The following is a 230,686-nucleotide window of genomic DNA, read 5'->3' as shown; positions in this document are numbered from 1 at the left end:
CGGCTTCCATTCCCCGAACGAGGCGCCGGTGGTAACGCCCAACATCATTTCCTCCCCTGCCCCGCAGCAGCCAATTATCCTGAAAGACAATGTTATCGATCACCACGAAGAGGTGGAAGAAACTTTGTCTATCGCCGATAAAGAAAAAGAGCTGATTGAGAAGGCCCTGCGCAAGCATAAAGGGAAAAGAAAAGATGCCGCGCTCGATCTTGGCATTTCAGAACGTACCTTATACCGGAAACTGAAGGAATATAACATTCATGAATAAACGACCTATGTTCAGATACATTGCCATGCTGGCAGGCGTTGCCCTGTTGTGGACAGGCATCGGCGGATGCACCATTAAATATTCCGCTAACGGCGCTACCATTGACCCGGAGGCTAAAACCGTGTTTGTGCGTTTTTTCGAAAACCGTGCCCCGCAGAATAACCCGCAGCTGAGCCAGAACGTAACCGAAAAGCTGCGCCAGAAGATACTTGCCCAAACACGCCTTACCCAAACCAATGATCAGAAGGCAGATTATGAGTTCCGCGGTACCATTACCGGGTATTCCGTAAGCAACTCCGCCGTTACCGATATCGATAAGCCTGCATCCGCCCGTTTAACGATCACCGTGAATGTTACCTTCATAAAAAGGATAGGTGATAAGAAAGGGTTTACCAATCAGTCGTTTTCCCGTTCGGCCGATTTTAACGCCCAGCGTACCATCAACGAAGCGGAGCCTCAGCTGCTGCAGGAGATTGTTCCCAACCTGGTAGACGATATTTTTAACCGGGCCTATGCCAACTGGTAGCCTTTCTTTGATTTAGACATTATTTTCATATTTTAGCGCCATGACGGCTAACAGGATTATAGATCATATATTTCATGAAGAAGAGCTGCGGAACGTAGACCAGCAGGCGCTGGAGCGCCTGGTGGAGCAGTATCCCTACTTCGCTGCCGCCCGGGTTTTACTGGCTCAGAAACAATTCAATAACACACCGGATTTCCATACCCCGGTTTTTAAAGCGGCCCAGCTGTATACCAGCACCCCGCAATACCTTTACCAGATAGCCACAGAAGGCGCCCCTCCCGAGGCGGCTGCCCCTGTGCCGGCAGACAGCTGGCAGGCTACCGAAATAGCCGTGCAGGACGCGGTAAATAATCAGGATCAGGCCATTATCGACAATGTGGAGGCCGTGGCCGACCAAACTCCCGCACTGCATAGCGACACCCTCGAAGCGGAAGTGGACGAAGAGGAAGAAACCCTCCTCGCCGAGCTGGAAGCCCCGGCAGAACTCCCACAACCCATCTCCCGCCTTTCCGATAACGGTATCAGCGACGAAGACCAGGCCATCCTCGATGAGCTGGCTGCTGAAGACCTTGCCACCGCGGAAGCCCTTACTGCTGCCGAACCAGTTGCGGCCGTTGAGCCGGATGAGATTGTGGCGGTAGACTATGAAGCGGAAGCCGACAAAGCTGCTTTTGACGCTGCGCGTAACCTCGCAGTGCCCGACGATATTGTGGCCGTGGATTATGAAGCGGAAGAAGACAAAGCCGCCTTTGACGCCGCGCGTAACCTCGAAGTGCCCGATACTATCGTGGCCGTGGATTACGAAGCGGAAGAAGACAAAGCCGCCTTCGACGCAGCACGTAACCTCGAAGTGCCGGATGATATTGTATCGGTAGATTACGACGCCCTGCGTCCGGAAACTCCGCTGGCATACGAACCTGAAATAGAAGAAGAGGAAATAGAAGTGCCTACGGGCATGGAACCGGAAGGGCATGGTCTTGCTATCCCTCCCGCTCCTGAAGCACATCATGAGCATGAGCCGGCAGTATATGAAGCCGCGCATCACGACCATGAACCTGCGGAATATGAACCGGAAGTAGAAGAAGAGGAAGTGGAAGTGCCGACGGGCCTGGCGCCTGAAGGGCCCGGTATAGCGATACCGCCTGCGGCAGAAGCAACAGCAGAAAGCGCGGAGAACGAACCGGATGCACCGATCCGTATCCACCCGATGGATGCGCCGGAACAGGAAACCGAGCTTACCTTCCAACCCCTGTATACAGACGATTATTTCGCTTATAAAAAACTGAAAGAGCCGAACAACGCAGAAAGCATGACCGACAAAGCCGCCGCTGAAATGAGAAGCTTCACCGACTGGCTCCGGCAACTGAAGGATGACTTCGCCGGGAAAGCCACAAAAGACTGGTACCATCAGCATTTACACAAGCTGTATGAAGACGAAGACCCGGAGGTAACCGAACGGGTAGAAGCCATGGCCATACAGTCTATCACCCTCAACGACGACATCGTTTCCGAGACGCTGGCGGAGATCTGGGTGATGCAGCGCCAGCCCTTAAAAGCCATCGCAGTTTATCAAAAATTAAGTTTGCTTAATCCGGCCAAAAAAGCGTACTTTGCGCAGAAGATTAAAGAATTACAATAACTAACAACTAACAATAAGTAGATAACATGTTGATTTTCTTTGGAATATTGATTGTGATTGCCTGTATTTTGCTCGGCTTTTTCGTGCTGGTACAAAACCCTAAAGGCGGCGGTCTCGCTGGTAACCTTGGCGGTTTTGGCAACCAGGTGATGGGCGTTCGCCAGACGACGGATGTACTTGAAAAAGGCACCTGGATCCTGGCAGCGGTAATTGCTGTGCTGTGTCTTACTTCCACCATGTTTATCGGTGCCGGCACCGCTACCAACGACATGCCCCAGAGCGCCAGCGAGCGTAGCCAGGGTGCTGCTCCCGTTGCTCCTCCTGCAGGTAACACCACCACCCTGCCTGGTGCAGCCCAGCAAGCTCCTGCAGCTCCCGCAGATACCAATAAATAACATATTCTTTCCGAATAATATTTTTAAGACCTCGCCGTTAAAAGCGGGGTTTTTTATTGAAGATATACTCCGCCTGACATTTTATGCCGAACAAACCCAAAAAGAACAAATCGCCCTGGGTGCGCCGCATCGCCATTATAGCCGCCTGCCTGGTAGCAGGTGCACTCGTGATTGCCGCTTACCTCCTGATGGGGCCTAACACACGCTCCTTTGGTGATAAGAAATACTTTTACATCCCTACCGGAAGCAGGTATGAAGATGTACTGAAAGGTCTCAGCGAACAGGAGATCATCTCCTCCCCTTCCACCTTCAACATCGTGGCCCGCCAGCTCGGTTATCCCGAACGCGTAAAAGCAGGACGTTACGAGATCAAAAAGGGAATGGGCAACCTGGAGATCGTACGCATACTCCGCAGCGGCAGGCAAACGCCTGTACGCCTCGTTGTTAACAAGCTCCGCCTGAAAGAAGATTTCATACGCCTTGTATCCTCCAACCTCGAAGCGGATTCCACTACCATGACGGCCATCCTCAACGATGCCATATACCTCCGCCAGTTTGGCCTCGATACCACTACCGTGATGTGCGCCGTGGTACCCAATACATATGAATTCTATTGGAACACTTCTGCCGGTAAAGTATTCGAGAAGATAGAAAGCGCTTATGAAACCTTCTGGAACGAAACCCGCCGCCAGAAAGCACAGGCACTGAACCTGACGCCTGTACAGGTAACCGTACTCGCCTCCATCGTGGAAGAAGAAACCAACCGGCACGACGAGAAGCCCGTTATCGCCAGCGTATACCTCAACAGGCTGCGCACCGGCATGCGCCTCGGCGCCGACCCTACCGTGAAATTTGCCCTGCGTAACTTTGCGCTGCGCCGTATCTATAACGTACATACCGAGTACGACTCTCCGTATAACACCTACCGTTATTACGGTCTCCCTCCCGGCCCGATCTGCACACCGTCCGCCAAATCGATCGATGCAGTGCTGACCCCTGTAGACACCGATTATCTCTTTTTTGCCGCAAGGCCCGATGGCAGCGGGTATCATTCATTCGCCGTCACTTTTAAAGAGCATCTGGACAATGCGCGTGCGTATCAGAAAGGACTCAACGCGAGGGGCATCAAATAATTCGTATTTTTACGGCGTTCCAACAACGCCCTGATGATAGACGTAGAAAAAATTATCCTCGAATCCCGGCCGGTATCCTGGCTGACGCATAAAAGCAAATCGCTGGTACTGCCGGGATTCGACGGCGCCCCTTTATACGATGTCATCGTTTTCTTCCTGAAAGAAACCGCGAAGGAAAGTCTTGTTGAAAGAGCCGCGGCCATCTCGTTTAACTTCCTGCTGGCCATTCCTCCGTTTTTCATCTTCCTGTTCACACTCGTGCCATTCATTCCGCTGCAAAACGTGGAGCCAACGCTGTACGACCTCGCGCAAACCATCACACCGAACTACAGCAGCTACATTATTGTGCGCGACATGATCCACGACTTCTTATACACCCAGCGCAACACCCTCCTTTCGTTCGCATTTATTCTGAGCTTCTATTATTCCTCCAATGGTGTAATGGGCATGCTCCGCTCTTTCGACAAGCTGCTGCCCGGCTTCCACCAGCGCACCTGGTGGGAAATGCGGCTTACAGCCCTGAAACTGACCCTTTTCCTGGTAGTACTTCTCCTGGCAACCGTGGTGCTCATTATTATGCAGGGCACACTGTTGCGAACCGTACTGCAGTCTATCGGCATCGACGATGCCTTTTCGCAATTTTTGCTGCAGGTAGTGCGGTGGACGCTGATCGTGCTGCTTTTCTTCGCTATCATCTCCTTCATTTACAGATTCGGGCCGGCCGTGCGGAAGAAGTGGAAGTTCATTTCCGCGGGGTCTACATTCGCTACCATTGCCATGATTGTGGTAACGCTGGGTTTCTCCTACTGGGTGAATAATTTCGCGCGTTACAACCAGATCTACGGCTCCATCGGTACTATCCTCGTATTGATGCTGGTGGTATATTTCAACTCCTTTATCCTGCTCATCGGCTTTGAGCTGAACACCAGTATCAGCACTTTACGGGAGATTGCGGCAGAAAGAGAAAAAGAGGAATCGCAGGAATCGCCTGAGTTACAGGGACTTTCGTAGCCCCATTCCGAAAATAGGATGGATGGCTTCAGAATGCACCCGAAATAGTGTACTTTCATATTGAACCAAATTATGGAGGCCTATGAAAAAGCATATCTTTTTCCTCCTGCTAACGGCGGCAGCAACCGTTTCGTTCCGGTTGCCCGCATTTATTGACATCGGGGCAAAACTGCCAAAGGGGGATGTCAAAATGAAAGATGTTTCCGGTAAGGAAGTATCAATGAACGAAGCGAAGAAAGCGAACGGATTGCTGGTGATGTTTTCCTGCAATACCTGTCCGTATGTGGCCCGTAACCAGGACCGTACCCGTGCTATCTGCCAGTTTGCGCAGAAGAACAACATCGGGGTGATACTCATCAATTCCAACGAGGCAGCCCGCTCCGCAGGCGACTCTTACGAAGCGATGCAGGCTTATGCCCGCCAGCAGTCTTACAACTGGCTGTATGTAGTGGATAAGGACAACCAGGTGGCAGATGCTTTTAATGCAGACCGTACACCTGAATGCTACCTCTTCAACAAAGATCTTACCCTCGTTTACAAAGGCGCTATCGACGATAATCCCGGCAGCGCAGGCGATGTGAAAGAGAAATACCTGCATGCCGCCATTCAGGCTATGATAGCAGGAAAGCCCGCTCCTGTGCCCTCTACGGCATCCGTAGGCTGCGGTATTAAGCGTAAAATGTAAATGCAATTGTTTATATAAAAAAAGCTGACCGGTCTATAACCGGTCAGCTTTTTTATTGCGTTTCGTTGTAGATTATTGTCCTACTATGAACACGGCGTTACCGAATAGCAGCTTTCCGTTTTCCCAGAAACTGCGGAAGAGCGGGTTATCCGTCATCAGCACCACTTCTCCACTCCCGATTTCTTTTACACCGAATACCAGCCCGTCGCGCAGGCGCTCCCTTGCAGCAGCACCTACAAAACCCGTGAGGTAATCATCTTTCTTAAGGGCGCCCACATTCCAGCCATCGTCTTTGAAATAGGCCAGCAGCTGGTCGTTTTGCTTAAGCGTGTAATAATATTCCGGATAACCGAAAGCCAGCGGGTGAGATTTATCCATATGTACTTTATAGATAGCACCTGGGATAATGCCGGATAAGCTTTCGCGCTCGCGGTTGGCATAAGGTTTCAGATCTTTGTACGGACTTTTGACAGCTTTGTCTTCTTCATCTTTCTCATCTTCCTTTTCCTTCTTCATGGCAATACCCCAGTCACCGTTAGCCAGTTGTGCCACGGCATCTTCCATCACGATGAGCCTCCCTCCTGCAGACACCCAGTCTTTCAACCGGCCGGCAGCAGCTTTATCAGAAAAAGCAGCGTACCGTCCATCAGGAACAATGAGTACATCCAGGTCTTTCCAGGAAGCACTACCAAGCGAAGAAGAAGCAACTACAGTAAGCGGGTATTCGATCTGCTCTTCGAAGTAATGCCATACCTCGCCCATTCCGAGGGAGGATACACCATCACCCGCCAGTACACCTACTTTAGGCTTCTGTATATAACGGATTTTATCGGACCCAAAATCGGCCCCTTTATCCACGAAGCCGGTAGGGACGCGTGTTACATTCACGCCCATACGGGCAGCAATGGCAGGCAGTAATTCCAGTGAAGCATTGCCTGCTTTGGTAATAATGAGCGAGCCTGCGGGGAATACCTGTGTACCGATGGTAAAAGGAATCTCCGTGTACCGTACGCGGATGTTGCGGTTGAGCAGTGCAGCGAGGAATTTCACATCCTTCATGCTGTTCCATGCAGCAACATAAGCATAGGTTGCTCCTTCTGCAGATGGCGCTGTCACCTTTTCCGGCGCATCAGCCACAGCGGGCTGCAGACGGGCTTTTACGGCGTAAGCTGGCAGTCCGTATGCGTATGGCATAGCCCAGGCGGTAATATCGTAAGTAACACTATCGGTAAGGCGGGAAACCGGCTCAAACAACACACGCACCATGGTTGAGCGCGGTTGATAGGCACTCACCACGAGGTCGCCTTTTTCGATAGCGAAGTTTTCTGTTTTACCGGTGAAATAATTGAACCCGTTACCGGAGGAATTACCGGTGGCAAAGCCGAAAGCAATTTCATTACGGCGCAGTGTTTCTGCCAGCGTCATGAGCTTTTCCGGATTACCTCCGTTCTTCACCACATAGGTTTTATACTCACCTGATGGCTGCTGGCGGGCATCGCGGAAGAATTTACCGAACTCATCCACCAGCTTAGTGCCTTGAGCTACTGAAGATTCTATGGTGGCGATGCCGGTAGTATAGTGATGATCCAGCCGGTCTTTCAGCCGCAGGGTATCACCTTCGCGGTTAACGATAGCGAGGCCTGCGCGGCCGCTTCCTCCCTGCTCATATGTCATACCAATAGCACCGTTGTAGGTGGGATAGGTATCGCCATAGCTGGGGTAGAAAAGATCGAATTGTTCTTTGGTGAAATAGAGCCATCCTTTGGCATCGAAGTAAGTGGCATTATGTTTACCGATCTGTGTCTGGAAGGCGCGCTGCCATTCGGTGATGGCATCATGCAACGGCTCGGCGGCCGGTGCGAAATAATATGGTGCGTCTACCCCCTGTTCATGGAAATCCACATGTACCTGCGGCATCCAGCGGTTGTATTGAGTGAGGCGCTGCCGGGATTCGGTTTGCGATTGCCATGCCCAGTCGCGGTTCAGATCAAAATAATAGTGATTGGGCCTGCCGCCGGGCCAGGGCTCCATGTGCTCACGCGCATAGGGAGTGGCATCGGGGTTGCGGGCATGTACGGCGTTGTAGAAATTCACGTAGCGGTCGCGCCCGTCGGGATTGAGGCAGGGATCTACGATCACTACCGCATTGCGCAGCAGCTCCTGGCGCTCGGTCAGCAAAGTATGCACTGTGCGCATGGCAGCTTCGGTAGACACCGCTTCGTTACCATGCACATTGTAGCTGAGCCAAATGATAACGGGCTGGTTTTGCGGAGCGCTGCCGGTAAGCATTGCCATATTGCCGCTACGAATCTCTTCCAGCCGCGCTATATTTTCGGGGGAAGAAATCACGGCGAGCAGCAACGGACGGCCTTCGTAGGTTTGTCCATAGGTTTCGAGCTTCATCATCCGGCTGCCTTCGGCGGTTTTACGGAAGTAGTCCACCACTTTATGATGGGGAGTAAACCGTGTGCCAAGGGGGTAACCGAGGAAGTCGGACGGGGATTGCTGTGCGCGGGCGGTCAGCAGGGTAATGGTAAAGAGTAAGGAGCAGATGACAGACTTCATATGAACGTTGTATCCGGCTAAGATAGGGAAAAAGCGCAATGGCGGAAGGCTCCCCTTTCCAGAGAAAATATCCGTATTTTGGGATGAAACATGCTTAGCCTATGCGCTCCCTCCTGTTCCCCTTCCTGCTGCTGCTGGCAGTAAACGCAGCCTCACAGCAGGCAGACCCGTACAATTATTCCCCCCGTAAGTATATGGCAGCCACCCGCTTCGCCGTATCCTCCGCCCATCCGATGGCCAGCGAAGCAGGGGCTGCAGTGATGCGCCAGGGAGGCAACGCCGTGGATGCCGCCATTGCCACACAGCTGGCACTGGCCGTCGTGTATCCGCAGGCGGGGAACCTGGGCGGAGGAGGCTTTTTGGTGGCCCGGCTGACAGACGGGCGCACCCTCTCCATCGATTACCGCGAGAAAGCACCCGGCAAAGCACATCGCGATATGTACCTCGACGCCGCCGGAAACCCCGTGGTACGCCGCTCGCTCGACGGGCACCTGGCCGCCGGAGTACCCGGTACCGTAGCCGGACTGGCAGCCTCCTTGCCTTACGGGCGGCTGCCGCTCTCAAAGCTCGTGGCTCCGGCGATAGTTTTGGCGGAAAAGGGATTCGCTATTACCGAACAGGAGGCAGCCGGACTTAACAGGTTACAAGAGGCATTTATCCGGCTCAACACCCGGCCATCCGCATTCGTAAAGGCAGCACCCTGGAAAGCCGGCGATACCCTGATTCAGAAAGATCTTGCCAATACCCTGCGCCGTATTGCGAAGAAAGGTATGAAAGGATTCTATGAAGGCGAAACCGCCCGGCTCGTAGCGGAAGAGATGCAGCGGGGCGGAGGCATCATCACGAAAGCTGATATGGCGGCGTATAAAGCCGTTCTGCGCAAGCCGGTGGAATTCACCTTCCGTGGTCACACTGTTATCAGCATGCCCCTCCCCAGCAGCGGCGGCATCGGATTACAGCAGATGCTCGGGATGGTAGAAGATTTCCCCCTGGAAAAATATGGATTTCACAGTCCGGAAGCGGTGCAACGCATGATAGAAGCGGAACGCAGGGCGTATGCCGACCGTGCGCAATACCTCGGCGATCCCGACTTCGTGAAAGTACCCGTACAACAACTCACTGACAGGAAATACCTGCAGCAAAGAATAGCCGACTTCACTCCCGGCAAGCCTACACCAAGTACCGGCGTCAAAGCCGGCGGGCCGTTCGAAAGCATGGAAACCACGCATCTCAGTGTAGTAGATGCAGAAGGGAACGCCGTTTCCGTAACTACTACCCTTAACGGCAGTTACGGTAACAAAGTGGTAGTAGGCGGTGCCGGCTTCCTGCTCAATAATGAAATGGACGACTTCTCTGTTAAACCCGGCGCCCCTAATCTGTACGGGCTGCTCGGAACCGAGGCCAACGCCATCGCACCAGGCAAGCGCATGCTCAGCTGTATGACGCCCACCATCGTACTGAAAAACAATCTGCCCTACCTGGTAACCGGCACACCCGGAGGATCTACTATCATCACCTCTCTCTTTCAAACCCTCGTAAACGATATCGTGTTCGGGCTGGATGCAAAAACCACCGTCAATGCCCCAAAGTTCCACCACCAATGGTGGCCGGAGGATGTACTGATTGAAAAAGCATTCCCGGACAGCACCCGCACCGCACTCACCAATATGGGATACAACCTCAAAGTGAGCGGGCCCTGGAGCAGGACGGAACTGATCCGTATCCTCAACGGGAAGATCGAAGCGGTAGGCGACTGGCGGGGCGACGACAGCGTGGCAGGAGAATAAATTCGTACATTTAAACCTTCAACAAAATATCCTGATGTATGAGACTTTACCTGGACAGTGCGAAGAAACGACTGCTCTCTTACAAAGAACTTGCGGAAAAAACCTTTACGCAGCTGAACGATCAGCAGATACACTGGCAGCCTGCCGGTGAGCCCAACAATATTTACATCATCGTAAAACATATGAGCGGGAATATGCTGTCGCGTTTCACCGATTTCCTGACCACCGATGGTGAAAAAACCTGGCGCCAGCGTGATGCGGAGTTTATAGACGACGCACCTAATGCCACCATGGCCGATATGCTGGCTATGTGGAACAAAGGATGGGATTGCCTGATCAACACCATCGACAGTTTGCAGGAAGAAGATCTCAGCAAAACCGTACTCATCCGCACGGAGCCATTGACAGTGATAGATGCCCTAAACCGGCAGCTCTCCCACTATCCTTATCACGTAGGGCAGATTGTGTATCTCGGGAAAATCATGCGTGTGGAAGGATGGCAAAGCCTTTCCATTCCCGTAGGGCAATCGCAGCAGTATAACCAGGAAAAAGCCGCCGGCAAATGAAACATCTGATCCTATATTCCGCCGCATTATTGTTGCTGGCAGCATGTAACAACGGCCAAACGAACGAGCTGCTGCAACATAAAAAATGGAAGGTATATGACGTTACCCTTCCTGCTGGCACCTCGTACAACCATGTGCAGGCCACACAGGCCGAAGATCTGAAAAAAGGCTATTACAGCGACGCCTATTACCAGTTCCTCGACAACGATCTTTTCATCGCCACCATTAGCGGTGTGCCTGATAGTGGTAAGTATTCCCTGCTCAGCAACGGGAAGATTATTTCTATTACCGGGGCTAACGGATCGCGCAACGCGGAGCATATGGTGGAAGTAGTGAAGCTGAATGAAGAGGAGTTTGACATGAAAGTGAATACCGGCGAATATCATTTCATACTTCGTACCCGGAAGCAATAACATGATCAGGATCACACATAGTATGCCCGGCAGAACCGTAGTTTGCGACGGCCGGGAGCATTTATTCTTCTCCGGGTTTTCGTACTTGGGCATGCATACCTCTCCCGTGTACCGGCAGCTGCTGACGGAAGGCCAGGAGCAATTCGGGAGCGTGTACCCCAGCAGCCGCATCGGCAACCTGCAACTCAGTTTGTACGAACAGCTGGAGCATGCGCTCGCGGTGCATACAGGCCAGCAGGCAGCCGCCTGCTTTTCATCTGGCTACCTTTCCGCACAGGCAGCGGTTACTTATGCCATCACGAAAGGTACACCGCTGTATGCCCCAGGAGCTCACCCTGCACTGCGCTACTCCGGGGGCACCGTGGCCGCAGGTAATTGGAACGATTGGCTGGAAACCTCGGTAGACCTGCTCAACCGCGAGCCTGATCATACCAATGTACTCATCACCGATGCCGTGGACCCGCTGCGGGGTGAGGTACATGACTTTTCACCACTGGCGCGCCTGCACAGGAAAGCCCTCGTGGTGATCGATGACTCCCACGGGCTGGGCATACTGGGGAAGCAGGGCGAAGGCATCGCCGGGAGCCTCCCGGCATCAGAAGGCGCCCGTTACCTGATCACCGCTTCACTGGCAAAGGCATACAGCCTCGAAGGCGGTATGGTAGCAGGGCATGCGGCAGATATTGCCGCCATCCGCCGGCTACCCCTGTTTACCGCCAGCACTCCCATCATCCCCGCCAATGCATATACCTGGCTCAAAGCCGGCCCAGTTTACACGGAGGCGCTCCGCATCCTCCGCAGCAATATCACCGCACTGGTAAGGCTGACAGGTGGCATAGATGAGCTGCCCAATCCGCATGGACTGCCGGTATTCGTTCTGAACGATGCTTCGGAGGAGGTGTATACCTGGCTGCTGTCCCGCGAAACGCTCATCTCTTCTTTTGCGTACCCCGATCCGCAGGGCGACCGCATCAACCGTATTATACTATCTGCGCTGCATACACCAGATGATCTGGATATGCTCGCCGCACAACTCGTTCAATATTATTCCCGTACCTAGCTTAAAATGAACCGCTTCATGCTTAAAAAAACCTTCGCTTTCCTTGCCATACTGACGGCCGCTTTGCCCTCCATGGCGCAGCATTCCCTCCTGTATAAAGTATCCGGTAACGGGCTGGCACAGCCTTCTTACCTCTACGGCACCGTACACCTGATCTGTGAAAAAGACTTCAACTTATCCTCCCAGCTGAACAAAGCCGTACAAAACTCCAAAACCATTTACTTGGAAGTGGATATGGACGACCCGCAGCTGTTCCTCACCATGGGACCGCTTTTACAGAACAACGATCCGGAATACACCCTGGAAAAAGCATTTAAACCGGCAGACTACCGTAAGCTGCAGCAGTTTATGAACGACAGTCTGAAGATGGATGTGGCCAACTTTAAAAAGATGAAGCCCATGGTATTGCTGAGCCTCATGTTGCCTAAGATGCTGGAATGCAGATCCTCGGTATCCTACGAGCAGAAGCTGGTAGAACTGGCTAAGTTCTCCAATAAGTCAGTAGAAGGACTGGAAGACATCGCTGATCAGATCAAAGTATTCGATAACATGCCCGACTCCCTCGAAGCGCGGATGATTATGGAATATATCAGCGATATCCCGAAGCAGCGCGCCATGTTCAAACGCCTGATTACATCCTATAAAGCGCAGGACATTGTAGCCCTGCACGACATGCTGGGCGAATCACCCGAGTTTAAGGGGTACGAAGACATCCTGGTGTATAACCGCAACCGCAACTGGATACCCGTGATGGATAAAGCCATGCGGAAAGAAAGCACCTTTTTTGGAGTTGGCGCCATGCACCTCGGCGGCGACCAGGGAGTGATTGCCCTGCTGAAAAAGAAGGGTTACAAGGTAGAAGCCGTAACTAAATAATTGATTTTCTGTAATATAGGAAGCCACCCTCCACTAAGGGGTGGCTTTTTTTATGGGCAAAGAGGGCGTAATAATTCGTCAACTTCAAACCGGGTTCATCATGTAAAAGCGCCTGTTGGTGTATCGGATTTTAAGCCGGGAAGCCGCCGATATAAGTTTGCATCATCAAACACAGCGTATGCAAACCATTTTAACCGTTATTTTCTCAGCATCAATCCTTTCAGCAGCTCCTTCCGCCATTGCGCAGCAAAAGAAAGACTCCATCCCCGCCCCGTCCGTAAAACAGCTCAAAGCCCATGAGGTAACCAGCACCACTCCTCCCATTACGGTACAGGGCGGTACGATGACCGTTAACGTAGGGAAATCGGTGACCGCAGCAGGCTCCAACGCCTGGGATGTGGTCACCAAATCTCCCGGCGTATTGACGGACAATAACCACAACCTCCAGCTCAACGGCAAACCGGTTACCGTTTATATCGACGGCCGCCCCAGCCGCCTGAGCGGGGAAGATCTCAAAAACCTCCTGGCCTCCACCGCGGGCAGCAACATCGACAAGATAGAGCTCATGAGCATGCCCAGCGCCAAATACGACGCGCAGGACGGGGCCATCATCAACATCAAACTGTTTAAACCGAAAGATCTTGGCACCAATGGTACTGTTACCCTCACCGGCGGCTTCGGGCGCTATCCCCGTACCACCGAGGGCGTAACCCTTAACCACCGCAGCAAAGGCGTGAACCTTTACGGCGGGTATGATCATATCTATGCCAAAACCTTTATGCACAATACCAACGACCGCTTTTACCCCGATGGTTATGTGCTCACGGAAAGCGATTACAACCGCGAGAATAAAAACACCCACAACGTACGTGCCGGGGCCGACTTCGACCTGTCGAAAACATCCTCCGCCGGCGTGCTGGTAAAAAGCATGTTTAACCGCCGTACCCGCGAAGGTGATAACTACACCACCCTCCCGGATTCCATCTTCCGGCAGGGTGCAACAGGCACCCAAACGCTGGTGAACCCCAGTGTGAACGCTTACTTCCGCACGGCCAGCCAGAAGCATAAAAATGAACTGACCATTAATGCCGACTATTTCAATCACCGTAAAGACTGGGACGATCAGTTTGCCGGGCAGTATTATTCCCTGAAAGAAGACGTGATCGGTTCTTCCACCAACATCCGCAACTTCACGGAATCCGGCATCGACCTGTACTCCCTCAGTGCTGATTACACCCAGCAGTTCAAAGCCTTTAAGCTGGAAGCGGGTCTTAAATCTACCTTCACGGAAACCGATAATGACATGCATTGGGAAACCATGGCGGCAGGCAAATGGATCAACGACCCTACCAAAACGAACCACTTCGTGTATAAAGAAAACGTGAACGCAGCCTACGCCGGACTAAGTAAAACAGTGAAGAAATGGTCGTTCAACGCCATGCTGCGGATGGAACATACCAATGCAAAAGGCAACAGTTTAACCATTGATAAGAAGTTTGAGCGCGATTACGTGCAGCTGTTCCCCAGCGCATCTGCTTCCTATAATATGAGCGCCACAAACCAGTTCAGCTTCAGCTACCGCAGGAGCATCAACCGCTTCGGCCTCGATATCGTGAACCCATTCATCACCTACGTGAACGCATACTCCCTCCGCGAAGGCAATCCGGATATTATGCCCATGCTTTCACAGGCAGTACAGGCAACCTGGAGCCATAAATATCAGCTGTTTACCACCATCGCATTTACACGGATGACGGATAACCTGAGCATGACCTTCCGGCAGGATCCGGTTACCAAAGTGCAGGTGATGAGCTTTGCAAACCAGACCAACTTTAACCTGGCCTACGCCAACGTGGTTTGGGTGAAACCCATCACTCCCAAGATCCGCACCACCATTACAGTGACCGGTCTTTACCTCGGGATCAGCACCGTGCTGGACGGGATGGACTATAACAAAAACAGCGTGACAGCTTTCGCCAATATCCAGAACACCTTTACCCTGCCCAAAGGCTTCACCGCTGAGGTGAACGGTAACTTCCGCGGGCCGCTCATGGCAGGTTATGCCGTACTGAAGACACAAGGTAATGTGGACCTCGGGCTGAGCAAAAGCATTATGAAAGGCAAAGCATCCTTGAAACTTGCGGCGGTTGACATCTTCAACACTAACCAGATGCGGTATAAAGTGCAGTATTCCACCATCCACAACCTGGGCCGGATGAATATGGATAGCCGCGCCGTGAACCTGACCTTTAACTACCGGTTCGGAAACAATAATGTAAAAGCTGCTAAAGCCCGGAAAAACAGTATCGAGTCCGAAGCAGGCCGTACCAATTCCCAGCAGACATTCTAATACAATACCATTGCAGGCCTTCCTGACCGGGAGGCTTGCAATGGTATTTTCATTATTTTTGAACGAAAGCACACCTTCCACCCATGCTCCTGGACAAAACCAGCCAATTTTTTAAAACCGAATGGAAAAGGATCCTCCTTCTCTTTTCCATTTCCCTTATCTGGAATATCCTCACCTTCCTTTTCATCTATACCCTCGACCCCGACCTTACCAACAACGCCTACGACCGCTTCGGCGGCGTCTGGATCACCATCTTCCGTTCGTGCATTGAATTCACCATCACCTATTATATACTGATCTTTCTGGCCTGGCTGCCTGCGTTGCAGGATAACCACTGGGGCAGGTTCTTCCTCATAGCCGCACTCCTCTTTGCCGCTAAAACAGGCTATTCCCTCCTGTATGAATATGCCAAAACCGTATATGAAGTACGTGGTGGCCAGGAGAAAGTAGTGAAGTTTATGACGGCCAATAAAATGATCGTTTTCCTCGCTACACTTACTTTCACGTTCCTCTTTAACCTCGCCATCACCTTCATAGTGGCGGTATTTATGCACTTCAGCCGCAGGGAAAAGCTGCAGAAGGAACTGGAGAAACAAAAAATGGACGCCGAGCTGAGTGCCATCAAATACCAGATCAATCCCCACTTCCTTTTTAATTCCCTTAGCTTTATATACAGCAAGACAGTTCCGCTGAGCGAAGAGGTGTCTAACGCCGTACTGCTGTTGTCAGATATTATGCGGTATGCCCTCGGGAAAGAGGAAGATGCTGAAGGGAAAGTAGCGCTTACCAAGGAGATAACGCATATGAAGAACGTGATCGGCATCAACCAGATGCGGTTCAATAATAAACTAAGCATCCAGTACAGCGAAGAGCTTAGTAATCCTGCTGCGCGCATTGCCCCGCTGATCCTTATCACGCTGGTGGAGAATGCATTTAAGCATGGCGACCTGCTGGACCCCGCCAACCCACTCGTAATCCGTACAGAAGCAGATAACGACCGCATCCGGTTCTATATCGGCAACAAGAAGAAACAAGGGCCCAAAGAGCTCTCTACCAGCATAGGCCTGAACAATGTGCGGCAGCGCCTGCAGCTCACTTACCAGGGCAAACACAACTTTACCATCAACGAAACTGAACATTTTTATACTGCCGAACTGATCATTCAACTATCGAAAAATGATTAACTGTATTATCATCGATGACGAGCAGCATGCCATCGATCTGCTGACACATCACATCAAACAAACGCCTTTCCTCAACCTGCTATATTCCACCACCGACCCGCTCGAGGGCCTGCAGGTGCTGCATCAGCATAAAATCGACCTCATATTCCTCGATGTGCAGATGCCTTCCATGACCGGTATCGACTTTATTAAAGCCATCAACGGAAAATGTAAAGTGATCCTCACCACGGCCTACAGTGAATACGCCATGGAAGGTTTCGAAAACGAAGTAGTGGATTACCTGCTGAAGCCTATTTCCTTTGCACGGTTCATTAAAGGCGCCCAGCGTGCACTGAGCCTTATTCAACCCGTCCCCCCGGGAGCAAAGGAAGAGAGTGATTTTGTATTCGTGAAAACGGAGCAGAAAGGGAAACTTATAAAGATTAATATCCGGGATATCATTTTCATCGAAGGGCTGAAAAACTACGTGAAGATCCATACCCGCAATGGTGAAAAGATCATCGCACTTCTGAATATGAAAGACCTCGAAGAACGCCTGCCTGCTGCAGACTTTGTGCGCACGCATAAATCCTTTCTGCTGGCAACCAGCTTTATCAGGATGATAGAGGGCAACCTGGTTCACCTTGATCATACAGATGAGAAGGTGCCCGTGGGGGATACTTACCGGGAGGGGTTCATGAACCTGATGAAAGAGAAGATCATGACGAATAAAAAGTAAAAATAGTATTACATAAAAAAAGAAAGGGCGGTATTACTACCGCCCTTCTTTTCTATGGTTCAGGTTTCGATCAGGGATAGAAAGCTTTCCAGGTAACCTTCCAGTTGCCGGGCCGGAAGAACTTAAATCTTACCGCTGCGAACATATCGTAGTGGTCGTTCTTGCCAAAAGTAGCTCCGGGTACCCACCACTCAAACTCACGGTCCTGAGTATTGAAGGGATATGCCACATCGTACTCCAGGCGGTCATCGAACTTCCGGTAACCGAATGTGAAGTCCTCCAGGCGTTTCCCTTTTTGCTTGCTGCCTTCGGGGAACAATTTGGGATTGATTACAGTTCCGTCCGGTGCAAGGAACTGGAAAGTAAGCGTATTGCCTTCGCCCATGTATTCCACTTTCTGGAACTGGATATTGATAGAATCAAAATAAGGCGAACAGTTATCCCAGTCATAGTCGGCGCATACGATCCATGCATAGTCATCACGGTACTCGTAATCATTGCCTTTCACCACTTTCACTTCCAGGGCATTCTGGATGATGCGGGTACCAGCGCTGTTGGATACTTTCACGTCGATGAAGTAGGTGCATGAGTCCATGGTATAGCTTTCCTTGCGGAAGATGATACGGCCATCATTCTTGCTGATCTCAAACACCGGGCGCTTCACTTTTCTTTTCTTTTTCTCCAGTTCTTCCAGTGTTTTTTCCTGGCCGGTGAACTCATCGATCCATTCAACGGCATCCACCTGCTGGAGCATTTCCGGTGCAGGCTGCCCATTCCATTTACGGATGGCGGCGAGTTCAACGGAGATGGGCCCGGTGGAGCGGTCCAGCAACAGATCGCCCTTCATGGCATCACGCCCTGTTTCGAGCGTCATGATTTTATCTTTATAACGGATATTATTACCGAAATACCCGTCCTGCACTTCCACTTTTCTGCAGCCATATGCAACGCTGCCTACGATAGCGGCGCTTAGCAGTACTTTATATAATGTTTTCATTTTCATGATTGCATGTGATTAAATATTCCGGAAGAATACTATTTGAATGGGAAATTGAAAGTATGCGAACCGTTGAGTACCTGGATATTACCGTTGGTAGCCTGCAGATCGGAAGTGATTACCACACCGCTGCTGATCCAGGGGTTCCAGCGTTTGCCGCCTACTTCTGTTTCCGGCCAGGTGTTAGCTGCAGTAAAACGACGGCTGAAAAACTGAGCATACCCGTTATGATACCATACACGGAAGAATTTCGGGCCGGCTTCTTTCACACCGTTGTAATCATCACGGCGGGGAGAATCGAGGAACAGGGAATCGCCAGAGAGTGTCTTAACAAACTCTCCGCCTCCTTTGGCTGTCTCGAACTCGAATGGCACATTATCGCGCCAGATCCTTCTGTTCGGGATGATGTATTTCTGCATTGCATTGCGGAGGGTAACCACATTTACAGTATCCAGTTTAGCACCACCAATCTGTTTCAGATAGTTAACCACGCAGAGGTCCTTGGGAGCAATGAAAGTGATGTTATTCTTCTTCACTTCCTCTGCCAGCCCGGTTTTGTCGAGTATCCATACGATGGTATCAAATTCGTACGGGCGGCTTTTCAGGAAGTCGTAGATGTTCATGTCCAGCTTGCCGGTATGCACGCCACCATCGATGAAGTGCTCTTTCTGGCAGGAGGCGGTTAATGCTACTGCAGCGAGGAAGAACCAATATTTAAGAATGATCTTTTTCATGTTGTTTGTTTTTGTCGGTTAGTAACGCTGCCAGTAACGCATTTGTTCCATGTTCGGATTTTCTTCAAAAGCACGGTTGGAAACCGGCCATGTCCAGGCACCATCATTAAATTCTTCGGTAGTCATATCCGGGCGGGTAGGCACTTTGATATAATCCGGTGAAATGATGTTACGGGTGCGTACCAGGTCGTAAAAGTAGTGTCCTTCACCTAGTAGTTCACGACGGCGTTCGTTGAAGATCTCCAGTGAAAGATCTGCATCAGCACCGGTCCAATCGCCCAGCCAAACCCTTTTACGGATGGCATTCAGATCTTTACGGGCATCTGTATTGTTACCGAGTCGTGCATTACATTCTGCGCGAAGGAGCATGATATCTGCAAGGCGGAATACAACGATATTGGCGTGATAGATGTAACGCAGCGGATCTACTACCCAACCATATTTAGTATACACGAATTCACCCGGCTTAGTGGCGCTTCCGGATTTAGGGAAGAGCACAACGAAACGCTGGTCATTTGTGGTATCAGGATATATGATACGGGGATCTGTGATGCGGCTGAATACACGGGAACCAGCAGCGTTGGTGCTGTCATTAATCTTCAGGTAGTTGATACCCCAGAATGGCTCATTCCGGTCAGCCAGGTTAGGACCGAATAACATCAGGTTAGCCAGAGAGGTATTACGGCCTACTTCGCCGGTAGAAGGATCGAAATCTATCTCCATGATACCTTCAGCGCTTCTGCCTCTGAAAATAGTGGGGTACTGATAATACACCGGTGAAGTGGAAGTAGGCTTACGATCTTCTATCAGGGAATACACGCCGCTGGTGATAACTTTGGTGGCATACGTTACCGCCTCCGCATCTTTATGACGCCAGGCCAATGTATGTGCCAGTGTAGCCTGTACCATACCACGGGTGGCGCGGATTGGGTTCTTCCAGGAGCTGGAATATTGCAGTGGGAGAATGTTCTCAACTGCTTTCAGCTCAGTTTCCACGAAATCCAGGACTTTGTTATAATCTGTACGGCTCAGTTTATCCGTAGTGCGGGATGCAGTAACCAGCGGCACATTACCCCAAACGCGTACCATATAGAAGTAGGTAAAAGCACGCATGAAACGGGCTTCAGCCACATAGTGATCGCGGGTATAGGAAATGAACTGATTATCCGGCACGCGGGAAGCGTTTTCCAGAACTATGTTACATTGTTCAATTACCTGGTAGAAGGGGAACCAGTTGAAGAGGATACCATCCCAACCGTTGGTTCCACCCCATTCGGTACGCAGCCTGTTCTTCCGAAGCGCCGCATCCGTATTCTCACGGATAGGATCCTTAGTGGTATAGGAGGAAAGGCTCAGGCCTCTCCTGTCTCCATACATAAAAAAACGCGGCTGATAGCCATTGGGATCATTGGTATTCATCGGACTTTGCACAAAAGTTGCGCGAAGTACGCCATAAGCACCTGCCACGGCCCCGTCCAGGTCACGTTCGGACGACCAGAACTTGGCATCGGGTACTGCTTCGATGGTGTCGATGTCCAGTTGCTTGTTGCAGGACATTGCTGTTAATCCCACCATCCCCATCAACACATAATATATTTTTCTTTTCATACGATGCTTGTTGTTTGGATTAGAAAGTCACATTTAAACCCAGGGTAATTTTGCGTGACAGCGGGTAGTTTCTGCCGCGGTCGTACCCTGATGGGAATTCGATACCCTCAGGATCCCTGCCGGAGTATTTGGTCAGGATGAATACGTTTTCGGTATTTCCGTAAACCAGCAGCCTGTCCAGTCCAATGCGTTTCACAGTTTTGGAAGGCACATTGTAGCTGATCATGAGGTTTTTCAGGCGCATGAAAGATGCATCTTCCACGAATGCGCTTTTATAATCGTATACGTTCCAGAAAGTTTGTACGGAACCTGTCCAGTAATCAAGTGTGGGAAAACGTGCATCTTCAGCTCCGCGGCTGCCCGGGGCAAATCCAAAGATGTCATATTCTCCCAGCGGGGGGATACCACCCCAGTCGAGTGAATTCCCGTTGAAGTAATCGAAGGTTTTATAGTTCGGGTTATAACCACCCACCACTTTTGTGGAGTTCCAATAGCGCTGCAAAGCTGAGTTCACCACTTTCACGCCCCAACGGAAGTTGAAAAGCATGTCTACTGTGAAGTTATTCCAGGAGAAGGTGTTCGTCCAGCCGCCTTCCAGCTTGATGCTGGGATCACCTACCCAGGTACGGTCGTTCACTTCACGTGCACCGTCACCATTGAGGTCATTGATCTTGTAGTCTCCATTGAGGTCGATGAACCGGGGAGATCCTTTACGGTAAGGCAGGTAGCCGTAGTCGAAGTACAGTTTTTGACCGGTAAAAGGATTCACAGGTACTTCTGCATCGGATTGCCAAACACCGTCGCTCACCATGAACATGAAGCCATATGGAGCGGAACCTACTTTCACCATCGTAAGTGCATCGAGGTACCAGGGCTGGTTGTTATTTGGCAGTTTAGCTACTTTGGTAGTATTCCTTGCCAGAGCAAGACGGGTGGTCCAGCTGAAACCTCCTGCTTTAGCGGGGGAAAAGACTTTGCCGGAGAGGGTCAGCTCAAAGCCTTTATTCAACATGTCTACCCCGTTTTTATTAATGTATGAATAACCGGAGCTGGTAGGCAGTGTTTCGGTATAGGTACCGCCTTCTGTATAACGCTGATAGAAATCAGCGATAAGGCTGATACGGTTTTTCAGGACGGAAAGTTCAACACCGAGGTTAGACTGATCGGAATACTCCCAGTCGAGGTTCGGGTTGCGCATTTGCGTGAAGTTCTGCACTGCCGTGGCTGTGCCTCCATAAGATGTAACGAACGATTCACCGGGCTCACCGAAACCACCTGCTGTAGGTAACAGGCTGCTGATGCTGGCGAAGTTCTGCACGTACTGATTGGCGGTTTTACCCCAGCTGTAGCGCACCTTGGCTTCATCGATCCAGGGAAGGTTGTTCTTCACGAAAGGCTCTTCCGCGATACGCCAGCCGGCCGAGAAGGTGGGGAAGTAACCCCAGCGGCGGTCAGGAGAAAGTTTGGAGGAACCATCTGCACGAAGCGATGCGTCTAACAGGTATTTTTCGCGGAAGCCGTAGTTCACTTTACCCAAAACGGAAGAAGTGGCATTGGCACCGTAACCGGTATTAGTGATCGTGTTTTTCGGAGAATAGCCCTGTACTACCTGAATATAATCGGAAGGGCCTCCCACAGCCTGGATGCGCGTGATCTCCATGGTATTCTTGTTGAATTCCTGTACGATGAAAGCGCCGTAGTTGTGGTCGTTATTCTGCGACGTTCGGTTGTAAGCCAGTTGGTTTGTGATGGTATAGGCATTGCTGACACCACTGTATTGACCTGCCTCGGAAATACCATTGTTAGCTACACCGGCGAAGAAGTAATCGCGTTTGTCTGAAGCATAACTGATCGAACCGGTAGATGTAAAGATCAGTTCGGGTGTGAACTGATACATCACCTGGAGGCTGGTATTGGCTGTATTAGTGAAGTTCTTATCACGATTGCGGGTATATGCATCCAGCATTCCGCCACCGTAAGGGCTTTTATCAGGCACCATGTACACGGAAGAAGGAACGCTCCAGATCCCGCGGGAGCTTATACCCTGACCGTTCCGGCTGTTACCACGGGAACGGTCTGTACGTCCCAGATAGGATTGCAACTGGATCGTAGTTTTCTTGTTCGGCAGCAAACGTCCGGTAAAGTTTACAGTATAGCGTTTGAAGCCGGTGTTGAGGACGATACCCTGCTCATCGAAATAACCACCGCCCAACCGGAAGTTACCCATTTCATTACCTGAAGATACGCTTGCGTCGTAGTTCTGGATATGGCCGGTGCGGAAATACATGCTCTGCCAGTCGGTAGAGTTGTTGAAGAAAGGATTGAGACTGTCCGTCATCTGAATGGGCATACCCGACATAATATTGTTGTACGGGGCGAAACGCTGCCAGATATCAACTTTCGCTTCACGTTCCGCTTTACCACCCAGTACAGGGAAAAGGGACGGTGCGAAGTTTATACCGTTATAAGCGCGGACATCAATTTTGGGTTTGCCGGATTTAGCGGTTTTTGTTTTGATGATGATTACACCATTAGCACCGCGGGAACCATAAACTGCAGCGGCAGCGGCATCTTTCAATACGTCGATCGACTCGATGTCGTTAGGATTAAGCCAGGATATGGGGCTGTTTCCCGTAGCAAAATCATTAGCGGAAAAACTTTTCGAGCCTGCACGGTCTGCCGGCACCTGAATCCCGTCTACCACATACAGCGGATCGGAATAAATCCGGTCGTCGTTAAAGCTGGAAGCTACGCTGGCGTTACCACGGATAAAAACGGGAGCACCGATACCGGGTGCACCGGAGCTGTTGATAACAGCAAGGCCCGCCACACGGCCCTGTAACAGATTTACAACAGAAGCGGCGGGAATGTTTTGAATTTCATCACCTTCCAGGCGGGTAACGGAAGTAGTGAGCGTTTTACGTTTCTTTTGCTCATAACCTGTGATCACAACGTCTTTCAGTTGCTGGGCATCTGACTGCAAAACAATGGAATACTCAGTGCGGCCATCCACTTTGATGGTGGTGCGGGTGTACCCCATAAAAGAAAATTCCAGGGATGGGGTGGCTGTTTTCAGCGTAAGGGAAAATTTACCGTCTGCGAGGGAGGCGGTTCCATTAGAAGTCCCGACTTCCCTGATGGAGACACCCGGCAGTGCCTCCCCCTTGGCGTCCTTCACTGTACCGGACACCTTTCGGTCCTGAGCCAGGGCAACGGCAAAGCTTGCCCCTAGCAGGACCAACAAAAAGAGTAGCTTCTTGGTCATACAACTTTGATTGATAAAATGTGTAATGATGAATGCAGTGCAATGAAATCCTCTATCCGTTGCAATCTGTTCAATCGAAAGGTAATCGGATTAAATATTTGTTAAAAATCCTGTCACCTATTCATGATAATCTCATTACATTTCAACAACCTATGCCGATATGTTAAAAAAAACGTAAAATTTAGTTTAGATAAGATTGTACTTATCAAGGCGTTATGCAGGTGATAAATCACCAAATGTAAGTACGACATTTTCGTAGCTGAATATTATACCACCTCACGGTAATTTATCATTACAACAAAAGAATATGCATGACACAATCATGACATTCATGGTTTAAAGATCATCACTTCCCATTCCCCATTTTCCTTAATCGCAGCGCGGTACATCCCTGCAGTGTTAAAAGGCATGGCAATATTTCCTTTACGGTCGATCGCGATGAGTCCACCATCGCCCCCCAGCGCAGGCACTTTATTCATTATCAATTCGTTAGCCGCATCTTTTATGCTCATCCCTTTATATTCCATAAGGTCACATACGGTTTTGGCCACCGTCAGCCGGATGAAATACTCACCCCAACCCGTACACGAAACAGCGCAGGTAGCATTATCTGCATATGTTCCGGCGCCAATAACCGGCGCATCCCCTACCCGTCCGTATTTTTTGTTGGTCATCCCTCCGGTAGAAGTGGCCGCAGCCAGGTTCCCCTGCCGGTCGAGCGCTACGGCACCCACAGTCCCGAATTTATAATCGAGGTGTTCCGCACCCAGCTTCGCTGAGGCGGTTGCGGTATCCGCATGATCCAGCTGCTGCCGCGTGGAATCCAGTTTGCGGGCGCGCTGCAGGCCCTTCCAGCGGTCGTCCGTATAGAAATAAGACGGGTCTACGATCTCCATACCGGCCTCGCGGGCAAACGTTTCAGCCCCTTTACCTGTCATCATCACGTGCTTACTCTTCTCCATTACTGCGCGGGCAGCGGATACCGGATTGCGGACAACGGTTACGCCCGCTACCGCTCCGGCTTCCAGCGTACGGCCATTCATAATTGCAGCATCCAGCTCGTTTTTCCCCTCCGCAGTGAATACCGCCCCTTTTCCCGCATTGAAGAGCGGGCAGTCCTCCATCGACCGCACGGCCGCCTCCACGGCATCGAGGCTGGTACCGCCTTTCTTTATTATATCATAGCCCGCCATCAGTGCGGATTTCAGGGCTTCTTTATATTCCTTTTCTTTTTCAGGAGTTAGCTGCGACCGCAGAATGGTACCTGCTCCGCCATGGATGACGAGTACGTAACGGTCCTGCCCGGAGGCCCACCCGCTCATGAAGAGGAGGCAAATAATGACTATGATGCGCATATGTTGAGCTTTATTCAAAATTATAAGTACCAGATTCAATTGGCAAACATTTTGGTAATGACTATTTTTGCCGGATATAAATAATTAAATAAGCGTTCCCTGAAAAAAGTCCGTAAAATATTGACCATTGCCCTGCTGAGCCTGCTGGGCCTGTTACTCCTAGTGAGTATCCTCGTCAATATTCCGGCCGTGCAAAACTTTTTGGTAAAGGAAGTAACGGCCCGGCTTTCTAAACAGCTCAATACCAGGGTAGAGATCCGCCATGTCAACTTCCGCCTCTTCAACAGCATGCGCCTCGAAGGTACCCTAGTGGAAGACCGCAATAAAGATACACTCCTTTACGCCGAAGCACTCCACATCCGCATCACTGACTGGTTCTTTATACAGGAAAAGCCGGTTCTCAAATTCATAGGACTGGAAGATGCCCAGGTGAACCTTATCCGGCCCCGCAACGACTCTGCCTGGAATTACCAGTTTATCATCGACGAATTTGGCGGCGCCCCCGTTCAGCCTGCCCAAAAACAACGAACCGGCATATCGCTCGACCTGAAAAAAGTGGACTTCCGCCGTGTCAGATTCAATATTACCGACAAATGGGTAGGCGAAGATATGAATGTGGCGGCCGACAGGATATACCTCGACGCCGAACAACTCGATCTCCTTACCCGCGATATCAGGATCAATGAGCTGCTGCTGGATAAGCCCATGTTTATCGTATCCAGCTATCCATCCAGCCCGCTCCGTAAAAAACGTCCCCCTTCACCGGCCGCCCCTAAGGTAGTGCTGGACACGCTTTCACCCGTTCCTCTCCGTTGGAATGCAGATAACTGGAAGCTGGTTGTCAGATCCCTGCAGATCAAAGACGGTGACCTTGGGATCAATAACCTCAGCGACACCATTCCTTCAACTCCCGGAGAGTTCGATCCCTCCCGCATCCGTTTCAGCGGGATCAACCTGGCTATCACCAACAGCCGGCTCGTGAAAGACAGTATCATCGCCGACCTTACCCTTCGCACCCGCGAACGTAGCGGCTTTGAAGTGAAATCACTGAAAAGCAGGTTTAAGATGTCGCCGGTGGAAATGGAATTCACCAACCTCGACCTGGTAACCAACAACAGCCACATTAAAGATTACTATACGATGCAGTACGAGGACATGGCCGACCTGGGCGACTATGTAGACCTCGTAACCATGAAAGCCAACTTCCGGGGAACCCGCCTCTCGTCTGACGACATTGCATTCTTCGCTCCTCCCCTTTCTGCCTGGGATACAGAAATCCTGGTGAACGGATCGGTAGAAGGGCCGGTTAGTAATCTTTCTGCCGACAGTATGGATCTGAAAGGTGGACGGAATACCAGATTACGGGGGAACTTCAGTATGAGGGGCCTCCCTTACATCAACGAAACGTTTATAGATTTCAATGCGAAGGAGCTGATCACCAGCGGTACCGATGTACGCCAGTTTTTCCCGCTGCTGAAAGATATCACTGCAGTACGCACCGACCTTATCACGCACCTTGCCTTCCAGGGCAGCTTCACCGGGTTCGTGAATGACTTCGTTGCATACGGGAAATTCCAGACCAACCTCGGCAATCTCGACTCCGACATCAACTTCAAGACCAGTAAGGATGTACCCGTGTATTCCGGTAGTATCACAACTTACGACTTTCAGCTGGGCAACCTGCTGGACAATAATATCGTGGACCGGGTGACCATGAAGGCCAAAGTAAAAGGTGAAGGTTTTAACTTCCGGAACCTGAAGGCTGCAGTAGATGCAGATATCCAGCAAATCGGACTGTATGGGTATGAGTACCGGAATCTTAAGACCGAAGGGGAAATGAACCGTAAGTTCTTTAATGGCTCCCTCACCGTCAATGACCCTAATCTGGACATGGATTTTACCGGTACCATTGACTTCAACAGCCGGCTACCCATTTTCAATTTCTACTCCGAAATACGCAACAGCGATCTGAAAGCCCTCCACCTCACAGAGGATTCCATCACGCTACAGGCTAAAGCAGATCTCAACTTCTCCGGAAGTAACATCGACAACTTCGATGGTACCGCCCGATTGTACGACCTCTCCCTTTTCAAGAATAAAAGCCGCGTGGAATTTGATAGTCTTTCAGTATATACCGGTACCGAGAACGGACAGAAAACCCTGCGGATACTGGGGAACGAAGTGAACGGGTTTGTACAGGGGAGTTATAGCTTTATGGAGCTGCCCAATGCATTTAAACTGTTCCTCAATAAATACTACCCGAGCTATTTCAAATCGCCGCCGATGATCAATACCGGGCAGGATTTCAGGTTCGCATTCGAATTCGGGGAAGTAGACAAGCTTATCAGCGCATTCTCCGACGATATACGCGGGTTCGACGGCACCCGGATAGAAGGCGCACTCAATTCACTAAGCGGAAGTGTATCACTCAATGCCACAGTACCCTACGCAGCGTATACGGATTTTGGGGTAAGGAACCTTGTTCTCAAATCTACCGGCGACTTTGGCCGCATAAACGTGAGCACCAGTTTGGGCGAGGTATTGTTTAACGATAGTACCATTTTCCGTAATCCGCTGATCCTCGCCAGTTCCGGTAAAGACACCTCCCTCATTAAGCTCGACCTGCAGGCGGAAGACACGACTTCCCTCAACGGTTTTTATGCACGGTTGGTTACAGTGGGAGACGGCGTGAAAGTCAATTTCCTCAACAGTACCTTCACCGTTAATGGTAAACCCTGGAACATGACTCCGGGCAATGAAGTTTACTGGAGCACGCACTTCCTTACCGTACATAACCTGAATATTACCCGAAACGACCAGCGGATCACCATCAGCACCAACGAATACAACCCGGACGAATCGCGGTTCATGATTAATTTAAAAGACCTCAACCTAGCCGACATCCTCCCTTCAGGTATTACCCAAACCCTGGTGGAAGGATTGGCCAACGGGGAAATTGATGTGCACGATCCTTTTGGAAAGCTGACCGTTGATGCTAATATCCGGACGAGCCAGCTGCGGATCGATAATGATTCCATAGGATTGGTGAACTGGATTGGCAACTACAACAATACCCAGGGCCAGCTTACATTCGATGTGAAGGCAGACAATTCATTAGCGAGTTTTATTGCGAAGGGGACCATAGGCCTTAGCGACAGCAACCGCGTTGTTAGTGCCTCCACCGACCTGAACAATACTTCCATCAGCCTGCTGAACAAATACCTGGGCGATTATGTGAGTGACCTGACGGGTACTGCCACGGGGCACCTGGAGGTAACCGGCACTACTGACAAACCTTCGTTCAGAGGGTCCGTGAAGGTGCAAAACATCGGCATGAAAGTGAACTACCTCGGCACTTACTATAAGATCCCCCTGCTGCATGTTCATCACATGGATGATAACCTGATTGAGATGAAGCCCTTTACACTGATCGATAAGTTTAACAATACGGCAGTGGTAAACGGGTTTATCCAGCACCAGAACTTTTATGATATGAACTTCGAGTTCGATGTGCAGTCGGGGAAATTCCTGTTCCTGGATACTGGTCCGGCCGACAACGAATTATACTACGGAACCGTACTCTCACAGGGCAGGGTATATTTTACCGGTCCGCTCGATAACCTGGAGTTGCGCGTGCTTGCACGCCCGCTGAAGGGGACGCATTTTTACCTCCCGCTCAGCGATAGTAAAGATATCGGGAAGCATGAATACATTAAGTTCCGCCAGTACGGAAAGGTGGTAGAAGAACCGAAGAAGAAAAGCGATATTAAGCTGAATGTGAAGATGGACATTGCCGCCAATCCGGATGCGCAGATCGATGTAATCCTGAACGCTTCCACAAACGACGTTATCTCTGCGAACGGGACGGGTAACCTGGCCATCAATGTGAACCTGGAAGGGGATTTCACGATGTACGGGAATTACACAATCAACAGCGGAACGTATAATTTCAGTTTCCAGCGGCTGGCCAGCTGGAAGTTCGATATAGACAAAAACAGTACGATTACCTGGAACGGAGACCCTGGTGAGGCGATTGTAAATATAACCGCCAAATATACACTCCCCAAGGTGAGCCTTTACAATCTGAGTACGGCCGCACAACTGGGATCGGGTGCCAACGTATCCGCATCCGGCGATAAGCTGAACCGCGCGGAGCGGGTGGATATCCTCCTGTACCTGCGGCAATCACTTACACAGCCAAATATTACCTACGAGATCACGTTGCCAGACGTTGGATCGCTGGCATATGAAAGCGGTATCGGCTCGCGGTTGAAGGAGATCAACTCCAACCAGAACCAGGCGCTTTACCAGATATCCTACCTGCTGGCAACGGGTCAGTTTCAGCCACCGGATGGCAGCGCTAATGTGGCAATTACCGGCAAGAATAGTGTGGGCCAGGCATTAAGTGCCCAGGCCTCCGCCATCCTTAACAACTTCTCCAACACCTTCCTGAAGAATGCAGGGATCGGTTTTAACGTGAACTACACGGCATATAACTTCAACAACAGCGAAAGCAGCTCTTTCGACCGCAACCTCGTGAGTACGGGTATTACGAAATCGTTCCTCAACAACCGTATTCGTTTATACGTAGGCGGTAACTATGACTGGGGCAGGGTTTCTGCCAGTTCTTCCACACAAAACTTCGCCGGCGACTTCCGGATTGAGTACCTGCTTACCCCTGACGGGCGCGTGCGCCTGAATGCATTCAGCAAGATGGATTATGATGTACTATTGCTGGATAACCGGATGCGCAGCGGTATCGGTATGGGTTATGTGCGGGATTTCAACCGTTTCTCAGAACTCTTCCAGGACCGGCAGCTGCGCAGGATCCAGGACAGCCTGAACCGTGCTGCAATGCAACGGCGTTTGCAGGAAGACAGTATACGCCATGAAGGTCATGAAGGCGAAAAAGATACCATAATCCAACCCAGAAAGTGAGTATTTGCATCTAAGGATGCTCCCTGTCAGCGCAATTAAAAAACTTATTCCAACCCCGTATAACGCAACACGCCCTGCACTTAATACGTGCAGGGCGTGCTTGCAAATTAATATGATTACGACCGGAACTATCCTTTGAGGATCTCGTGTCCGAGTTTATCGCGTTTTGTTTTGAGATAGAACTCATTGTGGGGGTTAGGATGAATCTCGATGGGAACGTTTTCCACGATTTCGAGGCCATAGCCGTTGAGTCCTGCCCGTTTGCGGGGGTTGTTAGTAATAAGGCGCATCTTGGTAACATTGAGATGACGGAGGATCTGGGCACCAACACCATAGTCGCGCTCATCCATGCCGAAGCCCAGCTCGAGATTGGCTTCCACGGTATCTTTCCCTTCTTCCTGGAGCTTGTAGGCTTTCAGTTTGTTCATGAGGCCAATGCCACGGCCTTCCTGGTTCATGTACAGAATGAGGCCCTTACCTTCTTTCTCCACCATTTGCATGGCAGCCTGCAGTTGCTCACCGCAATCGCAACGGAGGGAATGAAGGATATCGCCGGTGAAGCAGCTGGAGTGTACACGCACCAAAACAGGATCTCCCTGGTTCCAGTCGCCCTTTTTAAGGGCCATGTGCATATCGCCGGAGTTAAGCTGTTTGAAGGCTACCAATTCGAAATTCCCGTATTTGGTAGGCATCTGTACACGAACTTCCTCTTCTATGAGGGATTCTGTACGGAGGCGGTATTCAATCAGATCTTTTATGGAAATGAGCTTGAGATCGAACTTTTTAGCAATTTCCCGAAGCTCGGGGAGGCGTGCCATAGTCCCATCTTCGTTCATAATTTCCACTAGTACACCTGCAGGCTCAAAACCGGCGAGGCGGGCCAGATCAATAGTAGCTTCGGTATGGCCGGTACGGCGGAGTACCCCGCCTTTCTTGGCACGCAGCGGGAAAATGTGCCCCGGTTTGCCAAGTTCTTCCGGACGGGTATTGGGATTAATGAGCGCCTGAACGGTTTTTGCCCTGTCAGACGCAGAGATACCTGTGGTGCATCCATGCCCCAGGAGATCGACTGATACGGTAAAAGGTGTCTGGTGCAGTGCGGTATTATCGCGTACCATTAGCTCCAGTCCTAATTCCTCACAGCGTTCTTCTACAAGCGGAGCGCAAATAAGGCCGCGGCCATACATGCTCATGAAATTGATAATCTCAGGCGTCACGTTACGTGCGGCAGTGATAAAATCCCCTTCGTTCTCACGGTCTTCGTCATCTACTACAATGACCAGTTTCCCCTGCTTTATATCCTCAATGGCGGATTCGATAGTATCCAGCATAATGATTCTTCTATTGTGAAATGAATGTGCAAAGTTAGGATATAAAATCGAGGTTTAGCGCTGGCGTAAGACCGGTGAGATACCCGTGTGCCACTATTACATATTAAATATCTTCAAATTCGAAAAAGTGAAAATATCACAGGACGACAATTAAACAAATCGCAGGCTTTCGTAGTTATTTACATAGGAAATCAAAATCTAACGGCTAGTTACTTATTGAATATTCAACATGTAACAATTTGTTAATTTCAAGTTAAAGTTTACCCGGCATATTTCATCATCTTTGCACCATCATCAAATCGGTTGTTATGGGATTTAATAAGTTACTCATTACTTGTATTATGCTTGTATTGGGAGCGGCCTCTTCATTCGCACAGGTCACCACCGGCGGCATCACGGGCTCCATTAAAGATGCGACTTCCAATGAAATGCTTATAGGCGCCACTATCAAAGCCGTCCATGTACCCACCGGCACCATTTATGGCACCACTACCATGGAAAACGGGCGGTATAACGTTCCCAACATGCGTGTTGGCGGCCCATACACCATCACAGTCACCTATGTCAGCTACAAGGAAGAGAAAATGGAGAATGTAAGCATTCCCCTCGGCCAGACACTCCGGCTCGACTTCTCCCTCCAAACCTCTGCAACCGGACTGCAGGAAGTAGTAGTTTCCGGCCGGCAGGACAAAACCTTCAATTCGTCCCGCACAGGCGCAGCCACTTTCATTAACCGCGAACAGCTGTCTAACCTGCCCACCATCAGCCGTGGAGTTGCAGACTTTACGAAACTGACGCCGCAGTCGGGCAAAAAGCTCAACTTCGCCGGCCGTAACGGTTTATACAACAGCTTTACCATCGACGGTTCCACATTTAACAACGCGTTCGGTATTACCGAACTTCCCGGCGGACAAACCAATGCCCAGCCCATCAGCCTGGATGCTATCGAACAGCTGCAGGTGAACCTGGCACCTTACGATGTAAAGCTCAGCGGTTTCACCGGTGCCGGCATTAACGCTGTTACCCGTGGCGGTACGAATGAATTCTCCGGTTCAGTTTACACCTTCATCCGCTCTAAAGGCCTCACCGGCAATAAAGTAGATGGTGCAACTGTTCTCAAAGACGATTTCAAACAAAACCAGTATGGTTTCCGGGTAGGCGGGCCTATCATCAAAAACAAACTCTTCTTCTTTATCAGCGGTGAGCTGGAACGCCAGACCGCCCCTGCCAGTAACTTCCGCGCCAATCGCGATACCAGCGCCAAATCTGTAAATGATGTACCCGCAGGTGTTGCTTTCGTGAACGCATCCGCACTGGATTCTGTCCGGAACCTGCTTATCAGCAAATACGGATACGATCCGGGCAGATATGAAGACTTCTCCCTCCCCACGCACAACGATAAGATCACAGCGCGCTTCGACTGGAACATTAACGAGAAGAACAAACTCACGTTCCGCTATAGCTGGCTCAACGCCTACCGCGATATCGGCCCCAGCGCATCCAACTCAAACAACGGCCGCGGGCAGAGCAGCACCTCGCTTTATTTCGAGAACATGAAATACCGCCAGTTCAATAAGCTGAACTCTTTTGTACTGGAATGGAACAATAATATCAGCAACCGTTTCGCCAATAACCTCACCGCAACCTATTCCCGCTTCCGCGACCATCGCGAAGTGCCGGGCAAGGCATTCCCGGTGGTGGATCTGGAAAGCGGCGGGCGTAACTATATCTCCTTTGGTTCCGAGCCATTCTCAGGCCTCAACAATTCCGGGCAGGACCTCTGGCAGATCACCAATAATTTCAACTGGTACGCCGGGAAACACACCCTCCTGTTCGGTGTAAGCGGTGAATATTACCAGTTCTCCAATGGCTTTGCCCAGTTTGTATATGGCCAATACCGCTATGGAAGTGTACAGGATTTCTTCAACGCAGTAGATGATCCAACTGTGAACCCCACTTTCTACCAGCGCGTTTATTCTGCCATTCCGGGAGACCCCGCCCCTATTGCGAAACTGAACACAGCCGCCATTGCCGCTTATGTGCAGGATGAATTCCAGATCGCGAATAACTTCAGGCTCACTTACGGTGTACGCATCGATGTACCCTGGTACCCTAACGACCTGGCTACCAATCCGAAAGTCAATGCCATGACTTTCCGCGACGGCGAAAAGCTGGATGTGTCCAAACTGCCGAAAACACAGATCCTGTGGTCGCCCCGGTTAGGCTTTAACTGGGATGTGGCAGACAATAACCATTACCAGATCCGTGGCGGTACGGGCATCTTCACCGGCCGTATCCCTTATGTATGGGCAGTAAACCAGGCTGGCCAGAACGGGTTGCTCTTCGGCTCCGAGTTCACGAATAACCCTACCAACCGTCCGTTTACCGACAACCCCAACGCCTATATCCCATCCAATCCCGCCGCGGCACCCACTTATGCTATCAACGTGATTGATGAGAACTTTAAATACCCTCAGGTGTGGCGTTCCAACCTGGCTGCAGACATCCGTTTGCCGGAAGATTTCATCCTGACGCTGGAAGGTATTTACACCAAAGACCTCAACGCCGTATTCCATCGCGATGCAAACCTGAAAGCCCCTGTTGCTAAACTGCCAGGCGCCGATAACCGGCCGTTTTTCCCCGGAGGCAGTGCAAATCGCATCAACCCAAGTCTTACCAATGCGGTAGTACTGGATAATACCTCCAAAGGGTATTCTTACGCCTTAACTGCCCAGTTGCAGAAATCTTTTGATTTCGGCCTGAGCGGTATGGTGGCATATACTTATACGGATGCGAAAGACGTGACTTCCAGCCCGGGTTCACAGGCTGCCAGCGCCTTTAATGGTAACCAGGTGGTAGGGGATCCGAATATCCCGGTTCTGGCAAGGACTAACTTCCTCGTACGCAACCGCGTGATCGGTACGCTTTCTTACAATATCAAGTATGCGAAAATCCTCGGAACTACGCTGAGCCTCATTTATGAAGGACAGGCTTATAACGACGGGTTCGATAACTCCCGCATCAGTTATGTGTATGGCGGCAGTGTCAACAATGATAACGGAACAAGTAATGACCTGATATACATCCCCCGTAATTCGGACGAGATCATTCTTATCCCCAGCCGTCAGGCTTTCAATGCTCCTCCTGACACCCGCACTCCTGCGCAAATCTGGAACGATCTGAATGCTTACATCAAAAACAATCCTTATCTCGATAAGCGCCGCGGGCAATATGCCGAAAGGAACGGTTTAGAATTCCCCTGGGCTAACCGCTTCGACTTCCGCCTTGTACAGGATATCGACTTCAGCAAGATTGCACCTAAGTCTAAAAGCAAGCTGCAAATCACCTGGGATATTATCAATGTGGGAAACCTGCTGAACAGCAAATGGGGTGTAACCCAGATTGCGAATACAAGCAGCTTCCTCGCCTTCAGGGATTTCAATGGTCCTGGTGGCCAGCCGCGCTTCTCTTTCGACAAATTAGCCGGTCCGTTCCGTACCAATACCGGAATCGCATCCCGCTGGCAGATGCAGCTGGGTGTGCGGTACATCTTCAACAATTAATCCTCACCTGTCGAATATAAAAAGCCGCCCGGGACCTTCCCGAGGCGGCTTTTTTAATGTTGCTATCCAGCCCTTCATGTTATCCGTAAAGCGCAATTTCCTGCCGTTAACACAAAAATTACATCCCCTGGATTATACTGCACGTACGTTTAATCAGAAAGGCATCCAGGTGCGATTACAGGCACGAAGGAACATGCAGAACACAGTTCCGGGCCGTAGGAATAGGAAACGCTCCGGGATGCTGATTCCATACGGATTATTTGGGGTACGATGACTAAAGGAGAGCCGTTCCGCGAAGGGGCGGTTTTTCTGTTTACGGGAACGCTCAGCAGTAAATCAGGTGGTTTTAACGACCCATTCGAGGAAACCGGGCATAGCACCCGCCCAGGTATCGGTATTGTGACGGCCGCCGGTGATGAGTTCGTACTGAATATGACGGCCTTTTTCATAGCCTTTCTGCTCAAGGATACGCACGAGATCTTCCGTATCATCCACTGCATCTATCACACCATTGGCGTTACGATCGGCCACCTCGTCCAGCGTACCGGCTTCGAAGAAGAATTTCAGCTGGGGTTTGAAAGCGCCTTCTTCCACCTGGCGGTGCATAATGCGCGGCCCACCGTCTGCCGACGCCCGCCACCAGAGTGAACCGGAGAAAACACCGGCTTTATGGAACTGATCGGGGTGGTTCCAGACAATATCCAGCGCGGAAAGCCCGCCCAGCGAAAACCCTGCGAAAGTAATATCGGGGAACACCTGGTGATAGCGGGTCCGGAGAAAAGGCAATAATTCCCGCAATACAAAACGAGCATACAGCGATGCTTTGCACCCTTCCCCTCTTGCCCCTACATGCTTTTCCGTTCCGTATTCCTGGCTGCGCTGCGGCCCGGCGTGGATGGCCACCACCCATAGCGAAGGGTGTGTGGTTCCCTGCAAATGTTCCAGCATGGCAGGAAGGCCCATGTTTTCCAACTCCTGGCCGTCGTTCAGCAGGAGCAAATGCGGTGTTTCGCGGGACGATGCCGGCAAAAAACAATCGAACGTCACTTCCCTTTGCAGGAAAGCGGAGTACTGGCCGAAGGATTCTTTTCTGGGAAGCATAGTGAGGGCGGGTTGTATATGTAATTTAACAAATTCGGCCCAGAAATCTTATTTTACATATCTGAAAAGTGGAATTATGCAATTAAAACAATACCTGTTGCCTGTGGCAATGTTGATTTCGCAGGCGGTTTGGGCGCAACAGGCAGTAACTGGCACCGGAAAATCCGTTCCCAATACCCTCCTGAAAGGCCAGGCGCCTGACGAAGCGTACCCTTTCCTCGTGGTTACGGAACTAACGCTACCCGGCTGCAAAGGCACCGGCCTCACGGCAGAACAGGAAGAAACACACGCATCCATTTCCGAGTCTGCCTCACGGCAAATGCAACTGCTGACGAGGAATGAAGAAGCGGGATACAAAACCGAAGGCTGCAAGCGTATCGATTTCTATTATGTTTCCGATACGCTCGACCTGCGGATGGTGATGAACCAGTTTTATAAAGACAATTACGGTACTTACCCGCACTCCGTGTCCATCCGTCCCGACCCGGGCTGGAAGGCCTACCTGGGGCTGCTGGAAGCTGCCGGCAAATAGAAGAACCATTATCCGAACCTATGAAAACCCAACAGGCATAATATGCTGACATTTACCATTCCTTTACCTGAAAAACGTTTATCCGTAAAACCCGAAGCATTGACAGAAAACTATTACAAATGGCAATCCCCATCGCTGGGCCGCGAATTTGAAATGCTTGTTTTCGGCCATGCCGGTTTCCCACTGGTATTGTTCCCCACATCTATGGGGCGCTATTACGAAAACAAAGACCGCGGGCTCATCGATTCCGTAGCCTGGTTCGTGCGCAACGGAAGAGTGAGAATTTATTGTCCGGACAGTATCGACGCGCTGAGCTGGTTCAACCCGCACATCCACCCTTCAGAAAGGGCACGTAACCATTCATTGTACGATGACCTCCTGATGCAGGAGCTGCTACCCCGCATCCGGCAGGAAACGGGGCACGAGCGCATTGCGGTAGGCGGTTGCAGTTTTGGCGGATACCATGCTGCCAACTTCGCATTCCGCCACCCCGAATCAGTTGCTTACCTTTTTGCACTGAGCGGGTTGTTCGATATACGGTCGCGCGCAGAAGGACATTACGACGACAATATCTACTATCATAATCCTATGGATTTTGTGCCCGGTAATCTCCACCCCGACCTCTGGCGTATGGGGATCGTACTGGGTGCGGCAGAGCACGATATTACCCGGGGGCAGAACGAACAGTTCTCGGGCATCCTCCAGCAAAAAAACATCCAGCACTGGCTCGATGTAAGGCCTAACGCACAGCACGACTGGCCCGCCTGGAAGGAAATGCTGCCCCACTATCTCTCACTGTTAAAACTGTGACGGATGAAAAAAATAGGGATCCTTTACGGCCAGGAAAACTCATTCCCCCAGGCGTTCATCGATCAGGTGAACCGCATCTGCGGGCCGGATGTGCTGGCGGAATCCGTGGTGATCGACAAAGCATTGCAGGGCGGAGTTCCGGAGTACACCGTGATCGTAGACCGCATCTCCCACGACGTTCCTTTTTACCGGGCATGGCTTAAGGAAGCTGCACTGCGGGGCACGGCGGTTCTTAATAATCCGTTCTGGTGGTCGGCCGATGAAAAATTCTTCAACAACGCACTCGCATTACAGACAGGCGTGCCCGTGCCCCCTACAGCATTGCTTCCTGCTTATGAACAACCCGTAAATACCAATGCCCGATCGTTCCGCAACCTCGCTTTCCCGCTGGATTGGGAAGGTATTTTCCGGCATGTGGGCTTTCCCGCTTTTATGAAACCATATGCAGGCGGCGGGTGGCGTGATGTGTATTACATCCAGGACCGGGAGCAGTTTTTCCTGCAGCACAAACAAACCGGCCAGGAAACGATGATGCTGCAAGCCGCTGTGGATTGGGATGATTATTACCGCTGCTACTGTATTGGCTGTAAAGAGGTACGGATCATGCCTTATGATCCGGGCAAGCCTCATGAAGATCGATATGTGCCAGAGCGCCATCCCAATCCCGCACTTTACGCCTGCCTTGAGGAATATACCCTTGTCCTTAACCGCGCGCTGGGCTATGATTTCAACACGGTGGAGTTTGCCGTGAAAGATGGCACTCCCTATGCCATAGACTTCTGTAATCCTGCACCGGATGCAGGCCTGCAGTCTGTAGGTGCGGCTAACTTCGCCTGGTTCACGGAAAAAGCGGCGGCTTATGCCCTGGAACGTGCAACCGCCGCAGTTCCCGGAGAAATCAACCTAAGCTGGGGCACATTCATCCGCCGTGCAGCGGGCATTCACGAATAATTTACGAACTTCACCTTCCCGTTAACCAAACATTACACATGAACTTTGCCGCCTTTACGCTCGGAATTGAAGAAGAATATATGGTCATGGATCCCGAAACGCGGGAACTGCGCTCCCATGAGCAAAAAATCGTGGAACAGGCACAGAAAGTGATCAAGGATAAAGTAAAAGCCGAAATGCACCAGGCTGTGGTGGAAGTAGGAACACAGATATGTGCCAATATTGAAGAAGCCTGGACAGATGTAACGCTGCTTCGTAAAACAATCTATGAAATCGCGGGCAACCTTGGTTTCAGCATCGGCGCATCCGGCACGCATCCTTTTTCAAAATGGGAGAAACAACTCATTACCGACCATCCCCGGTATTTTGAACTGGTCAACGAAATGCAGGATGCCGCGCGTTCCAACCTCATTTACGGGCTACACGTACACGTGGGAATGGAAAACCGGGAAATGGCCATTCACATCGCCAACAGCGTCCGCTACTTCCTCCCCCACGTATTTGCCCTCAGTACCAACTCACCATTCTGGGAAGGCCGTAATACAGGGTTCAAATCTTTCCGTACCAAAGTATTCGACAAATTCCCCCGCACCGGCATCCCCGATTATTTTGCGAGTATCGAAGAATACGACAACTATATCAAACTACTGGTAAAAACCAATTGTATCGATAATGCGAAGAAAGTATGGTGGGACCTCCGGGTTCATCCTTTCTTCAATACCGTTGAGTTCCGCATCTGCGACGTACCGCTTACCGTCCGCGAAACCATCACGCTCGCCGCCCTGTTCCAGGCCGTTTGTGTTAAAATCTATAAACTTCGCGCTATAAACCTCAACTTCATCCTCTATAACCGCGCCCTTATTAATGAAAATAAATGGCGCGCCTCCCGGTACGGGATCGACGGGAACCTGATCGATTTCGGTAAAGAAATGGAAGTAAATACCCGTGCGCTCATCCATGAACTGCTTGATTTTGTGGATGATGTGCTGGATGATCTCGGTACCCGCGAAGTGGTTGTTCAGGGAACGGAAGACATTCTTTCCGGCGGAACAGGTGCTGATAAGCAACTGAAAGTGTTCGAAGAATCGGGCGGCGACTTTACTGCCGTAGTTGATTATATACAATCCCGCTTTCTGGCGTAATTTTGCAGTAATGAAAGTAGCTGTCTTAGACCTGTATGAAGGTGTCCCTAATGAAGGGATGCGCTGTATCCGGGAGTTGCTCCTCCAGTTTGCGGAATCACATCAAATACCATTGCAGCTCAATGAGTTCGATGTCCGCGGGCAAGCCAATGTTCCTGATCTGGACTATGACGTTTACATCAGCACAGGCGGGCCCGGCAGTCCGGTAGACAGTGCCGGGAGCAACTGGGAGCATGCCTATTTCAGCTGGCTGCAATCCGTGATGGATTGGAATCTGCAGGAAAACAAGCCTAAAAAGCATGTATTTCTCATTTGCCACTCTTTCCAGATCGTATGCCGGTATTTTGAACTGGGAGAAGTTTGCCGCCGTAAATCACCGGCCTTTGGGGTATTTCCTGTTCATTTAACTGCCGGCGGCGAAAAAGAACCGATTTTCGGTGGATTGGATGATCCGTTCTATATCGTAGACAGCCGCCATTGGCAGGTAATTAAGCCCAGTGAGGAAAGATTGGCCGCAATGGGTGCGGAAATACTTGCCATCGAGAAAGAGAGGCCGCATGTGCCGCTGGAAAGAGCCACCATGGCCATCCGGTTTAACCCGTTTATGATAGGTACACAATTCCATCCCGAAGCCGATGCCGGGGGAATGCATACATACCTCTCCGCTCCTGCCCGCCGCCAGCGTGTGGTAGCCGACCATGGCGCAGAGAAATACGAAAACATGCTTGAATTGCTGCAACAGCCCGATAAGATCCTGCTGACGCACGATACCCTGCTGCCCAATTTCCTGGAAGCAGCGCTGCAATACCAGCATACCTAAAACCAAACATTATGATCCCCGATATCCGCCTCGCCTATAACCAGTCATACGCTCCCGCAAGCTATAAAGCACTGTTGCAGGAGCTGGGGACGGTTTCCGGCGTGGAACCCGCATTCAGAGTAGCGGAAACTCCGGTTTTCGTACCCCGGGAGCTGACACAACGCCTGCTGGAAGCAGGAGAAGCCATACTCCAGGTGATCGCCCGGCCGGATTTTAAGTCAATAACCGCCGGAGCTATCCCCAAAGGCTATAATGTTCCGGGAGAAAACACCCGGGCTCAGTTTATCATCATCGACTTCGCCGTTACCCGCGACGAAAATGGCGGTCTTGCACCCAAGCTCATTGAGCTGCAGGGGTTCCCCAGCCTGTTCGGGTTCCAGGAACTGCTCGCTGCCGCCTACCGGCGGCATACCAACGTACCTTCAGGATTGGAAAACCTCGGTAACGGGCTAAACACTACATCTTATCACGAGCTGCTTCGCAGGACTATTGTGGGTAGCAAGCCTGCTGAAGAAACCATTCTGCTGGAAGTACTGCCCCTGCAACAGAAAACACTGATCGATTTTGCCTGTACCGAGGCTATGCTCGGAATCCCTGTGGTTTGCGTGTCGGAACTGAAACAGTCGGGCAGACAATTATACTTCGAAAGAGAAGGGAAGAAACGGCCCGTGAGCCGGATATATAACCGTGTCATATTCGAAGATCTCGAACGCCTGCGGGCCCAGATGGTTAACCCCATCGACCTGCGGCAGGACTTTGACGTGGAATGGGCGCCGCACCCTAACTGGTATTACAGGATCAGTAAATACCTGCTGCCGCACATTCACGGGCCATTCGCACCACGTGCCTGGTTCCTTGATGAAATACCCGTACTGCCCCAGCAGTTAGACCAATACGTGCTTAAACCGCTCTTCTCCTTCGCCGGACAGGGAGTGGTGATCGATCCTACGCCGGAAGATGTGGCAAAGATCACCGATCCCGGCAATTGGATCCTGCAGGAAAAAGTGGCTTATGCTCCTGCAGTGGAAACGCCTACCGGCCCCGCCAAATGTGAGATACGGCTTATGTATTGCTGGCCCGATGATGTGCCGGCACCCATCCTCGCCCATAACCTCGCGAGGCTGAGCAAGGGCAAAATGATCGGGGTAAGCTACAACCAGGAACAGGATTGGGTAGGCGGCAGCAGTGCATTTTTCGAATATTAAAACCAAAATATGCAACGACTCAACATTAGTTCAGGCGCAGTATGGGAAGCTAAAGTAGGCTACTCCCGCGCCGTTAGGATTGGTAATGTGGTGGAGGTGTCCGGCACTGTATCGGCCGATGGAGACAAGATTGTGGGCATCAACGATCCCTATGAACAAACCAAGCATGCGCTGGCTAAGATCGAAGCAGCACTGGTGAAAGCCGGAGCCACTTTACATGATGTGGTGCGTACGCGTATGTTCGTGACAGATATCTCGAAATGGGAAGAGGTAGGCCGGGCACATGGGGAGTTTTTCGGTGGCATAAGGCCCGTTACCACAATGGTGGAAGTCAGCGCCCTTATCCATCCCGATCTGATGGTGGAGATCGAAGCAACGGCGGTACTATCCGTTTAACCCTGACCTTCCCTGACTTAAAACCCTGCATAAACAGGTTTTACAAAGGAGGATGCATGTCGTTTTGTTGTAGGGTAACAGTATTGCAACCGTATTGGTGTAGTATTGGTGCAGCATTCCAATAGCAATCCTGTAGCAGGAATACCGTAACTGGACTATAGCAATTTTAAGACAAACTGGAAAATGAGGGGTATTTAGAATAGGCTTTCATAAAAAAGCCGGATGCGCAATGCACCCGGCTGGGAATTAGTACTCCAAATCTCTTAAGCACCGAAGGTTTCCTGCCATTTCAACATTCCGCCAGTCAGGTTCTTCACGTTGCTGAAGCCCATGGTTTCGAGGATCATGGCTGCCTGTCCGCTACGGTTACCGCTGCGGCAATACACAATCACCTCTTCATCTTTCAGGGGCTCGATCTCATCTACCTGCATGGCGCGGATATCGCCCAGGGGAACGAGTGTACCACCGATGTTGAACTCAGCGTTTTCGTTCGGCTCGCGCACGTCTACCAGGTTCAGCTTTTCGCCGCTGTCGATACGTTGTTTCAGGTCTTCTACGCTAATATTTTCCATTGTTGGTTTTTTTTCAAAGTTAAGATTATTCTTCCGTTGCAGGTGGTTGCGGTGCGGCGAGGGAATCCGTTGTTGGCTTGGTAGCCGACAGCCACAGGTCAATACTTTCACCGGCACGGATCATATTCAGCTCTCCCAAAGAGTTGCGGCGCGCGGGTGATTGGCGGTATACAAAGGCATTCAGCGTGTCACTCACTCCACCATCGATCAGCACGGTGCCGATATTAAGGTTACTGGCGGCAAGAACTTCACGGGCTTCAATGTATGTCATACCCACGGTTTCGGGCACCGGGTTTTCCATGCTGCCGGTACCGCTGGAAAGCACGAGGGTGATATTACTGCCTTCGGGTATTTCAGTACCGGGCTTGATGGGCTTGCCATGAAGGCGCTGTTCAAGTACGGTATTGGTAGCGAAATCGGGTTTATAAATGGTATCGCCGATGTTGAGCCTGCGGGCACGGAGCGTCATTTCTGCGCTGCGGTAGGTCAGTCCTTCAAGGTCAGGCATGGGTACCATGGGGGGCACCACTTTGTTCACAGTAAGGAAGATGGTGCGATGGCTTTTCACAACATCGCCACGCTCGGGCGTTTGCTCATACACGAGCAGGGCACGCATGGTATCGATATAAATAGAATCGCGCACTTCCACGTCGAAGCCCAGCGCCTCCAGTGCGGAGGTAGCGTCTTCTATACTCTTTCCACGCACATCGGGCACCGTCACTTCTTCACCATGGCGGGTAAGGAACCCGAGTGAGAGGAAGAAGATCACGCCCATCAGGATTATCAGCCCCCCGATAACGAGGAGATTGAAGCCGAATGAGCGTTTGGTTATATTGTCAAACATTTTCATATTAGCAAAGTATGCTTATTTTTTAACAGCCGCAAGGCATTCTTCAATAAGTATGCCGTAAAACCCGCGCAGGGTCAGGCCTGCAGCGCGTACCTGTTGCGGTACGAGGCTGTTTTCGCTTTGGCCGGGCATGGTATTTACTTCAAGGAAGTACACATCATTGGTACCTTCCTCGAGTATGAAATCGGCCCGAACAATGCCTTTGCAGTTCAGGCGGTTGTACAGGTCCTGCGCCACCTGGCGGATGTGGCTGGCCGCTTCTTCAGGAATCTCGGCAGGCGTAACCTCATTGGTGATACCGGGTGTGTATTTCGCTTCATAATCGAAAAACTCCTTGCTGGAACGGATTTCCGTAAGCGGTAACACCTGCAGTTCGCCTTTGGAGCGGAACACGCCACAGGTAACTTCCGTGCCTTTGATGAATTCTTCGATCAGGATCTGATTATCTTCCTTAAATGCTTTTTCGATGGCTTCGGTCAGCTCTTCGGCTTTGTTCACCTTGCTCATACCGATGCTGCTGCCGCCTTCGGCCGGTTTCACGAACACGGGCAGGCGCAGGTAACTGAGTATGGCGGCGGGGAAATAAGGCTGTTCCCGGAAGATGTGATAGGATTTGCTCACTTTAACGACACCCAGTGCAGCTACTACTTTGTTGCAATAGCTTTTATTGAAGGTGAGTGCGGAGGTAACCATGCCGCAGCTGGTATACGGGATGCCCAGCATCTCAAAATAGCCCTGCAGGCGCCCGTCTTCGCCGGGAGTGCCATGAATACCGATGAATACGGCATCGAAAGTGATTTTACCCTGGGCGGTATGCAGGGAGAAGTCGTTTTTATCGACTTCCACAGCAGTACCATCGGGGGCGGTATAAGTCCACCCTTCGCGGGTGATGATGATTTTGTAAACGTTGTAAAGGGCGGGGTCGATGTTGCTTTCAATAACGGCGGCGCTTTGAACGGAGATTACATATTCTCCTGAATATCCGCCGGCAACAAGGGCAATGTTTTTCTTCATAGTCGGCAAAATAACAAAAAAGGAAGGCCCAACAGATGCTGGTACTTCCTTTTTCCGTGATTATTTCAATGAATAATATCGATTTGTCTGGAAAACTTAGATGTGCAGCTTAGCTTTCTTGGCCATGAGCTCGTCAACAGTTTCCTGGTACATTTCATCGGGAACGCAGCAATCTACCGGGCAAACAGCGGCGCACTGGGGTTCTTCATGGAAACCCTGGCACTCGGTGCATTTGTTGGGAACAATGTAGTAAGTATCGACAGAAATGGGGGCATTACGCTGATCAGCGTCCAGGATGGAGCCATCCATCATTTCATAGCTTCCTTTTACAGTAGTACCGTCGGCCAGTGCCCACTCTACACCACCTTCGTAAATTGCGTTATTTGGGCATTCTGGTTCACAAGCTCCGCAGTTGATACATTCATCCGTTATCTTTATTGCCATATTGTAAACTTTTTGTTTAGGATGTAAGCCATTAATTTTGCTCCAAAAATAAAATATCTTCAATTCAAATACTCAATTTATTTTCCCGGAGATGAATCTAACAACAAAAATCACCCTGCTTGAGCGCCTGGGGGCATATCTGAACGGACAAGGAACGGAGGAAGAGCGTGATCAGCTGCTTTCGGCGAAAGAGAAGGCGTTTCATCAAAATGGTTGGTTCATTCCCGAATTTGTGGACCTGGCCATCCGCCAGATTGCGGATAACTTCCTGCAGCGCCCGCTGCTGGAAGCCTGGGCAGCCCAATATCCGGGCTTCGGCGCTCCCGCTTCTCCAAAAACCGTGGGCATCGTATCGGCAGGGAACATCCCCCTTGTGGGCTTTCATGACTGGATGACCGGTTTCCTTTCCGGCCACAACATAAAGCTGAAACTATCGTCTAAAGACGCTGTACTCCTTCCCCACCTCATAGGTAAAATCGCGGAATGGTCGCCCGAAGCCGGGGAAATCACCTCCATTCAGGAGATTCTAAAGGACTGTGACGCCTATATCGCCACCGGCAGCAACAACTCCGCCCGCTATTTTGAGTATTATTTCTCAAAATACCCCCATATCATCCGCCGCAACCGTACTTCGGTTGCCGTACTGACAGGCGACGAATCTCCGGCTCAGCTGGAGGCCCTTGCCAGCGACGCGCTCCTGTATTTCGGCCTGGGATGCCGCAATGTAACCAAAGTGTACGTGCCGGAAGGGTACGATTTTGAGCCCCTGATGATTGCATTCAAACAGTACGACTGGCTGATGGACAACCATAAGTACAAGAATAACTACGATTATAACCTCGCACTCTTCCTGCTAAACAGCGCACCGTTCACCACGAACGACAACCTGCTGCTGCATGAGAACGAGTCTGTCTTCTCCCCGCTCAGCGTGTTGAACTACAGCATTTACCGCGACCGTGCAGAGCTGGAAACACAGCTGGCCGGCAACCCGGACCTGCAGTGTGTAGTGGCGGCAGACAGAATTCCTTTCGGCCAGGCCCAATCTCCCCGGCTTTCGGACTACGCGGATGGAGTGGATACGGCGGCTTTCTTCGCTGCGCTCTAGCCTCCGGATCTTACATGAGCGGTTAACAAATTGTCATATCTTATTGTTATTTTGACAGGCACTACCACACTGATGGCAGTGCCTGTCGCGTTTTATACACGAAGCTTTAACGTTTGGCCTAAAAAACTGTTAAATACTTGTGTGTTACAACATTGAACCTCCTTCCTCCGTTACATTTGCAGAAGAAGGGCATGTAAATTGATCTGGTACAACCGTAAGTGTTTCTAACATTTTAACCCTTAAAACCAGTACCCGTATGAAGTTATCGCATGTCGCAGGCACCGTCCTGATTAGCGCGGCTACTGCCATTGCCAGTGTATATGTATACAGCAAATATTTCCAGCCCCAAACCGGGATGGGAATGTACCAGAATGGATCGGACAGTGTGCCGGCCAACTATGTAAACTATACTTCTGCGGGCAGCAATGCCCTTACACCACCCACGGATTTTACCCAGGCAGCACGCATTGGTACGCCGGGTGTAGTACATATTAAAACGAAAATCAATCCCCGGCAACTGGGCAACAACCTCGAAAAGCGGAGGAGTTTGCTGGAAGAGTTCTTCGGGGAACAGTTTGAAGATAACCGCCGCCAGTATTATTCACCACCTCAAATGGCCTCCGGGTCGGGCGTGCTGATATCAGACGACGGGTATATCGTAACCAATAATCACGTAATCGACGATGCGGATGAGATATCCGTTACGTTGAGTAACAATAAAACATTTACTGCCAAGGTGGTAGGGACCGATCCCAGTACCGATCTGGCGGTGATTAAAGTAAATTCTTCGGGCCTGCCCTACCTGCTGTACGGCAATTCCGATGATGTGCAGGTGGGCCACTGGGTGCTTGCCGTGGGTTATCCGCTGAATCTCGAAACCACCGTAACGGCTGGTATCGTAAGTGCGAAGAGCCGTAGTATCGGGATCAACCGGCGCAACAGCCGCAACGCCATCGAGTCGTTCATCCAGACGGATGCACCTGTAAACCAGGGTAACTCCGGCGGGGCGCTTATCAATACTGCCGGTGAGCTTATCGGTATCAATTCGGCCATCGCTTCACCTACAGGGGCTTACGCAGGGTATTCCTACGCCATCCCCGTGAACCTGGTGAAGAAGGTGGTGAATGATATCATGAAGTTCGGTAACGTGCAACGCGCCTACCTGGGGATCGAATACGACGATCCGGCACGCCTGACAGACGAAGAGCTCAAAGCCCGCAATATGACACGCGATATGGCTGGTATCAAGGTACTGGGCGTACCGCAGGGTGGAGCAGCTGCCGCAGCGGGTATCAAAGAGGGTGACCTGATCACGAAGATCAACGGCGTAAACACCTCCTCGATCCCCGAACTAATGGAGCAACTGAGCCGCTACAAACCCGGTGATAAGGTAACAGTTAATTATCAGCGCGAAAACAAAGAGCTGACAACCAATGCCATCCTCAAAAACCTGGACGGTAATACCGGCATCGTAAAACTGGGTGTGATGGACTACCTGGGAGCTGATTTCCTGCCATTGTCGAAAGCCGCGGCCAACCAGCTTGGCATCGAAGGCGGACTGATGGTAGCAAATATTGGTAGCGGACTTATCAAGAAACAGACGAATATGAAGCGTGAGTTCGTTATTCTGAAGGCCGGCAACAGTACTATCCGCACCTCTGAAGATCTGAAGCGGGCGCTGGAAGGAAAGAAATCGACCAGACTCGAAGGCTTCTATGCGAACGACCGATACGCCAACATTTACTATTACGACCTGAACCTCTCCGGAGGAACATCGTTCTAAGATATTCTACGTGTTTTCATATAGGTTTTATAGGTTAGGATTAAAGGCTTCCCGTTTTCGGGAGGCCTTTTTTGTACCCTCCCTCGTTTATCCTTTTCAAAACCTCCACGATATCGGTAGATTTGCATGACAAAATTTGCACAGTTTTGTTACTGCTAAATTAATTACAATACATTATTGCATCTAATCCATTATCATCAGGCTGACAGGTGTATATAATAGAAAAAGCCCTCCGAAAGCGGAGGGCTTTTTGATGGCCATGCTTGTAAAGAGCTTACAACCATGACCATATATCCTATGAAAACCCTACACTAAATGTAGGATTATATATGGTACAACCGATGTGCCGTTTGGTAAACGCACGAAATGGGTTCGTTAACGGCTAAAATGTAGTGGTGAAAATAAGGAACCCCTGGCCTGAAGGCGTTCGGGGCACAGGATCAGAGGTTGATCACACCTTTCAGCTGGGTGAAAAACTCGTCCTTTTTGCGGGAAGAGATCGGAATATTCTTCTGATCGCTCATAATAACGGCGGTGCCCAGGCCCTTGATAATCTTCACGATGTGGTGGATATTGATCAGGAAGGACTTATGAACGCGATAGAAGCCTTTATCGGAGAGCATTTCTTCATACTCCTTAAGGGATTTGGAGATCAGATGGCTGACGTTGTTGATGAGCTGTATTTTGGTATAGCTGTCGAACGCTTCGCAGTAGATGATATCTTTCAGATCGATCACATTGTATCCGTCGTTTACGGGGATTACGATCTTGGAGAAGGCGTTATCGTTGTTCTTTACGTAATCTTTGAGGATAGATGCCAGTTCGTTCAGGCGTCCTTTTTTGCTGCGCTTCACTTTCTCCAATGCGTCTTCCACCTCACTCACCTTAATAGGTTTGAGCAGGTAGTCGAGGGCGGCGAATTTAATGGCTTGCAGTGCATACTCCTGGAATGCAGTAATGAAGATTACTTCAAAATTGAGCACAGGGAACATTTCCAGCAGCTGAAAACCGTTATGAGGGGGCATTTCAATATCCAGGAAGAGTACGTCGATGGGGTTGTTCTTAATCATCTCGGCGGCCTCATGGATATTTTGTGCTTCGCCAATAACTTTTACATCCTTGCAATAGTTTTCTAAAATATTACGCAGGATGTGAATGTTGCGGACCTCGTCGTCTACAATGGCAGCTTTTATTATACTCATAACATCTTTACAATGGGAATGAGGATTTCGACCAAGGTACCTGCCTTGTTGCCGAATCCAGAGTTAAATTTATCAATTATTTCCAACTTTCCAACGCTTCCATTAAAAGATTTGATAATCTGCAACCGCTCACGTATCACGCTCAATGCTGTTGATTCGTGCTTTGTGAGCTTTCCGGTCTTGATACTGTTGGCGTGTTCCCAGCCGATTCCATCATCGTCTACCGCACAATAAAGCAGATCTCCCTGCATCTCCAGCCGCACCAGCAAATGGCCGCTCCCGTTCTTAGGCGCCAGCCCGTGCTTAATTGCATTTTCCAGTATCGGCTGAATCAGCATAGGCGGAATATAAATGGTATACTCCTTCAGCTCCTGGCTCATCTCCACTTTATATTCGAAGGAATTGGCAAAACGAATCTTCTCCAGCTCTATGTATCGGGTCAGGAATGCCACCTCATCTTCGAGTGAAAGGTAGGATTTCCGCGAGTTATTCAGCATCTGCCGCATCAGTGTCGCAAAATCTGCCAGGAAGTTCAGCGCCTGCTTTTCTTCCTTTTCCAGAATAAGATGCTGCACAGAATTCAGCGAGTTGAAAATGAAATGCGGGTTCATCTGGTTGGTAAGCGCTTTGGCTTCCAGCTCGGCTATACGCCGGTTGTACTCCGTTTTACGCCGCTCCCCTCCCTTAATTCGGGATACAATGTATCGCAGAATCAACAAGATAGCTAAAATACCCAGTAAAACCAGAATCCCTCTCGCCCACCATTCCTGGTACCACCTCGGCAACACTGAGATCCGCAACACAACAGGCTTGCTCCAGCCGCTCTTGTATTTCCGCGCACGGATCAACAGCGTATAGTCGCCGGGTTGAAGCTTGGGATAAGGTACGATTGTACTCATGGTGGTAACCCAGCCCCCCGTAGTATCGTTCGAGAAATTGTATTGATACTCCACCAGTTCGGGCAGATCAAACGCTATTGCGCCAAACTCTACCTCAAACGTGCTGTTCCTTTCATAAATATGCTGGAAGTACGGGCGGGGTAACCAGGTACTGTCGCCATAACGGATGGCATTCAGATACACCGTAGGCGGCACCGTATCTACCGGGATATGATCGCGGGAGAAGTAACAGAGCCCGTTAGAGGTAGCTACATAAAGGGTATCCCCTGCATGACTGATACCCCGGATGTCGTCGCTCATTAACCCGTCGTTCGATGTCAGGTTACGCAAAAGTGTACGCGTACGCGTGTCAATAATGGATACGCCCCTGTTAGTGGCCACATAGAGCCTGCCATTGCCGTCGTAATACAACTGCTGGCAGATATCACTCACCAGGTCTTCACCCGCCCGGAAGTGGCGGACAACCTGGTTATCTTTCAACACAAAAATCCCCTGGTCACTGGTACCTACCCAGAGGTAGCCATTGATCCATTCCAGGTCTTTAATACTTTGTGCCATCCTTGGATCGTCCTGCACGTGTACAGGGAGATGACTGTTTCTGCCAAAGAAGAGCCCGGAGCCGGTGCCAAGATAATAGCTGCTGTCGTCCACACTCGCAATAGAGCTGACCTGGGTTTCCAATGCGGAAAGATCAACCATGCGCCCGTCTGTCCCCAAAGCAAGGCGGTTACGGCTTACTACACGGAGTTTGCCGCCGGGCGTAAAGTCCATATCCCGGATATTGCGCATGCGCAGCACCGGTTTCGGAGGGGGACCACCCGCTGCATAATTGAATATGGTATTATCAGTGGCGATAACGAGCTCATTTGTATTAGGCATGGCCATAATACCAAGCACACTGTTACGCCCGCCGGTAGAATCCAGCTCATATCGGCGGATATTGCCGCCGGGAGGCATCACATTGAGCATGCCCGCATTTTCACCGATGTAAAGCAGTCCATTGCGCTTGTCCTTGAACACGCTGTATACCGAATGGGAATATAAGCCGTTGGTATTATCGAGATATGCGAAGTAAAAGTGTTTGAAAGGAATGTGATACACGCCATCACCGAGGGTGGTGATCCAGGTATTGCCATCACGGTCGTGCAGGATGGAGGTGATAGCGTGGTTGTTGAGCAATTTGCTCAGCACCCGCTCCCCCTGAAAGAAGTTGCGGATGAGGTAAAGCGCACGCGGCGTTCCAATCCACAGATTCTCTCCGTCGATGCTCATGCTGCTGACCTCTTCACGAATGCCCCATTCCGTTCCGGAAAAGAAGGGCATAATATCCTGTGGGGTATAAGAATAGAGTGTGTTTCCGGTGATTACGACCGGATTGTTCCGGATACGGTCATTAAAGCGCTGATTACCGGTGGAAAAAGGTGAGGTAAGGAATATTTTCTGCGATACGTTGTTACTGTCTTTCACACCGGGCAGGTTGAAATACCGTTGCAGGGGATGAAAAACACTGTCTTTGCCCAACAGGCTCAGCACATCCATAGAGCTGGGGCCCAGCTTATCATAGGTAGTTTTTTTGCCGTTGTACTGGATGATACGGCCAGCGGAATTGAGGAACCATATGGTGCGGGCACGATCTTCAAATGCGTACTGCACATAATGGCTGCGGCTGTTATAGCGAAGGGTGGAATCCTGCTCTTCGTTGTGAACGAGGTGGTTCTGGTAAAACGATAGTTTACCGTTGCTGGTGAGGAACCAGATACGGCCACGGGAATCTGAAGCAAGTTTCAGGACATCGTTATCCGTGAGACCGTCCTTTTTAGTGTAATTACGGAAGCGTTTGCCATCGAATTTGCTGGCGCCGGTGGGCGTAGCGAACCAGATAAACCCTTCCGCATCCTGCACGGCACTGTATACCGTTGCGTTGGCAAGCCCATCCTTTACATTATAGTTGCGGATAACCAGCCCTTGCGCGAACCCCGTGAGGGACCCGGCCAGGCAGGCCATAAGCAGGAATATGTAACGGATGGCTTGCATCAACAGCAAATAACGGCTTTTTATTGATTAATAAGCTCTGGCGAACAATACCCTTTCTTTGGAAGGCTTCCCGGAAAGGATGCAGATACCATCTTCCTGAGGATTGTTCAGCGGGATGCAGCGGATGGTGGCCTTCGTCCGCTCCTTGATGGCAGCTTCCGTTTCAGCGGTACCATCCCAATGTGCGGAAATGAAACCACCCTTTTCATCGAGCAGCTTTTCAAATTCTTCCCAGCTATCAGCCTTGGTTATATGAGATTCATGATAATCGAGGGCTTTTTGGAACATTGCCGACTGAATTTCTTCGAGGAGGTTCTGAATGTACCCGGAAATACCGTCAAGCGAAACGGAAGACTTGGTTTTAGTATCGCGGCGGGCAATCTCAGCCACGTTATTCTCGATATCGCGTGCACCGATGGCGATACGTACGGGTACGCCTTTCATTTCGTACTCAGCAAATTTCCAACCAGGACGGTTGTTATCATTGTCGTCGTACTTCACGCGGATGCCGAGGGCTTTCAGTTCCTTCACGATGCCTTCCACTTTAGCGTCTATACCAGCTTTCTGATCGGCCCCTTTGTAAATGGGAACGATTACCACCTGGAGGGGGGCGATGCGGGGAGGAAGGATCAGGCCGTCGTCGTCGCTATGCGCCATAACGAGTGCACCAACCAGACGGGTGGAAACGCCCCATGAAGTGGCCCATACATACTCGAGTTTGTTTTCCTTATTGGAGAACTGTACGTCGAATGCTTTGGCGAAGTTCTGTCCCAGGAAGTGGGATGTACCGGTCTGAAGGGCTTTACCGTCCTGCATGAGCGATTCGATGCAATAGGTGTCTACTGCACCTGCGAAGCGTTCGGAAGCTGATTTCACACCTTTGATAACAGGAACTGCCATGAAGTTCTGCACGAAATCGGCGTAAACGTCCAGCATCTGTACGGTTTCTGCTACTGCTTCTTCAGCGGTGGCGTGTGCAGTATGCCCTTCCTGCCAGAGGAATTCGGCGGTACGGAGGAAAAGGCGGGTACGCATTTCCCAACGCACTACGTTGGCCCACTGGTTCACGAGAATGGGAAGGTCGCGGTAAGACTGGATCCAGTCTTTATATGTATTCCAGATGATGGTTTCGGAGGTGGGGCGCACGATGAGCTCTTCTTCGAGCTTGGCTTCCGGGTCTACGACAACACCGCCTGTTTCCGGGTCGTTTTTAAGGCGGTAGTGGGTTACAACGGCGCATTCCTTGGCGAAGCCTTCCACATGGGCGGCTTCCTTGCTAAGGAAGGATTTGGGGATGAAAAGCGGGAAATAGGCGTTCTGGTGACCGGTTTCCTTGAATTTACGGTCCAGTTCGTCGCGCATATTCTCCCAAAGGGCGAAGCCATAGGGTTTGATGACCATGCATCCCCGAACTGCGGAATAATCCGCCAATCCGCCTTTCAAAACGAGGTCATTATACCATTGTGCGTAATCCTGTGACCGGGCAGTAATCTCTTTACTCATATTATAATTTTACTTTTTCCGTTTCCCTGAAATCATTTGAAAGGAAAGCATTGGCATTCAGTTGGTTGTCTTAAACATACCGCCGTTCGTCCGGCCCGGCAGCCATTCGCCCCAAAAGGGGTCTGAATGGGTAGTTCCATACAATAAACTGGCGTAATATTTGTTCTATTAATAATACGGAAACGCCACAGCCCTCACAGTAAATGTCAAACCGATTCCCGGGTGTGCGAAGATAATAAAACGGCCGGTGCGTGTAACCCTTCAACGATAAAATTCGTTTAAATTGAGTAAATTTACATTGTTCATAAAATCACAGCAGAATGAGACCTATGATATATAGTGCGGTAGCGGCCCTGCTTGTATTTGGCAGCTGTTCCACCGCTTATCAGACCGCCCAGACACCGGACGACGTTTACCACTCCCCGGTTCAGCAGCGCGTTTACGCATCTTCCGGTAACCAGCAGCAGCGCAACAGCCAGGCGGCAAGAGCGCAGCAGCAGGAGGAAACCTTTGATGAAGAGGGCGACAATTACGTGACATACGCTGACGAAGACGAGGAGCGTTACGACTACGCCCGCAGGATCGACCGTTTCGGCCGTGGCTATTCCGGTAACTACTGGGATGGTTACTACTTCGACGATTTCGGCAGCAATCTCACCATTAACAATTATTACGGCTACAACAGCTGGAACCGTTTCGGATGGAACTCCTGGTACGGTCCTTCCATGAGCATCGGCTTTGGCTTTGGCCGTCCATGGGGCGGTTATGGCGGCTGGTACGGCAGCCCATGGTATGGCAGTGGCTGGTACGGCAGCGGTTGGTACGGCGGTGGTTACGGCCATGGCTGGTACGGAAACGGCTGGGGTAATGGCTGGTATGGCGGATATCCCGGATACGGCCACAACTGGGGCGGCGGTTACTATGTAAAACCAAGGCCTTCCAACTCATGGGGTCCCCGTGGGTCCAGCGGCTCACGCGTTTATACTACTGACCGTTATAATAACACCGGCAACTACCGCCCGAATGGCAGTGGTTCCGCTCCCCGCCGTCAGTTCGACAGCAATTCAGGCCGCCCGGTAATCAACGACCGCCAGCCTTCAACCCGCAGAACATTTGACCGCGCTCCCGGTGAACGCCCGGCTAATCAACCGGCGCCTCAACGCGAATCCCGCAGGACATTTGAGCGTAACTACGACAGGGGTAGTGACAACACCCCTTCCCGTCAGCAGTCTCAGCCTTCATATACACCTGAGCGCAGCAGTGCTCCTCAAAGGAGCTATACTCCGCCCAGCAGCAGCCCTGGCAATAACAGCTCACCGGCACCTACAAGAACTTACCGTCCCCGCGGACGATAATCAAATACACGCGAATTACCAGTGAGGGTCACCCCAAAAGGCACCCGGCTGGTAATTCGTGTTTTTATCCCACATCAGATTGTTCACCAGCATTTACAAGATGAATAAAAGAACCACATTTCTTTTGATAGCCCTAGGTGTATCTGCAACAGCCATGGCACAGGATGAATTCGATGCGTTGCGTTACAGCCGCCTTACTACCGGCGGTACTGCCCGTACGCAGGCCATCGGCGGCGCTGCAGGATCACTCGGAGGCGACATATCCTCCACTCACGTAAACCCTGCAGGCCTCGGATTCTACAAAACAAGTGAAGTACTGATCACCCCGGGATTCTATTTCCGGAGCAACAATCTCAGCTACCTCGGCAATTCCGAATCCGATAATAAAAGCGGCGGCCAGCTGGCGAACATAGGCGTAGTGTTTGGCATCCCTAACCGCTCCTCCGGCAGCAAGTTCCGCAACTTTACCATCGCACTGGATTATAGCCGCCAGGCTGATTTCAATAACAGAAGATTCCTCAAAGGCAACAATACCCGCACCAGTTATACCGACCGCTGGGTGGAAGATATGATGCCCGGTGGCACTCCCGTTTCATTAGACGTGGCGAACGACGACCTGGTGCTGGGCCCAAGCCTCGCTTTCAGAACATTCCTCATCGATCCGAAGTTTATTGACGACGATCCCGCCAAAGGCGTAGACTTCTACTTCTCCGGCATTAACCCTACCCTTGCAGGTGGTATCGATCAAAGCGACCTTATCAAGGAACGCGGCGGACTGGATGAGTTCTCCATCGGTTTTGCAGGCAACTATAATGAGCAGGTATACATGGGCTTGTCAGTTAACTTCCCTACCATCAATTACGAGCGTAACCGCACTTTCAGGGAAGAAGACAAATCCGGCGATAACAACAACGATTTTGCCTGGTTCGAGCATACCGAAAATCTGAAAACCGATGCCGTGGGCTTCAATTCCAAACTGGGTATCATCTACTCTCCCATGCCATCCCTCAGAATTGGTGTTAATTACCACACTCCCACCTGGTTCAGCATGCGCGATGCATCTACCGCACGCGTGGAAGCGAATACGGAAGGGTATCCCTCTAATAACCCGGGGTATCATTCGCTCAGTTCGGAAGAGTTGACAGACTATCTGCCGGTTGAATATGAATACACCTTACGCACTCCCTCCCGCTTCGGAGGCAGCGTTTCGTATATATTCGGTACCAACGCGGATGTTAAACAACAACATGGCTTCATCACCGCAGATGTGGAATATGTGAATTATAGCGGCACACAGTTTAAATACAACAAAGGCGGCGCTGCAGACCGTGAAATGGCCAAAAGGCTGAACGACGTGATCAGCGATACTTACAAAGGTGCCATGAACATTCGTGTAGGCGGTGAGCTGAAGTTTAACGTACTGGCAGTACGTGCAGGCTTCTCTTATAACGGCAACCCTTATAACTCCGACTTCACAGATATTGATGGAAGTATTAAACGTGTAAGCGGCGGCCTGGGTTACCGTAACAAAGGCTTCTTTGCTGACCTCACTTATGTGCATACACTGGACACGGAATCAGTATATGCTCCTTACACACTGAAAAGCGGCCCCTATCCTGCTCCTACAGCCATCGGCAGCATGAGCGGCGGTAACGTTGTAGCCACAATAGGTCTTAAGTTCTAACAATATAAATTCCGGATACAAAAAACAGGAAGTGTGCAAACGCTTCCTTTTTTTATGCCCCTTAACCAGGCGTAAATAAAATAGCACTATTCCACCTCTGAGAGCTTTTGCTGCACGAAGTTTACTACTTCCTGTGGGGTACGTGCATCAAACCATGTAAGCGCCGGATCGCGGCGGAACCAGGTAAGCTGGCGTTTGGCATATTGGCGGGTGTGGGTTTTGATACCTTCTATAGCAGTGTCAAGGTTGATTTGCCCGTCGAGGTACTGGAAGATTTCTGTGTAACCTACAGTTTGCAGGGCATTGTGTTGGCGGTATGGCAATACGCTGCGTACTTCTTCCACGAGGCCCTGGTCCATCATTATATCCACCCGCTTGTGAATATTGGCATGCAGCATTTCTTTAGGTAGTTCCAGTCCTATTTTAATAACCCTGAAATCGCGCGGGCGGGCAGATCTGGTGCGGAAAGAGGAGATAGATTGGCCGGTTGCTTCAAATATTTCCAATGCACGGATGAGGCGGTGGGGATTGTGAATCTCTGCGGTTTCGTAGAATGCAGGATCTTTCTGTTGCAGTTCTTCCTGCAGCCATGCCAGCCCCTTTTCCGCATAGCCATTACGTACAGCATCGCGGACTGATGCGGGCACAGGGGGCATTTCGTCCATCCCTTCGAGGAATGCGCGGATGTATAAGCCGGTGCCGCCTGTTAAGACGAGTGTATCGTTCCGGGAAAAGATATCCGCCGCATAGTTCATAGCCAGCTCTTCATATGTAGCGGCGTTCACTTCTTCGGCGATAGTGTGGGAATCAATGAAGTAATGCCTGACAGCGGCGAGTTCTTCGGGCGAAGGCTTGGCAGTGCCAATAGAGATCTCCCTGTAACACTGCCGGGAATCCGCGGAAATAATCTGCGTACCCAACATTTCCGCCAGGCGGATGGCCGTCGCGGTTTTACCCACTGCTGTGGGGCCCGCTACCAGGATGACCGTCTTCTTCATATATTAAAAAAAGCCCGGCGCGGGGAGCGCCGGGAGCAGTATGCTAAAACATATTTTCTTCTTCGGCGCCGCCTTCTTCGCTGCTATCATCTTCACTTTCGCTTTCCTCTCCTTCTTCCCCGAAGCCGTCTTCCGACATGCCTTCGCGGTTAAGGTCATACTTCTCCTCCATCTCCACCAGCTTATCGCCGATGAGACCTTTGGTGCCGTACTGGCTGGGCGCAAGCCCTTCCTTACGTACAACAGCAGGATAGCTTAGTTTGGCATTTTCCTCTTTGGCGACAGCGATCAATTCTACCAAAAACACCCAGTTCTTGGCATAATCGTAGAGGTAGATAAATTTCTGGTTAGGGTCCCTGACCATCGCACCTATGGGTGTATCAGTCATGAGGAGCGGTTCGGCCTTACGCACCACCGCATCTTTTTCAAGCAGGATTTCCCGGCCACGCTGCCAGTTATCATTGCTACGGAAAAAGGTTGCCTTATGCTTCGAGTCAAACTCATATGCTGTCAGGATGGCCTGGTGAAACTGCATAAAATTCTGACTGGGCTTTACAACGATATCCCTGTAGACACTTTCGTCTTCTTCCCAATAAACTCTGAACTTCAATACCGGCATATGATTTACAATATTGTACGGGCAAAAATACCAAATTATTTAACAGGGGTCAAGTTTAGTTCAGCGGCTTTTCTCAACATAAATGCATAAGCATCATCATAATTATTGCTGATCTCCCCATCGAGGATTGCTTCGCGGATGGCGCTTTTAAGGTCGCCCACCATTTTTCCGGGTTTTAATCCGAAGGTTTCCATGATTAATTCTCCGGTAACGGGTGGTTGCCAGTTGCGGATACGGTCGCTTTCTTCCACTTCCTTCAGCCTTTCGCGCACCAGTTCAAAATTCTCGAGGTAGCGGCGCACTTTCGCGCGGTTCTTGGAAGTGATATCCGCTTCACAAAGCATCATGAGCGCTTCCAGATCTTCGCCCGCATCAAACAACAGGCGGCGTATAGCCGAGTCGGTGATGTTTTCCTTGGTAAGGCTGATAGGGCGCAAATGCAGTTCCACCAGCTTCTTCACCAGCCGCATTTTCTCATTCTGCGGCAGTTTCAACCGGGTAAAAATCCGCGGCACCATCTTCCCGCCCACGGCATCATGCCCGTGGAAAGTCCACCCATGCCCAGGCTCAAACTTCTTAGTGGCGGGTTTAGCAATATCATGCAGTAATGCTGCCCAGCGAAGCCAGAGGTCGGGGGTATTCACTGCTATGTTATCTACCACCTGCAGGGTATGATAAAAATTATCCTTATGCCCTTTCCCTTCCAGCATCTCCACACCTACGAGGTCTATCATCTGCGGGAAAATGATTTTCAGGATACCGGATTTATACAACAGATCGAGGCCTACAGAGGGTTTAGCGCTCAGCATGATCTTATTCAGCTCATCCGTGATCCTTTCCTGGGAAATGATCTTTATCCTGCCGGCATTTTCCTGTATGGCCTGAAATGTTTCGGGCATAATGGTAAAATGCAACTGGCTGGCAAAGCGGATGGCGCGCATCATACGCAGGGGATCGTCACTGAATGTCTGCCCTGGCTCCAGCGGGGTGCGGATGAGCTTGCTCTCCATGTCCGCCAGTCCGTTGAAGGGATCGATGAGCTTGCCATAATCTGCTTCATTCAGGCTGATAGCCAGCGCGTTGATAGTAAAATCGCGGCGGAGCTGATCATCTTCCAGCGTACCGGGTTCCACCTCGGGGTTCCGGGTGTGATCGCGATAGCTTTCTCTGCGGGCGCCCACAAATTCCATTTCGATATCCTCGAACCTGATCTGGGCGGTGCCGTATGTTTTGAAATAATTGACTCTGAGGTTAGGGTCGAGCAGCGAAGCTACCTGGTGTGCCAGGGCTATGCCGTCTCCCACGCAAACGATATCCACGTCTTTCGTAGGCCTGTTCAACAGTTTATCGCGTACAAAGCCGCCGATCAGATAGCAGGGAACGCCGATCTGCCGTGCCGCTTCCGCCACGCGTTCAAATAAATCCATTTCCCGTTTTGTACAGGGAATTTCCATCATTAGTCTACCGTTTTAAGGCGCAAAAGTAGTTTAATCCCGGATGATTTCCAGTGTTCCGTCTTTCCCGATACGCACAATACGCGAAGGACGTGCCGGTGTTTCGTCGTGCTGACGGTGCTCCACCACATAATCCACCCCTTCCCTGATAGCCGGGGAAACATCCCTGAAGCTGGCAGGCGCCGGGGCGCCGGAAATATTGGCAGAGGTAGATACGAGCGGCTTGCGGAGACGCTTAACGAGGTGGCGGCAGAAAGTATCCTGCACCAGCCGGATGGCAATGGTACCGTCCTGGTTGATCACATTAGGGGCGAAATGCAGGGCGCCTTCATAAATCACGGTAGTAGGGCGGTCGAACCCGGCCAGTACTTCCGCGATATCGGGTGGCGGGGATGCGAGGTACTTCATCAGATCTTTCACATCAGCCATGAGTACAACCAGACTTTTGGCCTCGTCCCGCTGCTTTAGCTGGTAAATACGCTGTACGGCAGCCTCATTGGTGGCATCGCAGCCCAGTCCCCAGATGGTATCAGTGGGATATAGTATAGTGCCTCCGGAGCGGAGTGCCTCGAGGCTGCGGGTGATATCGTTCTCAAAACCGGTCATGACAGGATGTTTTTATACACGTTCATCACTCCCTGTGCACATTTCTCCGGTGTGAAGTTTTGTGCGTGGATGATACCTTTCTCCGCCATATCCTTACGCAGGGCAGCATCATTTGCTACGCGGAACATACCATCGGCGATGCTTTCCACACTGAAGGGGTCTACATACAGGGCGGAATTACCGCCGGTTTCTGCAAAGCAGGAGCCCGTGGAAGTAACTACGGCCGTTTCGCTCCAGAGGGCTTCCAAAATGGGGATACCGAACCCTTCGAAGGTGGAAGGGTACAGCAGTGCCAGGGCGCCCTGGTAAAGGGCAGGAAGGTCGCGGAAGCTGAATTTCGACTCTTCATTGAGCCAGATCACCCTGCTAACGAGGCCTTTATCTGCTAAATAGCGCTTTACTTTCTTTTTGTAACTGCCCCCATCTCCCAATACTACCAGCGGTACATTGAGGCGGCCCTTGAGCTGGAACATGGCTTCCGCAATGCGGGCCAGGTTCTTCCTTTCGATAACGGAGCCTACGTAGAGGAAGTATTCTGAGGGGAGCTGGTAGCGTACGAGCATCTCCCGGATAGCCTGCGGATTGCGGGCTGCCTGGAAGGATGGGTCGCAGGCCTGATAGCAAACGGGGATCTTCGATTCGGGCACGCGGTAGAACTCCATGAGATCTGCTTTTGTCTGGCTGCTGATGGCGATCACCTGATCGGCAGCCTCACAGGCATAACGGGCCTTTTTGCGGTAGGTAGCCACGTCAATAGGGTTATACTGGCCGGGATAGCGTTCAAAAATGAGATCGTGCATGGTTACCGTGCTGCGGACGCCCGTTCTATGGATCCCGAAAGGCAGCTCAGCGCTGAGACCGTGAAAAATGTCGATACCATGACTTTTCAGCTCGCCGGATACCCACCGGCTTCTCCATACCGGTTTAAGCATCCGGTGCAGGAAGCTTTGGGGGGTGATGGTAGCCACGGCCGGAGGGGGCTGGTACAGGGGTTTTTCCTTGGGAGCGAACAGCACATATTCATGCTCAGGGTAATATTCTGCCAGGGAAGTGACCAGTGTACGGCTGTAATTACCTAAACCTGTGCGGTTCTGGTAGGCCCTTTTGGCGTCGAAACCAATTCTCAATGCTTAAATTTTAATACGCCGGCAAATTACTGAATTTGATTTTTTTCTTTCCTGTAAAAATTTTAACTTGAATGTCCTATTTAAATGAACGGGGCCTTTACAGGGATAACACCCGTTAAACCATATAAAAAGAAGCAAAAGTCATTGTTCACCACCCATTTATTTGTTCTGACATGAAACCCAATGAAAAACTATTGAAGCCTTTTTTTGCTCAGCTACTGGAGTCGCAGCAACAGCAAAATGCCACAGGCCAACAAACTTCCGAGACTTCTTACTGGACCAGCAAACTGGCCGATGTACCTGACCAGACGCAGAAATATCCATCAGACGGGGATGAGGAATGGTGGTTACTGTAACCTATTATTCCCATAAAAAAGATTTGCAGGCAACGGCAGAAAAGCTGTTGCCCTTTTGTTATTCGTCAACTTCTCCATGATACTCTGCATCACGCACGCACAAGACACATTTACGATAGACCGCGTACAGCAAAAGCTGGAAACGCTTGGATATGAGGGTTTCCGTTTCAATTCTGACGAATTCGGCACCAAATACCGCCTCCGTTACCGCCTCCACAGCACCGGGCCCCAGTACCAGCTGCAATGTGGCAACAGGGTAATCGATTCCCGTGAAATAGAGGGCGTCTGGTACCGGAAGCTATGGGACCTCCAGGTTCCCCCTTCCCTCGATCCCGCATTCGTTCCCGCTTTTCTCAAAGAATATCGTACCTCCCTCCATATTTTCCTCGACTCGCTCGATGTACCATGGATCAACCGGATGGACCTCGACCATGCCGTAGGCGCCAATAAGCTCCTCCAGCTCACTTCCGCACAGGCCGTAGGCTTATCCGTTCCACAGACGCTTTTCAGCAACCATGCCGAAGATGCCATCCGCTTCTTCGACGATCATGGGGGCGATGTAGTGGTAAAGCTCCATGGCGCCCTTTCCAAAACCATGGATGGCAAAGGAGACTTCTTCCCCACCACCCGCCTGCGGAAAGAAGACGTACCCATGCTGGAATCCCTTTCTGCCTGCCCCATGATCCTGCAGGAATATATCCCGAAAGAAAGGGAGTTGCGCGTAGTTTACGCCGATGGCGATTTCTTCACCGGCAGCCTCCGTGCCCCTGATCTTACCGACTGGCGCACAGGAAATACCACCCTCATCCAATGGGAACCTTATGAACTGCCACCCGCAGTTTGCCAGCGCGTACATGACATGATGCTTTCCCTCGGCTTGCAATTTGGCGCTATAGACATGATCCTGAAGCCCGACGGCGAGCACGTTTTCCTCGAAATAAATCCCCAGGGCGAATGGGGCATGCTGGAGAAATATCTTGGTTTCCCAATTGCCGCTACTATCGCTGAGAAATTAGTCAACCGAATAGAACAGCATGGGTAAAGTACTCATTATCACACATTCTGCAGACAACGAAGCCGTAACGTCCGTCATGGACCAAATCAGTGCCACCGGCGCCACACCGCTCCGGTTTAATGTAGACCGTTACCCGATCGTTACCCGCCTTACTTCCGAATTCCACGGCTCCCGGCGGCAACTGTTGCTGGAAGACGGTTCAGGCGCTTATCCACTGGAAGATCTTACCGCCGTTTGGTACCGGCGCAGCTATCATATTGCCGAAGGGCTGGACCAGGTGCTGGAGAAGCCCTACCTCACCCCTGCAGCCGGAGAAATACGCCGTACCCTTTTCGGTATGCTGGAATCACTCCCCTGCTTTCAGCTGGAGCGTTACAGCACCTACCGGCGGCTCGACAGTAAAGAAGAACAACTCCGCCTTGCAGTGGAGTGCGGCCTGCTGGTGCCTGCCACCTGTATTACCAACAGTCCGGAGCGGCTGCAGGCCTTTATGCGGGAAGTTAACGGCCCCATTGTGGCTAAGATGCAAAGCGCATTCGCTATATACCAGGACGGCCAGGAACAGGTAGTTTTTACCAGCGAGATCCGGGAAGATCACCTGGAACAATTACCCCAGTTACGCTTTTGCCCCATGACCTTCCAGGAGAAACTGCCCAAAGCACTGGAGCTGCGGGTAAACATGGTAGGCACGTCCATATTCGCCTTCAGCATCGACTCCCAGCAACAGGCCGGTGCGGAAACCGACTGGCGGAAAGAAGGCGCAGCCCTTGCCATACAGTGGCGGCCTTACGATTTACCGGCGGAAGTAGCGGCCAGTCTTTCCCGGCTGATGGACCGCTACGGTCTCAACTACGGCGCCATAGATCTTATACTGACGCCTGACGGGAAGTATTACTTCCTGGAGTTGAATGCAGCCGGAGAATTCTTCTGGCTCGATAAACTGTGCGACGGTGCCATTTCCCGGCAACTGGCAGCGGTACTAACGGGGTCGGCGGATCGGAGAACACCATTAATTCATTAAACTGCATACACCTGCAAAAAGTAAACGGCCCCGCATGTGCAGGGCCGTTTTTTCATATCCAGGGTTTCGCATTAATATTCAGGGTTCTGCTTCAGCTTAGGATTGCGGAGCAGTTCGGCATTGGTAAAAGGAAAAATGAGGCGTGTGGCATTGCGGCCTTTGGATATCAGGAAAGGCTCCGCACTGCCGAAGCGTTTCATATCCTGCCAGCGCCTGCCCTCGCCCACCAGTTCGCGACGGCGCTCCTTTTCGATCTCCGCCAGAAATGCTGCAGCATTCGCGAAATCGGCAGCGTTTTTCACACTGGCGTTACGCGCAGTACGCAGTTCATTGTAGCGCCCCAGCTCCACGGTATTCTGCCTTGCAGCCGCTTCCGCAGAAATAAGATATGCTTCGCTGATACGCATGAGCGGGTACGTGCAATACACCGCCGAAGCAGGCTGCAGCGTATCAGTCGAGAATTTCAGCATGTAGGTCACATCCCTTCCAGTTGCCGCCTGACGGGCTTTGCGCATCACCTGCCTGCGGGTATCAGCAGCCTCGTAAGAAGCTGCCAGCGCATCATCCATCGAAGTCAGCCCTGTGCCATTCCCAAGGAAAGGCGGGGCCGGACTGTAAAATGAAAACAGGCCGTAACGCTCATACGCTGAAGGCATGGGCCCGTCAGACATTTGCCAGAGCATTTCCCGCGCTGTGCTATTATACCGGAAGATGCCGGAATATGTGCCGGAAGAAAGGCTACGTACACCGGATGTTATCACTGCTTCCGCCAGCTCTTTTGCTTTAGCGTGCTTCCCGCGCTGGAGGCAAACGCGTGCCAGCAATAACTGAGCGCTTTGTTTTGAAGCGGCTTTGGGGCTTGTAAAACCACCCAGCAGCGGAATAGCAGCTTCCAGATCTTTCTCCACCTGGTCAAGCACCTCTGCCTCAGTACTCTTTGGGCGGCGGATCTGATCAATTTCAGTTTCCACGGATGTAATCAATACTACGCCTCCATGCAGCTCTGCAAGTTGGTTATAAGAATGCGCGCGTACCACCAGTGCTTCACCCCTCAATTGCCGTAAAGCCGGCGATGCGGAATTACCGATTTTCTCAAGGATAAAATTAGCATTGCCGATAGCGGTGTATGCAGCAATGTAATAACGCCCTATCCCGAAACCGTCGCCCGGACTGGGGTTGCAGGCCTCATAAGCCTGGGGATTGAACTGTGCCGGGTTACCACCCTGCAGGGAAACAATATCATCGCTGTAAATATCCGTCATAGGATATGATTGCGGAGGCCAGGTGCCGGACATACTCAGGTAAGCACCGCGCATCAGCAGCGCAATGTCCTGATCGGTGAGCTGGTCTTTACCGATGGCATGATCAGGCACGGGCCTGTCCAGATACTTACCGCAGGCGGTGAGGCCGGCGAGGCAGGTGATGAGGAAAAGTTTTTTAAAGTTACGTAACATGTCTTGTCGGATTTAATGATTAGAAACGGAGATCGATGCCGAATGAAATAGCGCGTGGAAGTGGTGCAACATTTTGCTGCAGCCCTGATTCCAGTGCCTGTTCAGGATCATCGGCATTCAGCCTTTTGTCTTTAATCGTGAAAAGATTCTGCGTGGCGGCATACACGCGCACCTGCTGGAAGCCGGCCTTCCCGATGAGGGAGTTGGGCAAACTGTAAGCCAGCGTTACGTTTCTGCAACGCAGATAGGAGCCGCTGTAGAGGAATTGTGTGGAAGGCAGCAGGTTCCAGTCGTTTGTTCTGCCTGCACCATGTTCTCCCACAATAGCACGCGGATAGTCTGCCTTGTCGCCGGGCTTCTGCCAGCGGTCGAGCACCCAGGTGGGCTTATTACTCACCACGCCTGTCCAGATATCGAAATCATAATTCCGGTAATACTGTTCGCTGAAATTGTAAATCTTATTACCGATGTTAAATGCAAACTGCGTATTCAGGCTAAAGCCCTTCCAGCCCAGATCCACGGTTACACCACCGTTTATTTTAGGCTGCGCAACAGGGATGTAAATCATATCCAGCTGATTGATGATACCGTCCTTATTCAGATCGGCATATATCATATCACCCGTTTGCGGATCTACGCCCTGCGACTGGTACAACTGCAGCAATCCCAGTGGCTGCCCTATGCGCAGTACGCCAGACGGGCTTCCGGGGAAATATACACCATAGCCCATGGTACTGTCGCGCAGTTCGGTAACGCGGTTACGGTTAATATTCGCTACGGCGCTCACTTCCCAATGGAAATCTCCCGGCTTGCTGCTCAGAGATACTGCGAGGTCTACCCCGCGGTTAGTCATGGCCCCCAGGTTTACACGCTGGGAAATAAAGCCCCCGCTCGACCAGGGAATCTGACGGCTGGTGAGCAATCCGTCGGTTTTCTTCACGTAGTATTCCGCGGTAATAGAAAGACGGTTATTGAAGAAGCGCGTTTCCAGCCCGATATCATGCTGTTTGGTACGTTCCCATTTCAGATTGGGATTACCCAGCATGGTGTTCAGGCGGAGAGCGGGCTCATTGAGGTACAGCAGGCTGTTCACGAGATCCCGTGTATCATAATGCCCCACCGGCCGGATGTTCCCGGTTATACCGAAGCTGCTGCGCAACTTGAGATAGTTCAGCAATTTGTTGCCCTGCAGGAATTCTTCGTCGGAGATGATCCAGCCACCGGATATAGCCGGGAACCATGCCTGGCGGTTGTTGGTCAGCTTGCTGGTACCATCACGGCGTAAACTGAGGCTGAGCAGGTATTTACCATCCCAGGCCATGTTGGAACGCACGAAATAAGATTCAGAATACTCTTCGTAGAAACGGTTGGCGTTATTGGCGAAGTTAGTAGATACCGATGCATTGGTTGGCTTCCAGAGCGATTGGATCATAGGGAAGCCCTGGAGGTTCTTCGCACCGATGCGGTATTGGTTCCCGGTGAATTCCTGACCCAGTAACGCATCCCCTTTCAGGCGGCTGTAACTGAAACGGTAAGTGAGTACATTGTTCAGTGTATACCGCATACCACGGTTGCCTGTTTCAGTATAATCGCCTTTAGTGCCAAGGCCGCCATAGCTTACGGGAGACATAAACTCCACCAGGTTGCTCTCGCTGCGGGAGCCGGCCACCATGGAACGGAACGAGAAATTCTTGCTGAGCGTGGCTTCTGCAAAGAAGTTGCCGGTATAGTTCCAGTTGTCTTTTTCGTTCTGATAGTAATAATCGAGCATGGCATAGGGATGCTCCTGGAAGCCATGCCAGTAATCCCAGGTTCCATCGGGGTTGGTTTTGATGGAATCAGGCGTATCGGGCCGTGCAGAAATTCCACTTCCGATCGCATCCTGCAAACCATCGTATTTCACTTTAGAGATGCTTACATCCATGCCTGCCTTCAGCCAGCGGTTCACTTTCTGTGTGAGGGCCAGCTTGCCGGAGTAGCGGTCGAGACGGCCATTGCCGGTGGCAGATGCTTCGCCATATTTCCCGAAAGAAAAGTAATAGCTGGTTTGGTTGCTGCCACCTGCCACACTCAGCTGAATATTATTAAGGGCACCATTGCGGGGAGTAACCCGGTCGAGCCAGTTGATATCATCTTTCCCCATTTTCAGCTCATCCATCTGCAGGCCGAGCACTTCTTTCTCATTACGGAGAGATGCTGCTTCGGAGGGATCGATGGTACCCGCCAGCCGGCGGTCGATATCCCCTATCCTGTTCTGCCGCGCTTCCTTAAACATCATGGCATACTCTGCACTGTTGAGCGGACGGTAGCTGAAATGGGATGAATTGGCACCTGCATAGGCGTTGAGGTTGATAACGGGCTTTGCGCCAAAGGAACCCTTCTTTGTTGTAATGAGGATTACGCCCTGTGCGCCGCGTGCGCCGTACATTGCCGCGGAAGCAGCATCTTTCAGCACTTCCATGGAGGCAATATCCTGCGGATTGAGGTTGAACATGCTGAAGTTGGCATTGTCTCCTACGGGAGGGGCATCTATCACCAAACCATCTACCACGATAAGCGGATTGGAACCACTGCCGGTAACATTGCTTTGTACGGTTTGCACCCCACGGATGGAGAAGTTAGGCATAGAGCCCGGAGCGGCACCAGTATTGGTTACTGCAAGCCCCGCCACCCGGCCCTGAAGCGCGGAGATGGGGTTGTTAACCATATTCTCTTCAGGTTTCAGCGCACCTACTTTACCGATGGAGCCCGACAGTTCGCGCTTTTGCTGTGTGCCGTAACCAACCACGATCACTTCATTCAGGCGGGAGCCGCCGGTTTGTAAAGGCAGCTGCAGGGCCAGCACGGAGCGGTCTTTCACCGGGAACTCCATCTGGCGGTAGCCGAGGGAGGTCACTACCAATACAGCACCTTCGTTTACGGTTACGGTAAACTGTCCGTCTTCGTTGGTGATGGCGCCTCTGCCGGTGCCTTTTACCATGATGGTGGCACCAATTACCGGGTTGCCATCGTCTCCGGTTACACGGCCCGTTACGGTGAAGGAAGTATCTGCCCGGGGAGCTGCGGGAGCCGGCTGGATGAGGATTTTGTTATCCATCTGGCGGAAGGAAAGGTCATGCGGCTGCAGCAACTGTTCCAGCACGGCGGCAAGGTTGTGTTTGCCATCGGACAAACTGATATGACGGATATGGCCCACGTCCGACTTGCGGTACATGAACCGGAAACCCGTCTGCCCTTCTATCTGCTTAAAAGCATCCAGCAGGGAGGCATCTTTCAGCGCCATCCGCACCGTTTGCCCGTTAAGCCGCTGGGCTTTGGCATTAGCGGCAGTAAGCAGCTGGGCGGTGAAGGCGATCAGCAAAAATGACAATAACGAAATACGCATACATCGATACAGGAAAAGTGCGCAGGGCAGCTTAGGGAAAACGCGGACGCTTCCCGCTGCGAGTGCGGAAAAATTCATACTTTAGTGATTGCAGGTAAATAAAATGCCCGTTGACGCGGGTGTTTTTCATCTGGACGGCCGCTGCACAATTGACGTTGGGCACGGCGTCGGAACCTCTGCTTCATGCAGAGGTTTTTCTTTTTACGGTGGTTGAATAATAATGTTCATGTTCCTGATTTTGGTTGGCCTGTAAGAATTACGGCTTGTAAATAATGACGGTCTTTTTAACCGTGTCTAATGTATATGCTGCCTGATTAAAGGCACAGATGCTTTTTAATGCCTGCTCCAGCGGCTCGTGCCCCAGGAATGTTGCCGAGAAGCGCTGTGCGCGGAGGGCTTCGTCAGGGATGGAGATGGAATACCCGAAACGGTCTTCCAGCAGGCGGGATGCCTGCAGCAGCGACACATCGTCGAACAGCAGATCTTCCTGCTGCCATACAGGCGCCTGTGCAGCCGGTTGCTGGCGCGAGGCTTTGGCTTCCGTATTATAAACGATCTGCTGGTTGGCGGTGAGCTCCCCGAGGGATTTGGCATCACTGTCTACCCGTACCCTCCCTTTAAATACCGTTACGGTTACTTCCCCCTTTTCCGGCGCAATCACTTCAAACGTAGTGCCCAGTACGGTGGTTTGTAACCCGCCGGCGTGTACTACGAAAGGCTGCTGGTGATGCTGCTCCACCGTAAATAACGCCTTGCCTTCGAGGAACACTTCTCTTTTCCCCTGCTTCCCGAAAGAGGATGGATACCTGAGGTGGCTGCCGGCGCTTACCAATACGGTACTCCCGTCTGGCAGGGCTATGAGGTTGTTTTCCGCTACCGGCTGAACCGATTGATCGGCTGCAACGATAGCGGGTGCCTTCCCTCCCCTGTCTGTAAGCAGGAAGGCTGCAATGGCCGCACCTGCCAGTAACAGTATGGCAGCTGCCATCTTCCAGCGGAAGGGTTGCTTTTGCGCCACAGGCAGCTGAGCGGCTATTTGAGAAAGAATATCCTGATGCATTTGTTGCCCCAGCCGGGAGCGTTCTTCTTCCGTGAGCAGGGAGGTAACATCGGGCTGAGATTCGAAAGCGTCGTAGCTGCTGAGCAGGAAACGCTCTTCTTCGGGAGAGGCTTTGCCTTCCCGGTATTTTCGCAGTATTTCAAGGAAATACGAATGGTCCATACAGATAAGACAGCTGTAAATCGCAAAATCCCATCCGGGCGGAAAATATTTTCAGGAAAGCGGTTAACCCAGCAGGCCGGTGAGGAAGCCCAGTGTTTCACGGAGCCGGGCAAGGGCTTTGCCCAGCTGGTTCTGGACGGTTTTGCGGGAGATGTTCAGCTGACGGGCGATTTCTTCCGTACTGGCCCCATCCTGAATATGCAGGCGGAAGATTTCCTGCCGGGCGGGAGGCAATGCATCTACCAGCAGGTGATAGGATTTGAGCCATTCGTTGCGGCGGGCGAGGGAATCGGCCTGATCTGCTGCCGGAGTATTTTCAATAAGCAGATCGGCCACCGGCAGGAAGCGGCTTTGTGCTTCGAGGGTATTGAGTACGCGGTTGCGGACGGCGGTATGAATATATGCGGGAAGGTGGAGGATGTGCAGTTCCGAGCGGCGGTTCCAGAGCTGGAGGAAGAAGTCCTGGGTAATGTCTTTAGCGGCATCCCCATCGTTCAAGCGTTTGAAGGCAGCGTTATAGACGAGCTGCCAGTAGCGTTGATACAGGGCGTTAAAAGCCTCCATGCTGCCGTTTTTCAGCGCCCGCAGCAGCGCCGCGTCGCCCCAGTCCTTATGTGCGCCACTTTCCCCCATGAATAATGTTAACCTGACAGATAAAAATACGTTTTCTCCATTAACTGTGCACGATTATATTATTTTTGCGGAAACAAGTATAACACAATGGATATTCAGCAACAGATCCAGGCTGCATGGAACGACCGCAGCCTTTTGCAGCAGACGCAATATTCCGACGCCGTGCGTTCCGTGATTGAAGCGGTAGACAAGGGTAAACTGCGCGTGGCAGAGCCTGCGGAAGACGGATGGAAAGTGAACGAATGGGTAAAACAGGCGATCCTCATGTATTTCTCTATACAACCGATGGAAACCATGTCTATGCCTCCTTTCGAGTTCTACGACAAAATGAAGCTGAAAACGAACTATAAGGAATTAGGCGTGCGCGTGGTACCTCACGCTATTGCCCGCTATGGCGCATACATCGCTAAAGGCGCCATCCTCATGCCTTCGTATGTAAATATCGGCGCATATGTAGATGAGGGAACAATGGTAGACACCTGGGCAACGGTAGGATCCTGTGCACAGATCGGCAAACATGTGCACCTGAGCGGTGGCGTGGGTATCGGTGGTGTTCTGGAGCCTTTACAGGCCAGCCCTGTTATCATTGAAGACGGTGTATTCGTAGGCAGCCGCTGCATCGTGGTAGAAGGCGTACGGGTAGAGAAAGAAGCAGTATTGGGTGCAAACGTGGTACTGACACAATCTACCAAGATTATTGACGTAACCGGTGCTGAGCCTGTAGAATACAAAGGCCGTGTACCAGCCCGCAGCGTGGTGATTCCCGGTTCTTATACCAAGAAATTCCCGGCAGGTGAGTTCCAGGTTCCCTGTGCACTGATCATTGGTCAGCGTAAAGCGAGCACAGACCTGAAAACGAGTCTGAACGATACGCTCCGCGAGTTTAACGTAGCTGTGTAAACAGCCGTACGATATCTGATAAAAGCCGCGCTGGTCGCGGCTTTTTCATTTTCTATCAAATTTTTGCTTCACAGAATTTGGAAATAATGGGAAAGTGCGTACATTTGCACTCCCTGACACGAAAAGATGCCCAGATGGCGAAATTGGTAGACGCACTGTGTTCAGGTCGCAGCGCCGGCAACGGTGTGCTGGTTCGAATCCAGTTCTGGGCACTTAAAATGGACAAATCGGAAATTCTTCTGGTTTGTCCATTTTCTTTTTGGTGAAAATCCTTATCCAGCTTGAATATAAGCCATACCTCTCCCTTCACGCGAGCGTTCGATAATTGTATCCGTCAATAGTGAATTTTCCGGGGTATATTAAACCAATGATCGAACGCTTCGTTTTTACATCGGGATCTTTGAACAATTCTTCAAGGTTTACCAGCTTATTTACGGCTTTATCCGATAGGTGGTCAAATATAATTCACAATAAAACCACCCGCACTCGTTGTTACCTATCCAATCGGGCTTAATACTTTGTCATTTTATTCCTGCGGAGTTTATCTTATCTTACATATAAGATTCTTATTTTATTGTTGTTTTCCTTGTAAAAAATTAATATGGAACCCAGTACAAGTAATGACATTTCTTTGTTAATCAGCTTTTTATCGCTTGTTTCATCAATCGCCCTTGCACTAATATTATATTATGCAACAAAGAAAATTGAAACACAAAATTTCTCTAACACGTTAAGAGATTCTTGGATACAAATCGATGGCACAATTCTATCAAATGAGAGGCTTCTAATTGAGATCGACGATTTATTACATCCAAATAAAAAAAGTTCCACCATTGAAGAAAAGAGAAGGCGATGGCTATGCTTTATGATTGCGAACACACTTTCAGTTAATTATAATGGAATTAAACATAAGCTACTTCCTGACCCCAAAGCTTCAGAAGAAAGTTTGATACACTCTTTGGAGGGCTTAACGCAACACGATGAATTCATGGAAATCGTAAAATACTTTTATGAGAAAGATTTTAGAGATTTTTGTTGGAAAATTCATGATCGCTATAAATTGAGTATAAAATCAGTTTCTCCAGACTCCGAAAATAACAATGTACATAAATCGAAAGAGGCCATTATCTCAAAATAAGGGATAAAGCGATCGCCACTGCTTTCTTTACGAGAAACTTATGGAGGGACCAACCTTCCGATATGATAATGATTAAAGTGAAAGATCAGGAACTACCGCTGTGATGCAGCGGTAATTACCCATAACAGGAAGGCCGTCTCCCCGGAGACGGCCTTCCTGTTATGGCAACCCAATATCTCAAAAGCCGGTATAACTCCGCTACAACTTTCTTCGGATTATAAGGTTCGTATTTCCAACTCTTGCGCGTAAGCCAAGGCATTGGTAAGATGCGGCCGGAGCCGCTCGTAAATATGAGAATTTGCCTTCCCCCAGCCATCAGCGTTGCACATTCTACACCTGTCCAGGCTCACCATCAGCCTGGAACATTGAACAAAAATTGGAAATACAAAACAACCGAAGTTTATACAGGATGATTAACCAATCCTTTAAAGTAAAATCAGGAATCCCCCACCCCGGTTCCTGTAAACATTATTAAAGATTTTTTTACATCCAACCGCCTGCTAACCGGCGGCTTAACCCGTGTTAGTCCCCTTATAACCAGCTTGTAATTGCCTCGAACTTTCCGATATATCTAGCCTATATTTAGCCTATGTTTAGCCTATATCTAGCCTATGTCTAGCCCTTATAAGAGGCTAGATATAGGCTAGACATACTCCTATCATTCCCTAGGTATTCCCTAAACATTCCCGTAACTACACTGTTATTAGAAGCAAACTACACTATGTCTAAAGCGACTTCTAACCTTGATCTGCCCGCTATACTGGGTAACCTGACCGCCTATCGGAGAAAGGGATCGGACAAGCTGATCCTCAGAAGGCCGGGCGGTCCTTCGAAAAAGCAGTTCCTGGAGGACCCGGGGTTTGACATGACCCGGAAGAACCTGTCCGACTTCGGCGCCTGCAACAAAATGACGAACTCCTTCCGCCATGCCATTAGTCCGTTGCTTCATTTGGGTGATCCCAACTTCACCGGGGCATTAAACCAGTTATTCCGGATAATACAGCGGAAGCCCTCCGGCACCGAACGTGGCGTCAGAAGCGTTCTCCTCTCCCATCACCGGGAAATTGTAAAAGGCTTCACATTGAACAGGGATCATCCGTTTGAGGGTATTCTCCGTGATTACATCCCCATACAAACAGACAGGCAGCAGCTGACCGCCACCATCACCCTGCCGGCAATTACCCCCGGCATCAACCTGCGCCTCCCATGGAAAGCGCCGTATTACCGGATCGTACTGTCCCTTGGGATTACGGGCGACATTATACACGGAGAAAGAGGATTTGAAAGCACTTACACCGGGTTTGGGCATGGGCACCCGGCCAGAACCGAATGGCACCACCAGGAGGCTAATGCGGAGGGAACACAACTCACCGTGCAGCTGACCGGCCAGGTACCGGACAATGCTTCATTTGTAGCGGGAATAGGTATAGAAATGGGTATGCCGGACAGATACGGCGAGATAGTGCAAGTGAGATACGCTGGGAGCGCCAGGATACTCGAGGTGTTCTGATCAGCTGATCACGTAAGATGCAGAAAGGATTATGGCAAGTATAAATAAGTGTGAGATATACCGTTACTTTGCCAGATAGTATATCAGCATGCAACAAATACAGGATCTCATACAGGCAGGACAAATAGAAACCGCCATCCGTGAAACGGAGGCTGCGCTCAGTCAATTACCCGCATCCGTCTTCCATCAGGTGATCGGGAAAGACTTACTGCACCTTCAGCCGCCCCTGACGGCTTTTCTGAATCACTTCTACGCCGCCATGACCGAAGAAGAGGAAATAGATATCAAAGCCATCTACGTTGAAATGAACAGCTTCACCACGCAATACGACCGCTGGCTGCTTCATCTCCTCGCTTATGAATCGGTCGCTAACCGTGATAACCTCGACTGGCTGACCGATTTCGCGGGGGAATCCGAAAAAACCCTTACCATCACGGGCTTTGAAGCATTGCAGGAAGCCAACAAAAACTACATGCAATCCGAAGGCTACCGCGATGATCAATTACGGCAGTCCTGCGAGTTGCAGGAATACCTGGTGATCCTGCGGCTACAGGAACTCGTGAAGCATACCGTGAATGCCAACAAAGGAAAAGCTCCCTGGGCTAATGTACCCGTGTTCGTATCGGCTCATGATTATGAAGATTTTATCTACATCATCCAATAACGAATTGTATTTTCTCCGGAATACCCTGCCATGCCGGATATCCGTTAGGCGGGGAATTCTTTGATCTGGTGCGACAGTTACATATTCCATCTCCCCCATCTCCGCATTATATCGCCAGATCTTGATCCGGCCATTATCTATTTTCGTTATCAATGGCAGCTTCAGTTCGGTTTCCATCACTTCGAAATCATACCATACTGTCCATTTGCCATGCTGAAGGGAAATGATAAAACAGGTATTGATATTTGAATAATCGGCAGCATCGGGAATGTAGCTGAACTCGTGGCCACCATCTCCGTTGAGATCGCCTTCGTTTCTCAGGTACAGGAAGCCTTTCGCCTGCATGGCCGGGTCAACAATAAAAGTATCTATCCCCTGCTTATCCGGAACCAGTGCCAATACCGAATCAGGAAGTAACATAAGCCTGAGGCGCTCTGTTTTTCCATCTCCGTCAAAATCCCCCACAATCAGTTGCAGGCTAATGATCAGGGCTTTCATGACACCTATTCCGGTTCTATTGATTGTACAGCGCAGGATCAGGTGGTTTGTAATAGCGGAAGGAGATGTAGCCAGTTAAGCTGATGCGCGAAATCCAGTGCGGATTTTCCTGATTTGGTTTGAGCGGATTTGTTGGCCCCTGCGAGCAGCAGCACTTCCACCGTACTGCGGTTGCCGGCAATGGCTTCGCGGTGCAGCATGGTAAAGCCGTCTTCGTCTGCATTCGTAGCCTCTGCGGGGTTCTTTTGGAGGAACTGGAGCAGACTGTCTTTCATATTGATGCTCATGGGATGCTCTTCCTGCGTAGCGGGATCGGTTTCTTCCTCACGTACGATGTAGACTTCGTCAGGCTCACCGAAGTCGAGGCCCCAGGCTTCATCATGTTCATCGCGCTGCTCTTCTTCCATTTCACTGCGTAATACCTGGATGGTGAAACCGCCATATGGAATGTCGTTACTGGAGAAAAGCCAGTCGCACAGCCGGCTGAGGGGCGCTTCAATGAAATCCCCGTTCGCCACGTTATTAACGATGGAAGGCGTATTGATGAGGGTGCCGGAAACCTTGTCTCCATCGAATCCCACATCGCCTACCCACATGTATTCTACTTTAGGTTTATCAGGATGGCCGGATGGCTGTACGAAAGCGATCTTAACGTAGGCCAGGTCCAGCGCCGGCACAATGCGGCGTGCTTCCCAGCTCAACTCCCGCCAGCAATATTTAAACGTTTCCTGTGCCTTAGCAATGGCCCTGAGCATTTCAGGACTGTCTCCATTGGTGTAAAAGATGTTATCGTTCATACGAGGCTATATTTTGAATTTTGCTTCCTTCAGCCTCTGGCAGGAGCCTAAGGCCGGTTTACATGATAAAATTTCTTTCCGCAAAGATGCATGCTGTAGCCACTGCTTCCAAATAACAGGCGCTTACAAAGCGTCTACAGGCCCGGTAAGGCGGTGTCTACAAAACGTCTACAGTGTTTCAAAGCGGGCCATGGCACGTTATATTTGCGCTGTAGACGGTGGACTTCCATTGTTTATTATATTTACAGCGACATTCATTGATTACAAATATGGAGAACCGGATATACTTTAAAGACAACCCCTACCCGGGTGGCCACCGCATCAAAAAGTTTATATGGAGTGCTGCCATGGACCCGGAAGCAGGACTTTTCTTTCATTTCCACCTTGAAACCGACGATTATTATGCGGAAGATGTTAGTGAGGAAGAAGATGATGAAGACGAAACGAAATCCGACTGGGATTCCAAAGGCGTTTGGGGTAATTATCACAGCTGTAAGTTATCATCCACGGCACATGAAAATTCCGGCATCTGTATAGCGGCGCCCGGTGAAAAGTTCAGTTTCGGGGGATGGGAAACACTGACGCTTACTGCGGATACCCTGCCACTCCCTGATAACTGGGAGTACGACGATCTCTCCTTCAGCATTTATTTACTGGGGCACGATTCCGTTGCCAATCATAACATCCGCATAGAAAGGCAGGCAAATAATACCTTCCACATCCATTGGACGGGCAACATTGCCCTCTCCTACGCCGGGGATGATGAATTCAAACACAGTTTCGAAGCCCATCTGACCGGGGTTACCTTCGACGGCATATATTACCCGAAAGATTATACGCAGGAGCAGGCCCTATCACTGCTGGGCTCCTTCACAGCACACCCGGAGCAGTTCTCATTCCAGGATCTCAACCCTAAAAGCTTTAAACGCGAATACAAATTAGTACTACCACCACATGACCTATAAACCGCTCATTCAGCAACTTTTCTCCCTGCCTGATACACCTGCGGGCTACGACGAAGAAACGATCTCCGCGGCCGAACAGCGCCTTGGCATTAAATTGCCGGGTGTTTTGCGCGACTACTACAGTACCCTCGGCCGCCATGAAGCTCTGAATACGGCCTTTAACCGCCTCCTCCCCCCGGAGAAACTATATTTATCGGACAGTGGTATGCTGGTATTTTATACAGAGAACCAGGAAGTGGTTATCTGGGGAATCGATCACGAAGATTTCGGCAAGCCCGACCCTGCCGTTTATGGGAGCTACGACGCAGACCGGGAGGAGTGGTTGCTGGATGCAGATACCATGGAGCAGTTCCTATGGTCGATGGCATATGTGCAGGCCGCTATGGGCGGACTGGAACACCTGGCGTTTGCAGAAGGCCTGGAGGAAAGCATCATGCAGCAACTGGAAAAAGAATGGACGGAAGTGAAAGGCATCACCCATCAATACTACCGTTTCTTCCTGCATAACAATACCGCAATTGTGCTGGTACCTACCAACGACAAAGGCGCTCCCCTCTGCGCTTACCTCGCTACTAACGATAAAAAGCTTTTCCGGGAGCTGCAGCAAAGCATTCCGTTAGCCTGGGACAACAGCCTGTAAGGCTATTTCTTTGCCTTCTTAATTCCGTCGAGGTACTTTTTCTTTACGCCGTTATCTTCTTCTTTTTCGCAGAGCGCCTCCACTGCGGGGAGCAGTTTGGTGTTGGCGGCCGTTTTCAGTTTAAGGATTTCCGCTAATGCAGTTGCCGTAGCCCAACGCACTACGGTGCCGGGATTTTCTGCGTTACCTAAAAGGTTCCTGACGGAAGGGGACAGTTGCGCCGGAAACAGTTTGGCAATATTAGCGATGACCTTTGCGCTTTCCCACTTTACACGGGGTTCATCATCTTTCAGTGATTGGGTCACGAAAGTAAGCAGGTTTTCATCAGCTATGGCAGGCTTGGTTTTGGTTGCAAACTCTACCGCTTCGATGCAGGTTGCCTTGTCTGAAGCCTTTTGCTTTTCTGCATAGGCCAGCAGCTCTTCTACCGGTAATTCCTCATCCGCTAACCATTGGCCGATGGTGGCCACTTTTGCCTTTGCTTTGATGGTTTTGTCTTTGAATACTTGTTCAATCGTCATTGTAAAATGATTGGATAATTGAATAGCAGTTGATAAGAACAGCAATTTACAGGAACTTTCGTAACGATCTTGTATCATCCGCCCGGGATGCCGCAATTAGCTGCTAAGGCGCTATCAAACGAGTATGTATTTAAAAAACTTTTGGTGAAATAAAGTAAATAGTGCTAAATTCGAAGTGCCCTATTTGAACATTGTTTAACTCAGTAACCGATTTACACCCTTAACTATTTAAAACCCGAATTGTTTTTTAAGAAATCTTCATTTCCCGCTTGTTTCATGATGTGTTATTAAAGTTCGTCAGGTAACCCTGATGCGCAGCTGGTGAAGCTGAAACTGCATTCCCCTGGAATGTAAGATTGGTTTTTCATTACCATAACCGGAGTTCACTCCACCGGTTGTGCGTAAAGCGTATTGCCCTTAAAAACCCTTATTGTTATGACGTACACTGAACTGGAAGGCGAGCTGCGGAGGCTTCGCGTAACACCGCCAGACACAAATCGCGCTTCATTATACCTGGATTACTTATCGATGGCGCAAACATTCTTCCAGACAACCCTGGCCACCAATCTCGGCGCAGCCAACTACAGCTTTGTCAGAACAGCCGTTAGGTCCGCCAACCTGATGAACGCAATGGCAGAATTGCTTGACTTATATATCGGCCCTGCGGTAGACGAGGCATTAAATACAAATGTGCCCCAAAATCAGACTTATCAGCAATATTTTGACACCAACATCCTGGGTAACAATTATGTGAATAACCGCAATACTTTCAGAGCCACTTACACGGTATCTACCGGCGCACTGCAATTGCTTTACAATCACTTTACGAATAATATAGAGCAGGCCTGCCGGCGGGTATATACCGACAAGGCGGCATTGAATACATTCTTCGACGCCCTTACTCCCGGTACAAGCAACGTTGTCCAGGAATTAATCTACATCAAGTCTACCGGGTCCGATTTTCATAAAGGCGGTACGCAGGTATTGATCTTCACATTAAATGTTGATGTTGTTAAAGTGTTTGACATCAATCCCCTCGCCGAAGTAAAAAGGCTTGTGTATAAACCCAGCGATATAGAGGCAGACTGCCTCCTGGCCGGTAGGGCGGATATTATCAATGCCGTTACCCCAGGCTTTATGACGGCCAGTCTTTTTGAAATATACAATACGCAGCTGGCAGCGTATAAGCTGGCCCATCCGGCATTTACCGGGCTGCCGCTTCCCACTTACGGTATTTTACCACGTGTTTATCAGTCTACCCCACATGTGCAGCTGCGTAATACTTATGGATACATCGAATTCCTGAACAATGATCTTACCGGTACAACGATTCAATTCAACGGATATTTTCCATTTGCGCAGAGCGATTACCTGATTTTCAACAGCCAGAATGCTGCTGCCATCATCCGGACTTTCTACCGGATCGAAGGCGCTATTTGCGCTATTGCCTGCAGCTTTTCCATGCAGGACCTTCACCTGGAAAACCTCCGGGTGAAACAATACCTTCCATACCTGATTGATATGGAAATATCACTCAACAAAGCAACCAATAACATAGGCAACACCAGCCTGATCGCCGGAGGGCAGGCTCCGATCGGCGGGATCAACGGCCTGTACCTGGATGCACAGGATTTTCATTGGAGCACCCCTCCTGCCGCAGCTACCGGAAGTAATTGTTACCTGCAACAGATATTTGAAGTGGTTTACAAAGAAAATCGTTTGTGGAATTGGGCAAGCCTGCGGAATAAACAATACGTGCCGGTGAATCAGCCTGAATTGCTGACCGGCTTTGCCGACGGTATGGAAATATTACGCTATGCCCAGCAAAACAATGCATTTACCGCCTGGTTTGCAAGATTGAAAAATAATGTGGTTGTTCGATACATACCCTATGCTACCGCCATATTCAGAAACACATTTATAACTCCCTACTACTTTAATCCTTCTAATGCTACAGGCAACTTATATACGATGCCTATGCTGGTCAGAGGGATGCTCACTACCGAAGCACATGCTTATCAGATACCTGACAATCCGAACTTCCTTGTATTGGCTGGCCAACAATGCGTGGACGACCTTACGAACTTAGATGTCCCGATTTACTATTACCGGATAGGCATGCAGGAGATCCTGGATTCAGAGGGCGCTCAGGTAGCTATCCCCGCCAGCGTAACAATAAATGATAATAATAATCCGCCGAATCCCATTCAGTTCACGGTTGCACTTGGCAGAACGACCTTCTTCCCCAATGTACCTACCACCGCAATTATAGAACAGCAACAGGTGCAGGTGCTGGGCGGAGCCGGCTACGCCGCGAGAGTATTGCAACTGCAAAACTCCATTACAACTGCACTGCAACCGGAAGACCTCACCCTTCATAATGCGATTCCCGTTAACTGACAATCATCCATCTTATGTCCACGCTGATAACACAGATAATTGATAAAATGGAAGCCATTCCGGTTCAGTCTAACGGGGATATGCTGCTCACACCTGCCGATTTCGAGCTGGATTTTATGGATACCTTCTTCCAGAAAGTATTGCAACAGGACACCCTGCTGCTGACCAACGCCCAAAAGCCCCCTCCGGGAACAGATACAGTTACCGTAACAGGGACTTCAGGACTCCTCGGCTATAAAGACCTCGCCCTCGAACTGACGTTCAATGTGCAGGACGACCAGGTAACAGGTACCGTAAACGCGGCCCTTCCCACCAGCTACCAGCCCGCCTTGCCGGTAATAGACTGGGTAAAAGCCGGCAATATTTCCTTTACCGTAACGCTGTCAGAAAGATTTAGTCTTACCAGTTTCCAATTCAGGCTGAATGCCACCAGCAATGGCGTTACCGGAGCCGGCATCCCGGTTGTAATGCAAAGCGGTTCCGGTGGCGATTGGCAGATCGGTATTGAAGATGGGGATACGCAGGATGCTACCGTGGCTGAAGTAAGCTCCCTGCTGGCCGGACAGGACATCACGCAGTTTTTGCCTGCAGCATTGGCCGGTGCGCTCACCGGCATTCAAATCAACAGTTTTGACGTAGGATATAACACCACCATCAAATCCATTTCCTTTTTTACGATAGGTATTTCCATCACCAACGGCTGGACCATTGTAGACAAGCAAATCGTTCTGCTGCCGGGGTTACAGGCAAACCTCACCCTTTCCAAACAGGCACCCGGCGCAAAATGGCAAACCACCGCCAGCGTAACAGGCACTTTCGTATTAGGCGGCGTGAATGTACCGGCATATTTAGGTGCCAGCCTGGGCAGCACCACCGAATGGGCTTTCGGATTGCAGCCCGGCGAGAAAGTAACACTACCGAGCTTCTCGGACCTGCTCGCACTCGCAGGCGGAACGGATTTTATGAACTCCCTACCATCTGGCCTCAGCAGTATTCCGCAAATCGACATCAATGCCCTGTTCGTTAATTTCAATACCACCACCAGCGTACTCACACAACTCCAGTTCGAAGTGGCCACCGCTTCTACCTGGCCCGTGATCGAAGGTTACTTCTCCATCTCAAAAATATCTATCGGGTTCAACATCTTCAACCTCACCGATCCCCTCACCAGGAATGTGCTCGGAGACCTTTATGGTATATTCGAAGTAGGCACCGGCAACTTCCTGATGTGTGCCCTCCGGAAAACGGAAGACAACCCCGACTGGGCCATTACGGCAGGCCTGGCGCCCGGGAAAACATTAAGCCTTACCGCAGTGGCGACACAGCTGTTTGAAGGCACTGTAACCGTTCCAGAAGGCGTACCCGATTTTTCCTTTTCGGTACTTGAGATCGGTGTGGTTCCCTCGTTGCAGAGCTTCCGCTTCGATGCTCAATCTGCCACGGTATGGAATATCACGGACAAGATCGCCATCAACATATTCAAACTCCACTTCAGCCGCGACCCCGCTAATATCCAGCAACCCATCCAGGGCAGCGTTTACACCGTATTACAGATCAGCAAAGTGGGGGTGGAACTAAGTGCCTCCATCAACAACACCCCGGATGGCGGATGGCAGTTCAGCGGCCGCACCAAAGACGGCGACCCTATCGTGATAGGCGACCTGATCGCCTATGTGGTGCAAATGTTCGGCGTATCGCAACCACCTGAATGGATACGGACCATCACGCTCATGAACCTGGCCGTTGCATTTAACTCCACCACCAAAAACTTCTCTTTCGGCGCTACTGCAAAAATTACATTTACTACAACCGAGCTGGCCATCAACGTCAAATTCTCACTGGAAAATGACGGCAACAACAACTTCACCAATGTGATGGCGGGAGACATTACCATCAAACATGTTTCCAACGACGGCCAGTCCATCTTCCGGATCAACTTCACTTCCGGCACTACAGACACCCGGCTCAAAGCCTCCTGGGAAGCACTCACACCTTCTGAATACCTGCAGCTGGCGGATATAGTGGGTGCCTTCGGGTTCGATATGCCCACTGTTCCTGCCGGGCTCGATCTGGCGCTGAAAAGCGCCTCCCTCATGTATGATTTCACCAACAGTACGCTGGCGCTCTCGCTGGAATCCGCCAATTATGGCAAGGCGGTTTTCCTCGCCATGAAAAACCCTGCAGATCAGCAATGGATCTACTACTTCGGGCTGGCTTCAGATCTTGTGATAGACCTCGCCAACCTGCCCATCATCGATAAACTCACCGTGCTGGACGCAGGCAAGCTCGAAATCACGGCGGTAGATGTGAACTTTGTATCCATCGTTACTACCAAAGCCCTCGCTACCGCCATCAACAACCAGATCAAAGCACTGGTGGCAGACCCCACCGGCTATCCCCTGCTGCCCGAAGAAGGCCTGAACGGAAAGGTATCCTTCTCCATGACCGTCAACATCGGCGGCACTTTATATCCGCTCAACCTCATACTGGGCGGCGATAGTGCCAACATGGAACTGGTAGCTGTGGGCGACGATGCTATCAAAGCCAAATGGTTCAATATCCAGAAGAATTTCGGGCCCTTGTATTTCGACAAGATCGGTATCGGATACAAAGACTCCCGCATATATGTGATGGTGAATGTAACTGCCACTGCCAGCGGATTGAGCATTGGCCTGAATGGCTTTGGCATCAGCTCCGCCATCAGCACGTTCGATATTGCATTTACCATCAGCGGTATTTCCATCACATATAACAGCGGGCCAATACTCGTATCGGGCGGATTAATGGGCAGCTTCTCTCCCGTAAACCTCTATGGCGACATCCTCGTTAAAACACCGGCACTTACCATTGGTGGCATCGGCGGGTATACGGAAGTTGAGGGTAAGCCTTCCATGTTCCTGTACGCTGTACTGAATTTCCCCATCGGCGGGCCGCCGTTCTTCTTCGTAACCGGCCTGTCTGCCGGCTTCGGCTTCAATCGTAAGCTGGTGCTCCCTGATATAAACGGGGTGGCTACCTTTCCGTTTGTGGTATGGGCTACTGGCGGCGGGCCCGTGCCCGACCCAACCAAAGATCTTGCCGCGCAGGTAAACGGCGTGCTGGATGATATTGTACAGAAAGGCATTGTGGCCCCGCAGGTGGGCAGTTCCTGGCTGGCAGCGGGTATTAATTTCACGTCTTTCGAGATGGTGAATTCCTTTGCCCTGCTCACCGTGATGTTTGGCACCCGGCTGGAAATTGCATTGCTGGGACTTTCCCGCCTCGTACTCCCTCCGGGAACTGGCGGCACTACGGGCATCCCTGCCGTAGCCTTTGCCGAACTGGCCATCAAAGCTTCCTACGTAGAAGGTTCGGGCCTTGTGGCCATTCAGGGGCAGCTCACCAGCAGTTCCTATGTACTGGCCCAGGCCTGTCATCTTACCGGCGGGTTCGCATTCTATTTCTGGTTCAGCGGTGATCATGAAGGCGATTTCGTGATAACGCTGGGTGGATACAACTCCAACTACACCACGCCGGATTATTATCCGAAAGTACCAAGGCTGGGCATCGACTGGAAAGTGGACAGTCACCTCGTGATCAAAGGCGCGCTGTATTTTGCACTTACCTCCAATGCCATCATGGCCGGCGGCCTTTTGGAAGCGGTATGGCAAAGCGGTTCCATCCGCGCCTGGTTTATACTCCAGGCCGATTTCCTCATCATGTGGAAACCTTTCCATTATGATATTGTTGCCAACACAGACATAGGCGCCTCCTTCACCGTCAACCTCTGGTTCACCAAGAAAACCATCACCATTCACGTGGGCGTTGGCCTGCATGTATGGGGACCGGAATTCAGCGGAAAGGCTACCATTCACGTGGCCATTATTTCCTTCACCATATCCTTCGGTGCAGGAAGTGAAAACAAACCACGCACCATCGGCTGGGACGAATTTACCCGGGATATGTTACCCCAGCTGCCTGCCGCCGCGCAGAGCCTGGACGCTGCCAGCAATGCAGACGTATGTAAAATACTGGTAGCAGACGGGCTGCTGTCGCAACTGAGCGATAAGCCGGGCGAACTGAACTGGATCGTGAATGCAGAGAAATTCGAACTCACCACAGACGCTATTATTCCTTCCAAAGAATGGGATTTCACCAATAACAATAATAGCAAGATCAGCATCATCCTCGACCCGGAAATATCTGCGCCATTACAGAACACGGATTTCGGGGTAAGACCCGTAGGCCTCGACAGTGCTGCCTTCCAGTCGAAACAGGTCATCGAGATCGTGAACGATAACGGAGAACCTTCCACCTTCCACGCCACGCCGATTTTGAAAAATGTGCCGAAAGGACTGTGGCAGAAAGTGAGTTTTAATGCCAATGGTAACCCCAACGTGGGTGATCCTGTCAAAGACACCACGCTGAAAGACGTGCTCACCGGATTTACCATGGTGCCGTATAAGGATTGTCCTGCCAGCACATTGCCTATCAAGCTGGAATACCTTCAATTCCGCCTCGATCCTGAGCTGCAGCATTTTACCTGGACGGATACCTACGTACCCCGGACAGATGACTTCACGGATGAAAATGTAGCAGGCACCATTATGGCAACCAAAGCACAGGCTAACCGGCCTATGTTACTGAGTGCCGTTACGGATGCAGGTTTTAATATCGATGTACAGATAAATGTGGTTCAGCTTGCAGATCCTGAAACTTATTATTTACTCGCCAGTCCCCTTTTCCGCCTGTTGGGAGAAGAAAAAAAATAAGCTATGAAGAACACCACCCCTGCCGCAGAGAACGAGGTTATTTTTATCCAATACGATATACCGCCGCTTAAATCTGCCGAGTATACGATAACGGTAAAGCAACAAACCAATCAGCAACCCGGTGAATTTTCCACCAGCAGGAGATTTGCGGTTACCAGCGAAAGGTTTACCCTCGACCCTGACGATATCAATTCCAACTTCCCGCAAAACCTCGCTAACGGAGAATTTGGCGGAACGCTTCCCCACGTACTGTTTAACCGCCGGATATTACCATGGGAAAGAAGCAGCGTAAAGGATGATGATACAGCGCCCTGGCTGGCGGTATTCCTGTTCGGGGAAGGAGAGCAGCCAGCTGTGGTAAAAGAAAAAGCCAGAGCCCTCGTACCTGCAGGCACTGCCATTACCGTGGCTGGCTCTACCATTACCGGCACAGGCACCATGCCTGCAGGTATCTTCTCCTACCCCGGCATGGAAAAACTGGATTATGGTGAAACGCCCGACGATGATTGCAACATTATCGATATCCCCGCTGCTTTGTTCAACCAGATAGCCCCCACGAAAAAAGACCTTCCTTTCCTCGCTCACATCCGTAAAATGCAAACGCTGGATAAATCGGATGATCTGGCAAAAGATGTAGAGAACTTTACGGTGGTATTGGGAAACCGGCTGCCACAAAACGATACCGACAATTACGCCTTCCTCCTGTCGCTGGAAAACTTCGGCGATTACCTGCCAGACGACGACGGCAACAGCAACTTACCGGCAGGTACTACCACCGTGCGCCTGCTCAGTTATATCAACTGGAGCTATTCCGTCAACACCCGCGACGAAACTTTTAAAAGCTTACTGGAGCACCTCAATAAAAATGAGCTGGATCAGCAGGGACTTACTGTATTACAAGTGCCGTTTAACGGCACACCGCCCGGCCCAGAAGCCGTGCAAGCCGCCCTGGCAAAGCAGGCTACCGGCACCCTCACTCCGGCAGATGCCACCATACTGGTACAGAATGCGCTCCTGATGGGTTACACCCCGCATGGCCATTCGCTGCGGCATAGCGGCCATACCGTGTCCTGGTTCCGCAGTCCGCTGCTGCCATACCTCGTGAAAGAAACCATTGCTTTCCCCGTATCCTGCTCCGATGCCGCCAACCGGTACAACCCGGAAACTGGCATGTTCGATATTTCTTACGGCGCCGCCTGGCAGTTAGGGCAGCTGCTGGCATTGCAGAATAAAAATTTCGCATCCTCCCTCTACAACTGGAAGAAAGGGTTATATGCCTGGGAGGTAACCAAAGAAGAACAGGAGATCATTAATAACAAATACCAGGGAATTGATGCCTTCGGCGATGTGTTTGCAACCAGGCGTATGCTCATGGAAAAAGATACTACGCCTCCGAAAGATGTTGTTGAATGGATGGCTAAGCTGAGCCTGCTTAACGGCGTTCCATTTAATTACCTGGTAGCCGATGAAAGGATGCTGCCGCCGGAATCCCTCCGGTTCTTTTATATCGACAACAATTGGGTAGATGCACTGATGGACGGGGCTTTTAGCATAGGCAGGTCCACCACCGCATCTATGATTCTTGAAACACCCTATCTGACCACGTTACGCGCCAATGCGCGTAATACAGCCACGCTGTTCAGGAAAAAAAAGAAATCCTTAAAGGGATATGTAAACAATACCGGCACCATTACCGGATTCCTGCTGCGTTCCGCCGTACTGAAAGGGTGGCCGGGCATGGAAATAACAGGCTACGACGATGCGGCCGGCACTTCCGAGATAGATAAACTCCGGATTGCCCGCCTGTCGGAAGAAGTACTGCTATGCATCTTCGACGGCGTGGTACAACGGGTATCTATCCATGAGCCACCGGAGGCACTGCATTCCGGCGTGGAAGGCGTGTATCCCGACTATGTGACCAGCTTGCGGGTGATACAGGGCGGCGGCGACCCCGGCTCCGGAATAGACGGGGCTACCGCAAAGATTACCACCCGCAGCAACCAGCAAACATTGCAGATCAGCAAAGCCGCGGATGCTATCAAAACGGTACTGAACGCTCCGCCGCTGAATGAAGGGATCACGGATTTCACCGCAGCACAATTTGCGCTGGAAATGATCAAGGGAGTTGTAAAAGTTGATTTTCTAAATACTAAAGACTGACGTATGCCTCAAACTAATAACGGATTGATCGTACCTGTGGATATCACCGCACTTTGCGTGGGTATAAAAGACCAGGAAGACGCCAATGGCACCAGTACCTTCGCGGGCGCCACTACCACGTTCATCAACCAGACAGGCATTTACGATGCATTCCTGGGTTCCAACGTGGTCCGCAAGCTGACAGATGCACCGCTGAATCAACTGAAGAAAGGCATCCACCTGCACTGGGCGCTCCCGGAAGCGCTGACCAGGGGTAATTACGACAGCACGTCCAGCCAGACCAACTTCGCCGTTACCCCCAACCGCTGGCTGCTGAGCCGCATCATCATCAACGCAGGCGTGCCCTCGCGAACTACGTGGATCATAGAAAGCGACGGCCTGTACGATGCCGGCGTTAATCCTCCCGACGCCGTAGTAACCCTGCCGGTAAAAACAGTCAGTGACAAGGAACAAAACTACCGCTACACCGGTATTTCCGCCGTGTTCACACCCGAATGGAAAGAACCGGCCGATGCCAATAAATTCAAAGACCTTACCGGGCAGGAACTGAGCGCCGTAGCCAATGGCGACACCTGCTTTGCAGCCTTCTATCCCAATTCCCGTAACATCTTCGGCTTTTACGACGATATGGATAAGATCGATGGCCCCGCAGATGTTATGTACCAGCTAACAGGCTGGTACAGCCAGCCGGCTAACGACCCCTTATATGGCGGCAAAACGAAGGAACAAATACAATCTTCCTATGGCTGGACCTTCAACGATAGCGACGCTACCCCGGGCTGGTCGTTTTACAGCGGCTTAACAGAAGCTATTACCTGGGATGTAAAAACCAGTTACATCGTAGACGGGCCCAACCAGGGACCTATCCCCGCCTCCGTAACCATCGGTAACAATCCGTCGGAAGCATTTTCCGCCTATTTCAAAAAAAGACTCCACCCGGATATCGACTTTTTTGAAGATCTGCTGAATGCCTTCCAGACAGGCATCCTGCCCACCTTCAAGAATCCGGAAGGCGGACAGCTGGCGTTATTGCAGGAGCTGCTGCACGGCAAACAGTTCAATCCCTCCGACGCCGGCAGCGTATACCTCATCGTTCAAAAGCCCGACGACGAAAACATCAACGACCCCGGCAACGACACTCCTGCCACCAACCTCCCGCTGCAAACAGGTAATTCCCTGAACCAGCTGAACCAATATCAGCAGCAGTACGATTACTATAAGGATTACGACGCCTATTTCAAGGGCCTGCTGTTTGCCAACTGGTACCGGTTGATGAAAGCCGATGATGACATCACAAAAAACGAGCTGGACGCACTGATCAGGGAGCAGATCGGATTTTATGACGACACCCTGCAACCTGCGCTCACCGGACTTAAAGACGATCTGGACAAGCAACTGAAACTGGTAGGTGACCAGCTGGCCGCACTGAACCAGGAACGAAGGATCAAACCGCAACTGGAATTAAAAGAAACGCCTGCCAGCAGGTACTGGCAGCCGAACGAACCGGTGCTTATGCTCACCGCGCCCGAATTTATCGGCGCAGCACGCTTTGGCCTCAGGGGGCTGGATGAAGCCGGATACCTTGTTTGCCGGATAAACAACCAGCTGCTGGATTCCATCGTTGTCAACAACGTCACCATTACCGCAGCACAGTTTAACAACATCAGCCTGCCCGGCCCGAATACATTGCCGCAACCAGACCTGTTCAATCAATTACTGGAAGAAAGTTGTTTACTGAATACCAACATCGTATCCGTACTATCCGGGATTGCCGTTGCCACTTTGCAGGATAGTTTGCAGGCAGCGCTGGATGGATTGCCCCAATCCACCTACACGCTTACCGGTATGTTGCCGGCAGCGAAAGCAGTCCACTGGTGGAATGGTAACCCCTGGAACCCCATTATGGTGATCTGGGAAGCCGACTTTTCTCCGCTGCAGCCCACGCAGAAAGGAGAAGCGCTGCAATCATACAGCAACAATTTCTTCTTCAACAACTACGACGTAGATCAAAACGCCGGCGGGTTTATCACTTATAAAGGTCCGGCTGATCCTACACAGATCATCGCAAACAACAAAGAAGGCTACAGCGGTTCGGCCATCCTTACCCTCAGCGCGGCCGACAGTTTTGCCAAACAACTGGCGGAATACCTGGAAGATCATACCGACAGTACCCTGCAAACGATCCTCGACGATCTGGGAACGGGCCAGTATGTTTCATTTTCCATCAACGGGTTCGGCAATTCGCTGCTCATGCAGGATCAGGATCTGCAGCTGAACATTAAAGTACCTGACAATAATCCATACGCTCCCCTTACCGAAAGCGTAAGCGATATCGTGGGAGATTCCTACAGCGTATCGCCGGAACCGAATGGATTTTTCAACCCCATCCGTGCCGGATATCTGAATACAAAACTCACCGCGGTGGATGTTTATGGTAACAAGCGGGAAATACAGATCATGGACCAATGTTACGCCTCCTCCATGATCAGCTGGTACAAAGACAAGCAGATCCCTGAAACTGCTTTCTTACCGCCACGGATCTCCCAGCCCTCGCGGCTGATATTCCGTTGGCTATCGGCCACTGATAGCATCGAAGCTCAGGAAATGACGCTGCACCCTGCTACCACGCCCATTTGCGGCTGGATAATGCCCAATCACCTCGATGCCAGCCTGTTCTTTTACGATCAGCAGGGACATGCCCTTGGCACCATGTACCTGGATGGCGACCATACCACCATACTTTGGCAGTCTGCCCCGGGCGACAATAAAACCATCAACCAATCTTTATCCGCTGTTTTTGCTTATCAGAATGCTGTTTTTGCGGCATTCGCCCAAAACCTCATGTCAGGCACGCCGGCATTCTTCCTCGATTTCTGGACGGCGGTAGACTCAATGCATAATTTCGTGAACCCCGCCAACTATGCCCAAAACAATGATCTGGCGGTGCTGATTGGCCGGCCGGTAGCAGTTACACAGGCCATGCTGCGGCTGGAAGCTGCGGGCGGGCCCGCACTCAATCAAAGCTGGTACGCACTGGAGCCGGAGGATAATAATTTCACCGGCGTACAGTTCCCCGTTATTCTGGGCGATCTCGACAAGATCGATGACGGGCTTATCGGATATTTCAAACAGGGCAAGGGCGGGTATGACTTCTCGTCATTCTATTCCGAAGCGGCAACAGGCACAAACGGCGTCGTAAAGCCCGCGGCTACCAACCTGATGGTAAACGTATCCCCTAAAGTAGACGCTCCCGATCCTGCCGATCTCATGCAGGATGCCGTGAAAGTATTGATGCTGGTAGATCCCCGGGCGGCCATTTATGCCACCTGCGGCATCCAGCCGGTGATGAACATTCAGATACCACCGGATGAATATACCGACATCATCAGTACCCTTGAGATGACCTTCCTCACCACGCCCGTACTGCAGGGCGCAACCGGGTTCAACCTGCCGCTCCCCGCAGAAGAAGGCTATCAATGGAGTTGGGTGGAAGAAACCCTGGTAGCCAATAAACCCGTATGGGCAACGGTACCGGATATCAACTTCACCACCAGTCAGGCAATTGCCGCATACACGCCACAGGCCATCCGGGAAGGATGGCTGCGGCTGAACCCGCAACTGCTCAGTTTTGTGATGCTGAACACGCTGGGGCAGCCCGCAGCAGTGCCCGGTAAGGATAACGACTTCACGCTAACGGTGAAAAACCGCAAGCCTACAGACCTTACCTGCAAACCCGGCCAGCTGTTACCCGAAGGCGATCCTAATACCGGAGCCGTGTTCTACATCCACTTTGGCAAACTGATCAGCGACGATAAAGTGCCTGATGTAGTGATAACCTGCGAGGGCTGGACGTTTAAGTGCATGAACAACCTGCAATACGGAAACTACTGGGCCTGCACACCCGTTGCTGAAATAACGCTGGTCCCGGGCGGGGAAATTCCTTTCAGCATTACTAAAGCATTTGTAGCTGCCAACAGCGGGCAGGTACAGATGTATGTAGACTATATGGATGTAACCGGCGTGAATAACGGTACCGATGCATCCTTCCTTTCCATCATCCAGTAAACAATATTTCAAAACAGTTTAACACACACACATGGAAACACTAGTAAGCAAATTGCCGCAGCTGTCTCATGAAATAGATACGTTACAAAACCCATTGCCACAGCTGTCTTACGAGATGGGAAACCCATCCGCCGCCAATACGATCTACATTACGACAGACCCGGCCGTAAATAAACTGACGCTGGATATTACCCTCAATACCGGCGTGGGTACATTTTCACCGGGCGTGCTCGTTCCCAAAAGTGATGCCCCTGCAGCCACAGGCTCCATCCTCTACCTGGACCTTTCCGCGCTGCAACTCACGCCCGCGGAGTTTGGCGCATTAACCTGTTCTGCAACAGACTGGCAATTTCAACTGTACCCGGATAATTATCAGATATGTATGACGCCCACGGAAGAAATTACGCTGGGCAGCGGTACAGGAGATATGATCCAGATTGAGATCAACGGGTTAACGATGAGCAATCCGCCCGCATCCCCCAATGCCAGTCTGAATGTCAGCAGCTTCAGGGTGCCCCCGGCCTCCAGCGGAAGGCTGCCCCAGGTGTCTTTCTTTAAAGTATTGCTGCAAAACGCGCCCGGCGGGTTCAAAGACCTGAATACCGCCATCGGCTGTGAACTCAATTCAGCCAGCGATATCTTTAACAGCATCGACGGGTACGACCCGGTGATGAACAGCATCACGTTCGTATTCAAGCCAGGGCCTACGCCAGCAGTGGTAAAAGCCGGGCCCAAAACGGTATTCACCGTATCATTCGTTTATGCCGCCGACTGGCCGGGATATGGTGCATTAACGACACCGGCATCTGCCGCAAAAATAAAAGTACGGCAGGGCCAGAACGCCAGCGATTGGGTGATCACCCAAAACGCCGACCAGCAAAACCCCTGCTGGCTGATGGTACCGCCGGATAACCAGCCCATCATCGGCACCGGCGCCAAATCAATTGTGCAGATAGACATAGACCAGATCGTGACCACTTTTGAGCCGGGGCCTACCCTCATGTTCGTGCAATACCAGGATGTACCCGGATACAACGACGGCTCCTACTACATCGTTCTGAACAAGATCCCGCATGTAGCGGTAGATGATATTACGGTATCCCCCAACCCGGCTATCGTGCAAAACGGTGTGGCAGAAGTGACAATTAGCTGGACGGCCAAAAATTTCAAATTGCTGACGCTGATGCCGTTCTATGAAGATGTGACGAAGGTAACATCCTATAAAGCCCAGCTCACGGAAAGCACCGATATCACACTCGTAGCCAATGGCGCCGGCGGACCCGGCAATACGGTGATGAAAACCGTAACGGCGAATGTGCTCCCGGAAATCAACTCCTTTGTAGCAACACCAACGGCGATCTATAAAAAAGACTTCCCCCATGATGTGAAATTCTACTGGGATGTGGATACCAACGAGCCCGTGTACCTTGTCAATGTCCGCGACAATACGAAAGAGCCGGTGGATAAATCAGGTACGATCTATAAATCAGTGAAAGCACCGGGGATGTGGTCTATCGTCCCGAAAAACACGGCTAAATTATACGAGCTGCAGCGAAGCGTACTGATACAGGCATTTGACCAGGAGCCCAGGAACGTGAACATCGATTTCATTCCCCAACAGGTGGTAGCCTCTCCGGATGCGCAATTCGTAGCCGCACTCAATCAGCCGGCCAACTGCGTGGAAATCCTAAATTCACTTACCTACGACCGCTATACCGACCCTATTCCTGTGAGTGGCAAGCCGGTAGACCTGCTGTTTTCCACTAATGGTAAATACCTGTTTTCGGCAGAAGATAATGGAACACTGACCGTGATTGGTGTAACATACAATGACAGCACCTCTTCTTACTCGTTCAGTATCGTTTGCACCGTACCGCTGGATAATACGCCCTCTCACATTGCCGTGGGGCCGGATGAAGACTATGTTTTCGTTACCTGCAACAACACAGCCGATTCTCAGGGGCACCTGATCGTTATCCAAAAGCTGAGCGATACCGTATTTGCCGTGAAGAACGATGTGCCCGTAGGGCTCAATGCAGGCGGACTGGCAACCGACCCCACCGGGGCATTGGTGTACATCGCTAATACTGATTCCAACAACGTATCTGTGGTGGGTTACAGTTCCCTGAACGACAGTTTCAATTTCATACGCAATATCGATAACCTCGATTCGCAGCCCGTGGATGTGGCGGTAGGCGACCCTACAGGGGATACGCTCCTCGTTGTATGTAAAGGGAGTAACAAACTCATTGCAGTGCATCACGACGACCGGGGCTCATCCCTGCGCCAGGAATTACCCCTTGGCAACACGCCGATGAGCATTGATACGGATACCAGCCGGGCCTATGCCTTTGTCACCAACAATGGCAGCAACACCGTTGCCCTGGTGAGCTGTGGCGCCGGGGTTTCCAATGTAAAAATCCTGGAAGCAGGTATACCCACGGTAAGTAACCCGGCAGGGATTTCATTGTCGCTCGACGATGCCATGGTATTTGCCGCGAGCAATACTGATAAATCGCTGACGGTGATTAATCTCACCAACTACCAGATGCAGAACGCCCCCGTATCTGTAGGTAAGCTGCCTACAGACATCGTGATCAGCAACGACAATAAATCTGTTGTAACCTGGCACAATGCGCTCATAACAATGGGGAATGGCAGCTATTCCAAAGGGCTGTACATCTACAATGTGGCAACCGGCGCAGTGGTCAGCAAACTGGATACCACCGATGTTATTGGCTGTGTATTTTCCCCGCAGGTACCGGTGAAAAAGATGTTCCTCATCGCCGGCAGCGACGATAATGTGGAAGTACTGGATGCTACCACGTTTGCCTCACAGCTGAAGATCCCCATCCCTACAGGGGCAGGTGGCGCAGTCCGGCAACCGCTGAATATCACCATGTCTGCCAGCGGCGATCATATGTTCCTCCTTGCAAAAGATGCCACAGGTCAACATACGCTGATAACGTACGCATGCGATATCAATTCTAACATTTATACGGTCATCTCCCAGAATGACCTGTTCGTATCTACCATAAAATCCAATACCATCCTGCTGGCCAATTCGCCGGATGCGTCGGCAGTTTTTGTACTGGATGCGTATGCCGGTAAGATTTATACGATCAACAGGGATGAAAGCGGTACATACCAGCCGGATACAAAGATATACACGATCAACAGCATCGCCAGATCCATGGTGGTATCGCCAGACAACGGAACGTTGTACATATTGGCGCAAACCAACCTGGTGACCAGTTTCACGTTGATAGACATTGCCAAACAGGAGATGAAGGAATACAAATACCCTTCTTCCTACAGTGCGCTGATCAACCTGCAACGGTTATGTATTTCTCCTGACGGCACCCGGCTGTTTATCACCGATGCCGATATTACCGGAGTAAGGGTGGTGAGCACCAGCTCTCTCCGTATCCTGCAAACGCTGACCTGGGAACGCGACATCCGCTACCCGGTAGGTATCACGATGTTGCCGGATGCTTCATCCATTTACTTAGCATGTTTAAACAGCAACAATATTGCGCAAGTATTTCAAATCAATTCCTAATTTCTTAAAACATTCCTATGGCATACCAAGGACTATTTATCAGGGACTACGTAGGTGAAACGCCCGATAATGCAAAAGGCCCCAGCTGGACGCAATCACCCGACATTTGTATTTCCGGAACTGTACCGCTGGCAGACCCGCAGTCGTTGCTGGACATGAACAATTACAACCAGGGCCTGCCCGACGGCGATAACCAGACGCCGTTGCAAACGAACTTCGTATACGCCCGCGGCATCAATACAGAATTAACGGCGATCACATCAACGATCTACCTGTATTATGTGGATACGAGCATTGTGTTATGGCCGCAGAACTGGATGATGGATACCATCATGCACACCGAAGGCACCAACGTGCCGATCAATGCTGCACAGGTGGTAGCGCAGGCACAGGGACTGGCAGCCACCATTGAACCATTTAAATGGAAACCTCCCAGAGATAATAACCATTACTGCCTCGTGGCGTGGGTAAAAAACGGGGATGACCAGCTGGAACCACCGGACCTTTACGGCATCGGCACAGTGAACGATATGGCAAACTTCATCCTCACGCATCCTAACGTGGGCTGGAAAAACACCACGGAAGTAGATGCCACGCAGCCTACCATCGAAAACTATGCAACCATATATGGTGCGGACCAGGGCGGATTGCTGAATATTGGCATTCAATGCCAGAACCTGCCCACAGATGGTTTTATCGAGTTCTCCGTTCCCGGGCCGGATGCAGCTAATACCATCATTTTCCCCAAGCAGCCGATCCTCACGCCCAACTATGCACCTACCGTACAGGTGCGCTGGCCGGACGATTTTGATTCCACCATCAATTTCAAATACTACAAGGGCGCAACAAATCCCCCGGATGGCGCCAATATCATTCCTATTGTTGGCACCATGGGAACCGGGTCCGATTTTATCGAGCATGTAAAGCAGGTAGCACCCCAGCACCTGGCGGATGTAAACTTCTATGCATCCCCAGCAGAAATCACGAGCAAGGGACAAGGCGTTCCCATCAAAAAACTCATGATCGTGGGCAGTGTGCCCTTCCAGCTTAAAAGTTAGTTCCGGGTCGCGCAAATGTAAAAACCCGCTCTATGAGCGGGTTTTTACATTTATACTGCAGGGCAAACCGGTAATGGGTTCCTTTTTCTGATCTTTCCGTGTCGTATCTTTGGGTCCCCTAAAAGGGTATAACAACTTTCAAATTCAAAATTATACATACCATGATTGACTTAAAGGGAAAGAAAGCCATCGTTACCGGAGGCGGAAGAGGATTAGGAAAGGCCGTAGCACTGGCGTTGGCCGCTGAAGGGGTGAATATTGCCATTACTGGCCGTAATGAAGACCGGCTGAAGGCTGCTGCGGAAGAAATCAAGAAGCTGGGCGTAGAGGCGGTATATGCAGTGTTTGATGCTGCCGATGAGAAAGCGACCAATGAGGGTATTAAAACACTGGCAGCCCAACTGGGCGGAGTGGATATACTGATCAACAATGCCGGTATCGGCGATTTCGGGACACTGGAAGAAATGTCTTCCGAAACCTGGAAAAAGGTGATAGACATCAACCTGTTCGGCGTGTACTATGCAGCCAAAGCAGTGTATCCTTTTATGAAAGAAAAGAATGAAGGGGATATTGTGAATGTGGCATCCACTGCAGGCCTCAAGGGAGCGGCCGGCATGTCGGCCTACGCTGCTTCCAAAGCGGCAGTTATTTCCCTTTCGCAATCTATGATGGCGGAGTGGCGTAAAAACAACATCCGTGTAATAACACTTACCCCCAGTACTATTGCTACAGATCTCACTGTAGGTACGCTTACAGACGGGAATCCGGAGAAAGTGCTGCAGCCCGAAGACTTTGCCCAATGGGTGACTGATATGCTGAAAATGAACCGGAGAGCGCTGATCGCCAACGGCTCCATTTTCTCTACCAATCCATAATACCATCCGGCTTATATAAAAAAGGGAATGCTGTTTCGTGAACGGCATTCCCTTTTTTTATAAAACACTTTATTTATACGACTTCTACCTGTCTGCGAGGAACAGCCGCCTTTTTCGCTGGTTTCTTCTGCTTTTTCTTCTTGCCCCACCAGATGATGAACCCGGTTACAGGCAATGTGGCCCCTATCAGGCTGGCGAAAAACGCCAGTATCTTACCGGGCAGTCCAAGTATGCTCCCTACGTGAATGTCATAATTCATCTTCCGCAGTTTGGTACCAAATTCCGCTTCGGCATAGCTGCCATCGTAAATGGTCCGCGGTTCTTTCAGCTCCTGCAGCGTATGCTGGTCGAAGGTGTAACGCTCCGAATTGTAGTATTGTCCTTTGCTGGGATAAGCTATCACCAGTATGCCGGACTTCGGCTTGGAGGTATCCGGGAAAGACATATAGAAGCCATTGGCATCCGGGTGCTTCCGCAGTACGGTCTGGAATGCGATATCGGCAGCCTGCTCCGGGGTGTAATGCTTCCCTGCCTGCAGGGAGTCCGATTTCTTTTCTACATACTCCGGCAGGGATTTACCGCCCGAAGTAGCCCAGTAAAGGCCCTTGCTCCACCACTGAATACCGTATACGATACCGGTGGCCCCTATGGCGAAGAGTAACAGCAATGCGTAAAAGCCCAATACATTGTGCAGGTCGTAGTTAACCCGTTTGATGGTGCCTTTCCATTTGATATTGAAACTCTGCTGGCGGGTGGATTTGTTCCATTTCTTTGGCCACCACATGACCATCCCGGTTATCAGGGTAATAAGAAATATGAGTATGCTGTAGTTAACGATGGGGCGGCCTATTGCTACCGGCATCCAGAGGAATCGGTGCCCGTTCAGTACCCAGCGGAAGAACCCTGTTTCGCCTTCTTTACGCACTTCTTTAGTCACCACCTGAGCAGTATAGGGGTTCAGCTTCATGCTGGAACCACCCCTGCGGCCGCCAACTCCGGCTTCCACTACCCTGCCTTGCCGGAAAGTGGCATAACTCACCCGCTTGCCCGGGAATTCAGTCTCCGCAACCTTCATGATCTGCGAGGGGAGGATCACTGCCTTTTCCTGCTTCGCCACGGCATGCTGTGGCTCCATCATATCGGTGATTTCCTCGTTAAATACCCAGATGCAGGCGGTAAGGCACACGATAACTACGATAATTCCCGTCACCAGTCCGAGCCAAAGGTGCAGCCAGGCCGAAATACGATAGAAGAGTGAGCGGTTGGACTTCTTCTTCTTTAACTGTTTAGCTGGAGTATTCATGGTCAGAAATAAAATAAACATGCTGTGAGTATACCCGGCGGCGCCTGTGTATGCAACATGATCCGGATGCAAAATTACTATTCACTATGCCTGGTGGCATGTCGGATCAGGAAAAAACAACAATCATACTGTCAAAAGGGGAAGCAGCCTGCAGAACGCAGTACAGATAAGGGTTTCAGGGAAAATTACCCTGTTTTGGAAGGAGCAGTTACGAGATGCGGAAAAATATTTGGGGAAGTGGCGGAATTCCGTAAAAAAGGGGCTGATCAGGACTTCATATTCCGCATGGCCCTTACGATACGGTCTGCCCGCCTGTCTGCCCGGGCATTGTTCAGGGAAACAACTGCCCAGATGGCGGCCGGTAACCACCCGATCAGGGTGATCTGCAGCACCAGGCAAAGTATGGCATGCAGGATCATGCCCCTGAGGAGGAAAGATAATGCGGGGAGGAGAATGGCGATCAGTATCATATGATATAAATAGAACTTAGCATCTGACTGATGACAAATTACGGCAAATTTGAGAAAACCGCTCCGTCAAGGCTGCTACTTTCCTAAAAAAGTGCGTTTTAACCACCGCTTGATACGTTTAGTACGTTTCATATACCTGGCCCACCTGGCATCGAGGTCATGCTCTACCCGCAGGTATACCGCATCCGCCCCCATTACAGGTACGGTGGAAGCCGGATGCTTCAGTGGCTCCGTAAGCTCTCCTATGGGCATTGCCGCAAACGGGTTTACGGTATCGAAGGTATGCGTGGCGCCTTCTCCGAATCCGATATTAGTGATAAGATTAACGTTGGGGGTAATTGTGAGTCCTTCAGTAAAGAAACCAAGGAAATTGAACTGATAATCCCAGGTATCGATTTCTCCTGCTTTGAGTTTTTTGAAGATATTGACATAGTCTTCAATGAAGAAACGATCGTCGTACACCCGGGCCATTACCTTTTCCACTTCATGCTCCTCAAAGCGGCTCATGGTACGGTCGTATCCCTTCCATACGCGTGCCCAGCTGGCCCATCCCCAGATGTTCGCATACCGGGAAAAGTAGTAATCGGCGTCCGTCCACCGCTGGCCTTTCAGCTTGTTGGTGCCGGTAATGGAAAATATGTTAAAATCGTTCCGGTAGCGTTCCAGCATCTGGTCGCAGAAAGAGAAGAAACTAATGGCGGGGAAACAGTCGTCTTCGAGGATTATACCTTCCGGCTCATTATCGAAGAACCAGGTGATGGCATCGGATACCGCGATTTTGCATCCTTTATTTACGTCACTGAAAAGGGTTTTCACTTCACAGTCCCAATCCACCTGCTGAACGATCTGCCGTACTTCAGTGCAGTTTACTTCATCGGCCGGCCGTGATGCACGGGGGCCGTCTGCCGCTATGTACAGCCGGGAAGGCTTTACTTCACGAATGCGTTCAAACACTTTACCGGTGGTATCCGGACGGTTGAACACGATAAATAACACCGGCGATTGTACCTTATAATTTTCCATAGTATTATAACTCACGGGCCTGGCGGAGACGGATTGCATTAAAAACCTTTCCCGTTCGTCAGATTTTACCCGGCTCCACGCTTTTAGCGTACCGGAAGAATTTCTTGATAACTTTCATCTCATGCGAACCACCTAAATCAATCGGCGAAAGGTAATACAGGGTATTCTTTTCATCAATCAGCACACGGTTCATCAGGCCCCATTTGGTAAAGATAATCCGGAAGGGCGACAGCAGCAACATACGCCAGCGGTTCTTTTTCTTGTTCCGCCGGTGTGCCCGTAATGCGAGATCATATAGTTCGATGGTAGGGGTAGCGTCGTTAATGCCAGCCAGCAGTCTTTCAAGATATTCCGGCATAAGGCGTTGGCGGGGAATGAAATGCTTGAGACTGAGGCGCTTTTCGAAGTAGAGGTCGTACCCGGCGATCATGAGCCTTTTGCAATACTCGAAATCGTCGCCCGTACTGAGCTTACTGCCATTTCTGCCGGCCAGCAGCGTAGGGTGTTCGTCGGGGTACATGGCCAGGAAAAGCTTTCTGCGGGTTACCATACCTGCTCCGAGGATAAAACTCCGGTTGTTTACGATACCCGATTCTTCTCCCGGCACGCCCAGGGCAAATTTATCGGCATGTTCGGGAAACCAGTCAGGATAAGCAGGCGCATCCGTTACCGGATAATTGCTGCCCCCGGCCGCGCCTACAGTGGGGTTTTCCCGGAGGGTTTTCCAGGCATAGTATACATAATCGGGATTAAGCCAGTTATCGTCGTCGCAAAACACAATACTATCGTAAGCAGCTTCTTTAACACCCTTATCGCGGGCATACATCTGTCCGGCGCGGAGTTCCTCCACAATCCTGAGCGGGATCCCTGCCGGGCCTTCCTTGTCCCAAATAGCACGTGCTACTGCGGCGGTATCGTCGGTGGAGTCATTGTCTACCAGCAGTACTTCGTACCTGAAATCTTCCGGAAATTGCTGACGGGCCAGGTGGCGGAGGGTTTCTCCTATCCGTTGCGAACTGTTGTAGCAGCAGATGATGACTGAAATCCCTACAGGAGAATGCTTGCTATTAGTTGTAAGAGACATATATAATTAAAAAAAGGAATAGTTTGACAGATTAGCGGAACCGGAGTATCCGGGTTACCCAGTTAACGAAGGCTGGTACCGGGCGTCCGGCAGCTATATAGATCCCCTCATGGAAACCGATATAACTGGCCAGTTCGAAAGTTTTAGAGGGGTGAAGCCCGAAGCCTGCAGCTGCCCATCTTTTAAATGATTTACGGTTAAACTTGGCCGGTGCCATAATGCGTGTATCCAGGATAGCTTCCCTTTCCGGGAAAACCTGCAGCAGGCTCATTTCATAGCAAACACTTGTACCATATGCCAGCCGCTTCAGGTAAGCTGCGTTGGCTTTCCTTGCGGGAATAAGGTGGCGGAGGCGTAAAACGGGCGATACACCGGCAGCATATCCGTTCCGAAGCCCTACCAGTACCATCTGGGTATCTTCCCCGCTCGTAAGCTTGCGCGCCGTACGCCCTTCAAGGGTTACACTGCCGGCCTCTGCCAGTTCCAGATAGCGCAGCAGAATATCGCGGCGGATACACATACCTGTTCCAAACGGGTAACAGTCCTGCCATTCCAGCTGATTATCGAACCGGGTGGTGCTTTCATGGCGTTCCTGGAAAGCCCTCGTGGCAAAAGATGTAAGTCGGGGATCAATTCCGTCTGTATACTCTACCGTAACATGCCCCGGCCCCCATGCACCCACTTGCGGGTATTGAGGCAAGAGCTTACTGTGAGCCTGCAGGTAATCGCTTTCCGGTTCATTGTCGTCATCGAAATACACAATGGTATCCCCCTTTGATGCCTTTATAGCAGTAATACGTGCCTGCACCACACCGGGAATGGTTTCACGGATAAGGCGGAGCCCTGGAATGCCCGGGGCAATGGTACGCAATGCCGCCTCATTAAGGGCCGGATTACTGTTGTTATCCACCACAATCGTTTCTGCGGTAAGCCCATTGTAGTTCAGCTTCGCTACTGCCCTGAGGCAGCGCCTGAATACTTCGCGGTCCGGGTTATATGTACAAATGACTATCGAATAGTCCACTTGCGCGGTCTGAATGGTTTCCAAATCTTATCTTATAGTTAGGTGTTAAAAATCAATACAAAAAATCTCTGCATTGGTATGTAACGGTCTATATATGCTAATTGTTACTTTTATAGCTGATATTATTAATAAAGTGGCAAAAGCTGTGCCTGAACTGCCGGCATACGCATTGCTATCAGTTCCTACATCGTTTTGCAAAACCTACTGCCATAGAAAGGCAGGATATCGTTACAATGGATTTACACGGCTGTTAAGGCGCATTATACACCGGATGATGTACACATCACAGCTACCGCTACTGACCTTCCGGGACACACCGGAGTGCTGGAAGTTCCAATGGTGTAATGCATAACAAAAGCCGCCTCAATAGTATTATTGGGGCGGCTTCACTGGAATATATGAACGAAGATGCCAGGTGCAATAGTGATTACCAACTACCCGGAAACCTTGCCCATTACGTAAAGCTGGGTCAGATCCGGTACATTATTGCCGCCTTCCTTCTCGAGGGTAATGGCAAAGGCGTCTGCCCGTAAAATGGGTTTAAGGAGACTTAGTCCTTCAGAGATATCAATAACACCGGCATCAACCGGTTTACCATCTACCAAGGCCCATAATTGGTATTGCCGGCCCTGAGGTGCTTCCGGTAAATTATTTGGGAAAAGGTATACTTCCCGGCTGTTACTGTTCCAGTAAACCGTGGCGCTAAATGTTTCCTTACCGGCCACACCACCCAAAGGAATTTTTTGCATACCCGGTGCAGCCACCGTGCGGACCTGAGCATACATACGATCCAGCGAATCACGGTTTTTATTTAAACCGGCCAGCAAAAGATCTTTCTCCTGTACCAGAGCGGTATAGTCGTTATGAATATTTTGATAACGCTGATACAGCAACACATTACCAATCAAGCTTACACAGAGCAATACTGCTGCAGCCACTCCTAACTTCCGCCAATTGGGGTTTACAATCGGGCGCAGCGGGGTATTTGCAGGTAGTGCTTTCAATCTCTGCTGTTCATCGGGTAAAGAATTAGATTGCTTCAGTCGCCCGGCAATCACGTCCCATACATCCTGCGTCAGCGGCACCGCATTCTCCATACAATTTGCTTCCAATGCTGCTTCCATTGAGAGAATTGACGCTTCCACTTCCGGATACTGTAGTCTATACCTTTCCACTTCCGCCCTTTCTTCAGGCGTAGCCAGATCCAGCACATAGCTTTCGATCACACCACTTCGTATGTATTCCTGTACGTTCACGCTATAAAAATAACAAAGTCACCATTTTCCTGAGCTGCGTTAATGCCGCGCGCAATCTCGTTTTCACTGTTCCCATCGGAATATTAACCTGTTTGGAAATTTCCTCGTGGGTATAACCCTGAAAGTAGGATAATTCCACCAATACCCTGTGTTCTTCCTTTAACTGATGGACAGATTTCCGCAACCCTATGTATTCAACCGCCATGCCCGGAACTACATGCTGCCCATCTACCACCGGGCCGTTCAAACGGGCATTCTTCCAATGTTTACTGCGAACTGCGTCAATTGCGCCAGACCGGGCCACACTATGCATCCAGGTAAACAGCCGGGCTTTTGAGGGATCGTACTGATCCATCATCCGCCAGATCTTGACAAAGCAATCCTGAAGCACGTCCCGGGCAGTTTCCGCCTCCGGCACAATACTCAATATTACACTGTACAGCGCCGAAGCGTAATTGTCATACAAAAACTTAAAGGCAGTTTCATCCCGCTGCTTCAGCAACTGTACCAGGTCTTCTTCAGAATATTTAGGTGTAATTTTCAAAGTCAGTCAAAATGATAGAACACCCATAATATACGGCTGAACATCGTTACCGGTTTTACAGCATTATAAAATGCCCCCTGCATTGCAGTGCAAGGGGCGTTTGTTTTACTCATTCACCCACAAGTTCCACTTTGCATCGAACTTGTTCCATTTGCCATCGGCTCCCTCCCATTTCCACTCAGGCACTTCTGTCCAGGATGTTCCATCCGTACTCCAGACAAGCTTCTTGTCGTGAATCTTCAGCCATTTGCCATCCTTATCTGTCCAGGCGCCGCCCTTATCCGCCATCCATTCTTTACCATCAGTACTATGCCACAGCCCGCCTTTTTTGTCGAGCTTATACCACAATGTTTTCCCTTCGTGCATGCCAGCCCATGTACCTGAAGCAGATTTTTTCCATTCGCGGAAAGCTGCTGTATTTACACCGGAAGCAGCAGGCGTGGAAGCTTCCATCGTTGTTGCCGTAAACACTGCAGCAGCGAATACAGCAATCATCATTACGTTTTTCATAATGTATTTGTATTAGTTGTTAAAACGGATTTGTGAGGGGCACTTACCGGTAATTCACCATGCTCCCTGTTAATCATCGATACAAATACGGGGGTAAAAAGAAAATAGTTTGGCTAACATTCTGGAAGCACAATTTCTGTCTACTCCAAGAATTATCTGTGCTTTTACGTACAAATCCCCCTGACCATGCTCTATATAGGTAACAGGACCACATTTTCGTTACTACCACTAAAATCAATTCAACCAATTAAAAGAAAGAATTATGTACACACGATTCTTATGCCTTTTACTCCTGATGGGAAGCTTATTCACTATCCCGGCAATGGGGCAGTCAGGCAAAGGGAAATACAGGCTTAAAGTGCTTTACGTAGGATATGACCCTTCCAGACCATTACCTGAAATAGGCAGGATGGCTCCGGGCGGTATGTCTAAAGAGGGATTTACCGCAGAGTACCCGGTAAGGATGCCGGCCTTTAAAGCCCTTTTAGGCGAGAACTTCACAGAGGTTACGGCTATGGACTGCCGGGACTGGAAACCGGATACTTCCGAACCTTTCGATGTCACCATCTTCGACTTCAAGCCCAACCCATTGCCGCAGCAGGATACCGCCCGGATCAAACAGCATCACAGGCCGGCTTTCCTGCCCAACAACTTCTCCAAACCCACCGTATTTATCGCGAACACTGCCCCTGAAATGGGTGAAGCCATTGGCTTAAAACTCGACTGGCTTTGCCTTTGCCTCGATGCGGACGCACACCACATTAACACAAAGCATCCCATCTTTAAAGGTCCCCTTAATAAAGTATCCCCTACCCTGAAAACCAAAGCCACGCCCGAAGGTATATTCCACTATACCACCGGCAAATCAGTCCCCAAACAAATCCCTATGTGGACCGTTCAGGAAGAAGGTTATTTAACCGATAAAGACGCCAGGATAGGCCTAGTGGCAAGAGGCAACCGGTTTGCTGAAGGTCCGGATGCAGAAGTGATCTCCAGCGGCGTATGCACGAAAGATGTACAGGCAGTAGCGCTGGGAAGGCATGGCAACTTCTTCCTCTGGGGATTTGGTTCCTCCCCGCTTAAAATGACGGAAGAAGCAAAGAAGGTATTTATCAATACCGTTGCCTACATGAAACAGTTCAACGGCAAAACACCCATCACCCGGAAGTACAACGACCGGATGGCCACTACCGATAATGTCAGGGAGATTATTGCAAATGCAACGAAGGAATCTTTTGAAGAATCAGTGGAGGAAATTAAAAAGTTTAATGAACACAACCGCAAAGAAAAAACCCGCATAGATGCCAAGGTGGCAGCCGGAGAAAAACTGACTTCACAGGAAGAAACGATGCTCCCCTACCTCGGCTATGTACAGGAATTGCCTACCTGGGAAAGCCACATGAAATCACTCACCGGAAAGTATTATGAAAAATTCGGTAATGATGCTGCCGCTTTCCAACAATATATGAACACTAATTTCGACTACATATACTGTGATCCGAAAGCGTTCTTCTCTTATGAAATTGATGAAGACGTTGCCACCATCGGCGTACCCAACCACAGCCTCAAACTACTGGATGCCTGCATTAGTATGCTCGAACGAAAAGTCAGGGAAGACATGGCATTGAGAGTGCTCAAACGCTATACCGGAGAAAACTTCACAGCTGCCGCCGAATGGAAATCCTGGCTGGCGAAGCACCGGAAAAAACTATTCTTCAGTGAAACCAATGGCTACCGGTTTGTAATTAATACATATAACTGATGAGAGGACTATTAATCATCTCCCTGCTATTCTCCTCTTTATCGTACGGACAAAGCAGGTTCGACAGTAAAATATTGAAGCAGGCCGCTGCATTGACATGCCCTGTACCCGATGAGGCCAGTCCGGTTACAGTGAATGCAACCCTGGTAGTTGAAGGAGACAGCCTGGCGGTAGTGGTAAAAACTGAAATACTCGCCGGATGGCATATCTATGCATTTGTCCCGGACAACTTACCCTATATCCAGCTGGAACCCATACTGGATACACCGACATCGCTATTACCGGCAGGGACCTGGAGTAAATCTACCCCATCGGCCTCCGCCAGTGATCCCGGGGTGTTAGTATATACATCCTCCGCAGTTTTTATTCAAAAGTTTGCGAGAAAGGATAAAACAGGTGGAAAAGTAAAAACCGGGCTGTACTTCCAGTGTTGCGATATTAAGCAATGTTTACCTCCGGATGAGCGGACATTTGAACTTACTTTCTAAATACCGGCCGGGAATTCTTCCAGTTACCCTGATACTCCCGGCCGTATTCTTTTGCGCCGTTATACCCACCGGCTATAATCTAAGAACTAATCACGGCATAATTATTCCCCCGTATTCTTCAACTGCATCAGCAACGAATAAGCTCCGGCAGTAACGATCTTCTTACCGGTCAGATCAGGTGATGTTACTACCGTAACCCCTTCGCCAGCCTGGCCCTTTTGAACGGGCAGCATCCGGAAAGTCCGTTCCCCTTCCTGCACAAACACATAATCCTTATTCTCAAAGCTCACAATTGCCTCACCGGGTAGCACCTTCTCCATACTATCGTTCAGCCTGATCTCCGCATTCATGTACATACCGGGTACCAGGCTTTTATCATAGTGTTCAAAATGACAATGCACTTCCGCACTACGGTTTTCGTTCAGGGAATGACTGATCAGTATGATTCTCGTATCGTACTGCTGGTCAGGACGCGCATTGGTGAATACCGTTGCCCGCTGGCCGATGGATAGTTTGCCAAGGTCTTTTTCGTAAACGGTAAGGTTCAGGTGAATGTCTTCCGGATTCACCAGGTCAAAAATCACATCAGATGGCGTTACATACTTCCCGATGTTCACATTCACTTTGTTAACATACCCGTTGATCGGGGAATAGATGTTTACTGTCCGGGATATGTTGTTCTCCGACAACCGGTCGGCATTAATTCCGATCAGCCCCAGTTTAGCGGCCAGTGCTTTGGTGGTGATGGCCACATTACGATACTCACTTTCCGCCTGCTGCAGCACTTTATCGCTGCTGGCTTTACTGCTGTTCAGTTCCTTTTGCCGTACAAACTCCTTTTCTGCATATGCCAGCTTATTCACAGCCATAAGGTACTCCTGCTGCAACTGGATATACTGGGGATCCTCCATCACTGCCAGCAGCTGTCCCTTCCGGACGTGCGTACCCGGCATCATAGCGGTAGATTTGAGATATCCGCCCAGCGGAATACTTACAGATACGAGATTCTGCGGCGGCACATCTATCTGTCCGCTCAGTTTAAGTATACCGCCAATTTGCTTTTCACTGACCGTTCCCGTTGTAAGGCCGGTGTTTTTAAGTTGCTCCACCGTCAATGTCACTACATCTGATGGAGCATTCACCGGTGCTTCTGCTGTTGCGGCATCTTTATTCCCCCCGCAACCTGCTACAGATATACTTAATAAAATTGCTGCTGCGCTATGTAAAATGATATGATAATTCATGATTATTTAGCTAAGAGGTAATTGAGATGATTGATACTGTTGTTCAGGTTCTTTACAGCTTCGAGATAATCGAGCTGGGTATTGAGGGATTGCTGGTTGAGTACGGTCCATTCCAGGTAATTGATTTCCCCGCCTTCCAGCTGCCGGTTGAGGGTGCCAGTGATTTCAAGGGCATTCCTCAGGGTGCCGTCTTCAAAATCATGAACGATTTCTCCGTACTGGCTCACCTGTGCAAGTGCGGTCTGGTATTGTGCCAGTAATGCCTGTGTATTGTAAGCCGTCTCGTTTTCCACGATTCGCCGGAAAGTTTTAGCAGATTTGATCCTCGCCTTTTGTGAACCTGTGAAGACAGGAATAGCCACCCCTACCTGGAACGACTGAAAGCGGCTCCCCCGGTCATACCGCACTCCATCCCGGATACTGAGGTTATTATAACCCGCGCTGAGCTCCGGGAGGAGCTTCGACTTCTCCACCAATATTGCCGCCTCTGCAGCTTTCTCCTGCTGCCGCTGTAATCTCAGCAATGGATGCTCTGCCAGCAAAGCAGTATCAGGTAACGGGGCTTCCAATTTAAAAGAAGAGGATACCGGCAAGCGGGGCTCTGTTGTATTGAGCAACAGCATGAATTGCTGCTGCAGCATAGCCCGCTCCTGCCGGAGACTTTTCCGCATAATCCGGAGCTGCAGCAACTGGTTTTCCGCACTGGCTTTTTCGAGCACATTTGTTTCGCCCGCTTTTAAACGCAATGCAGCCACCCGCAGAAAGGCACTGTAGGCGGTATCCATCTTACCCAACAGGGTTTCCTTTTCCGAAACGAGCAGTAACTCGTAGAAGATCCCAGTGGTCAGCTTCCGGATCTCTGCCTCCTGCAATTCTGTTTCCAGCAGTGCTGCCTTCCACTCTTCGCCCAACTGGCGGCGCTGCCGGCTATACACCGCAGGCAGACTGAAGCTCTGCATTACAGACAGCCTGTCGTCTGCCAGCGGACTATTAAACTTCCCATATTCAGCACCTACGGTTGTCTTTGGAAGGTCCATACCGGTACGGATAAGTTCCTTTGCCCGCTCCGCCCGCAGCTTCCGGTTCTGCACCTGCAAATTATTGGTAACTGCAGCATCCAGCGCCTCTTCCACAGAAATGGGCTTTTGGCCAACAGCTGGTGCCGCAGCGAACAGCAGCAGGGCACCCAGTACCACTTTCTTAGGTTTCACAATGATCCCCTTTTCGAATGTGACATACAGAATGGGGAGTACGAATAACGTCAACAGGGTGGCAATCATGAGTCCACCGATAACCACGGTAGCCAGCGGACGCTGAACAGATGCTCCCGCACCATTACTCAATGCCATTGGCAGAAAGCCCAGTGAGGCCACAAAGGCCGTCATCAGCACCGGCCGTAAACGGGTAGCGGTGCCCTGCGTCACAATCTTTTTCATATCCGTTTCCCCGTTATTTTTAATCCTGTTGAATTCTGCCACCAGTACAATACCATTCAGCACTGCAATACCGAATAGTGCAATAAAGCCTACACCTGCGCTGATACTGAAGGGCATTCCCCTCATAGCCAGCAGGAAAATGCCGCCGATGGCCGACAGGGGGATGGCAGTATAAATTAGCAACCCGTATTTGATGGAATTAAAAGCGAAATACAACAGGAGGAATATCAGGATGAGTGAAACCGGCACTGCAATGGAAAGGCGTGCTTTGGCTTCATTGAGGTTCTCGAACGATCCGCCATAGCTGACGGAGTAACCCGCAGGCAGCTTCATACCTGCTTTCACTTTATGCTGCAGTTCTTCCACTATACTCTCCACATCCCGGCCACTGACGTTGAAGCCCACCAGTATCCGCCGCCTGGTATCTTCGCGCTGGATCTGGCTTGGACTGTCTGCCAGCTCTACCACAGCCACCTGGTACAGGGGTATCTGCGTTCCTGCCGGTGTAGGGATCAGCAGGTTCTGCACATCCCGGATGTCGGTACGCTGTTCGTTCTGCAGGCGCACCACCAGATCAAATCGCTTCTCCCCTTCAAATACGAGGCCTGTACTCTGGCCGGCAAATGCTGCGTTTACATTGCGGTTAATATCGGAGATGTTCAATCCGTATTGCGCAATAGCTGCACGGTTATACCTGATAACGATCTGTTGTGTACCGGTGATCTGCTCCACATACAACTCGGTGGTGCCCTCTACCGTTTTGGCAATGTTCCCCAGCTGTTTGGCGTATATGCCTAAAGTATCGAAATCCTCACCGAATATTTTACATACCACATCCTGCCGGGCGCCTGTCATCAGTTCGTTGAACCGCATCTGAACAGGGAACTGGAAGCTGGTGGTAACACCGGGCACCTCCGATGCTGCGGCGCTCATTTTATTGGACAGCTCATCGAACGACCGGGCGGATACCCATTGGGACTTAGGCTTCAGATTGATGATCATATCTCCCATATCCATGGGCAGGGGTTCCGTAGGTACTTCGCTGCTACCGATCTTGGTAACGATGTTCTTCACTTCCGGGAACCGGCTTTTGAGAATACCGGCCACTTTCTGCACATTATCGATGGTGGTGTTGAGGTTACTGCCGGGCAATACGCGCGTCTCCACAGCAAAATCACCTTCTTCGATGGATGGGATAAACTCCCCTCCCAGCCGCGTGAGCACGTACACCGATAAAACAAACAGGAGCACCACAATAGCAATAATGGATTTCGGTACGGCCAGTGCCCGGGTAAGCAGGGAGGTATACCTGCCTTCCACATGGTTCATCACCCGGTCAGACAGGTTTTGTTTCACTTTAACCTTCCGGCTCAGGAAAACGGCGCTCATCATGGGGATGTAGGTAAGTGACAATATAAAGGCTCCCAACAGGGCAAAAGCGACCGTTTGCGCCATGGGCTTAAACATCTTACCCTCGATACCCTGCAGGCTGAAAATGGGGAGATAAACGATCAAAATGATGATCTGCCCGAAAACCGCGCTGTTCATCATTTTGGAGGAAGCACTTTTCACTTCCTTATCCATATCCTGGCGGGATAGCATGGTAACGGCCGCAAACTTCTTATTATGGCTCAGCTGGTGCATCACCGCTTCCACGATGATAACCGCGCCATCCACGATCAGCCCGAAATCCAGCGCTCCTAAGCTCATGAGGTTTCCACTTACGCCAAACAGGTTCATCATGATTACAGCAAACAGCATGGATAGCGGGATGACAGAGGCTACCAGTAAACCCGCCCGCAGATTGCCCAGGAATATCACCAGTACAAATACGACGATCAGCGCCCCTTCCAGCAGGTTGGTTTCCACCGTCTGAATGGCATTAGACACCATGTCCGTCCGGTCCAGGAATGGTTCTATTACCACTCCTTCAGGCAATGTGGCCTGTATGTCGGCGATCTTCCGCTTAATATCTTCGATCACCACATTGCTGTTGGCCCCCTTCAGCATCATCACAATAGCCCCGGATACTTCGCCTTCGTTATTGTACGTGAGCGCACCGTAACGGGTGGCAGATCCTGTTATTACTTCTGCCACATCCCGGATGAGCAATGGGGCGCCACTTGCCGTATTCCGCACCACAATATTCTCAATATCCTCCCGGCTCCCGATCAGCCCCTCACTACGGATATACAAAACAGTAGACTGCTTCTCGATGTAAGCCCCTCCCGTATTCTCATTATTCGTTTCCAGCGCCCTGAAAACGTCCGTAATGGTGATGCCATGCGCCTGTAACTTACCGGGGTTCACGGCTACATGATATTGCTTCAGCTTACCGCCAAAACTGCTCACTTCTGCTACACCTTTAACCCCCAGCAGCTGGCGGCGCACGATCCAATCCTGAATGGTACGCAGTTCGGTAATATCATACTTGCCTTCATAACCTTTACGGGGCTTTACAACATACTGATAAATCTCACCCAGCCCTGTGGAAATGGGCCCCATTTCCGGCTTACCGATACCGTCGGGGATGGTTTCCTGGATAACGGCCAGTCTTTCCGACACCTGTTGCCGCGCCCAATAGATATCCACCCCATCGTCGAACACCAGGGTTACGAGCGACAAGCCAAACCGGCTGTAGCTCCTGATCTCCGAGATACCGGCAATGTTACTGCTGGCCTGCTCTACCGGGAATGTGACCAGGCGTTCTATATCGGTAGCACCGTAAGATGGTGCGATGGTGATGATTTGTACCTGGTTATTGGTAATATCCGGAACGGCATCTATAGGCAGTTTGAAAAGCTCGAAAATGCCATAGATGATTAATGCGATGGTAAACAACGCAACTACGAGTTTATTCCTTACGGAAAACCCGATAATTCGATTCAACATGAAGATTTGATTTGGTCAATCCAGAAAATAAGGTCAGGACAGACCACGGAATGGTCAGCCCTGGTTAGTCAGGAATGAACCGGATTTGGGAGGCTGCCAGATTTTACTGACGGTCGCGGAAGGAAAAAAATGAACGTTCCGGGAGAACAGTTCATTGGAAGCAATGGGGATTACCGGCTTCCGGAGTTCTACCGTACCGGTAGCGGGGATAACAGGACTGAACATCACATTCGAATCCACCCTTTTGAAGGGCAGCTGGTTATCCCGCTCCTCATCGTTATCCGTATGGGGCAGGTTATTGTAATGGTCAGTAAGATATTCGGTAAAGGTGATGAGGTGATTCAGCTCCCGGTGTTCATTAAAATGCTGTATCAGCACGGGGAGCTTGGCTAATTCGCGCAGCTCTGTGCTGGATATGAGATATACCGCAAATAATATGAGGGCTATGATTTTCTTCACCGGGGGCAAAGGTAGTCAATATCTCCGGTTTCCGTAAGACACATTACGGTTATTTAGTCTACCTTCACCGCAACAGGGATAATGCTGTCTCTGTAATCTTCCGCTCTTTGCACACATCATTCGACACCCTGATCAACAGTTTTGTTGAAAACAGGGTCGGCATCGCCGAGAACTTTTTAAGCCCACAACTGGCCGGCGACCTCAAAAACAACCTGATCCGGCTGTCAGGGAACCGGCAGATGCATGCTGCCGGCACCGGCAACAATGAATTGGTTTCGCACGACAAATCCGTTCGCAGCGATATTATCTACTGGCTGGACAGGAAACATAACGACATCCACGAGAATGCCTTTTTCTCTTTAATGGATGAATTTATCCTCCACCTGAACAATACCTGCTATACCGGCATCAATGGTTATGAATTCCATTATGCCCTTTACGAAACTGGCAGTTTCTACAAAAAACATATTGATCAGTTCCGCAACAATCCCAGCAGGCAGTTTTCCATGATCATTTACCTCAACCTCGACTGGGAAGCCGGAGACGGCGGGCAGCTCACCATCCACCACACCGGGCAGGCCTCCCAGGAAATAGATCCCACTGGCGGCAAAACGGTATTTTTCAAAAGCAGTGAGCTGGAACATGAGGTACTGGTGGCCAACAAGCCCCGGATGAGCATTACAGGCTGGCTGAAAAAGGATTAAACAGAATGCCCGCTGTAAATACAGCGGGCTCAGTTTTAGTCATCCAGTTTCTTCGCTGTTACTGAAGAAAGGATATTAGAACAGTGATTCAACATATAACAAATAGTATCATTTAACTGGCGGATCAGGTACCGCACTATAAAGTCAGTCGTTATCCCATATTACGCTTCCATTGGCCATGTTCTGTACAATACACTGGCCGCCTGAAGGAATGTTCACCTTTGGCCAATGGGTAAAAGTGGTATAATCTATTGGTCGTGCAGCCTTGCGGGCAGTTTCCGCGAATACCGATACCGATGCATTGTAAGCAGTGTTATTGCTAAGGCGCAGGGTGATGGAGTTTTTATCTTCTGCCAGCTTTTCGGCTTCGATATGATCAAACACAAAGTACTTCCCTTCACCCGGGCGGGCGTAAATGCCGGGCAGCTCCATGGCCATGAGGATGCCATTGGTCTCCGTCCATGAGTTGCGGGTATGTATAAAGTTGCCGATAGCCCCTTTCCCTTCGGCATCACTGGGCTGAATACGCTCCATGCTGCTGCCTATGCGGTAATTGGAAGTGATATGCCCCGGCATGTTTACCGCTTCGGTATGCGCATGCTGGATATCACGGATAAGTTCAGCATAGCGGGTATTACCTGTGGCACGGTATAGCCTGAACAGATGATCGGCCGATGAGGTGCAAACACCCGGTGCGGCATGCTTATTCTGGCTACTGGCCCATATAGCTCCGGCCATACGGCCTCCCAGTTTACCGATAGTACTGCCTGCCGGGAAAACCGGATCGTATGCTATTACCCAGCTGGCACAAAGAGCGGCCTGCACTTCCGCACGGGAAAGCCACTGCGCCTTACCCGAGTACCGATACAATGCCATGAGCGATTCCAGGAAACCAAAAGCAGTTTCAGAATCTGCATCCTGCGAAATATCGCCACAGGCACCTCCGTTAAAGCCACGCTGCTCTACATCACGGCGGTAATAAAATGCTGCAGCGGCCTCAGCCACAGCCAGCCATTCCTTCTTCCTGAAATAATCCGATGCCAGCGCAAGGCCTGCAGGAACTATAGCACCGGCGGAAGAATTGAATACCGACACTTCACCCGTTTCCGGAACTATGAACTGGCCAAACTCACCATGTTTTTTCCAGGTACTTACAAATGCCGATGCCAGCCTTTGCGCGGCAGCTTCCCATTGAGGACGGATGATTCCGCCATACCCCTGATCTTTCAGGAGCATGAGGTGCTTCATCATCCAGAACAGCACATCTCCGTTTTTACGCACCATGGCCTGCAGCGCAGGAAAATCGGGATGGGCCTTTTCAGTTCCCAGCACTCCGTTCTCCGAAATGAATCCGTAGAAGTACCCGCTCCTTCCCTGCATCCTGGCAGTGATAAAGTCCAGCTCTTCTGCCACGCGGCTACGCTCCAGTGAATCGTTAAGCACCAGCATGGGGAAGGTATTTATCATCCCGCTCACCCAGCCCAGCTGGAAATGCCGGCTATTTTCCGGGAGATAATATTTACCGGCTTTGGTTTCAGTGAAATTACCCCGGCAGATGTCTGTCCCCAGTTGGGCAATTGTACTCATGGGCACGAGGTTCCTCGGCTGATTGGCGCCGGTTGCAGACTTTCGGATGGCCATGAAATGCTGCAAATGCCCGGGTATGCCGGTTGTCTTTAGCGCATATACGTTAAAGCGCAGTACCACTTCACTGCCCGCCTGCCAGTCGGGTGCTTTGTCACCACTGGGGTGGAAATCCCCAAATCCTGTGGCACGCTTCCGCATGGATGGCGCCATGATGCGGAAGGTGGCACTGTCGCGATGCTTATTCTCTGTTATCGTTAACCCGCTATTACCCAGAACCGTTTGCTGCTCTGTGAGCACAAACCAGCTTTTACCTCCTGCAGGGGCGTAAAAGCTCATCCCGGGAGATGCCGTATTAGTGGTTTGCAGTTCGAGGAAAGATGTATCCACGCCGGGCAACGAAAGCCGCGGGTTATTGGAAATGGTTACGGGCACTGCAGGGTTGAAATACATATCCGCCGGATACTGCGGATTATACCCATACCCGATGGCACGATACCGGTTTCCGTTGTACACGATCCCCGGCACCAATACATAGTTATCCGTACTCCATTCTCCAAAGCGGAAATCTACCGCCACTGCGGTGGCACTTGCATGCCCTTTCACCAGCTTACACGTCAGTGCTACCGCTTTACCTCCATCAGGCGTGTCAGCAGTCTTCCAGTCTAATTTCCAGCGGTTTTCACCATCTGCCAGTTCATTACCCTGAAATACCAGTGTCCGCCTGCATTCCGTGCCTTCGTACTGCATCAGGCTGACCTGCAGCCCGCCATGCAGCGGGCGCAGGATTTCGGGAAGAACAGCCTGCTGTGCACAGGCGCTGCCTGTCCATCCCATCATCAGCCATACACTCAAACCTCTCCATTTGCTTAACATATCAACCAAATACTTTTTGTTTACTTAATCCTGAGCTGTTGCCTGTTTTCCAATACAACACTCACTACTTCCAGTTTTACTTTACCGGATGGCGCTCCCAACGATGCAATCCCTATTGCAGGATTACTGCTTTCCCAGTCGATGGGGTCTATGTCTGCGATCTTCCGTAGTATTTTCCTGCTTCTGTCTGCCACATACATTGCACCATCATGGTACAGTACATATTCACCTCCGGCCAACCGTACTTCAACAGGCAGGATGCGCCCTCCGGGCATACGGATCTTTAAACCATCGGCCCAAACTCCCTTTTCAGCATGAACCCTCACCCACCATTCCATCATGGCCGCTGTGCCTGGCTTCTGCAGGAAAATAGCATGAAACTCATTCTGATAAGCCACATCCTGCAGCCGGTTTTCCCGGAGGGTAGACAGTATGTAAGCCCCGGAAGCAGTCTTTTCGAGGTGGAACTTCTTCGACATGTCCTTCAGTTGCTCTTTAATCTCCTTCGTAAATACTCCGGTAGCACGCGCATCTTCCCAAAGTCGGAATGCTGCGAAAGCAGCATCTTTCGTACCGCTGCGTTCCACTGCACCCTGACTGAGACCTAACATATAGGTTGCATCCCAGCCAATGGATTTAGCCTGCAGGTTTTCTATATCGTAAATGCTCCAGTCGGGCGAGTAATTGATGATACCAAAAGTAGCGGGGAAGTAGTTGCTCTCGAAAACATACCGCATATCCTTCCCTTCTATACCCCATTTGTTACCTACCGGGTCGAACATATGGTTACCACCACCTACGTTGCAAACGCTCATATAATGCCAGTTCCCTTCGAATACGCAGGAACCCATCACTCGAAGGTACTCTCCTCCGGTTTTGGCATACGAATCAAACAGCTGCCGGAAGAAGCGTTTAAAGGAGTATTGTCCGTGCCCCTGGTACATACAGCTTTCCAGTCCGTCGAAGTCGATGTAATCCATCCCTCCTTCGGTGAGCCAGCGGCCATAAAAATCTGCGTATAGTTCCTGTAACCGCATGTCGGGTGCAAAACCACGGTAGCAGTTGGGTTGCAGTTTCACGATCTCCGTTCCGGAAGCATAAGTACCCCGGACGGAACCATACAGGCCACGCTTCACATTTACAAGGGTATACGGTCGGGTAGTGGTAATACTTTCATATTCTATCAGCTCCTTCCCTATCTTCAATACATTGGTATGATTGCCTTCCCATCCGCCAAACTCGTTCAGGTACACGGTATCTTCCAGCACGATCACGGTATCAGATGCAGATAATGCCGCTGCCAGCCGGGTGCGTTGCATGATAGCCAGACTGTCACTTGGTACAGGCGCTACGTGACTATTATTTCCCGGCTGCATAAACTCACACAGGGTATGCAATCCGTAACGGATACCCTGAGTCTTCAGTTCCTGTCCATATACAGGCAGGGTTTTCTCCCGGCCTCCGGTAAAGCGGACGCGGTTATGGCCCCATTTGTTTTCAAAATTGGGATAATATTCCCCCCAGCCTTCGTCCTGCACATTCTTCAGACCAAGGCGGTGCATGTATGCAGCCAGACTGTCGTGCGGCCCATGCCAGGCCACATCGGTACGGAAGGATGCGGGGTTTTTGATCCATTTGCCGTTGATCTCCGGATGTGGCAGTCCTTCATTCAGTACAATCCGCTCTATCGTCTGCAAACCCAGTGTATCCGGACAGGCATATAAAGCAATGGCAGATCCTTCAAACCCCGCGTCTGTAGGAACCACCAGCTGATAGCGGGCAGAATTATAGCCGCCGTCGAGATTATCGGGCAGCACCGGAAAGCGGATCATCTGTTCCTTACGGCGGTTACGCGAATGCATGGTGATGGAAGATCCGAAATCAGGCTCCAGCACAGCGCCGTTGCCATAATTCATCCTGAAGTATTCTTCGGGCTGTGAGTAAAAGGCAACATCATTTCGGCCATCGCCCCCGATCTTGAACTTCTGGCCCTCCTTCAAATGAGGGGGAAGCGGATACTTAACGGGGTCAGGGGAATGAATGTAGTAGTAAGTAACGCCAAAGTCGCCATCTGTAGGCGGACCGCTGGTCGTGTTATCAGTAAGTCCAAGCATCCCGATGGCAAAGGAATCATCCCGCACTACGGATATGATTTCGCCAATGGTTTTTGAGATATTGGTTTTGTAGGGTCCCCAGATGATGTTATCCACCTCCGGTGCGTTTTCCAGCGAAAGTAGCTCCAGCTGCACATACTGCGGAAGGAGCTTAATGCCGATATTCGCCACGGCGCCACCGGCATACCGCAGGCGGATGTTTCCGGAAGAATATACCGCCGAGACCGGCAGCATCTGCTGTTTATGGGCTACCAGGGTTAGCAACGCGGATGGCAGCCCTTTCGGAACATATTCATTACCGTTTTTTTTGTCTTTGATGGATACAAAGTACCCTTTCGCGTTTACTGTAAACGTGGCGTGATCTGTTGAATATTTTTTCTGCTGTCCGTAAGCACGGGCACCAACGGTACATACCGTTAGCGCCGCGCCCAGCCAGCAGGACTTTACAAATTTCATCTTATGTAGCATAGCCATACTTTCTGTTGAAATGAAATATATCTGATCTTTGAATTGTTACTGCGAGTGATTGAAAGGTCCGGCCCTCATCCCGCTTTTACCGTAGCATCCAGTCCGTTACGCAGAACCCTGTATCCAGCGCTTTGATTTTGATTGATTCTTACATGGAATTGTATAGGTGGAAAAATGACCAACAGCTCCTTTCGGCTGATGAGAAACCCCGTACCTGTTAGCAACTACCTAAAAGTCCAACATTACGCTTCCCTCCACCACCCTAAATTTGACTATTAACTATGCTTTTTTTGCACTCATGTAAAATCAACCGTATCAACCGCCACCAATTGCGGAAACATGCTGCAATTCAGTATATTTGGGTACATTTATTCCATACGAACAGTGATTTTTTCCAGGACAGGATCAACGTTATAGCTGCATATGCAATACATATATGAGAATTTCACATTCCCGCCGGACCAGTCTTTCACCGTCCGCTCGGATATATTAGAGATAAAGAAATACGCCACACTGAGGTCGCATGTCAATTTCGAAATAGCCTTATTAGAAAATTGCAGTGGTAAAAGATTTATCGGGGATCATATAGAAGACTTTTCGGGCACGGAGCTGGTGCTGTTGGGCAGCTATTTACCACATTGCTGGCAATATTATACCACGGTGGATCCAATGCTCACACCACAGGCAACTGTTATCCACTTCTTCCCCGACTTCCTCGGGCAGCAGTTACTGGAAAAGCCGGAAGCCCGGCAGATCAATGAACTTTTCGAACGCGCGGCGAAAGGGGTCTCCTTTTCCGGACAAACCATCCAGTCTGCAAAACTTATCATGCAGCAAATGCTTTTCTCGTCTGGCATGGCACGCGTAGCACTCATGCTCAGCCTGCTGGACACACTGGCCAATGCAGAAAACGCAAAGGTATTATCATCACCCTATTATAATGCAGTAAGCACATCCGGCGAAGCACAGAAAATCAATAAGGTATTCGATTATATATTCCAGAATTTCAGGGAAGAGATATCACTGAAAGCAGTGGCAGACATACTCCCCATGTCTACCGCGGGCTTCTGCCGTTATTTTAAGGCACGTACCAACCGTACGCTCATTGATTTTGTGAAGGAAGTACGTATTGGCCATGCAGCCAAGCTGCTGCTGGAGAAGAAGCACAATGTTACAGAGGCGTGTTATATGAGCGGGTATAACAATCTTTCGAACTTCAACAAACACTTCAAGGAAGTAAAGGGTCTTTCACCCAGGGATTTCATGCGGCAGTATGATGCACCTGCCAATCCGTAATTACTTATTACTGAATTCATAAAACGAAGCTGCTTCCGTCCATGTTTGGCCGGGTAATGTACCTGCCACGCCTTCCTGATAGGCAGCCATAAGGCGGTTCCATTCTGCACAGCGGGGATTACTGGCCTCGGCAGCTTTACCCATTGCATCCAGGTCGGCCCCTTCCGGAACAGTGATCACCATTACCATCGTATGCTGGCTGCGAAACATGCGGATCTTTTTATATCCTGCTTTCCGGAATCCCTCTTCCACTTCGGGCCATACGGCTTCATGGTACCGCAGATACGCCTGCAAAGAGTCGCCCCCTGCTTTTATGTTCACCACAAATACTTTTTCTACCAGCTTTTCAGGCTGATTACAGGCAGCAAACATCCCCGCAGCCAATAATATCGTCAATAAGAGCAAACGCATATAAAACGGGTTTAAATCAGGCAAAACAGATATAAATAGCGCACATCACAACCGCCAGCACTCCCCACCAGATCCAAACGCTGCGGGAAGTACGCCCCTCCCGGCGCCAGGTTTCTATCAGCGAAGGCAGTGCCTGTATTTCCGGGGGCTTGGTCAGCAACGTTACCACAACCAGCACTACAGCCATCGCTACAAACAGGTAAAAAGACAACAGCATGAAATGGGGCCAGAACTCTTTCGACGGGAAGTTCAGGATGTGACAGGCTCCTACGATCAGGCATACCAGTCCGCCCCCATACAACACCGCTTCCGCCGCCTGGCGGTTCACCCGTTTCCAGGATATACCACCCACAAATACAACCGACAAAGGCGGTGCAAGGATGGATACCATGCCCTGGCTTAGTTCGAAGAACCCTTTCCCTGAATGGGAAAACAGGTAAGCCACGCCTACTGCCAGCACGGCCGCCAATACGGTAACCCACTGCCCGGCCCGGCGCTTCGCCTTTTCATCCATATCCCGGAAGCGGGCCAGCACATCGAGTGTGAATACGGTACTGAAGGAATTAAGCCCGCTCGATACCGTGTCTATCAGGGCGGCAATGAGCGCGGCTATGCACAGGCCGAGGAAGCCATGCGGCATTACCTGGCTCACGAGGGTGATGTAAGCGTTATCGGGCTGGGCCATGTCTTTATACAGCACATAGCAGATGATACCTGGGAAGATGAAAATGAAGGGCATGAAGATCTTCAGCGCGGCAATAAATATGGCGCCGTATTGCCCTTCTTTCATATCTCTCCCTGCCAGCACCTTCTGCACGATCGTCTGATCCGTACACCAGTAATAAATCCCGACCACAGGGTATCCTAATACCATGGCCACCCAAGAGTATTCAGGGTCCGAAGCGGGTTTGAACAACTGCCAGTAATGCGCCGGCGCACCGTTCACCAGTGCCTGGATTCCACCCGCCTTTTTCAGCGCAAGGTATACGAGGATGATTGATGAGAGGATGATCACGCAGGACTGGAAGATGCCAGTCCGTACAACGGCCTTCAATCCGCCTACCGCAGTAAAGCTCGCTGCGATGAATGCAACAACACCAACGGCTCTCAACAACGAAATATCGAATATCTGGGAAATGATAAGGCCGCCGGCATACAGTGCGCACCCCAGCCATACGATGAGGATGGAGATGAGACTGTAAATAACGAGGAAATTATAGGATGGTTTGCCGAACCTGGCGAGCAGGAACTGCGGCATGGTATATACTTTGGTGGAAATATAATGTGGAAGGAAGAACATGGACAGGAGGAAGATGAAGAACCATGCCATCCATTCGAAGTTACTGCCCACCATGCCCTGTGTGAACCCTATGCTGGCGAAGCCCACGAGCATGGAAGGCCCTGCGTTGGCGCTAAAGAGAGAGAAACCTATCTGCCACCAGGAAAGCGAGCGCCCTCCGAGGAAGATGTCGCGGCCGGCCTCCCGGTTGCGGCTATTCAGATAAAAACCCACTGCCAGGAGTGCCACTACATAGAGCAGCAGGACAGTATAGTCAGATGCTTCCAGCGTTATATTCAAGTAGCTACATTTTTATGCATTACAAAATGACATTAGGCAGGTAAGCCGCCATCCCCTCTGCATCCCATTCCACTGAGCGGGTTACTTTTCCGGCGCGTTTCCAGTACGCCCAGTCTACCCGTACCGGGGCACCTGCTATATCAGGCAGCGCCCAGCCCCCCTTGTCCCATTCAGGACGTACGCTGAAATATTGTTCCAGGCCCGACATGATGGAATAAAGATGTTCCACACGGCAGCTTTCGGAAGCTGTAGCCATCAGGCCTGCAGTATAAAGAGAATAACCGCCAGAAGAGAAATCAGTTCCGTTCTGTGCTGCCAGGTCACGCACTTCAGCCCACTCACGTATCCCACCAATTTGTGTAGGCACCGGCTGGAAATGCTTCACTCCAAGGTGCAGTAAGGTAGGAAACATCCGCGATGTTCGCTCCGATTCTCCGAAAGCTACTTTTACCGGAGCTGCAGCGCAAAGGCGTTGTATCTGTTCCATTCCTGCAGAATGCACCGGCTCTTCAATCCAGGCAAGGTTCTGCGCAGCGGTAAGATCGAGGAAGCGCAGCGCCTGATCACAATCCCATACCTGATTCACATCTACTGCCAGTGCCACATCAGGCCCTATCAGCTCGCGCACGAACTTCACACGCGCTGCATCTTCTGCCGGACGGCCGCCAAAATCCTTACCGATTTTCATCTTATAGCAATCTACCCCTTTATCCAGAAAATAATTCACTTCTGTTTCCAACTGGGCATAAGTGTAATTCGTTCCGCCTCCGCTCCCGTATATTTTCACATGATCGCGCTCAGCACCGAGGAAGCGGTGCAAAGGTTTGCCTGCACGGCGGGCAGCAAGGTCGTGCAACGCAAAATCGATCTGCCCCAGCATCGCTGCTGCTGCTCCACGGAAGCCTTCATTACGGATAGACCAATACAGCTTGCTGTACAGATCATTATAAGGCATGCCTTTGGTATGTAAGAGGATGGGTAAGAAACAGGATTCGAGAATATTGGTATAACTGCTGAATACCGGCGCTTCGCCCACGTTGCCATTTTCATCTTCCAGAGATATAACGGCGAGGCCGAAAGTCAGGAATGGGCCCATGGTAGCATCCTGGAAGGGTGTTACAGCCTGAACAGGCTCCAATACGTTTACACGTACACGGACGATATGGAAGGTTTGGTCGTTAATTGCTTTCATTGTGATGAGATATCCTTGCTGTAATCCAGAATTTTCCGGTAAAGCGGTGCAGGCAGCACTCCGGCAGCAAAATCGCGGAGGGTACTGTGCAGCTGCTGCGGGTTAGACGGACCGATAACGATATTGAAATTACCCGGAACGGTAAAGAGAAAACGATGCGCCAGGGCTCGTAGTTCGAGGCCGTCTGCTTCCGCTAAGGCCATGAGCCTTCCGGCAGCAGCCATATCTGATGCAGGCAGCCATTCAGGAGGCTGCTTCATGAAACTGGTATAGGCGCTACCCAGTACACCCATATTCAGCGGACTGGCAGCAAAATACCTTACACCGGCTGAAGTACATTTGGGAAGTGAGGTATTGAGAGCTGAGGTATTACAGGCATTCAGCCGGTTATATTCCATCAGCACGCTGAATGTACCATCCTGTAACCAGGGCCATGCCCACTCAGGCGGGTTACCACCAATACCGATGGCGCGGGCATAGCCCTTCTCTTTCAGCTCTGCCATCACCTTTACTACCTGTCCGAAATCATTTTGCGGTATCTGAGCTGGATCATGGAGAAAAAGTACATCCAGTTCCCCGAGGCCCAAAGTGGAGAGAGAGTAGTTTACACTACGGAACATGGCATCACGGCTATAGTCGTACCGGCCATCGTAAGCAGTGAGGCCGTTCAGGCGGCCGGCTTTGGAGCTGACGCTTGGCATCGGCCCTTTCCACTGCCTCAGGGCTTCTCCTACATACGTTTCCGCATGGGCATAAGCCGGGGCAGTATCAATCGCATTTATGCCAGCTTCCAACGCCATCAGCACTGTTTCTACCGACGCTTCCGGGGCTACCGGCCCCCAGATGCCACCGATGCCCGCCGTGCCTAATATGAGCCGCTCCACATTCATACCGGGAATTATTTTCTTTTAATACCGTTTATCAGTCTGCTCAAATGTAACACCCCTTACCACTCCTCTGCCAGATGCATTTTGACCAATTTACATGTTTTTTTGACCCGGGGCAGCGCACACAAACAAAAACGGCTGCAAATCAATGATTCACAGCCGTTTCCCCGGCATATCCTGCTAACATGCCGGTTTTTATATCCACTTACATCACAACGCAATTTTGATACAGCAGCGCTATCTGCGCTTCCTGTACAGTAGCAGCGCCGCCGCAAAAATCAGCAGCGTGCCGGGGATCATCCCAAAGAAGATGATCCGCATGGTGAGGATGCCTTTATCGTCACTATCGATCACATCTTTTGATCTGATAGCGCCCGTATTCACGGGGAAGTCGCCATAGGTAAACCAGCGGAATATCTCTGTAATAAGCGGCTGGTTCCAGATGTAGGGCTTGCGCCTCCCCAGCTCTCCTGAACTCATAAAATCAGCATCACCCGTAACAATGATCCGCTGCATTTTACCTTCCACTTTTCTCTCCGCCGCCAGTGCCAGCGCTTCGTTATTCTTTGCCGCCAGCAGGGGAACGGTATGGAACCCTTTCGACTGTCCGTACCGCAGGCTTACCGTACCTACCATGGATACCACGCCGTTATTGGCTTTATATCCGCCAAGGCGGGGAGCAATGCTGCCTGCACTGTCGGTAAAGCGGGCGAGGATGAAATCGGGCGCGTAATCGCGGCTCTCTTCCAGTACCGGTGCATCACCAGGCTGTACATCCAGCTGCTGCAGCAAAGGCTTCAGTATTTCCTGCGATCCCGGATCGGTGATCACAAAAAGGTTTCTGCCGCTGGCGATGTATTGCTCCAGCTTCTGCTGCACTTCCGCGGGAAAAGCAGTTTTAGGATCAGCAATCACCAGCACGTTGGTAGTGGCAGGCACATCTCCCTGTGTAAGATTCACGGTATCAACTTCAAAGCCCTGGTTGATGAGGGCTCCCCTGTTAGTGAGTTCGTTCACGAACATCCTGAACTCCGCATCGCCTGCTTTGGTAATGCTACGCTCCCCGTTTCCACGGAGGAAAGTGATCACCGGGATGGCTGAAGGCGTAATGAGGCGCTTCAGGGCTGCGGTAAACTCCTGTTCGGATGGATAAATACGAAGATCGTTATAGTAACGGAGGAAAGTACGCTTATCGCCATACTCCAGCACACGAACCAGCCGGTTCTCTTCCGGACCGAGATCGATAGTCTTCTTCACCTCTTCCGGCTTCAGCACTTTACGGTAGTCGAGATCCTGGATATCGGCTACTTTTTTAGCAATGGCGGCATCACTTTCGCCGGGGTAGTTTTTGTATAAGCCTTCGTTATTGGAGAAATCGTAGTAGTACACGTACTTCATTTCCATATCAGGCATGAAGCGGCGATAAGGTGTGAGGATGCGTTCATCTTCACTCTTCTTCTCCGGCGCACCGAGATAGTAATTACCATCGAGGATATTCACGTAGGTAGTCACTTTCAATGGTGCATCCATCGTTTTGATCAGCTCCCGGCTTTGTGGCCCGAGGGTATGCGTTTTGGTAGCCGTCATATCCACATAGCCCGTGAATGCGGGCAGTGCGCTAACATAACCGATGAGGAAACATGCGCCTACAAGCCCCAGATAACGTGCTGTACGCTTCCAGGTGGAGCGTGCCTCCCGCTGATCCTGCAGCCGCATACCGGTAATGGCAAGGAAGAAGCCGATCACAATGAAGAAGTACACCAGGTCCTGCGTACTGATCAGCCCGAAGATAAACTGTTCCGTTCTGCCTGCTATAGACATGAAGTAAGTGATATGCCTTACGGTATCATTACCCTGAAACAGCCCGCCAACAAAGTTAAGTCCTGCCAGCACGGCCAGCGTACTGATGGCCGCAACCACCTGGTAAGTGGTGAGGGAAGACATGAACAGGCCGATAGCCGAATAAGCGCATATCAGCAGATACAGGCCCAATGCGCCGGAAATCAATATCGACCAGTCGATATCCGTAATGAAGAACGACCCGGCCACACCATAGAGGCAGATGATCACCAGCAGTAAAGCGCCGTACCCCATCATAGCCATGTATTTGCCCAGCACAATATCTCTCACTTTGATGGGAGATGATAATAACAGCTTGATGGACCCGCTGTGCAGTTCACGGCTGATGAGGCCCATGGTGAGCAGGGGAATATAGAAGTAAAGCGTGTTTTTCACACCGGGATAAAACCCTTCCTGCAAGCCCGCATATACCATGGCGGTTACTTCGTTGAAGTGGTTCCCCATCCGCTGTGCCCTGCCTATCATCTGGATGTAATGCAGGAAATTCACCCCTATCTGAATGGGGAATACGATCAATATCAGCCATGCCACCGGCGAGTTAAACAGGAGGCTCAGCTCCTGCCGGGCTATTCTGAAGATTACTTTCATGGTTTTACGGCGGGTTTTGGTGTTTTGTTAGATAACTGGGCGAAGATGGCATCGAGAGAGCTCTTCTCCAATGTGATTTCCTTCAGGCGCCATTTGCGCTGCACGCTGGTTTCCACGATACTTTCAGCGATATCTGCAGCGGGCTCGAATCTTACGCGAATCGTTTTCTCCGACAGGAAATCCACTTCCTTAATACCCGGAATCGCTCGCAGCTCTTCTGCTGCAGGCGGGTTTTCCATCGTAGCCACAAGGCTGTCGGGTTCAATGTAATTATTGAAAGAATCCATGGTATCCTTAAACACAATCTTCCCTCCTTCGATCATGATGATATCTTCACAGGTGGCCTGTATTTCTGAAAGGATGTGGGAAGAGAAGATCACAGCACGGTCGGAAGCGATTTCCTTGATGAGCTGTCTTACTTCGAGGATCTGGTTGGGATCGAGACCATTGGTGGGCTCATCCAGTACCACCAGCTGCGGCCTGTGGATGATGGCCTGTGCAATACCTACCCTTTGACGGTAGCCGCCGGAAAGGTTGCCGATAAGCCTTTTACTGAAATGGGCTACGCCGCATCTTTCCTTTACCACATCTACCGCCGCTTTGATCTTCTTCTTTTCGATGAGGCGGAGGTGGGCGCAGAAGGTGAGGTATTCATCTACGGTTTGTTCGAGATAAAGGGGAGCGTTCTGCGGAAGGAAGCCGATTCTTTTTTTGGCTTCTTCCGGCTGCTCCCGCATATCGATGCCTTCGATGAGTACGCGGCCCTGCGTCTGGCTCAATACCCCGCAGAGGATGTTCATGGTGGTAGACTTACCCGCCCCGTTGGAGCCGAGCAGGCCTACGATGCCGTTCCGGTTAATTTCAAAGCTGACATCCTGCACCGCCCAGTCTTTACTGTAACGGTGCGACAGCCCTTCAATTTGTACGATATTATCTTGCATGTGCGATTTTATTAAGCAACAGGAGAACAATGGCGCCGGAAACTACCGGCGCCACACATGGTATCTGGCTGGTTTATTCTTATTGTGGGTTCAGCGGCCAGTCCGGATTAAACACAGTGGCGTTGGGCCACAGCTGACGCAGGTACTGGTTGCTGCCGGGGAGCAATTCATACGTTTTACCTTCAGCCGTATGGGTAATGGTTTTCCGGAAGCGGGATTCTTTGTTGAGGCGCTTCAGGTCAATAACGCGCATACCGGTGAATGCCAGCTCCCTCCTTCTTTCTTCCAGTACAAAGCGCAGTACACGCTCTGCATCATTTCCGAAATCGGCAGGGGTAAAGGCCACGTAAGCAGCCGGTACAATCCTGTTGAAGCGCAGCTTATTGACATCGGCCAGTGCATCATCCAGCTTGCCTTCGCGGGCAAGGCACTCTGCACGTACGAGGTACATTTCCGGTACGTTGAGGTAGTTGCTATAGAAATCACCACGGAGGAAAAGCTTCACCTGGTAGCGGTTCATGTAGTTGAAAGGCGGTGCAGGCGGCCATCCGTTGGCGTAGTAGAGCGTCCAGCGTTTATCGTTGTCCGAAAAAAGGGCGGTCAGCTCAGGAGATGCGCACACATCCATGCCCAGTCCGAAAGGACGCAGGAAGTGGCGGGCCACAATGGTTTCAGGATGCAGCTGTCCGTCGGGGATATTGGTCCAGCCTAACGGGGCCCCGGGTACATTGGGAAACGGACCGGGGATGATCACGTTATATGTATTCATATCCTTCAGCGTTCCCTGCAGCCCAATGGCCAGATCGGCATTTTTACGGGCATTTGCATAATCACCCATGAACAGGTAAGTACGCGCCAGCAGGGCATAGCCCCCGGCTTTGGAAGCCCTGAACTTCGTAAGCTTGTTCTTCAGAGGGAGGTCTGCAATGGCAGCATTTGCATCATTAAGGATCTGCTCATATACTTCCTTCACCGTGTTCCTTACGAACTTGGCATTGATGTCTGCTATCAGGGCGATGGGAATACCGTGCTGGGTAGCGGCCGTAGCGGCATCATAGTGATGAGCATAAACGTTCACCAGCTGCAGGTGCTCCATTGCACGGTGGAGCAATGCCTCGGCACGAACACTTTTTTTGTTGGCCTCGGTACCTTCCGTGGAGCCAAGGATATTATTGATAACGGTATTGTAATAGAAGATGCGCCTGTAGCCTTCGCTCCAGAGGAAGTCGTTGGCGCCCTGCTCAAAAGGGGAAGGGTTGAAAGTATACATTCTGCGGCCCCATACCTGCTGCTTGCTGAACAGGTTACCGGGCTCCCCTTCGGGAAGGAAGGCGTCGTCAGACATCAGGTCCCAGAACTGGTCGCCATAATTCACAGTGCTGCCGGAATTGAGCATATTCTCATAATCGCTCATGGTAACCGGGATGAACTTATCCTTCGGTTTGATATCCAGGAATTTGTCGCAGCCGGTGAGTGCTACTATGCTGATGATATATAGATGTAATTTCTTCATGAATCCTCGTTTTAGAAAGTGATATCCAAGCCAACAATGTACTGGGGCATCATGGGAAGCCTCATATTGGCGTAAGTGCCTGCAATTTCATACGTTTCAGGATCTATCCCCACATCGTTCCTTACCCAGCGGAAAGGATTTGTCACCTGCGCGGTCAGTCTTACCGACGACAGCTTTTTAATGCGGGTGAGCATGGGTGCGAAATTGTACGAAAGGGCGATGTCTCTAACTTTCACATAATCTGCCTTCAGCACATTCCTGTCTGAAGCAAACCAGATGAGGGTGTAATAGGTACCGCCATTTCCTTTCAGATCGGGTGCGGGCAGCATTCCGGGCACTTTCTCATCTCCCGGTTTACGCCAGAAATTCATCACCCGCTTATCCTGGTTCCTGTTAAGATTGCCGGAAGTATGCGGAGGAACTACATCCCTGATCACATGCCCGCCGCTGCCGATAATCATTACGCTGAGTACAAATTCTTTGTAAGTAAACCTGTTTGTAAGCCCGGAAGTCCATTTGGGCCGAAGGGTTCCGCTGTATACAAGGGCATTGATATCTGTCATATTCGCTACAATAGCGCCGGAAGCGTCGTAGTTCTTCACTGCTTTCCCTTCTGCATCATATACCAGCACCGATCCGTTAGTAGCATCGAGCCCTGCATAGCGGAAGTTAAACATCGCATCCATCGGGTAACCGATGCGGTGAACACCATAACCCTGTGTAAGTCCGTAGTAAGACTCGTCCAGCGTATTGATGTCGGTCATCTTGTTTTTATTATGACTGAAGGTGAGCGTAGTGTTCCAGGTAAAGTTCTTCTGTACGATGTTGCGGGTGTTCAGCATTATCTCCACCCCTCTGTTGTTCAGCTTTCCATAATTAATGAGGGCACGGGGGAAGGCGTTGGTGGGATCAATGGAGCGCTCTCCCATGAGATCGCTGGTTTTGCGGAAGTAGTAATCCACCGAACCGGTAATACGGCTTTTCAGCACGGCAAAGTCGATACCGAAGTTGGTGGTAGCCGTTTGCTCCCAGCGTAATTCCTTATTGGGAGGATATATGATATCGGTAGCAGTGGCATTCGCTTCTGCGAGGAAGTAGCTCCTTGCCTGCAGATACGGCCCTACCCTTCTGGCCACGATACCACCCAGCCCGTAGGTAGTGCGGATGTTCAGGGTATTTAACCAGCTCACATCTTTCATGAAATCTTCCTCCGTCAGTCTCCAGCTGGCGCCAACGGACCACAGGGGCAGGTAACGGTAACGGCGGTCGGTTCCAAACAGGTTAGAGTTATCTACCCTTGCACTGGCCGTGAGGTTGTACCTGCCGTTGTAGGTGTAACCCGCGTTAGCGTAAGTGGATATATAGCGGTCTTCCTCATAATTGAAGTTATTACCGTCGTTAAAGCTGCGTGCGAAAGTGCTGGTGAGCGATTCGGTGCCTTTCAGATTACCGAGTGCAATCTCATTTACCGGGAGGAAGGTGAGGTTATTATCATTGTAGCCCATTTTAAACACGTTGGTACGGGAAACTGAGATAGCACGCTGTTCCATACCGGCCAGGGCCGTCAGCTGATGCTTTGTACCAAAACGCCGGTCGAAGTTCAGTTGCCCCCGTGCGGTGTAGGATTTGTTGGTTGATCTTACTTCAAACAACTGCCCCCCGTCCGGTACATTTTTCACCAGTTCACCATTGATGAGCTGGGCGGCATCGTTGATCATATTCTTTGCGTAGTAGGATTCTGCGTTGTAATAGTTTTTATCGTAAGATGATCCGCGTTCTGTCTGATACTTCAGATCCAGCGTAAGGCCGGGGATGATCTTTACGGTAAAGCCGCCCTGCATGCGGAAGTAGTTGGAATTGAACTTTAACTCCGCCTTGTTCATTTCGTCGAGCGGATTAAATGTTTCATCATGCAGACCCAGGGCTATCAGCCTGTTTATCTCATAGTCAGACTTCAGTTTTGTGAAAGGAGCGGAACTGCCATCGGGGTTGCGGAGTATTTCGTAAGGCATGTTACGGTAGAAGGATAACGGGCCTTCACGGAGCCTTTCAACAGCAGTGATATTCGTTTGCATGCCCACCTCAGCATCCAGCCATTTGAATACTTTCACTTTATCTTTCAGCCCCACATTCACTTCATCACTATTGGTACGGAATCCATGATCGTTACTGCCGGTGTAATTCATCATCAGGTTATACTGATGTACATCATTTCCTCCGCTAACGGATAAGCTGTGGCGGTGCATCAAACTGTTACGCATAAACAGATCTTCCAGCTGGCCCTGCCCGTCTGATTTGCGTAGTCTTTCCAGCGTTTCATCCAGCTGTGCTTTAGTGATGAGGCCCTGCTCGTGGTTATACAGTGCTTCGCGCGCTTTGGGCTGTCCTGCACGGCGGATGGCATCGTTATAGGTAGGATGCCAGATATTGAACATTTCCTGTTCCAGGTCCACCATTTCACGGGAACTGAGCAGGTTCATTTTACCAGCGTCAGGCTTAGGGCTGAAATATGCGGTGCTGCTGTAATGAATCGTGAGCTTCCTGCTGCTGCCGTGGCGGGTGGTGATGGAGATCACACCATTGGCAGCACGGGTACCATAGATCGAGGAAGCAGCGGCATCTTTCAACACCGTTACGTTCACCACATCGGCAGGATTGATGTAATTGAGATCGCCCTCAAACGGGAAGCCGTCCACTACTATCAGCGGGCTTTGCGTAGCGTAGAGGGTAGAAAGGCCGCGGAGATATACAGCTCCGTTCTGCATGAAGAGCCCCGGCACAGTACCTTCCAGCCTTGCCATCAGGCTCGTTTCCAGCCGGGCATTGATAGTTTCCTCCGTTACCACGCCAAACGATCCCGTGGCGCGCTCCAGGGGGATATTCTGATAACCGGTGTTGGCAGTTACCTCCAGCCCTGTGAGGGTTTCGGAAATTACCGACAGTACAATATTGCCTACGTTACCCGATTGCAGCATGGCTGCGGTAACGGTAATTTCTTTGGTTCTGTATCCTATAAAACTGATGCGGAGCTTACTGCCGGCGGCCACTGAAAGGGTAAACACCCCTTCCATATCCGTAACGGCCGGGCGATTGCCACCCACTACCCCTACGGTAGCGCCGATGAGAGGGATGCCCGTACTGTCGGTAACCCGGCCCTTAACAGGTGATTCCTGCACAGGTGTGAGCGTGCCATCGGCAGCGCGGAGCTGTTTACCCTGCAGCAATATGGTATTGTCAGCGATTTTGTAGGTAAAGAGCTGATCTTTCATGATCAGGTCGAGGAAGCTGGTAAGCGGCATGTTCTGTACGGATGCCGAAACCGGGCCTGCATTTTGCAGCAGCTCAGATTTGCCCCATACCACATAACCGGTTTGCTGCTTAATAGTGGCAAATATCTTTTTCATCGGAACGTTTCTGCCCGAAAACGTGATCGATTGCGAAAACGTACTGGCAGAAACGTGTAAACAAATGGCGAGAAGGAGAAGACTTGTAATTTTCATGATCCGGAGCATTTTGGTTGGGAGCCGGCACGGCGAGTCCCAACAGCTCCAGTAAGCAGTTTTTTGCATAGATTTGCAACGTTTGGTTGTTAAAAATGGAGGTCTCTAAACCCGTTTTGATCAGCCGGCATATTTACCCGGAAGTGTTTGCCGCACTTCCGGTTTTTTTTGTCCGGCCTTTGAGCGCTATTTTAGTTGATAAGTATTACGCATGTCTGATGTTACTTTGATTGATATAGGGATAAATAAAAATTACTAAGGCATTACAACCAGCTTCCTTCCAGCTTCCAGCCTGAAATGCACGTCGGCACTTTCCAGTCCGGCCAGTACATCAGACAGTTTGAGCGACCGGCTCATTTCCCCGAAGAACTGCATCTCCGGCACATTCCCTTCATACACCACTTCGAGGTCGTACCACCGCTCCAGCTGGCGCATCATTTCCCGGAGGCCTACCCCTTCAAAATTAAACAGTCCGTTTTTCCATGCGATGGCTTTATCCACGTTTGCGTTGCGCATCACTTCCATTCTTACCGTTCCGGCCTGCACCTGGTCGCCCGGCTGCAGCACTACTCCTCCATCTGTATTACCGGGAAGGGATACCCTTACCGCCCCTTCCACCAGCGTGGCATAGCTGTTATTTTCATTGGCATAGGCATTTACGTTAAACGCAGTACCCAGTACATTGATATCGATTTTCCCCGGCACTTTTACGCTGAAAGGCTGCAGGGCGTTCTTCGCCACTTCGAAATAAGCTTCCCCGGTAAACTCCACTACCCTTTCCTTCCCTTTGAAAGCCACCGGGAAGCGGAGGGAGCTGGCGGCGTTGAGCCATACCCTGGTGCCATCGGGGAGCCGTACCTTAAACTGGCGGCCCCGGGCAGTGGTGATGGTATTATACTTCACTTCCTCTGAGCCGTCATCTTCCGGCGTGTACTGGAGGGCGTTACTATCCAGCGAAACTGCAGTACCGTTCTGGCGGGTGATAATGCCATTGCCGGCACTGTCCAGCACCATTTGCGAGCCATCGGCCAGTGTAAGTACGGCCCCGTTTCTTCCCGGATTCACATCCAGCGGGGAACCTGTATGGGCTATGGGGGCCTGCTGCGGCTTGCGGTAATGGTTGAAGAACCAGGCGCCCGTGGCAAACAGCAGGATGGCCGCGGCCGCCCAGCCCCAGCGGTGCAGGTAATGTACGCGAACGGCGGGTACAGGCACGGGATCATCCCGCAGCTTGTCTGCCTCCAGTATCTGGCCGGCCACTTCCATCCAATGGGCATGGTCGTAGGCAGGCTGCGGTTGCGGGCGGTTTGCTTCCAGCCAGCTTTCCACGGCATCGATGGTAGCGCCGGGCACGTCTCCGTCTACCATGGCAGCCAGTTCATCCAACTCTTCGTCAGAAGCCGTATGCGCAGCCAGGCGCTCCAGTAAATATGATAATCGGGTGTTTTGTTCCATTCAATACAGGCGTAAACGATGATGTTTGTATCCCCCCTATCTATACCAGACAATCGGGGGAAACATTAGTACCGAAAAAAAGCAAAGTTTTTTCCGGGGAATGGGGAAAATCAAAGGAGGATTTCTAATAATACGATGAGGAACAATGGATATCCCCCCTTCTGCAGGGAGCCCCGGATGTTTTTCAGCGCCATCACGAGGAGGTTCTTAACGGTACTCACGGCCAGGTCCATATGTTCAGCGATTTCACTGATGGAAAGGCCCTGTTCCCGGCTGAGGCGGTAGATCTGCCGTTGTTTTTCAGGAAGTTGCTGAACGGCATCGTTGACAAGACCGAGTAATTGCCGGAATTCTACCATTTCGGCAACGGGCAGTGCCTGTCCGGCGCTGTCTTTTTCATAGCTGACTGCATCGAATACTTTATCACGGATAGCCTGACGGCGCACGTAGTTTACCGACTGAAAGAAGCAGATCTTCTTTATCCATGCGGCAGGCTGGGTAACTTCGGCCAGCTGATCCCTGGCTACCCATACTTTCAGGAAGGTATCCTGCACCAGATCGTCGGCCACCGCCATAGAGCCGGTGATGCGGGCAGCCATTGCGAGCAGTGCCGGGGCAAAGATGCCGAACAGTTCTCTGAATGCAGCTTCATCGCCGGCAGCAACCTGTGCATACAGGGCAGGTGTGTCAGTATAATGGCCTTCGTTCAATAAAGCGTGATTGATAATGAATATGTTGCGCTAAAGACTGGAGAAAAAACCTACAGGATGAAAAGGCGTTTACCGGTAAACCGGCAGCGAATTTCGCCAAATTAAACCGGATATGCAATGGCTTCCGGGGGCAAAAGAGGGTGAACGGTAACTGAACAGCAGGGATACCGGTATGCTGCTGTAAGTATACCGTATGTATATAAAACCCGTCCTTTATCAATACAGTATTAGGTTTAAGGGCTATTTATATACATTATATATACATTAACCCTTCTTTAAATGAGCTTTAACCCCGGAGTAAGGGCGGGATAACGGGGCTATAGGTTAGTTGATTTCTAATGCCATACGGCTTAAAGCGACCCGCTTTGAATATTTTCAATATTAATTAACTTTAAAAACATTTCATCTAAACATTTCTTATTTCATTAGATTTTCAGCAACAAAACAAATACTTTACCTAAATTGCATTCAGTTTCAAAGGAACAATATTGTGGGATGATGAAACTGGCAGACATGCCCTCTTGTCTCGGGGGTGGAGGAAACGGGATAAACTGTTGCATAATTAACTAACCATTTAATTCTTTGTGCTACAGCTAACTGCTCCGTGCAGGTTCGACTCCTGCTCCTACAGCAAAAGCCCGGAAAGTGATTTTCCGGGCTTTTTTATGCCCTTCCCACTTCAGCAAAAGTTGAATTTCCGGCCAGCGCCCAGTTAAACACCCGTTGCCACCCATAAATTAACGACAAGAAAACACCTTCATACTAGGGATACCCAAAAAAGTTCCCCATCTTACTATCCGGAAAAAATGCCCTTACACTACCATGAAACTAATTTTCTCCACCCTCCTCCTTGCCACTGTAACCTTCGCCGCAAACGCGCAAACTTCCCGGGCAGACAGTATCCTCTACCGGATGCACAAACAGCCCGATCATATACTGGTGGCAGCACACCGCGCCGCTCATGAACATTATCCCGAAAATTCCATTGCCTCCATCCGCGAAGCCATACGCCTCGGTACAGATATCGCAGAGCTGGACGTGCAACGCACTAAAGACGGCGTGTTCGTGCTCATGCACGATCGTACCATTACCAGGACCACCGGCAAGCCGGGCAGCGTGGCCGACTATACACTGGCACAATTGAGAAGATTCCCGCTCCTGCACAACGGACAACCCACAAATGAGCGCATCCCTACTTTCCGGGAAGCATTAAAAGCTGCAAAAGGTAAAATACTGGTGGATGTGGATTTTAAAGCAGACGGGGTAGCTGCCGCCAAATATGCCTGTGTGGAGATCCGTAAATCAGGTATGACGAAGTATGTACTGTTTTTCCTGTACGATCATGAAGAAGCGCCTGCGCTGATGGCCTTCGATAAAGATATTCCTGTGATGCCGCGCGTACGTGATGCCGCAGCTACACAGCAAACGCTGAAATACGGTAAGTTCCCCGCCCTTCACCTCGATGAAACATTTTATAACGACCGGCTGGCCGACAGTGTGCGCGCCACAGGTGCGCGTGTTTGGATGAATACCCTCGGCGAATTTGATAAAGAAGAAAAAGTGCAGGCAGACAGCGGGTTCGATCATTTCTTCCGCAGCTTCCCGCGTACCGGCATCGTACAGACGGATCTGCCGGGCCAGCTGCTGAATTACCTGCGCAGGAAAGGAATGCGGCCCTGATCATCTTTCCAGCAAACCGGCACCCAGGGCAGCCCGCATCACCTGGAAAATACCCAGCTCGCAGGCTTGTTCAGAGCTGAACATACTGCTGACGCCTACCGTTTTGCCATTAGCAGCGGTGAGTACAAAATAAAAACACCCCTCATCGGAAACCCGCTGCCGGTACCGTTTGCGGTCCTGTGCATTCAGCCGCACGGCATCCACGCCATTCTTGCAGCTGCCCCGTGCAGTATACCATTCACTGATTAAAACCACATCTCCCTCATCGGCGTGAAGGGTAAAAAGAAATCCCCCGCTTATGGCTCCAGACATTACAAATGTGCCCATAAGTATTAGTTGTTTTGACAGATTTAGTAAATACAATCCCCATCCCGCAGCAGGGCTGCCGGTCATAACAGGGTAAATAAATAAGCGACTAGAAATTTTACGCGGAGCTGCGTTTTGAATGTTACTGCTTTACTTAAAAGTGCATTACGCTTTGCTCAATACAAATTTACATTTGGCAAATGACAAAAGTCTTGATCGAAATCAAGACTCCAATTTTTTTCAAACTTTTTTAGTGAATTCCACATATTACTTTGTGTAATCCACAAACTGATATGTATTTACTGATAAAATACCTGATCAAAATCCAGCCCTTCATTCTTTTTCAGCTCTGCAAGCTTGCGGCTGATGGTTTCTTCAGCTATTCCCAGGAACTTTGCTATGCGCGCCTGGCTTACCACCTCAAACAGGGCCGGCTTCATCATTTTTAACCAAGCGCATTGTTCCAGCGGGGGCAGGTGACTCACATACTGTTGCCTTGCCAGTTCCTTGTAATAATGCTCTGTCAGCTTCAGGCGTACCTCCATAAAGGCAAGGCAGCGGTCCGTTATGTCATCCAGTACGGTTTTTGGCAGGCATATACAGGTGGTATCCTCTAAAGCATAGATCTTTTCCGCGCCAGGCTTCTGATCAAAGAAACTGATGATGGAAATGAAAACATCATGCTGCAGCATAAACCAACTGATGCGCTCATCTATACCGACTTTGAACTGAGATACGGCCACACCATTTAAAATAAACGATACATTCCGGCAGATCTCGCGGTAATCAAGGATTGTTTCACCTTTTTTGTACTCGCGGATAATACAGTTTTCAGTAATCTCCGCCTTCGTTTCTTCAGGGATGGGTACGCCAAAATTGCCAAGCACGGCAAATAGCAAATCGAACGGGGATCCAGTTGTTTCTGACATGGGCTAAAGGGTTTCAATAAAATTCACGAATTAAGATTGTAATGGATAACTTGGGGAAGGGATGCGCGAATGTAGTGAATATTTTCACTTTAACAATGAAAATGCTGTAGTATGGCGGATTTCACAAGGTTGTTTGTATTTTACCTTACATAAAAAAAGCCCCTGCACTATTGATCCGTGCAGGGGCTTTTCGCTTATGATGATTTGAATTATTCCTTCACTTCCAGCTTATCGCTAAATCCGTCCATCTTATTCCCGGAGATCTTTACTTTCCGGCAGTTTTCCAGTACAATATTGGGACGTGGCTGCCGCGCAGGAAACAGCTTTGTTTGCTCAATACGGTTACCGGTGAATGTGAGCCCGTCGGTACTGCGGGCAAACATAACAGGGTAATCGTACTGGGCGAAGCGGTTATCGGTGATGCGGATATTCCGGTGTACATAATACCCCGGCGCCGCCTGCTTCACTTCCGGCTCAATAGCAATGGCAGCGTTATTTCCGCCGCCATTATGCCCGCATTCTATGAACTCATTCTGCCGGATGGTTACATCTTCTACCGGACCGGATTCATACCAGCCATTGGCATCGTTGGCAATGAGAATGGCATGCATCCCTGTCCTGTAAAACACATTACGCTCAATAAGCACCTTGCGGCGGGTGCTTACCAGCAGTCCACGGGTATTGGTGCCTTCGAAGCGGCAGTTACGTACTGTGAGCGCAGGTGTCCAGGTTGTATTCTCCACTGCATCACCCGTTTTGAGCACCGCGGGCAGTGGAGCAGTAAATTCTACCTCCATCTCCCGTTCGGAAATCAGTTTAGCAGATTTTACCACGGGGAATGCGTATATCCTGAGCGATGCGGCATCCAGCAGGGCGGTACTGTCTCCGGCGAAGAATGCCTGCATTCCATACGTCTGATGGTGCATGAACCGCAGGCGGATCTTTTTATCAGAGAGCTTTTCCTGTACCTGCAGGTGTGTGCCATGTATATTCAGCGGATCATCCTGCGCGCCATTAAAGCGGCAGTTCTCCACAAGAATCTGTCCACGGCAGCCGGAGAAGTGCATGCAGTCTGCAAATGCCGCAATGGTACGCCCGGTACCTTCGCGGGGCATCACCACTACATTATCGTAATGGAGGTTTTCGGAGAACTGTGCCACGATGCCGAGGCCATGCATGTAATTCATCCGCACATCGTTCAGCTTTATGCCAGAAGAATGATGGATGAAAGCGCCTACATGATCCCGGATGGGATCGCGTACGGAGAATACATCGCCCGGGGCAAATTTCCTGTTCTTGAAATTGCCCGAAAAGCGGACTTCCCCGTGTGATAGTTCCCGGGCCTTACTGCGGTCGAACTGGCGCCAGTCGTCGTACCAGAATGTATGGGTAGCCGGCTGCATACGGAGGGCATGAAAGTTCCGGATACCATAACCTTCGCCGTACCATTGCAGGCGGTTGTTGGTTATCTCATAGGTGGAGGAGGAATTTACCTTCGCATCCACGGTGCTGTCGGTAGCCGCTACGATCGTCATCTCCGACATGCTGGGCCTTTCAAAATCTACCCGTATGCCGGATATAGATATGTTCTTGCAGCTGTCCAGCGCCCAGGTGATCATTTTACCATGATACATCAGCAGGGCGCCGTTACCGATCACCTGCAGGTTTTCCATGCCTTCGAACAGCAGGCCTATCTTCTTGAGCTTAGACGGGCATTCTGTTTCCGAGGAAGTGTTGCTGATGAAGTATTCCCTTACCGCCGCATGCTCCGGCCAAAGGTCGTACCGCCCCGGCTCCAGGAGCAGCACCGTAGCTTTTTGTTGCTTACAGGCCGCAATGGCCTTATTAAAGGCCGGCAGCGCATCTTCATAACTGCCTGCCTTCGCTCCGAAACCGGACACGCGTATCGTATCGCCGGGAGGTGCAGCAAACAATGAAGTGGCCAGTGCAAGCATTCCTGTACATAAAATGGAAGTTCGTATCATACAATAAGAGTAATGGATTAAAAAGCGCCCGTCCTGCAGACTGCGCAGCATGGAATTAATATATTGTACAAATTACACTTGTTCTTTCCGGGAAACAATACCTGGTGAATATACTAACAGCTTATAGAAAAAAACCATTATGAAACCGATTGCTGAAACGCTCCTCAGCAGGGCCATTTGGATTTCTACAGGCATCACATTACCTTGGATAAGTTTGTATGATAAGCAACGCAGTTTACTACCGCCGGGGGCATCAATGCTCTGCGGCCCATTCAATCCATGTACATGAAACAATTACTCCTCATCCTGTCATTGTCTCTTGCCATGCTGCAGGGATACAGCCAAAAGAAAATCAGAATCGCCTGCATCGGCAACAGCATTACCTATGGCGCCGGGATGGCCGACAGGGAACATAACAGCTACCCCGTTCAGCTGCAAAACACACTGGGCTCCGGCTATACCGTCATGAACTATGGCCGCAACGGGGCTACGTTACTGAAAGGAACCGACAACTCCTACCGGGAAACACCTGAATACGCCGCTGCTTTAGCTTTTCAGCCCGACATCGTGTTTATTAAACTCGGCACGAACGATAGTAAAGCCAAATACCGCTCCTTTTACCCCAACTTCGAACAGGATTATAAATCACTCATAGCATCGTTCCGGCAGCTGCCTTCCAAACCAAGGATCGTACTGGTATTACCGGTGGCATCTTTCTATACGGATACCACTTCCAATACCGCTATCCTGAACAAATCCATACTGGAAAATATTATTCCGAAAATCCGGCAGGTAGCGTATGAAGAAAAGCTGGAGCTGATCAACCTCCACCCTCTTTTCGCAGACAAGCCCGATCTGTTCCCGGACAAAATACATCCCTCATCCCTCGGGGCCACCATCATTGCAAAGCGCCTGTACGAAGCGGTAGTTGTCAAAACCGATACATCCTTCGATATCTTCTCCAAAATAAAAGAAACAAAAACCCAAAGCTCCTTCCATGGGTTCGACTGTGTTGATTTCAAATATGCCGGCCGCAACTGTAAGGTGGTAAAACCAAAGATCGTAGCAGCAGGGAGGCCCTGGGTTTGGCGGGCACGCTTCTGGGGCCACGAGCCGCAGGCAGATATCTCTTTACTGGAAAGAGGCTTCCATATCGTGTATTGTGATGTGGCAGAACTGTTTGGTAACAGTGAGGCCATTCGCATCTGGAACCAGTTCTACAGCCTGATGCAGCAATGCGGGCTTTCGCCTAAAGCCGCCCTCGAAGGCATGAGCCGCGGCGGAGTATACATTTACAACTGGGCGCTGGCCAATCCGGGTAAAGTAGCCTGCATCTATGCCGACGCTCCTGTGCTCGACCTGAAAAGCTGGCCTGGTAATAAAGGCAGCGGGCCCGGCAGTAAAGAGAACTGGGAGATCTTTAAAAAAGATTACCAGCTCACGGAAGAACAGGCTGCCGCCTTTGCAGGTTCCCCTTTGGATAATGCTGCCCGCATAGCCCGGCTGGGCTTTCCCATGCTGCATGTGGTGGGCGATGCCGATGAGGTGGTGCCTGTAAGTGAAAACACGGCTCCCTTCGAAGCTAAGGTGAAAGCTGCAGGGGGGAATATTACCGTCATACATAAACCTGGTATCAAACACCACCCACACAGTTTGCCGGACCCTACTCCTATCACCCAATTCATCCTCACCGCTACCGGTCAGAAAGTGAATTTTGCTGTGATACCCGCCCCTGCATCGGAGTACCGCTCCGGCGCCGGATGGACAGAAGGCAAGGGATGGTGGCAGCAGCATGCCAATATCGACAGCCTGATCATTGCCAATAAACCAGCCATCCTGTTCCTCGGCAATTCCATCACACAGGGTATGGGCGGGCACAGAACATATGTTACCTATAAAGCCGGCTTCGCTGTGTTCGACAGTGTATTCCATCCGCATACATGGGAAAGCGCCGGTATCTCGGGCGACCGTACGCAAAACGTACTGTTCCGCCTCCAACAGGGTAACTATGCCAAAGCGGCTCCCAAAGTGCTGGTGGTAACTATTGGCGTTAATAACTTCATTGACGGCGACAGTCCTGAGGAAATTGCAGCAGGTATACACACCATTGTCCGCTGGGTACAAACCCATATGCCCCGTACACACCTTATCCTTACAGGGCCCTTACCAACCGGACTGGACAAGCAATCGGACAGAAGGAAAAAGTATGAACAGATCCATGCCCTGCTGGCAAAGCAGGCTGCGAAGCAAAAGCGCTATACTTACCTCCCCATGACCACCACATTTGAACAGGCCGATGGCAGTTTAAGCCTTACAGACTATTCATCCGACGGCATACATCTAGTAACGGGCGGCTACCGTAAATGGGCGCTGGCCCTGCAGCCGGTGATAAGTAAGTTTATGAAGTAACCGGTATAAATATAAAAGCCCGCTGCATGCAGCGGGCTTTTAATTATAAGGTAGTTATCTGCCTACTTCGTATAAAGCGGGGAGCGCTTCAGCAGGTATTCGAGGGTATTTTTATAAGCGTCCTGCGTATTCCAGAAAGCAGTTCTGTCCTGGCTGTAAACGCTGGTGCCTTTATCGTTGTAGATGGCCAGATTCAGATTGGTCTGGTAGTTCTGGGTGGTAGTGCCGTAAGAAGAGCTATTGTATTTCCGATCTTTCTCATCGTCTTTCCCGTCTTTACTGGTGGTTTTACCGGAATTGGTCTGATAGCTGGTTTGTGTGGTTTTGTTCAGGGTCACCAGTCCGTCTACCACATATTCAACACCAAGGATGTTGCAGATATCATCCATCGTATACCCTTTGATGTTTGAGCGGTTGATGCCTGCTTTAATGAGCTGGGCGTTGGTAGTGCGGGGGGTGAGGATGGTGAATACACCGGCATGCCTGTTCATGAAGGAAAAGCATTCGTTCTGCACTTCTTCACTGATAGATTCATCAGCCGGCTGTCCGTCGCGGATAAAGCCAAACGGGAGGATGGCTACCTTGTTATGATGATCTTCCAGTCCCGGGCCGCCCTGGGCAGGGGCTGCTCCTGCAGACTGCTGTGCTGGTTTATTAAAGACCTCAATCCTGCCGCTGCCGTAAGTAATCTTCAATATTTCGGACTTCTTGATGTTGTAGATCAGCGTTTCCCCTGCGTAGGTAAAATCCAGGTCCGTATCGTTGATCTTCACCACTTTCCCGGTAAGCTCATCACCGTTGAGTTTTAAAATCACGTCATTCTTGGCAGACTGGGCAAAGGACACTAAAGTTGCAAATAGCAGTACAATGATTGTTGATAGCCTTTTCATATCAGGGTTTTGAATTTAAATACACAGAGTTAACACCTGCCAACACATATTTGTTAAATATCATCTCATCTTTTTTCTATATCTGTAGCTATAGAAAGCAGAGCCGGTCCCGCTGGCAGGGTTTTATTTTCGTGCAAATAAATAAATATTTCCTTTGGAGAAACATTATTAGAAGAAAATCAATAAAAATAGGCAGGTTTTAAGCCGGGACCATGCCTGGAACCATGGCTTTCTGCAGTGCCTTCCGGTATTCGGACGGGCTTTGGGTTGTGATGTTTTTAAAGCACTTGTTGAAATTGACGAGGTTGTTATATCCGCTTTCCAGGCATACTTCCATGATAGAAAGGTTTTCATGCCGCAGTAGTTTGCAGGCATGGGCAATACGGATCTCCTGCAGGAACTGCACGAATGATTTCTGGGTACGGGTTCTGAAGTAACGGCAAAAGGCCGTGGGTGACATTCGGGCAACAGCGGCAATTTCATCGAGGGGAATATCGCGGTGGAAGTTGGTTATCAGGTGCTGGTAAACATCATTGAAACGGCCGGCATCGCGGCTGGTCATGGCATTCTTGTATGTTTCGCTGGCCAGGTAGGTAAAGTCATTCGCATGAGAAAGGAGGTCTACCGTTTCGAGGAACAGGGATACTTTCTTCAATCCCTCGGCATTTACAATATCCCTGAACTTCCCTGCAAGGAGGGCATTGGTTCTATGGCCAAAGCGCAGGCCGCGGGCGGCACGGGTAAATAACTGGGCTACCTGCTCCCCGGCATCAGTTCCGGTAATCAGACTAAGCACCATGGCAGGTGCGAAGTATATTACGGTGGCTTTTACACGCAGCTTGTTATGTTCCAGGAAAAACTCGTTATCATTCCGCCAGATGTGGGGTAAGTTGGGGCCCATCAGCACAAGATCCCCCTCTTCAAACTCCTCTACATGATCCCCTACGATACGTTTGCCATAGCCTTCTTCTATGAGCACAATCTCGCAGGCATCATGAAAATGAAAGTGCGAATCGAGAAACTGCTTGTCGACATACTTCACCCGGAACTGCCGTTCCGCATGTAGCCCCGTATCCATTAGTCTGGCTTTCATACTATAAATGTAAGGGATTTTGATCTATTTTACACAACATCACGCCAAACCTGCTAATATCGTTAACAATTCTGTCAAAATCGTTAATATCTGAGGGGGCAGAGGGTTATAAATTGCAGTATTGGGCCGGAACAAACCGGGTTTTAACAGATCAGTATTTAATCTACAAATATGGTAACAGCACAAGAACAGGTACACATTGGTCCGTATTGGAAAAATGATGACGAATTGTTCGGAATAGTAAAAAAAGAGCTTTACACCGCCGTAGTAGGCGATATAATGGACAAAATGGGATTGGTTCACCAGTTCCTCTCCCCGCGTATACAGCCTTTGGATGCAGCGATGTTTGTAATAGGCCGCGCCATGCCGGTACTGGAGGCAGATGTATTCTGCGAGTTCCCTACCGGCGGGCACAATGCCCTTCTTACCAAACCATTCGGACTGATGCTGGAAGCGCTCGACGACCTGAAAAAGAACGAAGTGTACATTTGTACCGGTGCATCGCCATCATACGCCTTATGGGGCGAACTTATGAGCACACGCGCCCAGATGCTGGGAGCAGCCGGAGCAGTGGTAGATGGTTATTCGAGAGATACAAAGGGGATACTGGACCTCCACTTCCCTACTTTCTCCTATGGCAGATACGCCCAGGATCAGGCACCGCGTGGTAAGGTGATAGATTTCAGGACTCCTCTTGAGATCAATGGCGTTAAGATCATGCCGGGGGATATTGTGCTGGGGGATTTAGACGGCGTATGCATCGTACCCGCCGCGGCAGAGCAGGAAGTGTTTTCCCTTGCTATTGAAAAGGCACGGGGCGAAAAGCTCGTTCAACAAAAAATATTGGAAGGCATGAGCGCGAAGGATGCGTTTGAGAAATACGGCATAATGTAATGAAAGGACTAACAACGATACTGACAGTTTTATGGATGTGCGGGCACACCATCTCCATGGCGCAAAGGGCCACACTTACTGCCCGTCCGCAGGAAGTGGTGTCCCTCAACGGCACCTGGACGTTCCAGGACAGGCAACAGATAAACGTTCCGGGAGAATGGGTGATGCAGGGCTTTACGGTGAATGAAGGTGAAACGGCGAAATACAGCCGCTCCGTCATCATCCCCGACTATTGGAAGGGCAAACGGGTTAAGATACGGTTCGATGCCGTGAATACCAATGCGCTGGTGAAAATGAACGGCAAACCCGTTTGCAGTCATGAAGGAGGGTTTGTACCCTTTGAAGTGGATGTAACCGATGCATTGCAAAGCGGTAAGAATGAACTGGCAGTAGAAGTAAGGGCGCTTACAACCAGTGATCACCTCTCCTGCGCTTCCCAATACGCCGTACACACCGTTGGCGGCATCCTCCGGAAAGTAACGATGTTCGCTGTACCCAACGCACATATCGCAGATATTACGGTAACCACAGATTTCGATAAAAATTATAAAGATGCTACTCTTCATTTAAAAACGATTACCGCTAATACTACTGCTACTCCCGTTAAAACCGGTTACCGGTTTACATTGACGGATGCTTCCGGCAAAACGGTGCTTCGCCAAACCATTGCAGGAGATAAGGCTATTGGCCAACAGGCTTCATTGGAGGAAACACACTCCTTAACCATTCGCAAACCGCAGCACTGGAACCCGGAGCACCCTTACCTGTATGTCCTTGAAACCGCACTTATCGAAAATGGCAGGGAAACGCATGTAACACAATGTAAAGTTGGTTTCCGGGAAGTGGAAGTGAAAGGGAATGAGCTGCTGGTGAATGGCAGTCCGGTGAAGCTGCGGGGCGTAAACCGTCACGAAGTACATCCGCTTACAGGGCGCAGCATTTCCCCTGCCCTCTGCCGCCAGGATGCCCTGCTATTCAGAGATGCCAATTGCAACTATATCCGTACTTCCCATTACCCGCCGTCGGAAGAATTCCTTGAAGCGGCCGATGAACTGGGACTTTTCGTGGAAAGCGAAGCCGCCCTCAGCTGGATAGAACATCATGCCTCTCCCATCTGGCGGTTATGGAAATATACCGATCAGCGGTTCCTGCCCCTGATGCTGCAGGCGAATGCAGAGAATATTGCAGCAGGCAAAAACCATCCTTCTGTAATTATATGGTCGCTCGGGAACGAATCGCGCTGGAGTGCATTATGGGACAGCGTTAATACCTTCGTAAAGCGCACCGATCCCGCGCGCCCCACTACCTTCCATGATCAGTGCTGGGGAGGGTTCAACAATGCAGGTAGCAAAGCGGATATTGCCGTGTATCACTATCCCGGTATCAATGGGGCGGCGGCAGCTGCAAAGTCTACGCGTCCGGTGCTTTTCGGAGAATACGCTCACCTTTCCTGCTACAACCGTCGTGAACTGGCTACTGACCCCGGCATAAGGGCGGCTTATAATGCACCGCTCGTTACTTTCTACGATTCCATGTACTACTACAAGGGCTGCCTGGGCGGCGCCATATGGAGCGGGATAGATGATATATTCCATCTGCCCGGCGGCAATATTGTGGGGTACGGTCCATGGGGACCGGTAGACGGATGGCGCAGGCCTAAACCAGAATACGCAGGTATGAAGAAAGCATACGAACCCGTAAAGATCATGGCTATCCGTAATCAGGCAAATGCTTATGAGCTGGATATCGAAAACCGCTTCGACTTCACTTCGTTTAAAGATATTACCATCACTGCCAACGGGAAACCCCTCCGCTTCAACGTGGCTCCGGGAAAAAGGGGCACATTAAGCATCCCGGTAACCGATGGCCAGGTGCATGTAGTGTTCAAAGACCCGCGCGGTTTTGTGTGTACAGAAACTTTGCTGGGCAGCTCCCCCGCTGTTGCATTAACCAGGCCTTCCACACCCGTTACTTATGTAGAGAAAGATGAGGCCTACATTGTGCAGCAGGGAGCTGTTACCTATACGATCTCCAGGCTTAAAGGGATAATCACGGACGCACGCAAAGGCAATGATACCCTGCTGCTGCAAGGCCCTGTGGTATGTGTAGCCCCCTCCAACCACGAAGATGGCGGCAAACCTAATGTAGCGGGGGAAACCTACCAGAACAATATCTATCCCCTTAAATATTACCCGCTCTATACCCTTTTCGCGGAAAACATGCAGATCGATACCAGTGCACAGGGACTGCGCATCAGTGCTGATATCACCTATACTTCGGGCAAAGGTAAACTGACTTACTACTTTACTTCCAACGGACAGCTCATCACAGATTACGAGGTGCGCTACCGCGGCAACGATTCCCTGCCTTATCAATATGGCCTGCTGATGCAGTTACCGCAACGCTACCAGCAACTCGAGTGGGAACGGGAAGGTGCATTCACAGTAAACGACAGTACCGACATTGCCCGTAGCCATGGAACGGCAATACTGGCAGCTCGCAAGCTGGGAGCGGTGGAAGCATTCGGGGAAGTACCCTCGGGCCCCTGGAAGAACGATGCCAATGAACTGGGCAGCAACGATTTCCGGTCTGCCAAACACGATATCCGCAAGGCATCTCTTTCTGATGGAAAGGGTCAGTCAGTAGTGGTAAGTTCCAACGGAAAGCAGGCTTCCCGCAGCTGGCTGCAGGACGGCAATATTCATTGGCTGATCGCGGATTACTGGAGTAACGGATCAGAACCATTTTACACAACACCACATTCAAACGGAAGGATCAATATCAATCGCAAAACAATCAAAGGAACATTAACGATAAGCATACCATGATCAAAAGGAAAAGTATGGCACTGGGCATGCTCTGTTGCATACAGGCGCTGCTGCCCGCCATGGCGCAGGACTATATGGCTGGTGGCAGAGTATCCCTTGCCCCTGTGCCGCAACAGGTATCAGGTGTTAAACAGGCCGTTACCAGCCTGAACGGAGAATGGGAAATCAATTTCTCTTCACGGATATCAGCAGGCGTATGGCGTAAGATAAAAGTACCTGGAGAAGCCGCCATGCAGGGATTTCCCGTTCAACACGACACCGCTTTCTTTTACCGCAGGCAATTTACCGTACCGGCTGATGCGGCAGGCAAACAAACTGCCATCCGTTTTAACGGCGTATACAGTTATGCAAAAGTGTATGTAAACGGCACTTTCGTGCGCGACCATTTTGGCGGATTCACCGCCTGGGAATGCGACATCACACCGTATGCACAACCCGGTAAAACCGCAGAGATCGTAGTGGAAGTAACGGACCGGCTGGATGAAATCTCCTTCGCTTCCGGATACGCCCACCACACCATCGGCGGCATCCTCCGCAATGTGGACCTCATCGTTCGCCCTAAAACCCACATTGCCCGGCTATACACACGCACCTTACTCAACCATAATTACACTGCCGGAGAATTACAGATCGAAACTGTGGTAACCGGAGCTGCCGGAACAGTTTCCTGTACGTTGTATAGTCCGGATGGAAAGAAAGTATCTGCCGTAAACATCCCTGTTACAACCGGTGCCATGCATGCGAAAATCCCCGTGCCTCAAGTAATCACCTGGACTGCAGAGCGCCCCCAGCTGTACCGGCTGGAGGTGAAACTCCTTCAATCCGGCAAAACAATTGCACAGCATAAGGAGCATGTAGGATTCAGAGATGTGAGAATAGACGGCCGCAGGCAGCTGCTGGTAAACGGACAGCCGGTAAAGCTTCGCGGAGCCTGCCGGCATGATATGCACCCTCTCCTTGGCCGCTCCACCAACCGGCAGCAGGACAGCCTCGATGTGATACTCGCCAAAGGCGCCAACTTCAACTTCATCCGCACTTCGCATTACCCGCCGTCTAAAGACTTCCTCGAGTTCTGCGACCGGTATGGCATATATGTGCAGGAAGAAACCGCTATCTGCTTCGTGGCACAGGACCGCGGCGGCCTTTACAACAAATACGGTTCCAGTCAGAACGATACGGCCTTTACCAGCCGTTACCTTGGCCAGCTGAGCGAAATGATCGACCGCGACCGTAACCATGCCAGTATCATTATGTGGTCTATCGGTAATGAAAGCAGCTATGGCACTAACTTCCAGAAAGAATATGATTTCCTGAAAACCATTGATACTACGCGCCCTGTTTCCTGGTCGTGGCCCTGGACAGCCCTGAAAGAAGGCAAACGCTGCTTCGATATTGCAGTGGGGCACTACCCTGTTTATGACGGCAAAGGCAGTGACATGGGCGGTATCGACAAAAACATGGAGCATCCCGATTATCCGCTGCTGAGTGATGAATGGGCGCACGTGGCCTGTTACAACACCGATCTGCTTCGGTATGATCCCAATACCAAAGACTACTGGGGCCGCAGCATGGACACTACCTGGCTGGTGCGCTTCGATGTACCGGGTAATATCGGCGGCGCCATATGGGGCATGATCGACGAAACGTTCCACATGCCGGAAAAAGTAACGGGTTATGGCCCCTGGGGTATCGTAGATGTATGGCGCAGGCCTAAAGCGGAGTACTGGAACACCATGAAAGCCTACTCCCCTGTCCGCATCGGTCAAACTTCCTTCCCGCAGGCTAAAACTGGAGATGTGTTGCAACTGCCTGTTAAAAACCGGTTCGACCATACTAACCTGGCCAGTGTAACCTGTAAACTCATCGTGGATGGTAAAACGAAAAACTATCCGCTACCCGATATTGCTCCCCATGCTAATGGTGTTATCTCTTTGCAGACGGCCGGTATCCGCGGCAACTCCGCATTGCTGAAATTCTACGACCAAAACGGGTTCCTCATCGAAGAAGAACGTATCAGCTGGGGACCTGTAGTATTACCCGTACTGCCTGCCGCCAAGGTTAAATGGGCAGGTACATCCGGCGACGGTTATCAATCCGGTAACCTGCAGATCATTGCACCGCAAAATGGAGCAGGGATGAAGATCCGGAAAGGTAATCAGGAACTGGTTTCCGGGTTACCAGAAGTAATGGTGAACAGGCCTGTGGATGGTAATGCATTTAAGAACACGGCAGGCATCTTTTCCGGCCCACTGGAGGCTGCAAATATCAAAGTAACTTCGAATGGCGAAACGGTACAATACACCTGCAGCGGCAACATCGGTAAATATCCTGTTTCCTATACGGTTACCCTGCATGCCTCGGGCCTTGTGGAAGTTCAGTACGAAGCAGACAGTATCCCCCGCCAAACCTGGGAAATCGGTATTAAGATTCCTGTATCCACTGCACTTGATCAGATCAGCTGGAACCGCAAAGGCTATTGGAGCACTTATCCGGCAGAGCATTTATCTGCTGCTGAAGGTACTGCTGTGAAAACCGGGAAGGTTACCGCCTACAGGGAACGGCCTTTGAATGATATAGCGCAGGATATGACGGATTACTATCTTGCTAAATCCAACGACGTTAAAGCGGGCACCACGGAAGCCAGCGAAATATACAGGGCGCGGAAGGAACATATTTATCACTTCACCCTGTCCAAGCAAAACAAACCCGGGAAAATTAGGGTTATTTCTGATGGCAGCCAATCCGCCAAAATGCAAATAGACGCACAGGGCCGCCAATGGCTGCAGGTGGCAGATAAGTGGGATTACTGGAGCCTTTCATGGGGCAACTTCCAGGGCACCCGCAATAAATCCCGCAAAGTGAGCGGTACCATTAAGTTTATAATTGAATAAATCAACCTTTATGAAAATTACTGACGTAAAAGTGTGGCTGGTAGAAGGCGTGAAATACAACTGGACTTTACTGAAGATATATACCGACACCGGCCATACCGGTGTGGGAGAAGCCACCAACTGGCCCGGGAGCCCCATCGTATACCATGCCGCCAAACATGTAGGTGAAAGGATTATCGGCCTTGACCCTATGCGTACTGATTTTATCTGGACCAAGCTCTACCGCGACCTTAACTGGATTGGTCCATACGGCGCCAGCATGTGCGCCATCAGCGGTATAGACATGGCCCTGCTCGACCTGAAGGCCAAAGTACTGGGCGTTCCCTGTTACGAACTGCTGGGCGGTGCATTCCGGAAAGAGATACAGCTTTACGCCAATTACTGGTTTACCGGTGGCGGGCACATTGCATCCGACTATGCGGAGCAGGCACAGAAAGTAAAAGCTGCCGGTTTTACCGGTCTTAAATTCGATCCCTTCGCACATACCAATTACCTCTACGGCGAAGATCTTTCCTCCAACCTGACACTTACACCTGCGCAGCAGGATCTGGCATTTGAAGTGAGTAAAGCCGTACGGGACGCGGTAGGCAAAGAATTCGACATTATGATCGAAACACATGCCATGCTGAATTACAGCGTGGCGGTGAAGATGGCGCAACGTCTTTCCGCACTCGACATTACCTGGTATGAAGAACCTGCAGGACCAGAGAATGCAGACAACCTCCGCGCCATGCGCGAAAGGATACCTTCCAATGTATCCATCTGCGTGGGCGAGCGCCACTATACACGCCACGGCATACGCCCGCTGTTGGAAAAGAACGTCTGCGATATTATGATGCCGGATATTACCCGCTGCGGCGGCCCTTCAGAAATGAAACGCATGGCTACCATGATGGAAGCCTATAACGTGCTACTCGCTCCGCATAATCCCAACGGTCCGCTTTCCACACTGGCATCGGCCCATGTATGTGCTTCCGTTCCCAACTTCTTCCGGCAGGAGTTCATGTTCACCGACGTACCCTGGCGCGATACCGTGATCGACCATCCCATTGCAGGCATGGTAAAGAACGGTCACCTTCACCTCAGTAACCGTCCGGGTCTGGGGGTAGATCTGGTTGAAAGTGAAATGGAAAAGCATCCCGGCATATTGCAGCCGAGGCCGGGTTTCTATGTTTAAATAATGGACCGTAAGGCCGCTCCCTGCCGGGGCGGCCTTCTAAATCTTCCGACAACCTATGCAGCTGAATTCCATTGATTATGCCATTATTGCCCTGTACTTCCTTTTCGTAATAGGCATCGGGCTGATGCTGAAGAAAAAGGTGAAGACAGGGAACGATTTTCTCATGAGTAACCGCAGCATACCGTTGTGGATTACCAGTCTCGCTTTCATCTCCGCCAACCTGGGCGCCCAGGAAGTATTGGGCATGGCCGCCAATGGCGCTAAATATGGCATGTATACCGTGCATTTCTACTGGCTGGGCGCCGTGCTTGCCATGATCTTCCTCGGTGTGTTCATGATGCCGTTCTATTACGGCAGCAAAGCCCGCAGTGTACCTGAATATCTGCGGCTCCGCTTCGACGAGAAAACGAGGAGCCTTAATGCGCTGACATTCGCAGCTATGACGGTCTTCTCCTCCGGCGTATCCCTCTACGCTCTTGCCATGCTCATGCAGGTAATGCTGGGCTGGGATTTCGACCTCAGCATATGGCTCGCCGCAGGCATCGTACTGCTATATATTTTTATGGGCGGCCTCACCAGCGCCGTATATAACGAAGTGCTGCAGTTCTTCCTGATCGTACTGGGTATAGCCCCGCTGGTATACATTGCCTTACGCAAAGCAGGAGGCTGGCAGGGCATTGTACAGCATGTGGATGATGCAAAGCTCCATGTTTGGAAAGGCCTCTCTTCCCCAGCCAATAACCCGATGGGGGTAGATGCCGTGAGCATGGTGTTCGGCCTCGGGTTTGTGCTGGCATTTGGTTACTGGTGTACCGACTTCCTCGTGGTGCAGCGCGCCATGATCAGTAAAAACCTCAATGATGCGCGGCGCACGCCTGTGATTGCCGCCATCCCCAAGATCTTTATGCCGGTGATCGTGATCCTCCCGGGCATTGTGCTGCTGGCACTGCAGCAACAGTTTACCGGCTTTGAGCTTCCGGTGAATGCTGCAGGAGAAACCGACTATAACATGACGCTGCCGGTGCTGCTGCAGCAGCTATATCCCAACGGTATCCTCGGGGTGGGCATCACCGCACTCATTGCATCGTTTATGAGCGGGATGGCAGGTAATGTGACGGCTTTCAACACCGTATGGACCTTCGACATCTACCAGACCCACATCCGGCCCAACGCTACTGAAAAGCATTACCTGATGGTTGGCCGCCTCACTACTGTGGCAGGCATATTGGTATCGGTAGCCACGGCTTATGTGGCACGGGGCTATAACAGTATCATGGACCTGTTGCAGCTGGTGTTCAGTTTTGTAAATGCCCCGCTGTTCGCCACCTTCTTCCTCGGGATGTTCTGGAAAAGGACAACCGGGCACGGTGCTTTCTGGGGACTGGTGGCTGGCACACTTACCGCCGCATTCGTACATGGGATATCCGTTGCAGAAGGCAAAGGCGGGTGGATAACACATTACACCACCTTCTATTCCGGCACCAGCCAGGCATTCACCATCGCCTGGATCGCCTTTCTTGCCTGCTTTATTGTAACGGCACTCGTGAGCCTCGTTACGAAGCCCCGCCCGGATGCGGAACTGGCCGGACTGGTATACAGTTTAACGGAGCGCACAAAAGACCCTGAGCGCCGCTGGTATAAAAACCCGTTGTACCTGGGCCTGATCGTATTGGCAGTAACCCTTGTATTCAACATTATCTTCTTTTAACGCATATGGACAGATTTCTCGATCTTCGGTTTATCATTGGCCTGTTCTTTCTGCTGACTGGCCTGGCACTGCTCCTCTATGGGGTAACGCATACAGAAGGCAGTGGTAACAATACCGCATGCGGCGTGTTGTTTATCGCATTCGGGGCACTGATGGCCTTATTATCACCCAAAGCAAACAAGTAGCGTATGGCTTTTACGATAGATCTTACAGGGAAAGTGGCTGTGGTAACCGGTGCCGCATCCGGCATAGGGGCAGGTATTACAGCGGCCCTAAGGCAGGCAGGTGCTATTGTGGAAGGCTGCGACATTACACCGGCAGTGGGGATCACTGTCACGGATATCACGGATGCCGCTGCTACTACAGCCTATATTCAAACTATAGGCGCCCGGCATGGGACGATAGATATCCTCGTTTCCTGCGCAGGGGCCAACGTGTTCAAAGGCGCGGCTGACTGTACGCCTGCCGAATGGGACCGAAACTTTCAACTAAACCTGACATCCCACTGGCACCTGGCCTTACAATGCAAGCCCTTTCTCGAAGCTTCCGGAAGCGGCGTAATCATCATTATCAGCTCCAACCACGCCTTCGCTACCATTCCCGGATGCTTCCCTTACAATATTGCCAAAACGGCGCTTACGGGCCTCGTACGCAGTCTTGCCATAGAATGGAGCCCTTCCATCCGGACCATCGGTCTTGCGCCCGGCTTTATCGATACGCCGGGTAACCAGCAATGGTTTAACTCCTTCCCCGACCCACTGGCAGAAAGAAACCGTACCATTGCCATGCACCCGGTAAAGAAACTGGGTACCCCTGCAGAAATAGGCGCATGGTGTGTGTTTATGAGCAGTGAACATGCCGCATTCGCATCGGGCACCACTTACCTCATCGACGGAGGGCGTTCTGCACTGTTACAGGAAGAAGGGTAATTTCCTTTATAAAACATAACCGCATATAACCTTTACCGGGCATTCCTTTGAAACACAATCAACGGAGTGCCCGGTAAATGCATTTATGAAACCCCGAAAGTAATAAACCCCGCATCAGAAGTAAACAGGTAGCGTATTTCAGGCTTATAAGCAGGTAACTATACGGTTCCTTCGGGAATGCAATAAAAAATGGGCCGCCCCGTAAGAGAGGCAGCCCGATTCATCATTACACATTCAGGGATAGCATAACTATTTTAACTGGAGGGTTTCTTCTACCACACGGGCATCGCCGGCGGTATTGGTATACTCTGTTTTGACAGTGATCTTTCCGGCTGAATTATCGAATTGCAATTGCAGTATCTTAAACGATCCCGCCTTGATGCCTCCGGCTAAGGTTGCATTGGGCCCTACCGTCAGCACACTGTTTTCATAATTGAAAACATACTTCCAACCACTGCCGCCCAGGTTGGCATAATCTACTTCTATCTGCCGGGCATTCAGCTCTACAGCAGTCTTATCACCGGATAATACCGTAGTACCCGCCACTACATTGTTCGCAGCTGCCCCGGTATAATTGGTACGCAGTCCGCCGCTGACAAACACACCTGCCAGTGCATTGAACTTCCTAACCGTATCCGGCTTAGCCGCATAGAAAGTATCGAAAGCAGTTGCTTCCGGCAGGTAGGCAGAGCGGATCAATACCGCCGTGCCGTATTTGTAATCTGGTAATACACTGGTCAGTTCAGCCGACAGTACTTTCTTACTGATGGTGGTTCCGGCATTCGTTTGATACGACACATTGGTGAACGGACTGGTTACCGCCGCAGCCAGCCAGTTAAGAGTAAATCCACTTGCAGATACGGCAGAAGAAATAACACTCCGGTTATTCACCCCCTGTTCGTATTGCGTGCCGTAGTTATTACCCACCACAAAGATGGGGATAGACCGGTTGTTGCTCCCGTCGTAAGTTCTCAGTTCAAGGCTCACAGCACCTTCCTTCAGGTCGTTGATTATGGCTTTCACCGTATCTACCCCACCCGTCCGGGATATGGGAATCTCTATCGAATCCTGGCGGTTGTTCCAGAATATGCGGCAGCGGGTAATGTTTGGGTCGGAAGTGATCAGCCCTCTCACCATCACCCTGTTCTTCCCCGCAAATACTTTCACGGAATCCACGATGCCGGGGTAAATCAGTTCCCCTTTGGTCTGGAACTTCTTATAGTCGTCTGACTTGGTACAGCCGGCCAGTGCCGCTGCTCCAATCAGGATATATTTCAGGCAATTACTTTTCATGTACAGTTTGATTTGAGTTTACAGAGATGCGCCCCACAGCTTGATCTGGGAAATGGAAAACCCATAATGCCCCTGCCATGTTTTCAGCATTTTGAAGCGGAGATACTTATACGGCGGCAGCCCCGGAGGGAAATCGAATTCCCAGCCTGCTACTGCATACTGCTGGTCGGAAGAGGTTTCGGTACCATATGGCTGTCCGGATGGTTTGATCACTTCTCCGTTTATCAGTTTGGTCCAGCTTCCCCAGCTGCCATCGGATGCCGGTGCATTGGATCCGTAAATCTCGAAAAACCGCACATTACCCCTGATGTAATACTGCGCACCTATCTCCTGGTAAGGGAAAAACTTGATACGGCTCAGGATGGTCTGTTTACCGAGGTTCATGGTAAAAGAAACCGGTCCTCCCGCAGATTCATCCGTGAAAGCAGAAGGCCATCCACTGGCGGCGCGGCCATCCCACATCATTTCCTGGTTGGTGCTGTATACAAATACCGCATCTGTTGGGAGCTTCACGGATGTGAAACTGATCCTGTCCAGCATCTGTTCAAAAATGGGCTTCAGGGTGGCATACAGGGTATCGGTGTAATTGAGGAAACGGTCGCGGATCGTGAAGGCGAATTTAGTAGGCACCGTATCCAGCCCGCGGATGTTTTTATTGATAAGTGAATCTTCCGTATAGATATTATCCAGCGGAGAAAACGCACCGCTGCCGGTAGTGTCCATCATGGGCATAATCACCAGCGGGAAACGGAAATTGTTGGTAGCCTGGATGTTGATACCGCCGAATGTTGCTACTACCCGCATGTTGCGGTAAGTAAGCACAATGGGTGCCACCAGTGGCTTAACCGTAACGGTTACGGGCTTTGAGGCTTCTTCTCCTTTGTTGTAGGCATAGAGTTCCACTTTATGTTCCAGCGTATCGCCGAAGCCGTCGAGCACCATTCGGTTGGTATAATAGGAAGCCTTTACTTCCCTGCGGATGCCGGGCCCTACTTCATATACGGCTTTTACATAGGCGAGGCCCTGGTATTTGGGGAGCGTGTAGCTTACTTCCACTTTACCATTGGCGTTTACTACCTGTACGTTGGTCACTTCCCCCGGTGCGCCCTGTCCCTTTTCAACAGGCTCGTGCAGGATCTCTTCCTTACACCCGGCGGCAGCCGCACAGCACAGCATTATCATTGCAATTTTTCTGAGTGTCATGTTCATGAGTTTTGTTGTGAGGAATTACCAGCCCGGGTTTTGTACCAGCTGCTGATTAACGCGCATATCGGCTTCCGAAATGGGCCAGAAGTAATCGCGCGGCACAACGAACCGCTGCGAGAAGAATGTCACGGTTTTATAGTAGAGGTTGATATCAGACTGATTGGTATCCCAACCCTGAATATTGCCGTTCAGCTGCATACCTGCTTCCTTCCACCGGCGGATGTCCCAGAAACGGTGTCCTTCAAATGCCAGCTCTATGGTACGCTCCTGCCGGATGATCTCGCGCATCCCTTCTTTGGTAGATGGCTTGGCAGGATTGGCGGAGAAATTGGTCCAGGATTCCGTTACGGATTTCAGTCCTGCCCGTTCCCGTACCTTATCGATATAAGTATGCACTTCCGCCACCGGGCCCTGTTCCTCGTTCAGTGCTTCCGCATACAACAGGTACAGATCGGCGAGGCGGATGGAAGGCCATGCATAATTCTCCACGAAAATGGCATTACTCGCCTGCCAGATGAACTTCCTGTTCACCAGCTTCTTGGGATAATAGCCCGTAACAGGGATCTGCAGGCCGCTACCGTATTGACCTTTCTTGGTTTGCACCGTCCAGGTATTGTTATCGGAATTACTGGGACTGTTAGACATGTACCATACACCGCCATCAAAGCCCAGCGAGCTGTAAAAGCGCGGTTCCCGGTCAAAGTTGATACGGGCAGTGCGGTATCCTTCAATGAGATTGTACTTCTCCGCAGTTACTGCCGTCCGCAGTTCACCGGGGTTGGTAAAGCTCAGTGTTTTGTCTTCGTTCAGTGGCACACCGTTCTTCGAATAGAACATCCCCACCATTTTCAGGGTAGGCGCCATTACGGCGATAGAGCCTGTGTTGGTAGACTGGGCAGGATCGGTATGTGCCATGGAGAATGCCTGCAGGTTGAACGTGGTGGAATTCGTCAGCGGCCATATTACCTCACCGTTCAAAGGTTCGGATACGGCACCTCTCAGTCCCATCTGTATTCGGGTGGTATCGGTAATATCGAACTCCGCGGAAACCGGCCATTTATAAAGCTTTGTACCAATCCCCTCTGCTGCCGTAATAGCTGCTTTACATGCTTCGGCCGCCTTTTTCCATTTCGTAGCGTCGAAAGCAGGATTGAACAAGGCCAGTCCGTCCCTGTTCTTAAAATGACTGTAATCAGGGTTACCGTTAAACAGCGGACTGGCCGCCATTACCAGTAACTTTGCTTTAACAGCCAGAGCGATGGGCTTATTGATACGGCCCATCTCGGTGGCATTGTTTGTAATACGTTCCGGCAGGCGCGTCACGGCAGTATCCAGCAGGTTGGAGATGTAGTTCACCGCTTCATCTACCGGCCGGCGTGCCACCCGCATTTCTGAGATAGGTGCATCAATGGGCAGGTTCTTATCCACGATCACGATGGGCCCGTATTGCCGCAGCAGCAGGTAGTGATAGTAGGCCTTCAGGAACTGCGCCTCCCCTATCCAGCGGTTGCGCAGATCGATACCGAGATCGGGTACACGGGAAAAGTTTTGTATGTTCTCGAGGAATACATTACAATCCCGAATGGCACGGTACAGTGAAGTAGTGGTACCCCATAAATCAACATAGGGGTTCGCCTTGTTCTGGTTACCACGGCCAATGTTCCAGACGTAACTGCTGATGCGCACGGTAGGAAATTCCATCCACAGCTCATCCGCTCCCATAAAGGCGGGGTTAGATTGTACTTCACCATCCTCCGGAAGATAAGAATAGCAGGTAAACAGATACTTCTCCGCTTCGTTCTGGGAATTGAACGCCAGCTCCACCGTAGCGATATTATCGGGCGTTACATCCAGGAAGCCCTGTTTGCATCCCTGTCCTGCCACTGCCATGCCTGCCAGCAGGGCCATGTTACGGACGAGTTTTTTATATGTCAGATTCATCATTAGTAAGTTTTATTATCATCAGAAACCAATCAGTACACCGGCATTGATCACACGCTGAACGGGATATCCCAGGCCATTGCCACCCATCTCAGGGTCCCACAGCTTGAATTTGCTCCACTGGAACAGGTTCATGCCATTGAGATAAATACGGCCGCTGGCAAGGCCAACACGGCGCAGGATGTTACGCTGGAAGTTGTAACCCAGCTCCGCGGTCTTTAGGCGCAGGAACGAGCCATCATGCATCCACCAGGTAGAGCTTTGCAGGTTGTTATCCACATAAGTATTGCTGAGGCGGGGCCAGAAGGCATAAGCATTCTGATTGTCTTCCGACCAGTGATCGTCCGCTATTACTTTCAGCAGGCCGCTCTGGTAGCCGGAACGTAGTCTTTCATTCGTATTCAGCGGATTCACCGGCCCATTGATGAATGGAGCAACCGCTGTGGGGTTTACATAAAAACTGCTGCGTGCAGAACCCTGGAAGAATGCGCTCAGATCAAAATTCTTATAGCCTACCGTAAAGCCAAACCCAAATAATATCTCAGGCGTGGTGGGCAAACCAATGGGAACAAAATCATCAGTAGTAATCTGCCCGTCGCCGCTTACATCACGGTACTTGATATCTCCCGCCATATAATCGCCAAACTGGCGGGGCGAATTGTCTACATCCTTCTGGTCATAGAACAGGCGCTCGGCAATAAGGCCGTAACCCTGCCGGAGCGACCAGCCCACCCTGGAGAGGTATTGCTTGTCGGCATCAAACTCCGGCTCTTCATTCACCAGCAGTTTACTGGTAGCATAAGTGAAAGTACCTCTTGCCGTGATCCAGAAATGCTCGCTGTAATTCTTCTTGTAATCAAGCGCAAGGTCTACCCCCTTACTTTCTGCTTCGCCGGTATTGGCAGAGGGCGTTACCTGGAGACCTACGGTAGACGGGATGTCTGCCCGGGTCATGAGGATGTTGCTGCGCTTGTTGAGATATCCATCCAATGTAACCGTCAATGCATTGAACAGCGTGAGGTCCATCCCATAGTTCAGCTGTCTGGACAGTTCCCAGGTTACGTTATTATTGGCATAGCGGGAGGTGGAAACACCGGGGCGACCGTATCCGAAGCGTTCCCCAAAGATGGCGCCACGGGAAGCATCGTTCAGGTTCACCTGCGACAGGAAGAAGAAGCGGTCTTCATCACGCCCTATCTGGTCATTACCCACCAGTCCGTAGGTAGCCCTGAATTTCAGGTTAGTCACTACATCCTGCAGTGGCTCAAAGAATTTCTCATTGCTTAACACCCAGCCAAGGCCGGCGGAGGGGAAGAAGCCAAAGCGTTTGCTGGCTGCGAAACGTTCTGACCCGTTATATCCGAAGTTGAACTCTGCGAGGTAACGGTTATCATAGCCATAGGTAAAGCGGCCACTCACGCCAAGGTTGCGCTTGGGCAGTGAAAGCTGCAGGCTGCCGGCATTACCATCGAGGAATGCAAAAAGGCGGCCTATCAGCATACCGGTTACGTTATGCTTACCAAAGGTATTGCCATAGGAAGCCTGCGCTTCTGCATAAGACACGCTGTTTTGTTTACGGGTACCCGGCCGGTAATCGAGATACTCGGTAGGTGCTTCGTTCCCGATCTGTCCAACTCCGGGGATGTTGTTGTTCAGGTGAAAGATGCCGGCCGGTGTTTTACCGTCTTCCGTATACACCTGGTAATAGAACGGGTTGTACATACGCGCCACATCGAAATAGGAGTAGCGTGTGGTATACCCCATGGCCCGTGCATTCAGTCCCGGCAGCAGCCAGCCAAAATCTTCCGTAAGCTGCAACTGGGCAGTAAGGGTGCTGGTATTGCTTTGCTGGTAACCACGTACTGCTTCTGCATAAGGGTTCACGTACAGGTCGCGCGTGGTACCGGGCATGAGCGAGTTACCGAACAATGGATGCTGGGCATAGGGAAGGTAGGACTGTGGGTACAGCGCAGGAAAGGCCACCGGGTTAGCGGTCAGCACGCTGGATACAATTTTGGCACCGCCGCCTACAGGCCCGTTATAATCATCGAACTGGCCTTTCAGGCTCACGAGGGCTTTGGTAGACTTCGTGAGGTTCATTGTAACGTTAGACAGTACGGAGTAGTTCTTCAGTTTGATGTTACTGTTAAAATCGTTCAACGGAGCTGCTTTCAGCACGCCATTGTCGATGTTATAGGTCATGGCGAGATAGTACTGCAGCTTATCGCCGCCGCCACTCACGTTCATATTGAAGCGCTGGTTGTTAGTATAATCCTTCAGGAGCTGGCTCACCCAATCGTTATTCGGGTACAGCAGCGGATCGTCTCCTGCCGCAGTATGGTCGATCTTGTTCTGGGTATAGGGCGCTGCGCCAAGGGGGTTACGGGTTAGGGAAGCTTCGTTGGCAAGGCGCATATAGGTAATATTATCCGCCATTTTGAAGTTCTGGGTGTTGGATGAAGTAGAGTTTTCTGCCCTTACATTAAACTTCGTTTTACCGGCCTGTCCCTGTTTGGTGGTTACCAGTACCACACCGTTGGCACCCCGTGCACCGTAGATAGACGAGGCAGTGGCATCTTTCAGGATAGAGAAACCGGCAATGTCATCAGACTGCAGGCGGGCAAGGGCTGTGTTATCGCTCTCGATACCATCGATCATGATGAGAGGGTCTACTTTGCCGGTACCAAACGTTCCTACACCACGGATGAAGAACTGAGCATTATCTGCACCCGGTTCACCGGAACGCTGAAAGGAAATAATACCCGCCAGCCTTCCTGCCAGCATGCTGGTAAGGTTACTGGTAGGGCCTTTGAGTTCTTTGGGGTTGATGCTGGTGATGGAGCTTACCACACTGGTTTTCTTCTGGGTACCAAAGCCTACCACAACCACATCGCTGAGGGTGGAGGATGCAGGTTCCAGCTGCACGTTGATAAGGGTGCGGTTACCGATCACTACATCTCTGGAATTGTAGCCGATAAAGGTGAAAGACAGGGTATCCTTCCCGGCTGGTACCTGGATGATGTAATGGCCTTTATCATCGGCCCCGGTACCTGTACGCGTACCTTTGATCATGACCGTTACACCGGGGATAGCATTCCCTTTTTCGTCGGTTACATTACCCTGAATGGTTTTTACTTGTTGAGCAAAGGCATTTACTGAGAAGAGCAGCCATAGCATACAGGCACACCATCGCCTGGCTGCAGGCGTAAGCAACGCCGGATAGCGAATAAACATTTTTTTCATTACGTAGTGGTTTATCTGCGGTATAGCAGGGCCATTCAGCATCAGGGGTGCTGATGCCGGCGGGCTGCGGGGCCACATTATCTTTGAAACGTATAAGCAATCGGCTGCCTGAAAGGGCAGCTATCCCCTACTTATCATAGGCTTTTTACTGTAAAATCATGTCTTAATTCACTGTTCGTGTTTTTGGTTGATTGCATTCTTTGCTGTCGTTGAATGCACCTGTCTTCACTATTCGCTAACGTGTACTATATAAATTGTTTCCGGTGTGAAGATATTCAAAGAGACAGCCTGCCGGGTTAACCATATTAGCAAAGACATTAAATATTTTAGCATAACTAAACTAAACAGGGCTACAGGAAGGTTATTTCTGGTGGGATTAATATATACCCAAACGCAACAGGCCGCCTCAAACTGATGAGGCGGCCTGTTGCGTTTGAACCGGATTAAATTATTGGCGATTGTTTACAAAACCAGGGGTTACCGGGAAGCACTTATCTCATCGGGATATGGTACCTGCTTACCCGTTTGAATGTATACAGGCAGCTGTGCTTTGTTCTTTTTCAGTTGTGCGGTGAGCAGCTTCGCCATTTCTCTTGTCTTTGCCGGATTGCTGGCAGACAGGTCATGTTCTTCCCTGATATCTTCCGCGAGATTGTAGAGTTCCAGGCGGCCCGGCTTTTCGAAATAGATCAGTTTCCAGTTGCCCTGGCGGATGGCGGTCATAAATGAGTTATCAACGCCCAGATCACCGCCTGCCCAGTTGTTAGGGTAATTCCATAACAGCGGGCGCTTGTTGTTGCGGAGGGTGTTATCACGCAGGTATTTCACGAAGCTTTCCCCGTCTACCGTTTGCATGGTTTTGTATTGCTTTATGCCGGCCATTTCGAGGATAGTGGGGTAGAAATCTTCCATGATCATGTACTGTGCAGTTACACTGCCCGGAGCCGTTACCCCGTTCCAGCGTACCATCATGGGCTCGCGGATGCCGCCTTCATACATGGAACCCTTCCCGCCTTTGAGGGGCCAGTTCTGGGTATTATGCCCGCCTTCCCGCGGGGGATGGGAGTATCCGCCATTGTCGGACATGAACATGACGATGGTATTCTCGGCCAGCCCGTTTTTATCGAGGTAATCGAGCAGCTGTCCTAAACTGTGGTCCATACCTTCCAACAGGGCGGCATAGGCAGCTTCCGGCCGGGAAAGGCCTTTATCGAGATAGTACTGCATAAACCGCGCATCTTCCTGGAACGGTAGGTGCACCGCGTAGTGCGACATATACAGGAAGAAAGGCTGCTGCCGCTGCCGCGCCGTATCCATGGCCAGCATGGCCTCTTGTGTAAGGGCTTCAGAAAGGAATATCTTCTGGCCGTAATACTTCTGCATGCCCGGCATATCGGCCTGTACGATGTATTTCTCCGGGTTGTACCCGAAGTTCTTTTCCCCGAAGTAAGATGCGGGATGGCCTGCCGCACTTCCGGCGATGTTCTTCACAAACCCCAGGTTCAGCGGGTCTTTCCCGATGCTGGGATATGTTCCGAAGTGGGCTTTGCCGCACTGGATGGTATAATAGCCATTGTCTTTCAATACCTGTGGCAGCGGGGTGGCATAAGCGCTCAGCTCCTGCTTCCCATCTGGAGAAAGTCCGTTCACGTTCCAGGAAGGCGGTTGCAGCAGGGAGTCTTTGGCATCAGTGCTTTTATTGAAAACGCTCGTCCAGTTCGTAACGCGGTGCCGCGAGGCATTCATGCCGGAGAGGAAGCTCACGCGCGACGGGGTGCATACAGGAGTGGCGTAGGCATTGGTAAACTTCATGCCCGAACGCGCCAGGCGCTCCATATTGGGTGTGCGGTACTTCCGGTTAGCAGGGGTAATACTGTCCCAGAAAGGCTCCGAAGTATCCTGCCAGCCCATATCATCGACGAGGAAAAATATAATGTTAGGCCGGGATGCCTTCTGCGCGAAGGCGCCCTGTGCGAGCAGTAAGGCTACTCCGGCAAAGGCCAGTATATGCTTCTTCATATCGGTTTTATTTCGTCGTTAAAATAAGCATTAAAAACTATGACGGCAGGCTTATTGCGCTGCTGTGTAACCCGCAGCCGCATAGCGGATGCCTTCACGGGAGCAAAAGTAGCAATGTGCTTGTTGCCTGCGGCAGTGCCTGCATACACCTGCTTCCACCGGCCACCGGTTTTGGCTTCCACCACGAACGATAATATCCGTTCCCCCTTCGCCACGTCCTCTCCTATCATCACCTGGTTCACCACCTGCACGGAAGGTAAACGGATCTCTATATCGCCCTTCCCGTTGTAAGATGCAATCGGGTTCCCGAACCGTTTCCGGATGGCATCCCCGAATTCCTTCAGGCGCTCCACATCGGGTGCAGGCATAAGCCCTGCCGTATCCGGCGTAAGCCCCAGTATCAGCGTGGAATTGCGGCCTGCAGAATGCTCATACATCTGTATGAGATTAGACAGGGGGTAAATACTATGCTCATCCCCCGGTTCCCAGAACCACTCATGGCGGCCGTTATGACCACGCAACGGAGCGTCAGACATGGCGGGCAACCAGTATTTACCGGTACTGTCGCCGTGCTTTGCCAGTGCAAAGTTATGCTCTGCTATAGCCGGGTAACGCCCCGTCAGCATACTGGGATATGGGAAAGACGACCAGCAGGGATAACCTACCGTCCCCGTCTCCGATCCTCCCCAGCGGGCATCCGACCGCTGGCCGTTCCAGTAAAACAGGGTATTGGGCTGATATTTCTCTACGATGGAAAGTACATCTGGCGCACCATCGGCAGGATCAGAAGCACCGCCATCAAACCATATCTCGAAGAGGGGGCCGTAGCGGGTACACAGCTCCGTCACCATACCTTCTACCATGCGGTTATAATATTGCTGCCGGGCTTCAAGGAAACGGTTCTTCTCGCCCTGCACTTTAAAATCATGCACCCCCATAAAAGCGTTCCAGCGGATGCCGATGTACAGGCCGGGTTCCAGGCCATACTTACGGCACGACTTTACAAAATCGGCCACTATATCCCCTTTACCGTTTTTCCATTGCAGGGCTTTCATGCAGTAGGGGTTTACATCCGACTGGTACAGTGCAAAACCCGTTTCGTGTGTAACGGTCAGTATCGCAAAGCGTGCCCCGGCGTCTTTGGCGGCTTTCACCCATTGGTCGGTATCGAGCTGCGAAGGCTTAAATATGTTGTAATCCGGCACCGGCGATATGCGGTTGCTGCCCTGGCCGTATTGCTTTCCGTCAAAAACATGGAGGTCGTAATGAAATACAACGCCCAGTTCCGCACGCTGCCATGCCAGCTGGGCAGCTGTGGGCAATGGCTGGGTAAACCCCGCCACCGTCCACAGCATGCCGGCTGCGAGCAGTACTATTTTACTGAATATACCCTTCATTCTGTTTCAGGTTTTTATCTGCTTCAGTTTCGCGTTGGGGAATGGGGAACAGTACATGCCCCGGTTTGGCGGCCATACCGCGAGCCTGCGCCCCGGAAATGAATTTACCCTGGCGGATGAGGTCTTCCCTCCGCTTGCCTTCTCCGAAAAACTCACGGGCACGCTCTGCAAGGATGAAATCCCGGAGCTGATCCTTACCGGGATAATCTGCCAGTTTTATCAGCGTTGCATCAGCCCTGTCCCGGATCTCATTCACCAGGTCTACCGCTTCCTGCGTGGGCCCGTTCAGCTCATTGAGTGCTTCGGCACGCGCCAGCAATATATCGGCATAGCGTACAAAGGGGATATCATTCCCCATGTCGGCCGACTGCCCTGCGGGGTCGGGAACGAACTTAAAGGAGCGGGCATTATTCAGCGCCTGTCCTGCCGCATTGCGGTTCATCTGGAAAGTAGCACCAGATGTGTTGGTGTATTCCGTCAGGATCATTTTCTTTCGCTTATCATCCGGTTCAAAGCTGTCCACAAACGAAGTGTACAGTTTAAACTGTGCACCGAAGATAATCCAGTTCGGCAGAATTGGATAGCCCGGAGGGAAAGTATGCGCCATTACAATATTGCCATAGTTGGTTTGTGCAAGACAGGGGAATACGAAGATGTACTCGTTGTTGTTCTCATTCTTCACATCAAACAGCTGGTCAATATCGGGGAACAGGCCATACACCTTCAGGTCTTTGATCACCTGCGCGGTAGCGGCGCATTGCTGCCACATCTTCTTATTGAGGTAGAATTTACAAAGGACAGCCAGCGCCGCTCCTTTGGTAGCCTTGCCCCGCAGTGCCTGCCGTGGTGGCAAATCCTGCGCAGCAGCAGTTAATTCCGTAATGATGAAAGTAGACATGGCTTCATCCGTAGCCCGCGCAATAGCGGGATCAATGTTCTTAGCCGAAGTGATGAGGGGTACCGGGCCAAAGAAGTTGTACAGGTAAGCATAAGCTGCGGCGCGCACAAAACGTGCCTCTGCCACCAGCTCCTTCAGTTTGGCGGGAGGCACTGCAGTAGCAGCATCTTTATTATCGAGCAGTACATTGCTGTTGCGGATGGCGCGGAAGCCTTTAGCCCAGGTAGAATTGAAGAAATCGTTGGTAGGGTTCCAGGTGAAGGTGATGAATTCCTTGGCAGATGCTTCAAAGCCTCCACCCGTTTCCAGCATCACATCGGTACAGAACTCCCCATAGCAGTATACATCGTTACGGTTGGCATAGCCTGTCACCTGCAGCTCCGCATAGGCACTGTTGAGTACTTTCTCAAACCCGTCTACCGAGTTACCGAACTGGCCGGGATCGTATTCTGTGTAGATATCTTCTTTCAGGAACTTTTTGCAGCCGGTAGTGGTGAGCAACATGGCGGCGGCAATACATATGATCGGTTTGGTAATTTTCATCGTTTTGCTTTTACGGGTGCATGATTAGAAATTGAGCTTCGCGCCCAGCCGGTATACTTTTGTGAGCGGATAGCTGTTCTGCGCCACACGGGCCACCGCATCGCGGGAATTGGCATCCGGGTCATATCCGTTATACCCGGTAATAGTGAACAGGTTATCCGCGGCGAGGTATGCGGATACGCTCTTCAGGGCATAACCCGTCAGCGGGAAAGTATACCCCAGTGTCAGCGTTTTCAGCCGTACAAAAGACACGTCTTTTACCGTATAGGAGTTCACGGAATATTGTCCGCCGTAGGTAGACGCATTGATGCCGGAAGGGTACTTCGCCCCGGGGTTCTGCGGCGTCCACCGGTCGAGGTAATACTCGGCCATATGGTTGCGCTGGAAGTTGATGGGATAAACGGATTCGATCACGTTTGCATCGAGGGCATATGCATCATGCACTCCCAGCACCAGTACGTTCAGCGAAAGCTTTTTGTAATTGAAGGTATTGTTGAAGCCCCAGGTGAATGCAGGCAGCGGGCTACCCAGCACTACCCTGTCTTTCGGAGTAATGGTTTTACTGCCATCCTGATCCCGGAACCTGGGGGAGCCTGCTTTGGCGCCCGGCTGTCCGGATGCGGCTGCTTCCTGATCCGTCTGGAAGATGCCATCTGCTTCATACCCGTAATAGGAATAGATGGGATACCCTGTTTGTACGAGCGCAAAGTTAGGAACGAAGGCGAAAGCCCCTGTCAGCAGCTGCGGTATGAAATCAGGCAGCTTAGTTACTTCGTTATGTAACAACGACAGGGAAATGCTGCTTTCCCAGTTGAAGTTCTTCCCCTCCACGTTGCGAGTATTCAGGAGGAAATCGATCCCTTTATTGCGCACATTACCGAAGTTCACCACCTGCGAGGGGAAGCCGGTGAAAGCGGGAACAGGTTTACTGAAAAGCTGGTCCATGGCGTTCTTCACATAAAATTCCAGTGAACCGCTGATCCTGCCGTTCAGGAATCCGAAATCAATACCGGCGTTATATTCTTCCGTGGTTTCCCAGCGCAGGGATGTGTTGGGCAGGCGGGCGGGCTCCACCCCCTGATAGAGGTTATCACCGAATACGGCACGGCCGGCAGCTCTGTAAGTTTGCAGTGTAGCAAAGTTACCGATGGCCTGGTTCCCTATCTGCCCGTACCCGAAGCGGAGTTTCAGGTTGGAAACGCCCTGCAGCGATTGCATGAAAGGTTCTTTATGAATGTTCCAGCCCACAGCGAGGGAAGGGAACAACGCATATTTATGCTGGTCGGAAAAGCGGGAAGTACCATCAGAGCGGAAGGAAGCGGTAAGCAGGTATTTATCCCGGTACTCGTAGTTCAGGCGGGCGAGGTAAGAATGCAGTTTGTTGGAAGAGCGCTCGCTGCTCACATTGTCTCCACTCACCCCATCGCCGCTGCCCAGTAAATTGGTATATGTAATATCTGACAGGAACATGCGGGAGGCCGCATTAGTGCCGGATGCATCATACCGCTCTGCCGTAGTGCCTGCCAGCAGGGAGAAGTTATGGCCACCGAAACGGCGGTCGTACTTAGCGAGGTACTCCATCAGCCAGTGCGTATCATCGCTGTGCGTAATGGAACCAATACCACCGGCCGACTGCCCAAGCTGCGTTTTGCGGCTGTTGTAAGAATCGAAGCGGCCGGATGTAAGATCTGCTCCCACCCTGGCAGTTAAAGTAAGTCCTGCTACCGGGCGGTAATTAGCACTTAACATGCCATAGGTGTTACTCACCACATTCTTTTGTGTGATCCCGTAAATAATGGCCAATGGGTTCTCTAAAGATATCAGGGGATTCTGCCGGTAGCGGCCATTGGCATCCAGCGAAGCAGAAATGGTAGGATCGAAATTGAGGGCGGTATTAATGGCGCCGGCGTTTTCATTGAACCCATTCTGGCTGTAAGGCTGGTTGCGCACCGTACGCGAAATATTCAGCGCCAGCGATACATCGAACTTTTCGGAAGGCGCCAGGTCGTAATTAACACGGGCGTTATACCGTTCGTAGTTCGTGTTTTTCAGGATACCATCCTGATTCATATAACTGAGGCCTACATAGTATTTGTTATTCTTTGCACCGCCATTGAAAGACAGCTGGTGGTTCTGCGCGATGGCCGTCTGGTAGATCTCATCCTGCCAGTCGGTACCCTGCCCGATGGAATCACGGTAGCGTTTGGAGAAAGGCTCGGGCTGCCCCTGCGCGGCAGACATTTCGTTGAGGACCTGCATATACTCAGGAGCGGTGAGCAGCCTGATCTTCTTTGCCAGTTGCTGTACGCCCACATATCCGTTGTAGGAGATATTCATTTGTCCGGATGCCCCTTTTTTGGTTGTAATAAGCACTACCCCGTTAGCGGCGCGGGAGCCATAAATGGCTGCGGCGCTCGCATCTTTCAGCACCTGAATGGAAGCGATATCATCCTGGCTTACTGAAGAGGGATCTACCCCAGGCATACCGTCTACCACCACCAGTACGGCATTGCTGCTGTTGATGGAACCGGCGCCTCTTACGCGGATGCTTACACCACCGCCCGGAGCGGAGCTGGACTGGCTTACATAAACCCCTGCGGCTTTACCGTTGAGTGCCTGCATGGCGTTATTGTTAACACCCTGCGTGAGGTCTTTTTCCGATACCACTGCCACCGAGCCGGTGATATCGCTTTTACGGCGGGTACCATAGCCCACCACAATTACTTCGTTGAGGGCGGAAGAAGAGGGTTTCAGTTTAACGATAATGGAGGTGGATTCGTTTGCTTTCAGGGTATAGCCGGGGAGTGTTTGCGGTTCGTATCCCATCATGCTTACCACAAAGGAGTAGCTGCCTTCCACGGGGAGGCGGGGAAAATTGAAGACGCCTGCGGAGTCTGTCTGTGTACCGGAAGAGAGGTTGGTAACACTGTTTTTGGCGACCACGTTCACGAAGGGCATTCCTTTCCCTGTTTCGTCCCGCACCACGCCCTTAACCCTGCCGGTTGGCACCTGAGCCACAGCCGTGATGCTGCAGAGCAGGCAGAAGAGTACTGCGAACATGCTGGTTGATAAAACTTTCATTTTTTTCATTGAGTGGATGTTGATGTTGGTGATTGGACATAGCTATCCCCGAACGCTCCGCGGGCATTCTTAAAAAGAGTAGCAACCCTGTTAATTAATCAGAAACTATCTCGTGTCTATTGTGCTTTGATAATGTATCCTTTCCTGTTTTTGGTCACTGTCAGGTTGTTCAGCATGGCAATATCCCGCAGGATGTTGTGCAGTGAATCCGCCTGATCTATTTTACCGATAAAGTTAAGCCCCTGCAACTCGGCCGGATTATAGTAGATCCGTTCTCCGTATATAGCGCCCAGTTGCTCGAACACCTGTGCCAGCCCCTGGTTCTCGAACATGTACCAGCTGTTCACTTCATGCTGCTTGTTTGCCCCTGCATCTTTTTGTTTAACAGCCGGCGCCGGAGCCTGCTTCCTCAGGATGGCTATGCCGTTTTCCCGGCTGAAGCTTAGTTCATCTCCCGGCTGGAGGTAATAATCCTTATCCAGCTGGGCCAGCAGGGTATCTGCTGCCTTCACCACTACTTTACCTTCGAGGAGCTTCACTCCCGTGGTGCCATCCGCCATGGCCGAAGAAACGCTGAATACGGTACCGAGGGCGGTTACTGCCAGTCCGTCGCTGTAAACGGTAAATGGCCTGTGTACATCGCCCCGGGTGTGGAAAATGGCTTCCCCGGTGAGGTACATGTCCCGTTTACCATTCCCGAACGCAGGGTCGTAGCGGACAACGGCACCGGCCATCAGTTCTACAACCGAACTGTCTTCCAGCGTATACCGCATCACACTCCCCCCGTTATTGATCAGCTCACGGCCTGCATAGTCGGCACCAGCCACAGGAGGCGCCGTACCTTTTTCAGGTGCCAGGGTATACCATGCCAGGGCGATGCCACCGGTTAATACCGCTGCGGCGGCTATTTTACGCCAGATGCCCATTACTTTAGGCTTGCCGGCAGGACGTACATCTTCCCATACTTCGTTCCAGTAAGCATCAGGCTTCCCCGCATCGTTGCCGGTATCCTGCCATTCTTCTTCCGGCAACAATGCTGCGGCCGCCTCCGGGTTGTTTTTCAGAAACTCACTGACTGCCACGGCTTCTTCCGCCGTGCATTCCTTCTTAAAAAACCGGATGATCTGTTCCCTCGAAATATTCATAACTACCAATAAATACGAACGGGGATATAAAAACCCTCCGCTACTGGAAAAAAAATATGGATAATAAGATGAGTAAGGTCTTTTTGAGTTGTTTCACCGCTTTGGCGATGTGGTTTTCCACTGCTTTTACGGTGATAGACAGTTTCTCTGCTACCTCTTTGTACGAGTACCCCTGCAGGCGGTTGAGGATAAATGCCTTTTGGCGGGCAGGCGGCATGGTGTCGAGGATGCGGTGGAGGCGGCGGTCGATGTCCCAGGTGGTGGTTCCCGGGTGTATTGCTACGGCTTCATGTTCCTGTAAGCCATTGTGGAGGGGAAGCTGTTGTTTCCGGAGGAAATCGATGTACACCGTTTTGGCGATGTGGAAGATCTGCTGGTCCAGCGAATAGGCCGGGTTGAGCGACTGGCGGTATTGCCAAAGGCGGAGGAAAGTGTTTTGCAGGAGATCGCGTGCATCTTCTTCCCCGCCGGTCTTTTTGAGAAAGTACAGGTAAACCTTATTGCGGGAAGCCAGAAATGCCTGCTCAAATGCAGATTCGCTGCCGTTCTTTATAGCGTTCACTATTTCCAACACGGCGGTAAAGTAATACAATTTGGATGACAAACTAAAAAAGCCCCCTCCATTCGGGGAGGCCTTGTTTAGCCTGAAACACCGGTAATATTGGATCAGGTTCCAAACTCACAACCCGACCCCAATAGTACCCTAAAGGCAGTGGAAGGCAGTGTAGAGGCAGTCTACCCTTAGTGTAATGGATGTCTAAAGGCAGTGCAAAGGCAGTCCGAAGGCAGTGGGAAGAGGGTCTAAAGGGCTCAATCGGCCTGTTTCGGCATCCACATAACGTATGACTCCGATACTATTTTGCGCTTTCCGGGGCCAAACTAACCGTACAAATACTATTTGCCGATTCAGAAATAATTGTTTACTTTATAGTAGCTGTCAGAGAACACAAATACCTATGTATCAAGACTTTTCAGCCAGGACACAACTACACGGCAGGCAGACAGCGCGAATAATACAGTGACCAGTTACAGGCCCCCAAAACCATACGGCCAGAAAAACCTGCAGCAGCGGTAGCGCGATAGTATTTTCTGGTGCCCCAATAGCCCCACCCGCCCCGTTACTCAGGTATCACCTTGTTCTAAAATGTACTGCGTATGAAGCCCATATTAATGGCAGTTTTCCCTATTGCGAACGATCTTAATCTCGTGGATGAGCGCGACAGGCTCTCTAAAGTATTCCCCGTTACTGCCGCGTTGGAATTTGACCCCTTCAGCCAGGCTACTTTTGAAATAGTAAACGCGCAATTCAAAAATGCGAATTATACCAAACGTGTAACTGTATTCCATTATGGCGGCCACGCTAACGGCACCAATCTGTCTTTCCGGGATGCTGAGGGCAACATCACCGGTTTCAGCAAGCTACTCGAAGAGCTGACCAACCTGCAGTTAGTATTTATTAACGGATGCGACTCTTTTGATCAGGCAGATATCATTCTTGCAAATGAAAAAACAAAGAATGTCGCTATTATTGTTACCCAGGGGAAAATTAAGGATGAGGTAGCGCTGTATTTTGCGGAAGAGTTTTACACGATATGGGCTTCCAACTTTACCATACAGCAGGCATTCAATATGGCCATTGCCGGCGTTGCTACCAAATTCCCTGCTTCCAGCTTTACTACAACACAAACCGAACGCGGCATAAAGGTAACAGGACTGTATGAGTCCGATGAATCCACGTACTTCCTTGTGGGAAATGTTATACAAAGAGCGAATAATATGCGGGAAAGCCTCGAAGGCCCGGTTATTGCAAACGAATACATCGAGTACACGCCATCATACGAACTGGTCACCACCATTAGCGGGTCCATCCTTCAGGACAATATCCTGAACATCGAAGACAAAGAGGAATTAACGAAGAAGTTTGACGCGTACCGGCAGGATCAGGACGACCTTACCAACTTCGATTATCTCTGTCTTGCCCTTTTAAAATTCATGCCCTACCCTATCGGGTCACATCTCAGCCTGCTGTGGAGCGCGGGGAAAGATGCGGATATTACACAGGAATATGAAAAGCTGCTCAAAATGCAGATCTCCACATATGCAGCCTCCCTCCAGCTGCTATGCTTTTCCATGTTAAACTGCCTGCTGGAAGAAACACTGAAGTTCCTCACCACCGTCCCTTCCAATGACGGCGGGGTATTGATCACAGGCCTGAAGCTGGATGTCACAAGGAAGCAAATAGATGTTTTACACGGGTTCATCCATTCCGGAGATCCCGATAATGTAATTAACAACAGTCCTCTGTTACTCATTACCATCCGGGAGGTCATTACCCAAAACCGCGACAAAGGGATTGAGCCGTTCATTGAAGAATACAGTTCACTGCAGGAAGTATTTGTCAATGAAACAGAATTCATGCAAACACACCGGTATATTCTTGGCTTAAAGGAATCTATTAAAAATGGTCAGATTCAGCAAAAGAATATTAAAGCCGAATGCAAAAAAATGGAACGTACAATGAGCAGGATATTTGAGAAAGCGGGGTTCCTGGCTAAATACAACCTCCTTTCTGTCCGTGAAATATCCATACGTAAAACAAGGCTGGAAGCTGCTGAATTCGAGATATACCGTACCAACCTGGTGCATTCCTCCATTAACAAATACGCTCCCAAAAACAACGGAATCTACACAGATACGCATTCCGTGATGTTTTCCAGGAACACGGCCGGGATGGGGATCACCAAATACCTGAGCCTTTCCCCTTTTATTATCGACGAAAACGGGATAAAAGGAGAACTAATCCCCAACATCCTTTTCTTCAGCCACAGGGAGGGAGAAGATTATGTGTTCCGCCGGTCAAACAATCCGGATAACATAAGGATAATCCGTGCTGGTAAAACTTATGAAAAAGATGATTTTACAGACAAAAGCCAGCCGCATATAGATATCATAAACTTACGTATGACGGCCATAACGAAGGAGCTGAAGTACTTCGAAAAGATGCTTACCGAGTTGCAAACCCTGATTACAAAATAACCCCATGCCTGACCAAGCCATCGCCACCCCGTTAGCCACCAATCCTTTCCACCTTTTCAATTCCTTTTCTGAAAAGGATGCGCTGCTTTACTTTGGTCGTGAAAAAGAAACCGCCATATTATACCAGCTAACGCTGGAGTCTGATATTGTGCTGATATTCGGAGAGTCCGGCACCGGCAAAACCAGTCTGGTACAGTGCGGCCTCATCAATCAAACCACTAACTTCAGTTGGACGAGCATCGTTATCCGCCGGCTGGAGAATATGAATACCGCCTTACCCGCACAGCTGAAAAAACATCTGGCCGCCTGTTATATAAAAGAATCAAATGGCCAGTCTGCCACAGCCCTTTTAAAAAATGTATACCTCAGCAGCTTCCGCCCGGTTATTCTCATATTCGACCAGTTCGAGGAACTGTTCCTGATGGGCACCAAAGCAGAACGTACTTTATTTTATGAGACGCTGGAAGACCTCCAGCAGCTGGACTTCCCCTGCAAAATGATATTCGTTATCCGCAGCGAGTTCCTGGCTAAGGTAAATGAGCTGGAGCTGGCGCTGCCGGGTATTTTCCGGAAGCGGCTGGAGGTATTGCCCATATCCCGCGAAAATGCGCAAAAGATCATCATAGATTCCTTCCGTGCCTTCGGCATACCTGTAGGAGATGGTAAGAATCCGCCTGAACCCATCCGGGATATTGCTGACAAAGAATCCTCGGCAACAGAAAGTGACATTGCCGGTAAAATCCTGAACACCATTGCCCCGGGCAATACCGCCATCCAACTCCCCTACCTGCAGGCCTTCCAGTCCGAACTGTGGCAATATGTGAACACTACAGAAGGCAAGAATGGGGTTATCACCCCGGAAGCCATCCAATGGCTGGCCGGAAAAGGCAACGTACTCCGCTTCTTCCTCGACAACCGTATTGAACAGCAGAAATACGTCAGCAAGGAAGACTCCTGGAAAGTGCTAAAGCTCTTCCTGTCCGATACCCAGGGTATTAAAAAGCATGTTACACAAAACGATTTCGATTCTATTCCTGCGGAAAACATAAACGAGCTCAGGGAACACTTCCGCATAACCGGTGTGATCAGGGAAGTGAGTAAAGATATGTTTGAACTGGCTCATGAATGCCTGGTGCCTGTAATAGAAAGCGTGCGCTTCTCCAGCCTGCGCAACCGGAATGAAAACCCTACCATCGACGGCAATCCTTATAAAGGGCTGGTATCCTACACTTCTTTAGATGAGCGCCTTTTCTACGGCCGTACCGAAGTAATCAAACAATTACTGGAAAAGGTAACCAAACATCCCTTTGTAGTAGTGGTAGGCAACTCCGGTGTGGGTAAATCATCGCTCATCAAAGCCGGTATTTTCCCTGCGCTGGATAAAGAAACCTATAACATCCTGCGTATACTTCGTGCCGGGGAAGATAATCCCCTGAAAGAAATCAATGCCGCAGTAAGGGATGCCAACCCAGATCCCAATGTTACAAACATCCTGCTCATAGACCAATACGAGGAGCTGCGGACAAGGATAACCGACGATAAGCTGTGCCAGAATGTTTTCAAACGCATACATGAACTGGTAAGGCCCAAAGCCCCTGGCGACAACAGGCCTGTAATTCGCGTCATCATCACCATACGTGCAGATTTTGAACCGCAGTTCAGTGTAATGGAACCATTGAGAACGTACTGGAAAACCGGCAAATTCATTGTACCGCCCTTTACACGTGAAGAAATCTGCCAGGTGATTGAGGAACCCGCTTACGAAGCCGGACTGCTATTCTCCCCACCGTCTCTTGCCGAGCTGATTGCGGATGATGTATACAGTTCGCAAACTACGGGCCTGCTGCCCCTTATGTCTTTCTGCCTGCGGCAGCTGTATGATAAATATGAAAAGCGCGGCGTAAAGGATTACCTGCTGTTACAAAGCGACTACGATAATATGGGCGGTGTGATCGGCGCCCTGCAGTCGGTAGCGGAAGACATATATACCGGCTTTAAAAAGCAATTCCCGAAAGATTATGTTGCTTACCAGGACGCAGTGAGGAACATCACCCTTCGCATGGTATACTCGTCTGCCGGAGAGCTGGCGGGCCAGCGGGTGCTGGAAGAGGAATTTGTGTACGATAGTCCTGAGCGGAATGAAAAGGTGTCGAAAGTTTTAAAGATCCTGGAAGAAAACGACCTGATCGTATCCGGCCATAGCAAAGGAGGCCAGAAGTATTACGAACCGGCGCACGATGTGCTGGTAAAAACATGGTCGCGCATCTGGGACTGGATCAACGATTCTGGGAAAGACATCCTCAATCTCCAGAGCCGCCTGCGCCTCGTTACTTCCCGTAAAGCCGACGATAAAAGATGGGATATTATGCTGCCCCAGCCTGAAGTGCTGAAAGAAGTGGCAGCAGGCTGGATGAACCATAAAGAACAGGAGTTTGTGGAAAGGCATATGCTCTATAAAAAACAGCGTGCCAACAAGGAAAAAGCCAGGCATCAGCGTGAGATAGAAATGATGGAACGCCTTGCCCTTGCAAAATCAAGGAAGTACAAAACGATTTTCGCTGTGTGCGGCTTAATAATCTTACTGCTTGGCTATATGTTCTGGTTGCAGACCAGCTCTTCCAAAAGCCTGAAAGCTGCTATAATAGAAAAAGATGCCGCACAGCTTGCATTGGAAAAAAAGCAGAAAGAAGTAACAATACAACGCGATCAGGCAAGAGACTCCGGTATATTGGCCCGTATCCAGATGGTAATTGCCGCCAATGCGCGCGATTCCATGAGAATAGAAAAAATAGCTGCTGAACGGGCTACTTCCAGAGCCAACAGGGCTTTAAAGACACTTAAAGAGGTAAACCTCCAACTGATACTGGCAGAAGACTCACTAAACCGGTCACTGACTGCAAGCCGTGAAAACAATATTAAACTGCAGAACACCATCCGTATTAAAGACTCCCTGGCCAATGCCACCAAAGTATTGACAGCTGATGTAGATGAAAAAAATACGGAAGGCGCCAACCGCCTCATTCAACTGGCTAAAAACGAAGAAGCCGACAACCCGGATAAATCGTTCCGCCTCGCCCAGCTGGCCGTAAGGCAGGATAGTAACAATATTGCCGCCCGCCGTTATCTCGACACCCTCTACAAAAAACCGTTATATTACCCCATTATTGTACGGAAGGGAGATTTCGCTTCTTTCTCGCCCGACGGCGAGTATTACCTCATTGCATCTTCTCAGGAGAGAAAACTCTGGATGTTCAGGCTGAATAACAAAGAGCCTTTCGATTCCGTGCATATCGATAACGATCTGGTGGCTGCCGAGTTCCAGAAAGACGGTAAAGTGGTGATGCTGACCCATACCAACAAGGTGGTACTCCGCAAAACCAACAGGATCACGAACAAGAATTCCTTCGGCAGCATTGTGGGCGATGCTATCAGCTACGCCTGCATTTCGCCGGACGAATCCATGGCCCTCGTAATAGACGACGGTACCCTGCAGCTCTACGACCTTACCTGGAACAACGAACGTTTTGCCCGCCGCTTCCGGCCGTTCAGATACGGACAAAAAATCACCCATGCAGCCTTCTCAAGAGACAGTAAAACGGTGATCGCCGGTACAGAAGGCGGAGGCGTATTGTCCATTGCCACTAAAGACGGCAGGGAAACCAATATTGTAAAAGATATGTATGGCCAGCAGGCTTACCTCTCTCCCACCGCCAATTACTTCCTTACCAGCACATCCTCAAAACTCACATTGCTGAACCCTGAAAGGAAGCAAAAGTGGGAAGATGAGAAATCGTTCAGTTCCAAACTGGCCGAAAGCGCCCTCTTTTCAAGCGATGGGAAGTGGCTTATTCTGAACTATGCGAAGTTCGAAGGCAAAGGTAACCGGGGTAAAAGCATGGAAAACATCAATTTTGACAACCGTACCGTGCAATTGGTACCTATTACCTGCGATGAATGTGATTCGCGGTTTAATTCCCGGCCAATTGAGAAACTGCTGCCAACAGATATTTCAGGGAGTAATTTCATCAGTTTCTATAACAATAAGCTGTTCCTCGGCAGGCCCGACAATTCAATTCTATACACCAATGTGGAAACACAAAAGCAATACCGCCTGCCGGCCCGAACCAATACCGTTACCTCGCTTTCCCCGCTCAATAATGGAACGAGGATCATTACAGTATATGGCAATGAGGTGGTTTTCTGGCAACTGACTACGCTGGAAATTCTGAACAGCAATCAATTAGTTCCGCAACTATCCGTAGCCGACAGAACACGGTACAGCATCAATGCTAAAATGTAACCGGTAAGAATATCACAGCGGGGATGTTATCTTTGCTGCCCAAACACTCTTTGCATGCCTGCATCCGTTCTTATCCTCGGCGCCAACTCCGACGTTGCAAAAGCCGCCATCATTCAATACGCCGCCAAAGGCTACCGTATCATAGCGGCATCCCGCAGTACCGCGGAGCTGCAAAGCTTCGTGCAGGCATCGGTTCCCCAGGCAGGGCAGGTAACAGTAATGTATTTCGATGCGGCTGATTTTGCCAGTCACCCCACTTTCTATGCTTCCCTACCCGAAAAGCCGCAAATCGTGCTGTATGCTGCCGGATACCTGAAGCATAACGATGAAGCCATGATTGATTTCGAAGGCAGTCACCGTATGATGCAGGTACATTATGCCGGAGCCGTTTCTATCCTCAACATCATCGTTACAGATACCGCCAACACCCGGCTGGAAAGAATCATAGGATTATCCTCCCTCTCCGGTGTGCGGGGAAGAAAAAGCAATTTCATTTACGGCAGTACAAAAGCCGCCTTTACCCAATACCTCGCCGGCCTGCGCCAATACCTGTTTGCCAGAAAAGTAACCGTGAATGTAATTGTAGCGGGCTATATCCGCAGTAAAATGACCGCAGGGCTTAACCTCCCGGAATCCCTGATGCTGGAACCTTCCTTCATTGCCAATGCAGTCGTGAACGCCGGAAAGCGGTTCACCATAGTGCCGGGCTTTAAATGGAAACTGATTTATCTCGTACTGAAATACTCGCCGGAGAAACTGGTGGCGAAGCTTCCTTAATTGCTTACTGGTATACTCTCACATAATCCACGATCATGCGTACCGGTAACTGCGCCGGGTCTACCTTCCCTACCCAGCTGCCACCCAGCTGCTGATCTATGAGCAGATAGAACGGCTGGTCGAACGGCCATTGGGAAGGATCTACGCCGGCTACGCGCGGATAAGTAAACGTTTCTTTACCGTTCAGGATATACACGATTTTATCCGGGTACCATTTGATGCCGAATACATTGAATTCTCCGGGATTGAATGCGGGAGAACCGTAGTGCCTGGGGTTGTCTTTCTGTTTCAGTTCAAGGGTATAGTAAGAGTGGATGGTCTGGTAGATGATACTGTCGTGGTTCAGGTGCTCCATGATATCGATCTCGCCGTTGCGGGGGTATTTGCCATATTTATCCTGTGCCGCCAGCATCCACATGGCAGGCCATGCACCTTTGGCACTTTCCAGCCTTGCGCGGATCTCTACTTTACCGTACTGGAAGGCGAACTTGCCTTTACTCCAGATGCCTCCGGTGAGGAACGGGCGCTTATCCTTTGTAGTATCCGGATTATTGATACCGTGCAGATATAGCATACCATCGCGCAGTTCATAACAGATATCGTCTGTAGTCATATGCTTTCCCCAGTCTGCCCCACCTGCGGGTATCCTTGTCCATTTGGAAGTATCTATGGCGGAAGAAGAGAATTCGTCGTGCCACACCATCTGCCACCGGCTTTCCGGGCGGTTATCCGCCTGTACGTAGAAGTATTTGTTCTGCAGGGTATAGGCGGTGGATTTGCAGGCGGAGAGTGCTACCGCTGCGGCAAATAACAGGAACAGATGACGCATATGGATTGGATTACAGCTAGAAAAAGAAAGCCGGGCACCCTGGTGTGTGCCCGGCAATATGATTAGAGGAAAAAGTCCAGTTCAGCAATGGCCAGCGATTTGCTGCCGCCTGCGGCTTCCAGTAAAGTGATCCGTACATACCGTGCGTTGGTGGTGCTGCGCAGGTAATGGTAACGGGTAACAGGATCATTGATTAGGTTGCCGAACGTGAATTCTTCTACCGGCGTCCAGTTTACGCCATCGTTGCTGATGGCAAGGCGGCCCTTTTGCAGCATTCCGTTGCGGTGAGCGGTTTGCGGTGTGTAGGCGAAGCTGGCGAGGGGCTGGGCTGCACCAAGGTCGATGGTAATGGCGTGTTCCCCGCCATCGTCAGACTGCCACCAGGTACGTGCATTGCCATCAAAGGCATGCGCACCGGGGTGTTTGGCATCTTCACTGCTTACGCTCACCAGTTTCCAGGGGAGTTTAGGCAGGCCGATTACCTTACGGGCAACGGCGCCTGTGTCTCCTTCATGCACAGCCACTGCGTGAATTTCACCGGATGGCAATGTGAAGGGAGTAGTGTATTTAACGGGAGCAGAAACTGTTCCGTTCTTCTGGCGGATGGTGTAATAAATATCGAACGTATTGCCAAGGTTCTTACCGGCATCCTGCCCGTGCGGCTTCCATCCGAAAGTTTCTTTCTTCGGGGCAATGGTGATGTTACCATCTGCTCCCTGCATTACGGCCAGTTGCGGCGGACGGCTCTTAAAGAAATGTGCGGATACGTGGCTGATGGCAGGCGCCATCCTGGAGCCCGTTACCCGGATGCGGAAACGGTTGCCTGTTACCGCCGGGAAGCGGAGTATTTTCTTATACCCGATATTGTGGGCTGCTATAACTTCTTTCCATGCTCCATTCTCCCATACATCCACGGCATGGCCTTCTACCCTTTCGCTGTGGGTACGCACTGCTTCCTGGAGCACGATGCGGTTGATGGTTACAGGGCGGGGCGTCTGGAGGATGAAAGATCCCGTGTCCTGCTTCAGGGATAATATGGTAGCAGGATTATTATCCGTTAATGCAGCGGGGCCTTTGGCTCCTGCAAAAAGGTTCTTACCATATGTTTCGCGGATACGGCGGCCGGTTTCCATCAGTACGGCAGAGTCTGCAGGAGAAAAGCGCCCTTCGCGGTTGGGAGGAATATTGAGGAGGAAGGTGGAGTTACCACCTGCAGCGCGCTCGTAGATATCAAACACATCATCGGCACTGCGTACCTGCTGGCGCTCATCATCCCGGTAAAACCAGCCTTCGCGGATGGAAGTATTGGTTTCTGCCTGCTGATAGTGAAGGAATTTAGCCTGCAGCAACTGCGGGCGCAGCGCCAGGTCTTCTTTCTCCATGTCGGGGAACTGGCTGGCAGTAGTAGGGTTGAATTCGTAAGGGATCACGTTCCATTCCTGCGGACGGGTACCGCCTGATTCATTACCACACCAGCGCACATCTTCCCTGCCGAAGATAACGGCTTTGGGTGCGAGGGTATGGATGAGTTTTTTCCAGGCAGTATAGTTGTATTGCTGGCCGCCCTTGGTTTTGGGATGCGCCCCGTCGAACCATACTTCATGTACCTCACCATATTCTGTGAGCAATTCAAACAGCTGGTTGAGGAAGTATTCGTTGTAGTCGTCTACCTTAAACTTAAAAGTACGCTTGTCTTTGAACGGACGGCCCGGTACTGCGCGGGGGATGGTACGTTCGGTGTATTTGCTCAGGTTGCCATACAGCCCTTCCGCGTTCTCGATCTGGAAGAGATCGGCCGGGGAAAGGTATACACCCAGCTTCAGGCCATACTTCTTACAGGAAGCGGTAAGGTCGCGCAGAATGTCGCCCTTCCCGTTTCTGAAGCCGGTAGACATGATGCCGTGGCGGGTATACCGGCTTTGCCAGAGTACGAAGCCATCGTGGTGCTTCACGGTGATGATCACCATCTTCATACCGGCTGCTTTCATAGCCGCGCACCACTGGTCTGTATCCAGTTTTTCCAGTGCGAAGATGGCAGGATCTTCCTTACCGTTCCCCCACTCCATGCGGGTAAATGTATTAGGACCGAAATGTATAAAGGCGATGAATTCGTTTTTCAATGCGGCAAACTGATTGGCAGTAGGTACCACATGCGCCGCTTTACGGATTATATCCGCTTCGGAATCAGTAGCCACCACGGGTATCGTGCTTTTAGGCGCAATTGCGGAATGCTGCGCCATGGCGCTCCCTGTCAACATCAGGAAGCCCAGCGTAAAAAGTTGCTTCATATAAATCATTAAAGAGTGCAGCTGTTAAGGTACAACATCAAAAGGCGGCATGCAACATTTTTCGCTTCGGCCGCCCCGCAGCCAAAGCCCACAGGATAGTTGCAGCACTGAGTAAAGTGATCAGTGCTACTGCCAGAAAGATAACGCTGCGGTTGCCCGAACGGTCTATCAGCATACCCATCAGCGGCTCACCGGCTGCTGCGAAAATATATGCCACCATATTCATAATTCCTGTGCCCGTGCCTACAAACCGCTGCCCCAGCAGCTCCGGCGCCAATGGCCAGAAGTTGGCCTGCGGGCCGTATGAAAAAAAGCCCGCACAAAATACCAATACGCCAATGGCAACACCTGATGAAAACCCCATACTGTATATCACCGCCGATAATCCGCTGCAGGAAAGCATCCCCATACAAATAGACAACATCCTGTCAGACCGGAACACCAGGTCCGAAATGGCGCCGAAAGAAATAGCTCCTGCCGCCATACCTATCGGTAACAGTATACTGATCCATACCGAAGAGGGCGCGCTCTTATCCGCCGTACCAAGGAAGTACAGCGGCAGCCAGAAGATGAGGGCATAACGCGCCATACTCTGGAAGCCCAGAGAGAGGCACACAATCAGGAACTGCCGGTTACCCAGCGCAGCAGCATAGGCTTCTTTCCATCCCGGCTTATCTGCTGCTGATTTCTCCTGCACATCCTGCTCCGGCGCATTGCGCACAAACACAAAAAAGATCACCACCGCCACCGCCAGGAACAATACCGGGATGCGGAATACATTCCGCCAGTTATCAGTAACCAGCAGGATGGAAAAGAGGTAGGTTATTACAGATGAAAGCCCGGCAGACATGGTGTATAACCCGTAAGCCAGTCCACGGTTCCCCTCTCGCCACCAGTTAGCAATAATGCGGCTGCCCGACGCCCAGGCCATGGATTGAAAGTAACCGTTAAAGCCCCATAGTATTAATATGGTTGTAAAAGAATCGGAGAAACTGATCAGGATGTTCATGAGGGCAGACAATAACCCGCCTGCTGCAATCATGTGTTTGGGGCTCAGCCTGTCTGCCAGGTTACCATTGATCAGTTGCCCCAGCGCATAGCCTGCCAGCATGGTGAAACTGATCCATCCTATTTTGGTGAAGGAGACGTGGAGCGTATCCGCCAGATCGTGTGCAGCCCAGCCAAAGTTGTGCCTGCCTGTGTAGAAGAAAAGGTAACAGAACATGGTCAGCAGCAACATCTGCCACCGCCGCCAGGTGCCGGTATGGTTCATTAATTCGCGAGCCATCTTATCATACTTTATTAAAGCGTGCATTATCTTCATGCCGCCGTGCTTCATACAAACTCCGGCTACATGGAAAGCCGGCTATTATTTCCTGACACGAAACTAATTTTCTTATTCGTTAAATTCGCGGTAGTAACTTTAATTAATCGTTAAGTCAAATGAACCAGGAGCCACATCAGGAATCAGTCAACAGCGGACAGCTGGTATATCATAAAATAGGCGGCCTTATCCGCAGGTATCGGAAAGATAAAGGGTTGAAGCTGCTCGACCTTTCCGGGGTTACAGGCATCAAATCCGCTATGCTTTCCAAAATTGAGAACGGTCGTATGCTGCCTACCATCCCTACCCTGTTCACCATCATTCAAAAGCTGGGCATCAAGCCCGAAACGTTCTTTGCGGAACTGAGTGCGGAGAACGATTTCCCGGGATACCTGCATATGCCTAAAGCCGGCTATACCCCTTATGAAAAAGAGGAAAACGCTGTCGGCTTCGAATATCAGTCAGTTTTCGAACACAGCTTCGGGAATGGCGCCTTTCAATTGTCTATCCTCACCCTGCGGCCCGGTGCGCACCGCCCGCCAGTAACAACGGCGGCGTATGAACTGGTGTTTGTACTCAGCGGAAACCTGCAGTATCAGCTGGAAGATCGTGTGTTTGAACTCGCTGAGGGTGATTCAATTTTCTTCGACGGAAACATTCCCCATGTTCCTATCCATACGCAGCCTACTAACGTGCAATTACTCGTAATGTACTTCTTTGCAGAAAGCAGCAAGTAAATTTACTTAAAAGAAATATTATTTCCCACAAAGAAATATATAAAGTATCTTGGGAGGCAAATATTCCCGTATGATACGCGTAAAATACTTATGCCTTTCCTTGCTGAGCCTGTGTATGGGGCTTAGCGCCATCGCTCAGTCCAGGCCCAGACATGTGATCCTGATCGGGTCAGACGGGTTTGGGGCATACGCCTTCAGCCAGGCCAAAGTTCCTCACCTGCGTAAAATGATGGAACAGGGTTCCTGGACCCTGCATGCACGCACCGTACTTCCTTCTTCCAGCGCTCCCAACTGGGCTTCCATGGTAATGGGCGCCGGCCCTGAGCTGCATGGGTATACCACCTGGGGCAGCAAGCAGCCCGACCTTCCTGCCCGTGTACTCGATGAGTATGGCATGTTCCCCACCGTTTATTCCCTGCTCCGCAAAGCACAACCCGCCAGCGAGATCGGCGTGATCTATGAATGGGACGGTATCGGTTATCTCTTCCCTAAAAAAGCCGTGAATAAAGATCAGAACTGCGATGGCGATGTTGCCCTGGCAGCGGCAGCCTGCGATTATATCAAAAGCAGGAAACCGACCTTCCTGTTTGTACACCTCCACGATGTAGACAGCGTGGGGCACAAAGTGGGACATAACACACCTGAATACTACGCTTCCGTAGAACGGACAGACGCGCATATCGGTGAAATCCTGCAGGCCATCAAAGAAGCAGGTATAGAAAAAGAAACGGTGGTGATCTTTACTGCGGATCACGGCGGTATCAATAAAGGCCATGGCGCTATTTCCATGCAGGAAATGGAAATCCCCTGGATCGTGAAGGGACCTGGTATCAAGGCCAGTTATGAAGTAACCGAAAGCGTGATGACGTTCGATACTGCCGCTACCATTGCAGCACTGTTCCGGCTTACCCCGCCACAGGTATGGATTGCCCGGGCCGTAACTTCCATTTTCAAATGACACACAACTAAGCATAAAAAAACCGCGTTCCGTAAGGGCGCGGTTTTTCTGTTTTATATGGATGTTCAGGAAAGGTTCAGAATCTCCATCAGGTCGCCGATGATGTAATCGGGCGAAGCATGCTTTAACTGCTCGGAGGTATGTGCGCCGGTAGTGATACCAATGCTCAAGCCGCAGCCTGCGTTTTTACCTTCTTCAATATCGATGGTAGAATCCCCCACCTTTACCACCTGTTTACCATCGGCGATATTAAACTGCTGCATGGCATGCAGGATCATATCCGGATGAGGCCTGTTGCGCGGCACATCGGATGCGGTAACAAGGGCATCGAAATCTCTTCCCGCTTCCCAGCCCAGCTTTTCTATCAGCCCCTCTGCAGTATTGCGCTGGTAACCGGTGTTCAATACAACTTTTACGCCTTCCTTCCGCAGTTTTTCAAACAGGGCGGAGGCATTGGGCTGTTCGGTTACTTCCAGTGAATCATAAGCCTGCTCCAGCAGTATTTTAAAGCGTTCGAAGATGACGGGGGCATCAGCAGCCAGCTTATCTTCCGTATAGGTTTCCAGTACGCTCTTGATAGCCTGCAGTTTTTCCTTGCCGGCACCTTCGGCCAGTACCTGCTCCAGTGTAACGGGATAGCCCTGTTCATTGATAGCCTGTTGCACAGTCTTGTACACTACATTATGCTCATTCACGGTGGTACCCGCCATGTCGAATACGATCATTTTTATCATTCTACAGTTTTTTGCTTTTTCAGATTGATCCCCACCCGCAGGGGCTTTTGTGCTACGGCATACTCAAAAGCATCCTGTACGGCTTCGAGGGGATATTCCGTCTCCACTGCCGCGGCAAAGGGATAGCGCTCCCAGTTACCGCGCATAAATTCAAAGGCAGCGATGAAATCATCGAAATTGTAATTATGCAGTCCTTTGATGGTGATAAGGTTACGGATGATCCGCTCCGGCACTATCTGCAGCGGGCGGGTATTAAACACCGCACCGATCCACACGGCGATGCCGCCAATGCCGAGGGTGGCAATACCGGCCTCCATGGTATCCGGCGAGCCGCTCATATCAAACACCACATCCACCCCTCTCCCGCCTGTGCGGGCTGGAATGGCGGATACACTATCTGCACCCCTCAGGTCAAACACATCATCTGCCCCAAATCGAAGGGCATCCTGCAGGCGGCGCTCCGATATATCAGCAGCCCCGATCCATTTTGCGTCCGATTCCCGGCACATAGCCGCGCAGGTGACACCCAGATGCCCCATGCCGGTAATGAGTACGTTCTTACCCCTTAAATCGCCCGCCATACGCAAGGCTCCTGCCACGGTGGATACTGAACAGTTGAGGGTGGCCGCTACGGCATCGGGCATTTCGTCCGGTAATCGGAGGATGCCTGTATTGGGCTGAAGGACGCAATATTCTCCCAGTCCGCCATGAAACAACTCTGCACCTTCCGCTTTCACATGCCCGTACTTATACAGCCCCGTCCCTTTCTGGGGCATGCCGCGCAGGGCATTCTCAGATTCCGGGTTGCTGGCAAAGATAGTCCACGTAATGCGGTTGCCAGGCAAGAGGGGTGCTCCCATCAGGTCCGTTCCCGGATGCTCCGGGTGCAATTGCACGATTTCCCCAACAATTTCATGCCCCAGCACGGTAGGACAAGGCTCCTGCCGCAGGCCGCAAAAGGTATGCAGGTCGCTCCCGCAGATGGTGGTATACACATTCCGCACGAGGATCTCCCCGGGGAGCAGTGCCCTCACCGCTCCGGAAGTCATCCTGAAAGGCCCTCCCGGGCCATCAAATAAAGCCAGGTGGCCGATGCGTTCAGTGTTCATGCTCATATGTCTGCCTGTTTCATGAAAGGATAAAAACTTTCCTGATGCGAAATTAATATTTCCTGTGGAGAAATATTTAACACCAATATTAAATTTTCCCTGCTCCTGAAGATCATCGAACCTTCAGTGAACCTTCAGTGATCCTTCAGTGATCCTTCGGTCAAACCCCTTCAAACCTATACCACCACTGAACACCACCGAAGGATCACTGAAGGATGGCAGTAGGATGTCAGTAGGTTTTGCAAAACCCTGCAGACTGAATGTCATCAATTTTTAATCATATCCCTGTAAAGGCACCGTAACAAATGTAAAAGCCCTGAACATCAGCGACGTTCAGGGCTTTTACGATGTATATGGACTATACTATTTCTTCTGCTGTGCGAGGAAGGTAACCAGCGAAGCCAGCTCGTCGTAAGACAAAGCATTCGCCAGGCCTGCAGGCATCATGGAATTCTTCATTTCCTTGCGGGAAGCGATGTCTGAAGCTTTTAACGTAGTTACGTTACCGCCGATATCGCGGAGCACCACCCTGGAAGCGGTTTCTTCCGTCACAAAGCCCATGTAGGACTTTTTGTCTTTGGTAGTGATCATCACCGTAGCAAAGCCTTGTGAGATGGAAGCGTTAGGCTTGAGGATAGACTCAGCAATCTGCTCGCGGTTCATGATGGAACCGATCTGACCCATGTAGGGGCCTTTCATCTTCTCACCTTTGCTGATGCTATGGCAGGCCACGCAACCCTGGCTGGTGAACAGCACCTTGCCTTTGGCGGCATCGCCTTTGAGGGCGTTAACAGCCAGCAGCACGTCTTCAATTGAAGATTTACCTACCTGTCCTTTTTTGCTCTTGATTTTCTCGAGGTCTACTTTAGGCTCTTTCTTTTCAGCAACAGGTGCCTTTTTCTCGGGAGCGAATGCAGCAATCTCCATACGGTGACGGGCATCCAGGTCGCGGAAGTACTGCTTGCGGGCAGGACCGTATTTCAGGGCTTCTGCTTTCAGGAACTTCTCGATAGCAGGCGATGCTTCCCACAGCTCGGCTTTATAGTACGGGCCGTGTGAATCCGGACGGGTACCCCACCACCAGGAAGCGTCGTAGGCGGCTTCTCTTTTATAAAGGCGGGCCAGCGTGGTCATGATCTGCTTTTTGCGTTTCTCATCTTTGGTAAGACGGTAAGCGCTGGTAAGTCCGGTCACTACTTTAGGCTCGTGCATATAGCGGAGCGCCCAGAGGGCGAGGCTGGAGTTTTCGGTATTGATGGCAGCCACGGCAGCTTCGGAAGCGTGCATGTTCACCAGGGCCTGAACGGCCAGGTGAGGCAGTACGATCGCGGAGTTAGGCGTAGCGTGCGGACCTTCCACATCTTTAGCAGGCTCCACAAAAGTGGCGGGTACTTTCGTTTGCAGTAAAGCACCGGCGGTTTCGGTACGGCCCAAGCGGCCAAGTCCGATCACAGCTGCTGCGCGAACACGGGGGGAAGCATCATTCAGGGCAGCCAGGAAAGGCTCTGCAGATACATCGGCGAGGATGGCTTTACGGTCGGCCAGTGCACGGAGCGCATGCTCGCGAACGGCTTCGTCTTTCGTGAGGGCCGTGAGCGCCGCGATCCCGTCTTTACCTGTTGCCTGTGCATAAGTATATATACCGGCGATACGGCTTTCCAGCGTTGCAGTTGCATCGGAAGCAATAGCCAGCGCTGCTGCAGCGGCTTCCTGACCGCCACGGGCAATCAGTTCCTGCGAGGCGCTCAGGCGGGCAACCGCACTGGCGGATTTCAGCAGCTGTGCCAGTTCAGTTACGGAAGATTTGGTAACGTCCGGGAAGGCGGTGTACGTCCAGTTATTGGGTACTGCACGGATTACATAACCCTTGTTGGGGCTGCCGGAATAACCGGCACCATCCCATGCGGCGAGGTACAGCCTGCCGGAACCATCCACATCCAGATCAGTGATCTGCGGGATGCCGAGGAACTCTTCTTCCTTCTGGGTGAAGGTTGCCCCGTCTGCCGCTACACGGTGGATGTAGAGCATGCTCCTGCCCCAGTCCGCCATCATGGGTACATTATTAAACTGTGCAGGCCAGTTAGGCTCTGCCATATAAAGAGCGCCGGTGCCGGAACCACCACCCACGTCTACGAGAGCAGGCAGGATCTCATCGGTGAAATGCTGGAACAATACGGGGTAACCGTATTCACCGGACTGGATGTGATGGGAGAAGCGTACGTTCCATCCGCCGCCATCATTTGTATTCTCGCGGGTGAATACGTTCATGAAAGGATCAATCGCCACATCGTACACGTTACGGGTACCGTGGGTGAATACTTCCAGCTCAGTACCGTCGGGGCGTACCCTTACGATACCACCGCCGAGCATGGTCAGCTTTTTGCCAGACCGGTCGGTAGCGTTATGGAAGCCGAAGTCGCCCACCGCAATGTAGATCCAGCCGTCGATACCCATGCGGATACCATTGGTGGCGTGGTCGGTACCACGCTCCTGGATGTAACGGGTATTGCTGAGATCGGTAACGAGGGGCTGGGGAGCACCATCGGCTTTACCGTCTCCGTCTTTATCTTCAAATACCACCAGCGACATGCCGGTTGCTTTCTTGGTTTCTTTTGAGAAAGTGGTGTGCAGCACATATACCTTGCTGCCGGAAACGATAATACCGCGGGGGTTGTCTACTTCCGCGAAATCGTAGTGCTGATCCAGTTTGCCATCGTTATCCTTATCTACCAGTTTGAGGATACGCCCTTTACCGGGGTCTTTACCAAGGGAGCCGATCATATCTACCCCTACAAACACTTCGCCGGTGGAGGCAACTGCAAGGCAGGCGGGGCTGGGTGTGATTTCAGGGCCGGCAAACGTGGTAAGTGTTAATTCGGCAGGGTTTGTAGTAGCAGGGGGCGAACTAACCCAATAGTGCCTGGCACCCCAAAAAACTGACAGGGAATATGCCAGGGCGAGCGAAAACTTAATCATTTGTATATACGGTTATTTTAATATACCTCTAAAAAATGCTTATCAAACAGGGGATAAATATTAAAAAAATAAAGTTTACCCGGTAGATTTTTTTTACCTGCGGCGGAGAAGGCAGATGAGCGTAGCGGAGTAACGGGCAGGAAAAAACGCTGACGGGGCGTGGTTAACATCAGGTATCCTAACAAAGCATTCACCAAACAGCGTGAATATTTCCACAGTATGTTTCATTGTATCATATTTTTTTCTGGAAATCAACTGTCTGAATTACAGAAGATAATTACTACTTTAATTGTTTTGACGGACAGAAGGTCTTATTTTTGACAATATCCTATTGGCAACCAAATAAGGATAGGTAAACTAACCGTCGGATGAATTTGTTGTCCAGCTACATCAACAGATTACCCCGGCGGCCACAAAAAGTTTCCATATCCGTAATGATGAGCGCTGGGCAGTAAAAATGAAATACGATATGAGTAAAATACTCCTGATAGAAGACGATGAAGTAATGGCCACCATCGTTAAAAGAATCCTGCAAAAGGCGGAATATCATATTGATCATGTCAGGAACGGGAAAGAAGCATTCGAGATACTGGAAACCTCCGGGTTTGGGTTCGACCTGATTATTACAGATATTATGATGCCTTATGCAAACGGTTTCGAGATCCTGAGCCGGGTGCGCAACCTTCCCGATGGCCGCCAGATTCCCGTTATCCTACTGTCGAACGCCGGCAATGAAGACATGGTGAAAGAAGGCCTGCAGCTGGGGGCGAACGACTTTCTCAAAAAACCGGTTCTCCCGGCCGAACTGCTGATGCGGATACGGCGCGTGCTAACCCGCGAACCGGGCTGATGCCATCATCGGGCTAATGCCCCTACCATAATTATCCGGCACCTCCCAATCTCCTACGAAAAACACCAATATGAACTTCTCCCCCCTAGATTTTCTGGAGAGTATTTTTTTTGAATTCCGGTATGCGCCACTGATCATCCAGATTGCCATCATTTTTGTATTTGTGGCTATCGGGATGACGCTGCTCGCCTATGCATCCATTCTGCGCCGCCGCTTCCGGGGCTTCAGAAGGGATACAAAGATTACGCAGCTCAATGAGCAGATCGACGACCTGCTTATTGAAAACGTACTGTCGCAGGACCCAGAGGCGGTGGAAACACCCGGCCAAACTGCCGAAGCTGCCGCCGCCGCATTCCAGCTCAAACCTTTCGACACACGTTGGGGCCGCCAGGTACTTATAGACCGGCTCATCAATTACCGCAATAACGTACGCGGCACCATGGGCGATGAGATACGCACCCTTTACCTGCTGCTGGAACTTGATAAAGACAGCTTCAAAAAGCTCAAATCCCGCAAATGGAACCGGAAAGTACGTGCCCTCAATGAACTGAGCAGCATGGAAATCGGTGTTGCCGACGTAATCATCCTCCCGCTTACCAACAGCCGTAACCGTGAACTGAGGGCCGCTGCCCGCCAGGCTTATATCAAGCTGTCTAAAAACGAACCATTCAAGTTCTTCGACCTTGCTACAGAGCCCCTCCTGCAATGGGACCAGGTGGAACTTTTCCGTATCATCACCACTACCCCGCATATCGCCATTCCCAACTTCGCCCAGTGGATCACTTACTCCACCAACAAAAGCGTGGTATCCTTCTGCCTGAAGCTTGTGATACATTACCACCAGCTGAAAGCCATCCCTGCCGTGATGAAACTACTGGATACCAAAGATCACCTGCTGCGTGCGGAAGCCATCAACTGTCTTGGTAAAATGAAGATCGCGGATGCGGAAGAGAAACTGGTATACATCTATAATAACCAGCCGCTCGACTGCCAGATCGAGATACTCAAAGCCCTCGGCCGTATCGGGAGCGGCAGACATACAGAGTTCCTCCGTCAGGAGTTCATGCTTTCCACTGACTTTGAGTTGCGGAAAAACGCGGCCAAATCGATCATCAATAATCAGTCTGCCGACAGCAGCATCGTGGATGAACTGATGGCTACCGCCAGTCCGGAAAACAAACTGATCCTGAAACATTGCATGAACCCGTTAATTAAATTCTGATGCAGGAGATCTGGGATATTATCGGCAACTTCTTTGAGACCACCGTATTCACCTACGGCGCCATTCTGCTCGTTTCATACGCCCTGCTGGCTGTTTGCTCCCTCATTGCCGTAAGGCGCTGGGTAACTATGGACAGGTTCCAGGATGGCGAAGTGCTGCTGACCTCTCCCCTGGCCCCGGGCATCTCCGTGATTGCACCGGCATACAATGAAGGGATGACCATCATCTACAACGTGCGCTCCCTGCTTACGCTGAAATACGCCCGCTATGAGATCATTGTGGTGAACGATGGCAGTACAGACGATAGTATGGATCAGCTCATCAAAGAGTTTCACCTGGTAGCGGTAGACTTTGCCTATAATGCCAAGATCCAGACACGGCCTGTTAAGAAAATCTATAAATCCACCAACCCCGCATACGCCAAGCTTACCATCATCGATAAAGTGAATGGCAAAAGCAAGGCCGATGCGGTGAATGCCGGCATCAATGCTGCGGCGTATGATTACTTCGTATGTACGGATGTAGACTGCATCCTGCACGAGAACACCATCATTGAGCTGGTAAAGCCGGTGATGAAGGAAAAGAACAAACGGGTAATTGCTACGGGAGCCACATTGCGTGCCGCCAACTCCAATACCTTTGACCAGGGGGTGATGGTAGGCGTGCGTGCCCCTTCGCAGCTGATACCCCGCTTCCAGGAAGTGGAGTATATCCGTGCCTTTGTGTTAGGAAAAATGGGCTGGACGCTGCTCAACTGTGTACCCAACGTATCCGGCGGGCTTGGTCTTTTCGATAAGGAAATCGCCATCCGCTGCGGCGGGTACGACCATACCTCTTTCGGGGAAGATATGGAGCTGATGACAAGGATGGTACGCTATGCCCGCGATAACCGGATCGACTATGCCATCCGCTACATCCCCAAAACACTCTGCTGGACGGAAGTACCCTCCACCCTTGCTGTATTTGGCCGCCAGCGTACCCGCTGGGCACGCGGCCTGGCACAGCTCATGCATGCTCACTTCGGCATGTTCCTCAGGCCACGGTACGGCAAATTTGGCCTCATCGTGTTCCCTTATAACTTCTTCTTCGAGCTGCTGGCACCCATTATTGAGTTCGGAGGTATCATATATTATATCATCGCCATCATCATGGGATGGATCAACTGGCCCACAGCCCTCGTGCTGCTGGTGTTTGTTTACTCTTATGCCATTATGATCACCACACTGGCCATCCTGTATGACCAGATTACTTTCCGGTATTACAACTCCTGGCGCGATGTGGTATTGCTGTGCCTGATGCCGTTCATGGAGTTCTTCCTCTATCATCCGCTGATCGTGTTCTTCTCGCTCCGCGGTTATTATTTCTTTTTGACAGGTAAGAAAGCAGGCTGGGGCAATATGCAGCGCCGCGGCTTCCAGGTAGCACCTAACCGGTAGCAGCCTGAATTTTAACCATAACAACAGCACATGGAACTGATCAGGAATTTCTACGAAGGGTCGATATTTGTTTACGGCATGTCCATGCTCGTCATGTATGCATTGCTGGCGCTCCTTTCGTTCCGCGGTGTGCTCCGGTTTAAGCGGAAAGACCGTAATACCGACTACAACTGCATGCTCAATTCCGAGCTGGCGCCCGGCATCTCCGTAATAGCGCCCGCCTTCAACGAAGGGGTTACCATTATACAGAACGTACGCTCCCTCCTCACCCTTAACTATTCCCGCTTCGAAGTAATCATCGTAAACGACGGCAGTACCGACGATACGCTGGATAAGCTCATCCATGAATTTGAGCTGCAGGAAGTGGATTTTGCCTATAACGAACGTATTAAAACGCAACCGGTAAAACGGCTGTTCAAGTCTGTTAACGTAGCATACGACAAGCTGCTGGTAATCGATAAGGTAAACGGTAAATCGAAGGCAGATGCTTCCAATGCCGGCATTAACGCAGCGGCCTACGATTACTTCCTTTGTACGGACGTAGACTGTATCATTGAAAAAGACACCCTCCTCCGCCTCATCAAGCCTTTCATGGAAGAGGAATATAAGAAAGTGCAACAGGTAGGTGAGCCTTGTCCGGAATGCGGCTTCGTACATATTGTGGAAGAAGGCGTGCGGGTAATAGCATCCGGCGCCACATTGCGGCTGGCGAACGATTGTGAGATAGACCAGGGTGTACTGGTTCGTGTTCGGCCTCCAAGAAAGCTGCTCCCCCGCTTCCAGGAAATGGAATACATCCGCGCTTATGTGCTGGGAAAAATGGGCTGGAGCATGATCAACTGCGTACCCAACGTATCGGGCGGCCTCGGGCTGTTCGACAAAGAGATCGCCATTAAAGCGGGCGGATACGATCACAAATCCTTCGCGGAAGATATGGATATCGTAACGCGCATGTGCCAGTACATGATCGACAACAAAATGCGTTATGCGGTACGCTACATCCCCACCACACAATGCTGGACGGAAGGGCCTCCCACCATGAAAGTATTCAGCCGCCAGCGTACCCGCTGGGGCCGTGGCATGGCGGAGATCATCACCATACACCGTAAAATGATCTTCAACCCGCGGTACAAGAAACTGGGCATGATCGTGCTGCCATGCAGCCTGCTGTTCGAGTTCCTGGCACCTATCATTGAATTCACCGGGATATTATACTACATCTATCTCATTGTTACCGGCGCCATTAACTGGGACTTTGCCCTCATTCTCCTGGCATTTGTGTACCTCTATTCCGTTATGATCACCACGCTGGCCATCTGCTGGGACCAGATGACGCAGCGGTATTATAATTCCTGGCGGGAAGTGGTGGGCCTGGCATTGATGGCATTCCTCGAACCGATCATTTACCACCCACTCATCGTGTTCTTTGCACTGAGAGGCTACTGGTTCTTCCTTACCGGCAAGAAATCGAACTGGGGCAATATGCAGCGTCAGGGCTTCGGTCAGCGTAAACCGGTGCAAACCGCATAAACAAAGTACTCATCCAACCAGCAAATATGAAAAGAACGGTCTGTTACTTATTGATGGGATTAATGCTGTGCTGCGCATTTCAGGTGCAGGCACAGATCTTTAATACAAAGAAAAACAAGGACGCGGATGAGCTGTATGCCGAAGCCGTGCAGGCCACCCGTGCGCAACAGTACCAGAGAGCCATATCCCTGAGCCAGCAGGCGCTGAAGATAAGGCCCGATTTCGTGGACCAGGAACTGCTGCTGGGAAGATTATATATGCTCACCGGCAACTACCCCTCCGCCCGCCAGTATGTACATGCTGTAATAAAGAAAAGCCCCGGCTACCGCGATGCTTACCTATATGCCGTAAACATCGAAATGCTGACGAGGCATTATATGATGGCAGAAAAATATGCTGATGACGCGCTGGCAAAGTTTAAGGACGATAAAGAATTCATGCTCCGCAAAATGGCCATCCTCGATGTAACAGAACGCTTTCAGGGAGGCAACGTATTTGCCGATAACCTGCTGGAGAAATTCCCCGGCGATTCTGCCATGCGGAAAGCGTACATCGGCCACTACCTCACAGCAGGCCATTTCTACCGGCAACGGGGCATCCCGGCACTGGCAGAGCGGCATTATGAAAAAGCCCTCGCCATGCAACCCGGCAATGCTGAAGCCAGCAGCTCCATCACTAACATGTACCTGCGCAGCGGCAGCTATCAGCGGGCGCTGGAGCAACTGAACGCGGAACTGGCCAACAACCCCAATTCCTACGACCTGCTCATGCGCAAACTGGGCCTGCTGCAGGACATGCATGATTACCCGGAAGCACTCAACCTACTGCAACAAATACTTAAAAACCACCCGGGCGATGCCAAAGCCCGCAGTCTGGATGTACAACTGCGCATGGAAGCAGCGTCCTGGTATGCGAATACAGATCCTTACATGCTGTATAGCGGCATCCTCGAAAAAAGCCCCGGCAACCGCGAAGCGCTCGACAAAGTGATTGGCATGAGCATGTCGCGCGGGGCATACCGCGAAGCCCTCGCCTGGATCAATACAGGCCTGAAGGGCAGTCCGAACGACCAACGCTTACTTGGCCTCAAACTGGATGTACTGGAAAGCGACCGTAAGTTTGGCGAAGCAGCCCTGCTGGCGGAAAAAATGCTGCGCAACTCCCCTACCGCCGAAAAACGCCAGCGCTACATTACCCTGCGTATAGCCTCCGGCCGCGAATTCCTGGCCCAGCAGCAATACGACCTTGCCCTTACTGAGTTCGAAAGTGCCCTGCGCGAAAACCCTGCAGACACTGCCGCACTCGACATGGCCGCCAACACCTACATCTCGCAGAAAGATTATACCCGCGCCCTCACCGTGCTGAATACCGCCCTTGCCGCGCACCCTTCCAACCCGCGGTTTATGATGAAAAAATCATCCGTACTCGCGGAAACAGGCCAGTACGATGAGGCCGCGCAGATCGCGAAGGAACTGCAGCAGCGCTTCCCCGGCAACCAGCGGTATAGCACTTTCGTGACAGATATGCACCTTACCGCAGGCCGGTTGTTCATGCAGGCGGAAGAATACACCCTCGCCAAAGGACAATTCGACCAGGTACTCGAAAACGATCCTACTAACCTGGATGCGCTCAATTACCTCGTAAATCTCGAATCGGCACGCAAGCAATACGAGAGTGCTATCCAGTATGCCGACAAAGCCCTGCAGGCGCATCCTGATAACAAGGAAATGCTGTTGAAGAAAGCCTCCGTTTACACCGATATGCAGCGTTATGCTGATGCGAATACCATCAACAAACAACTCATGGAGCGCTTCCCCTACACCACGAAATACCGCACCGCATATGTGGAAGGTCTGGTGGCGGAAGGGCTTGCCAAATGGCGTAATAACCGGCCGGATAGTGCTTTCCCCATCTTCCAGCAGGCATTGGCGATCGATAAAAAAGATTCCCTCGCACTCCTCAATAGTATGAACATCCTGTACGCCCGCGGGTCGTACGACAGTGCACTGGTGTTTGCCAACGAAGCGCTCCGGTATTACCCGAACAGCGAAAACTTCCTGCAACGGCGGGCATTGAACCTGGAAGGGATGAAAGACTATGAAGGCGCAGCCCGTGCAGCCGACAGTCTGGCCCGCAGATTCCCCTCTGCCGATAATAAGGATTATGCCAACCTCATGGCATCCAAAGGCCTGAAGAACCAGTTTGGACTCTACTACCTCAATTCCAACTACGACTACGCCAGCACCAATTATAACATTGCCACCGTGGAATACCGCCGCTTCTTTAAGAAAGGCTCATGGGCGGCCCGGGCTAACTATGCCGGACGCGAACAGGGTACCGGCCTTATGGGTGAAGCAGAGCTGTATTACACCCATAACAAAACATTGTACTCCTACGCACTGGCGGCATTCGGCAACAAAATCGTGTTCCCGCAGCTGCGGCTGGGATACTCCATCTTTAAGACTTTCGGGAAAGAGATTGAAGGGGAACTGGGTGCCCGGTACCTTATGACCGACAGTGCCAATGCCATTACTGCCGTAACATCGGTAGCGAAGCCCTTCGGCGACTTCTGGGTGAACCTGCGCGCATACTTCATCAGCGACGAAGGCGATTTCAATACCTCCTTCAACCTGACCACCCGGTATTATATGAACAACCGGCAGGATTACCTGTCTGTTATCGCCGGCCTGGGTACTTCCCCTGACGACCGCAGCCGCCTTATTCAGTTCCCGCAGCTGAGTGGACTGCTCACCCGCAGCGTTGCCGCCGGTTACCAGAAAACTATTAAATACCGCACCACGCTGGGCCTTTTCGGCACCTGGATCAATCAAAAGATTGCCGACACCCGTTATCAAAACCAATACGACATCTATATCACCGTACAACGTAAATTCTGATGGGCTATATGATGAATGCACTTTTCCTTTCGCTGATGATGTTGATACAACCTGGCTGTAATGCAGCGAAGGAAATTGTGCTGGTTGAAAAAGGCAAAGCGCGGCATCAGATCGTGCTGCCGGAAGCTCCTACCAAAGCCGAGACCCGTGCGGCAGGCATCCTGCGCGATTATGTACAGAAAATGAGCGGCGCCACACTGGCAGTGATCAATGAACCATCTTACAAAGAAGGAGTTCCCGCCATCTTTATTGGCCATACAGACCATGCCGGTAAATACGGGGAAGAAAAGATTCCCGGTGAAGGCTTTTTCATTGCTACCGACGATCAGCATCTCTACATCCGTGGTGGCAGCGGTAAAGGCATCATATATGGCGTTTATACCCTGCTGGATACGTACTTCGGCTGCCGGAAGCCTGCTCCCGGTGCGGCGGTTGTACCACACAAAGCCACCATTGCCATTGCGCCCAAGCTGATGGACCGCCAGGTACCGCAATTCGTTTACCGCGAAACCTACTACCCTTCTCCCCTCGAACCGGAATTTCAGGAATGGCACAAGCTGCACAGCTTTGAAGACCTTTGGGGGCTGTGGGGGCATTCTTACTTTAAAATGGTTCCTCCCCGCGAGCATTTCGCGGCACATCCTGAATATTATGCCCTGGTGAACGGCCAGCGCCGTGCCACGCAATTATGCCTGAGCAATGAGCAGGTATTGAAGATCGCCACTGCATATTTAAGGAAAGCCATCGCAGATAATCCGGATGCATTGTACTGGAGCATATCTCCGGAAGACGGGTCAGGGTATTGCACCTGCGACCTTTGCAGCAAGGCGGATCAGGAAGAAGGCAGTCATGCCGGATCACTGATGCGCTTCGTAAACCGCATCGCCGATCAGTTTCCGGAACAGCAATTCACCACGCTTGCATATACTTTCACCCTTCAGCCTCCCACCCAAACAAAACCTGCGGGCAATGTGATCATCATGCTCAGCAGCATCGATGCTTACAGGCACCGTCCGCTTTCTGAAGAACCTTCCGCCGCAGGGTTCCGTAAGGCGCTGCACGACTGGAAAGCGGTAACCTCCAATATCTTCATCTGGGATTACACCACCCAGTTCACCAACTACCTCTCTCCTTTCCCCGACTACTTCCTGCTGCAGCAAAACCTGCAGTACTTTGCCGACAACGGTGTGAAAGGCGTATTCTCCCAGGGCAGCGGAGGCACGTATTCCGACATGGCGGAGCTGAATGCGTACGTACAGGCACAGGCCCTCTGGCAGCCACGGCAACCTGCAGACACTGCATTTCATCAATTCATGCGTGCCTACTATGGCAAAGCTGCACAGCCGCTATCGGGTTATGTGAAAGCACTGAGCGACAACCTCCTCAAATCGAAGGTTGTGCTGGATATATATGGGAGTCCGGTTAACCACCGCAACGATTATTTATCACCTGCCGCAATTGAGCAATATTCTACCTTATTGGATCAGGCAGAGAAAGCTGCCGGCAGCGATACCCTGCTGGCCGGCCGTGTGCAGAACGCACGCCTCCCGCTTGAATATACCGTGCTGCAGCAGGCACGCCTTTACGGTACTGATAAGCATGGCTACCTTGTACCTTCCGGCAATGGATTCGCCCCTGCACCGCAATGGGCAGCCCGTATTCAGCGGTTTGTTCAACAGGCAAAGAAGGCAGGGGTAACTGAGTTGTCGGAAGGCGGTCTTACCCCAGATGCATACCAGCAGGAATGGGACCGGATACTGGCCCGCCCCTGGCAGAGCAGTCTGGCATTCGGCAAGAAAGTAACCTTACAGCACACCTTCACACCGGAATACACCGCTAAGAAAGAAGCCACACTTACCGATGGCCTTACCGGCGGTACCGATTTTTCACTGAACTGGCTCTTTGTGTATGGTAACGATCTCGTGGCAACCATCGACCTGGGTGTTGCCCAACCACTGAAACAGGTACAGCTGAACTTTCTGCAGGATGCAAGGCACAACATCTTCCTGCCCACTCAGATCATCATCGAAACCTCGTCAGACGGAACTACTTACCAACCGGTAGCACAGCAGGCTGTGGGGCCCGTGGCGGAAGAAGATTTTACCGCGCATGTGGAATCCTATAAACTGGCTTTGAAAGCCGGGAATGCGCGGTACCTCCGTGTAACCGGTAAAGTCCTCCCCAAAATGCCTGACTGGCGGGGAAATGATAAGAAGCCCGCTATTTGCTGCGATGAGATAATTGTGCAATAAACAGGACTTCACCGTCTGTCCATTCCATTACGATTCCAGGGAATTTCGCTTTATATTGGCTGCACGTTATGTAAACGCAGCAAATATATTACTGATGAAAAATTCCCTGCTCTTTCTGTGCGTGTTTGTATGCGCGCCATTGCTGGCAGTTTGCCAGGAAGCATTTAAAATTACCCATGGCCCTTACCTGCAGGCATTGGGAGAAACCGGTGTCAACATCGTATTCACCACTAATAAGAAAGCGATGGCATGGGTGGAGCTGGCTCCGGCCGATGGCAGTCATTTCTACGCACAGGAGCGGCAAAAGATCTTTGCATCGGAGCATGGTAATAAAACGGAAACTACCGTTCACAACGTCCGCATCGAAGGCCTGAAACCTGCCACCAAATACCGTTACCGGATCTATGCGCAGGAAGTACTCAGCCACGAAAGCTACATCGTTAAATATGGAAATATTGCCGCCAGCGCCGCTTACCGTGCTGAATTACCCACATTTACCACCAGCGACCCTAAAGCCACCAGCACGCAATTTGCTATCGTCAACGACATCCATCAGCAGAATGATGTACTAAAGAAATTGCTTGGTCAGGTAGACTGGCAGGCCAACAAACTGGTATTCTTCAACGGCGATATGCAGAACAATTCCCGGAATGAGGCCCAGATATTCAGCTCTTACATGGATACGGCCATCAGCATCTTTGCCAGCCAGGTCCCTATGTACTATGCACGTGGCAACCACGAATCCCGCGGTGAGTTCGCCAATGAGTTCCCCCGTTACTTCCCCACAGCGAATGGCAAACTGTATTACCTGCTGCGCTCAGGGCCCGTTTGTTTCGTAGTGCTGGACACAGGGGAAGATAAGCCCGATTCCGATATTGAATACAGTGGCACCGCAGACTATGACGCTTACCGCACTCAACAGGCAGAATGGCTGAAAGAAGCCCTGAAGCAACCGGAGTATACCACTGCCCCCTACAAAGTAGTGGTAGCACATATCCCTCCATTTGGCGGCTGGCACGGAGAAATGGAAGTAGCGCAGAAGTTTGTTCCCATACTCAATGCAGCAGGCGCGCAGATCATGCTTTCCGGACATCTGCACAGGAATGTGAAAAGAGCGCCGGAAGCGAATGCATGGCAGTTCCCTGTACTGGTGAATTCCAACACTTCCATTATCAGAGCCAGGGCGGATGAGAAGCAATTGCAGATTGAAGTGTATGACCTCGAAGGGAAAAAGATCGATGCTGTAACGATTCAACCATCAAAGTAAGGGATTTGAATACAATAAAAAAGGCCGGGCAGCTGTTGCCCGGCCTTTTTGTTATCTGCCAATTATCCGGCCTTTACATCCGCTAACCATTGCCGTATAATTGCGGCCGGAAGCACTACTGTAGCAGTTCTGCTGAACCGGGCTATAACGATACCGCACCAGTTGCCATTGGCATCATATACAGGCGCTCCGCAGTCTGTCGATTTTACATGTGCATCACACAACCAGGCCTCTTTAAATCCATCCTTACGCCTGCTCTTACCTCCTTCGAATAATTCCGTGGGATGGCTGGATGTCATAACCGGCCGCTCTGCCAGCAAAATGTTGAGATGCAGCAAACTATCGCCGCGATGAATGCTAAGCCGGATGTTTTGAGAAGGAAAATATTTGAGCAGTTCCTTTAAAACGGCTACTGCATTCTCCTGTTTTACGGAATTAATGCTGACCAGTTGATCGCCCTGCCGTAGACCTCCTTTAATAGCAGGACCGTTCGGATCAAGGAATTCAACGACGATGTTGTTATTTACATCTGCCAACCGTGCGCCGAAGTAACCGCCGCTGGTATAGGGTGGCAGTGTAATAGAAGCCGTGCCGGCCACCCCTCTTTGCTGTTGCCCGGAAGGCAGCGGTACATAGATAAAGCTTCCTCTTTCCGGCTGTTTTGCTGCGGTGGATCGCTCCAGTCCTTTTGATTCCGGCAAACGGCTTTCCGTATACAGCAACACAAGATCGTTCTCCGTATCGCGGGCTATTACCTTCAGTGGTATCTGCTTAGCAGCATGGATCACAACAGGAGAATCCCCTACGGCAGCGCTCTTACTGACCAGCCATGTCCCTTTACGTCCTGTTTCCCAAACCGTGCCCGCAATATCCTGCCGGGCATTGTTCACAGTGCTGGAAATCCTTACCGGAGCACTACCCTGCTTCAATGAAATTGTATTTACAGGATGGGATAACTTTTGCGACAATGGAAGAACTGATGCCACTGCCTCATCTTCTACCGGGTAACTGGTGTAATTCTTTTGCTGAATAAGGGACGACCAATATTTCCTGTATTCATCTACCGGAGCATGGCAGTTCACAGACTCTATTGCAAGGCAGCGGCTGTTCATGCCAATTACCCTGCCTTCCAGATCGAATATCGGCCCGCCGGAATCACCGACCTCCATAGTACAGGTTGTCACAATAAACCGGTTGGTATCGAGCGGTTCCGTCACATAACCGAAACGCACTGCCGGCAGGGGCTGAATGGTGGATTCAGGGTAAGACATCATAATGCAGGGATCGCCTTTCTGCAGGCTTTTGGAAGAGCCCATCACCGCATAAGGCCAGGTTCCGGGAGTAAGGATCTTCATCACAGCCATATCGGGCAGGGTTTGTTCTTCATTCAGATCTATCCGTCCCATACCAACCGCTACTGCTTCCTTTCCATCAGGGAAAATGATCCGGTATGTTTTGCCGGGGCGCACGGCATGCGCTACCGACAGGAGATAGCCATCCGCAGTTACTGATACAGCGCTGAAGGGGCCACCTGTTTGGGCCTGCTGAACCGTATCATACGAAAATGCTTTTACTGCGGCATTCCAGGATTTTTTAATGGCTTGTTGAATAGCGGCCTGTGTTGAAGTAGTTTGCTGGCCATAGGCAATACAGGCAGGGAGCAGGAATAGCCCGAGGGCAAACCCGAATATTCGATTTCGGTTCATACCCTTAAAAGTATAAAAAGAGGCTATCAATTTTTAACACGATCGTACATCGGATTAATAAACCGCCGTAGCCTTCTCCGGCTTACGAGCCACCAGCACCGGGGTGGTTTTCATCACAGCCCCTTCCTCTACCCGCTTTGGTATATTCAAAGTCGCATTGCGGCGGATGAGGAAGGCTACAAACAGATTTACAACCGCCAATCCTGTCAGCACCCATACAAAGGCCGAAATACCAGCCCATTGGATAAGGAACCCTCCAATAAAAGGCGTACACGCCTGTGCGAACAGTTGGGGCCGGGCCAGCCGGCCCATCGTACCGGCATACCCCTCTGCCCCGAAAAGGTGGAGCGGCAAAGTACCCCGCAGGATCGTGCGCATACCATTACCGAGGCCATACAGGATAATACCAGCCCCCGCCAGTCCAGGGTTCCCCAGCAGCAAGGCTACTCCCGTCAGTACACCCGCACAGGAAACCGCAATACCGGTAACGGGCGACTTAGCCGGTAAAACGAGGTCAAGGAAGCGGACACCCACCTGACTGGGGCCTAACAAAGCCCCCAGTGCCACGGCAGCAGTCAGGGAAATGTGGTTACCCAGCAGGATATCTATCAGGTGAACAGAGATACCGGTAAGCAGTATTGCACCAATAGTCAGATTGATCATTACAAGGTAATATGTCCGGGAACCGGCTTGCTGATTGGCAGCAGGTTCAGGTATGGCGCCCGGAGCCAGAGGGGCCCTTTGCGGTTCATTCCCGGCAAATGCCCATGTATAGATGGGAAGTATGATGATCAGTAGTACCGCGGCATAAATAAGCAGCGTGCCCCTCCAGCCAAATTGCCCCAGCAGCAACGTAAGCACCGGCCAGATAACTGTAGTGCAAAATCCGGAGATCAGGGAGATGTAAGTGAAGGATTTCCCGGCCGTAGCGCCGTAACGCTTGCCCATTGCGGCAAAAAGGGCATCATAAAGCCCCATGGCCATACCCGCTCCAATCACTATCCAGCCCAGGAAGAACACCATGATGTGGGGCGCCAGTGCTGCAATGGCCAGTCCGGCAGCCATCACCATACCACTATAACGCATGATCCGCTCCCCTCTGTCCTTCCCGATCCAGCGGCCAATGGCGGGAGCCATAAGGCCCGACACCAGCAATGCTACCGACAACGCACCATATACCCCTTCGTGCGACCAGCCCGTATCCCGAACAATGGGACCACCTACGATGGCCATCAGGAAAAAGGAACCACCCCAGAGTAAAATCTGGGAAAGACCCAGTACCAGGCTCAGTTTGCGGGAAGGTGCGTGAGTATGTATTGCAGGAATCATCGGCTATTCCGGTTTATTGTACCGCAAAGTTCACGACAATACATAAATTCGTAAAACGGTATTTCTCTATCACATCCATCGATAAAACCGATCAATAATGGAACTACGCCAGTTACGGTATTTCATCAAGGCAAAGGAGCTCCTTAACTTTACAGAGGCCGCCCGGCAGCTTCATATCAGCCAGAGCACGCTATCCCAGCAAATCGGGCAGCTGGAAGATGAACTGGGGGTATTACTGTTCGACCGCCTTGGCAAGCGCATCACACTTACCGAAGCCGGACGGTTATTCTCCGGTTACGCCCTGCAAAGCATCCATGAAGCCGAAAGCGGGCTGCAGGTGCTGCGCGACCTCAACAATATGAACACCGGGCAAATTAGCATCGGCCTCACCTACGGCCTGCGCCCCATCCTCGCACCCGCTCTCATCCGGTTCATGCAAACCTGGCCTAAAATCACCATTCAGGTAGTGCTGGGCACCTCCGCCGAATTACTGGACAAACTCTCGCACCTGGAGCTGGACTTCGTACTTACCTTTCATGAAGCAGAAAAGGAAAAGCAGTTTAAATATCAATTGCTCTTTGAATCTCCCATGACTCTCGTAATGGCGCCGCATATGCCATTGGCAAAAAAGAAAAATGTAAGCCTGGAAGCTGCTGCAGAATTACCCCTTGCGCTTCCCGCACAGGGTTACAGCACCAGAGCCTTCATCTCCCATGTACTATCACAGAAGAACCTCTCCCCCAACATCGCACTGGAGATTAATGATATCAATATGCTGCTGGAAGTTATCCGCTCCGGTGAATGGTACTCGATACTTGTACGAACATCCGTGAAGCAGGAAGACGGCGTAGTGGCGGTACCCATCACCGGAAAAGACATGCACCGCAAAGCAATGATCATTTCCATGAAGGAAACGTATGAGAAGAAGTCGGTACAATCGTTTTACCGGTTACTGAAAGAGACTTCCAAATCTATGGGGTGATCTGTTAAATAAAAACCGCCCCGGCAAATGCCAGGGCGGAGTACTAAGTGTTTACTGTCAATTAAAATTACTTCAGGAACACTTTCCTTATCGCTTTATTACCTGCATCGAGAATGTAAATGTTGCCTTCTTTATCCATGATCATATCATTAGATGAGAAGGATATCTTCGCCTTTTCAAAACTACCGTCTTCATACCCCATAGCCATCTTCGCCAGCGTACGCACTTCTTTGGAAGTGAAATCAGCTTTTCGGATAGCAGCATTAGATTTGTCGAATATGAGGAGATTGCCATCTGTATCCAATAACAGGCCGCGGATACCAAACATGAACTGTACATTTTGAAACGGCCCGTCTACATAGCCCATTGGCCCGCCCAGCCATCGGAAGGTACTGATATTGTCGTGGCTCCACTTGCTGAGGAAGAATTCATTTTCATCAGGATAGAAGTACATGTTGCCTGCGTTATCGAAAGCCGGTGTACAATCGTCAGATACACTTCCTGCATAAGTTTTCTCCGTTGCACCATTCGGATAAATCTTCAGCATACCATACCAAAGCTGGGTTATATGCAGATTGCCCTGTTTATCCAAAATAATGCGGCCCGGCTGGTATTGCAGGCCCGATCTGAAGGTGGTAACAGTACCATCGGGTGTTATTTTCCGGATGCTATTGGTATTACCTACATCGGATACAAAAATATTATCCTGCGCGTCTATCGCAATCCCCCTGAGCGCGGCAAAACGCGCGGCGGTTCCTTTGCCGTTAACCATTCCCATCTCTCCGGATTCACTGCCTGCGAATACGGATACATTACCGTCCTTCGTCACTTTCAGCACGTTGTAGTGGCCACGGTCTGTAATGAATATATTCCCTTTTGAATCCATCGCGAAGCTGGTCATACTGTTCGTCAGCAGTGTATTCACCTGCGGTCCTCCTGCCAGCGTCATAATGCCCGCGCGCCTGAATGCTTCCGGAGCCTGAGCTTCCAGCGCTGCGCGCTTCACTTTCAGCACCCCTGTAGATAAGCCAACCGGCGCAATAACAGTAATCGTGTTTTCTGTTGCACTTTCTACGGGCGCGGCTAATCCGTTAAACGTCACGATATTCTCACCGGCTACAGCACTAAAGCCGGTACCGGTGATGGTCACCTTCGTGCCTGCAAGTCCATTTGCCGGCTGCATGGCAGTGATGCCAAGCACCTGATCTTTAAAGTCCGGGCCGGTGATACCCTGATCGTTTACCGTCAGGGATACTTTCCCGTTCCCGGTGCCACCGGGGAGTATGAGTGTCAGTTTATTCGGCGCGGCTGTTGCTACCGCCACGGCTTTACCATTTATCTTTACGATATTCTCATCTTTCTCAGTACTGAAATGCAATCCCGTAATAGTCATCTCCGCTCCAGCCGGACCGCTCAGCGGCGTTACCATTGCAATTTGCGGAAAAGGGACCACGGTAAAATCGGGACCGGTTGTTTTCTGGGCATTCACCACTACTGACACCGGGCCGGTGCTGAGCCCCGCCGGAGCTGTCACCACCAGATGGTCTTCCGCAGCTTCTGCCACTACAGCAGGCTTACCGTTGAAATCAACGAGATTTCCAGCCGCCACGCCTTCAAAGCCAGAACCACGGATCACCACTTTGGTGCCCGCACCACCCGTCATCGGCTTTATACCGGTGATAGACTGGAACCTGAATGCCGCACCGGAAGATGACTTACCATCTACCTTCACCGTAACCGGGCCGGATCCTGCCGCAACAGGAATCTCTGCCACAATCAGGGTATCGCTGGCGCTTACCACCGTGGCGGCTTTGCCATTGATATGCACCTCCGCCGGACCGTTCACACTGCTAAAGCCCTCACCACTGATACGCACATGCATACCGGCAGGCCCGTTCACAGGGAAGAACTGCTTAACTGTAAGCGACTGATAGTTATAATTCCCGGCTTCGGCCAGCTGGCTACCCGCAGTTACTTTGATATTACCTGAGCCGCCTTTCAGCGGAGCACGTACTACCAGAATGGTATCCTGGCGGTTGAGGATTTCTGCATCGGTGCCGGCAAACGACACGGAGAGCTTCTCATCGTTATTGAATCCGGCGCCCAGGATGGTTACCAGCGTTCCGCCATTGCCACTATTAGGGTAGTAACTTTTTACGGACAGCTTCACCGGGGTGGGTTCTTTTTCTTTTTTGCAGGATTGCACCACCGCCATTCCGGCGGCAGATGCTATCAGCATCAGATATAAAACGAGCTTTTTCATATGCTAGTTGATTCGAATCGGTTAGTTAAAAAGTATACCGCAGGCCCAGCTGAATCTGGTAGCGCGAGGCCAGGTAATCGATAGAATACGGCAGTCCCGGTGTGGTGAAAGTATATACAGGATATCCGTCTTTCCCCTGCTCCGGCGGGAACAATGTGGGTGTAAGCCCCACGCTCGGCGTGCTGTTGAAGGTATTGGGCGAGAAATACTGAATACCCCAGTTACGGTTCAGCAAATTGGTCATGTTCATGATATCCGCCGTAAACGTGATGAAGTTGGACTGCAGCCCGCGGAAATGGAACTCCTGGGCAAAATGCAGATCGGCCTGCAGGTTCCAGGGGGTACGGCCCATATTACGTTCCGTAAAATCTCCTCTCCTGCTATTGAGGTAAGCATTACCATCAATGTAGGCATTAAAAGCTACAGCCTGTTCGGCAGCAGTTACCACTACCCCATTTACTGTTCTGTCACTAAAGAACCCTGCAGCTTCATCCCTTCTGGGAATATATGCCAGGCTTACCTGTTGCGGAAGCCCCTGCACACTGTTGTTCATGATACCATAAGTAAACGGACTGCCCGACTGTGCGCTGAAGAACATACTGAGGGTACTTACCATTACTTTGTTCCAGGCTTTCCGGTAACTGGCGTTCACCACAATACGGTGCCTGATATCGAAGTTGGACCAGGCCAGGGAGGGATCGTTTGGATTCAGTGCCTGGTTCAGCTGCCAGTTACTTTCCATCGAATTACGGATACCGTTATACAAGTCCTTGCTCTGCCCGTAAGTGTATGCTCCTGACACAAACAGCCCGTTGGTGAATGTGCGCTGAATGCTGCCTGTAATGCTGTAACGGAAACCACGGTTTGTATTACTCAGCAGGTAAGCGTTAGAGAAAGCAGGGTCTACAGTACCGCTGTATACCGGTTGGCGGCGGTTATGATCATAGGCATACCAGCGCGGGTTATCCGTAATATTCACCTGCTGGAAAGCCACATCTTTCAGGCTTTTTGTTACCAGTCCTTCGAGGGTTAGCTTCCACTGAGAACTTGTGGTGTAATCTGCCGCCAGACTGGCACGTAATACCTGCGGCATGCTGAATTCGTTATCCACCAGATCTACCTGCGTTTTACCTGCATAAGGATTATTGGTCACAATACCATTTTCGTTCACGAAACCGGCTATACCCTCCCGTCCCGGACGGATTGCATCCGACCCGGCGGCAAATGGCTTCTGGTCTGCTCGCTGATCGAAAGACCCGTAGCCGATGCCGTTATTGTAATATGCGTATGCCAGCCAGGCGAAAGGAATACGGCCGGTGAAGAGACCTGCACCACCACGCAGTATAAGTTGCTGATTGCCCAGCCAGTCGTACCGGAAACCAAAGCGAGGGGAAAGCTTCACTTTACTGAAGTAGTTATTCTTAATCCGGCTGAGCTGTGTATATTCGAAGGTATTACCAAAATAAGGATCCGCCACGGCATCGCGCACCTTATCGCTCAGGGCGGGCTTATCGGGAAGATGCGTATAATCAGCCCGCAGGCCCGGCATCAGCTTCAGTTTATCATTCACCTGAATCTCATCCTGCACATACAGGCTGTACAGGTTGATGTTGAACACCGCACCGGGATTGGCCAGTATATAATCTCGCGTATTGTTGGTGTAATTGTAACTGCCCCGCACACGATAAGGCTGGTTGCTGAGATAATCTTCGATGCTCAGATAATCGACCCTGCCATTCCAGCTGTTCACAAATCCATAATCGATATGATATAATTCATTGTGCGTACCGAAGAGGAAATTATGCTTGCCGCGGCTCCAGCTCAGGTTGTTGGTGATTTCTACCGTACGCTGTTTCATATTGAAGATGGAAGCCTCACGGTCGGTACCGAGGTAGATGGTTGTGCCCGGTGTTCTGCCCATTATCTGCACCTGTGGCAACGAAGGATCGCTGAGGGGATCGCGGTAATCATGCACTGTGCTGAATCCGGCAACGAAGCTGTTGGTGAGCCTGTTGCTGAACCGGCTTTTCAGCTCCGCCACGGTACTGCTCTGATTATTTGTCTGCTCAAATGCCATGGAAGAAAAACGAAAATCCTGCTGATCACGGTCCAGCGTAATGGCGCTTGACCAGATGGTATTATTACGCAGCGAAAGCTGGTGCCTGTCGTTGATGTTCCAGTCGATGCGGTTGAAGAACTTAACCGATTTAGAAGAGGAATTATAAAAGCCAGCCGTACCTGGATCGAAGATATTGCCGTAACGGCTGATGGTGGCATTGCGGATTTCTTCTGCATCTTTGGCGCTGAGGATACCCGCAGTTTCTTCTTTGCCTGCTACCAGCTGAGCAGGGTCCGTTCTCCTTGTTATCTCCCCGTTCGTAAAGAAGAAGAGTTTGTTTCTGACAATGGGGAAACCGAGCCTTGCGCCTGCCTGATAGTCCTGAAAATCGCTGTTCATCTTCCCCAGCGTACCTTTCCGGTCTTTCCCGGTAATAGCCGCATTTCTTCCGAATCCATAAACGGAGCCGGAGAACTTATTGGTACCGCTTCTGGTAACTGCATTCACACTACCACCGGTAAAGTTGCCGATTTTAACGTCGTATGGGGCAAGGTAGACCTGCATATCTTCAATTGCGTCCAGTGAAACGGGATTGGTGCGCGTGCTGCTGCCCGGCTGGCCTGAGGTACCGCTCTGCCCGCCATTGGAAGGACTGAACCCGATAGCATCATTATTGATGGCACCATCTATGGTTACGTTATTATAGCGGAAGTTGGTACCGGCGAAACTATTGTCTTTACTACCCTGTGGCACCAGCCTGGTAATGTCCTGAATACTGCGCGAAACTGCGGGCATATTGTTCAGCTGAGTGCGGCTGATGTGCTGCCCTGCGCCAAAGGTATTTGCTCTGGCACCGGCTTTTGCCCCCTTCACTACTACTTCCCCGAGCTTACGGCTCTCTTCGGTGAGGGTGAAATGTAACAGTTGAGGTTCTCCCAGTTTGATAACGATATTCAAATGCTCATGAGCCGTCATGCCCATCATGGTGGCGGTTACTTTATAAGGGCCGCCGATGCGCATGCCATTGAGCCGGTATCGCCCGCCTTCGTCAGAAATAACGGGATATTTCGTACCGGAAGGTTCGTGTATGGCGATGATGGTTACGCCCGGCATGGGGCCTCCCTTTGCGTCCTGCACCTTACCGGTAAGGGCGCCGCCCGTCTCCTGCGCCACTGCTGCAACCGGCAACAGGAATAACAGGCAGGCCCAGATATGTCTGATTAAGAAATTCTGCATGGAATAAACTTTTTATTATTGATTGATCCGCAATACCTGATCAGTAATGTGTAATACGCCATTACCCGCAATGATATCACGGCGGCTCAGCTTTACCTCGGCGGTATTACCCGTTCCCTTCAGGGTAATGCCCGTAAAGTTGCCGGGCTGCTGCGGATCAGGGATCAGGGTCACTTTTACGGAGTTGTTATTGATCATCCCCTGAGTAGTGGATGTGGCTGTGCCCGCACTGAGGATATAGTCGTTCACAAACCTCCTGTCTGCCGCGATATGATAGCGCAGTATGGCACGGAGCGTTTCCGGATCAGTGGCATCCACTGCTTCAATGGAAGCAAATCCATAGGCCTGCATGGCGCTGTTAGAGGGGGCGTAGATAGTAAAGGGACCGGCACCATCCAGCATGGCAGCCATCCCGGCTGTGCGAAGGGCATGCTGAAAAAGGGTAAGCGATGCTTCGCCGGCCACTGCGTCAGAAATACGCTCATGACGGTAAGGCTCCAGTACACGATCTACCACCTGTACATACCCGTTACTGGCGGCAATGCCCGACGACAACAGGCGGCTTCCGTTCACCGTCAGCACCGTATCATTATTCTTCACCCAGCGCGTAACAAACAGCTTACCACTGAAGCTTTTAATCTCCTGATTGAAAAGGAACGGCATTTTATTCAGCTCGTACCGGCCGGGTACTACATGATAGTTGGCCAGACCATCGATGTAAGCCTGACTGCTGCCTAGTATAGCACCGCCATTGGCAAATCCGGCGTTCTGAAACGCCTGATCGGAAGGGGCGAAAACGGTATAGGGACCGGACAGCTTCAACTCATTTCTCATGTGCGTACGCAACACCACTGTGTTCATAACAGTGAGGTTGAAGTTATCTGTCAGCACCTGCGGGATCCTGTTATTATCCTGCAGCCGCGCATCGTCTTTATCTTTATCGCAACCGGAGGATACCATGGCCAGAAATGCCAGGCAGCCCGCGAGTATTGCTTTCATATGAAAGGATTGCATCGGTAATTACTTGTTGGGTGAATCATTTAAGGCGCAGGTTGGCCGGTACCATGATGCGGTCCACCACATGCACGGGCCCCTGGAATGTATTGATATCTGCTTCTGTTACAGTGGCTGTTTGTCCACCTGCCAGCGGAGCCACGGTAACCCGCCCTCCTGCAGTGCCGAAAACCAGCGGCAGGTAAAAAGGCTTCACGGACCCATCGCTTACGTTGAGTGTGAACGAGGAAAGACCGGGATTCAGATCATTGGAATAAAAGACGGCAGGTACCGGAGCACCGGCCCCCCACGTCCCTAATGGCTCATAAATCCGCCCTAGAGCATGATACGACAACAACGAATCGGTCACAAAGCCATTGCGCACCTCAAACCAATCCCAATCTATATATGGCATCGAACGCATATTAAGCGCAATCAGATCATCTACAGATTCGATACCTGCTGCTTTAAATGCATCGTTGGTAGGGGCAAAAAATGCATCCTGAACAACAACATTAGTCAGGTCGGGCTTCAGGTTTTTGAAGATCTTCCGCTGGAAGTAATCCATGCTAATCTCTGACCATACATTATCACACCAATGGGTAATAGCCACGAACATACTGAAGCGCGGATCACTCTCCAGGTACTCCATCACACTCATCCGTGGCATTTCCAGCACACGATTCAGCGGCCATATCACGCCATTTTTGGCGAACATGGGCCTGCTGTGACCGGTATGCTTACCATCCACAATCAGGATCCCTGCTGCATCTGTACCAACATAGTGTTTATAGGTATATGGATACGGATTAGTTACTGCAGACCCTACCGGATTCAGATGTTCCATCAATACGGGATGTGTCAGCAGAGTTTTCTTGTGCAGGCTCCGAAGCTGCAGGCGCAATGCTAACGTATCCAGCTGCTCCGTAATAACATGGAATTGTAACAGGGTATCCAGCTGTTCGGGCGTTGCTGCCGCAATACCTGCAGCATTAAACCCGGCAGCTGCCATGGCTGCATCATCCGGAGCCAGGATGGTAAAGCGCACAGAGGCAGCCTGGGCAGACAGTACCTGATCCATATGACTGCGCTTCCATGCAGCTTCAAATAGTTTGTGTGACGATAATGCCAGCAGGCCGCGTACATTATGATGTGCAGTATCGGCAACCGGTACCGGCGAGCCATGCGGAGGCTGCTGGAATTCCTCTTTCCTGCAGGCTGCGGCCAGCAGCAGCAAGCCTGCTGCCAGCCACCTGCAGGTTCTGTATGTAGTTTTAGTTGTGCTCATATTCCTCATTTTTTCCTGGCTTCTTCAGGTGTGATCAAATAACCCGGCAGGTGATGCACCAGCCCGTTATCAGCCTGGTAATCGCTCCTGCTTTCCACATTACCGGTTGCAGAACGGATAGGTCCTGCCCAAGGATTAGCAGGATCTGTCACCGACAGCGTGTACGTGGCGTCTGTTCCCAGATACAGGTTCTTATCCCCCATTACACTCCGGATGAAAGTATCTCCATCGATGTTTTGGGTGAAGCCGCCCGTTCCGTAAATGATATTGAAAGCGCAAAAGTCCGTAATGAAATAATGGCGTTTGGCAAATACATACACGCCGAACAAACGGGCTCCGATGTAATTATCAGCCGTCATAGTATTGAGGGTATTCATATCCATGCCGGCAGCAGCCATAGCATGGTTATCAGGCGCAAAAACAGTGAAAGGCCCGGGGCCTGAGAACTGTTCCCATAAGCCGAATTTCTTCAGTCCGGCTACGAAAATGCTGTATTCATCCTTCGACAGCAGCCAGTCCTGAACGGTACCCGGTTTGTATTTGATGACTTTATCGAGCAGATAGAGTGTGCCGTTAGACAACACTACTTCTTTCTTAGAGCAGAAAGCGCCATTAAAAAACAGCTGGTTCTGCGGAAAGTCGGGAGAATTTATATAGTGACTTGCCAGCGTGGTATAGAGTTCACGACCTTCATACAGGGATGCATACCGTATGTCCACACCATTCACGGGGATATCGCTCACTACAAGGCGGCGTCCGAGAATGTGAAAGTTGAGCATATTGCGAAGACTGTCGGCATTCATGTGCCCAAAATCTTCCGGCTTCATAATGCCCATCCTGTTCCATGCGGTATTGCCGGGAGCCAGCACAGTGAAAGGGCCCTTGCCGTTGAGGGTTTCGGTAAGCCCTGCCCTTTGCAACGCCGCATATGTGAGGGTGAGATCGTAGTTATTTTTAATGAAATCTGCCGCCGGCCTGTAATTTTGTACAGTATTGACCTGCTCCAGCTCGTCGTGGCTGCAGGCAGAAAACAAGGCGGCTATCAGCAGCAGGCAATAAGTTTTTATGTTAGGTAACATATCAGTTTATTTAGAAAGATCAATACACCGGAGGCGGATATTTGCGCTGAATGGTGGTGAGATAAGCATTACCGTTCACTATTTCGATCGTGTTCACTGTTGAGAACGACCGGGGATTATACTGTCCGGAATGGATGTTAACGATCATTCCCGGCAGGTGCAGCGCCTGCTGCTCAAAGTTGGTTCTGCTGCCGTTCCCTATACAGGAAATAATGGCATACTGTCCGTCTGTATCAGCCGCAACATCCCCATAGGGATTCCGTTCCGGATCGATGGAAGGTGCCAGAATGGAGAAGCGTTGCCAGATATCCGTGCTGATATGGTTAGAAGTGGGATCAGCATACAGCGGAAAACTGTAATACGGCGCTACTTTTCCCGATCCGGCATCCCTTGTCACAGATCCTAACTGGATGAACTTGTAGCCGGGCAATGTGGTAAAGCCGCCTGGCTTGCAGAGCGACAGCCAGATGTTCATATGATCACGAATACCATATCGCAGCATACCAGACTCGAACTGATCCTGCTTCAGCGAATTATCGGCCTGCCAGAAACCATCTGAGCTGTAGTTGTAGAAGTTCATATATACCAGCGAATCCGAAAGCGGCAGTTTATGGAATATCTCCGTGCGTATCACCACTCCGGTTTTACGGGTAGCAAAGTCTTTCTGCAATACATGCATAGTATAAACTTCCCGCGCACCGAGTTCCACAACGGTATCCACCGCAATCTTTTTGCGCAGCTGCGGTTCCAGTTCGAAGAAGGGAATGGCGTTGGCAGGCCGGTACATGAACATAACACGGTGGTGGCCCGAGGGCACCTGCGCCCAGCTGCTGAGATCGAAGCCATTCAGCACAGGGCCAACCAGTACGTTTTCGCGGCCCGGATATTCGGGGTTATTCACGCTATTACCGGAACCTACATGTGAAGGGTATGGCGGCGCGTAAGGTGCACGCTGATCCAGAAAATCGCCTTTTACGGCGGCGCTTACCGGCACCCCGTTATTATCGAGCACGGGATCGATCAGCATGGTGAGAAATGGTCTTTCTTCATCCTTATTCTCCAGTCCTATTTTGAGGTTCAGGTTATTGAACACACGCAGATAAGACGGGTTCTCCAGCTGTGTGTATTCCACCTTGCTGCAGGCCGAGAGGCCGGCCAGCAGGATGCTCCACAGGCATAATGTTGTCAGCTTCATTTTCATTACTTCGTATGTTTAACGATGATCATTCTGGCTTTTTCTCCTTCAGGCACTGCATTGTTCAACTGACCAATGAGCGCCACGGTAAATATGCCCGGCTCATGTACAGGCAGCGGGCCTCTCACATATAATTCCTTCCGGGCGATAAAATCTGTGCTTTTCACCACAGGTATCTCAGTGATCCAGCTGCCGGGCAGCACGGATGGCCGAGAGCGGTACGCCATGATGTTCCAGGCTTCAAACGACTGGCTAAAACGAACATAGGGAAGGGAAACAGGTGCAATACCCGGCTGCAGATTGGTGGACGATTCATTATTGAGAGGCTGCCCGTTCTTTCCGGTGAAAGTCACATAAGGAAGATCCTTACAGAAGTTGAGGAACCTCACATGGAAAGGGTATTTCTGTTCGTAGCGGTCCATACTGCCATCGGCTCCATTACCGCCCGTATACCAGCCACCGCTGAGGTTATTGCTTACCAGCGTGATACCAGCCTTACCATCTGCCCTGCGGTAAATCCAGGCAGTATAGTTCATATTCGGCTGCAGCTGGGCATCCATTTCCGCTATTACCGCACCTTTATTGTCCACAGCCGTGATATGAGCTGCACCGCGGATGCGGATCGAATAATCGCTTTGCTTACCATAAGGCACCTGTACAGCAGGATCGTTATCAATCTTCACCGCCACAGTACTTTCACCGGAAAGGGCATTTACAGCCTGAATACGGGCATAATTCACGTTAGCCGGCTCAGCAACATCTGCCAATACCCGGAAAGCATTCTGATACCCGCTGTAAGTTTCTCCGGACACTCCGTTATAGTAGGGAAATGTAAAACTGCTCACACCAGTCATGATAGTATAAATCCCTCCTGGCTGATATGTGCGCACGGGTGCGTAGGTGAGGTGTGTGGATACAGTATGTGGCCGGCCCGGAGCTCCTTTCACAAGGGTGGAAGTTTCGGGGTCTATGATATCCGTATTTTCCAGTGTGCTGCCTCCGCTGGCAGATACCTGAATCCCGTCAGGCGTCAGCACTTTAAACTGGTAGGTACCATATGGCAATTCTATATAATCAGATGCCTTACCCACTGCCACATTAGTAGTGGCTATGCTTACGGGAGTGCCATCAGCATAGGCCAGCGTAAGCGGAACGGATAGCTGGTCTACCGGATCGCTCTGCGAACGAAGTATCTGCGCCATATTCACCAGCCTGATTTTGATATATCCTGCCTTAGAAGGGGCCGTTACGCTGCGGGGGATCTCCATTAACCGGGGCAGGTTACCCATCGTCACGTTCCCGCTCTGCAGCAGCAGATAGTCTTTGGCACCGGTACCATCTTCCCGCACATCCAGCGCAATGGTATCGCGCCAGCTGCTTTGCCACATAATGGCTTCAGTCATGAGGCTGGCTCTGCCATTTTTCAATATCTGGCGGGGAATACTCCACATCTGCCCCAGCTGCCCTTTGTCGGGGAAGAACTTCGTGGAGGGGTACATGGGTATTACACCGGGTGCGCCGGGCCGGAATATCGTGTAGTTGGTAAGCGTATCCCCTTCCGCAATCACCTGGCTGTGCCCGGTGAGGTTGATCAGCCGCAGGAGTGAGTTACCCTGCACATCCTGTACCGGCCGGTTATCGTACCGGTAATTCTCCTTCTCTTTCTTACAGGAAAAGAAACTCAATACCATTCCGCAGCACACCGCATAAATTCCGTATTTCATGCAATCTCTTTTTTTCGATGAATGTTTTATAACAGCTTGTAGGTAAACCCAAGCATAATTTCCGATCCGCGTTTAAAGCTGCGGTTTATGTACCGGTTGCCATACCACAATCCTCCGGTTCCGGGGTTAGCATATACCGTCTGAACGGCAGGGTTCAGGATGTTTTTCGTGTACCCTTTGAACAAAAGGCGCTTGCCCAGCTGCTGGGAAAACACAAGATCCAGCACGGGAACAGGACGCGTATACAGATCCGGCTCACCTGTGAGGTTGATCTGCACCAGCCGCTCTCCCACCATGTTAAATGTGGCCGTGAGATCGGTTCCTGTTTTGCTGCTCTTATAGTTCAGCCATCCATTGAGACTGTAAGGCGCCTGTTCAAAAAGCGGGCTGTTTTCCGGCGTATGCCTGTCAAGCGATTTGTTGGCATTATAGCGTGCCTGTGTCTTTTTGATATTGCTTTGCGCCAGCAGCAGGTTGGTGCCGATAAAAAAGTTTTTGAATGCTGGGGTAAGTTTACCCAGATCTTTCACCAGCTCCAGCTCTACTCCCCATACCGTTCCGGTATTTGGATCGTTCTGGAACTGAATGGTGGGATACTCAGGATACTTCGCGGCCAGTCCCTCGGTTTTCAGGCTGAACACCTTCACCAGCTGGTTATTGATCCGTTTTCCGAAAAGGGAAACGGAGATCACTTCTCCGGCATTAGGAAACCATTCCCAGCGGAAGTCGAGGTTTTCGGTATGCTGGTTCACCAGTTTCGGGTTGCCGACTACCAAGCCCATCTGAAATGCATCGAACTCGAATACGTTGGTAAGCTCACGCAGTTCCGGCCTTGCAAGAGTTGTATTATACGCCATCCTGAAGTTCATATTCTCCTTCCACGTGTAAGTCATATTCAAAGCATAGTATGGCTTATAAGAAGTCCTGTAAACCGAATTGGGGTCAATAAGTACAACGGGAATGGATTGCCCGTCGCTGTTCTTCTTCGTCAGTGAGGGATCGAGGTATACATCAGAAGTATCTACGGACGACTGTATATTCGTTCTTTCAAAACGCACGCCACCCGCCAGGCGGAGGTTACTCAGTACCCGCAGGTCGAGCATACCGTAAAATGCATTCGTCTCGAAAAAGCCTTTGTAGTTATTAGGTGATTTCTGGCTGTTATATAGGTATCCGCCCACGGCATTCGCGCCTTCTCCGGAACCACCCGTTACCGGACGGATACCGATTACTTCCGGACTAACAAGCCTGTCGAGGTTCCCGGCCACATCGTACAATGTAACTGCGCCGTTGGGTGCGAAGTTGGAACCCGGGAGGAAGAACATATTTTCCCGGAAAGTACGGTCGCGGTTCAGGTAGTTGAACCCGGTCTTGAATTCCTGCTTCTGCCCGAAAAGCGGGAAAGGCAGGGTAAGATCGGCTTTATAGTTCCAGTTCGTTTCTTCGAGGTTACGCCAGCGGCGGCCATTAGGTTCCGCCTGAATGATGCCATAAGTACCATAACCGTTTACATAGCCGGAATTCAGCGCATACAGATGATCTGTATACACATAACTGCCCTGTCCGCTGCCGGCAGCTACCGCAGGCCGCCAGTAGAATGCGCCATCCCGGGGCCTGTAGTCTGTCAATGTCACAAACCGGAAATCAGGATCGTTCTGGCTGGAAGATGACGAAGCCATGTTATAGCTCAGCCTTGGCGAATATGCCGAAGCCAGGAACTTATGTTCACCCTGCAGGTTAAAAGTATTCAGGCTGCGGCGGGTTTGCTTCAGGGAATAAATAGTGCTGTTTACATCACCTGGCAAACCTGTATACTGATACTGCCCGTACATGTTTACGGCCTGCGCTTCACTGCCCCAGCTGCCGAGGTATTGCATACTGATCTCATGGCGGGGATTGAAACGGAATGTAAGGCCCGCCAATGCTCCGTAGTTCAGCGTTTCGGTGCCGGTATTCTCTTTATAGGTCTGGTATTTACCCATAAAAAGACTGTTAGGCGTAATATAGTTAGGGATGTTACGCGGACTATACACCTGCGGATTCCCCGTGATCACACCCTGATAAATGCTGTATTGGGTAAGCTCGCCACCATACACATCAGTAGTACGGCGGTAGTAATTGGCACCAGCCACCACACCCAGCTGTTTGTTCTTAAACACTTTAAAGCTGTTGCCATAGGTAGCGGAATACAGCTGATTGAGGGGGGCCAGTTTATAACGGGTGGTCATCACCGGATCAAAGGAATGCATGATGCGGTTGATGCGATTCGCTTCTTTCAGCATGGCCGGATCATTGTTACTGTTGGCCATCAGCTGCTGAATCTGGCCAAGTCCGCCGGGATATTGCCTGGAAAGATCAAGAAACTCGCCGGTAAGGTTCTTCTGGTTCACATTCGTACCGAAGAAGCCCAGTTCGCTTTTATAAAAACTGTTCATCTTCCCTCCCGGCCCAATATTGGAATTGAAACCGGTTTGCGCGATGATCTCCAGCGTTGCTTTATCAGGTACGGATTTAGTTTTCAGTTCCACGATACCTGCGGCAGCATCTGCAGGTTTATCGGGCGTAACAGTTTTATAGATGGTGATATTATCGAGCAGACTGGCAGGTACCAGATCGAGGGGGATGGTGCTGCGGTCAGGGTCGGAAGATGCCAGGCGTACACCATTGAGCTGACCTATCACGGAGCGGTCGCCCAGGCCGCGGATGGCCACATACTTATCGTCTGTCACCGTTACACCGCTCACCCTTTGCAGGGCTTGTGTGGTGGTGATGGAGGCTGTCCGCTCGATTTGCTGTGCAGAGATAGCATCCTGTACGATGGCGGCATTCTTGCGCTCCTGCAAAACAGTGATCTCAGTATTGGTTTTACGGCGGGCATTAACGGTTACTTCACCCAGCTGCCGGCTGGATACAGTGAGCATTACGGTAATGCTACCGGTAGATTTACTCACCTTCACTTCCTTCGGCTCATATCCCATCAAACTGAACACCAGCGTTGCACCTTCTTCCGGTACCATGAGTGAGAAATTACCGGATGCATCCGTAGTAGCGCCTGCGGAGGTTCCTTTCACGCGGATGGAAACACCGGGCATGGGATCTTTGGTTTTACCATCGAGCACACGGCCGGTAATGGGAACAGGAACCGGTTTACGCACGATCACCACATAACCATTGAGTAAACGGTAAGTGAGATCGGTGCCGGAGAATATATGGGTCAGCGCATCTTTTACCGTGATGTTCTTTTCATACAGCGTTACCGGTTTGCCGGCATGTTCCAGCAGTTCTTCGGGCAGCAGAAAACGTACACCGCTTTCTTTCTCGATATGCAGGAGACTTTCTCGCACACCCGCTTTGTTCAGGTGCAGATCCAGCTTCGTGGAAAGGTCCTGGCTTTTAACATGCCCCCCTAAAAGAAGGGTCACGAATGTAAGCTGAAGCACTAAAAAGATAAACGAGCATTTCATCAGGAAATGTATTTGAAGTAATCGTCCGGATGGGAGCATCGCTGCTGAGCTTCCGGATGCGTTACATTCATATGCGTATCCGTCTGTCACAGCATGCATGACTTTTCCCAAAGGATCATTCTTTAATCCTTTTTTCATACTTTTGAATGTTACTGGTTAAGCCCTGAAAGGGGCAATCTGTTAACTACCGGGCATGAGAATGCCCATTTAATTTCGTCACCGTTATGTCTTCCAAAACTCAACTGGTGATTGAAATTATCTACAGGTGCTCCTGCATGCGGTGCAAACGCGGGCGGGAGCATTTTCTTTTGTGTAGCGTTCTACTTCATGCAGCGTTTTTAATTGTTATTGAATATCGACCTGTCCGGGCTTTACGGTATATCTAAACCCTCCACCGGCGGCCAGCAGCTGCAGTGTTTGCTCCAGCGGAGCGGCCCCTGAAAGGGTTACGGTTATCTTCTGATGTGCAATACCGGGCTTTCTGAAACTGATCTTTACACCATACCAGCGTTCCAGTTCCGTTGCAATATCAGATATCGGTTTATTATGAAACACGAGCCTGCCGCCTTTCCAGGCTTCCACATCAGCGGCTTTTACTGCAGCCACGGCCCGTTTACCTGAAACCTGTTCCCAGTTCAGTTCTTCCCCGGGGGTTAATACCGCCAGCTCCTGCTGCCTTCCGTCTTTCACATGATCCACCCTTACTTTACCTGTAGCCACTGCTACCGATGCGGTCAGGCCATTGAAGGCGCTTACTTTAAACGAGGTACCCAATACGGTAGTCCGTACTTCTCCCGTATACACCATAAAGGGCTGTTCCCTGTTCTCAGTGATTTCAAAGAATGCTTCCCCCTCGAGGAATACTTCGCGTGAGGCTCCTGTAAATTCTTCAGGGTAACGCAGTCTGCTGCCCGCTCCAAGGTGGATAACGGAACCATCAGTTAACCGTACCACAGCACGGCTTCCGTTTGCAGTTTGCTTCGATGCCATGACAACCTGAGATGAACTACCACTGGTTTTCAATAATTGAGAACCAAGCCATCCCGCACCACCGATTACGGCAGCCCATATCGCTGCTTTCATCCATCTGCGCATAGGTCTTAGTTTCGCAGTGCCTTCTTCATCAACACCCATCCTTTCACGAATCTGGCGAAACCAGCGGTCCTTTTTTCCGGAAGGCACCTCTGCACGGGAGTTTTCTTCCATATCCGCCTGCAGGCGTTCATCGAGCACTGCATCCAGCAGATCGCGGCCTTCAGGCAGCAATAAGTATGCTTCTACAATGGCCTGCTCTTCAGGCGTGCATTGATAATCGAGGTAGCGATGTATTAAGCGGCTGTTGACAGGATTCGTCATGTTCCAAACTGCAGTATTATGCGCTGCATGCCTATATAGTACAGATGATGGAAGGTAGGGCTAACCGAAAAGGAAAAAAATCATGCATTTAATATACAGATAACAATGACCGTACTGATATCGGCATAATCCTTCAGCTGGTCGCGGAAATGAGAGAGGGACGCTTTGATATGATTCTTAACAGTAAAAGGAGACAAATTCATTTTGCGGGCTATTTCCAGGTGGGTTAACTCATCCTGACGGCTAAGGCGGAAGGCGGTTTGCCGCTGGCCGCTAAGCTGCGCCAGTTCATTGAGGTAAGCCGTTTCCAGCTGGCGCTGGCGGATGCGGCTGTCGGCATTAAAGGCCCCGGCCGGCTCACTGTCGCCCAGTAAAGCGAGAGGCACGGTTTGCCTCCGCTGACGGGTTACAATACGAACCACTGCGTTCTTCATGGCCCGGAAAAGATACGATGCCAGCTGCACATCGGCCGGGAGCTGGCCACACTTCTGCCAGAGCCACAGCATCACATCGAGCATGGCTTCTTCTGCCTGGTGCTCATCCTCTATATACTTAAGGCCGTAGTGATACAGTTTACCGGAATAACGGTCAAACAGCACGTCGAACGCCCGGGAATTTCCATTCCTGCACGCTTCCAGCAAAACCTGATCAGATTGTTCCGTTATCGGGAAACCCATAAGTATGTCCGCTTTTTTACCGGAACAAACTTACAGGCAATTTTCAGCCCGCGATATTAAGTGTTCATTAAATATGCTTAGGCTTCTTTCCTTCTGCCGCCAATGCAGCAATTTCATCTACCCGCTTCTGCCGCGTTTCCGGACGGCGGGCCATTTCCACCCAATGCAGGATCATTTTCCTTACAGACTTGCTCAGCCCGGTAAAGTATGCTTTCGACCCCGGATGCAATTTAAAAGCCTTCTCCAGGTCTTTGGGAATAATACCTTCCTCCACGGTATCCAGCCGTGTCCATGAACCATTCTGTTTAGCGATCTCTATACAGTCCAGTCCGGCTTTCCTCATCAGCCCTTCTTTTATTAACCGGTCCACCTTCTCCTTATTGATTTTGGACCAGTTGCTATCCGGTTTCCTCCGGGTAAAGAATTGTATAAATGCATTATCCCCGACTGATTTCCGGGTACTGTCTATCCATCCGAAGCATAAGGCTTCATCCACCGCATCGCTCCACACCATAGTGGGCTTATTCGCTTCTTTTTTGTACATAAGGAGCCAAACAGATTGCTCGGTGCGGTGATGCTTCTTCAGCCACTCCCGCCAGTCGCTGCGGCTTTCGGGGGTAAAAGTCTTTATTTCGGTTTTAGACATGTTTGCCGGGTTGTTCATCGAATGTAAATGTTTAATGGAATGATGTAAAGGTATTTCAGGGAAATGACAGCCTTATGTCAGCAGGGAGTGGTTGTTTTGAAAATATAAACGTGGGATTCCGGTATGATGAAGAAACCATTTAAATTATAGGGTCACAAACAGCATTCCTGCCTATAACTATTTTACCGGGATCACAACCGAGGTATATGGAGATATCAATTCCCAGCCCAGCGTTTCATACAACGCCTTCCCCTGCTCCGTAGCCACGAGTACTCCAAGGGTAATACCCTGCAATAACGCCGTTTCTTCCAGTAGTTGCAGGATGAGTGTTGCCAGGCCCTTGCGCCGGTGGGGCGGCTCCGTAGTTATCCTGTCGTACACCGCCAGGTCGTCTACCATCACCACCCGCCCTATTGCGGCCAGATCCGTATCTCCGGCAAGGATCCTCACTATAGTAACCGGCCCCGACACTTCTCTGCTCACCCTATATCCTACCGGCAAGGTCACTCTTTCACCTGCCATTCGGCGCAAGCAGGTCATGAGAAAACCAGGTTCCTGGATTTCCCATCCATCGCATAGTATCTTTTGCACTTCAGAAGGCGCGGCGCATACTTTGCCAAACACCCAGGGCTCTGTTATATCTTTCATCAACCGGGAAAATTCACCGGTCAACTCCGGAAACACATACCGTGCTTTTTGCTCCGGCCAGTCTACCGACACTTTAAATCCCGATCCATACTTTTCGGGCAGTGGCAGTCCGCGCGACAGCGACCAGCCTTTCAGCCATTTCTCCAGTAATTGGGGATTTACCTGATGAGATTGCATACGCAATGTTAGCAATTATTCCGCGTTCAGAATATCCCTTAAATGAGCACGCCGGAACTTACGTTCCGGCGTGTGTTGGTGTGGTGTATTCGTCGTCCTGGATAATTAAACCCAAAATCGCTTATCGTTTCAAGACACGTACTTCTGTTCTGCGGTTGGCCTGATGTTCTGCTTCGGTACATTCAACCCCATCGGCACACTTGTTCAGCAGGCGCGCTTCACCGTAGCCTGCCGTTTGAATACGGCTGCGGCTGATGCCTTTCGACACCAGGTAATTGGCAGCCGAAGCGGCACGGCGTTCAGACAGAATGATATTGTAAGCATCGGTATGCCGGCTGTCTGTATGCGCAGCCAGCTCTACCTCCATACCCGGGTATTCCTCCATGAGCGCTGCAAGGGAATCCAGAACGGGAAGATTTTCAGGGCGGAGCTGGTAATCATCCCGGTCATACAGGATACTGGTCAGCTGGCGGATCTCACCCAAACGTGGAACGGACGACATCAGTTCCAGAGATACCCGCACCGTATCTTCACTACCACCGGTGAACCGTGCCCCTTTAGACCAGCTGTGACCGGGGCCGGACGCCGCTACGGCATACCGGTGTCCGTCCAGGATCACCATGTACACTTTACCATCATCCGAAGTAGTCAGCGTCCAGTGAGCTTCCCGGTTTTCGTCGGTAAGCGCCACCAAAGCCCCGGCAGCTGGTTTCATCGATCCCTGTCCGAGAACCGTTGCTTCAAGTATGAATATCTTTCTTCCCGGGGCTGTAGCTCCGGTGGTGGTGTTAACACCCAGTGTACGGTAAAGATCGTCGTCTCCTTTCCCTCCGGTTCTGTTGGAAGCGAATACTTCCATTCCGGAAGGCCCCCTGCGCAGGTAAAAATCATCGCCGGGAGAATTATATCCCACTTTCAGGTTCACGGGTGTTTGCCATTGTGCCCCCTGCCCTTCTGCAGTAAAAAGGTCAAAACCTCCCATGCCGGGATGCCCTTTGCTGGCGAAGTATAATTTACCCGTTTCGTTTATTGTCGGGAATGCTTCTTCTTCAGCAGTGTTCACTGAAGTGCCGCAGTTCTGCGGTGCTCCCCAACTGCCATCGGCCTGTTTCTGACAGAACCAGATATCCGTTTTACCGGCACCTCCAGGCATATCACTGGTGAAATAAAGTTGCTGTCCGTCTGCCGACACGGCAGCATGGCCAACAGAATACTGCGGATTGTTGTAAGCGAAGGGAACGGGCGCTTGCCAGCCGTTTTGCCCCCTCGCGCTCACGAACAATTCCAATCTTCTTGTACGGTACTTCCCGCTGCTGCCTTCACGCTGCAGCAATGGCTTCCCTGGATCATTGACCGTGATAAATGCCGCTGTGCCATCAGGCGAGAAAGCAACCGGACCGGCATGATGTTTAAACCTGTTAAGGGATGGATCGTAACCAAATACCATGGTAGCACCATTGGCACTGTTTACGGTATCCACATAATATAGCTTCTGATAAGCGTTGCCTGTACGGCGGTATTCTTTCAGGGAAGACTTCTGCCGGGTATGCAGCATGGTTTCGCGAAGACTGTCGGAAGTAAATACGAAACATCCGTCCCCATCCCAGGTAGCGCCCCAGTCGGATGCCATTGAGTTCAGGTCAGACATGTTCCTCACTTCCACTATCCCTTCGTTCATCCACCGGGTAGCAGAATCGCAACCCGCCATGCGCACCTGTGCTTCCGCACCGCCTTTCTCTGCATAGCTGTTATAGATAGCCTTTGCTGCGGCATAATCACCTGTACTCTTCACCGCATCGCCATAATGCAGGAAATCTGCCGGCTGTGCATCTTTACTTTCGGTGACCTTCCTGTAGCACTCCACGGCTTTCTTGTATTCATTGAGTTGCCGGTAGCAGTCTGCCAGCATGCGCAGCTGAGCAGTTTTGAAGTTCTTTTTACCGGAAGCCTCTTCGAGGTAAATAGCCGCCTTCCTGTATTCCAGCCGGAGGTAATGTACTTCCGCCAGATCTTTTACAGGGCGCTGCTCCTGAGCAGCCGCCAATTGCGGGAAAACTGCCAGGCCCGCACCGAGGATGATATAACCGGATAACTGCCGGATCAAGCTTATGTTCATTGGATTCAAGCGGTTAAATTAGAAATACCTCGGGCTAACTACCCGTTCGCCATTTTGTTTCCTGGGGAAGAGAATACCGATAGAGATCTCATGCGATCCGGTCTGATGACTGGCAATGCCACTCAGGGCAAAATCATAGGAATAACCGATCCGCATCCTGTCGCCCGCAAAGTACTCCACCATCACACTGGCCGCGTTTGCACGCTTTAAGCCAGATTGCAGATCCGGCTTGTTCAGCAACGGAACGGAAGAACGGTACGATCCTCCGATCCATATTTTGTCTGACACAAGTGCAAACAGGTTCAGGTCGAAGTTGGTAGGGCCATGGAAATCTTCTTTTATCATGATAGAAGGTTTCAGCTTCAGATGCTCGTCGATATTAATCATCCCCCCGGTCGTGAAGTATACGTGGCGGGTTCTTTTGATGACCATATACTCCCTGTCGTGCCCTGCCACATGAACTGAGTTATCCAGTGTTTGAGAGAAGAGCTGCAATACTGATGCACCTGCATAAAACGATGGTGTATAGTAGTAGATACCAAAGCTGCCATCGGGCTTGAAAGTGCTGATCTTACCTGTAGGTGCATAAGGATCATTAGGGTCTGTAAGCTGAAGCGCATTACCTGTAACGGCATATTGCGCCACGCTGACAGCCAGGCCCAAGTTAAGCCTGCGGGAACCCGATTCGTTCAGCGGAATCCGGTAGGCATATGCACCGGAAACTGACATATACTCCTGCGGCCCAGACTTATCCCACAGCGCCTGGATGCCCAGTCCCACCTTCTCCTTGTCGGCCCAGGCGGGCAGCCCGTCGAAGGAAATGATCCCTGTGGTGGGTGCTCCGGGGAAATCGACCCATTGCTTCCTGAACGTGGCGTTCAGATAGCCATCGCCGCGGTAGCCTGCATAGGCCGGGTTTACGGCCAGTCCGTTGAAAACATACTGGCTGAATTGCACTTCCTGCTGGGCGGCAGCCGGGAGTACGGCTCCGGCAAAGAAGAGCAGCAGCAGGGATATTTTATTGCGCATGAGCATCGTTTTTTTGGTCGTTCACGAATCGGTTATTTAAGTAATTGAATCCAGCCTTTGATCACTTTAGGACCCTGCGGCAGGTTCACTTTCAGGATATAGTAATATGTTCCGCCACTGAGGCCTGTACCATCCCAACGGTTATCGTAAGGTGCTTTGTGGTACACTTCGTTACCCCAACGGTTAAAGATGGTGAGCGAGGATCCGCTAAACTTGTGCAGGTCAGGGATCACGAAGCGGTCGTTGATACCATCGCCATTCGGTGTGATAGCGTTGGGGATGAAGAAGTCTTCTTCGCCCGCGTACAGCCTTACCACCGCTTCATTAGACAGCGTTCCGTTTACATCCCGCACACGGTACCTGAATTCTTCCCCACCCTTGAATCCGGGCAGCGGGTTAAATGTAATAGTACCGTCGGCATTGATCGTAACCGTACCTCTTGCAGGTTGCTGTGTAACAATAATGGTTGCCGGATTGAGGGCGCCACGGTCGTTCACCAGTACAGGGATCGTTACGCGGTCGCCGGTTCTTACAGACAGGGTATCATTGACAGCTAGCGGCTGTTCATCTACCCGGATAGTAACTGCAGCGATGTTAGATACTACGTTTGCCGTATTCCGGATGGTATAGTTAAACCTGTCGGTACCGGAGAACCCTTCTGCAGGAGTATACCTTACGGTACCATCGGGCATCACGGTCACAGTGCCATTGGCGGGCAGTGTGGTGATGGTGATGGAGGCGGTGTTGATGGCGCCATTATCCTGACGGTCGTTACCAGCTACAGGTATTACAATTGATTGTCCCACGTATGTAGCCGCCTGATCATCGACAGCTACCGGCGGTACGGGAGGCGTACAATCGTTTACGGTAATTGCTATCGTCTGACGGGCAATGCATCCTCCGCCGTTGTTCACTTCATAAGTGATAGTGGCAGTTCCTGCAGACAGTCCGGTTACCACACCTCCTGCGCTCACGGATGCTACTGCAGGGTTGTTGGTGGCCCAGGTTCCACCGGTGGTGGTATTAGCCAGTGCAGTAGTAGAACCGATACATACAGTGGTAGTTCCGGTAATCGGGGTTACCACAGGTAGCGCGCTCACAGTTACGGTAGCGGTTTGAGTTGCTACGCAGCCTGCTGCATTCGTTACGGTATAAGTAATGGTAGTAGTACCAGCAGTTACACCCGTTACCACACCCGCAGCGTTTATCGATGCTACAGTTGTGTTGGAAGATGACCAGGTTCCACCAGCGGTTGCATTAGCCAGCGCCGTTGTTGAACCGATACATACAGTGGTAGTACCGGTGATTGGAGCTACTACAGGCAGAGCGCTCACAGTTACGGTAGCGGTTTGAGTTGCTACGCAGCCTGCTGCATTCGTTACGGTATAAATAATGGTAGCAGTACCAGCAGTCACACCCGTTACCACACCCGCAGCGTTTATCGATGCTACCGTTGTGTTGGAAGATGACCAGGTTCCACCAGCGGTTGCATTAGCCAGCGCCGTTGTTGAACCGATACATACAGTGGTAGTACCGGTGATTGGAGCTACTACAGGCAGGGCGCTCACGGTTACGGTAGCGGTTTGAGTTGCCATGCAGCCTGCTGCGTTGGTGACAGTATAAGTAATGGCAGTAGTACCAGCAGTTACACCTGTTACCACACCAGCTGCGTCTATCGTAGCTACAGCAGTGTTCGATGATGACCAGGTTCCGGCAGCAGTTGCGTTAGCCAGTGTAGTCGAAGAACCAATACATACCGTAGTAGTGCCAGTAATCGGGGTTACCACAGGCAGGGCATTCACTGTTACCGTAACGTTCTCAGTAGTAGTGCAACCTGCAACGGTTACAGCATAAGAGATCGTAGTTGTACCAGCGGATACGGCAGTCACCACACCAGCTGCGTCAATCGTAGCTACAGCGGTGTTGGAAGATGACCAGGTTCCGGCAGCAGTGGCGTTAGCCAGTGTAGTCGAAGAACCAATACATACTGTGGTAGTGCCAGTAATCGGGGTTACCACAGGCAGGGCATTCACTGTTACCGTAGCAGTCTCAGTAGTGGTGCAACCTGCAACGGTTACAGCATAAGAGATCGTAGTTGTACCAGCAGATACGGCAGTCACCACACCAGCTGCGTCTATCGTAGCTACAGCAGTGTTCGATGATGACCAGGTTCCGGCAGCAGTTGCGTTAGCCAGTGTAGTCGAAGAACCAATACATACCGTAGTAGTGCCAGTAATCGGGGTTACCACAGGCAGGGCATTCACTGTTACCGTAACGTTCTCAGTAGTAGTGCAACCTGCAACGGTTACAGCATAAGAGATCGTAGTTGTACCAGCGGATACGGCAGTCACCACACCAGCTGCGTCAATCGTAGCTACAGCGGTGTTGGAAGATGACCAGGTTCCGGCAGCAGTGGCGTTAGCCAGTGTAGTCGAAGAACCAATACATACTGTGGTAGTGCCAGTAATCGGGGTTACCACAGGCAGGGCATTCACTGTTACCGTAGCAGTCTCAGTAGTGGTGCAACCTGCAACGGTTACAGCATAAGAGATCGTAGTAGTACCAGCGGATACGGCAGTCACCACACCAGCTGCGTCAATTGTCGCTACAGCGGTGTTCGATGATGACCAGGTACCGGAGGCGGTAGTGCTGGCAAGCGTAGTAGAGGCACCTTCGCAAAGGGTCATAGTTCCAGTGATCGGAGCCACAACCGGCAGGGCGTTAACTGTTACCGTAGCGGTCTCAGTGGTGGTGCAACCTGCAACGGTTACAGCATAAGAGATCGTAGTAGTGCCAGCGGATACGGCAGTCACTACACCTGCTGCGTCTATCGTAGCTACTGCGGTGTTCGATGATGACCAGGTACCGGAGGCGGTTGTGCTGGCAAGCGTTGTAGAGGCACCTTCGCACAAGGTCATAGTTCCGGTAATCGGAGCCACAACCGGCAGCGCGTTAACTGTTACTATTGCAGTCTCAATAGTGGTACAGCCTGCGGTCGATACAGTATAAGTTACTAATGTAGTACCGGCAGACACTGCAGTTACCACACCAGCAGCATCAATTGTAAATACCGCAGTGTTGGAAGAACTCCAGGTTCCACCAGGAGTAGCATTAGCCAGTGTTGTGGTAGCGCCTTCGCACAGGGTCATAGTTCCGGTGATCGGAGCCACAACTGGCAGCGCGTTAACTGTTACCGTAGCGGTTTCAGTAGTGGTGCAACCTGTAACGGTTACTGCATAAGAGATCGTAGTAGTGCCGGCGGATACGGCAGTCACTACACCTGCTGCGTCTATCGTAGCTACAGCGGTGTTCGATGATGACCAGATACCAGCAGCGGTTGTATTAGCCAGTGTTGTGGTGGCACCTTCGCACAGGGTCGTAGTTCCGGTAATCGGAGCCACAACCGGCAGGGCGTTAACTGTTACTGTAGCGGTCTCAGTAGTAGTGCAGCCTGCAACGGTTACAGCATAAGAGATCGTAGTTGTACCAGCGGAAACGGCAGTCACTACACCAGCAGCGTCAATTGTAGCTACAACGGTGTTCGATGATGACCACGTTCCGGAAGCGGTAGTACTGGCAAGCGTAGTAGAGGCACCTTCGCACAGGGTCGTAGTTCCGGTGATCGGAGCCACAACTGGCAGCGCGTTAACTGTTACCGTAGCGGTTTCAGTAGTGGTGCAACCTGCAACGGTTACAGCATAAGAGATCGTAGTAGTACCAGCGGATACGGCAGTCACCACACCAGCTGCGTCAATTGTCGCTACAGCGGTGTT

The 230,686-nt window shown here is 50.8% G+C and carries 158 protein-coding genes and 1 tRNA gene (1 of these 159 cut by a window edge); 71 read left to right on the top strand and 88 right to left on the bottom strand.

Annotation, left to right across the window (positions count from 1 at the left end):
* The 7 genes from DEV76_RS19080 to DEV76_RS19050 all read left to right on the top strand — a co-directional run.
* Positions 1-268 carry the final stretch of a sigma-54 interaction domain-containing protein gene (locus DEV76_RS19080; RefSeq protein WP_109699524.1) on the top strand. The gene continues 986 nt to the left of window position 1, outside the view, so only the last 268 of its 1,254 coding nucleotides appear in the window; the start codon falls outside the window, past its left edge; its stop codon occupies positions 266-268.
* Positions 261-794: an LptE family protein gene (locus tag DEV76_RS19075; protein WP_109699523.1), complete on the top strand. Its 534-nt coding sequence runs from the start codon at positions 261-263 to the stop codon at positions 792-794. The genes DEV76_RS19080 and DEV76_RS19075 overlap by 8 nt, the downstream gene beginning before the upstream one ends.
* A gap of 40 nt (positions 795-834) precedes the next feature.
* Positions 835-2,433 (top strand): hypothetical protein, encoded by a 1,599-nt coding sequence (locus tag DEV76_RS19070; protein WP_109699522.1) that lies wholly within the window; start codon positions 835-837, stop codon positions 2,431-2,433.
* Positions 2,434-2,459: 26 nt separating this feature from the next.
* Entirely contained in the window at positions 2,460-2,828 is a 369-nt protein-coding gene (gene secG, locus DEV76_RS19065) for a preprotein translocase subunit SecG (RefSeq protein WP_109699521.1), read from the top strand.
* Positions 2,829-2,911: 83 nt separating this feature from the next.
* The gene (mltG, locus tag DEV76_RS19060) at positions 2,912-3,961 is read left to right on the top strand and encodes an endolytic transglycosylase MltG (protein WP_109699520.1); all 1,050 of its coding nucleotides are present in this window, start codon (positions 2,912-2,914) and stop codon (positions 3,959-3,961) included.
* 33 nt (positions 3,962-3,994) lie between these two features.
* The gene (locus tag DEV76_RS19055) at positions 3,995-4,972 is read left to right on the top strand and encodes a YihY/virulence factor BrkB family protein (protein WP_109699519.1); all 978 of its coding nucleotides are present in this window, start codon (positions 3,995-3,997) and stop codon (positions 4,970-4,972) included.
* Between the two features lie 82 nt (positions 4,973-5,054).
* Positions 5,055-5,657 carry a thioredoxin family protein gene (locus DEV76_RS19050; RefSeq protein ID WP_109699518.1) on the top strand — a complete coding sequence of 201 codons (603 nt, stop codon included), beginning with the start codon at positions 5,055-5,057 and terminating at the stop codon, positions 5,655-5,657.
* Positions 5,658-5,729: 72 nt separating this feature from the next.
* Here the strand turns inward: DEV76_RS19050 and DEV76_RS19045 are convergent, their stop codons facing one another.
* Entirely contained in the window at positions 5,730-8,222 is a 2,493-nt protein-coding gene (locus tag DEV76_RS19045; RefSeq protein ID WP_109699517.1) for a M14 family metallopeptidase, read from the bottom strand.
* A 101-nt stretch (positions 8,223-8,323) separates the two neighbouring features.
* On the opposite strand from DEV76_RS19045, the gene ggt reads away from it, so the two are divergent.
* From ggt to DEV76_RS19005, 8 genes are all read left to right on the top strand, one after another.
* Positions 8,324-10,009, top strand: coding sequence for a gamma-glutamyltransferase (gene ggt / locus DEV76_RS19040; RefSeq protein ID WP_109699516.1), 1,686 nt, complete (start codon positions 8,324-8,326; stop codon positions 10,007-10,009).
* Positions 10,010-10,047: 38 nt separating this feature from the next.
* Entirely contained in the window at positions 10,048-10,575 is a 528-nt protein-coding gene (locus DEV76_RS19035) for a DUF1572 family protein (RefSeq protein ID WP_109699515.1), read from the top strand.
* The gene (locus DEV76_RS19030; protein ID WP_109699514.1) at positions 10,572-10,988 is read left to right on the top strand and encodes a hypothetical protein; all 417 of its coding nucleotides are present in this window, start codon (positions 10,572-10,574) and stop codon (positions 10,986-10,988) included. Before DEV76_RS19035 ends, DEV76_RS19030 begins: the two co-directional genes overlap by 4 nt.
* A 1-nt stretch (position 10,989) precedes the next feature.
* The gene (locus tag DEV76_RS19025) at positions 10,990-12,048 is read left to right on the top strand and encodes an aminotransferase class I/II-fold pyridoxal phosphate-dependent enzyme (protein ID WP_109699513.1); all 1,059 of its coding nucleotides are present in this window, start codon (positions 10,990-10,992) and stop codon (positions 12,046-12,048) included.
* An 18-nt stretch (positions 12,049-12,066) separates the two neighbouring features.
* Complete coding sequence (locus tag DEV76_RS19020; RefSeq protein ID WP_157962995.1) at positions 12,067-12,924, top strand: TraB/GumN family protein; 858 nt, start codon at positions 12,067-12,069, stop codon at positions 12,922-12,924.
* 178 nt (positions 12,925-13,102) lie between these two features.
* Positions 13,103-15,274: an outer membrane beta-barrel family protein gene (locus DEV76_RS19015; RefSeq protein WP_109699511.1), complete on the top strand. Its 2,172-nt coding sequence runs from the start codon at positions 13,103-13,105 to the stop codon at positions 15,272-15,274.
* Between the two features lie 83 nt (positions 15,275-15,357).
* The gene (locus DEV76_RS19010; protein WP_109699510.1) at positions 15,358-16,458 is read left to right on the top strand and encodes a sensor histidine kinase; all 1,101 of its coding nucleotides are present in this window, start codon (positions 15,358-15,360) and stop codon (positions 16,456-16,458) included.
* Entirely contained in the window at positions 16,451-17,176 is a 726-nt protein-coding gene (locus tag DEV76_RS19005; protein ID WP_109699509.1) for a LytR/AlgR family response regulator transcription factor, read from the top strand. Before DEV76_RS19010 ends, DEV76_RS19005 begins: the two co-directional genes overlap by 8 nt.
* A 70-nt stretch (positions 17,177-17,246) precedes the next feature.
* On the opposite strand, the gene DEV76_RS19000 is transcribed toward DEV76_RS19005, so the two are convergent.
* The 5 genes from DEV76_RS19000 to DEV76_RS18980 form a co-directional block, all read right to left on the bottom strand.
* Positions 17,247-18,179, bottom strand: coding sequence for a DUF5007 domain-containing protein (locus DEV76_RS19000; RefSeq protein WP_109699508.1), 933 nt, complete (start codon positions 18,177-18,179; stop codon positions 17,247-17,249).
* 32 nt (positions 18,180-18,211) lie between these two features.
* Positions 18,212-18,907 (bottom strand): hypothetical protein, encoded by a 696-nt coding sequence (locus DEV76_RS18995; protein WP_109699507.1) that lies wholly within the window; start codon positions 18,905-18,907, stop codon positions 18,212-18,214.
* An 18-nt stretch (positions 18,908-18,925) separates the two neighbouring features.
* On the bottom strand, positions 18,926-20,515 hold the full coding sequence (locus DEV76_RS18990; RefSeq protein WP_109699506.1) for a RagB/SusD family nutrient uptake outer membrane protein: 1,590 nt from the start codon (positions 20,513-20,515) through the stop codon (positions 18,926-18,928).
* Positions 20,516-20,534: 19 nt separating this feature from the next.
* Positions 20,535-23,780: a SusC/RagA family TonB-linked outer membrane protein gene (locus DEV76_RS18985; protein WP_109699505.1), complete on the bottom strand. Its 3,246-nt coding sequence runs from the start codon at positions 23,778-23,780 to the stop codon at positions 20,535-20,537.
* A gap of 329 nt (positions 23,781-24,109) precedes the next feature.
* Positions 24,110-25,135: an isoaspartyl peptidase/L-asparaginase family protein gene (locus DEV76_RS18980; protein ID WP_109699504.1), complete on the bottom strand. Its 1,026-nt coding sequence runs from the start codon at positions 25,133-25,135 to the stop codon at positions 24,110-24,112.
* Between the two features lie 120 nt (positions 25,136-25,255).
* On the opposite strand from DEV76_RS18980, the gene DEV76_RS18975 reads away from it, so the two are divergent.
* On the top strand, positions 25,256-30,073 hold the full coding sequence (locus DEV76_RS18975) for a translocation/assembly module TamB domain-containing protein (RefSeq protein ID WP_109699503.1): 4,818 nt from the start codon (positions 25,256-25,258) through the stop codon (positions 30,071-30,073).
* A 128-nt stretch (positions 30,074-30,201) separates the two neighbouring features.
* Here DEV76_RS18975 and DEV76_RS18970 read toward each other — a convergent pair whose 3' ends face one another.
* Positions 30,202-31,404 carry a bifunctional 3,4-dihydroxy-2-butanone-4-phosphate synthase/GTP cyclohydrolase II gene (locus tag DEV76_RS18970; RefSeq protein WP_109699502.1) on the bottom strand — a complete coding sequence of 401 codons (1,203 nt, stop codon included), beginning with the start codon at positions 31,402-31,404 and terminating at the stop codon, positions 30,202-30,204.
* Between the two features lie 308 nt (positions 31,405-31,712).
* Between DEV76_RS18970 and DEV76_RS18965 the strand changes: the two genes are divergently transcribed.
* Complete coding sequence (locus tag DEV76_RS18965) at positions 31,713-34,967, top strand: TonB-dependent receptor (protein WP_109699501.1); 3,255 nt, start codon at positions 31,713-31,715, stop codon at positions 34,965-34,967.
* 336 nt (positions 34,968-35,303) lie between these two features.
* Here DEV76_RS18965 and DEV76_RS18960 read toward each other — a convergent pair whose 3' ends face one another.
* The gene (locus tag DEV76_RS18960) at positions 35,304-36,068 is read right to left on the bottom strand and encodes an alpha/beta hydrolase (RefSeq protein WP_109699500.1); all 765 of its coding nucleotides are present in this window, start codon (positions 36,066-36,068) and stop codon (positions 35,304-35,306) included.
* A 76-nt stretch (positions 36,069-36,144) separates the two neighbouring features.
* Between DEV76_RS18960 and DEV76_RS18955 the strand changes: the two genes are divergently transcribed.
* From DEV76_RS18955 to DEV76_RS18925, 7 genes are read left to right on the top strand one after another with little or no spacing between them, the layout of a single operon-like run.
* Positions 36,145-36,600 (top strand): DUF695 domain-containing protein, encoded by a 456-nt coding sequence (locus tag DEV76_RS18955; RefSeq protein ID WP_157962994.1) that lies wholly within the window; start codon positions 36,145-36,147, stop codon positions 36,598-36,600.
* A 42-nt stretch (positions 36,601-36,642) separates the two neighbouring features.
* The gene (locus DEV76_RS18950; RefSeq protein WP_232826991.1) at positions 36,643-37,410 is read left to right on the top strand and encodes an esterase family protein; all 768 of its coding nucleotides are present in this window, start codon (positions 36,643-36,645) and stop codon (positions 37,408-37,410) included.
* A gap of 3 nt (positions 37,411-37,413) precedes the next feature.
* Entirely contained in the window at positions 37,414-38,361 is a 948-nt protein-coding gene (locus tag DEV76_RS18945) for an ATP-grasp domain-containing protein (protein WP_109699499.1), read from the top strand.
* A gap of 38 nt (positions 38,362-38,399) precedes the next feature.
* Positions 38,400-39,503, top strand: coding sequence for a carboxylate-amine ligase (locus tag DEV76_RS18940; protein ID WP_109699498.1), 1,104 nt, complete (start codon positions 38,400-38,402; stop codon positions 39,501-39,503).
* 10 nt (positions 39,504-39,513) lie between these two features.
* Positions 39,514-40,323: a type 1 glutamine amidotransferase gene (locus tag DEV76_RS18935; protein WP_109699497.1), complete on the top strand. Its 810-nt coding sequence runs from the start codon at positions 39,514-39,516 to the stop codon at positions 40,321-40,323.
* 11 nt (positions 40,324-40,334) lie between these two features.
* Entirely contained in the window at positions 40,335-41,528 is a 1,194-nt protein-coding gene (locus DEV76_RS18930) for a hypothetical protein (protein ID WP_109699496.1), read from the top strand.
* 9 nt (positions 41,529-41,537) lie between these two features.
* Positions 41,538-41,924, top strand: a complete 387-nt coding sequence (locus tag DEV76_RS18925; RefSeq protein ID WP_109699495.1) for a RidA family protein — start codon at positions 41,538-41,540, stop codon at positions 41,922-41,924.
* A gap of 263 nt (positions 41,925-42,187) precedes the next feature.
* Here DEV76_RS18925 and DEV76_RS18920 read toward each other — a convergent pair whose 3' ends face one another.
* The 4 genes from DEV76_RS18920 to DEV76_RS18905 form a co-directional block, all read right to left on the bottom strand.
* A complete protein-coding gene (locus DEV76_RS18920) occupies positions 42,188-42,496 on the bottom strand; it encodes a rhodanese-like domain-containing protein (protein WP_109699494.1) in 309 nt (102 codons plus the stop codon).
* Between the two features lie 25 nt (positions 42,497-42,521).
* Complete coding sequence (locus tag DEV76_RS18915) at positions 42,522-43,346, bottom strand: PASTA domain-containing protein (RefSeq protein ID WP_109699493.1); 825 nt, start codon at positions 43,344-43,346, stop codon at positions 42,522-42,524.
* A gap of 15 nt (positions 43,347-43,361) precedes the next feature.
* Positions 43,362-44,360, bottom strand: a complete 999-nt coding sequence (locus DEV76_RS18910) for a D-alanine--D-alanine ligase (RefSeq protein ID WP_109699492.1) — start codon at positions 44,358-44,360, stop codon at positions 43,362-43,364.
* Between the two features lie 96 nt (positions 44,361-44,456).
* A complete protein-coding gene (locus DEV76_RS18905; RefSeq protein ID WP_109699657.1) occupies positions 44,457-44,804 on the bottom strand; it encodes a 4Fe-4S dicluster domain-containing protein in 348 nt (115 codons plus the stop codon).
* 91 nt (positions 44,805-44,895) lie between these two features.
* On the opposite strand from DEV76_RS18905, the gene DEV76_RS18900 reads away from it, so the two are divergent.
* On the top strand, positions 44,896-45,909 hold the full coding sequence (locus tag DEV76_RS18900) for an acyl-CoA reductase (RefSeq protein WP_109699491.1): 1,014 nt from the start codon (positions 44,896-44,898) through the stop codon (positions 45,907-45,909).
* Positions 45,910-46,165: 256 nt separating this feature from the next.
* A complete protein-coding gene (locus DEV76_RS18895) occupies positions 46,166-47,692 on the top strand; it encodes a S1C family serine protease (protein ID WP_109699490.1) in 1,527 nt (508 codons plus the stop codon).
* A 440-nt stretch (positions 47,693-48,132) separates the two neighbouring features.
* Here DEV76_RS18895 and DEV76_RS18890 read toward each other — a convergent pair whose 3' ends face one another.
* Genes DEV76_RS18890 through proS form a run of 3 tightly spaced genes read right to left on the bottom strand, consistent with a single transcriptional unit; the run spans position 48,133 to position 53,330 of the window.
* Entirely contained in the window at positions 48,133-48,894 is a 762-nt protein-coding gene (locus DEV76_RS18890) for a LytR/AlgR family response regulator transcription factor (RefSeq protein WP_074237512.1), read from the bottom strand.
* On the bottom strand, positions 48,891-51,827 hold the full coding sequence (locus DEV76_RS18885) for a sensor histidine kinase (protein WP_109699489.1): 2,937 nt from the start codon (positions 51,825-51,827) through the stop codon (positions 48,891-48,893). Before DEV76_RS18885 ends, DEV76_RS18890 begins: the two co-directional genes overlap by 4 nt.
* A gap of 27 nt (positions 51,828-51,854) precedes the next feature.
* Positions 51,855-53,330, bottom strand: a complete 1,476-nt coding sequence (proS, locus tag DEV76_RS18880) for a proline--tRNA ligase (RefSeq protein WP_109699488.1) — start codon at positions 53,328-53,330, stop codon at positions 51,855-51,857.
* Between the two features lie 320 nt (positions 53,331-53,650).
* On the opposite strand from proS, the gene DEV76_RS18875 reads away from it, so the two are divergent.
* Both DEV76_RS18875 and DEV76_RS18870 read left to right on the top strand, forming a co-directional pair.
* Entirely contained in the window at positions 53,651-54,685 is a 1,035-nt protein-coding gene (locus DEV76_RS18875; RefSeq protein WP_157962992.1) for a hypothetical protein, read from the top strand.
* Between the two features lie 124 nt (positions 54,686-54,809).
* On the top strand, positions 54,810-56,369 hold the full coding sequence (locus DEV76_RS18870; RefSeq protein WP_157962991.1) for an OmpP1/FadL family transporter: 1,560 nt from the start codon (positions 54,810-54,812) through the stop codon (positions 56,367-56,369).
* 86 nt (positions 56,370-56,455) lie between these two features.
* Here the strand turns inward: DEV76_RS18870 and miaA are convergent, their stop codons facing one another.
* Genes miaA through DEV76_RS18845 form a run of 5 tightly spaced genes read right to left on the bottom strand, consistent with a single transcriptional unit; the run spans position 56,456 to position 61,173 of the window.
* On the bottom strand, positions 56,456-57,367 hold the full coding sequence (miaA, locus tag DEV76_RS18865) for a tRNA (adenosine(37)-N6)-dimethylallyltransferase MiaA (protein ID WP_109699485.1): 912 nt from the start codon (positions 57,365-57,367) through the stop codon (positions 56,456-56,458).
* Between the two features lie 43 nt (positions 57,368-57,410).
* Positions 57,411-57,986, bottom strand: a complete 576-nt coding sequence (locus DEV76_RS18860; protein ID WP_109699484.1) for an IS1096 element passenger TnpR family protein — start codon at positions 57,984-57,986, stop codon at positions 57,411-57,413.
* Between the two features lie 35 nt (positions 57,987-58,021).
* The gene (locus DEV76_RS18855) at positions 58,022-59,413 is read right to left on the bottom strand and encodes a CCA tRNA nucleotidyltransferase (RefSeq protein ID WP_232826990.1); all 1,392 of its coding nucleotides are present in this window, start codon (positions 59,411-59,413) and stop codon (positions 58,022-58,024) included.
* 60 nt (positions 59,414-59,473) lie between these two features.
* Positions 59,474-60,046, bottom strand: a complete 573-nt coding sequence (locus tag DEV76_RS18850) for an L-threonylcarbamoyladenylate synthase (protein ID WP_109699483.1) — start codon at positions 60,044-60,046, stop codon at positions 59,474-59,476.
* Positions 60,043-61,173 (bottom strand): glycosyltransferase family 4 protein, encoded by a 1,131-nt coding sequence (locus DEV76_RS18845; RefSeq protein ID WP_109699482.1) that lies wholly within the window; start codon positions 61,171-61,173, stop codon positions 60,043-60,045. Before DEV76_RS18845 ends, DEV76_RS18850 begins: the two co-directional genes overlap by 4 nt.
* A 173-nt stretch (positions 61,174-61,346) precedes the next feature.
* On the opposite strand from DEV76_RS18845, the gene DEV76_RS18840 reads away from it, so the two are divergent.
* The 3 genes from DEV76_RS18840 to DEV76_RS18830 are packed head-to-tail and all read left to right on the top strand — an operon-like array spanning position 61,347 to position 63,565.
* Positions 61,347-61,529 carry a microviridin/marinostatin family tricyclic proteinase inhibitor gene (locus DEV76_RS18840; protein ID WP_109699481.1) on the top strand — a complete coding sequence of 61 codons (183 nt, stop codon included), beginning with the start codon at positions 61,347-61,349 and terminating at the stop codon, positions 61,527-61,529.
* Positions 61,530-61,584: 55 nt separating this feature from the next.
* Positions 61,585-62,571 (top strand): MvdC/MvdD family ATP grasp protein, encoded by a 987-nt coding sequence (locus DEV76_RS18835; RefSeq protein WP_157962990.1) that lies wholly within the window; start codon positions 61,585-61,587, stop codon positions 62,569-62,571.
* A complete protein-coding gene (locus tag DEV76_RS18830; protein ID WP_109699479.1) occupies positions 62,564-63,565 on the top strand; it encodes an MvdC/MvdD family ATP grasp protein in 1,002 nt (333 codons plus the stop codon). Before DEV76_RS18835 ends, DEV76_RS18830 begins: the two co-directional genes overlap by 8 nt.
* A 71-nt stretch (positions 63,566-63,636) precedes the next feature.
* Here the strand turns inward: DEV76_RS18830 and DEV76_RS18825 are convergent, their stop codons facing one another.
* The 4 genes from DEV76_RS18825 to DEV76_RS18810 form a co-directional block, all read right to left on the bottom strand.
* Entirely contained in the window at positions 63,637-65,019 is a 1,383-nt protein-coding gene (locus DEV76_RS18825) for a RagB/SusD family nutrient uptake outer membrane protein (protein WP_109699478.1), read from the bottom strand.
* A gap of 19 nt (positions 65,020-65,038) precedes the next feature.
* On the bottom strand, positions 65,039-68,482 hold the full coding sequence (locus DEV76_RS18820) for a SusC/RagA family TonB-linked outer membrane protein (RefSeq protein ID WP_109699477.1): 3,444 nt from the start codon (positions 68,480-68,482) through the stop codon (positions 65,039-65,041).
* A gap of 178 nt (positions 68,483-68,660) precedes the next feature.
* Positions 68,661-69,626, bottom strand: coding sequence for a FecR family protein (locus tag DEV76_RS18815; RefSeq protein ID WP_109699476.1), 966 nt, complete (start codon positions 69,624-69,626; stop codon positions 68,661-68,663).
* A 63-nt stretch (positions 69,627-69,689) separates the two neighbouring features.
* A complete protein-coding gene (locus DEV76_RS18810) occupies positions 69,690-70,259 on the bottom strand; it encodes an RNA polymerase sigma-70 factor (RefSeq protein ID WP_109699475.1) in 570 nt (189 codons plus the stop codon).
* Between the two features lie 87 nt (positions 70,260-70,346).
* Between DEV76_RS18810 and DEV76_RS18805 the strand changes: the two genes are divergently transcribed.
* From DEV76_RS18805 to DEV76_RS18785, 5 genes are all read left to right on the top strand, one after another.
* Positions 70,347-71,159 (top strand): 2,3,4,5-tetrahydropyridine-2,6-dicarboxylate N-succinyltransferase, encoded by an 813-nt coding sequence (locus DEV76_RS18805; protein ID WP_109699474.1) that lies wholly within the window; start codon positions 70,347-70,349, stop codon positions 71,157-71,159.
* 128 nt (positions 71,160-71,287) lie between these two features.
* Positions 71,288-71,371 (top strand) — tRNA-Leu (locus DEV76_RS18800).
* A gap of 389 nt (positions 71,372-71,760) precedes the next feature.
* On the top strand, positions 71,761-72,297 hold the full coding sequence (locus DEV76_RS18795) for a hypothetical protein (protein ID WP_109699473.1): 537 nt from the start codon (positions 71,761-71,763) through the stop codon (positions 72,295-72,297).
* A 721-nt stretch (positions 72,298-73,018) separates the two neighbouring features.
* Positions 73,019-73,807 (top strand): hypothetical protein, encoded by a 789-nt coding sequence (locus tag DEV76_RS18790; RefSeq protein ID WP_109699472.1) that lies wholly within the window; start codon positions 73,019-73,021, stop codon positions 73,805-73,807.
* 88 nt (positions 73,808-73,895) lie between these two features.
* Entirely contained in the window at positions 73,896-74,471 is a 576-nt protein-coding gene (locus DEV76_RS18785) for a hypothetical protein (protein ID WP_109699471.1), read from the top strand.
* On the opposite strand, the gene DEV76_RS26000 is transcribed toward DEV76_RS18785, so the two are convergent.
* Both DEV76_RS26000 and DEV76_RS18780 read right to left on the bottom strand, forming a co-directional pair.
* Positions 74,355-74,969 carry a hypothetical protein gene (locus DEV76_RS26000; RefSeq protein ID WP_157962989.1) on the bottom strand — a complete coding sequence of 205 codons (615 nt, stop codon included), beginning with the start codon at positions 74,967-74,969 and terminating at the stop codon, positions 74,355-74,357. The two genes, DEV76_RS18785 and DEV76_RS26000, sit on opposite strands and share 117 nt — an antisense overlap.
* A 38-nt stretch (positions 74,970-75,007) precedes the next feature.
* Positions 75,008-75,766: a DUF2314 domain-containing protein gene (locus tag DEV76_RS18780; protein ID WP_109699470.1), complete on the bottom strand. Its 759-nt coding sequence runs from the start codon at positions 75,764-75,766 to the stop codon at positions 75,008-75,010.
* Positions 75,767-76,035: 269 nt separating this feature from the next.
* Between DEV76_RS18780 and DEV76_RS18775 the strand changes: the two genes are divergently transcribed.
* A complete protein-coding gene (locus DEV76_RS18775) occupies positions 76,036-76,731 on the top strand; it encodes a hypothetical protein (protein ID WP_109699469.1) in 696 nt (231 codons plus the stop codon).
* Positions 76,721-77,371 carry an SMI1/KNR4 family protein gene (locus DEV76_RS18770; RefSeq protein ID WP_109699468.1) on the top strand — a complete coding sequence of 217 codons (651 nt, stop codon included), beginning with the start codon at positions 76,721-76,723 and terminating at the stop codon, positions 77,369-77,371. The genes DEV76_RS18775 and DEV76_RS18770 overlap by 11 nt, the downstream gene beginning before the upstream one ends.
* A 2-nt stretch (positions 77,372-77,373) precedes the next feature.
* On the opposite strand, the gene DEV76_RS18765 is transcribed toward DEV76_RS18770, so the two are convergent.
* Positions 77,374-77,892, bottom strand: coding sequence for a hypothetical protein (locus DEV76_RS18765; protein WP_109699467.1), 519 nt, complete (start codon positions 77,890-77,892; stop codon positions 77,374-77,376).
* A 435-nt stretch (positions 77,893-78,327) separates the two neighbouring features.
* On the opposite strand from DEV76_RS18765, the gene DEV76_RS18760 reads away from it, so the two are divergent.
* From DEV76_RS18760 to DEV76_RS18730, 7 genes are all read left to right on the top strand, one after another.
* Complete coding sequence (locus DEV76_RS18760) at positions 78,328-80,292, top strand: glycoside hydrolase family protein (RefSeq protein ID WP_109699466.1); 1,965 nt, start codon at positions 78,328-78,330, stop codon at positions 80,290-80,292.
* Positions 80,293-80,306: 14 nt separating this feature from the next.
* A complete protein-coding gene (locus DEV76_RS18755) occupies positions 80,307-85,043 on the top strand; it encodes a DUF6603 domain-containing protein (RefSeq protein ID WP_109699465.1) in 4,737 nt (1,578 codons plus the stop codon).
* 3 nt (positions 85,044-85,046) lie between these two features.
* The gene (locus DEV76_RS18750; RefSeq protein ID WP_109699464.1) at positions 85,047-87,203 is read left to right on the top strand and encodes a hypothetical protein; all 2,157 of its coding nucleotides are present in this window, start codon (positions 85,047-85,049) and stop codon (positions 87,201-87,203) included.
* Between the two features lie 3 nt (positions 87,204-87,206).
* On the top strand, positions 87,207-91,268 hold the full coding sequence (locus tag DEV76_RS18745) for a hypothetical protein (RefSeq protein WP_109699463.1): 4,062 nt from the start codon (positions 87,207-87,209) through the stop codon (positions 91,266-91,268).
* Positions 91,269-91,299: 31 nt separating this feature from the next.
* Positions 91,300-94,830 (top strand): YncE family protein, encoded by a 3,531-nt coding sequence (locus DEV76_RS18740; protein WP_109699462.1) that lies wholly within the window; start codon positions 91,300-91,302, stop codon positions 94,828-94,830.
* A gap of 17 nt (positions 94,831-94,847) precedes the next feature.
* Complete coding sequence (locus tag DEV76_RS18735) at positions 94,848-95,888, top strand: hypothetical protein (protein WP_109699461.1); 1,041 nt, start codon at positions 94,848-94,850, stop codon at positions 95,886-95,888.
* A 161-nt stretch (positions 95,889-96,049) separates the two neighbouring features.
* Positions 96,050-96,763 carry a 3-ketoacyl-ACP reductase gene (locus DEV76_RS18730; protein WP_198652128.1) on the top strand — a complete coding sequence of 238 codons (714 nt, stop codon included), beginning with the start codon at positions 96,050-96,052 and terminating at the stop codon, positions 96,761-96,763.
* Between the two features lie 73 nt (positions 96,764-96,836).
* Here DEV76_RS18730 and DEV76_RS18725 read toward each other — a convergent pair whose 3' ends face one another.
* The 8 genes from DEV76_RS18725 to DEV76_RS18690 all read right to left on the bottom strand — a co-directional run bounded on the left by DEV76_RS18725 (position 96,837) and on the right by DEV76_RS18690 (position 103,977).
* On the bottom strand, positions 96,837-98,066 hold the full coding sequence (locus DEV76_RS18725) for a PepSY-associated TM helix domain-containing protein (protein WP_109699460.1): 1,230 nt from the start codon (positions 98,064-98,066) through the stop codon (positions 96,837-96,839).
* Positions 98,067-98,332: 266 nt separating this feature from the next.
* Complete coding sequence (locus tag DEV76_RS18720; protein WP_109699459.1) at positions 98,333-98,536, bottom strand: YqaE/Pmp3 family membrane protein; 204 nt, start codon at positions 98,534-98,536, stop codon at positions 98,333-98,335.
* 75 nt (positions 98,537-98,611) lie between these two features.
* On the bottom strand, positions 98,612-99,559 hold the full coding sequence (locus tag DEV76_RS18715) for a nucleotide-diphospho-sugar transferase (protein ID WP_109699654.1): 948 nt from the start codon (positions 99,557-99,559) through the stop codon (positions 98,612-98,614).
* 58 nt (positions 99,560-99,617) lie between these two features.
* A complete protein-coding gene (locus DEV76_RS18710; RefSeq protein WP_109699458.1) occupies positions 99,618-100,643 on the bottom strand; it encodes a glycosyltransferase in 1,026 nt (341 codons plus the stop codon).
* Between the two features lie 31 nt (positions 100,644-100,674).
* Entirely contained in the window at positions 100,675-101,691 is a 1,017-nt protein-coding gene (locus tag DEV76_RS18705) for a glycosyltransferase (protein ID WP_109699457.1), read from the bottom strand.
* 410 nt (positions 101,692-102,101) lie between these two features.
* Positions 102,102-102,923, bottom strand: coding sequence for an anti-sigma factor (locus DEV76_RS18700; protein ID WP_109699456.1), 822 nt, complete (start codon positions 102,921-102,923; stop codon positions 102,102-102,104).
* Between the two features lies 1 nt (position 102,924).
* The gene (locus tag DEV76_RS18695) at positions 102,925-103,467 is read right to left on the bottom strand and encodes an RNA polymerase sigma factor (RefSeq protein ID WP_109699455.1); all 543 of its coding nucleotides are present in this window, start codon (positions 103,465-103,467) and stop codon (positions 102,925-102,927) included.
* Between the two features lie 105 nt (positions 103,468-103,572).
* Positions 103,573-103,977, bottom strand: coding sequence for a hypothetical protein (locus DEV76_RS18690; RefSeq protein ID WP_109699454.1), 405 nt, complete (start codon positions 103,975-103,977; stop codon positions 103,573-103,575).
* Positions 103,978-104,239: 262 nt separating this feature from the next.
* On the opposite strand from DEV76_RS18690, the gene DEV76_RS18685 reads away from it, so the two are divergent.
* Positions 104,240-105,739 (top strand): hypothetical protein, encoded by a 1,500-nt coding sequence (locus DEV76_RS18685; protein ID WP_157962988.1) that lies wholly within the window; start codon positions 104,240-104,242, stop codon positions 105,737-105,739.
* Complete coding sequence (locus tag DEV76_RS18680; protein ID WP_109699452.1) at positions 105,739-106,227, top strand: protein-disulfide reductase DsbD domain-containing protein; 489 nt, start codon at positions 105,739-105,741, stop codon at positions 106,225-106,227. Before DEV76_RS18685 ends, DEV76_RS18680 begins: the two co-directional genes overlap by 1 nt.
* A 101-nt stretch (positions 106,228-106,328) precedes the next feature.
* Here the strand turns inward: DEV76_RS18680 and DEV76_RS18675 are convergent, their stop codons facing one another.
* From DEV76_RS18675 to DEV76_RS18665, 3 genes are read right to left on the bottom strand one after another with little or no spacing between them, the layout of a single operon-like run.
* Positions 106,329-107,471, bottom strand: coding sequence for an efflux RND transporter periplasmic adaptor subunit (locus DEV76_RS18675; protein ID WP_109699451.1), 1,143 nt, complete (start codon positions 107,469-107,471; stop codon positions 106,329-106,331).
* 2 nt (positions 107,472-107,473) lie between these two features.
* Complete coding sequence (locus tag DEV76_RS18670) at positions 107,474-111,799, bottom strand: CusA/CzcA family heavy metal efflux RND transporter (protein ID WP_109699450.1); 4,326 nt, start codon at positions 111,797-111,799, stop codon at positions 107,474-107,476.
* A gap of 54 nt (positions 111,800-111,853) precedes the next feature.
* Complete coding sequence (locus tag DEV76_RS18665; RefSeq protein WP_109699449.1) at positions 111,854-112,258, bottom strand: hypothetical protein; 405 nt, start codon at positions 112,256-112,258, stop codon at positions 111,854-111,856.
* Between the two features lie 107 nt (positions 112,259-112,365).
* Between DEV76_RS18665 and DEV76_RS18660 the strand changes: the two genes are divergently transcribed.
* Positions 112,366-112,962, top strand: a complete 597-nt coding sequence (locus DEV76_RS18660) for a 2OG-Fe(II) oxygenase (RefSeq protein ID WP_109699448.1) — start codon at positions 112,366-112,368, stop codon at positions 112,960-112,962.
* A gap of 144 nt (positions 112,963-113,106) precedes the next feature.
* Here DEV76_RS18660 and DEV76_RS18655 read toward each other — a convergent pair whose 3' ends face one another.
* Both DEV76_RS18655 and DEV76_RS18650 read right to left on the bottom strand, forming a co-directional pair.
* The gene (locus DEV76_RS18655; RefSeq protein ID WP_157962987.1) at positions 113,107-115,422 is read right to left on the bottom strand and encodes a hypothetical protein; all 2,316 of its coding nucleotides are present in this window, start codon (positions 115,420-115,422) and stop codon (positions 113,107-113,109) included.
* A gap of 20 nt (positions 115,423-115,442) precedes the next feature.
* A complete protein-coding gene (locus DEV76_RS18650; protein WP_109699446.1) occupies positions 115,443-117,992 on the bottom strand; it encodes a hypothetical protein in 2,550 nt (849 codons plus the stop codon).
* Positions 117,993-118,427: 435 nt separating this feature from the next.
* On the opposite strand from DEV76_RS18650, the gene DEV76_RS18645 reads away from it, so the two are divergent.
* On the top strand, positions 118,428-119,300 hold the full coding sequence (locus DEV76_RS18645; protein WP_109699445.1) for an AraC family transcriptional regulator: 873 nt from the start codon (positions 118,428-118,430) through the stop codon (positions 119,298-119,300).
* On the opposite strand, the gene DEV76_RS18640 is transcribed toward DEV76_RS18645, so the two are convergent.
* The 10 genes from DEV76_RS18640 to DEV76_RS18595 all read right to left on the bottom strand — a co-directional run bounded on the left by DEV76_RS18640 (position 119,301) and on the right by DEV76_RS18595 (position 133,936).
* Positions 119,301-119,711: an L-rhamnose mutarotase gene (locus tag DEV76_RS18640; protein ID WP_109699444.1), complete on the bottom strand. Its 411-nt coding sequence runs from the start codon at positions 119,709-119,711 to the stop codon at positions 119,301-119,303.
* Positions 119,712-119,727: 16 nt separating this feature from the next.
* The gene (locus DEV76_RS18635) at positions 119,728-121,290 is read right to left on the bottom strand and encodes a sodium:solute symporter family transporter (RefSeq protein WP_109699443.1); all 1,563 of its coding nucleotides are present in this window, start codon (positions 121,288-121,290) and stop codon (positions 119,728-119,730) included.
* A gap of 19 nt (positions 121,291-121,309) precedes the next feature.
* Entirely contained in the window at positions 121,310-122,482 is a 1,173-nt protein-coding gene (locus DEV76_RS18630) for an enolase C-terminal domain-like protein (RefSeq protein WP_109699442.1), read from the bottom strand.
* Positions 122,479-123,372 carry an aldo/keto reductase gene (locus tag DEV76_RS18625; RefSeq protein ID WP_109699441.1) on the bottom strand — a complete coding sequence of 298 codons (894 nt, stop codon included), beginning with the start codon at positions 123,370-123,372 and terminating at the stop codon, positions 122,479-122,481. The genes DEV76_RS18630 and DEV76_RS18625 overlap by 4 nt, the downstream gene beginning before the upstream one ends.
* 234 nt (positions 123,373-123,606) lie before the next feature.
* Positions 123,607-125,817 (bottom strand): Gldg family protein, encoded by a 2,211-nt coding sequence (locus tag DEV76_RS18620; RefSeq protein ID WP_109699440.1) that lies wholly within the window; start codon positions 125,815-125,817, stop codon positions 123,607-123,609.
* Positions 125,814-126,758 carry an ABC transporter ATP-binding protein gene (locus DEV76_RS18615; RefSeq protein WP_109699439.1) on the bottom strand — a complete coding sequence of 315 codons (945 nt, stop codon included), beginning with the start codon at positions 126,756-126,758 and terminating at the stop codon, positions 125,814-125,816. The genes DEV76_RS18620 and DEV76_RS18615 overlap by 4 nt, the downstream gene beginning before the upstream one ends.
* A 79-nt stretch (positions 126,759-126,837) precedes the next feature.
* Positions 126,838-128,271 carry a RagB/SusD family nutrient uptake outer membrane protein gene (locus DEV76_RS18610; RefSeq protein WP_109699438.1) on the bottom strand — a complete coding sequence of 478 codons (1,434 nt, stop codon included), beginning with the start codon at positions 128,269-128,271 and terminating at the stop codon, positions 126,838-126,840.
* A gap of 11 nt (positions 128,272-128,282) precedes the next feature.
* Positions 128,283-131,675 carry a SusC/RagA family TonB-linked outer membrane protein gene (locus tag DEV76_RS18605; protein ID WP_157962986.1) on the bottom strand — a complete coding sequence of 1,131 codons (3,393 nt, stop codon included), beginning with the start codon at positions 131,673-131,675 and terminating at the stop codon, positions 128,283-128,285.
* 351 nt (positions 131,676-132,026) lie between these two features.
* Positions 132,027-133,226, bottom strand: a complete 1,200-nt coding sequence (locus DEV76_RS18600; protein WP_109699436.1) for a FecR family protein — start codon at positions 133,224-133,226, stop codon at positions 132,027-132,029.
* 110 nt (positions 133,227-133,336) lie between these two features.
* Positions 133,337-133,936, bottom strand: coding sequence for an RNA polymerase sigma factor (locus tag DEV76_RS18595; RefSeq protein WP_109699435.1), 600 nt, complete (start codon positions 133,934-133,936; stop codon positions 133,337-133,339).
* Positions 133,937-134,758: 822 nt separating this feature from the next.
* On the opposite strand from DEV76_RS18595, the gene DEV76_RS18590 reads away from it, so the two are divergent.
* Positions 134,759-135,616, top strand: a complete 858-nt coding sequence (locus DEV76_RS18590) for a glycerophosphodiester phosphodiesterase family protein (protein WP_109699434.1) — start codon at positions 134,759-134,761, stop codon at positions 135,614-135,616.
* On the opposite strand, the gene DEV76_RS18585 is transcribed toward DEV76_RS18590, so the two are convergent.
* From DEV76_RS18585 to DEV76_RS18575, 3 genes are all read right to left on the bottom strand, one after another.
* On the bottom strand, positions 135,617-135,943 hold the full coding sequence (locus DEV76_RS18585) for a YegP family protein (RefSeq protein ID WP_198652127.1): 327 nt from the start codon (positions 135,941-135,943) through the stop codon (positions 135,617-135,619).
* 278 nt (positions 135,944-136,221) lie between these two features.
* Positions 136,222-136,851 (bottom strand): Crp/Fnr family transcriptional regulator, encoded by a 630-nt coding sequence (locus tag DEV76_RS18580; RefSeq protein ID WP_109699432.1) that lies wholly within the window; start codon positions 136,849-136,851, stop codon positions 136,222-136,224.
* Positions 136,852-137,060: 209 nt separating this feature from the next.
* Complete coding sequence (locus tag DEV76_RS18575; RefSeq protein ID WP_157962985.1) at positions 137,061-138,836, bottom strand: right-handed parallel beta-helix repeat-containing protein; 1,776 nt, start codon at positions 138,834-138,836, stop codon at positions 137,061-137,063.
* Between the two features lie 285 nt (positions 138,837-139,121).
* Here DEV76_RS18575 and DEV76_RS18565 point away from each other — a divergent pair, with 285 nt between their 5' ends.
* Positions 139,122-141,245 carry a GDSL-type esterase/lipase family protein gene (locus DEV76_RS18565; protein ID WP_198652126.1) on the top strand — a complete coding sequence of 708 codons (2,124 nt, stop codon included), beginning with the start codon at positions 139,122-139,124 and terminating at the stop codon, positions 141,243-141,245.
* Between the two features lie 62 nt (positions 141,246-141,307).
* Here the strand turns inward: DEV76_RS18565 and DEV76_RS18560 are convergent, their stop codons facing one another.
* On the bottom strand, positions 141,308-142,135 hold the full coding sequence (locus DEV76_RS18560) for a hypothetical protein (RefSeq protein WP_157962984.1): 828 nt from the start codon (positions 142,133-142,135) through the stop codon (positions 141,308-141,310).
* A 199-nt stretch (positions 142,136-142,334) separates the two neighbouring features.
* Positions 142,335-143,228, bottom strand: coding sequence for an AraC family transcriptional regulator (locus DEV76_RS18555; RefSeq protein WP_109699427.1), 894 nt, complete (start codon positions 143,226-143,228; stop codon positions 142,335-142,337).
* 171 nt (positions 143,229-143,399) lie between these two features.
* Here DEV76_RS18555 and DEV76_RS18550 point away from each other — a divergent pair, with 171 nt between their 5' ends.
* From DEV76_RS18550 to DEV76_RS18520, 7 genes are read left to right on the top strand one after another with little or no spacing between them, the layout of a single operon-like run.
* Positions 143,400-144,122 carry an RraA family protein gene (locus DEV76_RS18550; protein WP_109699426.1) on the top strand — a complete coding sequence of 241 codons (723 nt, stop codon included), beginning with the start codon at positions 143,400-143,402 and terminating at the stop codon, positions 144,120-144,122.
* Positions 144,122-146,950: a glycoside hydrolase family 2 TIM barrel-domain containing protein gene (locus tag DEV76_RS18545; RefSeq protein ID WP_109699425.1), complete on the top strand. Its 2,829-nt coding sequence runs from the start codon at positions 144,122-144,124 to the stop codon at positions 146,948-146,950. The genes DEV76_RS18550 and DEV76_RS18545 overlap by 1 nt, the downstream gene beginning before the upstream one ends.
* Complete coding sequence (locus tag DEV76_RS18540; protein WP_109699424.1) at positions 146,947-149,841, top strand: glycoside hydrolase family 2 protein; 2,895 nt, start codon at positions 146,947-146,949, stop codon at positions 149,839-149,841. Before DEV76_RS18545 ends, DEV76_RS18540 begins: the two co-directional genes overlap by 4 nt.
* A gap of 10 nt (positions 149,842-149,851) precedes the next feature.
* Entirely contained in the window at positions 149,852-151,018 is a 1,167-nt protein-coding gene (locus tag DEV76_RS18535) for a mandelate racemase/muconate lactonizing enzyme family protein (RefSeq protein ID WP_109699423.1), read from the top strand.
* 58 nt (positions 151,019-151,076) lie between these two features.
* Positions 151,077-152,729 carry a sodium:solute symporter family protein gene (locus DEV76_RS18530; protein WP_109699422.1) on the top strand — a complete coding sequence of 551 codons (1,653 nt, stop codon included), beginning with the start codon at positions 151,077-151,079 and terminating at the stop codon, positions 152,727-152,729.
* 5 nt (positions 152,730-152,734) lie between these two features.
* Positions 152,735-152,914, top strand: a complete 180-nt coding sequence (locus DEV76_RS18525; RefSeq protein WP_109699421.1) for a hypothetical protein — start codon at positions 152,735-152,737, stop codon at positions 152,912-152,914.
* Between the two features lie 3 nt (positions 152,915-152,917).
* The gene (locus tag DEV76_RS18520) at positions 152,918-153,658 is read left to right on the top strand and encodes an SDR family oxidoreductase (RefSeq protein ID WP_109699420.1); all 741 of its coding nucleotides are present in this window, start codon (positions 152,918-152,920) and stop codon (positions 153,656-153,658) included.
* A 249-nt stretch (positions 153,659-153,907) separates the two neighbouring features.
* Here DEV76_RS18520 and DEV76_RS18515 read toward each other — a convergent pair whose 3' ends face one another.
* The 10 genes from DEV76_RS18515 to DEV76_RS18470 all read right to left on the bottom strand — a co-directional run bounded on the left by DEV76_RS18515 (position 153,908) and on the right by DEV76_RS18470 (position 170,998).
* Entirely contained in the window at positions 153,908-154,951 is a 1,044-nt protein-coding gene (locus DEV76_RS18515; RefSeq protein WP_109699419.1) for a DUF4998 domain-containing protein, read from the bottom strand.
* Between the two features lie 18 nt (positions 154,952-154,969).
* On the bottom strand, positions 154,970-156,154 hold the full coding sequence (locus DEV76_RS18510; protein ID WP_198652125.1) for a DUF5000 domain-containing lipoprotein: 1,185 nt from the start codon (positions 156,152-156,154) through the stop codon (positions 154,970-154,972).
* Between the two features lie 24 nt (positions 156,155-156,178).
* A complete protein-coding gene (locus DEV76_RS18505) occupies positions 156,179-158,101 on the bottom strand; it encodes a RagB/SusD family nutrient uptake outer membrane protein (RefSeq protein ID WP_232826989.1) in 1,923 nt (640 codons plus the stop codon).
* An 18-nt stretch (positions 158,102-158,119) separates the two neighbouring features.
* Positions 158,120-161,341 (bottom strand): SusC/RagA family TonB-linked outer membrane protein, encoded by a 3,222-nt coding sequence (locus DEV76_RS18500; RefSeq protein WP_109699652.1) that lies wholly within the window; start codon positions 161,339-161,341, stop codon positions 158,120-158,122.
* Positions 161,342-161,818: 477 nt separating this feature from the next.
* Complete coding sequence (locus DEV76_RS18495; RefSeq protein WP_109699417.1) at positions 161,819-163,360, bottom strand: sulfatase; 1,542 nt, start codon at positions 163,358-163,360, stop codon at positions 161,819-161,821.
* A complete protein-coding gene (locus DEV76_RS18490) occupies positions 163,357-164,757 on the bottom strand; it encodes an alpha-L-fucosidase (protein ID WP_109699416.1) in 1,401 nt (466 codons plus the stop codon). Before DEV76_RS18490 ends, DEV76_RS18495 begins: the two co-directional genes overlap by 4 nt.
* Positions 164,738-166,198: a RagB/SusD family nutrient uptake outer membrane protein gene (locus DEV76_RS18485; protein ID WP_109699415.1), complete on the bottom strand. Its 1,461-nt coding sequence runs from the start codon at positions 166,196-166,198 to the stop codon at positions 164,738-164,740. Before DEV76_RS18485 ends, DEV76_RS18490 begins: the two co-directional genes overlap by 20 nt.
* Positions 166,199-166,222: 24 nt before the next feature.
* Entirely contained in the window at positions 166,223-169,279 is a 3,057-nt protein-coding gene (locus DEV76_RS18480) for a SusC/RagA family TonB-linked outer membrane protein (RefSeq protein ID WP_157962983.1), read from the bottom strand.
* Between the two features lie 116 nt (positions 169,280-169,395).
* Positions 169,396-170,424 (bottom strand): FecR family protein, encoded by a 1,029-nt coding sequence (locus DEV76_RS18475; protein WP_109699413.1) that lies wholly within the window; start codon positions 170,422-170,424, stop codon positions 169,396-169,398.
* 40 nt (positions 170,425-170,464) lie between these two features.
* Positions 170,465-170,998 carry an RNA polymerase sigma factor gene (locus tag DEV76_RS18470; protein WP_198652123.1) on the bottom strand — a complete coding sequence of 178 codons (534 nt, stop codon included), beginning with the start codon at positions 170,996-170,998 and terminating at the stop codon, positions 170,465-170,467.
* A gap of 581 nt (positions 170,999-171,579) precedes the next feature.
* Between DEV76_RS18470 and DEV76_RS18465 the strand changes: the two genes are divergently transcribed.
* The 3 genes from DEV76_RS18465 to DEV76_RS18455 are packed head-to-tail and all read left to right on the top strand — an operon-like array spanning position 171,580 to position 178,537.
* Entirely contained in the window at positions 171,580-173,460 is a 1,881-nt protein-coding gene (locus DEV76_RS18465) for a hypothetical protein (protein WP_157962981.1), read from the top strand.
* Between the two features lie 4 nt (positions 173,461-173,464).
* Entirely contained in the window at positions 173,465-177,760 is a 4,296-nt protein-coding gene (locus DEV76_RS18460) for an nSTAND1 domain-containing NTPase (RefSeq protein WP_109699410.1), read from the top strand.
* A gap of 54 nt (positions 177,761-177,814) precedes the next feature.
* Entirely contained in the window at positions 177,815-178,537 is a 723-nt protein-coding gene (locus DEV76_RS18455) for an SDR family NAD(P)-dependent oxidoreductase (protein ID WP_109699409.1), read from the top strand.
* Between the two features lie 4 nt (positions 178,538-178,541).
* Here the strand turns inward: DEV76_RS18455 and DEV76_RS18450 are convergent, their stop codons facing one another.
* From DEV76_RS18450 to DEV76_RS18440, 3 genes are all read right to left on the bottom strand, one after another.
* Positions 178,542-179,366: a glycoside hydrolase family 16 protein gene (locus tag DEV76_RS18450; RefSeq protein ID WP_109699408.1), complete on the bottom strand. Its 825-nt coding sequence runs from the start codon at positions 179,364-179,366 to the stop codon at positions 178,542-178,544.
* A 62-nt stretch (positions 179,367-179,428) separates the two neighbouring features.
* Positions 179,429-181,654 (bottom strand): alpha-L-fucosidase, encoded by a 2,226-nt coding sequence (locus tag DEV76_RS18445; protein ID WP_109699651.1) that lies wholly within the window; start codon positions 181,652-181,654, stop codon positions 179,429-179,431.
* A gap of 37 nt (positions 181,655-181,691) precedes the next feature.
* Positions 181,692-182,942, bottom strand: a complete 1,251-nt coding sequence (locus tag DEV76_RS18440; protein ID WP_198652122.1) for an MFS transporter — start codon at positions 182,940-182,942, stop codon at positions 181,692-181,694.
* Between the two features lie 155 nt (positions 182,943-183,097).
* Here DEV76_RS18440 and DEV76_RS18435 point away from each other — a divergent pair, with 155 nt between their 5' ends.
* Together DEV76_RS18435 and DEV76_RS18430 are read left to right on the top strand one after the other, a co-directional pair.
* Entirely contained in the window at positions 183,098-183,715 is a 618-nt protein-coding gene (locus DEV76_RS18435; protein WP_109699407.1) for a helix-turn-helix domain-containing protein, read from the top strand.
* Between the two features lie 70 nt (positions 183,716-183,785).
* Positions 183,786-184,673 (top strand): alkaline phosphatase, encoded by an 888-nt coding sequence (locus tag DEV76_RS18430; protein WP_109699649.1) that lies wholly within the window; start codon positions 183,786-183,788, stop codon positions 184,671-184,673.
* Between the two features lie 65 nt (positions 184,674-184,738).
* Here the strand turns inward: DEV76_RS18430 and DEV76_RS18425 are convergent, their stop codons facing one another.
* From DEV76_RS18425 to DEV76_RS18415, 3 genes are all read right to left on the bottom strand, one after another.
* Positions 184,739-185,407: a phosphonatase-like hydrolase gene (locus DEV76_RS18425; protein ID WP_232826988.1), complete on the bottom strand. Its 669-nt coding sequence runs from the start codon at positions 185,405-185,407 to the stop codon at positions 184,739-184,741.
* Complete coding sequence (locus tag DEV76_RS18420; RefSeq protein WP_198652121.1) at positions 185,404-186,522, bottom strand: zinc-binding dehydrogenase; 1,119 nt, start codon at positions 186,520-186,522, stop codon at positions 185,404-185,406. The genes DEV76_RS18425 and DEV76_RS18420 overlap by 4 nt, the downstream gene beginning before the upstream one ends.
* Positions 186,523-186,879: 357 nt before the next feature.
* Positions 186,880-189,492 (bottom strand): DUF7133 domain-containing protein, encoded by a 2,613-nt coding sequence (locus DEV76_RS18415; RefSeq protein WP_109699406.1) that lies wholly within the window; start codon positions 189,490-189,492, stop codon positions 186,880-186,882.
* Between the two features lie 469 nt (positions 189,493-189,961).
* Between DEV76_RS18415 and DEV76_RS18410 the strand changes: the two genes are divergently transcribed.
* The 7 genes from DEV76_RS18410 to DEV76_RS18380 all read left to right on the top strand — a co-directional run bounded on the left by DEV76_RS18410 (position 189,962) and on the right by DEV76_RS18380 (position 200,946).
* Positions 189,962-190,342 (top strand): response regulator, encoded by a 381-nt coding sequence (locus tag DEV76_RS18410; protein ID WP_109699646.1) that lies wholly within the window; start codon positions 189,962-189,964, stop codon positions 190,340-190,342.
* 70 nt (positions 190,343-190,412) lie between these two features.
* Complete coding sequence (locus DEV76_RS18405; protein ID WP_109699405.1) at positions 190,413-191,564, top strand: HEAT repeat domain-containing protein; 1,152 nt, start codon at positions 190,413-190,415, stop codon at positions 191,562-191,564.
* The gene (locus tag DEV76_RS18400) at positions 191,564-193,000 is read left to right on the top strand and encodes a glycosyltransferase family 2 protein (protein WP_232826987.1); all 1,437 of its coding nucleotides are present in this window, start codon (positions 191,564-191,566) and stop codon (positions 192,998-193,000) included. The genes DEV76_RS18405 and DEV76_RS18400 overlap by 1 nt, the downstream gene beginning before the upstream one ends.
* Before the next feature lie 30 nt (positions 193,001-193,030).
* Positions 193,031-194,530: a glycosyltransferase family 2 protein gene (locus DEV76_RS18395; protein WP_109699403.1), complete on the top strand. Its 1,500-nt coding sequence runs from the start codon at positions 193,031-193,033 to the stop codon at positions 194,528-194,530.
* Positions 194,531-194,556: 26 nt separating this feature from the next.
* On the top strand, positions 194,557-197,427 hold the full coding sequence (locus tag DEV76_RS18390) for a tetratricopeptide repeat protein (RefSeq protein WP_109699402.1): 2,871 nt from the start codon (positions 194,557-194,559) through the stop codon (positions 197,425-197,427).
* Between the two features lie 8 nt (positions 197,428-197,435).
* On the top strand, positions 197,436-199,679 hold the full coding sequence (locus DEV76_RS18385) for a DUF4838 domain-containing protein (protein ID WP_157962980.1): 2,244 nt from the start codon (positions 197,436-197,438) through the stop codon (positions 199,677-199,679).
* 94 nt (positions 199,680-199,773) lie between these two features.
* Positions 199,774-200,946, top strand: a complete 1,173-nt coding sequence (locus DEV76_RS18380) for a purple acid phosphatase family protein (protein WP_109699645.1) — start codon at positions 199,774-199,776, stop codon at positions 200,944-200,946.
* Positions 200,947-201,008: 62 nt separating this feature from the next.
* Here DEV76_RS18380 and DEV76_RS18375 read toward each other — a convergent pair whose 3' ends face one another.
* Together DEV76_RS18375 and DEV76_RS18370 are read right to left on the bottom strand one after the other, a co-directional pair.
* Positions 201,009-202,652, bottom strand: coding sequence for a trypsin-like peptidase domain-containing protein (locus DEV76_RS18375; RefSeq protein ID WP_109699400.1), 1,644 nt, complete (start codon positions 202,650-202,652; stop codon positions 201,009-201,011).
* A 54-nt stretch (positions 202,653-202,706) separates the two neighbouring features.
* Positions 202,707-203,981, bottom strand: a complete 1,275-nt coding sequence (locus tag DEV76_RS18370; protein WP_109699399.1) for an MFS transporter — start codon at positions 203,979-203,981, stop codon at positions 202,707-202,709.
* 97 nt (positions 203,982-204,078) lie between these two features.
* On the opposite strand from DEV76_RS18370, the gene DEV76_RS18365 reads away from it, so the two are divergent.
* Positions 204,079-204,963, top strand: a complete 885-nt coding sequence (locus tag DEV76_RS18365; protein WP_109699398.1) for a LysR family transcriptional regulator — start codon at positions 204,079-204,081, stop codon at positions 204,961-204,963.
* A gap of 67 nt (positions 204,964-205,030) precedes the next feature.
* Here the strand turns inward: DEV76_RS18365 and DEV76_RS18360 are convergent, their stop codons facing one another.
* From DEV76_RS18360 to DEV76_RS18290, 15 genes are all read right to left on the bottom strand, one after another.
* The gene (locus tag DEV76_RS18360) at positions 205,031-207,226 is read right to left on the bottom strand and encodes an IPT/TIG domain-containing protein (RefSeq protein ID WP_109699397.1); all 2,196 of its coding nucleotides are present in this window, start codon (positions 207,224-207,226) and stop codon (positions 205,031-205,033) included.
* 25 nt (positions 207,227-207,251) lie between these two features.
* Positions 207,252-210,521 (bottom strand): TonB-dependent receptor, encoded by a 3,270-nt coding sequence (locus DEV76_RS18355; protein WP_109699396.1) that lies wholly within the window; start codon positions 210,519-210,521, stop codon positions 207,252-207,254.
* Positions 210,522-210,536: 15 nt separating this feature from the next.
* Complete coding sequence (locus DEV76_RS18350; protein WP_109699395.1) at positions 210,537-211,520, bottom strand: fasciclin domain-containing protein; 984 nt, start codon at positions 211,518-211,520, stop codon at positions 210,537-210,539.
* 37 nt (positions 211,521-211,557) lie between these two features.
* Positions 211,558-212,802 carry a fasciclin domain-containing protein gene (locus tag DEV76_RS18345; protein ID WP_157962979.1) on the bottom strand — a complete coding sequence of 415 codons (1,245 nt, stop codon included), beginning with the start codon at positions 212,800-212,802 and terminating at the stop codon, positions 211,558-211,560.
* Positions 212,803-212,807: 5 nt separating this feature from the next.
* On the bottom strand, positions 212,808-213,881 hold the full coding sequence (locus DEV76_RS18340; RefSeq protein ID WP_109699393.1) for a fasciclin domain-containing protein: 1,074 nt from the start codon (positions 213,879-213,881) through the stop codon (positions 212,808-212,810).
* A 19-nt stretch (positions 213,882-213,900) separates the two neighbouring features.
* Positions 213,901-215,082 carry a hypothetical protein gene (locus DEV76_RS18335; protein ID WP_109699392.1) on the bottom strand — a complete coding sequence of 394 codons (1,182 nt, stop codon included), beginning with the start codon at positions 215,080-215,082 and terminating at the stop codon, positions 213,901-213,903.
* Positions 215,082-216,800, bottom strand: coding sequence for a DUF4397 domain-containing protein (locus DEV76_RS18330; RefSeq protein WP_157962978.1), 1,719 nt, complete (start codon positions 216,798-216,800; stop codon positions 215,082-215,084). Before DEV76_RS18330 ends, DEV76_RS18335 begins: the two co-directional genes overlap by 1 nt.
* 26 nt (positions 216,801-216,826) lie before the next feature.
* Entirely contained in the window at positions 216,827-220,264 is a 3,438-nt protein-coding gene (locus tag DEV76_RS18325) for a TonB-dependent receptor (RefSeq protein WP_109699390.1), read from the bottom strand.
* A gap of 345 nt (positions 220,265-220,609) precedes the next feature.
* On the bottom strand, positions 220,610-221,620 hold the full coding sequence (locus DEV76_RS18320; RefSeq protein WP_109699389.1) for a FecR domain-containing protein: 1,011 nt from the start codon (positions 221,618-221,620) through the stop codon (positions 220,610-220,612).
* An 80-nt stretch (positions 221,621-221,700) separates the two neighbouring features.
* Positions 221,701-222,297, bottom strand: coding sequence for an RNA polymerase sigma factor (locus tag DEV76_RS18315; RefSeq protein WP_109699388.1), 597 nt, complete (start codon positions 222,295-222,297; stop codon positions 221,701-221,703).
* A 67-nt stretch (positions 222,298-222,364) separates the two neighbouring features.
* Entirely contained in the window at positions 222,365-222,943 is a 579-nt protein-coding gene (locus tag DEV76_RS18310; RefSeq protein ID WP_109699644.1) for a YdeI/OmpD-associated family protein, read from the bottom strand.
* 177 nt (positions 222,944-223,120) lie between these two features.
* Positions 223,121-223,768 (bottom strand): GNAT family N-acetyltransferase, encoded by a 648-nt coding sequence (locus tag DEV76_RS18305; RefSeq protein WP_109699387.1) that lies wholly within the window; start codon positions 223,766-223,768, stop codon positions 223,121-223,123.
* 121 nt (positions 223,769-223,889) lie between these two features.
* Positions 223,890-225,884, bottom strand: coding sequence for an OmpA family protein (locus DEV76_RS18300; protein ID WP_109699386.1), 1,995 nt, complete (start codon positions 225,882-225,884; stop codon positions 223,890-223,892).
* Between the two features lie 18 nt (positions 225,885-225,902).
* Complete coding sequence (locus DEV76_RS18295; RefSeq protein ID WP_157962977.1) at positions 225,903-226,913, bottom strand: PorP/SprF family type IX secretion system membrane protein; 1,011 nt, start codon at positions 226,911-226,913, stop codon at positions 225,903-225,905.
* 32 nt (positions 226,914-226,945) lie between these two features.
* Positions 226,946-230,686, bottom strand: a 3,741-nt coding sequence (locus tag DEV76_RS18290) for an Ig-like domain-containing protein (protein ID WP_109699384.1), incomplete at its 5' end; no start/stop codon positions are given.

Origin of the sequence: Chitinophaga deserti (assembly GCF_003149455.1) — a bacterium.
GTDB classification, from domain to species: domain Bacteria; phylum Bacteroidota; class Bacteroidia; order Chitinophagales; family Chitinophagaceae; genus Chitinophaga; species Chitinophaga deserti.
This window is presented reverse-complemented; position numbering and strand designations above follow the sequence as displayed.

What these genes read in the sequence shown, in the direction of transcription:
- DEV76_RS18925 (WP_109699495.1), top strand. Translation starts at nt 41,538, where the DNA reads ATGCAACGACTCAACATTAGTTCAGGCGCAGTATGGGAAGCTAAAGTA.
- DEV76_RS18770 (WP_109699468.1), top strand. Translation starts at nt 76,721, where the DNA reads ATGACCTATAAACCGCTCATTCAGCAACTTTTCTCCCTGCCTGATACA.
- DEV76_RS18605 (WP_157962986.1), bottom strand. Translation starts at nt 131,675, where the DNA reads ATGAAAAAGATATTTGCCACTATTAAGCAGCAAACCGGTTATGTGGTA.
- DEV76_RS18895 (WP_109699490.1), top strand. Translation starts at nt 46,166, where the DNA reads ATGAAGTTATCGCATGTCGCAGGCACCGTCCTGATTAGCGCGGCTACT.
- DEV76_RS18590 (WP_109699434.1), top strand. Translation starts at nt 134,759, where the DNA reads ATGAAACTAATTTTCTCCACCCTCCTCCTTGCCACTGTAACCTTCGCC.
- DEV76_RS18390 (WP_109699402.1), top strand. Translation starts at nt 194,557, where the DNA reads ATGAAAAGAACGGTCTGTTACTTATTGATGGGATTAATGCTGTGCTGC.
- DEV76_RS19030 (WP_109699514.1), top strand. Translation starts at nt 10,572, where the DNA reads ATGAAACATCTGATCCTATATTCCGCCGCATTATTGTTGCTGGCAGCA.
- DEV76_RS18540 (WP_109699424.1), top strand. Translation starts at nt 146,947, where the DNA reads ATGATCAAAAGGAAAAGTATGGCACTGGGCATGCTCTGTTGCATACAG.
- DEV76_RS18375 (WP_109699400.1), bottom strand. Translation starts at nt 202,652, where the DNA reads ATGAACCGAAATCGAATATTCGGGTTTGCCCTCGGGCTATTCCTGCTC.
- DEV76_RS18690 (WP_109699454.1), bottom strand. Translation starts at nt 103,977, where the DNA reads ATGAAAAACGTAATGATGATTGCTGTATTCGCTGCTGCAGTGTTTACG.
- DEV76_RS18535 (WP_109699423.1), top strand. Translation starts at nt 149,852, where the DNA reads ATGAAAATTACTGACGTAAAAGTGTGGCTGGTAGAAGGCGTGAAATAC.
- DEV76_RS18685 (WP_157962988.1), top strand. Translation starts at nt 104,240, where the DNA reads ATGTACACACGATTCTTATGCCTTTTACTCCTGATGGGAAGCTTATTC.
- DEV76_RS18560 (WP_157962984.1), bottom strand. Translation starts at nt 142,135, where the DNA reads ATGAAAAGGCTATCAACAATCATTGTACTGCTATTTGCAACTTTAGTG.
- DEV76_RS18510 (WP_198652125.1), bottom strand. Translation starts at nt 156,154, where the DNA reads ATGACACTCAGAAAAATTGCAATGATAATGCTGTGCTGTGCGGCTGCC.
- DEV76_RS18445 (WP_109699651.1), bottom strand. Translation starts at nt 181,654, where the DNA reads ATGAAGCAACTTTTTACGCTGGGCTTCCTGATGTTGACAGGGAGCGCC.
- DEV76_RS18305 (WP_109699387.1), bottom strand. Translation starts at nt 223,768, where the DNA reads ATGCAATCTCATCAGGTAAATCCCCAATTACTGGAGAAATGGCTGAAA.
- DEV76_RS18785 (WP_109699471.1), top strand. Translation starts at nt 73,896, where the DNA reads ATGCAACAAATACAGGATCTCATACAGGCAGGACAAATAGAAACCGCC.
- DEV76_RS18330 (WP_157962978.1), bottom strand. Translation starts at nt 216,800, where the DNA reads ATGAAATACGGAATTTATGCGGTGTGCTGCGGAATGGTATTGAGTTTC.
- DEV76_RS18385 (WP_157962980.1), top strand. Translation starts at nt 197,436, where the DNA reads ATGATGAATGCACTTTTCCTTTCGCTGATGATGTTGATACAACCTGGC.
- DEV76_RS18310 (WP_109699644.1), bottom strand. Translation starts at nt 222,943, where the DNA reads ATGTCTAAAACCGAAATAAAGACTTTTACCCCCGAAAGCCGCAGCGAC.
- DEV76_RS18740 (WP_109699462.1), top strand. Translation starts at nt 91,300, where the DNA reads ATGGAAACACTAGTAAGCAAATTGCCGCAGCTGTCTCATGAAATAGAT.
- DEV76_RS18920 (WP_109699494.1), bottom strand. Translation starts at nt 42,496, where the DNA reads ATGGAAAATATTAGCGTAGAAGACCTGAAACAACGTATCGACAGCGGC.
- DEV76_RS18475 (WP_109699413.1), bottom strand. Translation starts at nt 170,424, where the DNA reads ATGAATATTTCGAGGGAACAGATCATCCGGTTTTTTAAGAAGGAATGC.
- DEV76_RS18790 (WP_109699472.1), top strand. Translation starts at nt 73,019, where the DNA reads ATGTCTAAAGCGACTTCTAACCTTGATCTGCCCGCTATACTGGGTAAC.
- DEV76_RS18990 (WP_109699506.1), bottom strand. Translation starts at nt 20,515, where the DNA reads ATGAAAAGAAAAATATATTATGTGTTGATGGGGATGGTGGGATTAACA.
- DEV76_RS18485 (WP_109699415.1), bottom strand. Translation starts at nt 166,198, where the DNA reads ATGAAAATTACCAAACCGATCATATGTATTGCCGCCGCCATGTTGCTC.
- DEV76_RS18940 (WP_109699498.1), top strand. Translation starts at nt 38,400, where the DNA reads ATGAACTTTGCCGCCTTTACGCTCGGAATTGAAGAAGAATATATGGTC.
- DEV76_RS18950 (WP_232826991.1), top strand. Translation starts at nt 36,643, where the DNA reads ATGCTGACATTTACCATTCCTTTACCTGAAAAACGTTTATCCGTAAAA.
- DEV76_RS18565 (WP_198652126.1), top strand. Translation starts at nt 139,122, where the DNA reads ATGAAACAATTACTCCTCATCCTGTCATTGTCTCTTGCCATGCTGCAG.
- DEV76_RS18945 (WP_109699499.1), top strand. Translation starts at nt 37,414, where the DNA reads ATGAAAAAAATAGGGATCCTTTACGGCCAGGAAAACTCATTCCCCCAG.
- DEV76_RS18810 (WP_109699475.1), bottom strand. Translation starts at nt 70,259, where the DNA reads ATGGGGGAAAGTGGCGCACATAAGGACTGGGGCGACGCGGCGCTGCTG.
- DEV76_RS18890 (WP_074237512.1), bottom strand. Translation starts at nt 48,894, where the DNA reads ATGAGTATAATAAAAGCTGCCATTGTAGACGACGAGGTCCGCAACATT.
- DEV76_RS18400 (WP_232826987.1), top strand. Translation starts at nt 191,564, where the DNA reads ATGCAGGAGATCTGGGATATTATCGGCAACTTCTTTGAGACCACCGTA.
- miaA (WP_109699485.1), bottom strand. Translation starts at nt 57,367, where the DNA reads ATGAAGAAGACGGTCATCCTGGTAGCGGGCCCCACAGCAGTGGGTAAA.
- DEV76_RS18905 (WP_109699657.1), bottom strand. Translation starts at nt 44,804, where the DNA reads ATGGCAATAAAGATAACGGATGAATGTATCAACTGCGGAGCTTGTGAA.
- DEV76_RS18515 (WP_109699419.1), bottom strand. Translation starts at nt 154,951, where the DNA reads ATGAAAAGTAATTGCCTGAAATATATCCTGATTGGAGCAGCGGCACTG.
- DEV76_RS18855 (WP_232826990.1), bottom strand. Translation starts at nt 59,413, where the DNA reads ATGGATTTATTTGAACGCGTGGCGGAAGCGGCACGGCAGATCGGCGTT.
- DEV76_RS19010 (WP_109699510.1), top strand. Translation starts at nt 15,358, where the DNA reads ATGCTCCTGGACAAAACCAGCCAATTTTTTAAAACCGAATGGAAAAGG.
- DEV76_RS18955 (WP_157962994.1), top strand. Translation starts at nt 36,145, where the DNA reads ATGCAATTAAAACAATACCTGTTGCCTGTGGCAATGTTGATTTCGCAG.
- DEV76_RS18630 (WP_109699442.1), bottom strand. Translation starts at nt 122,482, where the DNA reads ATGAAAGCAATTAACGACCAAACCTTCCATATCGTCCGTGTACGTGTA.
- DEV76_RS18725 (WP_109699460.1), bottom strand. Translation starts at nt 98,066, where the DNA reads ATGAATACTCCAGCTAAACAGTTAAAGAAGAAGAAGTCCAACCGCTCA.
- DEV76_RS18655 (WP_157962987.1), bottom strand. Translation starts at nt 115,422, where the DNA reads ATGTTAAGCAAATGGAGAGGTTTGAGTGTATGGCTGATGATGGGATGG.
- DEV76_RS18525 (WP_109699421.1), top strand. Translation starts at nt 152,735, where the DNA reads ATGGACAGATTTCTCGATCTTCGGTTTATCATTGGCCTGTTCTTTCTG.
- DEV76_RS18965 (WP_109699501.1), top strand. Translation starts at nt 31,713, where the DNA reads ATGGGATTTAATAAGTTACTCATTACTTGTATTATGCTTGTATTGGGA.
- DEV76_RS18915 (WP_109699493.1), bottom strand. Translation starts at nt 43,346, where the DNA reads ATGAAAATGTTTGACAATATAACCAAACGCTCATTCGGCTTCAATCTC.
- DEV76_RS18760 (WP_109699466.1), top strand. Translation starts at nt 78,328, where the DNA reads ATGACGTACACTGAACTGGAAGGCGAGCTGCGGAGGCTTCGCGTAACA.
- DEV76_RS18320 (WP_109699389.1), bottom strand. Translation starts at nt 221,620, where the DNA reads ATGACGAATCCTGTCAACAGCCGCTTAATACATCGCTACCTCGATTAT.
- DEV76_RS18520 (WP_109699420.1), top strand. Translation starts at nt 152,918, where the DNA reads ATGGCTTTTACGATAGATCTTACAGGGAAAGTGGCTGTGGTAACCGGT.
- DEV76_RS18750 (WP_109699464.1), top strand. Translation starts at nt 85,047, where the DNA reads ATGAAGAACACCACCCCTGCCGCAGAGAACGAGGTTATTTTTATCCAA.
- DEV76_RS18825 (WP_109699478.1), bottom strand. Translation starts at nt 65,019, where the DNA reads ATGTTACGTAACTTTAAAAAACTTTTCCTCATCACCTGCCTCGCCGGC.
- DEV76_RS19015 (WP_109699511.1), top strand. Translation starts at nt 13,103, where the DNA reads ATGCAAACCATTTTAACCGTTATTTTCTCAGCATCAATCCTTTCAGCA.
- DEV76_RS18420 (WP_198652121.1), bottom strand. Translation starts at nt 186,522, where the DNA reads ATGAGCATGAACACTGAACGCATCGGCCACCTGGCTTTATTTGATGGC.
- DEV76_RS18735 (WP_109699461.1), top strand. Translation starts at nt 94,848, where the DNA reads ATGGCATACCAAGGACTATTTATCAGGGACTACGTAGGTGAAACGCCC.
- DEV76_RS18295 (WP_157962977.1), bottom strand. Translation starts at nt 226,913, where the DNA reads ATGCGCAATAAAATATCCCTGCTGCTGCTCTTCTTTGCCGGAGCCGTA.
- DEV76_RS18575 (WP_157962985.1), bottom strand. Translation starts at nt 138,836, where the DNA reads ATGATACGAACTTCCATTTTATGTACAGGAATGCTTGCACTGGCCACT.
- DEV76_RS18335 (WP_109699392.1), bottom strand. Translation starts at nt 215,082, where the DNA reads ATGAAAATGAAGCTGACAACATTATGCCTGTGGAGCATCCTGCTGGCC.
- DEV76_RS18995 (WP_109699507.1), bottom strand. Translation starts at nt 18,907, where the DNA reads ATGAAAAAGATCATTCTTAAATATTGGTTCTTCCTCGCTGCAGTAGCA.
- DEV76_RS18300 (WP_109699386.1), bottom strand. Translation starts at nt 225,884, where the DNA reads ATGAACATAAGCTTGATCCGGCAGTTATCCGGTTATATCATCCTCGGT.
- DEV76_RS18900 (WP_109699491.1), top strand. Translation starts at nt 44,896, where the DNA reads ATGAATCTAACAACAAAAATCACCCTGCTTGAGCGCCTGGGGGCATAT.
- DEV76_RS18620 (WP_109699440.1), bottom strand. Translation starts at nt 125,817, where the DNA reads ATGAAAGTAATCTTCAGAATAGCCCGGCAGGAGCTGAGCCTCCTGTTT.
- DEV76_RS18710 (WP_109699458.1), bottom strand. Translation starts at nt 100,643, where the DNA reads ATGTCTCTTACAACTAATAGCAAGCATTCTCCTGTAGGGATTTCAGTC.
- mltG (WP_109699520.1), top strand. Translation starts at nt 2,912, where the DNA reads ATGCCGAACAAACCCAAAAAGAACAAATCGCCCTGGGTGCGCCGCATC.
- DEV76_RS18460 (WP_109699410.1), top strand. Translation starts at nt 173,465, where the DNA reads ATGCCTGACCAAGCCATCGCCACCCCGTTAGCCACCAATCCTTTCCAC.
- DEV76_RS19020 (WP_157962995.1), top strand. Translation starts at nt 12,067, where the DNA reads ATGCTTAAAAAAACCTTCGCTTTCCTTGCCATACTGACGGCCGCTTTG.
- DEV76_RS18395 (WP_109699403.1), top strand. Translation starts at nt 193,031, where the DNA reads ATGGAACTGATCAGGAATTTCTACGAAGGGTCGATATTTGTTTACGGC.
- DEV76_RS18960 (WP_109699500.1), bottom strand. Translation starts at nt 36,068, where the DNA reads ATGCTTCCCAGAAAAGAATCCTTCGGCCAGTACTCCGCTTTCCTGCAA.
- DEV76_RS18465 (WP_157962981.1), top strand. Translation starts at nt 171,580, where the DNA reads ATGAAGCCCATATTAATGGCAGTTTTCCCTATTGCGAACGATCTTAAT.
- DEV76_RS18840 (WP_109699481.1), top strand. Translation starts at nt 61,347, where the DNA reads ATGAAACCCAATGAAAAACTATTGAAGCCTTTTTTTGCTCAGCTACTG.
- DEV76_RS18625 (WP_109699441.1), bottom strand. Translation starts at nt 123,372, where the DNA reads ATGAATGTGGAGCGGCTCATATTAGGCACGGCGGGCATCGGTGGCATC.
- DEV76_RS18860 (WP_109699484.1), bottom strand. Translation starts at nt 57,986, where the DNA reads ATGCCGGTATTGAAGTTCAGAGTTTATTGGGAAGAAGACGAAAGTGTC.
- DEV76_RS18935 (WP_109699497.1), top strand. Translation starts at nt 39,514, where the DNA reads ATGAAAGTAGCTGTCTTAGACCTGTATGAAGGTGTCCCTAATGAAGGG.
- DEV76_RS18850 (WP_109699483.1), bottom strand. Translation starts at nt 60,046, where the DNA reads ATGACCGGTTTTGAGAACGATATCACCCGCAGCCTCGAGGCACTCCGC.
- DEV76_RS18795 (WP_109699473.1), top strand. Translation starts at nt 71,761, where the DNA reads ATGGAACCCAGTACAAGTAATGACATTTCTTTGTTAATCAGCTTTTTA.
- DEV76_RS19070 (WP_109699522.1), top strand. Translation starts at nt 835, where the DNA reads ATGACGGCTAACAGGATTATAGATCATATATTTCATGAAGAAGAGCTG.
- DEV76_RS18555 (WP_109699427.1), bottom strand. Translation starts at nt 143,228, where the DNA reads ATGAAAGCCAGACTAATGGATACGGGGCTACATGCGGAACGGCAGTTC.
- DEV76_RS19025 (WP_109699513.1), top strand. Translation starts at nt 10,990, where the DNA reads ATGATCAGGATCACACATAGTATGCCCGGCAGAACCGTAGTTTGCGAC.
- DEV76_RS18610 (WP_109699438.1), bottom strand. Translation starts at nt 128,271, where the DNA reads ATGAAGAAATTACATCTATATATCATCAGCATAGTAGCACTCACCGGC.
- proS (WP_109699488.1), bottom strand. Translation starts at nt 53,330, where the DNA reads ATGAGTAAAGAGATTACTGCCCGGTCACAGGATTACGCACAATGGTAT.
- DEV76_RS18670 (WP_109699450.1), bottom strand. Translation starts at nt 111,799, where the DNA reads ATGTTGAATCGAATTATCGGGTTTTCCGTAAGGAATAAACTCGTAGTT.
- DEV76_RS18415 (WP_109699406.1), bottom strand. Translation starts at nt 189,492, where the DNA reads ATGATTAAGTTTTCGCTCGCCCTGGCATATTCCCTGTCAGTTTTTTGG.
- DEV76_RS18675 (WP_109699451.1), bottom strand. Translation starts at nt 107,471, where the DNA reads ATGAATTATCATATCATTTTACATAGCGCAGCAGCAATTTTATTAAGT.
- DEV76_RS18500 (WP_109699652.1), bottom strand. Translation starts at nt 161,341, where the DNA reads ATGAAAAAAATGTTTATTCGCTATCCGGCGTTGCTTACGCCTGCAGCC.
- DEV76_RS18930 (WP_109699496.1), top strand. Translation starts at nt 40,335, where the DNA reads ATGATCCCCGATATCCGCCTCGCCTATAACCAGTCATACGCTCCCGCA.
- DEV76_RS18450 (WP_109699408.1), bottom strand. Translation starts at nt 179,366, where the DNA reads ATGCGTCATCTGTTCCTGTTATTTGCCGCAGCGGTAGCACTCTCCGCC.
- DEV76_RS18650 (WP_109699446.1), bottom strand. Translation starts at nt 117,992, where the DNA reads ATGAAATTTGTAAAGTCCTGCTGGCTGGGCGCGGCGCTAACGGTATGT.
- DEV76_RS18355 (WP_109699396.1), bottom strand. Translation starts at nt 210,521, where the DNA reads ATGCAGAATTTCTTAATCAGACATATCTGGGCCTGCCTGTTATTCCTG.
- DEV76_RS18985 (WP_109699505.1), bottom strand. Translation starts at nt 23,780, where the DNA reads ATGACCAAGAAGCTACTCTTTTTGTTGGTCCTGCTAGGGGCAAGCTTT.
- DEV76_RS19055 (WP_109699519.1), top strand. Translation starts at nt 3,995, where the DNA reads ATGATAGACGTAGAAAAAATTATCCTCGAATCCCGGCCGGTATCCTGG.
- DEV76_RS18640 (WP_109699444.1), bottom strand. Translation starts at nt 119,711, where the DNA reads ATGCGTTTGCTCTTATTGACGATATTATTGGCTGCGGGGATGTTTGCT.
- DEV76_RS18380 (WP_109699645.1), top strand. Translation starts at nt 199,774, where the DNA reads ATGAAAAATTCCCTGCTCTTTCTGTGCGTGTTTGTATGCGCGCCATTG.
- DEV76_RS18365 (WP_109699398.1), top strand. Translation starts at nt 204,079, where the DNA reads ATGGAACTACGCCAGTTACGGTATTTCATCAAGGCAAAGGAGCTCCTT.
- DEV76_RS18755 (WP_109699465.1), top strand. Translation starts at nt 80,307, where the DNA reads ATGTCCACGCTGATAACACAGATAATTGATAAAATGGAAGCCATTCCG.
- DEV76_RS19000 (WP_109699508.1), bottom strand. Translation starts at nt 18,179, where the DNA reads ATGAAAATGAAAACATTATATAAAGTACTGCTAAGCGCCGCTATCGTA.
- DEV76_RS18830 (WP_109699479.1), top strand. Translation starts at nt 62,564, where the DNA reads ATGGGTAAAGTACTCATTATCACACATTCTGCAGACAACGAAGCCGTA.
- ggt (WP_109699516.1), top strand. Translation starts at nt 8,324, where the DNA reads ATGCGCTCCCTCCTGTTCCCCTTCCTGCTGCTGCTGGCAGTAAACGCA.
- DEV76_RS19045 (WP_109699517.1), bottom strand. Translation starts at nt 8,222, where the DNA reads ATGAAGTCTGTCATCTGCTCCTTACTCTTTACCATTACCCTGCTGACC.
- DEV76_RS18980 (WP_109699504.1), bottom strand. Translation starts at nt 25,135, where the DNA reads ATGCGCATCATAGTCATTATTTGCCTCCTCTTCATGAGCGGGTGGGCC.
- DEV76_RS18745 (WP_109699463.1), top strand. Translation starts at nt 87,207, where the DNA reads ATGCCTCAAACTAATAACGGATTGATCGTACCTGTGGATATCACCGCA.
- DEV76_RS19075 (WP_109699523.1), top strand. Translation starts at nt 261, where the DNA reads ATGAATAAACGACCTATGTTCAGATACATTGCCATGCTGGCAGGCGTT.
- DEV76_RS18765 (WP_109699467.1), bottom strand. Translation starts at nt 77,892, where the DNA reads ATGACGATTGAACAAGTATTCAAAGACAAAACCATCAAAGCAAAGGCA.
- DEV76_RS18820 (WP_109699477.1), bottom strand. Translation starts at nt 68,482, where the DNA reads ATGAATTTTTCCGCACTCGCAGCGGGAAGCGTCCGCGTTTTCCCTAAG.
- DEV76_RS18815 (WP_109699476.1), bottom strand. Translation starts at nt 69,626, where the DNA reads ATGGACCATTCGTATTTCCTTGAAATACTGCGAAAATACCGGGAAGGC.
- DEV76_RS18550 (WP_109699426.1), top strand. Translation starts at nt 143,400, where the DNA reads ATGGTAACAGCACAAGAACAGGTACACATTGGTCCGTATTGGAAAAAT.
- DEV76_RS18505 (WP_232826989.1), bottom strand. Translation starts at nt 158,101, where the DNA reads ATGATGAATCTGACATATAAAAAACTCGTCCGTAACATGGCCCTGCTG.
- DEV76_RS18775 (WP_109699469.1), top strand. Translation starts at nt 76,036, where the DNA reads ATGGAGAACCGGATATACTTTAAAGACAACCCCTACCCGGGTGGCCAC.
- DEV76_RS18580 (WP_109699432.1), bottom strand. Translation starts at nt 136,851, where the DNA reads ATGTCAGAAACAACTGGATCCCCGTTCGATTTGCTATTTGCCGTGCTT.
- DEV76_RS18455 (WP_109699409.1), top strand. Translation starts at nt 177,815, where the DNA reads ATGCCTGCATCCGTTCTTATCCTCGGCGCCAACTCCGACGTTGCAAAA.
- DEV76_RS18480 (WP_157962983.1), bottom strand. Translation starts at nt 169,279, where the DNA reads ATGAAAGTTTTATCAACCAGCATGTTCGCAGTACTCTTCTGCCTGCTC.
- DEV76_RS18435 (WP_109699407.1), top strand. Translation starts at nt 183,098, where the DNA reads ATGAACCAGGAGCCACATCAGGAATCAGTCAACAGCGGACAGCTGGTA.
- DEV76_RS19005 (WP_109699509.1), top strand. Translation starts at nt 16,451, where the DNA reads ATGATTAACTGTATTATCATCGATGACGAGCAGCATGCCATCGATCTG.
- DEV76_RS18370 (WP_109699399.1), bottom strand. Translation starts at nt 203,981, where the DNA reads ATGATTCCTGCAATACATACTCACGCACCTTCCCGCAAACTGAGCCTG.
- DEV76_RS18490 (WP_109699416.1), bottom strand. Translation starts at nt 164,757, where the DNA reads ATGAAGGGTATATTCAGTAAAATAGTACTGCTCGCAGCCGGCATGCTG.
- DEV76_RS18715 (WP_109699654.1), bottom strand. Translation starts at nt 99,559, where the DNA reads ATGGAAAATTATAAGGTACAATCGCCGGTGTTATTTATCGTGTTCAAC.
- DEV76_RS18615 (WP_109699439.1), bottom strand. Translation starts at nt 126,758, where the DNA reads ATGCAAGATAATATCGTACAAATTGAAGGGCTGTCGCACCGTTACAGT.
- DEV76_RS26000 (WP_157962989.1), bottom strand. Translation starts at nt 74,969, where the DNA reads ATGAAAGCCCTGATCATTAGCCTGCAACTGATTGTGGGGGATTTTGAC.
- DEV76_RS18495 (WP_109699417.1), bottom strand. Translation starts at nt 163,360, where the DNA reads ATGAAGAAGCATATACTGGCCTTTGCCGGAGTAGCCTTACTGCTCGCA.
- DEV76_RS18530 (WP_109699422.1), top strand. Translation starts at nt 151,077, where the DNA reads ATGCAGCTGAATTCCATTGATTATGCCATTATTGCCCTGTACTTCCTT.
- DEV76_RS18600 (WP_109699436.1), bottom strand. Translation starts at nt 133,226, where the DNA reads ATGGAACAAAACACCCGATTATCATATTTACTGGAGCGCCTGGCTGCG.
- DEV76_RS19035 (WP_109699515.1), top strand. Translation starts at nt 10,048, where the DNA reads ATGAGACTTTACCTGGACAGTGCGAAGAAACGACTGCTCTCTTACAAA.
- DEV76_RS18645 (WP_109699445.1), top strand. Translation starts at nt 118,428, where the DNA reads ATGCAATACATATATGAGAATTTCACATTCCCGCCGGACCAGTCTTTC.
- DEV76_RS18780 (WP_109699470.1), bottom strand. Translation starts at nt 75,766, where the DNA reads ATGAACGATAACATCTTTTACACCAATGGAGACAGTCCTGAAATGCTC.
- DEV76_RS18875 (WP_157962992.1), top strand. Translation starts at nt 53,651, where the DNA reads ATGAGACCTATGATATATAGTGCGGTAGCGGCCCTGCTTGTATTTGGC.
- DEV76_RS18585 (WP_198652127.1), bottom strand. Translation starts at nt 135,943, where the DNA reads ATGGGCACATTTGTAATGTCTGGAGCCATAAGCGGGGGATTTCTTTTT.
- DEV76_RS18360 (WP_109699397.1), bottom strand. Translation starts at nt 207,226, where the DNA reads ATGAAAAAGCTCGTTTTATATCTGATGCTGATAGCATCTGCCGCCGGA.
- DEV76_RS18730 (WP_198652128.1), top strand. Translation starts at nt 96,050, where the DNA reads ATGATTGACTTAAAGGGAAAGAAAGCCATCGTTACCGGAGGCGGAAGA.
- DEV76_RS18405 (WP_109699405.1), top strand. Translation starts at nt 190,413, where the DNA reads ATGAACTTCTCCCCCCTAGATTTTCTGGAGAGTATTTTTTTTGAATTC.
- DEV76_RS18340 (WP_109699393.1), bottom strand. Translation starts at nt 213,881, where the DNA reads ATGTTACCTAACATAAAAACTTATTGCCTGCTGCTGATAGCCGCCTTG.
- DEV76_RS18315 (WP_109699388.1), bottom strand. Translation starts at nt 222,297, where the DNA reads ATGGGTTTCCCGATAACGGAACAATCTGATCAGGTTTTGCTGGAAGCG.
- DEV76_RS18430 (WP_109699649.1), top strand. Translation starts at nt 183,786, where the DNA reads ATGATACGCGTAAAATACTTATGCCTTTCCTTGCTGAGCCTGTGTATG.
- DEV76_RS18425 (WP_232826988.1), bottom strand. Translation starts at nt 185,407, where the DNA reads ATGATAAAAATGATCGTATTCGACATGGCGGGTACCACCGTGAATGAG.
- DEV76_RS18350 (WP_109699395.1), bottom strand. Translation starts at nt 211,520, where the DNA reads ATGAAAGCAATACTCGCGGGCTGCCTGGCATTTCTGGCCATGGTATCC.
- DEV76_RS18970 (WP_109699502.1), bottom strand. Translation starts at nt 31,404, where the DNA reads ATGCTGGATACTATCGAATCCGCCATTGAGGATATAAAGCAGGGGAAA.
- DEV76_RS18720 (WP_109699459.1), bottom strand. Translation starts at nt 98,536, where the DNA reads ATGATACTGATCGCCATTCTCCTCCCCGCATTATCTTTCCTCCTCAGG.
- DEV76_RS18910 (WP_109699492.1), bottom strand. Translation starts at nt 44,360, where the DNA reads ATGAAGAAAAACATTGCCCTTGTTGCCGGCGGATATTCAGGAGAATAT.
- secG (WP_109699521.1), top strand. Translation starts at nt 2,460, where the DNA reads ATGTTGATTTTCTTTGGAATATTGATTGTGATTGCCTGTATTTTGCTC.
- DEV76_RS18885 (WP_109699489.1), bottom strand. Translation starts at nt 51,827, where the DNA reads ATGCAAGCCATCCGTTACATATTCCTGCTTATGGCCTGCCTGGCCGGG.
- DEV76_RS19050 (WP_109699518.1), top strand. Translation starts at nt 5,055, where the DNA reads ATGAAAAAGCATATCTTTTTCCTCCTGCTAACGGCGGCAGCAACCGTT.
- DEV76_RS18680 (WP_109699452.1), top strand. Translation starts at nt 105,739, where the DNA reads ATGAGAGGACTATTAATCATCTCCCTGCTATTCTCCTCTTTATCGTAC.
- DEV76_RS18345 (WP_157962979.1), bottom strand. Translation starts at nt 212,802, where the DNA reads ATGAGCACAACTAAAACTACATACAGAACCTGCAGGTGGCTGGCAGCA.
- DEV76_RS18410 (WP_109699646.1), top strand. Translation starts at nt 189,962, where the DNA reads ATGAGTAAAATACTCCTGATAGAAGACGATGAAGTAATGGCCACCATC.
- DEV76_RS18805 (WP_109699474.1), top strand. Translation starts at nt 70,347, where the DNA reads ATGGATATTCAGCAACAGATCCAGGCTGCATGGAACGACCGCAGCCTT.
- DEV76_RS18440 (WP_198652122.1), bottom strand. Translation starts at nt 182,942, where the DNA reads ATGGCTCGCGAATTAATGAACCATACCGGCACCTGGCGGCGGTGGCAG.
- DEV76_RS18545 (WP_109699425.1), top strand. Translation starts at nt 144,122, where the DNA reads ATGAAAGGACTAACAACGATACTGACAGTTTTATGGATGTGCGGGCAC.
- DEV76_RS18325 (WP_109699390.1), bottom strand. Translation starts at nt 220,264, where the DNA reads ATGAAATGCTCGTTTATCTTTTTAGTGCTTCAGCTTACATTCGTGACC.